Raw genomic sequence first — 224339 nt, forward strand, 5'->3', positions numbered from 1 at the left:
CAGGCCCGCGATCCAATCGCCCTCGGGCACCTCCTGCGTGGCGTAGCCCGCCTGCGCCAGCGCGCCCGATACCCGCTGCAAGCTGCGCGGCACGTTCAGGAACGAAGCGCCGAAGTTGCTGCCCCCGGGGGGGTAGTTGTAGACCATGGCCACCAGCGCACGCTGCGCCCTGGGGCGCTCTTGCAAGTTCAGCAGGCGCTGCACGCGGCCCACCACGGCCTGGGCCTGGCGCTCGATGAGCACCGTGCGCCGCCCCTGTTCCGCCGTGGCCGTGACCAGCACCGGATCGACCGCCCCCGCGCCCTCGGGCTGGGCCAGGTAGTAGGGCACATCGGACAGGGGCAGGCCCATGGGGCTTTGCGTCCAGTCGGCCTCGGTGCCGCTGCGCCAGGGCTGCGTGGCCAACAGCGGCACGCCCCAGCGGGCCAGCAGGGGCTGCATGGCCGCGGGCTGGCTGACCAGCTGGTGCAGCACCAGCGCCTGGGGGTGGGCGCTGCCGTCGGCATTTTCCAGCAACGCCTGCAGGCCTGTGGCGTCGAGCTGCTGGCCAAACACGGCATAGGCCCACAGGCCCTGGCGCGCAAACATCCGCAGCCAGGCGTCGAGCCAGGCGGTCTCGCCGTTGACGAAATGGTGGCGGTGCACCAGCACGGCCACGGCAGGCTGGCCCTGCCCCTTGGACTGGGTGGCCTGCCACACCGCCATGGCGCGCGCATCGCCGAGGATGCCGGGCGCATCGGGGTGGTACAGGCCGCGAGCGGGCCAGGGAGCGGGCTCGGGCAGCGCAGGGGGCGGCGCTCCCCGCTGCCACGCATCGGCCAGTTGCCAGGCGTGGCGCAGGTTGGCCGGGCCACCCGCCTGAAGGTAGGCCACCACGCGTTGGGCCATGCTCGGCTCAACGGGCAGCAGGCCTGAGCCCGCAGACACCCACACCACACGGGTATGGGGCGCCGCAGCCAGCAGGGGTTCCAGCACGCGCTGCAAGCGCGCCTGCACGGTGGCGTGGGGCATGTCCACCCACACCTGGTCGGCCTGGGCCAGGGCCGCGCGCCAATGCTGGCGCTGCGGGCCTTCGGGCTCGGCGGGGCCTTGCAGAGGCCATTGCAGGTGCTGCACCTGCCAGCCCAGGCGCTGGCCCTCGCTCTCGACTTGCGCGGTGCGCGCCGCTGGGGTGATGTCTGCGGTCACCCACAGCAGGCGGCCCGCCGCCTGGGCGGCACCGCTGCACACCAGCACGCACAGGGCCAAGCACCAGCGGATCAGGATCGGCATGGGCACGGCAGGCCTTTAAAGCGCGGGCGCACTGGCCGCCAGCACCGGCAGCGCCAGCCACTGCCCGGCCACGCTGTGGATGGCAATGCGCTCGTCAAACACCTGCTCCAGCGCGCGGTGCGTGGCGGCGTCCTGCGCGGCGCCGTGGTGGCGCAGGCGGCCCTGGGCCACCACAGCCACGTCGTCAGCCTGCAGCGCCATGGACAGCTCGTGCAGCACGCTGACCACGGTGCAGCCGCGCGCCACCAGGTCGCGCACCAGTTGCAGCCAGTCGGCCTGGTGCGGGGGGTCGAGGTTGGCCAGGGGTTCGTCCATCAGCAGCACCTGGGCTTGCACGGCCAGCAGGCGCGCCAGCAACACGCGCTGGCGCTCGCCGCCCGAGAGCTGGCCCAGCGGCCGCGCACGCCAGTCCCAGGCCTGGGTGCTGCGCAGGGCCTGTTCGACGGCAGCGTGGTCTGCGGCGGTGGGCGGCTGCATCCAGCCCTGGTGCGGCAGGCGGCCCAGCATGGCCACGTCGTACACGGTCAGGTCGTCGGCGGCGGCTTCGTTCTGGCCCAGCCAGGCCAGGTGCAGGGCACGCTCGCGCCGGGGCCAGGCGTGCAGGTCGCGCCCGTGCAGCAGCACCTGCCCGCTTGCCGCGGGCAACAGGCCCGCCAGCACCCGCAGCAGCGTGGACTTGCCCGCGCCATTGGGGCCGACGATGCTGGTCCAGCGCCCCGCCGCCAGCGCCAACGTGACGCCGTGCAGTATGGAGTGTTTTCCGATTCCAGCGCTTATCTGTTGGGCGCTTATAGCTATCATTTCAGTAGCAATCACAGCAACCCCCTGGTGGCTGTTCTGCGATGCATCAACCAGAGCAGATAGCCCCCGCCGAGCACGGCAGTGAGCACACCCACGGGCAGTTCCTGCGGTGCCAGCAGGCCGCGCGCCAGCAGGTCGGCGCCCGCCAGCAGCGCGCCACCCATCAGGCTGGCCAGCAGCATGAGGCGGCCATGCGTCACGTTGACGGCGGCGCGCACCAGGTGCGGCGCGGCCAGGCCGACAAAGGCAATCAGCCCGGTTTGCGCCACGGCCGTGCCCGTGGCCAGCGCCAGCACGGCCACCAGGGCGGCGCGCAGCGGCGCCAGCCGCAGGCCCAGGCTCAGCGCCGTGGACTCACCCAGCGCCAGCGCATCGAGCACGCGCGACAGGCCCCAGGCCGCCGCCAGGCAGGGCAGCCACACCGCCAGCATGAGCAGGCAGGACGTCCAGCCGACAAAACCGGTGGAGCCGAGCAGGAAGGCCTGCATGGCCTGCAGCGAGTCGGGCGACATGAGCAGGATCAGCGAAGTGCACGCCCCCAGCACCACGCCCACCACCACGCCCGCCAGCAGCAGGCGCAGCGTGTGCTGCACGCCGCGCGCCAGCGCCAGCGTGAGCAGCACCGCCAGCACCGCGCCCGCAAAGGCCGCGCCCGTGAGCCCCAGGCGCACCAGCCAATGGCTGGAATACACCGACACGGCCATGGCCGCGCTGGCCCCGCCCACCATGCCCGCGCCGCCGCCCATGAGCGCCAGCACAGTGGCCACCCCCAGCGATGCGCCCGAGGCGCTGCCCAGCAGGTAGGGGTCGGCCAGCGGGTTGCGGAACAATCCCTGCGCCACGGCGCCCGCCAGGCCCAGCAGCGCCCCGGCGGCCCAGGCCCCCAGGGTGCGCGGCAGGCGGATGTCCCAGACGATCTGCAAGGCCATGGCGCGTTCGGCGGCGTCGCCCTGCCCGCCCCACAGCAGGGGCCAAAGGTTCTCCAGCCCCGTGCTGCCCACGCCCGTGCCCAGCAGCACCAGCAGCCCGCCGAGCAGGGCCAGCAAAGCGCCCAACCCGCGCGCCCAGCCGGGGCTGTGTGCGGGGGATGCCTGCGTGCCCAAAGCCATGGTGCCGCTCACTGCGCGCCTCCGCGCGTGGGCTTGGCCGCTGCGCCGCCCGCATGGCGCTCCAGGCAGGCGGCCATGAGGCGCGCCGCCTCGGCCATGCGCGGGCCAGGGCGGATGAGCACGTCGGACTCTTCGGGCGTGAACACGCACAGGCGCTGCCCGCGCAGCGCGCGCATCTGGCCCCAGCCGGGCCGCGCGGCCAGGCCCTCGGCACTGCGCGCGCCGACCATGATGAGGTCGGGGTCAGCGCGCACCACGAATTCGGGGTTGAGCTTGGGGAAGGGCCCCAACGCATCCGGCAGGATGTTGCGCGCGCCCAGGCGCGTGAGGGTTTCGCCAATGAAGGAGCCCGGCCCGGCTCCAAACGGGCCCGGGTTGACCTCGAAATAGACGCGCGCACCACGCGCCTGCGGGCTGAGCGACTGCGCCGCCGCCTGCACGCCCGCGTCGGTGGCGCGCCAGACGCGCTGCGCATCGGGCACGCCCAGCAACTGGCCGACCTTGCCCAGCACGCGCTGCACGTCCGCGTGGGTCTTGGGCTCCAGCGCGACCGCGGGAATGCCCAGCGATTCGAGCCGCGCCGCCGCGCGCGAGGAGGTGGCCATGAGCACCACGTCGGGCCGCAGCGCGACGATGGCCTCGATGTTCGGGTCCAGCCCGCCACCTACCTGGGGGAGCTTGCGCACGCTCTCGGGCCAGTTGGTGTAGCGGTCCACACCCACCAGGCGCTGGCATTGATCCAGCGCGCACACGGTTTCGGCCAGCGAGGGCAGCAGGCTCACGATGCGTTGCGGTGTGCGCGCCAGCTGGACGGTACGGCCCCGGTCGTCGGTAAGTTGCACGCCCTGCGCGCGCGCCGTGCCCCACATCAGCAGCAGCAGCATGAGCAGCACGGCCACCACGATCACGATGCGTTTGACAGGTGTGGGATTCATACGGTCTCTTTCAGGATCAGCGGCAGCCCGGCTGCCATGAGGGTGACGCGCGCGCACACCTGCGCCACCTGCTGGTTGAGCTGGCCCAGCGCATCGACGAAGGCACGCACCTCGCGCCCCAGTGGGATGACGCCCAGGCCGATTTCGTTGCCCACCAGCACTACCGGGCCTGGAGCTTGCTCAAGCGCTATCAAAAACATAGCTGCTTGCGCTTGCCAGTTATGCGCTAGAGCCTTTTTTTGTTCAAAATCCATGGAATCCGCTCCTGAGGGCATGGTCCAGTTCGTGAGCCACAGCGTGAGGCAGTCCACCACCAGCAGGGTGTGCGCCTGGCTATGGAGGGCGATGGCGCCAGCCAGGTCGCGCGGCTCCTCCAGCGTGGCCAGGCCGGGCACGCGCTCGGCGCGGTCGCGCTGGTGGCGCGCGATGCGCGCGCGCATCTCGTCGTCCCAGGGCTCGGCGGTGGCGATGAGCAGCGCGCGGTGCTGTGGCGAGCGCGCCAGCCAGTGGCGCGCGAGCAGTTCGGCGCGGCGCGACTTGCCGCTCTTTTGCCCGCCGAGGATGAGTTCGCTGCGCGCGATGCTTTCGGTCATGCGCCCTCCCCGCCCAGCAGGTGCGCCACGGCGCGCGGGCTGGAGGCAAACCAGGCATGGAAGTAGCTGGCGTGCAGGCTGCCCACGCGGTACAGCGCCTCGCCGGCGTCCGGCGCGCTGGCCTCGCCAGGCCGGCTGCTGCGCGCGACGACCGGCGCGCTGCTGGCCAACGTGGAGTAATGGAAGGTGTGGCCGCGCAGCAGCTCACCCGCCACGGGCAACTGCTGTGGCCCCAGGCCCGCCAGACGCTTGTTCAGCGTGGCCTGGCCGGGCAGCAGGCCCAACAGCGGCTGCACCGTGCCGTCCGGCAGTTGCACCGATTCGCACAGCGCCACCATGCCGCCGCACTCGGCCCACAGGGGCAGGCCCGCGTTCAGGTGGCGCAGCAGGTCGGCGCGCAGGCCGGTGTTGGCGGCGATGCGCGCGGCGTGCAGTTCGGGGTAGCCGCCGGGCAGCCACACGGCATCGCAGGGCGGCAGCCGGTCGCCGGCCAGGGGCGAGAAGAAGCACAGGCGCGCGCCCAGTTCCTCCAGCGTCTGCAGATTGGCGGCGTAGAGGAAGCTGAAGGCCGCGTCACGCGCCACGGCCACGGTGCGGCCCGCCAGCAGCGGCGGCACGGCCTCGGTGGCCTGGGGCACAGGGAAATCCACGGCCCAGCGTTGCAGGTCGGCGGAACCCATCTGGCCCAGCGGCGTGGCGGCCAGGGCATCGGCGGCGGCGTCCAGGCGCTGCAGGGCATCACCCAACTCGTGCGCGGCGACCAGACCCAGGTGGCGCTCGGGCAGCAGCGCGGGGCCCTCGCCCAGCGTGATGCGCGCCAGCGCGCCCAGCCAGTCCTGCGGGTCGCGCAGGCCGACGCGCAGCATGTCGGCATGGCGCGCGCTGCCCACGCGGTTGGCCAGCACCCCGGCCCAGGGCAGGCCGGGCCGGTAGTCGCGCAGCCCATGGGCCAGCGCGCCGAAGGTGCCCGCCATGGCCGAGGCATCGACCACGGCCAGCACGGGCACGCCGAAGCGCTGGGCCAGGTCGGCGGCGCTCGGGTCGCCGTCGAACAGGCCCATCACGCCCTCGATGAGGAGCAGGTCGGCCTCGAGCGCGGCATCGTGCAGGCGCCGGGCGCAGTCCTGCGCGCCATTGATCCACAGGTCCAGCGAGTGCACCGGCGCGCCGCTGGCCAGTTCATGCCAGTGCGGGTCGAGAAAATCCGGCCCGCACTTGAACACGCGCACGCGCCGCCCCTGCCGCGCGTGCAGCCGCGCCAGCGCGGCCGTCACCGTGGTCTTGCCCTGGCCCGAGGCCGGGGCGGCGATCAGCAATGCGGGGCAGGATGCGTGCGTGGACATGGCGAGGCCTACTGCGGTGCCCACTTCAGGCCGACGTAGAACGTGCGGCCGGGCGTGGCGTAGGTGCGCGCCAGTTCGTAGGCCTTGTCGCCCAGGTTGTCGATGCGTGCCAGCAGCGTGTAGTCGCGCGCCAGGCGGGTGCTGGCGTAGAGGTTGACGAGCGCATAGCCACCCAGCACGTTGGTGTTGGCCGCATTGTCGAAGCGGCGGCCCGAGGCCTGCAGCTCGGCGCCCAACGTCCAACCCGCCAGTTGCGCGTCGGCGCCGAAGGTGGCGTGGCGCTTGGCGCGGCGTGCCAGTTGCTTGCCGTTGGCCAGGTCGCGCGGGTTCTGCAGGTCGATGGAGCCGTGCCATTGCACGCCCGCCCAGTGGTGCGAGGCCGCAAGCGTCAGGCCCTCGTACTGCGCGCGCGCCACATTGGCGTAGCAGCCGAAGGTGGACGCACAGGGGCCCGCGCCGCTGAACAGAATCAGGTTGCTGAGCCGGTTGCGGTACACGGTGGCCGAGAAGCTGCTGCGGCCCTGGGCGTAGCGCAAGCCCAGTTCGGCGTTGTGGCTGGTCTCGGGCCGCAGGGTGGCCACGCCGTATTCACTGAAGCGCTGGTACAGCGTGGGGGCACGGAAGGCCGTACCCACCGACGCCGTGGCGCGCCATTGCGGCGTGAGCGCGTAGCCGTAGGCCAGGCTGCCTGTGCCCTTGCCGCCGAATTCGCTGTCGTCGTCGTGCCGCACATTGATCTGCACGGTGTGGCCGCCCGCGTTGTAGCCGTAGCCCAGCGCCAGGGCGTCTTGCGAGCGGCTGCGGTTCAGCGTGGTGCTCCAGGCATCCAGTGCAGGGTTGTTCAGGTGGTCTTCGCGGCGCTCCAGCGCGGCGCTGAAGCGGTGCGCGCCCAGGCGGTAGTCGTTCTGCCACAGGTAGCCGCGCAGGTTGGTCTCGGTGCGGTAGGGCGAGGGGGTGGTTTCGTAGCGCGTGGCCGCATCGGTGACCGACACGCGGGTGCTGTAGGCCTGGGTCCACTGCGCGGCCCAGTTCAGCCCCGCCGTGCGAAGGCGGCTGTGGTTGCGGTCGTCCACCGGGCTGGCAGGCTTGTGCGTGAAACCGTCGTAGGCAGAATTCATGCGGCTAGCCAGCAGGGTGGCGTCGAGCTTGTGGCTGGCATTGACCTGGTAGCCCAGGCGAGCGTGGCCCGAGGTGCTGCGGTAGCCGTCACGGTCGGGGTTGTGCGCGCCGCTGGTCTTGGCGTCAAAGCCGTCGCTGCGCGCATGGGCCAGGCCCAGGGAATAGTCCAGCGCCTTGTCGGCACCTATGGCGCCGCTGATGCCGGCCTCCAGCTTGCGCGTGCCCTGGCTGCCCAGGCCCACGCCCACGTAGGGCGCCGCAGCGCCCTCGCCCTTGCGCGTGAAAAGCTGGATCACGCCACCGATGGCGTCCGATCCGTACACCGCCGCAGCGGGGCCGCGCAGCACTTCGATGCGCTCGATCTGCGCCAGCGGGATCTGCTCCCACTGCGCGCCGCCGGTGGACTGCGAGTCCACCCGCACTCCGTCGATATAGACAGCCGTGAAGCGTGTTTCGGCACCGCGCACGAAAAGGCTGGTGGCATTGCCCACACCGCCGTTGCGCGAGATTTCGATGCCGGGCAGGCGCGCCAGCACGTCGGCGACGCCGGTGGCGCCGCTGGCCTCGATGGTTTCGCGGTCCACGATGGACACGTCGGCCACCAGGTCGGAAAGGGGCTGTTCAGTTCGGGTGGCGGTCACCACCATGTCCTGCAGCGAAGGCATGCGTGCGTTCTGCGCCAGCAGCAGGGGCTGCATGGGCTGTTCTGCATGGGCTGCGCAGGCGGCAGCAAGGGACAGCACGGCAAAAGCGCATGGGCGCAGCGACAGAGCACGGCGCACGCAAGAAGAGGGCTTGTTCATGGAAATACAACGGAATCGGCAAGCTACCTGCGCCGGCTTCCCCGCCGGCAAATAGGCGATACGGCCGCGCAGCGCCTGGGGCGCGCACAACCACCGTGTTGGCCGGTATCCGGGCTGGCGGCACGCCCTCCAACGCCTTCCCAGGCGCTTGTTCAAGGCGCCCAGTGGCTGTGTGTTGAAGAGTGAATCGGGTGATTCGTCCGCTGACCGTTGCGGGGGCAGCGCAGGCTGGGTGCCGCCATCGCTGGCGGCTACCTCCCTGCTTCCCGTTGAACTGCGGCATGTGAACCACACCGCGAGCACCAACCCGGCGATTTTACGGCGCTTTGCCGGGCAACTGCCTACAATCCGGCGGGTATGGCCGCACCGTCCCCCCAAGACCTGATCGCCGAGCGCGTGGAACGCCTGCTGGTGCGCTACGAGCAGTTGCAGCACACCAATGCGCTGATGGCACAGCAAATTGCCACGCTCACACAAGAGCGCGACTCGCTGCGTTCGCGCCTGCAGGCCGCACGCCATCGCATTGACGTGCTCATCGAGCGCCTGCCCACCACCCCCGCTCCCGAGGACAACGCATGAAGCAGCTCGAAGTGCAAATCATGCAGCAGAGCTATCTGCTGGGCTGCCCCGAGGGCCGCGAGGCGCGCCTGCTGGACGCCGTGGAGCGCGTGGACACCGCCATGACGCGCATCCGCGATGCAGGCAAGGTGCGGGCACGCGAGCGCATCGCTGTGCTGGCGGCGCTGAACCTGGCTTTTGAGCTGGCCGACCGCGAAGCCGCCGAGCTGGCGGCTGCGGCGCACGTCCCCCCCCTGTCGGCGGCAGCCCCCATGGGCACCACCGGTACCGATGCGGCAATGCTCCCCCAGAGCACGGAGCGCCTGCAGGCGCTGGTGCAGCGCATCGACGATGTGCTGGGCAGCGACGGGCACCTGCTCTGAACACCGTCTTTGGCCGTCCCAAACGTCCTACAATGGCAGCGTCTGCAGTGCTGCCGGGTTTAATTTCCTTGAACCAATGCTCTTAGAGCCCGGGCTTGGTACATTGCCTGATGAGCGTGATCGTCTCGCGTCAGATGAACCCAACGTCAGGTTGCCCTCGCCCCCCTGAACCCCCGGTTCAGGATGACGGCCCGGTGGCATTTGCAGACACCTATTTCTGCGGCGCGCAACCCATGCGCGCCCACCCCTCTCTCCCCCCATTCCCATGGACCTGCTCTTGATCGCCGAACTGGCCCTGCTGGGCCTGGGCACAGGTTTTCTGGCCGGTCTGCTGGGCATTGGCGGTGGCATGGTGCTGGTGCCCTTTCTGACCCACATCCTGAGCAAGCAGGGCGTGGAGCCGGGCCTGGCCGTCAAGATGGCGATTGCCACCTCCATGGCCACCATCGTGTTCACCTCTCTCTCCAGCGTGCGCGCCCACCACCAACGTGGCGCCGTGCGCTGGGACCTCGTGCAGCGCCTGGCCCCCGGCATAGTGCTGGGCAGCCTGGCCGCCAGCCTGGGGGTGTTTGCCCTGCTCAAGGGCGGGTTCCTGGCGGTGTTCTTTGCCCTGTTCGTGGGCTTTTCCGCCTGGCAGATGCTGCGCAACAAAAAACCCGCCCCGTCGCGCCAGATGCCTGGCACCGCTGGCCAGCTGGCAGCGGGCGGCACCATTGGCTTCCTGTCGGGCATGGTGGGCGCAGGGGGCGGCTTCATCAGCGTGCCCTTCATGGTCTGGTGCAACGTCCCCATCCACCAGGCCGTGGCCACCAGCGCCGCGCTGGGCTTTCCGATCGCGCTGGCCAATGCGTCGGGCTATGTGCTGGGCGGCATGGGGCTGGCGGGCCTGCCCCCGGCATCGCTGGGCTATGTGTGGCTACCGGCACTGGGCGTGATTGCCGCCTGCAGCGTGCTCACCGCCCCTCTGGGCGCACGCTCCGCGCACCAGTGGCCGGTGGACCGCTTGCGGCGCGTGTTTGCCCTGTTGCTCGTGGTACTGGCCAGCTACATGCTGTGGAAAGGGCTTTCGGCCTGAGGCGGGCATACAGGCGGCTGCGTTTTGTGAATTTGCAAACGCTGGGGGCGCATTTGCAGCGCTTGGTGTGATGCCTTTTAACGAAGCGAGCGCTGCGCCTTTTGCGTGAGTTGCTGGCCGGGTCTCGCCCCGGCGGGCGACTCACTTTCTTTCGCTTCGCCAAAAGAAAGTCACCAAAGAAAGGGCGACCCTGCAGGCCGCGTCCCTCCGCTTCGCTGCGGGCAACCTGCGGTGCTCGCGGCCAGCGGGGTCTCGCTCGAACTCGCGCCTGCGGCGCTCAGACAATCGCGAGCCCTGATCCGCTGGCCGCTGCGCTCCTCGGCGCATCCTGAAGGGAGGGTGCCAGCCCAAGAGCCCCGACGCAGGTTTGCCCCGCAGCGCAGCGCAGGGGTCGCAGACTGTGGGTCGCCTTTTCTTTGGTGACTTTCTTTTGGCGAAGCAAAAGAAAGTTACTGCGCCGCCGGGCGCACATCCCGGCCAGCCGCCCTCAGCAAAGCCCCCAAAACCTACTTCCCCACCAGATCGTTGAGCTTGCCCGCCTCGAACTGCTCTTTCAGCGCGGCATCATCGGGCACGCAATCCCCTGTCTTGACGCAGTCCGACAGCTTTTCGATCGCCTGCCACAGCAGCGCAATCTGATGCTCCTGCGAAGCCGCGCTGTCGATCAGCCCGCGCATGGCCAGCGAGAGCGGATCGTCTTCTTGCGTGATGCCGTAGGCCGTGAACTGCGGCTTGGGCTTGGCGTCCTCGGTCACGTCGGCGCTGTGGCCTTCCTTGGACGGGATGATGCGCGCCGGTATGCCCACCGCCGTGGCGCCGGCAGGCACGGGCTTGATGACCACGGCATTGCTGCCTATTTTTGCCCCGTCGCCCACCTCGAAACCGCCCAGCACCTTGGCGCCTGCGCTCACCACCACATCCTTGCCCAGCGTGGGGTGGCGCTTGGTGCCCTTGTAGAGCGATGTACCGCCCAGCGTAACGCCCTGGTAAATGGTGCAGCCGTCGCCGATCTCGGCGGTCTCGCCCACCACCACGCCCATGGCATGGTCGAAGAACACGCGCTCGCCGATCTTGGCGCCCGGGTGGATTTCAATGCCGGTGAACCAGCGCGCCAGGTGCGAAATAAAGCGCCCCAGCCACTTGAGGCCATGCGTCCAGCACCAGTGCGCCGGGCGGTGCAGCCAGATGGCGTGCAGGCCGGGGTAACAGGTGATGACCTCCCAGGTGCTGCGGGCCGCGGGGTCGCGGTCGAGGATGCACTGGATGTCGGAGCGCAGACGGGCAAACATCTGTTGTCGTTATGTGTTGAGGGGCCGCACAGTCTATCGCTTTGGCTGGGCGGACTCGATCATGGCCTTGGCGACACCGCGCAGGATGTGGATTTCCTCGGCACCCAGTTGCGCGCGGTTGAAGAGCTGGTTCAGCCGGGGCATGAGCTTCTTGGGCGCCGCCGGGTCCAGAAAACCGATGGCGGTGAGCGCCTGCTCCCAGTGCGCCAGCATGCCCGCCACCTGGTCTGCATCGGCCAGCAGGCGCTCGGACGTGACCTGCTCCACGCCAAAGCCGCCCAGGGCCTGGCGCCACTCGTAGGCGATGACCTGGATGGCCGCGCCCAGGTTGAGCGAGCCGAACTGCGGGTTGGTGGGGATGGAGAGCGCCACATGGCAGCGGTACACGTCCTCGTTGGCCATGCCGAAGCGCTCGGAGCCAAACAGAAAGCCGATGCCGCTTTCGGCCGCCACCGGCTCTGGGCTTGAAGTGTTTTTGGCCCCCAGCGTACGCCCATCAAGCGCTGGCAGCTCCTTTTTCAATAGCAAATCGAAATGCTCACGCGGCGCGCGTGTGGGCGGGCCGAAGTCGCGCGGCGTCATGGCCGTGGCGCACAGGTGGCTGATGCCGTCCAGCGCCTCGTCCAGCGTCTCCACGATGCGCGCGTTGTGCAGCACGTCCAGGGCTCCGCTGGCGCGCTGAATGGTTTCCTCGCGCCGCAGCACGTTGGCCCAGCGGGGTTTGACGAGCACCAGGTCGTCAAAGCCCATGGTCTTCATGGCGCGGGCGGCAGCGCCCACGTTGCCGGCATGGCTGGTCTGGATGAGGATGAAACGGGTTTTCATGGGCGGCTTGCAGGTGCCGCTGGGCACCAAGGGGCTGGGCGGGTAAAATCAGACGCTTATTGTCGCTGCCCGCATCGCCCGGCAGCGATTTTCCCGTTCCTGGCCCCGCGCCACAGCCACAAGCGATGCTGGCGCGCAACCCCGCACAATTTATGTCGTCCAATCTGCACCCCATGCTCAACGTGGCCATCAAGGCCGCCCGCGCCGCTGGCGCCATCATCAACCGCGCGGCGCTCGACGTGGAGTCGGTGCGTATCTCGCAAAAGCAGATCAACGACTTTGTGACCGAGGTGGACCATGCGAGCGAACAGGCCATCATCGAAACCCTGCTGACCGCTTACCCCGGCCACGGCATCCTGGCCGAGGAGTCGGGCAGCCAGCATGGCGCCAAGAATTCCGACTACATCTGGATCATCGACCCGCTGGACGGCACCACCAATTTCATCCACGGCTTTCCGGTCTATTGCGTGAGCATTGCCCTGTCGTTCAAGGGCAAGATCGAGCAAGCCGTGGTGTACGACCCTTCGCGCAACGACCTGTTCACGGCCACCAAGGGTCGTGGCGCGTTCCTGAATGAGCGCCGCATCCGCGTGAGCAAGCGCACCCAGCTCAAGGAATGCCTGATCTCCACGGGCTTCCCGTTCCGCCCGGGCGACAACTTCAAGAACTACCTGGCCATGATGGGCGACGTGATGCAGCGCACCGCAGGCCTGCGCCGCCCCGGCTCGGCTGCACTGGACCTGGCCTATGTGGCAGCAGGCTACACCGACGCCTTTTTCGAGACCGGCCTGTCGAGCTGGGACGTGGCCGCTGGCTCGCTGCTGGTGACCGAGGCCGGTGGCCTGATCGGCAACTTCACGGGCGAGGCCGACTTCATGGATCAGAAGGAATGCCTGGCCGGCACGCCGCGCATCTACGGTCAGATGGTGCAGATCCTGGGCAAATACAGCAAATTTGCCAGTGCCGGCGAAAAGGCTGCGCTGCGCCAGGCCGGGATCGACGCCGACGCGCAAGACCAGGCTCAGAACCCTGCACCGGATGCAGCCCCGGCCGGCGACGCAGGCGAAGACGCGCCACTCTGACGCGAACGCAGTGCGCGCCGCCTACTGCGGCGCGGGGTCGGGGAACTTGAGCGCGATCTCGCGCAGGTCTTCGGCAATTTCGATGAAGGCATCGACCACCAGCGGATCGAACTGCGTGCCCCGCCCGCGCGTGATGGCGTCACAGGCCTGTTCGTGCGTACCCGCCAGCTTGTACACGCGGGTGCTGATGACGGCGTCGTACACATCGGCCACCGCCATGAGGCGCGCCGCCACGGGGATGGCCTCGCCCGACAACCCTGCGGGGTAGCCGGTGCCGTCCCAGTGTTCATGGTGGTGGCAGGCCATGTCCTTGGCCACATCCAGAAAACGCACCCGCATGCCCAGGCGTCGCTCGGCACTCTCGATCGCCTTGCGCCCCAGGACGGCATGCGTCTTGGCCACCTCGAACTCCTCGGCAGTCAGCCGTCCTGGCTTGAGCAGGATATGGTCGGGCACGCCCACCTTGCCGATGTCGTGCAATGGAGCGGATTTGTAGAGCAGGTCGATCATCGACACCGTGAGCACCTGCTCGAACCGGGGGTGCCTGCGCAATTGCTCGGCCAGCGCCTTCACGTACAGCTGGGTACGCCGGATGTGGTTGCCGGTCTCGGCATCGCGTGTTTCGGCCAGCGACGCCAGGGCAATGATGGTGACGTCCTGAATGGCCTGCAGCTCCAGGGTGCGCAGGGCCACCTCGCGCTCCAGGTAGTCGCTCTTGCTGCGCAGGAAGTCGGCCGTGGCCTTGAGCGCCAGGTGGGTCTGCACGCGCGCCTGCAGAATGGGCGGGCTGATGGGCTTGGTGATGTAGTCCACCGCGCCCAGCTCCAGCCCCATGCGCTCGTCCTGCACGTCGCTGCGCGCCGTCAGAAAGATCACCGGCACATCGCGCGTGAGGGCGCTGGCCTTGAGGCGGCGGCAGACCTCGTAGCCGTCCATGCCGGGCATCATGATGTCCAGCAGCACCAGGTCGGGCAAGGCCTCGGCCTGCATGGCCTTGAGGGCACGCTCGCCGCTGTTGGCCACCTTCACGCGGTAGCGCTCGCCCAACAGCTCGGCCATCATGGCCAGGTTGTCGGGCGTGTCATCCACCACCAGCACGGTGGGCATCTGGCGACCGCCGCCTTGGGCGGCACCTTCAGGAAGACTGTCTCGTTGCATCGCGACTCCCGGTGGAGCAGGCTGCACCCGGTGGGGTGGCGGCCTGCGGGAAACGCTCCAGGCACCCGGTCAGGAGGCCCAGCGCGGATTCGTAGTCAAACTGCTCGACATGCGCCTGCAGCGCGGCCATGCGCGGCCCCACCACTTCCTGCACCAAGGGTGCATGGTGCAGCAGGTGCAGCCGGGCGGCAGGGTCGTCGGCCTGCAGCAGCGCCTGCAGGGCCTGCACGGCGTGCAGGGCTTCGCCTTCGGCAGCTGGTATCACCGGTCCCCCCAAACGCGGAGGGGCGCTCGGTGCCAACGCAGGGTGCGCGGCCGCCCATTGCAGCAGATGCTGCACCAGCGGCTCCAGCACCTGGCTCAGGTTCTGCAGCAACTGCGTGGTGGGCACATCGCCTGACGGTGGACCGCGCAAGGCTTCTTCGAGCCGGGCAGCCGCATCCTGCAGCGCCGTGGCGCCAATGGTGCCCGCCAGGCCGCGCAGGGTGTGCGCCTCGCGCAGCAAAATGTCCAGGCGCGCTTCGGCCAGCGCCTGGGCCATGCGCTGGGCGCCGTCGGCATAGTGCACGGCAAAGCGCTGCAGCACTTCGGCATAGAAGGCGGGACGCCCCAGTGCGTTGCGCAGGCCTGCGCCCTGGTCCAGGCCGGGCAGCGGCGCGGGCAGCACCGTGGTGGCGCCCTGCTCTGACGGCACGGTCTGGCGGCACGCCTCTGGAGCACCACCCGCCGCCGCCACAGCGCCCTCCCCGCACCAGCGCTGCAGCACGGCCCAGAGGCGTTCGGGCACCACGGGCTTGGCCAGGTGATCGTTCATGCCCGCATCCAGGCAGCGCTGGCGGTCAGCGTCCATGGCGTTGGCCGTCATGGCGACGATGGGCAGCTGCGCCAACGCAGGCTGGGCACGCAGCTGGCGCGTGGCTTCCAGCCCGTCCAGCACGGGCATCTGCATGTCCATGAGCACCAGGTCATAGCGGTGACGACGCACCAGCGCCACGGCCTCTTCGCCGTTGCACACCAGATCGACCTGCGCCCCGGTTTCGCGCAACAGCTCCAGCGCGACCTGCTGGTTCAGTTCGTTGTCCTCGGCCACCAGCAGACGCACCCCCGCCAGCGCCGGACATTGGGCCTGCGGATCATCCCCTTGCGCCAGGGACGCGCTGCCACCGAGCTGCGGGCGACCCAGCACCTGCATGAGCGTGTCGAACATGACCGACGCGCTCACGGGCTTGATCAGCACTTCCTCAATGCCCTGGTGCTGCGCCATGCGCAGCACGTCTTCGCGGCCAAAGGCGGTGACCATCACGCGGTGCGGCAACTGTGGCAGGTTCAGCTCGCCAATGCGCCGCCCCAGCTCCAGGCCATCCATGCCGGGCATCTGCCAATCCAGCACCACCAAGTCGTAAGGTTGGCCGCGCTGCACGGCGGCGTTCAGTGCCTGCAGTGCCTGTGCCCCGCTGTGCACGGCCTCGACCGTGAAGCGCATGGAGCGCAGCATTTCAGCCAGCACCGTGGCGGCATGGGCGTTGTCGTCCACCACCAGCACGCGCAGGCCCTGCAGATCGGGGGCGGGCAGCAGCGCGCGCGCAGGCGCCCCCGGCGCAGCGGCAGCCGCACCCAGAAGGTGGAGCCCTCGCCCGGGGTGCTTTGCACACCCACCGCACCATGCATCAGCTCAGCCAGGCTCTTGCAGATGGCCAGCCCCAGGCCCGTGCCGCCGTAGCGCCGCGTGGTGGAGGCATCGGCCTGCTGGAAGCTCTGGAACAGCTTGTCCTGTTGCTGCGGGGTCAGGCCAATGCCGGTGTCGCGCACTTCCAGGCGCAGGGTCACATCGTCCCCCTGCGCCTGCTCCATGCGCACCACGATGCCGACCTCGCCGCGCTCGGTGAACTTGACGGCGTTGTTGGCGTAGTTGATGAGGATTTGCCCAATGCGCAGCGCGTCACCCACCAGGTTTTGCGGCACGTTGCTGGCCACATCGCAAATCAGCTCCAGCCCCTTGGCCGTGGCCTTGTGGCTGACCACATCGACCACGCCCGCCAGTACCTGGTCCAGCACAAAGGGGTGGGACTCGATGCGCAGCTTGCCCGCCTCGATGCGCGAGAAATCCAGGATGTCGTTGATGACCCCCATCAGGTGCTGCCCCGCCTGCTCGATCTTGGCCACATAGTCGTGCTGGCGTGGCGTGAGGCCCGACTTGAGCGCCAGGTGCGACATGCCGATGATGGCGTTCATGGGCGTGCGGATCTCGTGGCTCATGTTGGCCAGGAAATTGGACTTGAGCGTGGCGGCCTCCTCGGCCAGTTCCTTGGCGCGGCGCAGATCCTGCTCGATGCGCTGGCGGTCGCTGATGTCCACGAAGGTGCCGATCACGCCCTCCATCTCGCTGCCCGGTTCGCCAAAACGCTGCAACCAATACAGCGTGCGGTGGATCACGCCATCGGCATAAGGCAAGTCCACCTCGCGATGCACCGCCTCGGAGCCCTGGAGCGCCATTTGCACATCGTCCTGGAACAACTGGCGCTGGTCAGGCTCGATGAAGTCACGGTCCAGCACGGTCTTGCCCAGGTAGTCCTCGCGGCGAATGCCAAACGTGGCCTCGTAGGCGCGGTTGAAGCCCAGGTAGCGGCCCTGCGCATCCTTGTACACGATGGGGATGGAGATGGTGTCGATGAGCACCTGCTGGAACTGCAGTTGCGCCGCCACACGCGCCTCCAGCTGCTTGTAGGCGTCGATGTCCACGTTCACGCCCACCATGCGCTCGGCCTTGCCTTGGGCGTCGCGCAGGATGCGTGCCGAGCATTCATACCAATGCACGGTGCCATCCGCACGCACCATGCGCCAGGTGTCGCTGAACCGGGTTTCGCTGCCCTGCAGGGCGACATCCAGGCGTGCCAACGCAGCTTCACGGTCTCTGCCATCCAGCCGCTGGGCCCAGGCGGCGCGCCAGTCATCAAACACCCGCTCGCGCAGGCCCTGGTGGCCTGCCTGCTTGCTGATCCAGACACTGCGGCCTATTCGCAGGTCCGCATCGAACACACCGATCTTTCCTGCCTCCTGCGCCAACTCCAGGCGCTCGCGGGCCTCCTGCATGGCGACTTCCGCGCGGTGCACCTCGGTGACATCCTCGATGACCCACATCGCTGCCAGCGTCGCACCAGAGATCTGCACCGGACTGGCTGAAATACGCGCCTCGAACGGTGATCCATCGACCCGGCGCAGCGTCCAGTCCTCCCGCACCTGCTCCCCCGCCACCAGTCGCGGCGCCACACGCGCCGCAAAGGCCGCATGCTCCTCCAGGCTGGCAAACAGAGAACTCACACGTTCATCCTGCATTTGCTCCGCGGCGCCACCCACCAACGCGGCAAAAGCCGGGTTGAACAAGCGAATCACCCCATCGGCCGTCAGCAACACCGGCGGAGCGTTGTCGAAAATCGCCTTCTGTTGCTCCAGCAGCTCACGCATGCGCTGCTCACTGCGCTGCAGTGCCTGCTGCTCCTGCAGGCGCTCGCTCAGGTCCTGGTGCACGCCCACCATCCCGATGCGCACACCAAAACGGTCGAGCACGGGCGTCAGGGTGGCCTCTGCGTGGTACTCGGTGCCGTCCTTGCGCCGGTTGATGAAAGCCCCCTTCCACGCCCGCCCAGACACTAGGTGGCTCCACATGTCGTTGTAGGTCTCCACCTCCGTCTTGCCGCTGGACAGCAGGCCGGGTTTGGAGCCCTGCACCTCCTCCAGGCGGTAGCCGGTGATGGCCTCAAAACCGGGGTTCACCCATTCGATGAACCCCTTCGCGTCAGTCACCACCACCGCCATGGGGCTGCTCTGCAGGGCTGCGCCAAGCACCTGCAAGCGCTGCTGGCTGGCGGCCATGCGCTGGCGGTTGCGCAGCAACGCCAACACCAGCAAGCCGAGCAGCAACACCAGCAACCCCGCGGAGCCCCCCAGGAGCATCCGCTCCGACCAGGGCAGCAGGGCCGACACGTCGTCCAGCAGCACCAGCGACCAAGGGCCTGCCGGGTCGTGCCAATCAAGGCTGCGTTGCTCCAACGCGTGCGCCGCGCCATCGATCACCACCTGCGGTTGCCCCACATCGAACGGCAGCGCAGACGCCACGCCGTTATCAAACTGGCGCCCAAACTGCCTGAGCGCAGCAATCCCGTCGATGCGCTGCTGCTCCAGCGGTGGTGTCATGGCATAAAGCCATTCGCCGCGCGTGCTGGCGATCGCCACGCCCTGCGGCGACAGCAGCAGTGCGGGCATGCCGGCACGCGCAAGCATGGCATCGATGGGCGCCAGCGACAGCTTGACCATGATCACACCCAGCACCGGAGAGGGGCTGCTGGTTCCAGCGCGCAATGGTGCGGCCACATACAGCCCGCGCTCGTGGCTGAAAGCACCCACAGCCGCGTACACGTTGCTGCGCCCCGCAAGCGCCTGCTGGAAATAGGGCCGGAACCCCACGTTCTGACCGGTAGATGAGGGCCCTGCCGTGGCATGCGCAACGATGGTTCCATCGGCTGCCAACAAGTACACGCCCTGCGCGCCAAACCGGTCGCGCGCTGCACCCAGCAGCGCCAGCACGGAGGGCGCATCACGCTCCAGTTGCCCCAGTGCGGCCTGCTTGAGCAAGTGCGACGTCAGCCCCATGACCGATGCCGCACCCAGCACCTCGCTCTGGGTGGTGTGCTCGATCAGTGATTTCGCCAGACTGTCGATCACGGCGCCGCGATCTGCTTCTCGCGCGCTCAACAGGTGGCTATGACGCCACTCCACCGCCACCATGGCAGACAGCACGGACAGGGCCAAGACCACCAACACGCCCCGAACCCACAGGCCACGCGAGGGAGGTGCTTCCTGCATCAACATGGGTACGTTCTGTGCTGGGGCAGTACAAAAAAGAGCACAGCTCAGAGGCTGGTGCGCATCTGCGACTCAACCACCTCAATGGGGCCAGGCCGCCCAAACAGATACCCCTGGAACTGCTCGCAGCCATGCAGCCGCAAGAAGCCCAGCTGCCCCGCCGTCTCCACCCCTTCGGCCACCACGTCCAGGTCCAGGCTTTGCGCCAGTGCCAGGATGGTGCGCACGATGGCCGCGTCGTTGGGGTCGGTCAGTACGTCGCGCACGAAGCCCCGGTCGATCTTGACCTGGTCCAGCGGCAGGCGCTTGAGGTATCCCAGGCTGGAGTACCCGGTGCCGAAGTCGTCCAGCGCAAACCCTACGCCTTCGCGTTTGAGTTGCACCATGCGTTCGATGGTGTCTTCGATGTCGCCCAGCAGCAGGCTTTCGGTCAGTTCGAGTTTGAGGCGCCGGGGGTTGGCGCCGGTTTCGCGCAGGGTTTGCAGGACTTCGGCGGCAAAGCCGCTGTGCCGAAATTGCCGCGCGCTGACGTTGACGGCGACGCTCAGGTGGGCGGTTTCCTGTTGGCGGCTCCAGCGTACGAGTTGTTCGCACGCGGTGTGCAGGATGTGCCTGCCCAGGGGCAGGATGAGGCCGGTCTGTTCGGCCAGGGGGATGAATTCGGCGGGGTTGATGAGGCCGCGCTCGGGGTGGTTCCAGCGGGCCAGGGCTTCTGCGCCTTTGACGTGGCCTTGGTAGTCCACGACGGGTTGGTAGTGCACGTAGAGGTCGCCGCGCGAGAGGCCCTGGCGCAGGTCGGCTTCCAGGCTGGAGCGTTCGTGCAGGGCTTGCTGCATGCCGGGGTCGAAGAAGCGGTGGGTGTTGCGCCCGGCGGCTTTGGCTTCGTACATGGCCAGGTCTGCGCGTTTGAGCAGTTCGTCCACGCTTTGGCGTTCGGGGCCAAAGAGGGTCAGGCCGATGCTGGGGGTGCTGTAGTGTTGCTGGCCGGCCAGTTCGAAGGGTTGGTTCAGCGCCATGAGGAGTTTGCGCGCGACGGCTTCGGCCTGGCGGCTGGCGGCCTGGGCATCCTGGTCCAGGCCTTCGAGCAGGACGACGAATTCGTCGCCGCCAAAGCGTGCAACGGTGTCGCATTCGCGCACGCTGGCCGAGAGGCGGGTGGCGACCTGGATCAGGAGCTGGTCGCCCATGTCGTGGCCCAGGGTGTCGTTGAGGTCTTTGAAGTTGTCCAGGTCGATGAACAGCAGCGCGCCGTGCTGGCGCGTGCGCTGGCCGCTGAGCAGCAGGCGTTGCAGGCGGTCCAGCAGCAGGCGGCGGTTGGGCAGGGACGTGAGGGCGTCGTAGAACGCCAGGCGTTCGATCTCCTGGGCTGCGCGCTTGCGGTCGGTCACATCGAGCGTGTAGCCGTGCATGAGCACCGCGCCATCGGGTTCGGCCTGCAGGGCCGCGCTGGTCATGTGCCAGCGTACGCTGCCATCCGCCCCCAGCACGCGGTACTCGCAATGCCAGGGTTTGAGCGTGCGCACCGCACGGCGGATGGCCCGGCGCAGCAGGGGCAAATCCTCGGGCAGCACATTGCGCTCCAGTGTCTGGATGTCCTGGCGAACGATATGGTCGGACACCCCCATCATGCCCTCCACCGCCTCGCTCACATAGGGCAGGCTGGGCTTGCCGTCGGGCTGGATGCGACATTGGTAAATGAAGCCCGGAATGTTGTTGGCAATGCGTTGGATGAAGTCGAGCTGCTCGCGCAGCTGCTCGGCGGCGCGATGCTCCTCGGTCACGTCCTGCACCACGCCCATTTCCATGAGCACACCGTCGAAGCGCGAAGGACTGCTCACGCGCGAGCGCATCCAGCGCACCTCACCATCGGGGCGCCGCCAGCGGTATTCGAAGTCGCGCCCATCGCCGGCCTTGCTGGCCTGGATGAAGGTGTCCATGTCCTCGGGCAGGATGCCGCTGAGCGCACGCTCGGTACTGATCCACTCCTGGCGCTCGAACCCGGCGATATCGCAAAGGCCGCTGGACCACAGCAGCACGGTCTCGCCCTCATCCCAGATGCGGCGCCAATGACCGGTGCGTGCCAACCCCTCCATGGAGCTGTACACCTCGGTTTGTTCGTGCTGCTCGCGCCGCACATCCTCGAGCAGGGCGTCCGCCTGCTCCTGCCGTGCACGCAGGGTTTCCAGTTCGGTCAGGTCCTGCACGGTGACCAGAATGCTGCCAATGCCCGTGCGGTGGGCATGGATCTTCCAGGCCAGCACCAAACGGCCTTGTTCACGCAGCACATGGCGGCATTCCAGCGGATCCCCGGTGCGCACCACGGCGGCCAACTGCTCCTGCAGGTGCGTGCCCGACAGCAGCACAAACACATTGGCGGCCGAGGCCCCAGGGTTGCGCACCGAGCGCAGCCCCTCCAGGCGGCGCGCCGCAGCGTTGGCGGAGATCAGGCGCAGCTCCGAGCCATGCTGGTGGAACCCCAACAGCGCCACGGGCACAGCATCCAGCATGGACTGCAGGCTCGATTGCACCGCCAGCAGCGCGGTGTGATCGGCAACCGGAGCAAGGGACTGAAGCACGGACGGGGTAGCGGTCACGCAGTAGCCTTTGGTGGAAGAAAAACGCCCTCGGGTGCAGCGATGGGCCTAGTATGACAAAACGTAACCATCTTGCGCGAACCCTGATACATATTCGGGGAAAACCCGCATGCCTGCACCCACGGTCCCCAGTGCGACCAAAGTCGCGCCGCTACCGGGATACCACGCCATTAGAATGCAGCGCAACGGTAACCCATGCCGCCGCCAGGGGCCTTGCCCGCAGCCCGCCACCACGCCCCCGACATTCTGTCAGCGCCCATGCACCACGGCACCGATCGCAACCCACAACAGCCCTTTCTGACACCCGAGGAACGCGCCGCCATTGACCGGGGACGCTGGTTCTCGGCCCTGAGCCCTTCGCTGCGGCACGACATCTTTCGCCTGGGCACCGTCACGCGCTACGCACATGGCGACCTCATTGTGGAGCAAGGCGAACTCGCACAGCACTGGTTTGCCTGCGCCAGCGGGGCCATCCGCTTTCGGCGCACGTCCCCGGCGGGCAAGCTGGTGACCTTGGCCTACGTAGAACCCGGCATCTGGGTGGGAGAGGCCGAGGTGCTGCACAGCGGCCCCAACACCTACGACGCGCACGCCCATGGCCGCACCACCGTGCTGGGCGTGGCCGAGGCCGTGTTTCGCCAACTGCTGCACGACCACACCGAATTTGGCGAAGCCCTGCTCACGCTGCAGGCGCGGCGCATGCGCTTTCTGTACTGGATGATGGAAGACATGGCCACCCTGCCCCTGCGCGCGCGGCTGGCCAAGCATCTGCTGCACCTCATGCGTCGCTTCGGCCCGCGCCATGTGCCACCGGGCGATGAAGTCCCGCTGGGCATCGTGCTGGTGCAGGACGAGCTGGCCCAACTGCTGGGCTGCTCACGCCAGCGCGTGAATGTGGAGCTCAAATCCATGGAGCGCGAAGGCGTCATCCGCATGGCCCAGCGCGGCATCATCGTGCGCCAGCGCGAGCAACTGGAAACCATCGCCCAGCAGGAAACATGACGGACCACGCCACGCCGCCGCTGCCTGCAGGCATAGAACAGCACACCCCCATGATGCAGCAGTACCTCGCCCTCAAGGCCGGGTACCCCGACACGCTGCTGCTCTACCGCATGGGCGACTTCTATGAGCTGTTTTGGCAGGACGCCGAGAAGGCCGCGCGGCTGCTGGACATCACGCTCACGCAGCGCGGCCAGTCGGCCGGGCAACCTGTGGTGATGGCGGGCGTGCCCTTCCATGCGCTGGAAGCCTACCTCGCGCGGCTCATCAAGCTGGGCGAATCGGTGGCCATTGCCGAGCAGGTGGGCGACGTGGCCACGGCCAAGGGCCCGGTGGAGCGCAAGGTGGTGCGCGTGGTCACGCCCGGCACGCTGACCGACAGCGAGCTGCTCTCCGACAAGGCCGAGGCCCTGCTGCTGGCCGTGCACCAGGGGCCACGCGCACGCTGCGGCCTGGCCTGGCTCAGCGTGACGCAGGGGCGCGTGTTCCTGGCCGAATGCGCGCTGGACGCGCTGGGCGGCTGGCTGGCGCGCGTGGCGCCCAGCGAACTGATCTACAGCGCAGGCTGCACGCAGCGCTTTGAACAGCAATTGCAGGCGCTGCGCCAGACAGGCAGTGTCAGCTGCCCCCTGGCGCCGCGCCCCGACTGGCAGTTCGACCCACCGCTGGGCGAACGCAAGCTGCTGGAGCACCTGGGCGCCGCCACGCTGCAGGCCTGGGACGCACAAGACCTGCCCCTGGCCCATGCTGCCGCCGCCGCCCTGCTGCAATACGCCGAACACACCCAGGGCCGCCAGCTCTCGCACATCCACAGCGTGCGCGTGCAGCGCGACGATGAGCTCATAGCCCTGCCCGCCAGCACGCGCCGCAACCTTGAACTCGTCAAGACCCTGCGCGGCGAAGACAGCCCCACGCTGCTGTCGCTGCTGGACACCTGCATGACCGGCATGGGCAGCCGCCTGCTGCGCACCTGGCTGCTCGAACCCCAGCGCGACCGCCACGAGGCCCGCCAACGCCTGGCCGCCACCACCGCCCTGCGCGGCGACGCCAGTGCCACCCAGGCGCCCTGGCAGGCGCTGCGCGAACAGCTCAAGGGGGTGAGCGACGTGGAGCGCATCACCGCCCGCGTGGCCTTGCGCCAGGTGCGCCCGCGCGAACTGGTGGCGCTGTGCAGAACGCTACAAAAATCAGAGCTGCTCGCGCAGAATGGACGGGCGCCAGAGCCCTATTTGGCCCAAATTTTCAGCGCCCTGCAGCCACCCGCCGAATGCACCCAACTGCTGGCCACAAGCATTGCCGAAGAACCCGCTGCCCTGGTGCGCGACGGCGGCGTGATCGCCAGCGGGTTCGATGCGGAGCTGGACGAGCTGCGCGCCATCCAGACCCACTGCGACGCCTTCCTGCTCGACCTGGAAACGCGCGAGAAAGCGCGCACCGGCATTCCGAATTTGCGCGTGCAATTCAACAAGGTGCACGGCTTCTACATCGAGGTCACGGGCAGCCACCTCGACAAGGTGCCCGACGACTACCGCCGCCGCCAGACGCTGAAGAACGCCGAGCGCTTCATCACCCCTGAACTCAAGGCCTTCGAGGACAAAGCCCTGTCCGCGCAGGAGCGCGCGCTGCAACGCGAGAAATGGCTGTACGAACAGGTGCTGGACCAGCTCCAGCCCCATGTGCCGCAGCTCACCCGGCTGGCCCAGGCTCTGGCGACGCTGGACGTGCTGTGCTGTCTGGCCGAACGCTCACTCACTCTGGGTTGGTGCGCGCCGCAGTTCGTGAACGAGCCCTGCATCGAGATCGAAGCCGGCCGCCACCCCGTGGTGGAGGCGCGCCTGGCAGAAACGTCGAGCGGCGCCTTCATCCCCAACCACACGCGCCTGAACGCCAACACGCGCATGCAGGTCATCACCGGTCCCAACATGGGCGGCAAATCGACCTACATGCGCCAGGTGGCGCTCATCGTGCTGCTGGCCAGCATGGGCAGCCATGTGCCGGCTACGAATTGCCGCCTGGGCCCCATCGACGCCATCCACACGCGCATCGGCGCGGCGGACGACCTGGCCAACGCGCAATCCACATTTATGCTGGAGATGGTGGAGGCCGCGCAGATCCTGCACGCCGCCACGCCGCACAGCCTGGTGCTGATGGACGAGATCGGCCGGGGCACCAGCACCTTCGACGGCCTGGCCCTGGCCAGCGGTATCGCCACGCACCTGCATGACAAGACCAAGGCCTTCACGCTGTTCGCCACGCACTATTTCGAACTGACCGAGCTGCCCGCCAAGGCGCGCCACGCCGTCAACATGCACGTGAGTGCGGCCGAAAGCGGATCCGACATCGTGTTCCTGCACGAAATCCAAAGCGGCCCGGCCAGCCGCAGCTACGGCATCCAGGTGGCCAAATTGGCCGGCATGCCCGCCCCCGTGCTGCATCACGCCCGCCACACCCTGACCGCGCTGGAAGAACGCGCCGACGAAGGCGAACTACAGGTGGACCTGTTCGCCCCCCCGCCCGAACCCGAGCTGACAGCCGCCAGCCCGGTCGAAGCCGCCCTGGCAGCCATCCAACCCGACCAGCTAAGTCCGCGCGAGGCGCTGGATGCGCTGTACCAGCTCAAGGGTTTGCTGCCACGCTGACTCGTGGCGCAGCAAAGCCCGTCATGGCGCAGGGTGTATGGCGCAGCCAGGTCTGCGCCAGCGGGTGATTTGCCCACAATGGCGCATCAACGCCATCCCTTTCCCACCGCCATGGCCGATCTCAACGTCTTGGGCACTCCCCTGGTGCCCTGCTCCTACGATCCGTTGACCGGATTCTTCCGCGATGGCTGCTGCTCCACGCATGACGTGGACCACGGCAGGCACGTGGTCTGCGCCCAGATGACCCAGGCGTTCCTGGACTTCTCCCTCGCGCGTGGCAACAACCTGACGACCCCGCGCCCGGAGTACCGCTTCGCAGGCCTCAAGCCCGGCGACCGCTGGTGCCTGTGCGTGCAGCGCTGGCGCGAAGCCTTGCTGGCCCATGTCGCGCCGCCGATCTTCCTGCGCAGCACCCACCACAGCGCCTTGCAGGTGCTGGCACTGGAGGACTTGCTGGCCCACGCGCTGGACAGCGAGACCACTCCTTGACCACTGCCTTGACGCTGGATTCCTTCCCCCTCGGCTTTCGCGCCCTGGTCATCGGCGCCAGTGGCGGCATCGGCCAGGCCTTTGTGCAGGCCCTGCGCGCCCACCCCCGCTGCGCCGAGGTGGTGGGCCTGCACCGCCGATCCCAGCCGCGCCTGGACATGGACGATGAGGCCAGCATCGGCCAGGCAGCCGACGCCCTGCGTGCAGGTGGCACGTTCCACCTCATCATCCACGCGGCAGGCGTGTTGCACGGCCCCGGCTTCATGCCCGAAAAAAAGCTAGGCGACCTGAACTACGCCCAGCTCGAAGCCACCCTGCGCGCCAACACCCTGGGCCCGGCGCTGGTGCTACGCCACTTCGTGCCGCTGCTGGACCGCCAGCGCGGGGTGCTGGCGCTGCTCTCGGCCAAGGTGGGCAGTATTGGCGACAACCGCCTGGGTGGCTGGTACAGCTACCGCGCGTCCAAGGCCGCGCTCAACATGCTGGTGAAAACCGCCGCCATCGAAGTGGCCCGCAGCCACCCGCAGGCGGTGCTGATCAGCCTGCACCCCGGTACGGTGAACACCGCGCTGTCCCAGCCCTTCCGGGGCGCGCACATCGGCCGCGCGCCCCACGAGGCCGCAGCCGACATGCTGCGCGTGCTGGACCGACTCACTCCGTCCGAGTCGGGCGGCTTTTTTTCTTACACGGGGGAGCCGTTGCCCTGGTAAGGTATGGACGACATGCGCGCACCCATCTGCGGTGCTGCATCTCACCCTACTCCGGAGCCGCCATGCGCCCCATCCCCGCCACCCCCACAGACATCGGCGACGGTGAAGACCGCCTGGTCGATGTGCACAGCCCCGAGGTTCCCCCATCCATCCGCGCCGGTGTGCTGCTGTTGATGCAGCCGGGCGACCAGCTCTGGCGTTGCCCGCGCCGGTCTGCGCCGCGCGGGCTGCTGGGGGTGCTGGGCGTGGGGCCACGCGATGGGGTGATCGAGTGGTGGCTGGTGGATGCCCAGGGCGGGCTGATCGAGGCGTTCTGGGAAGAAAGTTAGAGCCTAATACGGCCTCAGAGCTTATAAATATTGCGTAAGCAGCTATCTTTTTAATAGCATTTGCGCGAGCCGAACGCGACGGGCGCTAACATGCGCTTACAAACCCGCCCCACGCCGCCGCGCGCGCGAGGATTCACGCCATGTCGCCTTTCAAGCAGTTCATTTTTGGTGCCGCCCAGTTTCAGGAGCGCGAGGAATACCTCGAATTCCAATACAAGTTCCTGATCGTGCTGATCCTGGCCGTGATCGGGGCGGTGGGTTTCTTTCTGGGGGCGCTGTTGTGGGTGGAGCAAGCGCCTTCGCCCTCGCGCTTTGTGGCGCCCTACTCGGGCACCGAGCTGGTCGATGCGGTCATGGCCATGGGCTTGCTGGCCTTCTTGTTCCATGGGTACCGGGCGCGCTCCATGTCGTTCTACCACCGGCTGCAGGAGTCCAAGGAGCGCCTGCGTGCCATGGCGTCCACCGACGTGCTGACCGGGCTGCTCAATGCCCGTGCCTAATACGAGCGCTGCGATCAGTTCTTGCTTGCCACGCGGCGCAAGCGCTCACCGTTTGCAGTGCTGTTCATCGATCTGGACCACTTCAAGGCCATCAACGACCAGCACGGCCATGCCACGGGCGATGTGGTGTTGCAGTGTGTGGGGCGCCTGATTGCACAGAGCGTGCGCCAGTCGGATCTGGCCGGGCGCATTGGGGGCGAGGAGTTTGCGGTGCTGCTGCCCGATACCGATGCCCAGGGCGCCCTGGTGCTGGCCGAGGCGCTGCGCCGCGCCATCGAGGCGGCCCAGCCCGAGGCCCAGGGGCTGCGCCTGTCCATCAGTGCCAGCATTGGCGTGGCCCTTGGGGGCATGGCCGAGCAAAGCATGCAGGACATCCAGCACCAGGCCGACCTGGCCATGTACGAGGCCAAGGCGGCCGGGCGCAACCGCGTCACCCTGTTCAAACCGCCGCAGGCCGTGCCCAACCCCCTGGCCGCAGGGTGAGCGGCCGCCCCCTGTGTTCTGCCCCAGGGGCAGCCTGCTGACGCACGCACGCGCTGCGGCACAGCACGGGGTGGGGCCGCACTACACTTGCGGGTTTTCCCTCTGCCGCTTTATTGCCATGACGTACTGCGTCGCCATCAAACTCCACGCTGGGCTGGTGTTCCTGTCCGATTCGCGCACCAATGCCGGGCTGGACCAGATCAGCTCGTTCCGCAAGATGATGGTGTACGAGAAGCCGGACGATCGCTTCATGGTGCTGCTGTCGGCGGGCAACCTGAGCATTTCGCAGTCGGTGCGCGAGATTCTGCAAACCACGCAGATCAAGGACGAGCACGACGGCGAGCCCACCACCATCTGGAACGCGCGCAGCATGTTCGACGCCGCCCGCGTCTTGGGTGCAGCGGTGCGCCATGTGCACGAGCGCGATGGCGCATCGCTCAAGCGCTCTGGGCTGGACTTCAATGTGTCGCTGATCTTTGGCGGCCAGATCCGGGGCGAGGGCATGCGTCTGTTCCAGGTGTATTCGGCGGGCAATTTCATTGAGGCCACGTCCGAGACGCCCTACTTCCAGGTCGGCGAATCCAAATACGGCAAGCCCGTGCTCGACCGCGTGATCACCCCCGACACCCCGCTGGACGAAGCCGCCAAGTGCGCGCTGGTATCCATGGACAGCACGCTCAAGTCCAACCTCTCGGTGGGCCTGCCGCTGGATCTGGTGCTGTACGAGGTGGACCGTTTCACCTCAGACAAGATCGTGTGCATCGGCACCGACAACCCCTACTTCACCATGCTGCGCGAGCGCTGGGGGGAAAAGCTGCGCCAGGTGTTCGACAGCATCGAAAGCCCCAACTGGAGCGGCGGCGCGACCGAGGTGCCGATCGTGGTGCCGCACGCGCAGTGCAAGCCGCTCAAGAAGATATCGACCCCGCAGGACAAGCTGGTCTAGAACCTCTCTCAGAATGAACCGCATCGTCTTTTCCCACGGCAACAGCTTTCCGTCGGGCACCTACAGCGTCCTGTTTGAGCACCTGCGCGCGCGCGGCTTTGAGGTAAGCGCGGTGGACCGCTTCGGCCACGACCCGCGCTTTCCCGTCACCGACAACTGGCCGCACCTGGTGGAGCAACTGGCCGAGTTTGCCGCCGAGCGGGTGCGCACATCGGGCGGCCCGGTGTACCTGGTGGGCCATTCGCTGGGCGGCATCCTCAGCGTCATGGCCGCCGCCCGCCACCCCGAGCTGGCGCGCGGCGTGCTGATGCTGGACTCCCCGCTGCTGGGCGGCTGGCGCGCCACCACCGTGGGTGCCGCCAAGCGCACGCAGGTGATCGGCGCCATCTCACCCGCCCGCGTGAGCCGCATGCGCCGCAACAGCTGGCACAGCACCGAAGAGGCCTACGAGCATTTCCGCAAGAAAAAAGCCTTTGCCCGCTGGGACCCACAGGTGCTGCGCGACTACGTGACCCATGGCCTGTACGACGAGGATGACCGCCGCGTGCTCGCCTTCGACCGCGCGGTGGAAAGCGCCATCTACAACACCATGCCACACCACCTGGGCAGCCTGCTGCGCAAGCACCCCCTGCGCTGCCCGGCCGCCTTCATCGGAGGGCGTGCCTCGGTGGAAATGCGCCAGGCCGGCATGGGCCTGACCGAGCGCGTGACCCAGGGGCGGATGATGATGCTGGACGGCACCCACCTCTTCCCCATGGAAAAGCCCCTGGTCACCGCTGCCGCCGTCGAAGCCGCGCTGCGCAACCTGGCCTCCATCACGCACGACTGAGCGTCTGTCCGCGCCCCTCGCGGTGCGCGCTGCCCCTGCGGCCTGTGCCCCAACGGCATTTGGCCTACACTTTGTCACATTCGTGTGCCCCTGCGGGGTGCACACTCCTTTCGGCCGTGCCACCCTTGCCCCCGCTGCCCCGCCCATGACACGCGCGTTTGTGCCCTGGTTCCTGACCCTTGCAGCGCAGCCCCTGCGCGGCGGGCTGTGGCGCGTGGCCGCGTTGCTGGCGCTGTGGCTGGGTTGCGCCAACGTACAGGCGCAACCCGCGCCGCTGCAATTGCAGGCCCAGCAGCCTGCCGCCGGACTGTGGCAGTCCCTGCAGATGCTGCCCGACCCCGAGCAACGCTACACCGCACAGGAGCTGCTGCAGGGTGGCCCCGCCTTTGGCCCCATGCCGCCCACCCAGGGCACGCTGGGCGTGCGCGCGGAGCCCGTCTGGCTGCGCCTGCCGCTGGAGCTGGCGACCAGTGCCCCTGGCCGCTGGGTGCTGGACATCGACTACGCGCCGCTGCAACGCATCGACCTGGTGCTGGCCAGCGGCGGCCGCATCGTGCAGCAGGCCGCGCTGGGCAGCCATGTGCCCTTTGCACAGCGCCCGCTGCCCACCCGCTCGCACGCGGTGGAGCTGGATCTGCAACCCGGCGTGGCCTACGAGCTGCTGCTGCGCGTGCAGACCCAGGGCGCCATGGTGCTGCCGCTGCGCCTGTCCCCCCCGGCCATGCACGCCGAACACGCTTTGCGCGAACAGATGCTGCAAGGCCTGCTCACAGGTCTGGCGCTGTGCCTGTGGATCTACAGCCTGGCGCAGTGGGTCAACCAGCGCGAGGTGCTGTTCCTTCAGTACACCTTGCTGATTTCGGGCAGCCTGCTGTTCTCGCTGCATTTCTTTGGCGTGGGGGCGCAGTACCTGTGGGTCGGCCTGCCCTGGTTCGAGCAGCACGCCAGCGGCATGTCGGCCCTGATGGCGACCTGCGGCTCTTTCTTGTTCATAGGCCAGGCCCTGGCGGCGGGCAACCCACGCAACCGGCTGATGCGCGCCATGCGCTGGGGCGCCGCGGGCACGGCGCTGCTGGCCCTGGCCTTTGCGCTCGACCTGTTCGACACCCGCGTGCTGGCGGCCATCGTCAGCGTGCTGGGCCTGGTGCCTGCACTCATGGGCATTCCCGGTGCCGTGGCGCGCATGCGCCAGGGCGATGCGGTGGGCGGCACGCTGCTGCTGGCCTGGCTGGTGTACTTCGTGGCCACGGCCACGGTGATTGGCGTGATCCGGGGCTGGGTGCCGGTCAACTTTTGGACGCTGCATTCCTTCCAGTTCGGCGCCACGCTGGACATGCTGCTGTTCATGCGCGTGCTGGGCCTGCGCTCCAAAGCCCTGCGCCTGGCCGCCGAAAACGCCCGCACCGAGCGCGACACCCTGCACTGGCTGGCCCACACCGACCCCCTGACCAACCTGCCCAACCGCCGCGGCATGCAGGAAGCCCTGTCCAACGCCCTGCGGCTGTGCTGCCACGAGCAGCAACTGGCCGTGTACCTGTTGGACCTGGACGGCTTCAAGCCCGTTAACGACGAGCACGGCCACGATGTGGGCGATGAACTGCTGGTTGCCGTGGCCCGCCGCCTGCAAGGCCATGTGCGCGCCACCGACCTAGTGGCACGCCTGGGGGGCGACGAATTTGTGGTAGTGGCCAGCGCATTGGAAAGCCCCGCACAGGCACACGACCTGGCGAACAAGCTGCTGGATGCATTCCATGCCCCCTTCACCCTGTCGTCCACCAAAGTGCAGGTGGGCCTGACCATTGGGTACGCACTGGCGCCGCTGGACGCCTACGACGCTGCCAGCCTGCTCAAGCTGGCCGATGCCGCCATGTACCAGGGGAAACAGAACGGCAAGTTCCGCGTGCAGCGCAGCACCGAGCAGTTGGCAATGCCCTGAGAGCCTGTCCAGGCTCTGGGAGCCTCAGCGGCAGCAGCGGTAGGCCAGGCCCAGGCTGATGCCGTAGTTGTCGGGCTTGACCGCCAGCGGGCTGCGCCGGGCGTTGCCACGCAGTTGCGAATAGCGCACGCCGCCAAACACCACCCAGCGGTCAGACACCGCGCTCTTGAACTCCAGCCCCACGTCCTGGCTGAAAAGCCCGCCCCCCGGCACATAGGCGGGCAAAGGTGTGCTCACCCCGGAGGCACTGAGCGGCACGCCCATGCGGCCTTGCATGTAGGTGCTGTCGGCCAGCGTGAAGCCCAGGGCAAAAGCGATTTCACTGTAGGGGCTGACCTGGATTTCATAGCGCGCCGTGGTCTGGAGCGTGGCCCCGCCATCGCGGCCCAGCAGGTCCTGGCTCAGGGTGGACCGCACCGAGGCATGCTTGTTGAAGTCATAGATGACGCTCAGGCGCCCGCGCAAGGTGCGCTCCACGTCGGGCAGGCCCTGGAGCATCGGCTCGTCACTGCCCTTGCGGCCGCCATCCATGCGCAGACCGGCGCTCAGGCGCAGGTTTTCCCACTGCAGGAGCTTGGCGGTCACGCCGGAGTCGCGTGCGTCCAGGTCAAAGTCCAGCAAAGAACCACCGCCGCCCGAGCTGAGGGTGAAACGCCCCACCTCCAGCCCGATGACGGGCCGGATGCCCGTGCTGCGCTCGGTGCTGCCGGGATAGCTGGCTCCGTTGCTGATCGACGCCCCCAGCGACCAGGTGTAGCCAGAGCGACTTTCCTCGGGTACGGGCATGCGCAGTTGCGCCGTCGCCAGCGCAGGCAGCGCCAGGCCCAGCGCCAAGGCCCAGGGAGCACAGGTGATAGAGCGTTGCATGGTGGAGATTATCAACCGATCCAAGGGCATCAGGCGCTCCAGGGAATCCATCCCGTCCAGGCCGTCACCAGCACCAGCAGGCCAAAGGCTATGCGGTACCAGGCAAAGGGCACAAAGCTGTGCGTGCTGATATAGCGCAGCAACCAGCGCACACACAGCCAGGCACTCACAAACGAAAAGAACAGCCCGACGGCGAACATGGGCAGGTCGGCCACCTGCAGCAGCTCACGCTCCTTGTACAGGCTGTACACCCCGGCGCCGATGAGTGTGGGAATGGCCAGAAAGAACGAATAGTCCGTGGCTGCCTTGCGCGACAGGCCCAGCAGCATGCCGCCAATGATGGTGGCACCGCTGCGGCTGGTGCCCGGCACCATCGCCAGGCACTGCACCAGGCCCACCTTGAGCGCATCGATCGGCCCCATGTCGTCCACTTCGGCAATGCGCGTGGCCGACTGCGGGCGTCGCTCGGCCCACAGGATGATGAAGCCGCCGAGGATGAAGGTGCTGGCCACCACGGTGGGCGTGAACAAATGCGCCTTGATGGCCTTGCCCAGCAGCAGCCCCAACAGCACCGCCGGGAAAAAACCAATCAGCACATTGAGCGCAAAGCGCTGCGCACTGCGCTGGCTGGGCAGTGCCACCAAGGTGGCACGAATCTTCTGCCAGTACACCAGGATGACGGCAAAGATGGCCCCGGTCTGGATGGCGATGTCAAAGACCTTGGCCTTGGCATCATCAAAACCCAGCAAGGCCCCCGCCAGGATCAGGTGGCCCGTGGAGGATATGGGAAGAAACTCGGTCAGGCCCTCGACCACACCCATGATGGCGGCCTTGACCAGCAATACGATGTCCACGCGCGTCCTTGTTCAATCAATGCGAAAGCGCGGATTATGTCCGCTGGGAGCCGCCCTGCCCCCGCCAACGATCACAGCTCGCTGACCGGGATCTGCCGGGTGGCCACGATCTTGTCGATGGTCTTGCCGTCCATGTCCACCACCTCGAAGGTCCAGCCCTCCCAGGTCACGGTGTCGGTCTCCTTGGGCAGCCGTCCCGTCAGCAGCATCAGCATGCCGCTCAGGGTGTGGTAGCGGCCGCGCTCCTCTTCCGGAACGCTGTCCAGGTTCAGGCGGTCCTTGAGTTCGGGCACCGGAATATGCCCATCGAGCAGCCAGCTTCCGTCCTCACGCTGCACGGCCCACGAGGTCTCCGGATCGCGGGGCTGGAACTCGCCGGTGATGGCTTCGATCAGGTCCTGCAGCGTGACAATGCCCTGCACTTCGCCGTACTCGTCGATGACGAAGGCCATGTGCACATCCGACAGACGAAAGTTGTCCAGCAACTCCATGCCGGTGATGGTTTCCGGAACGTACAGCGCCGCCTGCAGGGGCTGGTCCGCCAGCCCGTGCCCGTGTTCCTTGAGCCTGCGCGAGAGCCACTGCCGGGCATTGACCACGCCCAGAATATTGTCCATGCCGCCGCGCACCACCGGAAAGCGCGCGTGGTCCGATGTGTCGATGCGTTGAAGGTTCTCTTCAAACGACGCATCCATGTCCAGGCACACCACGTCGCCCCGCGGCACCATCAGGGAGCCAATCTGCCGGTCATCAAGCCGGAACACGTTCCGGACCATGGTGTGCTCGTGCGACTCGATGACACCAGCCGTCGTGCCCTCGACGAGCATGGCGTGGATCTCTTCCTCGGTCACGGGGCTGCCGCTGGTCTCCTTGACCCCCAGCAAACGCAACAACGTGCGGGTGGAGGTGGACAGCAGGATCACAAAAGGCTTGGTGGCGACCGCCAGCAGGTGGATGGGCCGTGCCACCAACCGCGCAAACAATTCGGGGTACGACTGGCCAATGCGCTTGGGCACCAGTTCGCCCACCACGATGGAAAAATAGGTGATCACCACCACCACCAGACCGGTGGCCGCATAGTCGGCATAGGGCAACGGCACCCCTGCAAGACCCAGCCATGCGGCCAGGGGGCCGGCCAAGGCAGCCTCGCCCACGATGCCGTTGAGTACGCCAATCGACGTGATGCCGATCTGGATGGTGGACAGGAAACGCGTGGGGTCTTCGCCCAGCTTCACCGCAGCGGCCGCACCGCTGTCGCCCTCATCAATCAATTTCTGCAGGCGCGCCTTGCGCGCCGTGACCAAAGCGATCTCCGACATGGCAAAGAGACCGTTGAGACAGATGAGGGCAAACAGTATTGCTATTTCCATACGACGGGCTTGTGTTTGCCCTGAGAGTCAAGAAGCAACGGATTGTACGAACTCGCCCCCCGCAAGCCTGCGTTGGCATGCCGAGATGCTCACTCGTGCCGCAGCGCGACGATGGGCTGCAGCCGCGCCGCACGCCGCGCCGGGTAATAGCCAAAAAACACGCCCACCAGACCCGCAAAGCCCACGGCCAGCAGCACGGACCAGGGCTCCATGACGGCGCTCCAGCCGGTAGCGCGCTCCACCGCCCAGGTGGCCAGCACGCCCAGCGCCACGCCGATGGCGCCTCCCACCAGGCTGAGCGTGACCGATTCGATCAGGAACTGCGCCAGGATGTCGCGCCCACGCGCGCCCACGGCCATGCGCAGGCCGATCTCGCGCGTGCGCTCGGTCACGCTCACCAGCATGATGTTCATGATGCCGATGCCGCCCACCAGCAGGCTCACGCCCGCGACAGCGGCCAGCAGCGCGGTCATCACGCGGCTCGACTCTTCCTGCGCCTGCAGCACCTCCGACAGGTTGCGGATGCTGAAGGTGTCGTCGCCACCCTCGGGCACACGCAGGCGCTGGCGCAGCAGCGTGCGCATGGACTCCTCGGCCCGCGCCATGTCGGCCCCGGCGCGCACCTTGACGTGGATGGACCAGATGCGACGTACGTTGCCGCCCGCATTCCAGATGCGGTTGCGGAAGGTGGACATGGGCACGATGACGATGTCGTCCTGGTCCTGCCCCACGGCGTTCTGCCCCTTGGCGGCCAGCACGCCCACCACGGTGAAGGGCACGCCACGCACACGCACCGTCTGGCCCAGCGGGTCGTCGTCGGCAAACAGCTCGCGCGCAGCAGTCTGGCCCAGCCAGGCGACCTTGGCCGAGCCCTGCTGCTCGGCCGCCTCGAACAGGCGGCCCGCGGCCAGCGGCCATTCGCGCGCCTCCAGGTAGTCGTTGGTGGTGCCGAAGATGGTGGTGTTCCAGTTGGCGCTTTGCGCCACCGCCTGCGCCGTGGTGCGCGACGAGGGCGCGGCCACCTGCACTTCGGGCACCTCGCGGGCCAGGGCTTCGGCATCCTCTTCGGTAAAGCGCGAGCGCGTCTGCGCCCCCAGGCGCACGCCGGCCGCGCTCAGGCTGCCGGGCACCACCAGCACGATGTTGGAGCCCAGGCCCTTGATCTGTTCCTGCACGCGCTCGGTCGCGCCCCGGCCCACGGCCAGCATGGTGATGACTGCGCCCACACCAATGATGATGCCCAGCATGGTGAGCACGCTGCGCAGCAGGTTGGCCGTGAGCGCCCGCAGGGCAGCGCGCAGCGCGGTGTGCAGGTTCATGCGCGCCCCTGCGGCAGCGCCGCGCTGGTAGCCGCCTGCTGTGCATGGCCGGGCTGGGCCTGGTCCTGCACGATGGCGCCGTCGCGCAGCACGATGCAGCGGCGCGCCCAGGCGGCCACGTCGTGCTCGTGCGTGACCAGCACCACGGTGATGCCCTGGGCGTTGAGCTGCGCCAGCAAGGCCATGGTGTCCTCGGAGGTCTGCGAATCGAGTGCGCCCGTGGGCTCGTCGGCCAGGATGAGCGCGGGCTGCGTGACCAGGGCGCGCGCAATGGCCACGCGCTGCTGCTGCCCGCCCGACAGCTCCGCGGGGGTGTGCGCCGCGCGCTCGGCCAGGCCCACGCGCGCCAGCGCCGCGCGGGCGCGGGCCTGGCGCTCGGCCGGCTTGACACCGGCATAGACCAGGGGCAGTTCCACATTCTCCAGCGCGCTGGTGCGTGCCAGCAGGTTGAACTGCTGGAACACAAAGCCAATCCGCCGGTTGCGGATGGCAGCCAACGCATCAGGCGCCAGCGCATGCACGGCCTCGCCCGCCAGGTGGTAACTGCCGCCGTCGGGCAGGTCCAGGCAACCCAGAATGTGCATGAGCGTGGACTTGCCCGAGCCCGAGGCGCCCATGATGGCGACGAACTCGCCCGCGTCGATCTGCAGCGACACGCCGCGCAGCGCGTGCACGGTCTGCCCGCCCATGGCGTAGGCCTTGGTGAGCGCCTGCGCGTCGATCAGGGGTGGAGCCATGCGCAAGCCTTGCTCAGAAAGAAAGGCGCGGCGCCCCGTTACGCGCCGGGGCACTGCTGGCCGGGCTGGCCACGCCGGTGATGACCTGGCGCCCCTCGGCCAGCAGCACCGCCTGTTCGGGCGTGGGCAGCAGCTCGGTGTGGCTGCCGTCGCTCAGGCCCAGCGCCACCTGCAACGCAAGCGGCCGGCCGTCCTCGTCCAGCACGTGGAGGCGCCCACGTGCGCCCGCAGCAGGCTTGGCAAATTTTGCATCTTTTTGGCCTGTAGCGCCCGTATTTTGTGCGCCAGTAGCTATATTTTTTGTAGCGCTCTGCACGGCTGTGGGCACGGGCTCCACGCCGGGCAGGCGCACGCGCAGCGCGGCGTTGGGCACCTTGAGCACGCTGTCGCGCTGTTCGGTCACGACGCGCACATTGGCCGTCATGCCGGGCAGCAGGCGCCCGTCGCGGTTGGCAAAGTGCACCGCCGCCACGTAGGTGACCACGTTGTTGGCCGCAATGGCCGCCTTGCGCACCTGGTCCACCTGGCCGTCAAAGGTCTCGCCGGGGAAGGCATCGACGGTAAAGCGCGCCGCCTGCCCAGGGCGGATGCGGCCCACATCGGTTTCGTCCACGCTCACTTCCACGCGCATGTCGCGCAGGTTCTGTGCAATCACAAACAGCTCGGGCGCCTGCAGGCTGGCCGCCACGGTCTGCCCACGCTCGACCGCGCGCTTGATCACGATGCCATCCACCGGCGAGGTGATGCGTGTGCGCGAAAGGTTGGTCTGCGCCTGCGCCAGTGCCGCCTCGCGCTGGCGCACGCTGGAGCGTGCCGCCTGCACCTGCGCGGCGGTGATGGCGGCCTGCGCCTGCGCCGCGCGCAAGGCCTCGGTGCTGGTGCGCACCAGGGCCTGGGCGCGCTCGGCCTCGCTCTGGGCGATAAAGCCCTGCGCCACCAGGTCGGTCTTGCGCCGCAGGTCGCGCCCGGCCTCGGCCAGATCCACCTGCGCGCGCGACACCGTGGCCTCGCTGGCCAGCACGTTGGCCTGCGCCACCAGCACCTGCGAGCGCGCGGCCTCCAGATCGGCCTGGGCCTGGCGCACCTGGAACTCGATGAGCTGCGGATCGATCTGCGCAATGATCTGGCCCGCCTTGACCTCGGAGTTGAAGTCGGCAAACAGCTCGCGGATCTGGCCCGACACCTGCGTGCCCACCGACACCTGGGTGACCGGCATGACCTGCCCCGAGGCCTGCACCGACGCCACCACCGCGCCGCGCTCGATGGCAGCGGTGCGGTACTGCGGCGCCTGGGCGGCCTGGCGGGTGTACCACCACATGGCCCCGCCCAGCGCCAGGGCCAGGGCAATGCCTGCTGCGGCATAGGTTTTGGATTGCATGGGCTGGATTCTAGAAAGCCCGCCGCCGCCGCTCACGCCGTCCAGCAAGCACTTGGCTCCCACACAAGGGCATTGCGTCGCACGGCGCTTGGCGCGACTGGGGCCTGCGGGCACAGTGGCGCCCAGGCCCCAAGGCCCCCATGTAGGAGAAACACCATGTCCCACCACCCCCTCCCCTCCGCCCAGGACGCCACCGAACGCCTGGCCCACAAGCGCGCCAAGGCCAAGCTGGGCTGGTACATCCATGCCACGGTGTACCTGCTGGTCAACCTGTTCCTGGCCTTGGTGGCTGCGCGCCACGCCCAGGGCTGGGCCGCCTTTCCGGCGCTGGGCTGGGGGCTGGGGCTGCTGATCCATGGCGCAGCCGTTTGGCTGGCGCTGCCCGGTGGCTCGCTCTACGGCCAATTGCTGGAGCGCGAGCGCACCGCGCTGCAACGCCAACAAAGCCACTGACACCCACCACGCTGGCGCACAATCGCGCCAGCCCGCCCCTTGCCCGAGATGACATCCATCGAACTCCGCCCCCTGCTGCGCCACGGCCTGCTGTCCGCGCTGTTCTGCTGCGCCATCGCGTTGGCCCTGACCCTGGCGGGCCATGGCCCGTGGGATGTGCAACTGGTGTACTCGCTGGCCATCGGGCTGGTGTCCTGGCTGGTCATCGACCTGGGCCGCATGCTGCTGACCGGGGCGGACTGCACCGGCTGGCCCCACGGCTGGCGGGGCCTGGCGTTGATTGCCGTGGGCACCCTGGCGGGCTTTGGTGTCGGCGGGCTGGTCGGCGACGCCTACAGCGGCGCGAGCCAAGCCCTGTGGCACCACCGGGCCGGGCCTGCGACCCTGGTCATCACCGTGGTCGCGGGCATCGCCATCTCGTTCTTCTTCTACAGCCGGGCCAAGGCTGAGCACCTGCAACGGCACATGGCCCAAGCCCAGCACGAGGCCACGCAAGCGCGCCTCAAGCTGCTGGAGGCGCAGCTGGAGCCGCACATGCTGTTCAACACCCTGGCCAACCTGCGCGTGCTGGTAGCCAGCGACCCCGCGCGCGCCCAGGCCATGCTGGACCACCTGATTGCCTACCTGCGCGCCACACTCAGCGCATCGCGTGCCACGCTGCACCCATTGGCCGACGAGATGGACCGCCTGCGCGACTACCTGGAGCTGATGGCCGTGCGCATGGGGCCGCGCCTGGCCTATGCACTGGAAGTGCCCGAGGCCCTGCACGCCATTCCCGTGCCCCCGCTGCTGCTGCAACCGCTGGTGGAAAACGCCATCCGCCACGGGCTGGAGCCCCAGGTGGAAGGTGGCCGCATCACCGTGCGTGCATGCACCGACGCCAACCAGCGGCTGGTACTGGAGGTGTGCGACACCGGCGCGGGCCTGGCGGCGGGCGCACCCGCCACCTCCAGTGCACCGGGCCGCAGTTTTGGCCTGGCCCAGGTGCGTGAACGCCTGAGCACCTTGTACGGGGACCAGGGAACTATTGAATTGATAGCGCAACCCGCAGGCGGGACGTGCGCCAGAGTCCAATTTCCTTACAAATCCACAAACCCATGACCGCCCCCCGCGCCCTGATTGCCGAAGACGAGCCCCTGCTCGCCGCCGCCCTGCAGCAGGCCCTGGCCCAGGCTTGGCCCGAACTGCAGGTGCAGGCCACCGTGGGCGATGGGCTGTCTGCCGTGCGCCAGGCGCTTGCGCTGCGGCCCGAGGTGCTGTTCTTCGACATCCGCATGCCTGGCCAGAGCGGGCTGGACGCCGCCGCCGAACTGGCCGACGCCTGGCCCGCCGATCAGCCTTTTCCGGCCCTGGTGTTCGTCACCGCCTACGACCAGTACGCCGTGCAGGCCTTTGAGGCCCAGGCGATGGACTACCTGCTCAAGCCCGTGCAACCCGCGCGCCTGAAAAAAACAGTGCAAAAACTGCAGCTATCGCTTACCCCACAAGCGCCAGCAGCTATCAATTTAGAAGCAACCCTGGTCCAACTGCGCAACCTGATGGCCGCGCCCGGTTTGGCCGCACCTGCACCGCCATCCGCGCCGCTCACCGTCATCCAGGCCAGCAGCGGCAACCAAATCCACCTGGTGCCCGTGGCCGAGGTGCTCTACTTCGAGGCCGCCGACAAGTACGTGCGCGTGCTCACCGCCGGGCGCGAGTACCTGATCCGCACCCCGCTGAAAGAGCTCGCCGCCCAGCTGGACGCGTCCGAGTTCTGGCAGGTGCACCGCGGCACGCTGGTGCGCGCCAGTGCCATTGCCAGCGTCACGCGCGACGAGGCCGGGCGCCTGCATCTGGCCTTGCGCCAGCGGCCCGAAACACTGGCCGTGAGCCGCCTCTACGCCCACCTGTTCAAGGCCATGTAAGGCCACGCTGAACAAAGCCCCCGCACGCACCCGCCAAACACCTGGCGGGTAAAATTCAGGCTGGGTGTACGCGCCGCAAGGGCGCGACAGGTTCATGCGCTGGTCGGGCCGCCGCGCGGCTTGCCCGCGACTGGACCCCATGGAACCCACCCCCCTGCACTGGATTGCCGCTGCCCTGTTCGGCATCGCCCTGCTCCACACCTTCTCCACCAAGCAGTTCGAGCGGCTCTCGCACCGCTTTCCGCGCCATGCGGGCCTGTTCCACCTGCTGGGCGAGGTGGAGGTGGTGTTCGGCTTCTGGGCCATGGTGCTCATCGTTGCCATGGCCCTGGTGGGCGGCGGCGCGCAGGCGCTGCAGTACGCCGAATCGCGCAACTACACCGAGCCGCTGTTCGTCTTCGTGGTGATGGTCATCGCCGCCTCGCGGCCCGTGCTGCGCACCGTGGTGGCCCTGGTGGACACCGCGGCGCGCTGGCTGCCCCTGCCCACCCCCATGGCCAACGCTTGGCTGGGGCTGGCTGCCGTGCCGCTGCTGGGCTCGCTCATCACCGAGCCCGCGGCCATGACCATCGCCGCACTCATGCTGGCGCCGCAGATCTTCCGCACCGGGGTGCCCGAGCGGCTCAAGTACCTGGCGCTGGGCGTGCTGTTCGTCAACGTGTCCATCGGCGGCACGCTCACCTCGTATGCCGCGCCGCCCGTGCTCATGGTGGCAAGCACCTGGCAGTGGGACAGCGCCTTCATGCTCGCCACCTTCGGCTGGAAGGCCGCCGTGGCCGTGCTGATCAATGCCACCGCCTGCACGTTTGTGCTGCGCAGGCACTTGCCGCACGCCAGCGCACTGGAGGCGGGCCGTCAGGCCCAGCCCCCGGTGCCCGCCGCCGTGGCGTGCGTGCACATCCTGCTGCTGGCCGGGGTGGTGCTGTTTGCGCACCATCCGGTGGTGTTCCTCGGCCTGTTTCTGATGTTTTTGGGTTTTGCCCAGGCCTACGAGCGCCACCAGAGCCCGCTGATCCTGAAGGAGGCGCTGCTCGTGGGCTTCTTCCTGGCCGGTCTGGTGGTGCTGGGCGGCATGCAGCAATGGTGGCTGCAGCCCATCGTCTCGGGCCTGGAGCCGCTGGCCCTGTTCGCGGGCGCGCTGGGCCTCACGGCCATCACCGACAACGCGGCGCTGACCTACCTGGGCTCGCTGATCGAAGGCATCTCCGACCCCGCCAAATACATGCTGGTGGCCGGGGCCGTGGCTGGCGGCGGCCTCACAGTGATTGCCAACGCACCCAACCCGGCTGGCGTGGCGCTGCTCAAGCGCGGCTTTGCAGACGAAACCATTGGCGCGGGCGGCCTGCTGCTGGGCGCGCTGGGCCCCACGGCGGTGGCGGCCACCGCCTTTCTGCTGCTCTGAAAGTGCTTGCGCTGGGCCCCAGCCTATGGCCTGTTCACACTATTTTTGCCAGTGCGAACAGGCCCTAAAGATGGAAATCGCCCGCAGCTTCCGGCTGGTACAGCACTTTTTCGATTCGGATGTGGCAGGTTCGGTTCGGAATCCGCCAGTCAAAGGCATCGCCCTCTCGGTAGCCCAGGATCGCCGTGCCGATGCCAGAGCACACCGATAGCTTTCCGGCGCGGTCGTCCGCATCCTCGGGGTACACCAGCGCGACTTCAAGCTCCTCGTCGTCCACCTGCAGCAAGGCCTTGGAGTTCATGGTGACGACGTCCTCCGCCACATTCCATGGATCGACGACGATGGCACGCTCGATCTCGTGTTCCAGCTCAAAGATGTCCGAGCCCCGTTCGAATTCGACCAGGCTTCTGAGCCTGGCCTTGTCGAACTCGGTGATGTAGATGTCAGAGGTGTGCACCGCAGGGCTTTCGCGCAGGAGCCGGAGATAGCGCTCCGAGCTCATGGCGAGCGACTTCATGGTGGGCGTTTCGCTGTCCGGCAAGAAGCCGCTGTGCAGGAAGGCCTTGAGCGACCGCGCGTTGTCCGGGTGGATTTTGGCGATCAGTCTCTCGGCCCGCATGTCGAAGAAGGCAAGCTTCATGCCTTCGCGGATGGCGCTGGCCCCGAGCTTGCGGCCCCAGTTGTCACGATTGCCGATGACCAGGACCATTTCGCAGTCCGTGCCCGCCTTGACGAGGCGCACAAAGCCGACGGGCACGTCATGCCGGTCGTAGGCCATGAAGAACCGGCCGCCCTGGTTGAACAGATGGGTCAGGATGGGCAACTGGACGCGCCCGATGACCTGCTCGATGAAGCGGGAGACATGGCGCGAGTCGCTCAGATAGCGGGTGACGTCTTCGTCCTCCAGCCAGTCCATCAGAGTCAACGCGTTTGCCCGGGAGATCTCTGGACACAGAGAAATGAAAGGCTTGTTCATCTTCACCACCTTTGGTTTCAAGAATGAAAGCCTTTCATGGCTGCGGCCATGACGGTTCTTTCGAGTGACTTTGCATTTTAAAGCCACAAGCAGGGATGGCCAAAGGGAGGCCATCAGTCCAGCTCGGGCAATTCGATCACCGCACGCCAGGGCACGCCGTCCAGCGCCTCGTAGTGCGCCACCACCAGGGCGCGGTCGGGCGCCTGCGCCGTGTCGGCCAGCGCCTGGCACAGGTAGCGTATCGAGGCGCGGTCCAGTCCGGCCACAGGTTCGTCGATGAGTGTGAGCGGCGCCCCCGAGGCCAGGGCGGCGGCCATCAGCACCTTGCGGCGGGTGCCGGTGGAGAGCATGTAAAAGCCCTTGTCCAGGTGCGGGTGCAGATCAAAGCCGTCCAGGTGCGTGGCCAGCGCCGGTGCGTTCCAGTCGGGGTACTGCGCGGGCAGGCCTTGCAGCCAGGCCCGCACGATCAATGCGTCCATGGCGGGCGAGCGCGGGTCGGCCCAGAACACCTGGCGGCGGTAGGCCTGCGGCGCATCGGCCAGGGCCACCAGCCCCAAGCGCAGGCTGCCCGCGCTGGGCGGCAGCTCTGCGGCCAGCAGGCGCAACAGCGTGGTCTTGCCACTGCTTTCGCCACCACACACCAGCGTGGCGCCCGCACCCACGCAGGCGCTCCAGTCCAAAAACACCGGCCTGCCCGGATGGCTGAAGGTCAGGCCCTGCACCTGCAGCAGGGCGCTTGCGTTGTTCATGCTCATGTTTCCTGTTCTGTGTGTGGGCCGGGCGCACAATGCCGCGCATGGCCCTGCACTACCTCGATTTTGACTACAGCGAAGACGACGATGGCAATGGCACCTGGGACGCCATGGCGTCGGTCACGCCCACCCACCTGAGCGCTCTGCTGGCCGAGGTGGCCGAGGTGCTGCGCTGGGCGCACCGCGATTTTGGCGGCAGGCCCGCGCCGCTGGACGAAGGCGGCGACTGGGACTGGGCGCTGCACAGCCTGCACGAAGAAGGCGCTGCTCCGTGCGCACTGCACTACGACGCGGCCAGCGCCAGCGTGGTGCTGACCCCCGCCAGCCCCCTGCCCGCACGGCTGACGCTGACGCTCACACTGTGCGGCACGGCAGCCTTTGGCCAGGCGCTGCGGGCGCGCTTCGCGGTCTGACGCTGTTTGCCGCGCTGTCTCGTGCGAGACAGCACACCAGAAGTTCCAACGGAAAACCCTTAGCGACAAGCCGGGAGGCCGCCGCTATAAACCATGCACCAACCGCATCACACAAGGAGACGGTAGCGTGCAGATTCTGCAGTTGATGATCAGCGGCGTGGCGCAGGGGTGCATCTATGGCCTCATCGCGCTGGGCTTTGTGCTGATCTACAAGGGCACCGAAACGGTGAGCTTTGCCCAGGGTGAATTGATGATGCTGGGCGCCTTTCTGGGCCTGGCCTGCATGACGCTGATGGGCTTTCCGTTCTGGCTGGCCGTGCCCAGTGCCATTGCGGCCATGGCCGTCGTGGGCATGGGGCTGGAGCGGGTGGTGATCCGCCCCATCCTGGGCCAACCGGCGTTCTCCATCGTGATGCTGACCATTGGCGTGGGCTACACGGCGCGCGGGCTCATCACCATGATCCCCGGCATTGGCACCGAGACCTATGTGCTGCCCGTGCCCTACAAGGACGAGATCTGGGCGGTGGGCAGCCTGGTGGTGAACGTGGAGCAGTTCGTCATCATTGCCGCCACGGCCGTGCTGTGCGTGCTGCTGTATGCGCTGTTCCGTTTCACCAAGCTGGGCATTGCGATGCAGGCCTCGTCGCAAAACCAGTTGGCGGCCTATTACATGGGCATTCCGGTGCAAAGGCTCAATGGCCTGGTGTGGGCACTGGCGGCTGCGGTCGCCGCCATCGCGGGCCTGCTGCTGGCACCCATTACCTTTGTGCACGCCAACATGGGGTTCATCGGGCTCAAGGCCTTTCCGGCCGCCGTGGTAGGGGGCTTTGGCAGCCTGCCGGGCGCCATCGTGGGCGGGCTGGTGATCGGGCTGGTGGAGTCCTTTGCGGGCTTTTACCTGCCCGACGGCATCAAGGACGTGGCCGCCTATGTGGTGGTGCTCATCATGCTGATGGTCAGGCCCAACGGGCTGTTTGGCGAGAAGCTGCGCAAGAAAGTCTGACCCCCACACACCATGCGTTTCATTTTCAAAACCGACTACCGCCAGGACATCCGCCTGGCCAAGCACCCCGGCCATGTGTTCTGGTACGGCCTGCTGTCGCTGCTGCTGCTGGCAGCGCCCTGGCTGCTGGCCGAATACTGGCTGGCACAACTGACCTTTGTGCTCATCTATGCCATCGCCGGGTTGGGGCTGATGCTGCTGGCGGGCTTTACCGGCCAGTTCTCGCTGGGCCATGCGGCCTTTCTGGGCGTGGGGGCCTACACGCAGGCCGTGCTGCTGGCGGCGGGCTGGCCGTTCTTGCTGGCGCTGGCCTGTGCAGCGGGGCTGTCTGCCGCCGTGGGCGTGGTGGTGGGTTTGCCCGCGCTACGCGTCAAGGGCATCTACCTGGGCATGGCCACGCTGGCGTTTGGTTTCATCGTCGAGGAGGTGCTGGCACGCTGGGAGTCGGTGACCGGGGGCAACGCGGGCCTGCACGTCAAGGCACCGCAGATCATGGGCTGGTCGCTCTCGGGTGGGGAGACGTTCTACTTCCTTTGCCTGTGCATCACCGTGCTGGCCACGCTGGGCCTGCTGAACCTGCTGCGTTCGCCCACGGGGCGGGCCTTTGTGGCCATCCGCGATTCAGAGATCTCGGCGCAGAGCATGGGCATCCACCTGGCGCACTACAAGACGCTGTCGTTTGCGCTGTCTGCCGCGCTGGCGGGCGTGGCGGGGGCGCTGTATGCGCACAAGCTGCAGTTCATCTCGCCCGATCAGTTCAACATCCTGCAGTCCATCGACCTGCTGCTGATGATCGTGATCGGCGGCCTGGGCTCGGTGCATGGCGTGTTCCTGGGGGCACTGTTCCTGATCTCCATGCCGCAGGCAATTGCCATGGTCAAGGACTACCTGCCTGCCGCCATCGGCCAGGCGCCGGGCCTGCAGGCGGCCGTGTACGGCCTGGTGCTGATTGCCTTTGTGCTGTTCGAGCCCATGGGCCTGTACGGCCGCTGGCTCAAGGTGCGCACCTGGTTGCAGTTGTTCCCGTTCTACCGCAAGGGCATGTTCAAGCGGCAGAAGTCTTTCCAAAAATCGGATCGCCTCAAATGACGGATGTTCTTCTCAAAGCCAACGATCTGAGCGTGCGCTTTGGCGGCGTGCTGGCCGTCAACCAGGTGAGCTTCGAGGTGCGCAAGGGCGAGGTGTTCACGCTCATCGGTCCCAATGGCGCGGGCAAGACCACGGTGTTCAACCTCATCAGCCGCATCTACCAGCCCACGACGGGCGAGATCTGGTTCGAGGACCGCAAGCTCACCGCCGAGCCTGCGCACGCGATTGCGGCTCTGGGCATTGCGCGCACCTTCCAGAACATCGAACTGTTCGAGCACGCGACTGTGCTGCACAACCTGTTGATCGGGCGCCACACGCACCGACGCACAGGCTTTGTGCACGACCTGTTCTTCACCCGCACCGCCCGCGAGGCAGAACTGCACTCGCGCCTGAAGGCCGAGGAGGTCATCGACCTGCTCAACCTGCAGCACTACCGCGACACCATGGTGGCCGGCCTGCCCTACGGCGTGCGCAAGGTGGTGGAACTGGCACGTGCGCTGTGCACTGAACCCAAGCTGCTGCTGCTGGACGAGCCGTCCAGCGGCCTGAACGTGGAGGAAACCGACGACATGGCGTTCTGGATCCAGGACATCCAGCAGGAGCTGGGCATCACGGTGCTGATGGTGGAGCACGACATGTCGCTGGTGTCCAAGGTATCGGATCGCGTTCTGGCCATGAACCAAGGCGAGGTGCTGGCCATGGGCACACCGCGCGAGGTGCAAACCAACCCCGCGGTGGTGGAGGCCTACCTGGGCACGGTGGACGATGTGTCTTCGCTGCGGAGGGCCGCATGAGCACGCTGACCGAACGCGACGACAGCGCCCAGCCCCCCATGCTGCAGCTGCTGAACGTGGAGAGCGCCTATGGCCCGATCAAGGCCATCCGTGGCGTGAGCCTGAAGGTGCGGCGCGGCGAGATTGCCACCGTGCTGGGCTCGAACGGGGCGGGCAAGACCACCATCCTCAAGACCATCTCGGGCATTCTGGACCCGCGCAAGGGCTCGGTGGAGTTCCAGGGCAAGGACATCACCGCCCTGGACCCGGCGCTCATCGTGCAGCAGGGCCTGTCGCATGTGCCCGAGGGGCGTGAGGTGTTTCCCCTGCTGTCGGTGCACGACAACCTGCTGATGGGCGCCTACACCCGCAAGGACCGGGACGGCGTGGCGCGCGACATGGAGATGGTCTATGGCTACTTCCCCATCCTGCGCGAGCGCGCGCAGCAGGACGCAGGGCTGCTGTCCGGCGGGCAGCAACAGATGCTGGCCATCAGCCGCGCGCTCATGGCCAACCCCGACCTGATCCTGCTGGACGAACCCAGCCTGGGCCTGAGTCCGAAGTTGACCAAGGAGATCTTCGAGATCGTGGTGCGCATCAACCGCGAGCGCGGCACCACCATCCTGCTGGTGGAGCAGAACGCCAACATGGCGCTCAATGCCTCGGACTACGGCTATGTGCTGGAGAACGGGCGCATCGTGATGGAAGACACCTGTGCCCGCCTGCGCGAGAAGGAGGACATCAAGGAGTTCTACCTCGGCATGAAGGAAACCGGCGTGCGCGGCGAGCGACGCTGGAAGAAGAAGAAAACCTGGCGGTAAAGCTATGAGCAATCTGTGGGACTTGAGCCAAATCCAGCCCGGCCGCGCCGACGTGGTGCCCGGTGACACCATCCCCGCCCTGTTCTGGAACGCGGTGCGCCAGCGCGGCGACCGGGTATGGCTGCGGCAAAAGGAGCTGGGCATCTGGAAGAGCTGGACCTGGATGCAAACCGCCGAGGCCGTGCGCGAGATCGCCGCCGGCCTGCAGGCCCTGGGCCTGCAGCGCGGCCAGACAGCTTCCATATTGGCCAACACAGTGGTCGAATGGGTACTGGCCGACCTGGCCGTATTGAGCTGTGGCGCGGTGTCCAACGGCATCTACCCCACCGACGCAGCCTCCCAGGTGCAGTACCTGTGCGAAGACTCGTCCACCCGCATCTTGTTTGCCGAGGACGACGAGCAGCTCGACAAGGCGCTGGAAGTGCGCGAGCAGCTCCCGCTGCTGCAAAAGATCGTGGTGTTCGACATGAAGGGGCTGCGTGATCTGGACGACCCGGACGTGATGTCGCTCGACGCCCTGCGCGCGCTCGGCAGGCAATGGCTGGCAGAGCACCCCGACTGCGTGGAGCGCAGCAGCGCCGCCTGCCAGCCCGAGGACCTGGCCATCCTGGTCTATACCTCGGGCACCACGGGCAAGCCCAAGGGCGCCATGCACAGCCACCGGGGCCTGGTCTATACGGCGCGCGGGTTCAACACGCTGGTGGCGCAGGACGAGAATGATGAGCGCATGTGCTTTCTGCCGCTGTGCCACATTGCCGAACGCATGGGGGGCGAGTACTTTGCGCTCTACACCGGCTCGCGGCTCAACTTTGTGGAGAACCCCGAGACCATTCCCGAGAACGTGCGCGAGATTGCGCCCACGGTGTTCACTGCCGTGCCGCGTGTGTGGGAAAAGTTCTATTCCGGCGTGATGATTGCGCTCAAGGAATCGAGCGCGCTGCAGCGCGCCGCCTACGCCTGGAGCATTGGCGTGGGCACCACCATTGCCGACAAGGTGCTGGCCGGTCAGCCCGTGGGCCTGGGGCTCAAGCTGCGCTTTGCGCTGGCCCGCTGGCTGGCGCTGAACAACGCGCGCAAGCTCATCGGCATCCACCGTGCGCGCTTTCTGGTAACGGGCGCAGCGCCCATCTCACCCGAGCTGATCAAGTGGTACCTGGCGCTGGGCGTGCCCATGCTGGAGGTCTGGGGCATGACCGAGACCTGCGGCGCCTCTACCGGCGTGCCTGCCACACGCATCAAGCCCGGCAGCATTGGGCCAGCGGCAGCGTTCAACGAGGTGCGGCTGGACCCGGCCACGGGTGAAATCCTGGTGCGCGGCCCCAACGTGTTCATGGGCTACCTGAACCTGCCAGAGAAGACGGCCGAAACCATCGACCAGGAGGGCTGGCTGCACACGGGCGACGTGGGTGTGGTGGACGAGGATGGGTTCTTTCGCATCACCGACCGCATGAAGGACATCATCATCACCGCCGGGGGCAAGAACATCACCCCCAGCGAGCTGGAGAACGAGCTCAAGTTCTCGCCCTACATCACCGATGCAGTGGTGATTGGCGACAAGCGCGCCTACCTCACGGTGATCATCATGATCGACCAGGAAAACGTGGAGAAGTTTGCCCAGGATGCGGACATACCCTTCAGTAATTACGCCAGTTTGACGCGCGCCCCTGAGGTGCAAGAATTGATCCAGAAAGAGATCGACCGGGTGAACCAGAAGTTTGCCCGCGTCGAGCAGATCAAGAAATTCTTCCTGCTCGACACCCAGCTCACGGCGGAGGACGAAGAACTCACCCCGACCATGAAGCTCAAACGCAAGCTGGTTGAAAAGAAATACGCGGCGCAGATCGAGGCCATGTATTGACCCTTATCCATCACAACAAAGGAGACAAGGCATGAAGTTCAAGAACACCCGGCTGCTCTCGGCGCTGGCCTGCGCCATGGCATTGGCAGCCCCCACCGCGCAAGCCCAGGAAAGCCAGGGCGTGAGCAAGACGGAAATCACCCTCGGCTCCATCCAGGACCTGTCCGGTCCTCTGGCGGGCTTTGGCAAGCAGTTGCGCAACGGCATGATGCTGCGCGTGAACGAAGTCAACGAGCAGGGCGGCGTGCATGGCCGCAAGATCAACCTGCTGGTCGAGGACTCCGGCTACGACCCCAAGAAGGCCGTGCTGGCCGCACAAAAGCTAGTCAACCAGAACAAGATTTTCATGATGGTGGGCCACCTGGGCACGGCCCAGAACCTGGCCGCCATGCCGGTGCAGTTCGAGAAGAACGTGATCAACTTCTTCCCCGTGACGGCAGCGCGAGAAATGTACGAGCCTTTCCACAAGCTCAAGTACGCCTTTGCAGCGACCTATTACGACCAGATGAAGGCCGCCGTGCCCAAGCTGGTCAAGGAAAAAGGGGCCAAGAAGGTCTGCTCCATGTACCAGGACGATGAGTTCGGCCTGGAGGTGCAGCGCGGCGCCGAAGACGGCCTCAAGGCCATTGGCGTGACCATGGTGGAGAAGACCACCTTCAAGCGTGGCGCCACCGATTTCTCGTCGCAGATGGCCAAGCTCAAGGCCGCCGAGTGCGACATGGTGGTGCTGGGCACCATCATTCGCGAAACCATCGGCGGTATTGGCACCGCACGCAAACTGGGCTACAACCCGGTGTTCCTGGGCTCCAGCGCTGCGTACACCGACCTGATCCACAAGCTGGGCGGCAAGGCCATGGACGGGCTCTACGCCACCATGACGGTGCAGAACCCCTACCTGGACGACGCATCGCAGCCCATCCGCTTCTGGGCCAACAAATACAAGACGGCCTTCAACGAAGACCCGGCAGTGTTCTCCGTCTATGGCTACCTGGCGATCGACAGCTTCATCCGCGCCGCTCAAAAGGCCGGCCCGAACCTGAGCACCGACAGCTTCATCAAGTCCATGGACACGATGGAGATTCCGCGCGACATCTTCGGCAGCTCGGTACAGAAGTTCGGCCCGCAAAAGCGCCTGGGCAGCAACCTCTCGCGCCTGTCGCAGTTGCATGACGGTCGCTGGACCATCGTGTCGAACTACATCACCGAGTAAACACTCCCAGCCGCCCTATTCCGGCGGCCTGCCCCCCCAGTAAAAACGCCCGGCATGCCGGGCGTTTTTACTGGGGAGCGGGGCTGGGGTCAGGCGTTGTGCCAGATGACCTTCTTGCCGGAGTTCTCCCAACGCTCATAGTTGGCGGCGTACACGTCCTCGATGCGGTTGCGCTTGACCTTGAAGGTCGGCGTGATGAGGTCGTTGTCCACGGTCCAGGGCGTGGTGACCACGACGATGCACTGCAACTGCTCATGGGGGTCGAGCCCCACGTTGATCTGCTTGAGGTGCTGCTGCAGCGACGCCTCCAGCTTGCTGCGGTATCCCGCATCGGCCGCCTGTGCTGCGGCTTCGGCACCCAGCATGACAATGCCCAACGGCTGCCCCAGATTGGCCCCGGTGACCACGCAGGCTTCCACGGCCTCATGCGCACCCAGCTTGTCCTCGATGGGCGCAGGCGCCACGTACTTGCCCTTGGCGGTCTTGAACAAATCCTTGACGCGGCCCGTGATGTGCAGGCAGCCTTGGGCGTCAATGCGACCCTTGTCGCCCGTCTTGAGCCACCCATCGGCAGTGAACGTGGCGCTGCTGAGTTCGGGCTCCTTGTAATAGCCCAGCATCAGGGCCGGGCTGCGCATTTGAACCTCTCCGGTCTGCGGGTCGATGCGGTGCTCCACCCCATCGTACACCGGCCCCACACTGCCCTGTTGGTTCTTGCCGGGGATGGTGAGGTGTGAGACAGCGAGGTTCTCGGTCATGCCGTAGCCCTCGTTGATGTGCAGGCCCAGGCGGCTGTACCACTGCAACAGCGCCACCGGCATGGGCGCAGCGCCACCCGCAGCAATGCGGCACTGATCCAGGCCCAGGGCCTTTTGCACCTTGCGCCGCACCAGGCCGCCAATCAGGGGGAGCGACAACAGGCGCTGGAGCTTTTGCTCGGGCATCTTGTGGTGGATGCCCTGCTGGAACTTGACCCACAGGCGCGGCACCGAGAAGAAGATCGTGGGCCGCGCACGCTGCAGGTCAGCCGCAAAGGTGTCGAGCGACTCGGCAAAGTACACGTGCATGCCGGTGCGCAGCCAGCCGTGCTCGACCAGCACCCGCTCCACCACGTGTGCCAGCGGCAGGTACGACAGCATGCGGTCTTGCTCGTTCATCGCAATGCGCTGAATGCCTGCGCCCAGCGCCCAGGCAAAGTTGCCAAAGCTGTGCATCACCCCCTTGGGCATGCCTGTGGTGCCGGAGGTGTAGATCAGGGTGGCCAGTTCGTCGGCACCGCGCGTGGGCTGCCCTTGCAGGGGTTGCGTGCCGGCACAGATGGCGTCCCAGCCCTTGTAGTTCTTGATGGCGTCGGCGGGTGAAAGCGGATAGCTGATGCAGGGCATGCCCTCGGGCACACCGGGCTTCATGCCTTCCCAGCCGTCGAGCTTGCCGATAAAGCAGGCTTTGGCCTCGCTGTGCGTGAGGATCTGGCGCACCGTATCGTGCGCCAGTGTGGGATACAGCGGAACAGACACATAGCCGGCCATCCAGATGGCCAGGTCACTCATCAACCACCAGGCACAGTTCTTGGACAGGATGGCCACGCGCGAACCAGGCTCCCAGCCCTGTGCCTGCAGATAGGCCGCCATACGGCGCACTTGTTCACCCACCTGCGCCCAGGTGAAATCCTGAACTGCGGCGCCGCCCATGGGCTGCGTCAGGGCCACGCGCGTGGGCGCCGTGGTTTCCCAGTGGTACAAGCGCTGGAGGGCCAGGGATGCGGGGGGGACATTGCTCATGGACGGCTGACTCCTATCGACATCAAAAAAAGAGGTGTCCTACAGGTGACACCTCGCTGCGGTCCAGTATAGATTTGCCGTTTTCAGATTGATGGGGCCAGCGCTCTAAAGGAACTAGCGATTTACCCTCATTGCGGCAGCAGATACTGCATGTCAACGTGGCGCTTCGGTAACCAAAAAAACCCTGGGCTCGCGACCGATACCCACTCAGTAGTTACCCTGATTGCTAGCAAATATGTAGCATCAAATCCAGGTTGAAAGAGCCTTGCAAAGCGTCACGCAACCGTCAGACTCGGTTGATGACGCTCCGTAGAATGGCGCCCGTATTCCAGAAGCGCCCCTGCGTGTTGTCGATCAGACGGGGCGCTGTGTTCTGAATGTCTAATGATGATGGGAGACTCCATGCAGGCTTTACTCAGGTTCTCAAGAGGAGTGGACTGGCTCAGCGCCCAGATCGGCAAATACGTCGTCTGGCTGATCCTCGCGTCCACGGTGATCAGCGCGCTCAACGCAGTGGTGCGCAAAGCGCTCAACACCAGTTCGAATGCATTTTTGGAGGTGCAGTGGTATCTGTTCGCGGCATCGTTCCTGATTGCCGCGGGCTACACCTTGCTCAACGGTGAACACGTGAAGATCGATGTGGTCACCAGCCGCCTGTCCAAACGCGCGCAGATCGGTATCGACATTTTTGGTTTTGTCTGCTTCCTCACGCCCATGTGCGTGGCGGTGCTGTGGTACAGCATTCCCTTCTTCCTGCGCGCCTATGCGTCGGGCGAGATGTCGAACAACGCCGGCGGCCTGATCCGCTGGCCCGTGTACCTGGTGTTGCCGCTGGGTTTTGGCTTGTTGCTGCTCCAGGGCTGGTCTGAACTCATCAAGCGCATCGCGTTCCTGCAAGGCCTGATCGAAGACCCGACCGTCAAGAAACAGGAAAAGACGGCCGAGGAAGAGCTCGCCGAGTCCATCCGCCGCCTGGCTGAAGCCGCCGGCAACAAGAACTGAGCGGGGCACACACCATGGAATTCATTGCTCACAACCTCGCCCCGATCATGTTCGCAGGGCTCATCGTCTTTCTGCTGATGGGCTTTCCCGTGGCTTTCAGCCTTGGGGCCTGCGGTCTGTTCTTCGCCTTCATCGGCATCGAGCTGAATGTGCTGCCCGAAGCATTGATGCAGGCATTGCCGTTGCGCATCTTCGGCATCATGCAGAACGACACGCTCTTGGCCATTCCGTTCTTCACGCTCATGGGACTGATCCTTGAGCGCTCGGGAATGGCCGAAGACCTGCTGGAAACCATTGGCCAGCTCTTCGGCCCCGTGCGCGGTGGTCTGGCGCTCGCCGTGATCTTTGTGGGAACGCTGCTGGCAGCCACTACCGGGGTGGTGGCCGCATCGGTCATCTCCATGGGCCTGATCTCCCTGCCCATCATGCTGCGCTACGGCTACGACCGACGCCTGGCCTCTGGCGTGATTGCGGCCTCGGGCACTCTCGCGCAGATCATTCCACCTTCCTTGGTGCTGATCATTCTGGCCGACCAGCTGGGCCGCTCGGTGGGCGACATGTACAAGGGCGCTTTTGTGCCTGGCTTGATGCTGTGCGGCTTCTATGCGCTGTATGTCATCCTGATCGCCATCTTCAAGCCCCAGTGGGCTCCTGCGCTCCCCCCCGAAGCGCGCACGCTCAAAGAAGACAACGGCGACACCGGCCTGCCTTCGCTGCTGGTGCTCACGGCACTGTGTACTGCGGCATCCGTCTATGTGGGCAAGAACATGGCCGCGCTGCACACCTGGTGGACCGGTGAAGCCGTGGAGAAGGTGGCCCTCGATGAAACCATCGTCGTTGCCATGTGCTTCGGCGTGGCCCTGGCCTTCATCGCTGCCAGCGTCAACAGGATCACCCGCATGGGCCTGCTGTCGCGCATGGCTGAGCGCGTGACCTTCGTGCTGATTCCGCCGCTGCTGCTGATCTTCCTGGTGCTGGGCACCATCTTCCTGGGTGTGGCCACCCCCACCGAAGGTGGCGCGATGGGTGCCATGGGCGCCATCATCATTGCGTTCCTGCGCCGCCGTTTGAGCTTTGACCTGCTCAAGCAGGCTGTGACCACCACCACCAAACTGTCCTGCTTTGTGGTGTTCATCCTGGTGGGTGCGACCATGTTCGGCCTCACGTTCCAGGGCGTGGATGGCCCCATCTGGGTGGAACACCTGCTGACCGGCCTGCCCGGTGGCCAACTGGGCTTCCTGATCGTGGTGAACATCATGATCTTCTTCCTGGCGTTCTTCCTGGACTTCTTTGAGCTGTCCTTCATCGTGGTGCCGCTGCTGGCACCCGTGGCACAGAAACTGGGCATCGACCTGATCTGGTTTGGCGTGCTGCTGGGTGTGAACATGCAGACCTCGTTCATGCACCCGCCCTTTGGCTTTGCGTTGTTCTATCTGCGCAGCGTGGCTCCGGCGAAGGAGTACGAGGACAGGATCACCAAGAAAATGATCCCGCCCGTCACCACCATGCAGATCTACTGGGGCGCCGTCCCATTCGTGGTGATTCAGCTCATCATGGTCAGCTTGATCATTGCCTTTCCGGGCATTGTGTCCAGCGGCCTGGACAAGCAAGAGGTGTACGACCTGGACAAGGTGCGGATGGAAATGGAAGCTGCCATGCCCGATGTGCCTGCCCCGGACTTCGTAGATCCCGCATCGGGCGCAGAAGGTGCGCCTGCAGAAGGCGAGGAAGGCGCTGCCGACGACCCGCTCAAGGCCTTGCAGGACTCGCTCGACAAGGACGGCGACAAGAAGCCCTGAGAACCGCAGTGGTCGCCGGGAAACAGCCCGGCCCACGCTGCAAACGAAAGCACGATCAAAAGCCACCCTGCGGGGTGGCTTTTCTATTGAGGCGGCAAGCCATCCAAGGCGCGTTTCGTCGTCACGCGGCCCAGACCTGAAAGACTGCCGATGCAGAACAGGGCCTTGCCACCACCGATGGCGTGAGGCAGCCTCCACCTACGGAAATGGGAGAAACAAAAAAGCCACCTGATACCGAGGCATCAGATGGCTTGTTGCCAAGGCGCCCTGCAGGGCGCCAGGGACTCAGATCAGTGGAACTGCTCTTCTTCGGTGGAGCCGGTCAGGGCCTTCACGCTGGAAGAACCGCCCTGGATCACGGTGGTCACGTCGTCGAAGTAGCCTGCGCCCACTTCTTGCTGGTGCGACACAAAGGTGTAGCCCTTCTCACGTGCTGCGAACTCGGGCTCTTGCACCATGTTGACGTAGTGCTTCATGCCTTCGCCGCGAGCATATGCGTGGGCGAACTGGAAGGTGTTGAACCAGTTGATGTGGATACCGGCCAGCGTGATGAACTGGTACTTGTAGCCCAGTGCGGACAGCTCTTCCTGGAAGGCAGCGATCTGCGAGTCGTTGAGGTTCTTCTTCCAGTTGAAGGAAGGCGAGCAGTTGTACGACAGCAGCTTGCCGGGGCAAGAAGCGTGCACGGCCTGGGCAAATTCGCGGGCGAAGCCGATGTCAGGCACGCCGGTCTCGCACCACACCAAGTCGGCGTAGGGAGCGTAGGCCACGCCACGGCTGATGGCTTGCTCCAGGCCGTTCTTCACGCGGTAGAAGCCTTCTTGCGTACGCTCGCCGGTCAGGAAGGGCTTGTCGTTGGCGTCGTAGTCGCTGGTCAGCAGGTTGGCGGCTTCAGCGTCGGTACGGGCCAGAACGATGGTGGGCACGCCCATCACGTCGGCAGCAAAACGGGCAGCGATCAGCTTTTCGATGGCTTCCTGCGTGGGCACCAGCACCTTGCCACCCATGTGGCCGCACTTCTTGACGGCTGCGAGCTGGTCTTCGAAGTGAACGCCGGCAGCACCTGCGGCGATCATGTTCTTCATCAGTTCAAAGGCGTTGAGCACGCCACCGAAACCGGCTTCTGCGTCGGCCACGATGGGCAGGAAGTAGTCCACGAAATTCTCGTCGCCGGGGTTGATGCCACGGCCCCACTGGATTTCGTCAGCGCGCTTGAACGTGTTGTTGATGCGGCGCACCATGGTGGGCACCGAGTCGTAGGCGTACAGCGACTGGTCGGGGTACATGGTTTCGGAGGTGTTGCCGTCGGCGGCGACTTGCCAGCCCGACAGGTACACGGCTTCCAGACCTGCCTTGGCCTGCTGCATGGCCTGACCCGCGGTGATGGCACCGAAAGCATTGACGTAGCCCTTCTTGGCGCCGCCGTTGACCTTGGCCCACAGCTTCTCTGCACCGTTCTTGGCCAGCGTGTACTCAGGCTGCATGCTGCCGCGCAGGCGCACCACGTCGGCGGCGCTGTAGCCACGCTTCACCAGCTTCCAACGGGGGTTTTCAGCCCAGTCTTTTTCCAGGGCGGCGATCTGCTGTTCGCGGGTCAGGGTCTTGTTTGTCATGGGGAGTCACTCCATCGGTTGATTGAAAAAGGTGGCCATCAGTGCTGGCGATCCATGGCTCTACTTTAAGTCTTCTATAAGACTTGCGCAACATCTTATGTCTTATACAAGACATATTTTTTAGTATTGCAAATCAATGACTTATCTGTGTCGTTTCTGAATATGAAAAGTTATTTCTCTTATTGAGAAAACTTCGACGCCGAGAAGTATTGAATTTTTGTATTGCAAAAACAAATATTCGCCATGTGAAAAAATGTGGCGTGGCTGAGCCGATCCACAGACATGCCTCAGGCATGATGCCCGCTGTTTGTGACCACCCCACCATGACCCGCCCCGCCACGCCCGCTCCGAGCCTGCCTGCCGCCTACGCCTGCCTGGCGCTGAGCATGTCCCTGGTCGGGAGCTATGTGGCCTTGTCCAAACCCCTGGCCGCGGTGCTTCCGGTGTTCTTGCTGGCCTGGATGCGCTTTGGCATTGGCGCAGTGGCCATACCGCACTGGCTGCGCAAACCGGCCGATGAGCCCGTCTTGTCGCAACACACGCGGGGCTTGCTGTTCCTGGAGTCTTTGCTGGGCAATTTTCTGTTCACGGTGTGCATGATCTACGGCGTAAGCCTGACCAGCGCAGTGACCGCCGGTGTGATCATGGCGGGCATTCCCGCCGCAGTGGCGCTGATGAGCTGGGCGTTTCTGCGCGAACGCATCGCACCGCGCACCTGGTTTGCCGTGGCCCTGGCGGTCGCGGGCATTGTCCTGTTTGCACTATCAAAAGATGAGCACCTTGCGTTTACTGCATCTGCCCTAGAGGCGGAAAACACTCAAAACGAGGTATGGCTAGGATACTTGCTCCTGCTGGGCGCCGTGGTCTGCGAGGCGGCGTATTCGGTGATTGGCAAGAAGCTGACCGGAACCCTGGGGCCACGCCGCATCACCTCGCTCATCAATCTGTGGGGATTTGCGCTGTCCACCCCCCTGGGGCTCTACCACGCCTTGCAGTTTGACTTTGCCGGTGTGGGGATCGGCATGTGGCTGCTTCTGCTGTTCTATGCCCTGGCCGCCTGCGTATGGACGGTGTGGCTCTGGATGACGGGACTCAAGGCGGTGCCTGCGGCACAAGGCGGGGTGTTCACGGTGTTCCTGCCGCTCAGCGCCACGCTGGTGGGTGTGGCGGTGCTGGGCGAGCACCTCAACGTCACGCAGTGGCTGGCCTTTGGCATCGCCCTGGCCAGCGTGGTGCTGGCCACCCTGCCCTCGCGCCTGGCGTGGCGCGTGGGCTCAGGCCAGTGACGCAGCGCTGATGACGATGCCGTCGGCGTCGGCATAAAGCCAATCGCCCGGCTGAACGCGAACGCCCTGGATCTGCACCACCACGTCGCGCTGGCCTTCGTTGCGCTTTTCAGTGGGCAGCGGCATGAGGCCCAGGGCGCGGATGCCCACACCGGTGGCATTGAGTTCCGCCACATCGCGCACGCATCCGTCCACCACAATGCCCGCCCAGCCGTTGCGCGCAGCGGCGGCGGCCAGGTTGCCTCCCACCAGCGCCCGGCGCAGCGAGCCGCCTCCATCAACCACCAACACGCGGCCCTGGCCGGGCGAGTCCACGGCGGCCTTGACGAGAGTGTTGTCCTCGAAACACTTGACGGTGCTCACAGGCCCAGCGAAGGCAGGCCTGGCGCCGTAGCTGGCAAACACCGGGGGCAAGACACGGAATTGGCCCGAGGTATCGGCCTTGTGCTGGTCGCAGAAATCGCAGGTGCTGAATGGTGAGTGGCTCATGTTCTAGGCGTCAATGTTCCGTGGGCAGATTCTTGTGGCAGGCATCGGGGCGCTGCGCCGTCGGCACCGGACATCGATTGAGTTCGAAAGGCGAGGCTGCCAGCAAGGTGGTCAATGCGCTGGACACCATGGTGATGATCCAGAACACAAAGAAGGCCGCAGTGTAGATGGCTTCACGCGACCATTCGACATGGGCGCCATTGAGCCACTGCAGGTCGTGTGGATCCACCATGGCAAAAACCAGCATTTCCAGAACGCCCGCCATCAGAAAGGCGGGCCAGGCAATCCACATCAGGCGTTGGCTCCACATCGGTCTTGTCTCCTTGGTTGCGCTGCCGAACAAAACACCCGCAGCGGCTAGCGAGGTTGATCCTGGGCAGGGGTGGCTGCGTGATTGCGGCCTTTGAGCGCAGGCACCAGACTCTTTTCTGACTCCTGCAGGCGCTCATTGATCTCAATGCCGCGGCGGTAGTAGTCTTCGGCGATCACCGGATCGGGCGTGCGCACCGCAAGCCACAGTGTGGTGAACCCAGCCACCACAACGATCAGCGGCCCACCCACGACCATCCACATGTAGCCGTGTTTCCACCAGGGGCCACTTTGGGGCGGTTTTTCAGTTTTTTGGGGGTCCATGCTTTTACCTTGGCAGAAATGTCACGGGAATGGCGGGCTCACTGGCGAGGAACCAGGAAGACGGATTTCTCAAGCACCTTCGCACCGGACTCCACGGCCAGGACTTCGAAGCGCACCGGGTGCGAGCCCTCGGGAAGGCTGCCATACGGAACATGCACCTGCACCACCACCCAACGTGATTGCGCAGGCTCGATCACATACTCAGGCTCTGCAACCAGTTGCGCGCCCTCCAGCCCACTGACGGAAAGACGGTAATGCTGGGAGACCTCCGTGGCGTTCATGATCTGGAGGCGGTAGATGTTCTCCAACTTGCCTCCGGCCACAATGCGCGCCAGCGCAGCGCGATCACGCACCACATCGACCTTGAAGGGCGTACGCACGGCCAGACTCAACAGCATGCCCAACGACAGTGCCACCAAGATGCCCGAATAGATCAGCACCCGTGGTCGCATCACACGCTTCAGAATCTCAACCTTGCCCCAGCCGCGCGACACGCCGTTCTGGGTGGAGAAGCGGATCAGCCCCCTCGGGTACTGCATCTTGTCCATCACCGTATTGCAGGCATCGACGCACAGGCCGCAGCCGATGCACTCATACTGCAAGCCATTGCGGATATCGATCCCCACCGGGCACACCTGGACGCACAAGGTGCAGTCGATGCAATCGCCCAGACCCTTGGCCTTGTAGTCCACGGTCTTGGTCCGAGGGCCGCGTGGCTCTCCCCGTGCTTCGTCGTAGGTGACGATCAGGGTGTCGCGGTCGAACATCGCGCTCTGGAAGCGCGCGTAGGGACACATGTACTTGCACACCTGCTCACGCAGGAAACCTGCGTTGCCGTAGGTGGCAAAACCGTAAAACAGGACCCAGAAAATCTGCCAGGTACCCTGGAGCGCCATCAGCTCGCCGCCCAGCTGGCGAATGGGCACAAAGTAGCCGACAAAGGTAAAGCCCGTCCACACCGAGACGGCAATCCACAAGAACTGCTTGACCGTCTTCTTCCAGATCTTCTCGAAGGTCCACGGGCTGCCGTCAAGTCGCAGACGGGCACTGCGATCGCCTTCGATCTTGTGCTCTATCCACATGAAGATTTCGGTGTACACCGTCTGCGGACAGGCAAACCCACACCAGAGACGCCCGGCCACCGCAGTGAACAAGAACAGCGCCAGCGCCGAGATGATGAGCAGCGTGGTCAGGTAGATGAAGTCCTGCGGATACAGAACCAGACCAAACAGATAGAACCTGCGCGCGCCCAGATCGAACAGCATGATCTGCCGCTCGCCCCACTGCAGCCAAGGCAGGCCGTAGAAAACAATCTGGGTGAATAACACCAAGATCCACCGCCAGCGCGCGAAATAGCCACTGATCGAACGCGGATAGACCTTCTTTTGCGCTTCGTACAGTGACGCGATCTCGTTCTGAGGATCTGCCGAAGCGATAGGGATGACCTTGCGGGGTTTCCCGCTGGGGGTATTCATGGTGCAGTGCTCATAGTGCAGAAATAGACGCAGTGGATTGGACTACGTCCTGATTAACCCGACGCGCACAAGGCCTGCACACTTTGCGCGCGCCGCAGACAGGCCCCGAGGGGCCTGTATTCAGCGCTTGGCTGCGGCACCGGGCTTGTTCGACAGACCCCACACGTAGGCGGTCAGCACCCCAAGCTGGGCTTCGGTCAGTTTGCCTGCCTGCGCAGGCATTTGGTTGGTTTTGCCCTGGTTGATCATGGTGGTGATCGCGGCTTCACCCCAGCCATGCAGCCAGATATCGTCGGTCAGATTGGGGGCACCCAGCGCCTGATTGCCCTTGCCGTCCGGCCCATGGCAAGCAGCGCAAGCCGCAAAATGTTCCTTGCCCAAATTGGCACGCAGCGAGTCATGCGGGCTGTTCGACAGGCTCATCACGTAATGGGCCAGGTTGCGCACATTTTCAGCAGAACCCACCGCGTCACCCATGGGAGGCATCATGCCCATGCGACCCTGGTGCAGGGTTTCACGGATCGTCTCGGGAGAGCCGCCGTACAGCCAATCACCATCAGTCAGGTTGGGGAAGCTCTTGCCACCGCGCGCGTCAGAGCCGTGGCACTGCGCACAGTTGTTCATGAACAGGCGCTCGCCAATGGCCATGGCTTGCGCGTCAGCGGCAATTTCTTCTGGCTTCATCGAAGCAAAGCGTGCATAGACAGGCTCAATCTCGGCATTGCCTTTGTCCATTTCGCGCTTGTACTCACCGACCTGGGACCAACCCAACTGTCCGGAGAACTTGCCCAGCCCGGGATACATGGCCAGGTAAAGAAAACCGAAAACGATGGTGATCACGAACAGCCACATCCACCACCGTGGCATGGGGTTGTTCATCTCGGTCAGGTCCTCGTCCCAGACGTGGCCGGTAGTGTTGTCCGCGGTAGAAGCGACTTTCTTGCGCGCCGTAATAACGAGCAGAATCAGACAGGCGATGATGCTGATGACCGTGACACCGGCCACAAACACCGACCAGAAATTACTGGTGAAATCACTCATGGTTTGTTCTCGTTCTGGTGGGTTTCATTCTTGTTGGAAAGGCAGTTGGGCTGCCTCTTCGAACCGCTCCCGGTTGCTGCGTGCATACGCCCACAGAGCGATGCCGATGAAGCAGCCAAACGACAGCAGCGTGACGATGACGCGCATGGTGGTAGTGTCCATGATGGCCCTTTCTACGCTTACTTGAGTGCGCGTCCCATGCCCTGCAGGTAGGCAATGAGGGCTTCCATCTCGGTCTTGCCCTTCACTTCATCTGCGGCAGCGGCAATCTGCTCGTCGGTGTAGGGAACACCCACGGTACGCAGCGCCTTCATGCGCGGAGCCACATCAGCCGGATTGATCTGGTTCTTCTCCAGCCAGGGGTAGCCAGGCATGTTGGACTCGGGCACCACGTTGCGTGGGTTGACCAGGTGGATGCGATGCCATTCATCGCTGTACTTGCCGCCCACACGGTGCAGGTCGGGTCCGGTACGCTTGCTACCCCATTGGAAAGGGTGGTCATACACGAACTCACCTGCCACCGAGTAGTGACCGTAACGCAGCGTCTCCGCGCGGAAGGGACGGATCATCTGCGAGTGGCAGTTGTAGCAGCCCTCGCGGATGTAGATGTCGCGCCCCATCAGCGGCAGCGCTGCGTAAGGCTCCACCCCCTTGACCGGCTCTGTGGTGGACTTCTGGAAGAACAACGGAACAATTTCAACCAGACCGCCCACGGCGATCACCAGGACGATCAGAACGATCATCAGGAAGTTGTTGGTTTCGACCTTCTCGTGGGTGAAACCGCTGGAGGATTGTTGGTTTTGAGACATGAATGTATTCCTCGCGATCTCAGGCGTGAGCAGGCTTGACGGCGGGGATGGCCACGTTGACCGAGCGCCCCGAAATGGCCGTCATCCAGACGTTCCAGGCCATGATGATCATGCCTGTGAGGTACAACACACCACCGGCGACACGGATCATGTAGAACGGATAGCTCGCCTTGACGCTCTCGACAAAGGTGTAGGTCAGCGTGCCATCGGCGTTGACAGCGCGCCACATCAGGCCTTGCATCACACCGGCAATCCACATGGCGGCGATGTAGAGCACGATGCCGATGGTGGCGAGCCAGAAGTGCAGCTCGATGGCCTTGACGGAGTGCATCTTTTCGCGGCCAAACAGACGCGGCACCAGGTAGTACAACGAACCCATGGTGATCAGACCCACCCAACCCAGCGCGCCGGAGTGGACGTGGCCCACGGTCCAGTCGGTGTAATGGCTCAGGGCATTGACCGTCTTGATGGACATCATCGGACCCTCGAACGTGGACATGCCGTAGAACGACAGCGACACGATCAGGAAACGCAGGATGGGGTCGTCACGCAGCTTGTGCCATGCGCCCGACAGCGTCATCACACCGTTGATCATGCCGCCCCAGCTCGGGGCCAACAGGATGAGCGAGAACACCATGCCCACCGATTGCGTCCAGTCAGGCAGCGCGGTGTAGTGCAGATGGTGAGGGCCAGCCCACATGTAGGTGAAAATCAGGGCCCAGAAGTGCACGATCGACAGGCGATACGAGTACACGGGACGACCGGCCTGCTTGGGGATGAAGTAATACATCATGCCCAGGAAGCCCGCCGTGAGGAAGAAGCCCACAGCGTTGTGGCCGTACCACCACTGCACCATGGCGTCCTGCACACCTGCATACGCGGAATAGCTCTTCATCAAGCTGACAGGCACCGCAGCACTGTTGACCAGGTGCAGCACTGCCACCGCCAAGATGAATGCACCGTAGAACCAGTTGGCCACATAGATGTGACGCACCTTGCGGATGCCGATGGTTCCAAAGAAGACGATGGCGTAGGCCACCCAGACCAGCGTGATCAGGATGTCGATGGGCCATTCGAGTTCAGCGTATTCCTTGGCGCTGGTGTAGCCCAGCGGCAAGGAGATGGCTGCAGCCAGAATCACCAGCTGCCAACCCCAGAAGGTGAAGCCCACCAGCGGACCGCCAAACAGTCGCACCTGGCAAGTGCGCTGAACCACGTAGTAGCTCGTACCAATGAGCGCGCTGCCGCCGAAAGCAAAAATCACCGCATTGGTGTGCAGGGGGCGCAAGCGCCCGTAGCTGAGCCAGGGGATGTTGAAATTGAGTTCTGGCCATGCCAGCTGGGCTGCAATGAACACGCCCACCAGCATGCCCACAACACCCCAAACCACGGCCATGATTGAAAACTGCCGCACAACCGTGTCGTTGTAGTGGGCAGCATCTGCTTTTGTTAGTGAATCCATCGCTTACCTCTTAGAGTTCTCGGAAATAATAACCTCGTTAACGGTAGTGCTATTGATGCTAGTCAACCGTCGCGAAGAATGCGTTCTCCCTCCTGCTCCACATTCTCGAACTGTCCCCTGTGCACGGCCCACCAAAGGCCAAGCAGGATCAGCAGCACCAAGACCACCGACAGCGGAATCAAGAGATACAGGATGTCCATCAGACCAATTCCAATTGCAGCGGGCACTCAGGCAGAAGCCGCCTGGCCCCTGGGGGCAGAGACGTGATCCGAGGCCTGGGGCAGGGGCGCTGAAGGGATCACTGACAAGCGCGCTGCATTCAGGATCACCAGAAGCGAACTCAGCGCCATACCCAGCCCCGCCAACCATGCCGGCATGTAGCCAGCGATTGCCAAGGGCACGGAAGCCGCGTTGTACGCAGCAGCCCACCATAAATTTTGTCGCACAACCTTTACTGCTTGCTGGGCTAGGGCTATTGTCCGGACCACCTGCCCGAGATCATCCCCAGGCACCACAAAATCCGCCCGTGCCTGTGCCAACGGCACTGCCCGACCAAAGGCGAAAGAGGCGTGCGCCGCCGCCAGCACCGGCCCATCGTTGAGCCCGTCTCCCACCATGGCCACGCGGCGACCCTGGGCCTGCAATGCGCGCATTGCAGCAAGCTTGTCGGCTGGTGCGCACTCTGCACGCCAATCGGTAATGCCCACACTGGCGGCCAACCGGGCGACGGCATCGGCGCGGTCGCCCGAAAGCAAATACACGCCCATTCCTGCTTGGCGCAGCCCGGCCACGGCTGCGCTGCTGTGCGCCCGCAGATCCTCAGCCAACACGAACCGCGCCCATTTATGGGATTGCCCGGCATCATCGATGAGCGCCAGCCAGACACTGCCCGAACCATCCAGCAGCCCCCCGCCTTCCGGCGACGTCAAGCCCGCGTGGCGTGCCGACCCCAGTCGCAGCAGCCACGCCGGGCCCGTGCCATCGGCTTGCTGCACCAGCGCCTGCAGCCCCAGGCCGGGCAGCTCCTGCAGATCCCGAACCGCCCATTGGCCCGCCACACCACGCTGCTGCGCGGCCTGCACGAGCGCGCGCGACACCGGATGCAGGGACTGCGCCGCCATGGCTGCCGCCATTGCCAGCACCTGCATTTCCTGTCCCACCTGGGTTGGCTCTATGGCCTGCACCGTCATGCTGTCGCGCGTGAGGGTGCCGGTCTTGTCGAACACCACCGTATCCACCTGCGAGAGCGATTCAAGGGCCTGCAGGTTGCGCACCAGCACCCCGCTACGCGCCAACGCTCCAGCCGCAGACAACATGGCCACCGGCGTAGCCAGCGACAAAGCGCAAGGACAGGTCACAATGAGTACGGCCACCGCCACCATGAGCGCGCGCGCCGGATCGGTGGGCCACCACCAGGCCGCCGCCAACGCCGCTGCGAGCAGCACCAGCACCAGAAAGGGCCGCGCAATGCGATCGGCCAACTGTGCCAACCGGGGCTTTTGCGTGGCGGCGCTTTCCATCAAGGCGACGATCTGGGCAAACCGGGTGTCTTCTCCCAAGCCCTCCACCTGCACCAGAACTGGCGATTGCAGGTTGAAGCTGCCCGCCACCACCTTGCTGCCCGGGCCACGCTGCACGGGTGTGGATTCACCAGTCAACAGTGCCTCGTCGGCCAATGTGCGGCCTTCGATCACCTGCCCGTCGGCTGCAAAGGCCTCACCCGGCAGTACGCGTACCACGTCACCCACTTGCAGACGACGCACGGCCACGCGTTCGAAATTGCCTCCATCGGTACGGCGCAACACGCTGGGAGGCAAGCGATTGAGCACCGCCTCCAGTGCGCCCGCGGTGCGGTCGCGCAGACGCGTCTCCAACCAGCGGCCGGTGAGCAGAAAGAAGACAAACATGGTCAGCGAATCAAAATAGACCTCGTGACCAAACACCCCTTCCGGATCGAACGTGCCGATCGAGCTCACGACAAAGGTGATGAGCATCCCCAGTGCCACCGGAAGATCCATGCTGATGCGCCTCAGCCGGATATCGCGCAGGGCGCTTGAAAAGAACGGGCCGCAGGCAAACAGGACCACCGGCAGACTGATGACCCAGGAGGCCCAGCGCAGCAAGCGCTCCATCTCCATGGACAGATCGCCCGGTGCTGCCACGTAGGCAGGCCACGCATACATCATGACCTGCATCATGCAAAAACCCGCCACCAGCCAGCGCCACAAGGCCTGGCGGTGCTCGCGCTGGCGCTGGTCGCGCGCCTGCGCGTCCAGCGCAGGCAAGGCACGGTACCCTGCCTGGCGCAGCGCCTGCATCCATACCGACGGACGTGTGTGGTCCGGCTGCCAGACCACGCGGGCGCGCTGGGTGGCCGCACTGACATCGGCGCGCTGGACCCCGGGCACGCGGCACAGCGCCTCTTCAATGGTCAGGGCACATGCAGCGCAGTGCATGCCTTCAATGACCACATTCGACTCCCAGGCGCCGGGATACCGATCCCGCCCCTCCTGCACCGAACATTCCCGACCAAACGACGGCCACTCCTGCGGATCGTCCAGCAAGACCTCATCGGCCGAGCCATCCGGCGCATCTGCGCCCTTTGCCGGGTATGGGTCGCCAGGACGCATATCCGGTGCCGGGGCAAGAATCTTTGACATGGGGCAAGCTTACAGTTACTTAGCCTCCAGATATTTGACCACGGTCAATTTAAAACACGTGTTTTTTACTCTAATCAAGGTTTTCAGCACAGAGGATTCACCATGTACCAACGCATTCTGATTGCCACAGACGGCTCCAAGCTCTCGGACAAGGCGGTTCAGGACGGGCTGACGCTGGCGGCACAATGCGGCGCAAGCGCTGTGGCACTCAAGGTGGTGCCGCGTTACCCACGCAGCTACTTCGAAGGCGGCATGCCCGTGGATCCCAGCGATGTGCGCCAGATCGAAAAACAGTGGGCCGACGCGGCCCAGGCCGAAGTCGATGGCGTCAAGACCCGGGGGCAGGCCCTGGGCGTCAACGTGAAGGCCGTGGTCGCCAAGTCCGACCTGGTGGCCGAGGCCGTGATCGCCGCCGCCAAGAAGCACAAATGCGACCTGATCGTCATGGCCTCGCACGGCCGCAAGGGCATCAAGCGCCTGCTGCTGGGCAGCGAAACCCAGCATGTGCTGACGCATTCGCACATTCCAGTGCTGGTTTTGCGATAAAAAACGGCACCAGCGCCCGTCTACAAAGCGCTAATAGCTATTAGTTGAATAGCAAAACGGGCCTCCAAGGCCCGTTTTTTCTGGTGAGATGGAGGAAGTTCAGGCGAACAGGCCCTTGTACTGCTCGCGCAGCAGGTTCTTCTGCACCTTGCCCATGGTGTTGCGCGGCAGCTCCGGCACCACGTAGCACTGCTTGGGAATTTTGAAGTTGGCCAGCCGCGCTTTCAGAGCTGCCACGATGGCCTCGGGCTGCAGCACGGCGCCCGGCTTGGCAATGACCACCGCCACGCCCACCTCGCCAAAATCGGGGTGCGGCACACCCACCAGCGCGCTCTCGGCGACACCGGGCAGTTCGTTGATATAGCCTTCCACCTCGGCCGGGTAGACGTTATAGCCGCCGCTGATGATCAGGTCCTTGCTGCGGCCGACGATGCGCACGTAGCCGCGCTCGTCCACCACGCCCACATCGCCGGTCTTGAACCAGCCATCGGGGGTGAACTCCTCGGCCGTCTTCTCGGGCATGCGCCAGTAGCCCTTGAACACGTTGGCGCCGCGCACCTGGATATTGCCGGTCTCGCCCACGGCCAATGCCTGGCCGTCGTCCCCCACCACGCGCAGGCCCACGCCGGGCAGCGGGAAGCCCACGGTGCCGCCACGGCGCTCGTCCTGGCCGCCATGGCGCGCATCCGCCGCATAGGGGTTGGAGGTGAGCATGATGGTCTCGCTCATGCCGTAGCGCTCCAGAATGGTGTGGCCCGTGCGCTCCTGCCAGTCGCGGAAGGTTTCGATGAGCAGCGGCGCCGAGCCCGAGATGAACAGGCGCATGTGGCTGGCCGCTTCGCGCGTGAGCGCGCCCTCGCCCAGCATGCGCACGTACAACGTGGGCACGCCCATGAACACGGTGGCACGCGGCAGCGCGGCGATCACGGCCCTGGGGTCGAACTTCGCCAGCCAGAGCATCTTGCTGCCGCCCAGCAGCGCCGCGTGGATGGCCACGAACAGCCCGTGCACATGGAAGATGGGCAGCGCGTGGATCAGCACATCATCACGGCGCCAGCCCCAGTATTCATTCAGCATCACCGCGTTGGACAGCAGGTTGCCGTGCGTCAGCATGGCCCCCTTGCTGCGGCCCGTGGTGCCGCTGGTGTAGAGGATGGCGGCCAGGTCGTCCGCGCCCTTGCGCGCCGCCTCGTGCGTGTCGGCATGGTGCGCCGCGCGCTCCAGCAGGCTGCCGTTGCGATTCTCGCCCAGCGTGAACACATGGCGCGTGCCGGCCGTGAAGGCGATCTTCGACACCCAGCCAAAGTTGCCCGGTGTGCACACCACCACGGCGGGCTCGGCGTTGCCGATGAAGTATTCGATCTCGGCGCTTTGGTAGGCCGTGTTGAGCGGCAAGAAGACATAGCCCGCGCGCAGCGTGGCCAGGTACAGCAGCAGGGCCTCGACCGACTTCTCCACCTGCACCGCCACGCGACTACCGCCCGGCAGACCCAGCGAGGCCAACAGGTTGGCGATGCGGCTGCTGGCGCGGTCGATGTCTCGCCAGGTGTAGTACAGCGGCGTGCCATCGGGCGCCGTGGTCTCGATGGCAGTGGCGTCCAGGTCGGCGGGAAAGGCCGCGCGCAGGGCGGCGAACAGGCTGTCGTTGCGGGGTGCGTTCATGGCGATGTCAGAAGGCGGGTGGGCGTTTGGCAAGAAAGGCGTTGATGCCCTCGCGGTGCTCGGCGCTGTCGGCGTAGGCGTAGGGGTCCGATGCACCGTTCACTATGTTTTCAATAGCTGCTTGCGCTTTTCCATCAAGGGCTAGAGGCACTTTTAATGCTCGAAGCATCTGTTTGTTCAGGCGCGCCGCCTGCGGTGCCAGGCCCGCCACGCGCTGGGCCGTGCCCAGGGCCTCGGCATCCAGGCGCTCGTCGGGCACCACGCGGCTGAGGAAGCCGCGCGCCAGCATGTCGGGCGCGGCGAAGGTGGCGGCTTCGAGCAGCATCTGGCGCGCCGTCAACTCGCCCACGGCGCCCGCCACCAGCTGCGCCTCGCGCGGCGCCATGGGGAAGCCCAGGCGCGCGATGGGCGCGCCGAAGCGCGCGCCCGCGGCGGCGATGCGGATGTCGCAGCAACTGGCGATCTCCACGCCCGCGCCCATGCAGGCGCCGTCGATGCGCGCCACGATGGGCACATCGCAGGCCAGCATGGCCGAAAGGCCGCCCCAGACATCGTTCTCATGGAAATCGCGCAACTGCGCCGGGTCGAAGCGGAAAGCCGGGTACTCGGAGATGTCACCGCCCGCGCAGAATGCGCCGCCTTCGCCTTCGATCAGCACGCAGCGCGCTTCTGTATTGCGCTGGATGCTCTCGAACACAGAGCGCAACTGGCGCCACATGGCGCGCGACATGGCATTGAGCCGCCCGGTGTGGCGCAAGGTCACCACCACCACACCGGCGGCGCCGGCTTCTCCGGCGGCCGGGGCCGCCACCACTTCTGCTGTCATGTATCTGGATTCCTTCTGAACCGGTCCTGTCGCGCTTTTAGCGGAAGGCACACAGGCCTTCGATCTCGCGCGACGCCGCCACCTGGCCTTCGGCCAGCTGGGCGCGGTGTTTGTCGATGCGCTTGAGATCGTACAAGTAGTTCACCATCAGCCCGTAGGACTGCTTGAGCCCCTTGGGCGACGGGTCGCCCGCCCAGTTGAGCCGCTCCACGCGCGCCCCATTGCCCAGGTGGAAGCGTGCCACCGGGTCCACGGGCTTGCCGTCCTGCAGTTCGCGCGCCAGGTAGTGCGCGGCGCACTGCAGCAGCATCTGGCGCACGGGCGAGTGCTCGTCCAGCGCCTGTGCCTTGTCGAACGCCGCGAGCAGGTGCGAGGCCTGCGGCGGCTCGAAGCCCACGGCCCGTCCCAGTTCCGCACGGCGGCGTTCGTCCAGCCGCTCGATCATGGCGCCCGCATGCTTGCCCAGCCAGGCACGCAGGCCCGGGATGGGCGAGAGCGTGGCGAAGGTGCGCAGGCGCGGAAACTCCTGTTTGAGCGTCTCCACCACATGCTTGATGAGCGAGTCGCCAAAGCTCACGCCGCGCAGGCCCGTCTGCGTGTTGCTGATGGAATAGAAGATGGCCGTGGTGGCTTTGCTGATATCGCACGGCGCGGCCGCCTCGTCGAGCAGCGGCGTGATGCTGTCGGAGATGCGATCCACCAGCGCCACCTCGACGAAGATCAGCGGCTCATTGGGCAGGCGCGGATGGAAGAAGCCGTAACAGCGGCGGTCGCTGTCGAGGCGGTTCTTCAGGTCGGCCCAGCTGCGGATGTCGTGCACGGCCTCGTACTGGATGAGCTTTTCCAGCAGCGAGGCGGGCGAATCCCAGGACAGGCGGCGCAGCTCCAGAAAGGCCACATCGAACCAGGTGGAGAACAGCTGCTCCAGCTCGGCATCCAGTGCCAGCAGGCGCTTGTCTTGCTTCAGGGCCGGCAGCAGCTCGGCGCGCAAATCCACCAGGAAGCGCATACCCTGCGGAAACACCGCGAAGCGCTGCAGCAGCCGCGTGCGCGGCGACACCAGCGCACGGCGCAGATGGATCTCGGCCTGGCCCTCTTCTTCCGTGCCCGCCGCCGCCTCGTAGCGCAGGCGCGCCGACTTGAAGCGCGTGGCGTCGGGCGCGAACTGCTCGCTCATGAGCAGCCACATGTCGCGCCGCTCCTCGGGCTCGGCCTGCGCATACCACTGCGCCACGGCGTGGGCCCGAGCACCGCCCTCGACCTCGCTTACGCGCGGCGCCACCACTTCCTGCAGGTCGGCCAGCAGGCGGCGAAGGGCGCGCGGCGACAGCGCCTCGTTGCCGCGCCTGAGTGTGGCCTGCAGGCGCTCGTGGGTGCTGCGCTCCACCTCCACCTTGGCGGCCTGTGCAGCCGTCGGGGCGCCTTCAGCGGCACGGGAGCCGCGCAGGCGCGAAACGCTGCGGGCGATCCATTCGGGAGCGGTGGTCATGGGCTTGATCGAGAAGACGTTGAGAGGCCGGTCACGGCAGAAATTATTGGCCATTGTGCGCGAGCACAGGCCACCAGAACAAAATAGACATACTGTCTAGACGAACTGTTTTTGTTTCGGTACAGTCGCCCAGCAACGCTCCAACCCGGGGCAGCCCCGAAAGGAAAATCATGTCCCTACACGGCAAGACCCTGTTCATCAGCGGCGGCTCGCGCGGCATCGGCCTCGCGATCGCGCTGCGCGCCGCGCGCGACGGCGCCAACGTGGCCATTGCGGCCAAGACCACCGAGCCGCACCCCACGCTGCCGGGCACCATCCACACCGCAGCGCGCGAGATCGAGGCCGCGGGCGGCCAGGCCTTGCCGCTGCTGTGCGACATCCGCGACGCGGACCAGATCGACGCCGCCGTGGCCCGCACCGTGGAGCGCTTTGGCGGCATCGACATCTGCATCAACAACGCCTCGGCCATCCACCTCACGGGCACGCTGCAGACCGAGCCCAAACGGCTGGACCTGATGCAGAACATCAACGCCCGGGGCACCTTCCTGGTCAGCCGCGCCTGCATCCCGCACCTGATGAAGGCGGCCAACCCGCATGTGCTCAACCTGGCGCCACCGCTCGAATTCAAACCCGAATGGTTCGCTCCCTACCCGGCCTACGCGCTGGCCAAGTATTCGATGAGCCTCTATGCCATGGCCATGGCAGAGGAGTTCCGGCACGAGCGCATCGCCTTCAACACGCTCTGGCCCAAGACCTACATCGACACCGCCGCCGTGCGCCACATCGCAGGCACCCAGGCCCGGGCCGTGAGCCGCACGCCCGAGATCATGGCCGACGCCGCCTGGCACATCCTCACCCAGCCGAGCACCGCTTTCACGGGCCGGCACTGCGTGGACGAGGACGTGCTGGTGGAGGCCGGGGTACGCGACCTGCGGCCCTACCGCTGCGAGCCCGGCAGCACGCCGCTGGCGTTCGACCTGTTCGTGCAGCCGGGGCACCATCCGCAGGCCGTCGTGTAATTACGCGGCTTCCCATGGCCTCCATCACCCGGCGCAACCGCGCCACCACCGACACCTCTCTGCCCGCCGCCATGGACCGGTTGGTCGAGGCTTTCGAGCGCCTGCTCGCGCGCGGCGAGAGCTTCACGACCATCAGCGTGGAAGAGCTGGCGCGGGAAGCGGGCATGGCGCGCGCCACCTTCTACCTGCACTGTCGCAACAAGGGGCAGCTCGTCAGCCACGCCATGCAGGCGGTGCAACTGCAGCTCAAGACCGCCGCCCGGGCTCGGCTGAAGAAGTCCGGCAGCTACGGGCGCGCCGAGTTCCAGGCCTTCATGCGCGAGGTGGTGGAGATCCTGTTCCGGCACCGCCACGCCATCTGGGCCATGAACGAGGTGTCCGCCTACGATCCGCAGGTGCAGGCGGTGTTCGCCGAGTTCATGGACCACCGCACCCGCGAGATCCAGCGCACGCTCGACCAGCTCGCAAAGGAAGGCGCAGCCCACCCGGCCGCGCACGCTGGTCTCGCGCGCATGCTGGCTTGGACCATCGAGCGCAGCTTCTGCAAGATGCTGAACGAACAGAGCACGCCCAAGGAGCGCGAGGCGCTGGCGGACATGCTTACGCACACGATCTGGAGTGCGCTCGCGTCGGTCGGCGGCTGATGCCGTGAAAAGAAAAAAGCGCCGAGGCCCAAAAGCCAACGACGCCACAACAGAACGAGTCCAGAGACATCAGTCCAGCGGAGGCAGCCCCAGGTTCTGGCGCACATTGCTGTTGATGATGCGCAGCTCGGCCAGGCTGCTCTCGATGTGTGCGCGCTTTTGCTCCAGCTCGGCAATGACCTTGTCGGTGCGCTGTAGCACATAGCGCAGCTGCTGCTCGCGGCCCTCGCCGGCCTGGCCGTACATGTCGAGGTACTGCTTGATCTCGGCCAGCGAGGAGCCGATGGCCTTGGCACGCAGGATCAGCGCCAGCCGCGCACGGTCGCGGCGGCTGTACACGCGGGTGCCATTGATGCGGCGCGGGCTCAGCAGACCTTTGTCTTCGTAGAAGCGCAGGGTCCGCGGCGTCACGTCAAAGGCGTTGCACAGCTCTGTGACCCCGAACAGCTCCGAATGCTTGTCGTCGCTGTTGTGGTCATCCAGCAGCTGGCGCGCGGCCGCCGCCGTGGCTGCAGCCTGCGCGTCGCCCTGCGCGGAAGTGCGGCCTGCAGCCATGTTCAGACCACCCGTTGCAGCTTCATGGCGACGCTCATGTCGCCGCTGACCTTGAACTTGCCGCTCATGAAGCCGGTGACGGGGTTCAGCTGGCCGGTGAGCAGTGCGTTCAGGTTCTCCAGCGAGATGGCCACAGTGCAGTCGGTTTCGCGGTCGTTGTTGTCCACGGTGTTGGGGGTGGATGCGCCATCGATGACGATCTTGCCATCGTCGCCGCAATCGAACTTGAGCACGGCGTTCAGGCCGCTGTTGTCGCCCACTTTGGCGCGGATGGCTTCGGTGCATTCCTGGATGTTCATGGTGTTCCTTGCAGGTGTTGAGAAATCAGGGTGTGCATCATAAAGCCATTTCATCACGCATAGACAAGGGAAAATACCTATAAGACATATGGTTGACGTTAACGTCATGTTGACATCTAATTCGTCACCCAAGCAGTTTCAACCCTCCATGAACCAGCCCACTCCTCCACTTCAGAACACAGCCTCCCCGGCCGCGCGCTATGACAGCGTCTTCCGTCCAGGCCTGTTTGCCGGCCGCACCCTCTGGGTCACCGGCGGCGGCAGCGGCATCGGCCGCTGCGTGGCCCACGAACTGGCGTCGCTGGGCGCGCGCGTCGTCATCAGCGGCCGCACCCAGGAGAAGCTCGACCGCGTGGCGCAGGAAATCCGCGACGACGGCGGCCTGTGCGAGACCATCGCCTTCGACATCCGCGACGAGGAAGCCGTCAAGGCCGCCGTGGCCACCATGGTGGGCAAGGTGGGCCCCATTGCCGGCCTGGTCAACAACGCGGGCGGGCAGTTTCCCGCGCCGCTGCAGGCCATCAGCAAGCGCGGCTTCGAGGCCGTGGTGAGCAACAACCTCACGGGCGGCTTTCTGATGATGCGCGAGGTGTTCCTGCAAAGCATGCAGGAGCACGGCGGCGCGATCGTCAACATGACGGCGGACTTCCGCAACGGCATGCCCGGCATGGGCCACTCGGGCGCGGCGCGCGCGGGCATGAGCAACCTGACCATGAGCGCCGCCTTCGAATGGGCCAGCAGCGGCGTGCGCGTGAACGCCGTGGCGCCGGGCTGGGTGGCCTCCTCGGGCATGGACAGCTATGGCGGCGCCGTCAAGGCCCTGATCCCGCAACTGCGCCAGCATGTGCCGCTGCGCCGCCTGGCGACCGAGGCCGAGATCAGCGCGGCCATCGTCTTCCTGCTCAGCCCCGGCGCGGCCTTCATCACCGGCATCACGGTGCAGATCGATGGCGCGGCCTCGCTGGGCAGCGCCGTGTTCCCCAGCCTGGACCATCAACGCTCCCAACCTTTCGAGGGCTTCCACCGCGCCCAGCCGCCCGAGGTGCTCAAACCATGACGCAGATCCGTTCCCAGATCGACCCGCGCACCGACGCCTTCCGCCGCAACCACGAGCGCATGGCCGAACGGCTGGCGCAGGTGCAGGCCCTGCAGGGCCAGGTGGTGGCGGAATCCGCCTCCAAGCAGGACAAGTTCGAGAAGAAGGGCCAGTTGCTGCCGCGCGAGCGCGTGGCGCGCCTGCTCGACCGGGGCAGCAGCTTCCTGGAACTCAGCGCCCTGGCGGGCCTGGGGATGCACGATGACGACGGCAAGAAGTCCGTGCTCGGCGGCGGCTCCATCGTGGGCATCGGCCAGGTGGCGGGCAAGCGCGTGCTGATTTCGGCCAGCGACAGCGCCGTCAAGGGCGGCACCGTGGCGCCCATGGGCCTGAAAAAAGGCCTGCGCGCCCAGGCGATTGCGCTGCAGAACAAGCTGCCGCTGGTGTCGCTGGTCGAATCGGGCGGCGCCAACCTGATGTACCAGGCCGACATTTTTGTGGACGGCGGACGCAGCTTCGCCAACCAGGCGCGCCTGTCGGCCGCGGGCATTCCGCAGATCGCCGTGGTGCACGGTTCGTCCACGGCCGGTGGCGCCTACCTGCCCGGCCTGTCGGACTACGTGGTGTTGGTCAAGGACCGCTCCAGCATCTACCTGGCCGGCCCGCCCCTGGTGAAGGCCGCCATTGGCGAGGACACCACCGACGACGAACTGGGCGGCAGCGAGCTGCACGCCCGCGTGACCGGCCTGGGCGAGTACCTGGCCGAGAACGACGCGCACGCCATCGCCATCGCCCGCGACCTGCTGGACCACCTGCCCTGGGACGAGGCTGCGGGCCAGGACGCCAGCGTGCGCGCGCCGCTGTACGACGCCGAGGAGCTGCTGGGCATCGTCCCGGCCGACGAGCGCGAGCCCTACGACGCGCGCGAGATCATCGCGCGCGTGGTCGATGGCTCGCACTTCCTCGAATTCAAGGCGGCCTTCGACGGCGACACGGTGTGCGGCCATGCGCGCATCGATGGCCACCGGGTCGGCCTCATCGCCAACAACGGCCCCATCCAGCCCACGGGCTCGGTCAAGGCGGCGCAGTTCATCCAGCTGTGCGACCAGAGCGGCACGCCGCTGGTCTTTCTGCAGAACACCACGGGCTACATGGTGGGCACGGCGGCCGAGCGCGCCGGCGCCATCAAGCACGGCAGCAAGATGATCCAGGCCGTGGCCAATGCGCGCGTGCCCAAGTTCACCATCGTGGTGGGTGGCTCGTTCGGCGCGGGCAACTACGGCATGTGCGGTCGCGGCTTCGACCCGGACTTCATCTTCAGCTGGCCCAGCGCACGCACCGCCGTCATGGGCGGCGCCCAGGCCGCCATGGTCATGGAGATGATCAGCCGCGGCAAGCTGGAGCGCGCCGGCGTGCCCCTGGGCGAGCAGGCCGAGGCCGGCATCAAGGCCATGAGCGAGCAGCTCAAGCGCCGCCTGGACCTTGAATCCGACGTGCTGTTCGGCACCGCGCGCCTGTGGGACGACGGAATCATCGACCCACGCGAAACCCGCAACGTGCTCGCCCAATGCCTGGCCATGGCCCGCGACGCCAGATCGCGCGTGCTGCACCCCAACACCTTCGGCATCGCCCGCATGTAACCCCTTTCTTGAATCCGGAGCCCACACCATGCAATTCACCCCCGAGCACGAGCAGATCCGCGACACGGTGCGCAAATTCGTCGCCAACGAGATCAACCCCCACACCCGCGAATGGGAGAAGGCCGGCATCTTCCCCGCGCACCAGCTCTTCAAGAAAATGGGCGACCTGGGCCTGCTGGGCATCAAGTACCCCACCGAGTTTGGCGGCATGGGGCTGGACTTCAGCTACTCCATGGTCATGGCCGAGGCGCTGGGCGACTGCAACGTGGGTGGCGTGCCCATGGCCATCGGCGTGCAGACCGACATGTGCACCCCGGCGCTGGCGCGCTTTGGCAGTGACGAGCTGCGCCGTGAATTCCTCGCACCCTCCATCGCGGGCGACCTGGTGGGCTGCATCGGCGTGAGCGAGGTCACCGGTGGCTCGGACGTGGCCGCACTCAAGACCACGGCCAAGAAGGATGGCGGCGACTACGTCATCAACGGCTCCAAGATGTGGATCACCAACGGTATGCAGGCCGACTGGTGCTGCCTGCTGGCCAACACCAGCGAGGGGCCGGTGCACTCGAACAAGTCGCTCATCATGGTGCCGCTCGATGCCCCAGGCGTGACGCGCCAGAAGATCGAGAAGATCGGCATGCATTCGAGCGACACGGCGCAGCTCTTCTTCGACAACGTGCGCGTGCCACAGCGCAACCTCATCGGCCAGGAGGGCGCGGGCTTCATGTTCCAGATGCTGCAGTTCCAGGAAGAGCGCCTGTACGGCGCTGCCAGCAGCCTCCAGTCGCTGGACAACCTGATCGACCAGACCATCGAATACACGCGCCAGCGCCACACCTTCGGCCAGCCCCTCCTGAACAACCAGGTGGTGCACTTCCGCCTGGCGGAGCTGCGCACCGAAGTCGAAGCCCTGCGCGCCCTCACCTACCGCGCCGTGGAGTCGTATGTTGCGGGCAAGGACGTGACCAAGCTCGCCTCCATGGCCAAGCTCAAGGCGGGGCGCCTGTCCCGCGAGGTGGCCGACTCCTGCCTGCAGTACTGGGGTGGCATGGGCTTCACGGCGGACAACCCCATCAGCCAGGCCTACCGCGACAGCCGCCTGATCTCCATCGGCGGTGGGGCGGACGAAATCATGCTGGGCATCATCTGCAAGTTGGAAGGCACCTTGCCGGGCAAGAAGCGCTGAAGCGGATTGATGCTATGAGTTTTATAGCTATTAGCGCCGTGAATACGGGCCCCGTGCTCGAAATCACCTTGAACCGCCCCGACGTGCGCAACGCCATGTCGCTGGCCATGGTAGAGGAGCTGCGCCAGGCCCTTGCGCAGGCCGAGGCCAGCGTGGGCAGCGCCCACCCCACCCGCGTGGTGGTGCTGCGCGGCGCAGGCGGGCATTTTTGCGCCGGGGGCGACCTCAAGGACATGGCCATGGCCCGCATGCGCGCCATGGAGGCCCCGGCAGGCACCGACCCCATTGCCGAAGTCAACGCCGCCTTCGGCCGCATGTGTGCCGCCTTTGCCGACACGCCACTGGCCGTGGTGGCGGTGCTGGAGGGCACGGTGATGGGCGGCGGCTTGGGCCTGGCCTGCGTGGCCGACGTGGCCATCGCCACCGAGACGGCGAGCTTCCGCCTGCCCGAGACCTCGCTGGGCGTGGTGCCCGCGCAGATCGCACCCTTTCTGGTCGAGCGCCTGGGCTACTCACAGGCCAAGCGCCTGGCGGTGACCGGCGGCAAGCTGGATGCGGCGCAGGCGCTGCGCATCGGCCTGGTGCACCAGCAAGTGGCCACCGCCGACGTGGACGCCGCGCTGCAAGCCGTGCTGGCCGACATCCTGGCCTGCGCCCCTGGTGCGCTGGCCGCCACCAAGGCGCTGATGGCCAAGGCGCGCTGGAACGCCCCTGCCGCGCTGGTCGATGAGGCCGCCGCCCTCTTCTCCCGCGCCGCCCAGGGCCCCGAGGGGCAAGAAGGCACCGGCGCATTCCTGCAGAAACGCAAACCACACTGGGTTCCGGCATGAGTTTTTCAAAGATCCTGATCGCCAATCGCGGTGACCAGCCGCGCAGCGGCGCAGCGGCGAAGCCACATCGCGTGGTGCGCGCAGCGCACGCAGGCGGTTTCTCCGCGAAAGGGGCACCACATGTTTAACAAGATACTGATCGCCAATCGCAGAGACCAGCCGCGCAGCGGCGCAGCGGCGAAGCCACATCGCGTGGTGCGCGCAGCGCACGCAGGCGATTTCTCCGCGAAAGGGGCACAGCATGTTTAACAAGATACTGATCGCCAATCGCGGAGAAATAGCCTGCCGGGTCATCCGCACCGCCCGCGCGCTGGGCTACCGCACGGTGGCCGTGTACAGCGACGCCGACCGCGATGCCCCCCATGTGGCGCTGGCCGACGAAGCCGTGCACATCGGCCCCGCACCAGCGGCCGAGTCCTACCTGCAGTTCGACGCCATCCTGGGCGCCTGCAAGGCGACGGGTGCCGATGCGCTGCACCCCGGCTACGGCTTCCTCAGCGAGAACGCCGCCTTTGCCCAGGCCTGCGAGGACGCGGGCGTGGTCTTCATCGGCCCGCCGCCCAGCGCCATCGAGGCCATGGGCGACAAGGCCCTGGCCAAGCAGCGCATGATCGCCGCCGGCGTGCCCTGCGCGCCCGGTTACCTGGGCGCAGACCAGGCCGACGCCACGCTGGTGGCCGAGGCGAAGAAGCTCGGCTACCCGCTGCTGGTCAAGGCCGTGGCGGGCGGCGGCGGGCGCGGCATGCGCCTGGTGCGGCACGACAGCGAGTTGCAAGCCGCCATCGAGGGCGCGCGGCGCGAGGCCACCAGTGCCTTTGGCGACGGCACGCTGATGCTGGAGCGCCTGATCGACAACGGCCGCCACATCGAGATCCAGGTCTTCGCCGACGCGCATGGCAACGCCGTGCACCTGGGCGAACGCGACTGCACGGCGCAGCGCCGCCGCCAGAAGGTGATCGAGGAGGCGCCCTCCCCCGTGGTCTCGCCGCAAATGCGCGCGCAGATGGGGGCCGACGCCGTGGCCGCCGCGCTGGCCGTGGGCTACCGGGGCGCGGGCACGGTCGAGTTCATCGTCGATGCGCAGAACCACCACTACTTCCTGGAGATGAACACGCGCCTGCAGGTCGAGCACCCGGTGACCGAGTGCATCACCGGCCAGGACCTGGTGGAGTGGCAGTTGCGCGTGGCCGCGGGCGAGCCGCTGCCGCTGGCGCAGGAGGACATCATGCTGTCCGGCCATGCCATCGAGGTGCGCCTGTACGCCGAAGACCCCTACGACGGCTTCGCGCCGCAAACCGGCGCCGTGCGCTACTGGCGCCCCGAGCAGGCGCTGGCGGGCCGCGCCCGGGGCCAGGCTGCGTTTGGCGAGGTGCGCATCGACGCCGGCATCCGCGAGGGCGGCGAAGTCACCCCCTACTACGACCCCATGGTGGCCAAGCTCATCGCCCATGGCCGCGATCGGAACGACGCCATCCGCCGCCTGATGGCGGCGCTGGACGACGCGCCGCTGCTGGGCCTGCGCCACAACGCGCGCTTTCTGCGCGACCTGCTGGACCACCCGGCCTTCCGCGAGGCGCGCATGCACACCACGCTGATCGACCAGTGGCAGCAGGCAGGCGAACCCCTGCTGCAGCGCCCCCAGCCCGATGCGCTGGCCTGGGCCCTGGCGGCCGCCGCGCTGGCGGCTGGCGAAGGCGGTGCCCGCCGCCCCGACAGCGTGGCCACCTGGGGCACCACGCTGGTGCTCGCGGGCGGCAGCGAACAGCGCGCCGTGCGCGTGCGTCCCCACGGGGCGCAGGTGCAGGTGCAACTGGCGGGCGCAGACAGCTTCACGTTCGACGCCGTGCGCTGGCAGGACGAACGCCTGACCTGGCGCCAGGGCGGCGTGCAGCGCAGCGCCGTGTGCCAGATGCAGGGTGGCCAGGTCACGCTAGCACTGGGCGCCACGGTGCACCAGTTTGCTGAGCTGTCGCCCTTCCCGCAGAGCGACCCGGCCCTGGACCCGCGCAAGCTGCGCTCCCCGGTGGCGGGCACGGTGTGCGCCGTGGCCGTGGCCGTGGGCGAGCAAGTCAGCGCCGGGCAGCCCTTGCTGTGCGTGGAGGCCATGAAGATGGAAATGTGGCTGCACGCCCGCGCCAGCGGCACCGTGTCGGCCCTGCACGCCCAGATCAAAGACAGCGTTGCCGCCGGCAGCGTGCTCGCAGAAATCGACATCACCGAAGAGGTCCCCGCATGACGCAAGAAAAAGCCATCCTCACCTGCGCCCTCACCGGCGTGCTGACCAACCCCCAGCAGCACCCGGTGCCCGTCACCCCCGCGCAGATGGCCGCGCAGGCGCGCGACGCCTACAACGCGGGCGCGAGCATCATGCATGTGCACATCCGCGCGCAGGAGCCCGGCATGGGCCACATGCCCAGCTGGGACCCGGACGTGGCCCAGGAGGTGGTGGACGCCATCCGGGCGGCCTGCCCGGGCGTCATCATCAACCTGACGACCGGCGTGATCGGCAAGGACATCAGCGGGCCGCTGGACTGCATCCGCCGCGTCAAACCCGAAATCGCCGCCTGCAATGCGGGCAGCCTGAACTACCTCAAGCTCAAGGAAGACGGCACCTGGGCCTGGCCGCCCATGGTGTTCGACAACCCGGTGGCCAAGGTGCAGCAGCTTCTCGACGTGATGGAGGAATGCGGCACACACCCCGAGTTCGAGTGCTTCGACGTGGGCATCGTGCGCTCGGTCACCATGTACATCCGGAACGGCATGCTCAAGCCCGCAATGGGCCGCCCCGAATACAACCTGGTGATGGGCGTGGCCTCGGGCATGCCCTGCGACGCGCGGCTGCTGGAACTGCTGCCGCAGTGGATGGCCCCCGGCGCCGTGTGGCAGGCCACGCTGATCGGCCGCCAGGAGATCTGGCCCGTGCACCAGAAGACCGCCGACCTCGGCGGCATGCTGCGCACCGGCCTGGAAGACACCTTCTATCTGCCGGACGGCAGCCGCGCCAGCGGCAACGGTGTGCTGATCGAGGCGCTGGCCCAATGCGCGCGCAATGCGGGCCGCGCGATCGCTTCCACCGCCGAGGCCCGCCAGATGCTGGGCTTGGCCTGAGCATCACCCGGCCTGTGCGCGACAGGCCCCCGCCAGAGGGGCCGGCGCGCCGCCTGCACTCCACGTGCAGGCCATCCCCCAAAAAAATGGAGACAAGAGCATGCCAACCTCCCTAGCGCAGAGCGGGCCGCTGGCCGCGAGCGACCAGCGCTTCCAGAGCATTCCGGCCCGCTTCATGGCCACCAGCCAGCGCCAGCCGCAGGCGCCCGCCTATTTCGTGCGCGACGCGCAGGGCTGGCAGCCCACCACCTGGCAGGAATACGCCCAGCAGGTGCGCCAGGCCGCGCGCGCGCTGGTGGCGCTGGGCGTGCAACCCGGCGACGCGGTATGCATCCTGGGCTTCAACCGCCCCGAGTGGACCACCATGGACCTGGCCGCCATGATGGTGGGCGCCATGGCGGCCGGCATCTACTGGAGCAGCGCGGCCAACGAGATTGCCTACATCGTCGAGCACAGCGGCTGCGCCGTGCTGCTGGTGGAAAACGAGACGCAATGGGCCAAGGCAGCGGCAGAGCCCCAGGCGCTGGCCCGCCTGCGCGCCACCGTGCTCATGCGCCAGGCGCCGGGCGATGCCCAGCCGCAGGTGCCCGAGGGCGTGGCCGCGCCCATGGCCTGGGAGCGGTTCCTGGCGCTGGGCGGCATGGAGCACGATGCCGAGGTGCAGCGCCGTATGGACGCCATCCGCGAGGAGGACATCGGCACGCTGATCTACACCTCGGGCACCACAGGCCACCCCAAGGCCGTGGAGCTGACGCACGCCAACCTGAGCTGGACCTCGGCGGCGCTGTCGGCCGCTTTCCAGGTGGGCCCGCAGGACCGGCTGATCTCCTACCTGCCGCTGGCGCACATCGCCGAGCAGCATGGATCCATCTGCAACCATGCGCTGGCGGGCTACCAGCTCTACTTCGCGCGCTCGCTGGAAAGCCTGGGCGAGCACCTGCAGGAGGTGCACCCCACAGTGTTCTTCGGCGTGCCGCGCGTGTGGGAGAAGATGCAGGCCGCCATCGCCACCAAGCTGGCGGGCGCCACAGGCGTCAAGGCGCGGCTGGCGCGCTGGGCGCTGCGCACCGGGCGAGCCTGGCACGCCGAAGCCCTGCAGGGACGCGAGCCCGGCACGCTGCTGAACTTGAAAAACACCATCGCCCACCGGCTGGTGCACAGCAAAGTGCAGGCGGCGCTGGGCTTTGACCAGGCGCGCATCCTCATCTCTGGCGCGGCGCCTATTGCCGTGGAAAACCTGGAGTTCTTCACCGGCCTGGGCCTGCTGATCGGCGAGGTGTACGGCCAGTCCGAGGACTGCGGCCCCACCGCCATCAGCCTGCCCGGCTTCATCCGCCTGGGCGCGGCGGGCAAGACCCTGCCCGGCATGCAGGTGCGCATTGCCGACGACGGCGAGATTCTCGTCAAGGGCCCGAACGTGTTCCGGGGCTATCGCGGCCGCCCCGAGGCAACCGCCGAGACCTTGCAGGACGGCTGGCTGCACAGCGGCGACCTGGGCCGCATTGACGAGGACGGCTTCATCTACGTGACCGGCCGCAAGAAGGACCTGCTCATCACCTCGGGCGGCAAGAACATCTCGCCCGGCAACATCGAGGCCGACCTGATGAACCTGCCGCTGGTGGAACACGCTGTGGTCATCGGCGACTCGCGCCACTACCTCAGCGTGCTGCTCACGCTCAAGCCCGATGTGCTGCAGGCGTTTGCCCGGCAACTCCAGCTACCCGGCGGCCCCGCCGACTGGACCCGCAGTGCGGCCGTGCACGAAGAGTTGCAGCGCGGCATTGACGCCATCAACGCCCGCCAGGCGCGTGTGGCGCATGTGCGCAAGTTCTCGGTGCTGGAGAGCGCCTTCACCATCGACAACGGCTGCCTCACGCCCACACAGAAAATCCGGCGCAACGTGGTGCAGCGCCAGTACGCCGAAGAAATCGAAGCCCTGTACCGCGAAGACACCAGGGCCTCGTGAATCAGGCCCGGCGTGCGCTCCAGAGCCAGAGCCCCACACCCCCAACGATCATGGGCAGACACAGCCATTGCCCCATGCTCATGCCCAGCGACAGCAGACCCAGGTAGCTGTCGGGCTCGCGGAAGTACTCGGCGATGAAACGGAAGATGCCGTAGCCGAACAGGAAGGCCGCCGCCACCTGTCCCTGGCGCCGCTCCTTGCGCGCGTACAGCCACAGCAGCACGAACAGCAACAACCCTTCGAGCAGGAACTGGTACACCTGCGAGGGGTGGCGTGGCTGCATCGAGCCGCTGTGCGCAAACACCATGCCCCAGGGCAGGTCGGGGCTGGCAAAGCGCCCCCACAACTCGCCGTTGATGAAATTGCCCACGCGCCCGGCTGCCAGCCCCGTAGGCACGCAGGGCGCCACGAAATCGGCCACCTGCAGCCACGGCCGCTGGCGCGTGCGCGCGAACCAGAAGAAGGAGCCAATCACGCCCAGCAGCCCCCCATGGAAGCTCATGCCGCCCTGCCACACGGCGAAGATCTCCAGCGGGTGCGCGGCGTAGTAGCCCGGCTTGTAGAACAGGCAGTAGCCCAGACGCCCGCCCACAATCACACCCACCACACCCAGAAAAAGGATGTCCTCCACGTCCTTGCGCGTCCAGGCCGCAGGGCCAGTGAGCGACGCAAACGGCTCATGCCGCAGGCGCCGCAGGCCCAGGAGCATGAACAGACCAAACGCAGCCAGGTAGGTCAGCCCGTACCAGTGGATGGCCACCGGGCCAAGTTGCAGCGCGACGGGGTCGATATGGGGGTAGGTCAGCATGGTGGTCGGTATTGTGCCCGGCATGGAGCGCTGGGTTGCCGCCCACGGCAGCTATCCCGCATTTTTTGAATCAAATTGGCCTCCAGCGCTTATCCAGCAAGCGCGAGCAGCTATGGTTTTTGTACTGCTTTTCGGACCGCTTGGCTTGACCACCACCAACGCCATATACATCCAGAAAGGATTGTCATGGCCATCAGCTCCGTCTTTATCAACAACCGCACGCAAGCCGTGCGCTTACCCGTCGAGTTGCGCCTGCCGGAGGGCGTGCGCAAGGTGGAAGTGCGTGCCAGGGGGAATGAACGCATCATCTCGCCCGTGGGCCAGACGTGGGACAGCTTTTTTCTGGGTGGCCCAGCGGTCAGTGAAGATTTTTTGCCAGAGCGCACCCCGCAGCCCCTCGGTGAGCGGGAGCCTCTCTGATGCTGCGCTACCTGCTCGATACGAACATCGTCATCTACGTGTTGAAGCGGCGCCCCATCGAGGTACTCTCGCTCTTCAACGAAAACGCCAGCCGCATGGCGATTTCGGCAATCACGCTGTCGGAACTGTTCCACGGTGCGGAAAAAAGCACACGGGTGAGCGACAACCTGGTCGCCATTGAAGACTTTTGCAGCCGTCTGGAGGTTCTGCCGTATGGCGCCAAGGCTGCGCAGCACTATGGCGCCATTCGTGCGGGCCTGGAGAAGACCGGGCAGCCGATTGGCGTCAACAATCTGCACATCGCCGCCCATGCGCGCAGCGAGGGGCTCATTGTGGTGACCAACAACGTCGGCGAGTTTGCCCGCGTCCCTGCCCTGCAGGTGGAAAACTGGGTTCAGTCACGCAACTGAATCGCACAGTGGTACAGCACGCAGCCTCCTGAATGCGGATGCGGTCGCCGTTGCGCATGAGGCCTATGGCGCCTTCCGCAGCAGCCTCGGGCGCGCAGTGGCCGATCGACAGGCAGAACGTGCCGCCCGAGAAGCGCCCGTCGATCAGCAGCGCGCACCAGACGATCCAGTTCGGCAATAAGGGCGTCGAAACCAATGTTGTCGTCCATGGTGACTGAGGAGTAAGTGGCCATGGTTCAAGTAAAAGAAGGGGAATGCTTGAGTTGGCTAACTGCGCGCCAACACCGCCAGCTCCTGGTGCAGCAGCAGTTCCACCTCGGCTGGCTCGAACTGGTCTTGCAGCAGCGGGATGGCAAAGCGGTATTCGGCGTCCTGCTTGCGCAGCACATAGGCCAGTTGCAGACGCGCCAGCGATTGGCGCAGGGCCTGGGGATCACCCGCAATGCCGTGGCTCTGCAGCAGTTGGGCCAGGGCCACCAGGCTCACACCGCCCGCCTGCGCAGTCTGATAGACCACGATGCGATCGAGGCGGCAGGCCGCTTCGTCGTGGCTCAGGCGCCCCCAGCCAGCCAGGGCGTCCTGCACGGCCTGCGAGGCCAGGGCCTGGTCCAGATGGCGCTTTTCGATCACGCGCTCCGCAGGCGCCAAGGCCTCCAGACATTCCTGGCACAGGATGGCAACCAGATTCGCTCGCTGGCCGCTGGCTTCCACCAGCCGATCCACCAGGCGCTCATTGTCAAAGCCCAGGCGGAGTTTGCGCAGCGGCTCGGTGGCCAGTTCGCGGCAGGCGGCGTGCTCCAGGCCCCCAATGGCCAGCACCTCGCCAAAGTTGCGCAGCGGGCTTTGGTAGTCGAGCACAGCCGTGGCATACAAATCCCAGAAGCCTGCCAGCATGAACCAGCAGCGCCCCTCTTCGCTGAGTGCGCGAAGGGCCGAAAGCTGCGGGTAGCCATGGCTCGACTCGTCGCGAAAGAACAGATCGGCCTCGTCGATCAGCAATACCAAGCGCTTGCCCTGGTACTGCGCCTGCAGGTGGTCCACGATGGCCTCCAGCGGCGTATCGGCCGCCAGGCCAAACTGCAGCGCCATGCGCGGCGCCAGGCGGTGGTCGCGCAGCGAGACGTAGTGGCACACGGTGTGCGGGTGGCCCTGCATGCGGCGTTGCACTGCCTTGAGCAGACTGCTCTTGCCCAGTTGGCGCCCACCCACAACCAGGTAATTGGTGGGCTCACGGTTGATGACGCGGGCCAGCAACTGCGCGCGGCCAAAAAAGGCGCCTTCGCGCGTCACACCGCCACGCGTCTGGTACGGCGAGATGCGGGTGATGCGCAGCTGCGCGGCCAGCAGGCGCAGCAGCACCTGCAGGGCTTCGCCGCCGACCAACCACTCGGTCTGACTGGCACTGTCCACCATCACGTGCAGATTGGCACGGTCCTCGGCGTGGGCCTGCAACAGGGGCTGGGGAGCGTCCACGCTGTGCTCACTCAGGATCAGCAGCACGTCGCTGCCGGTCTGCGCGGCGCGCAACTGGCGCAGCACGGTAGCCTCGTCCATGTCCGGCGCGGGCACGAAGACCAGGCAGCGGTCCAGCGACACGGGCAGGTCGGGCCGGAACTGCCACTCGAACACCTGGCCGGGCAGCGCCCAGTCGGTGCTGGGCTGGCAGCGGGCCGAAACACGCTCGGCCATCGCTCGGGCCAGAGCCTGGGCGCGCTCTTCACCTGTGGCCTGCGCGCACAGCACGGCACGGCGCCAGTCCACCATGCGGATGTCGGCAGCCAACAAGGTGGCCTCCAGGCGCCGCAGCCAGCGCAGCAGCCGATCCATCTGCGGTAGGCGTGCCAAAGGCGTGCGGCGCAGCCGTGCGGGGCGCAGCTGGCCCGCGCCGATCAACGGGTGGCGCAGCACCCACACCACGGCGCCCACAGCGAAGATCAACGCGCACCACACGATGAGCGAACGCAACCAGCCAAACGGGTCGGCATCGGTGTGGGTGACTGGCGTCGCACCGAGTGAAAAATCGTCGCTACTGCCCTCTAGGCAGTTGATGGGCAGATAGCCTGACGGGATGGGCGGTTTGCCAGGGCGGCAGCTCCAGGTGTGGGTGCCGGGTTTGAGCTCCACCAGCACCTGTGTGCCAGCCAGCTTGCCCAGCTCCGGGTTGTCGGCAATGTCTGCCTGCAAGACATGGGGGCGCGGAGAGGTGACACGCAGTTGCGGGTTTGCAATGGGGGGCGCGTAGGCCTGAATGTCCCTTGGCCAATGCCCCAGCTCGTTGCTTGCCTCGATCATTGCCATGCGCCACTGCACCAGCTCCCCCCACACGGGGCCCACATTGACGGCGGCAAGAAACCTGCCGCGCGTGGCCGGGTTGAACTGGGGGGTGAACATCGCGCTGGCTATAAACAGGGCTACCGCCGCGATGACCACCGCGCGCACCACCGGCCTGGTCAGAAGGGGACTCAGTCGCTCGAACATGATTCCAGCACCATCAAACCAGCTTCACGCACCGTGTTGCAGCGCCAATGCAGCCGCGCCGACTCACCCGTGCCACGCACATGGATCAGGTTGCCCCAAAACAGGCGGCGCAGCTCGTCATCCTGCAGGTAGGGCCGCGCGCGGCCCAGGTCATCGGCCTGCAGCAGTTGTCGCAGCCGCGCACGGGTGGCCGGGACCTGTGCCAGCGGCAACAAGGTCTGCCACAGGCGCGGGCTGCTGGCCAGGTGGGTGCGCAGCGCGCTGGACGATGCATGCGCCTCATTCCCAGCGCCATCCAGGCCCTGGCTGTCCACCAGCCACTGAAGCCCTTCCTCGAACAATGCCGGGTGCCCCCCGCTGAGCGTCTGCAGCGCAGTCACCACCGGCACGGCCCAGCGGTGCTCCGGCCAGCGCTGGCGGGCCAGCTGCATCAGATCATCCAGAGACGGATCGGGCCAATGGTTGACCTGAGCGATGTTGAGCAGCGAGAGGTCACCGCCGCGGTATTTGAGGTCGGCCAATGCCTCGCCGCCACACAACAGCAGGTGCAGGCGGCCGCTGTGCATCTCGCTCAGGCTGCGCAGGATGCCTGCCAGGGTCTCACGCAGCGCGGGTGTGCCCTGCTCGAAGCGGCTGACCAGGCAGAAGATGCGATCTCCCTGCAGCAAGCGACGCTCCAGCGCCGATTCAAACTCATAGTCCGAAGCCACCTCACCCAATCCACACTGGCGCCCGATGGCGGCAAAGTACTCTGCCTGCGCAGTGCTCACGCTGAAGGGCGGCTGGATGTGCAGCACCGCACCCTCGCCGTACTGCACCCGTGCGCGCTGCAGCAGTTCTTGCCGAAAGGGTGGCTGCCCCCAGTGGGCCGGCGACAGCAGCAGCGAGATCGGGTACGGCACGGCCTGCGCCAACTGGGCAAACAGGCGATCCAGGAAGGCTGCAAAGGGTTGCGCCACACCACCAGCCTCGGCCTGCAGCGGAAACTCAGGCGCAAACCCTGCGGCACTGAGCAGCCGATTGGCCTCGCTTTCAGTCAGTCGCAGGTAGCGGGTGCAGGCCACCAACTTGTCGCGCGAGCGGGGGTTGGGCGCCGAGATGCCGTTGCGCCAGTTGTTCACCGCTTCACGGCTCAGGCCGATCTCGGTGGCTACGCCCGAGGCACTGGCTCGGATACGCCGCATGTAAAGCGCCAGCAGATCGGGAAAAGAGTCTGTAACCATGTATGAGAAACAAGGGGAAAGCAGCGCAGTTACAACAAGCCCTGCACCATGGGCCACGCCTTGGTGCAGCCCAGGCCACAGGCCGTGAGCACAGGACTGTAGAGCACCACAACCCCCAGCAGCGTCATCAACCAGCCTGGTGAGGGCTCGTCCGCCTGGGCGGTGCTCGGTTCGCCAGTTCCAGCCCCTGCCTCCAGCCCGTCCTCACCGTCCTCACCGTCCTCGCCCGTCACCTCTTGCACCAGCATCACTGCCACCAGCATCAGCGAGATGCCCAATGCCCCCAGGTATGCGTACTGCAGCCCAGTACCCTCCAGGGAATAGAAGTACCCGGCCAGCACCAGGGCAGGCAGCACGAAGAAGCTCCGCATCTGCCACCGGTACCAGTCGATCCCCTCTTCCTTCTTGTCAAGAGCCCCCATCACCAGTCGGTAGGTGATGGCACCCAACACAAAGATCACCCCACCCCACCATTCGATCGCTGTCAGCATCGTTCAATCCCCCTCATTGTTGTTTGCCGGTGTTGTCGTTTGTCCGTCTCGCCCACCATGGGTCGACATCAACCCGTCGCAGCTTGGGCGGCAGCGTCACCGTCCTCTGCGTCACCCTGCAGATCCTTGTGTTCGCGCTGCATATAGAACAGCGGCAGCGTGATGGCCAGCACCAGGCCCAACCCCAGCCACAGCCAGAGGCCCTTGAAAAGCAGCACGGTGATCACCGTGAACACCACGGCATGCAGCAGTCCTTTGAGGCCCGCACGCAGCAACAGCACGGCCATCAGGCCTTGCACCGGCGACTGGCCGCTTTTTCCCATGGTGCGGGCCAAGTCGATAAAGGCCTGCGCGGCCTCCTCGCCCTGCTTTCTGCGGTCAGCCTCATCCCTGCGCAGCTTGGCCACGGACACGGGTTTGGCAGGGTCACGAGAGCAGCCATGGGGTGCTGACTGTTCATCCGCCTCAGCGCCCCCATCGCTATGAGGGCCCATCGGCTCCACCACAGTGAGCCACTGGGAGTGGGCTTCGAGAAAGGCCTTGCGCGCCACCCATCGCCCCTGGTCAAAGTGCATCCGCTCGGTTTCACCAACCTGGTCGTAAAACACCTCCAGCACCGCCGCACGTAGGCCGTGGGAAAACAGAGATTCCAGGGCGCGCAGGGGCAAGCCGGCACTGGTGCCGGTATCGAAACACAGCAGCAAATGGGTAGGTTTGGCCACCAACTGCGGGTTGAACCACTCCTCGTCCCACAGGTCGTCCAGGCTGGCCACCCCCAGTTCCTGGGCCCACCGCTGGGCTTGTCCAGTATTTCCAGCGGCGATGTACTGGTACACCAACTGTGCCTTTTTTTGCTGGATGGGATTGTCGAAAAAGAGCTGTAGCGTGTGGGCGTTTTGAGACATGGTGCTTGGAATCAGGGGCCATTCGAAGAAGAGTGTTCGGATTGTGGTCCGGCACCTGCAAATCGCAGCTCACCATGTTGTCCACCGCTCGTATCCTGCGCACCTGACAGGATGTCCACCCATGGCGTATCTCTTGGAGCGCACGCCGCAGCCATGCACACTCCCGCCAACTTTCAAGCAAAAAATAAAACAGGCGCTTACGAATAAAGCGCCAGCAGCTATCAAAAAAATAGCAAGATCACCCTGTCCGCGGCGGGCGGATTCTTGGATGCACGGCGCCTGAGCGCCGTGCATCCATCAATCCAGCAAAGACAGATCGCGCACCGCGCCCTTGTCGGCCGACATCACCAGCTTGGCATAGGCCTTGAGGGCGGCCGAGACCTTGCGCTTGCGGGGCTGCGCGGGCTTCCAGCCCTTGGCATCCTGCTCGGCGCGGCGGCGGGCCAGTTCCTCATCGCTGACGAGCACGTCGATACGACGGTTGGGAATGTCGATGCGGATACGGTCGCCGTTCTGTACCAGGCCGATGGCGCCGCCTGCAGCGGCTTCGGGCGAGCAGTGGCCGATGGACAGGCCCGAGGTACCGCCCGAGAAGCGGCCATCGGTCAGCAGCGCGCACACCTTGCCCAGGCCTTTGGACTTGATGTACGAGGTGGGATAGAGCATTTCCTGCATGCCGGGGCCACCCTTGGGGCCTTCGTAGCGCACGATCACCACATCGCCCGCCTTCACCTGGTCGGCCAGGATATGCTCCACCGCATCGTCCTGCGACTCAACCACGTGGGCTGGGCCTTCGAACACGAGAATGGATTCGTCCACGCCTGCCGTCTTGACCACGCAGCCATCGCGCGCGATGTTGCCAGTCAGCACGGCGAGGCCGCCTTCCTTGCTGAAGGCGTGCTCGTAGGAGCGGATGCAACCGTGGGCACGGTCCAGGTCCAGGCTGGGCCAGCGGCTGTTCTGGCTGAAGGCCACCTGGGTGGGAATGCCCCCAGGCCCGGCGCGGTAGAACAGGTGCACGGCCTCGTCCTGCGTGCGAATAATGTCCCACTGGGCCAGGGCATCGCCCAGCGTGGGCGCGTGCACAGTGGGCACATCGGTGTGCAGCTTGCCCGCACGCTCCAGTTCGCCCAGGATGGCCATGATGCCGCCCGCGCGGTGCACATCTTCAATGTGGTACTTGTCGGTGTTGGGTGCCACCTTGCACAGTTGCGGCACGGTGCGCGACAGGCGGTCGATATCGGCCATGCCGAAGGGAATTTCAGCCTCTTGCGCAATGGCCAGCAGGTGCAGGATGGTGTTCGTGGAACCGCCCATGGCGATGTCCAGCGTGATGGCGTTTTCAAACGCCTTGAACCCCACCGAGCGCGGCAGGATGCGCTCGTCCCCCTGCTCGTAGTACTGGCGTGCCAACTCCACGATGCGCCGACCCGCGCGCTGGAAGAGCTGCTCGCGGTCCGCATGGGTGGCCAAGGTGGTGCCGTTGCCTGGCAGGGACAGGCCCAGCGCCTCGGTCAGACAGTTCATGGAGTTGGCAGTGAACATGCCGGAGCACGAGCCGCAGGTCGGGCAGGCGCTGCGCTCCACCTCGGCCACGTCGGCATCGCTGGCCTTGTCGTCGGCGGCCATCACCATGGCGTCGATCAGGTCCAGCTTCTTGAACTGCAGCGTGGCCTCACCGGGCACCGCCAGCTTGGCCTTGCCGGCTTCCATGGGGCCACCCGAGACAAAGATGACCGGAATGTTCAGTCGCATCGCCGCCATCAGCATGCCGGGGGTGATCTTGTCGCAGTTGGAGATGCACACCATGGCGTCTGCACAGTGGGCGTTGACCATGTACTCGACCGAGTCGGCAATGATCTCGCGGCTGGGCAGCGAATACAGCATGCCGTCGTGGCCCATGGCGATGCCGTCGTCCACGGCGATGGTGTTGAACTCCTTGGCCACGCCACCGGCCGCCTCGATCTCGCGCGCCACGAGCTGCCCCAGGTCCTTGAGGTGCACATGCCCAGGCACAAACTGCGTGAAAGAGTTGACCACCGCAATGATGGGCTTCTGGAAGTCTGCATCCTTCATGCCGGTGGCACGCCACAGCGCGCGGGCGCCCGCCATGTTGCGACCGGCGGTGGAAGTTTTGGAACGGTATTCGGGCATAGGTCTTCAGTCGTGGGGGAGATACAAAACGAAAACGCGGCAATGCGCCGCGCCATTATCGGTGTCTGCAATAACACCTAGGCAACAGGGGCCAGCAGGCTCGTAGTGCTGCCAGACCCCGGCCAACAAGACCAGTGACACTTCAACGTGGCTTGCGCGGGCGCATGCCCATGGCTTCCTTCTGCTTGTTCACGCGGTCCTGTTTGCGTTTTTCTACCTTCTCCATGGCCTTGCGCTTGGTGTAGCCGGTGGAGTCGGCCCAGCCCCACCACAGCAGGGTCAAACCAAAAGGAACCAGTACCACCCACCAAGACCACTGGGCAACAGGGCCGATTTCGAGGTACTTCAGAAGCGCCAGAAGAATGCCTATGCCGAGCAGGTACATGATTTGCCTCAAATGTCGTCAGTATGGTTTTGTGGTTGTCAACCGTCTTCACTACAATCCCATTATCAGCAATGTAACCCAACCAGAGGAACCCCCATGATGAAGCGTACCCTGATCGCCCTTGCCATGACCCTGTCCGTCGCTGCTCCAGCAATGGCCGACGAAGCGCTGGCCAAGTCCAAGAACTGCATGTCCTGCCACGCTGTCGACAAGAAGCTGGTGGGTCCTTCCTACAAGGACGTGGCCAAGAAGTACGCCGGCGACAAGGCCGCTGCGGATGCTTTGGCTACCAAGGTCATGAAGGGCACCAAGGGTGCTTGGGGTCCCGTGCCCATGCCCGCCAACCCCCAGGTCAACGAAGCCGAAGCCAAGAAGCTGGTGGCTTGGGTTCTGTCGCTGAAGTAATACTGCTTCACTCCAGCGCCCTCCGCTGCGGCGGAAGGCGCTTGGAAAAACCGCCGCAGCCTCTCCGGGCACGGCGGTTTTTCTTTGGACGGTCTCTGCAAAAACACAAAGGGTGCCATGGGCACCCTTTGTGTTTTTACGCGCAGGCGCCTCATGGCGCCCTTCTGGATCAGTTGGTCTGGGCCAACTGATCCAGAATTGCGGGATTCTCCAACGTGCTGGTGTCCTGGGTGATGGCTTCACCCTTGGCGATCGAGCGCAACAGGCGGCGCATGATCTTGCCGCTGCGCGTCTTGGGCAGGTTGTCGCCGAAGCGGATGTCCTTGGGCTTGGCAATGGGGCCGATTTCCTTGGCCACCCAGTTGCGCAGCTCAGCGGCGATCTCCTTGGCTTCGTCGCCCGTGGGACGTGGGCGCTTGAGCACCACAAAGGCGCAGATGGCCTCACCGGTCACGTCGTCGGGGCGGCCCACCACGGCAGCTTCGGCCACCAGGTCGGTCTTGGCCACCAGGGCCGACTCGATCTCCATGGTGCCCATGCGGTGGCCCGAGACGTTGAGCACGTCGTCGATACGGCCGGTGATGCGGAAGTAGCCGCGGTCGGCACTGCGCACGGCGCCGTCACCAGCCAGGTAATAGCCCTTGAGTTCTTCCGGGAAGTAGCTCTTCTTGAAGCGCTCGGGGTCGTTCCAGATGGTGCGGATCATGCTGGGCCAGGGGCGCTTGATGACCAGGATGCCACCCGAACCATTGGGCATGTCCTGTCCCGCCTCATCAACAATGGCGGTCGTGATGCCCGGCAGCGGCAGCGTGCACGAGCCCGGCACCAACGGCGTTGCGCCCGGCAGTGGGGTGATGACGTGTCCGCCGGTTTCGGTCTGCCAGAAGGTGTCCACGATCGGGCAGCGTTCGCCGCCCACGTTTTTGTAGTACCACATCCAGGCTTCGGGATTGATGGGCTCCCCCACGCTGCCCAGGATACGCAGGCTGGAAAGATTGGAGCGCGCGGGGTGTACCGCCGCATCGCTGTCGGCTGCCTTGATGAGCGAACGGATCGCCGTGGGCGCGGTGTAGAAGATGGAGCACTGGTGGCGCTCGATCATCTGCCAGAAGCGGCCGGCGTTCGGGTACGTGGGAATGCCTTCGAAGATGATCTGCGTGGCACCGGCCGCCAGCGGGCCGTAGGCCACATAGGTGTGGCCGGTGATCCAGCCGATGTCGGCAGTGCACCAGAACACGTCGTCGGGGCGCAGATCGAAGGTCCAGTCCATGGTCATCTTGGCCCACAGCAGGTAGCCGCCCGTGCTGTGCTGCACGCCCTTGGGCTTGCCCGTGGAGCCCGAGGTGTAAAGGATGAACAGCGGGTGTTCGGCCTCCACGGCCACGGCGGGGCACTCGGTGCTCTGACCTGCCAGCACCTCAGTAAAGGTCTTATCGCGGCCAGCGACCATGTTGCAGGGCGTCTTGGTGCGCTCGTACACCAGCACGTTGCGGATGCTCTCGCACCCGCCCATGGCCAGGGCCTCGTCGATGATGCCCTTGAGCGGCAGCTCCTTGCCACCGCGCAACTGGTAGTTGGCGGTCACCACGGCCACGGCACCGGCGTCGATGATGCGCTCCTGCACCGCCTTGGCCGAGAAGCCGCCGAACACCACGCTGTGCGTGGCGCCGATGCGCGCGCAGGCCTGCATGGCCACCACGCCTTCGATGGTCATGGGCATGTAGATGAGCACGCGATCGCCCTTGCCCACACCACAGGACTGCAGCGCGTTGGCGAACTGGCTCACGCGGGCCAGCAGCTCCTTGTAGGTGACACGGGTGACGGCGCCATCGTCGGCTTCAAAAATGATGGCGGTCTTGTTCTCTACCGGCGTGCCAATGTGCCTGTCCAGGCAGTTGGCGCTGGCGTTGAGTTCGCCGTCGGCAAACCAACGGAAGAAGGGGGCATTGGACTCGTCCAGCGTCTGCGTGAACGGCTTGGTCCACTGCAGGTTTTCGCGGGCACGGCGGGCCCAGAAGCCCTCGAAGTCGGTGTTGGCCTCGTTGCACAAGGCATCGTAGGCGGCCATGCCGGAAATCCGGGCCGCCTTGACCACGGCATCGGAAGGCGGAAACACCCGGTTTTCCACCAGGTTGGATTCAATGGCATTCGTGGGCGCGCTCATGGGTTGTCTCCTGAAGGTCGGTAAAAGCCCCGACACTGTCTGCGCCCGCACTTACATGCCACTGACTGAATGAAACAACACCCTCCTGAGGCGCTTCGCACCTTCCCCCCGCTCTGGCATCGCTGCGCGCTGCGGGCAGGGGGACGCTCCCAGCGCCCACACCTGGGAATGCTGGCGGCCCTTGCGCGGGAGCCCTGGCCTGGGGCGCGCCAGTTTCATGCGTCGTGTGCGCCGCCGTCCGCGGTTTGCATCACTGTCCCAGCAGCCGCGCACGCGCAGCTTCGTATTCGCGGCGCAGCCGCGCCACCAGGTCGGCCGCGCTGGTGACCTCGTGGATCGCGCCAATCCCCTGGCCGCAGCCCCAGATGTCCTTCCAGGCCTTGGCGGCCGCGCCCCCACCAAAGTTCATCTTGCTTGGGTCGGATTCGGGCAGGTGCTCGGGATCCAGCCCGGCGGCGCGGATGGACGGCGCCAGGTAGTTGCCGTGCACGCCGGTGAACAGGTTGCTGTAGATGATGTCGTCCGAAGTGCACTCGACAATGGCCTGTTTGTAGGCGTCGGCAGCGCGGGCTTCGTGCGTGGCAATGAAGGCCGAGCCGATGTAGGCGAAATCGGCTCCCATGGCCTGCGCCGCCAGGATGGCACCGCCCGAGGCGATGGAGCCCGACAGCGCCAGCGGGCCGTCGAACCAGTCGCGGATTTCCTGCACCAGCGCGAACGGGCTCTTGGTGCCCGCATGGCCACCGGCACCCGCAGCCACGGCAATCAGGCCGTCAGCGCCCTTTTCCACCGCCTTGCGAGCGAACTTGTTGTTGATGACATCGTGCAGCACGATGCCACCCCAGGCGTGCACCGCCTGGTTCACGTCCTCGCGCGCCCCCAGGCTGGTGATGACGATAGGCACCTTGTACTTGGCGCAGACCTGCATGTCGTGCTCCAGCCGGTCGTTGCTCTTGTGCACGATCTGGTTGATCGCGAAGGGCGCCGAAGGCCGGTCAGGGTTTGCCTTGTCCCAGGCGGCCAGGGTCTCGGTGATCTCGGCCAGCCATTCATCCAGCAGTTCGGCCGGGCGCGCATTGAGCGCGGGCATGGAGCCCACGATGCCTGCCTTGCACTGCTCGATCACCAGCTTGGGGTTGCTGATGATGAACAGGGGTGAGCCGATGACGGGAAGCGTGGGCTTCTGCAATACCGGGGGCAAGGTGGACATGGCGGTCTCCATTGATTGGCAAATAGGCCCCCAGCGCTCTATTTATAAGCGCTGAACGCTATTATTTTTATAGCATCCTCGGTACTCTGGCGCCGAGGATGCTCGATCAGAACAGGTCCAGTGGCAGCGCAGTCACGCTGTCTGCGCCTTCCACGATCCCGTCGCGCAGGCCTTGCGCACGCACCAGGATGTGCTCGGCATAGAACTGTGCCGTGGCGATCTTGGCACGCATGAAGGCTTCGTCCTGTCCCTTTTGCAACAGCTCCTGCGCCACCAGCAGCGCGCGGCCCATCTGCCAGCCCGCCACCAAGTTGCCTGCCAGCATGAGATAGGGCACGCTGCCTGCGTACACGGCGTTGGGCGATGCCTTGGCGCTGCTGCAGACAAAGTCCACCACGTCCAGGTAGGCCTTGCGTGCGGCCGCCAGGCGGCGTGCCACGGCCTGGGCCGCGGGCGTGCCGCTGGCAGTCAGCTCCGCTTCGGTCTTTTCGATCTGCGCGGCAATGGCTCGGGCCGTCTGACCGCCGTCGCGCGTGGTCTTGCGGCCCACCAGGTCGTTGGCCTGGATGGCCGTGGTGCCTTCGTAAATGGTCAGGATCTTGGCGTCGCGGTAGTACTGGGCGGCGCCCGTTTCCTCAATGAAGCCCATGCCGCCATGCACCTGCACGCCCAGGCTCGCGACTTCCAGGCTCATTTCGGTGCTGTAGCCCTTGACCAGCGGCACCATGAATTCGTAGAAAGTGGCGTTGTCCTTGCGCACCTGCGCATCAGGGTGGTGGTGCGCAGCGTCGTAGGCCGCTGCGGCCGTGCTGGCCATGGCGCGGCAGGCCTCGGTGGTGGCGCGCATGGTCATGAGCATGCGGCGCACGTCCGGGTGGTGGATGATGGCGGCGCTGGCAGCCACGCTGCCGTCCACGGGGCGGCTCTGCACGCGGTCGCGGGCGTACTGCACGGCCTTCTGGTAGGCGCGCTCGGCAATGGCGATGCCCTGGATGCCCACGCCGTAGCGCGCAGCATTCATCATGATGAACATGTACTCGAGGCCACGGTTTTCCTGGCCCACCAGGTAGCCCACGGCGCCGCCATGGTCGCCAAACTGCAGCACGGCCGTGGGGCTGGCCTTGATGCCCATCTTGTGCTCGATGCTGACGCAGTGCACGTCGTTGCGCGCGCCCAGGCTGCCGTCCTGGTTCACCATGAATTTGGGCACCACGAACAGACTGATGCCCTTGACGCCCTCGGGCGCACCCGCCACACGGGCCAGCACCAGATGGACGATGTTCTCGGCCATGTCGTGCTCACCCCAGGTGATGAAAATCTTGGTGCCGAAAATCTTGTAGGTGCCGTCAGGCTGCGGATCGGCCTTGGTACGCACCAGTGCCAGATCAGAGCCCGCCTGGGGCTCGGTCAGGTTCATGGTGCCAGTCCATTGGCCGGAGATGAGTTTCTCCAGGTAAATGGCCTTGAGTTCGTCGCTGCCCGCCGTCAGCAGCGCCTCGATGGCGCCATCGGTCAGCAGCGGGCACAGGGCAAAGCTCATGTTGGAGCTGTTGAGCATCTCCATGCAGGCCGCGCCGATGGTTTTGGGCAGGCCCTGGCCACCGAAGTCCTGCGGGTGCTGCAGGCCCTGCCAGCCGCCTTCGGTGAGCTGGTGAAAGGCGTCCTTGAAGCCTGGCGTCGCCGTGACCACGCCGTCCTTCCAGGACGAGGGGTTCTTGTCTCCCTCGAAGTTCAGCGGAGCCAGCACGCCCTCGGTGAACTTGGCGCACTCTTCGAGCACCGCGGCGGCGGTGTCCAGGCCAGCATCCTCAAAGCCTGGGATTTGTGCGACCTGTTCGATGTGGGCCAGATGCTGCATGTTGAACAGCATATCCTTGATGGGGGCATGATAAGACATAGTTCTCGCGCGCAAAAACGCGCCTAGTGAAGCGATTGGTAGAGAGGATAGAGTTCTGCCTCTTCGCGACGGATACGGTCGCCAAGAAGCTTTCCGATGTCGTCCAGTGCAGCACGCACCCCGACAAAATCGATGTCTGCGTCGGCCGTCGCAGTGTAGGTTTCCACAAAACGCACAGCAGCATCCCCGATGCCGCCCATCTCGGCCTTGTAGCCGTTGACCATCTGATACGCCTGCTGGTTGCCTTGCGCCTTCAGCTCCTGCCTCAGGAAGGTGTACAGCTTGATGGCTTCCTGCAGCAGGTGTGGTACCAGCAATGCCTTGAAATCGACCAAGGCATGCTTGAACGCACCAGGGTCTTCAGCCTCAGCACAATGCTTGAGCCGCCCGAAAGCTTGCAGTAGTTGCCGGTGATCGTTCACCAGCCCTTGCACCAAAGCAGAATGGTGCGGGACGCCTGTCACCATGTGATCTCCTTGAGCGAAGAAGCCACCGTGCCGCGTTCGTCGCCCTTTGGGCCCCGAGAGGAGCCCAAGGGGGCGACGCAGGACTTACAAGGCCTTGACCAGTTCCGGCACGGCCGCGAACAGGTCGGCTTCCAGGCCGTAGTCGGCCACGCTGAAGATCGGCGCTTCGGGGTCCTTGTTGATCGCAACGATCACCTTGGAGTCCTTCATGCCAGCCAAGTGCTGGATAGCGCCCGAGATGCCTGCAGCGATGTAAAGCTGCGGCGCCACGATCTTGCCGGTCTGGCCGACCTGCAGATCGTTGGGTGCGTAGCCAGCGTCCACCGCTGCGCGCGATGCGCCGATGGCCGCGCCCAGTTTGTCAGCCAGGGGGGTCATCACTTCGTTGAACTTCTCGGCGCTGCCCAGGGCACGGCCACCGGAGACGATGATCTTGGCGGCGGTCAGCTCGGGGCGGTCGCTCTTGGTCACTTCGCGGCCGGCAAAGCTGCTCTTGCCCGAATCGGCCACAGCGGCCACCGATTCCACGGCGGCGCTGCCACCCGTGGCGGCTGCGGCATCGAAGCCCGTGGTGCGCACGGTGATGACCTTGACGGCGTCAGCGCTTTGCACGGTGGCGATGGCGTTGCCGGCGTAGATGGGGCGCTCGAAGGTGTCGGCGCTGCCCACCTTGGTGATCTCGCTGATCTGGGCCACGTCGAGCTTGGCGGCCACGCGCGGCGCCACGTTCTTGCCGCCTGCGGTGGCGGGGAACAGGATGTGGCTGTAGTTGCCAGCGATGGCAAGCACCTGGGCGGCGACGTTCTCGGCCAGGCCGTCCTTGAGGCTGGCGCCGTCGGCGTGGATCACCTTGGACACACCGGCGATCTGGGCTGCGGCCTGGGCGGCGGCTGCGGCGCCCTCACCGGCGACCAGCACATGCACGTCGCCGCCGCAGGCCTTGGCTGCGGTGACGGTGTTGAGCGTGGCGCCCTTGAGGCTGGCGTTGTCGTGTTCTGCAATGACGAGTGCGGTCATGGGTATTACTCCTTCGGGCCTCAGATGACTTTGGCTTCGTTCTTGAGCTTGTCCACCAGCGTGGCGACGTCGGGCACCTTGATGCCGGCGCTGCGCTTGGGCGGCTCAGCCACTTTCAGGGTCTTGATGCGCGGGGCCACATCCACGCCCAGGTCGGCCGGCTTGACGGTGTCGAGCGGCTTCTTCTTGGCCTTCATGATGTTGGGCAGGGTGACGTAGCGCGGCTCGTTCAGGCGCAGGTCGGTGGTGACCACGGCGGGCAGGCTCAGTTGCACGGTCTCCAGGCCGCCATCGACTTCGCGCGTCACGCTGGCCTTGCCGTCCGCCACTTCGACCTTGGAGGCGAAGGTGGCCTGGGGCAGGTCGCACAGTGCGGCGAGCATCTGGCCGGTCTGGTTGGAATCGTCATCGATGGCTTGTTTGCCCAGGATGATCAGGCCGGGCTGCTCTTTATCGACCAGGGCCTTGAGCAGCTTGGCCACGGCCAGGGGCTGCAGCTCGGCATCGGTCTCGACCAGGATGCCGCGATCGGCTCCGATGGCCATGGCAGTGCGCAGGGTTTCCTGGCACTTGTCCACACCACAGGAGACGGCGATGACCTCGGTCACCACGCCTTTTTCCTTCAGGCGCACGGCCTCTTCGACGGCGATTTCGTCAAAGGGGTTCATGCTCATCTTGACGTTGGCGATGTCCACGCCCGTGCCGTCCGAATTCACACGGACCTTCACGTTGTAGTCCACCACGCGCTTGACAGGGACCAAAACCTTCATTGCTGCGGCTCCTAGGGTTGATTAATTGACGTTACGTAAACCCAGACATTCTATGCCGCAGTGCAACGAAATGGCGGCGAACAGTGTCAGGTTGTAGATTTATAAAAACGAACGATCGTGCTTTTTCGAGATTATAGGACAGCCACGCCCCTTGTCCAGCGATTTTTGTCACCCGCCGGACGCCCCCGGCTGGCACCACTCAGTGGGGGGCAGCGAGGGGCTGCGTGACGTGCACCACACGCTGCGGATACGGGATATCAATGTGATGCGCGCGCAAAGTCTGCAAGATGGCGACGTTGATCTGCGAGCGCAGCCCCAATTGGCCGTTCTGTGGATCGGCAATCCAGTAGCCCACGGTGAATTCCAGTCCATCGGCGCCGAAATTCGAGAGCGCCACACTGGGACCCGGCTCGCGCAACACACGCTCGCAACGCAGCGTCGCCTCCAGCAGCAAACGCATGACCTGATCCACGTCGCTGTCGTAAGCGACACTGACCACCGTGGAGGCCCAGACACGCGGGTCTGCCAGCGAGAGGTTTTCCACCCTGCTGGTGATGATCATCTCGTTGGGCACAATGGACTCGCGGCCCGCCAGCGAGCGAATCACGGTGTAGCGTGTCTTGATGTCGGTGACGATGCCCTCGAAGTTGTCCACGCGCACGTTGTCGCCAATGCGCAAGCTGCGCTCCGCGAGGATGACGAAGCCGCTCACATAGTTGGCCGCCAGCTTCTGCAGGCCAAAGCCGATGCCCACACCGATGGCCCCGCCCAGCACGGAGAGGGCCGTCAGATCGATGCCCACCGCCGAAAGCCCGACGATCAAGCCCACAAACATCAGCAATGCGCGCGTTGCGTTGCTGACGGCCTTGCGCAAGGACAGATCCCCGCCAACCGCCGAGCGCAACAACCGGGACTCTATGGCGGCAGAGATCCAGAGTGACAACAGCAGCACCACGCCCGCAGTGAGCGCCCCTTCGATCAACGTGCGCAGCGAGAGCGTGGAGCCGCCCACCTTCCAGGTGATCTGCTCCAGTTCCTGCAACACCAGCGGCAGCAAGCCGGTCACCCACAGCACCATGGCCAGCCAGACCAGCCAAGAAATGCTGCGCTCCACGGGTCTGACCCAAGTTGCCTGCGGAAAGGCCACCTGCAGCACCTTGACCCCCACACGTATGACCGCCAACGCCACCAGCACCGGAATGACGACCACCCATACGGCAGATGGCACCCATTGTTGCAGCAGGGTCTTGGCCAGGTAGCCAAAGGCCAGCAGCAGCAAGGGAAACAGCGCGCCGTCCACAACGCTGCGACCGAAAAGAATGGAGTTGGATGTCTTGAGCCCACGCCTGAGCAAGGCGACCAGCGCCCACGCCAGCCCCAGACAAACCAGCAAGGCGCCCAACTCAATGAGCACCGTGGGCTTCGTGAATGCGGCAAACCAAGCGTCAAACCCGTCCACCACGGGCGAATGCACCTTCCCCGCCATCAGCACTTCCAATCGGGCTTGCGCTTCTCGGCAAAAGCGCGTGCGCCCTCTTGGGCGGCGGCATCCATCATGTTGACGGCCATGGTCTGGCCCGCGAGCTGGTAGGCAGCCTCCAGACCCAGCTCGCGCTGGCGATACACCAGGGCCTTGCCCATGGCGACGGCAACGCGCGGCTTCTCCAGGATGGACTGCACGAGCTGCTCCACCTCCGCATCGAGCGCCTGGAGGGACACCACCCGGTTGACCAAGCCCTCCTGCTTTGCGGTGGCGGCATCGATGAAGTCGCCTGTGAGCAGCATTTCCATGGCGCGCTTGGCAGGCACGTTGCGCACCAGCGGCACGCTGGGCGTGGAACAGAACAGGCCATAGTGGATGCCACTGGTGGCAAAGCTGGCGCAGTCTGCCGCCACGGCCAGATCGCACTGCGCCACCAACTGGCATCCTGCCGCCGTGGCCATGCCGTGCACACGCGCAATCACCGGCACGGGCAGCTTGTGCAGCGAAAGCATGACGCGCGAGCACTGCGCAAAAAGCTGCTGGTACCAGTCCAGCTCGGGGTACTGGGCCATGTCCTTGAGGTTGTGGCCTGCGCAGAAGGCTTTGCCCGCTGCCGCGAGCACCACCACGCGCAGCGACTCGTCCTGCGCCAGTGCATCGATCGCCTCCTGCAAGGCAGCGAGCATTTCCCCGCCCAATGCATTGAAGCGGGCGGGATCATTGAGCGTGATCGTGGCCACGCCACGCGCATCACGCGCGACCTGCACCAGGTCGGAAGAAGCTGTGTTGCGGCTTGCAGTCATGGGAGAAGTCGTCAAATGTCGGCCAGAACACGCACATGGGCTTCCACACTGCGTGCCAACGGGCCCATGACGTACCCGCCCTCCAGGCACGAGACGATGCGCCCCTGACAGTGCTTGCGCGCCACGTCCTTGATGCGCTGGGTGATCCAGGTGTAGTCCTGCTCGGTCAGACCCAACTGGCCCATGTCGTCTTCGCGATGGGCATCAAAACCCGCGCTGATGAAGATGAGCTCGGGCTTGAACGCCTCCAGCCGGGGGATCCACATCATCTCGACAATGTCGCGGATATCCATGCCGCGCGTGTAAGCAGCCACCGGCACGTTGACCATGTTGGCGGCCGGCGCCTGGTCTCCGCTGTAGGGATAGAACGGGTGCTGGAAGAAACTCACCATCAGCGCACGCTCGTCACCCGCCAGGATGTCCTCGGTACCGTTGCCATGGTGCACGTCAAAGTCCACCACCGCCACACGGTTGAGGTTGTGGCGCTGCAACGCGTATTTGGCGGCCACGGCCACGTTGTTGAAGAAGCAGAAACCCATGGCCTTGTCGCGCGTGGCATGGTGGCCAGGCGGGCGCACCGCGCAAAAGGCATTTTCCAGTTCCCCCGCCAGCACGGCATCCGTGGCCGCCATGGCAGCGCCTGCAGCACGCAGCGCGGCGTTCCAGGTGTGCAGGTTCATGGAGGTGTCCGGATCCACCTGCGTGTAGGGCGGGCCACCGGCCTCCACCTCCTCGCGCAGCCAATCCGTGAGGCCGCGCATGGCGGCAATGTGCAACCGGTTGTGTGCCAGTTCAATGTCGGCCAAAGAGGCCTGGGGCGCCTCGCAGCGCTCCAGCGCATCGGCAACACCGGTGACAAGCAACCGGTCTTCGATGGCATCCAACCTTCCAGGACACTCTGGATGGCCGGGCCCCATTTCGTGCAACCAACAGTCTTGGTGAGAAAAATAACCCGTCTTGCCCATCGCCTTGCCTCTCCGCCGGAAAATCTGAGGTAACTTCACGCCATGCAAGCGCATATCAAAATCCAATCGATACTGGATCAGCTTAACACGGTGATCGTAGGCAAAACTGACAGCGTACGGGACTGTGTGGCCTGTCTGCTGGCGGGCGGTCATCTGCTGATCGAGGACGTGCCCGGCGTGGGCAAGACCACGCTGGCCCATGCCCTGGCCCACACCTTCGGCCTGCGGTTTTCCCGCGTGCAGTTCACCGCCGACCTGATGCCCAGTGACCTGGTGGGCGTGTCAGTGTACGAGCGCGGCAAGGAGTCCTTCGTCTTCCACCCCGGCCCGGTGTTCGCGCAGGTGCTGCTGGCCGACGAAATCAACCGTGCCAGCCCCAAGACGCAAAGCGCCCTGCTCGAAGCCATGGAGGAAAAGCAGGTGTCGGTGGAAGGCGAAACGCGTGCCCTGCCCGAGCCCTTCTTCGTCATCGCCACACAAAACCCGCACGACCAGTTGGGCACCTATGCCCTGCCCGAGTCGCAGCTCGACCGCTTCCTGATGCGTATCTCGCTGGGCTACCCCGACCGCGCCGCAGAACGCCAGCTGCTCGCTGGCGAAGACCGGCGCGAAATGGCCCTCACCCTGCAGCCCTTGCTGACTGCTGCCGAGCTGGCGGCGCTGCAACGCAGCGTGACCGAAGTGCACGCCAGCGCCGCATTGCTGGACTATGTGCAGGATCTGATCACCGCCACCCGCTCGGGGCGCTGGTTCCTGCAGGGGCTGTCGCCACGCGCCGGCATTGCGCTGGTGCGTGCGGCCAAGGCGCAAGCCTTGATCAGCGGGCGCGACTATGTGGCGCCCGACGACGTGCAGGCCATCATCGCGCAGACCGTGGCCCACCGCCTGGTGCCCGTGGGCGACGCCGGGCGCGGTGCCGTGGAGCAGGTGCGCGCCATGGTGGCGTCCATCCAGTTGACCTGAATGCGCCAGTTCCTGCGCGCGCTCAACCCCCTGGCAGCGCTGCGGCGGCAGGTGTCGCGCTGGATGCAGGCACGCCTGCCCCTGAGCGACACCCTGCTGCTGACGCAGCGCAATGTGTACATCCTGCCCACGGGCGCGGGCTGGATGCTGGCGCTCACGCTGCTGGTGCTGCTGCTCGCGTCCATCAACTTCCAGCTCAACCTGGGCTACCTGCTCACCTTCTTGCTGGCCGGCAGCGCCGTGGCGGGCATGCACATTTGCCACGGCACACTGCGCGGTCTGACCCTGCACCTGCAGCCGCCCGAGCCGCAGTTCCTGGGCCAGGGTGCGGCACTCACCGTGCAACTGGCCAACGAGCGCCGCAGCCCGCGCCGTGCCGTCGCCCTGGCCGTGCACGGCAGTGGGCACTGGGCCTGGACCGACGTGCCCGCGCAGGGCAACGCCCAGGTGCAGATCGCCTTCTCCCCCTCGCAGCGCGGCCTGCACCCCGTACCCCTGCTGACAGCCGAAACACGCTACCCGCTGGGCACCTTCCGGGTCTGGGCGCTGTGGCGCCCGGCAGCGCAGGTGCTGGTGTACCCCGCGCCCGAGCCCGGCGCCCCACCCCTGCCGCCGGGGGAGCCCCGCAGCGGCGGCACCGGCAGTGCGCCCAGCCATGGCCGCACCGAATTTGACGGCGTGCGCGCCTACCGCCGCGGCGACCCCATGAAGCTCGTGGTCTGGAAGAAAGCCGCCCAGGCCTTTGCCAGCGGCAACGGCACGCTGATTGCACGCGATGCCCAGCAGCCGCACCGGCACGAACTGTGGCTGGACCATGCCCACACGGGCCTGGGCGACTTGGAGACGCGCCTCTCGCGCCTGACCGCCTGGGTGCTGCAGGCCGACCGCCTGGGCCTGGACTACGGCCTGCGCCTGCCGAGCAAGGAGATTGCCATGGGCAACGGCGCAGCCCAGCGCCGCCGCTGCCTGGAGGCACTGGCCTTATGCTGAAATTCAAAGCAAAAACAACCTCCAGCGCAATACCATCAAGCGCAAGCAGCTATTATTTTTATAGCATCAAGGGCAGTGCATGAACCTGCGCCAAACCCTGGCCGCCCTGCCGCGCGACGCCCGAGACACCTTGTTCATGCTGTGCGTGATCGCCTGGGTGATTGCGCCGCTGGTGCGCGAGCTGCCGGTCTGGACCTCGGTGGCGGTGGCCCTGTTGCTGCTGCTGCGCGGCACGCTGGCCTGGCGCGCCAAGCCCCTGCCAGGGCGCTGGACCATGCACCTGCTGATGCTGTGCGCCGTGGCAGGCACGCTGCTGACGCACCGCACCATCGTCGGGCGTGATCCGGGGCTCACCCTCGTCATCCTGCTGTTGGCACTCAAGACATTGGAGGCACGCGCCCAGCGCGACGCGATGGTGATCTTCTTTCTCGCGTTCTTCTCCATGCTCAGCAACTTCTTCTATTCGCAGTCGCTCGCCACGGCTGCAGCCATGCTGCTGGGCCTGCTGGGCCTGCTGACGGCGCTGGTCAACGCGCACCAGCCCGTGGGGCGCCCGCCCCTGGTGCAGTCGCTGCGCACCGCATCCACCATGGCGCTGCTGGGCACGCCGGTCATGGTGGCGTTGTTCATGTTCTTCCCGCGCATGGCACCGCTGTGGGGCGTGCCCAACGACACCATGGCAGGCCGCTCGGGCCTGTCGGGCCAGATGAAGGTGGGCAACATCGCCGAACTGGCGCTGGACGACCGCATCGCCTTTCGTCTGCGCTTTGACGACGCCGGCTACCGCCCGCCGCAATCGGTGCTCTATTTCCGTGGCCCGGTGCTCACCAGCTTCGACGGCCGGGAATGGCTGGCCGACCCGGTGCGTGAGGACGAGGACGAAGCCCGCAGGCGCTTCACCCTGCCCGCGCAACTGCAGGTGCGCGGCCCTGCGCTGCGCTACGAGATCACCCTGGAGCCCAGCTTTCGCCCCTGGCTGATGGTGCTGGAGGCCACGGCCGAGCCCCCTGCCCTGGGCACGCGCCGCCCCTACATGATGCAGGACCTGCAGTGGATGGTGCGCCAGCCCATCAACGAGCTGCAGCGCTACCGCGCCGTGAGCCACCCGGACTTCACCCACGGCCCCCTGGAGGCCGTGCCCGCGCTGCGCACCTTCACCACCCTGCCCCAGGGCATGAACCCTCGCACCCTGGCCCTGGCCGCACAGTGGCGTGCCGATCCGCAACTGGCCCAGGGCGGCACCATGGCCCTCGTCAACGCCGCACTGCAGCGACTGCGCACCGGCGGCTACACCTACACGCTGGAGCCGGGGCTGTACGGCGAGCACACGGCCGACGAATTCTGGTTCGACCGCAAGCAGGGCTTTTGTGAGCACATTGCCTCGGCCTTCGTCGTGCTGATGCGTGCCGCAGGCGTGCCCGCGCGCATCGTCACCGGCTACCAGGGCGGCGAGCTCAACCCGGTCGATGGCTACTGGACCGTGCGCCAGAGCGACGCACACGCCTGGGCCGAGGTCTGGGTGCAAGGCCAGGGCTGGGTGCGTGTCGATCCCACGGGAGCCGTATCGCCGGGGCGCGTGGGCCAGTTCCAGCGCCTGCAGGCACCGCAGGGCGTGCTGGGCAACGCCATGGGCACCGTCCTCAGCCCCAATGCAGCGCAGCGCCTGCGCGCCGTGTGGGAAGCGGCCAACAACCGCTGGAACCAGTGGGTGCTCAACTACACCCAGGAACGCCAGTACGACCTGTTGCGCCAACTGGGTTTTGACAGCCCCGACTGGCAGGATCTGGCCGCCGTGATCGCCGGGCTGATCGTCGCCAGTGCCCTGGGCGGTGCCGCCTGGACGCTGTGGGAACGCCTGCAGCACGACCCCTGGCTGCGCCTGCTGGCCCTGGCCCGCGCCCGCCTGGCCCGCGCCGGACTCGACCTGCCCGAGCACACGCCGCCACGCACCCTGGCGGCACAGGCCTTGGCACATTTCGGCCCCCAGGCACAGGCCGTGGCCGACTGGTTGCTGCGCCTGGAACACCTGCGCTACGCCCCCTCCCCCACCGACCCGCGCGCCACCCTGCGCCAGCTGCGGCGCGACATGCGCCAGATCCGCTGGCCGGTGCGCCAAAGCCCCACACCATGATCCGCAGCCTTGTCATTGCTACTATTTTTATAGCTACTTGCGCTTTATCTACGGGCGCCGAAGCCAAAAAACACCCAAAAACCGCAACCCATGCGGCCTACGCCAACCGTGCCGACGCCATGGAGTTTGCCAACGACCTGGCCGCGCGCCGCGACCTGGACCCGGCCTGGGTGCGCCAGAGCATCGGCCAGGCGCGCCTGCTGCCCGCAGTGCAACGCCTGGTGCTGCCGCCGGCCAAGGGCACGGCCAAGAACTGGCAGGCCTACCGCGCCCGCTTCATCGAGCCGGTGCGCGTGCGCGCCGGGCTGCGCTTCTGGCAGGAACATGCCCGCACGCTGGAGCGTGCCGAGCAGGAATTCGGCGTGCCGCAGGAAATCATCGTCGGCATCCTGGGGGTCGAGACCATCTACGGCCAACACATGGGCAACTTCCGCGTGATCGACGCGCTGGCCACCCTGGCCTTTGACTTCCCCGATGCGCACCCACGTGCGGCCGAACGCCAGGCCTTCTTCCAGCGCGAGCTGGAGCAGTTCCTCAGCCTGATGCAGCGCATCGGCCAGGACCCCACCGCGCCGCGCGGCAGCTTTGCCGGCGCCATGGGCCTGCCGCAGTTCATGCCATCGAGCTGGGTGCGCTACGCCATCGACTTTGATGGCGACGGCCACGTGAGCCTGCATGCCAGCGCCGCAGACGCCATCGGCTCCGTGGCCAGCTACTTCATTGCCCACGGCTGGCAACCGGGCATGCCCACGCATTTTGGCGTGCGGCTGGAGGGCACACCCACGCAGCAGGACGAACTGCTGGCCCCCGACATCCTGCCCACCTTCAGCGCCGCCAGCATGCAGGCGCGGGGCGCCCTGCTCGACGAGGCCGGCGCCAACCACACCGGCCCCCTGGCCCTGGTGGAACTGCAGAACGGCACCAACCCGCCCAGCTACGTGGCAGGCACAGAGAACTTCTATGCCATCACGCGCTACAACTGGTCCAGCTACTACGCCATGGCCGTGATCGAACTGGGCCAGGCCGTGAAAGCCGCGCGCGAGGCAGCGCGGTAGTCAATCCAACACCCATACCGCCTGCACAAACGCCTGGCGCTGCACTGGCAGTTGCCGCACCACGGCGGTGCCCGGCCCCGCGCTGACGCGCAGGCCGCCTTCCAGGCGCAGGCGGTCGCCCTTCCAGGCCAGGCTGGCGGTGAGCAGGCGGCCGCCGTCTGCGGGGTGGTAGAGCATGTCGAGCGTGCTTTCCCAGGGGCCTGTGGTCCAGGCCAGGCGGGCGAACAGGTTCTGGCGGTGCAGGGAAGGGCTGGCGCTGAAAGCCTGGGTTTGCCAGGCCAGGTTGGCCGCCACCGCAAGGGCGGGCGCACCCACAGCGCCCAGGTGCTGCAAAGCGGCGTTGCGATTCGCCCAACGCTTCCATTGCCCGCGCGACGGCGCCATGCCGTCGTGCCACGCCTCCAGCAGCACACTGACCTGCCGCTCGCTGGTCCAGGTGCCGCCCAACAGCAACTGCTGCGCGGCACCCGCGGTCAGCGCACGCCACGGGCTGGCGCTCGCCAGCGCACCGGCCGAGGCCGACGCATCCTGCCAGGTGTCATGGCGCGCCAAGTGGCGCAGCGATGCGTGCAGCTCCAGCGCATCGCTGGCCACCCAGGACCAGGCCGCACCCACGCTGCCTTGGGTGCGGCGGCCCCAGCGGGCAAAGGCGTAGGCGTCGGCGCTGCCCAGGCGCTGGTACCAGCGGGCGGCCAGGGCGCTTTCGCCGGCGCCAGTGGCATCACGCCCGGTGGTGGGGTTCACGGCCACCAGGCTCCAGGCCGATTCGGCGCCGAACTGTTCGGCCATCAGCACCGGGCGGCCTTGCAGGGGTTGGCTCACCAGCGTGCGGCGCTGCTCCTGCTGCACCAGGTCGTTGGGGCGAAAGCCGTAGCCCACGTCCCAGCCGACCACCTTGCGGCCCGCCGTCCACTCCCAGGCGCCTGCCCGCCCTGCGGCATAGGCCTCCAGCACGGACACCTGCGTGCTGCCAGGGCCACCCGCAGGCCACCGGGCCTGGGCCAGCACATCGCCGTGCCACTGCAGGCCCGCCCACTGCGTGCGGCCCTGCAATTGCAACTGGGCCGCGCCCTCGCTGGGTTGATCGGCGGCAATGCCGTCGTACCGCGCATGGGCCTGGGCCAGCGGCCCCGTGCTCGCCGTCTGGCGCGCCAATCCATGGCTACGCAGGCTGGCGCTGAATTCACCAGCGATTGCCGGGCGCAGCGTGGTGACTTCCAGCACGGCCGCCAGTGCAAGCGCTGGGATGCAAAGCATGCGTGCCATGGGTGTCACTCCAACACCGGCGAGCGTGCGAGGAACATGGGGTTGAGCCACTCCACCGGCACCGTGCGTTCCTTGCGCGCCAGGTAGCGGATGCGTGTCTGCTTCTGCTTGCCCAGTTGGTCGATCAGCACCATGGCGCTGACACCGGACAGTGCCTTGTCCACCTCGAACAGCGCTTGCTTGGCCAGCTTGTCGGACTGCACGTAGAGCTGGGCACGCACGGGCTCGTGGCGCTGCTGGCCCAGCCACAGCTCAATGCGCTGGTAGGTCACGCCCTTGCGCGTGGCCTGCAACTGCAGGTGATAGCAGCTTGCGGGCGGGGAGGCCTGGGTGCTTGGGGCAGCGGCCGTGGACGCCGTGCTATCCACGCAAGGCTCCACACCGACCAGGGTGGCGCTGTAATCGCCGCTCCAGCGCATGGTGGCGATGTCGCCGGTGGAGGCATCCCCCAGCAACTTCTGCATGGGGGTGATACGCAGGGGCCGCTGGCTGCTGGGCATGAGCAGCCAGAAGTCATCACCCAGCATCAGCACCTTCTGGCCCTGTTCAGCGGTGCTTTGCATCAGCACCAGCGTGCGCCGGTCAGACTGGGCAAACACGGTGTAGCGGCGCTCCTTGTCCAGCGTGCCGTCGCTCGCATAGGCCTGCACCAGGGTGTCCACCTGCAGGTTGTCGGCCCCGGTGCGGTAACGGTCGGCATTGCGCAGCAGGGCATCGGCGTCCTGCGCCAGCGCAGGCCCGGCCAGTGCCGCCACCACAAGGCCCAGCAGGTACGCCGGGATTCTTGTCAAAGCGTGAGACATAAGAGATTCCTTTCATTGATCCATTGCGCTGCGCACCACCCGCGCCGCATGAAACGGGCGCGCCCCAGGCCAGTGGCCACCGTGCAAGGGCCGCCCCGCCGCACCGGTGGCGTCCCCCTGCCCGCAGCGCGCAGCGCTGCGAGAGCGGGGGGAAGGCGCCGAAGGCGACTCAGGGGGGTGCTTCACTTCATGTATGCGCCAAGGCATCCACCACCGGCATGTGCACGGTCTTGCGTGCCACCCACAGCGAAGCCAGCAGGGTCAGCACCACCATGGCACCCATGGTCAGCAGGTACAGCGTGGGGTGGATGCTGATGTTCAGCGGGTAGCCCACGCTGCGCCCCGGCGGCGGCGGCATGTCCACCGGAAACACATACAGCAGCACCGACACCGCCAGCGCCAGCAACGCACCGGCCAGCGCGCCCGCACCGCCCAGCAGCATGCCCTCCAGCCCCAGGCTGCGCAGCAGTTGTGCGGGCAGCGTGCCCAGGGCACGCAGGGTGCCGATCTCGCGGGTGCGCTCGATCACGGCCATGGCCATGGCGTTGGTGACGACAAAGACCACGATCACCACAATGACCACCCCCAGCGCCCCGAAGATGCGGTTGTACAGATCGCGCACCGAGCGGTAGAAAAACGCCTGCTGCTCCCAGGTCTGCACCTGCAAGGGTGCAAACTGCTGCGCCAGGCGCTCGCGGGCGGCGGCGATGGATTCCATGCGGTCCAGAAACACGCCCAGGCTGGACACCCGCTGCGTGGCCAGCAGTTGCTGCGCCACCGGCACGCTGGTGTACACGGCGCGTTTGTCCACATCAGGCACGCCGGTGCTGAAGGTGCCTGCCACCACCACGTCCATGGCGTTCATGGCGCCCTCGGTGGTGCTGGCCAGCAGCGTGAGGCTGCTGCCCGGCGTGGCCTTGAGGCTGCGCGCCAGGTCTGCGCCCAGCAGCACCTGCGGCTGCGCAGCATCGCCTGCCAGCAAGGTGCCGCTTTGCACGGTGAGGAACGGCCCCTTCACGGCGAATTCGGCGTCGGGCTCCACGCCCTGGGCCATCATCACGGCGGTCTTGTCGCCGTTGCTGATCAGGCCGCTGAACACCACGCGCGGCAGCACGGCCCGCACGGCCGGGTCGGCCAGCAACGCGCTGCGCAGCGCGGCCACATCGTCCAGGCCGTGCTGCAGGGGCATGTCTTCATCGGCGCTGAAGTGCGCTGGCGTGCCCAGCACCAGGTGGCCCGTATCGCGCGCCGCGGCCTGGGCCAGGCTCTCGTAGGTGAACAGCGCAAAGCCACCCGCCAGCAGGATGGCCTCCGTACCCAGCATGGCGATGGATGCCGTCACCAGCGAGCGGCGCCGGTTGCGCAGGCAGTTGTGCCAGGCAAATTTCAGCCACATCCACAAGCCGTTCATTGGATCCTCCCGTCCAGCAAGGCCACCACCCGGTCGCAGCGGCGCGTCAGGCGCTCGTCATGCGTGGCAATCACAAAGGCAGCGCCCTCGGCCTGGCCGCGCTCGCGCATCAGGTCCAGCACCTGGTCGGCGGTGTGCGAATCAAGGCTGGCGGTGGGCTCGTCGGCAATCACCAGGCGCGGCCGCTTGATGAGCGCACGCGCAATCGCCACACGCTGGCGCTGCCCGCCGCTGAGGGCATCGGGCCGGTGCCGGGCGTGGTCTTGCAGGCCCACGGCGGCCAGTTGGCGGGCCACGCGCTCGCGCCGCTCGGGCAAGGGAACGCCCGCCAGGAACAGCGGGTAGTCCACGTTCTCGGCCACGGTCATCACCGGCACGAGGTTGAAGCTCTGGAACACAAAGCCCAGCGCATCGCGTCGCAACAGGGTGCGCGCCACCTCGTCCAGGCCCTGCACGGGCGTGCCCGAGAGCGCGATGTCGCCCTCGTCTGGCGTGTCGATCAGGCCGCAGAGATTGAGGATGGTGCTCTTGCCGCTGCCCGAAGGCCCGGTCAGCGCGAGCAGTTCGCCGCGCCGCACCTCCAGATCCACGCCCTGCAGCGCCGGGATCACATGCGCGCCCAGGCGGTAGGTCTTGCGCACGCCGCGCAGGCGCACCACCGGCGCTGTGGCATCTGCCGGGGCGTGCGTCATTTGGCGCCCTCCAGCCCGGCCTTGCGCACGGCCTTGTCCACTGCCTCGCGGAACGGCGCCGGGGCCGACGCCAGCAAGGGGCTGCGGCGCACCTCGGTCAGCAGCTTGAGGCCTCGGTCATGCCGGTTCATCATGCGCGGCAGGGCCAAGAAGGTGTTGGCCGCCACCAGCTTCACATCCAGCACGGCAGGCACCTGGTTCTGGCCCACGGCCTCGTGCGCCGGGGCCAACAGGGCCAGGGCCTTGTCCAGTTGCGCCAAGCCGTCTTCGGCATAGGCCATCTTGCGCCAGGGCAGCATGGTGGTTCGCGCCCGCATGGCCATGGCAGCGCCGCTGTAGGCCTGCAGCACAGGGTTGGCGGGCTCGGCCTTGAGCAAGGCAGCAAAGGCGTCCGCAGCCTGCGCAATCGCCGCCTCCTCGCCCTGCGAAGCGCGCATGAATACCTGGAACGCAGGTTCGAACTGGGCATCGGGCACCGCCTGGGCGGGCAGCGGCGCGGCAACGATCAGGGCCGCACAGGTCACGGACATCAGCAAGGGGTAAGGCATGTCGCCATCTCCTGGGCAGGGTTGAACATGCCGGCAGTGTCTAGACGGCGATCACCTTGCGCAGCAGGGATGCGACGAAACACCGACCCAAGGGAGCCAAACGTTGGATAGGCCGTGCCAACGCCAGCGCACTCCGGCATTGGGATGGCCGCAGCCTGGCTTGGCGTATCCTGAGCTGCGGTGCCACCAGCACACCAAGCGATGCGCTCGCCCACATGCCATGGGCGCCCAGCAGTCCACCCAAGATTCCACGCCGCCCCACAGGAGACCCTGCATGCCACTGAAGCAGCTTTCAGGACTGGACGCCAGCTTTCTCTACCTGGAGACCCCCGAAATGCCCATGCACGTGGGCGCGATGTACCTGCTGGAACTGCCCTCTGGCTACCGTGGCCGGTATGTGAACGATCTGCGGCGCCACTACGCAGCGCGCATGCCCGCGACACCGGCACTGCGCAGGCGTTTGTGGTGGATGCCGCTGAACCTGGCCAATCCGGCATGGGTCGATGCCGAGCCCGATCTGGCCTACCACGTGGTGGAGCACAAGCTGCCCCGCCGCACGCGCAAGGAGGGCGCTGCGCCCAACGCACGCTCGCTGCTGGAGGACATGATTTCCACCCTGCATCCGCAGCTGCTGGACCGCAGCAGACCTTTGTGGCGCATCCATGTCATCGACGGTCTGCCACGCAGCGCGAGCGGCCACAAGCAGGTGGGCGTGTACTCGCAAGTGCACCATGCCGCCGTGGACGGCCAGGCCGCCGTGGCGCTGGCCAACGTGCTGTTCGACCTGGGCCCCGAGCCGCGCGAGATCGCGCTGCGCCCCTCCACGCGCCGCAAGACCTTTCAGATCGGCATGGTGGAGATGCTGCGCGGCGCCCTGAGCAACGAGGCCGGCCAGGTGGTGCGCATGGCACGCGAGCTGCCTGCCACGCTGGGCACGGTGGCCCGCACGGCCAGGGGCTCATTCAGCCTGAAGACCTTGCTCGGCAAAGGCACCGGCAATGTGACGCTCGCGCCTGCCACCCCCATGAACGTGACGATCGGCAGCACCCGGGCCTTTGCGTCGGCCAGCGTGCCGCTACAGGAGCTCAAGGCGCTGGCCAAGGCCCATGCGGCCACGCTCAACGACATGGTGCTGATGCTGTGTGCCGGCGCACTGCGCAGCTATCTGCAGCAACGCACGCAGCTGCCACGCAAGAGCCTGGTGGCGGCGGTGCCGATCTCATTGCGCCAGACCGGAGATGTCCGGTCGGACAACCAGGCCTCCATGAGCCTGATCAGCCTGGGCACCCACCTGGCCGACCCGGCCAAGCGCCTGGCCCATATCCTCGCCGCCAGCAGCGCCATGAAAACGACCATGGGGCCAATGAAAAGCATTCCGCCCACCGACTTCCCATCCATCGGCATCCCCTGGCTGATGGAAGCCGCCGCCTCGCTCTACGGCAAGGCACGGATGGCCGAACGCTTGCCGCAGGTCGCCAATGTGGTGATCTCCAACGTGCCCGGTCCGCAGGTGCCGATCTACCTGGCCGGTGCCCGCGTACGTGCCAACTGCCCTACCAGCATCGTGGTGCACGGCCTGGCACTGAACATCACGGTGCAGAGCTTCGATGCCCACATGGACTTCGGTTTGATGGCCGACGCCGCCGCCCTGCCCGATGTCAGAGCGCTGGCAGCGGCACTGGACGGGGCCTGGGATGAACTCCGGGCGCTCCCCGTGCCCGCCACGCTCCCCAAGGTGTCGCGCACGCGACTGCCCTCTAGGGTTAGCGCGCCCGCCCCACGCCAGCGCGCTCGCTAGCATGGGCACATGGCTCTCACCCTTTGCGCACGCACCATGCCCCGCCCCTCCCGCAAAACCAAGCCCACGCCAGAGCCCACCGGCGGCGATGACACCGGCCTGCACCTGACACCGCCCGGACTGGGCCTGGTCTTGCTGGAGGCCCGTGCGCCCTGGGAGGCCATGGCGATGGCAGCCGTCTTCCCCTGGCTCTCGCGCATGCCTTCGGGCGATGGCCATGCGGTGCTGGTCTTTCCTGGCCTGGGCGCATCGGACATCAGCACGCTGGCGTTGCGCCGCTTTCTGAAGCAGCATGGCTACCAGGCCCATGGCTGGAAGCAGGGCCTGAACCTGGGCCCCCGCGACGGTGTGCTCGACACCTGCCGCGAACGGGTGCACCAGTTGCACCAGCAACACGGCGGAAAGATCAGCCTGATCGGATGGAGCCTGGGCGGCGTCTATGCGCGCGAAATGGCCAAGGAAATGCCCGACCTGGTGCGCTGCGTCATCACCCTGGGCACACCGTTCACGGGTCACCCCAAGGCCACCAATGCCTGGCGCTTCTACAACCTGGTCAGCGGCCAGCAAAGCCATGACGAAGACCTGCTGGCAGAGGTGCGCAAGCCGCCTCCGGTGCCCACCACATCCATCTACAGCAAGACCGACGGCATCGTCGCCTGGCAGTGCAGCATCAACCCCACCAGGCATGCGCACACCGAGAACATCGAGGTACACGCCAGCCACATCGGCATGGGCATGAACCCGCTGGCCATGTACGCCATTGCCGACCGGCTGCGCCAGGACCCGGCGCACTGGAAGCGCTTTGACGTGCAGGGCGCGCGCCGCTGGTTCTTCAAGGTGGCGCACCAGCCCGAGATGGTCACGCAGTGGTATTGACCTCTGCGCGGATGTCGGCGCACTCCAGGATCAATACCGCTGCATCTGGCAACTGTGCGGCTGCTGTGCCTTGTCGGCCGGTAGATCGCGCACCACGCGGAAGCCGTAGCCCGAGCCCTCCACGTCGAACCTGACGCCGGGCGCGCCCTGCTTGTCCATCACACCCACCACCAGCGGCTGCTGGAACTGGTGGTCGGCCGCGCGCATGCTGCCGCTGCGGCCGGCCAGTTGCACGCGCGCCTTTTCCATCTGGCGCGCCACGGCGGTGGCTTCCACACTGCCCGCACCTTCGATGGACTGGGCCAGCGTCTCCACCATGAGCTGCATGCGCATGTGCACATAGTCGTCCTGCGGCTTGGGGAAGCGCTCGCGGAAGGCCTGGTAGAAGGCCTCGCTCTGCGCGCCCGGCACGTTGGGCAGCCAGTCGGCCACGGCCACCACCTTGCCGATCCCAGCGTCACCAATGGCAGCGGGGGCCCCGAGGGCGTTGCCGTAGAAGGTGTAGAAGCTGCCGGTGTAGCCCACCTCGCGCGCCGCCTTGACCAACAGCGTCAGGTCATTGCCCCAGTTGCCGGTGATGACCGCCTGCGCACCGCTGGCCTTGATCTTGACAGCGTAGGGCGCAAAGTCCTTCACACGGCCCACGGGGTGCAGTTCGTCACCCACGATGGCCACGTCGGGCCGCTGCACGGCGAGCTGTTTTTTCGCCTCGCGCAACACGGCCTGGCCAAAGCTGTAGTCCTGGCCGATGAGGTACACGCTCTTGACCGCTCCATCGGACTTGAGCACGTCCATGAGCGCTGCCATGCGCATGTCGGCATGGGCATCGAAGCGGAAGTGCCAGAAGCTGCATTTCTCGTTGGTGAGGATGGGGTCCACCGCCGAGTAGTTGAGGAACAGCACGCGCTTGTCGGGCTCGCGCTCGTTGTGCTTGTTGATGGCGTCGATCAGCACCGCCGCCGTGGCCGAGGAATTGCCCTGCATGACGATGCGGGCGCCCTGGTCAATGGCCGATCGCAGCGCAGAGAGCGCCTCCTCGTTCTGGCCCTTGCTGTCAAAGCGCTGTACCTGCAAGGGGCGCATGCCGCCCTGGGCTGCGGGCAGCAGCACGCCACCGCGTGCATTCACGCGTTCCACCGCCCAAAAGATGTTGCGAAACACGGCCTCGCCGGTGTTGGCAAACGGCCCCGAAAGGCTTTCGATCAGCGCCAGCTTGACCGGCACTGCCGCGGCCGCAGCAGGCGCAGGAGCCGCCGTTTGCGCATGGCTGACCGGCAAGGCCAGCACCGCCAGAGCGATGGCCGCACAGGCTGCGCGCCCTGGGGTGAGAAGCGCCGATTTCAACCCGGCAAAGCTCAAAGTATTCATGCTTGGTCTTTCTTGAAATCCACAGGCAGATGCCTATCTGCAGGGGCATGCGGTTCACCCCTGGCCGCGCAGTGTATAGGAGTTACCCTGATGTTCTTCACCCCCGTCACCCGCCGCGCCGCTTGTGCGCCCCACCGCTCTGACGCCGCATGGCAGCACCTGGTGCGCAGCAGCCTGCAGGCCGCTGCAGCTCCTGCACCGGGCGTGAAAATCACCCAGGACGACAAGGCCACCACCCTGCAGATCGATGTGCCAGGCCTGGCGCGCGAGCAGTTGCAGATCAGCATCGAGGGCACACGCGTGCAGGTGCGCAGCAGCGAAGGCGCACCGCGCCAGGTACACCGCACCTGGGAACTCAGCCAGCCCATCCATACTGCCGCCAGCACTGCCAAGCTGGAGCACGGCGTACTCACACTGACGCTGGCCCACGCACAACCGCAAGCCGTGGAACTGACGGTGCATTGACCGCACCAGTAAAGCTATTATTTTTATAGCTACTAACGCCCGCAGATAAAGCGCTGCGGGCATTTTTTATGGTTAATCACTCGTGCCGCAAGGCTTCGATCGGGTCCATGCGCGCGGCGCGCCGCGCCGGAAAGTAGCCGAACAGCACCCCGATGCCTGCCGAGAACAGAAACGACAGCAGGTTCACCCCTGGGCTGAAGACATACGGCACCTGCATGGCCTGTGCCAGCACCAACGAGGCACCGGTGGCCAGCACGATGCCGATGAGGCCGCCGAGTGCCGCCAGCACCACGGCCTCGATCAGGAACTGGAGCAACACCTCGCGCTCCAGCGCACCAATGGCCAGGCGCAGACCGATTTCACGGGTGCGCTCGGTCACGCTCACCAGCATGATGTTCATGATGCCGATGCCGCCCACCAGCAGGCTCACGGCGGCCACCGCGCCCAGCAGCGTGGTCATCACCTTGGTCGTGCCCGAGAGCGTGTCGGCCAGTTGCTTGGTGTCAAGGATGTTGAAGTTGTCCTCGTCGGCTTCGGCCAGCTTGCGCCGTTCGCGCAACAACTGGCGCAGGCTTGCCTTCACGCGCTCGGGGTCACTGCCTTCCTGCATGGACACCAGCAGCGTCTGCACCCGGGTGCTGCCCGTCACACGGCGCTGCAGCGTGGCCAGGGGCAGCAGCACCACATCGTCCTGGTCGTTGCCGAAGGCGCCCTGCCCTTTGGAGCCCAGCACGCCAACAATTTCGCATGAAAACGCCTTGACGCGCAGTTGCTGACCCACCGGGTCCTGGCCGCCAAACAGCTCGCGCTGCAGCGTGGAACCCACCAGGCACACGGCGGAGCCTGCACGCACTTCCTCGGGGCTGAAGGCCCGGCCCGAGCGCACCTGCCAGTTGCCGGTCTCCAGCCAGGCGTTGGTGCTGCCGATGATGCTGGTCGTCCAGTTGCGCCCGCCCGCCACGACCGTGCTGCCGGTGCGGCCCTCGGGCGCCACGGCCTGGATGCCGCCGATCTGCTGCGCGATCGCATCAGCGTCCACGTCCTTGAAGGCCGGAGCACCGCCGCTGCCTGGCCCCATGCGTTGCCCGGGGCGCACCTGCAGCAGGTTGGTGCCCAGGCTGGATATCTGGTTCTGCACCGCCAGGGTGGCCCCATTGCCCAGGGTGACCATGGTGATGACGGCACTGACCCCGATCACGATGCCCAGGATGGTGAGGAACGAGCGCAGCAGGTTGCGCCGGATCGAGCGCAGCGACAACCACAGGGTGTTGAGCCACATCAGGCAGACTCCTGCGCGGTCAGGCCCTCGGGGGCGCCCGCGCGTTCGGGGTTCAGGCGGTCGCTTTCGACCACGCCATCGACAAAGCGCACCACGCGCCGCGCATAGGCGGCCATGTCGGGCTCGTGCGTCACCATGATGACGGTGATGCCACGCTCCCGGTTCAGGCGCGCAATCAGCTCCATGATCTCCACGCTGCGCTGGGTGTCCAGGTTGCCCGTGGGCTCGTCGGCCAGCAGCACGGCGGGGTTGGTGACGATGGCGCGCGCAATGGCCACGCGCTGCTGCTGCCCGCCCGAGAGTTCGGCTGGGGTGTGGTGTTCCCAGCCTTTGAGGCCCACCGCGTCCAGCGCCTGCGCTGCCGCCTGGCGCCGCACAGCGGCGCTTTCGCCCCGGTACAGCAGGGGCAGTTCCACGTTCTCTTGCGCCGTGGTGCGCGCCAGCAGATTGAAACCCTGGAACACAAAGCCAAAGAAGCGCCGCCGCAGCCGCGCGCGCTCATCGCGCGTCAGCGACTCCACATGCACGCCCTGGAACAGGTAGTCGCCCGTGGTCGGACGGTCCAGGCAACCCAGCGTGTTCATGGCCGTGGACTTGCCCGAGCCGCTGGGCCCCATGATGGCCACGAAGTCGCCGCGTGCAATGTCCAGGTCCACCCCCTTGAGCGCCGCAAACGCCAGTGCGCCTTCGCCATAGACCTTGGTCACGCCGCGCAGCCGGATCAGCGGCATGCCGTCATCGGCAAGGTTCCGTGTGCTGGGGGCGGCTGCGCTCATGGACGCGCCCCGCTGCTGCGCTGGTCGGTAATGACGGCCATGCCCGGCTGGAGCTGCTCGCTGCTGACCTCGGTCATGCGGCCATCGCTGATGCCCACCTGCACCGCCATGGCCTGGGGCTTGCCGTCCTGCAGCACCCACACCTGCCTGCGCGCCCCCTGGCCCGGCCCCTTGCCGTTGACCGAGCCACCGCGCGAAAACGACCTGGGCGCGCGCGGCATGATCTGCGCCACGATGCCCCCACCGCCCTGGGCGGAGGCCCCGGCTTCGGGCGCCGCAGCCGCGCTGACCGGCGTGAACCGCAGGGCCGTGTTGGGCACCAGCAGCACGTCGGTACGTTCGGTGGCGGTGATGGTGGCGGCCGCTGTCATGCCGGGTCGCAGGCTCAGGTCGGCGTTGTCCACCTGCATCCAGGTGGTGTAGGTCACCACGTTGTCGGTCTTGGTGGAGCCGAAGGCCACGCGGGTGATGCGCGCCGGGTAGCGGCGTGATGGGTAGGCGCTCACGGTGAAGCTGGCCTTCTGGCCCACACGCACGGCGCCCACGTCGGCTTCGTCCACATTCACCTGCAACTGCAACTGGCCCAGGTCTTCGGCCACGGTGAACAGCGTGACCGCCTGCAGCGACGCCGCCACGGCATTGCCCGGCTCCACGCTGCGCGTGAGCACCACGCCGTCAATGGGTGAACGGATAGAGGCCTTGGAGAGGTTGGTTTCATCGTTGGCGAGCGCTGCGCGGGCGTCTTCCACACTGGCACGGGCGCTGGCCTCATCGGCCTGGGCACGCTCGAGCGCGGCGCGGCCCGCATCCAGCTCGGCCGCCGAAGGCACCTTGCCACCCGACAGGCGGGCCACTTCCTCCAGCCGCCCCAGGCTGGCCCGTGCCTCGCGCTGCGTGGCCTGGGCCTGCGCCAGCCGCGCCTGCGCCGATGCCAGCGATGCCCGCGAACGCAGCACCTGCGCCGAGAGCTTGGCGGTGTCCAGCTCCACCAGCACCTGGCCCTTCTTGATGCGGTCGTTCACATCCACCAGCACCTGGCGCACGGTACCCGACAGCTCGCTGCCAATAGTGACCGAGCGCGTGGGCTGCAGCGTCCCCGTGGCCGAGACGGTGAGCGTGATGGCCCCGCGCCGCGCCTCCTCGGTCACGTACTGCGGCGCCTGGGTGTCGCGCCGTTGCTGCATCCAGGCCCACCCCGCAGCACCCATGGCGAGCAAGACCAGCAGCCCCACCCACACGGCAGGTCGGCGCCACCAGCGGCGCGGGTGCTCGGCACCCAGCAGGGATTGCACATCGCGCACGGCAGCCGGGCTGGCAGCGGTGGCGGAATCGGACGAAGAAGTGGTCATGGGTACAGCAATGGATCGTCAAAAGGGCAGGCATGGCACGGCGTCATTGCCAGCCACCCCCCAGGGCCTTGAAAAGCCGCACATGGTTGGAGCCCAGATTGGCCTGGGACGTGGCCAGGGCATCCTGCGTGGCCAATTGGGTGCGCTGGGTTTCCAGCACCGAGGCAAAGTCGATCAGTCCGCTCGCGTAGCGCTGCTGGGCCAGCAAGGCCGCGTTGCCCGCAGCCTGCGCGGCCTGCTGGAGGTGGGCCAGGCGCGCGGCCTCGCCCTGGAGTGCCACCAGGGCGTCTTCCACTTCTTTCAGGGCCGTGAGCACCGCCAGCTGATAGGCCTGGCGCGCCTGCTCCAGTGCCGCCTGCTGCACCTGCACCTGGGCCTGGGTGGCGCCGCCGTCGAACAGTGGCACGGCCACGCTGCCCAGCAGCGAGTGCACCAGCGAAGCACTGTCGCCCAGTGCACCGAGCGTGAGCGCGCGCAGGCCCAGGCTGCCCGACAGACGCAGGCTGGGGTAGCGCGCCGCATCGGCCTGCGATACGCGCGCCAGCGCAGCCTGCACGCGCTCCTGGGCTACCCGCACGTCCGGGCGCTGGCGCAGGGTGTCGGCGGGGATGTCCAGCGCCAGGGCCTGCGACGGCTGCGGCACCGCCTGCGGTGCTGCCAGTGCGGCATCGAGCGCTGCAGGCGCCTGACCGGTGAGTACCGCCAGCGCGTGGCGCGCCTGCGCCAGGCTGGCCTGCAACTGCGGCACCTGCGCCGCCGTCTGCTCGGCCGCCGCGCGGGCCTGCTCAGCCACCAACGAGGTGGCCAGCCCGGCCTGCACGCGCCAGTCGGTGATCTGCAAGGTCTGCTGCTGGGTTTCCAAATTGCGCTGGGCGATCGCCAGGCGTTGCTGCAGGCTGCGCAGGGAGATGTATTGCAGGGCGACCTCGGCCGACAACGACACGTGCACCTGCTCCAGGCTCGCCTGGGCGGCGCGGGCATCGGCCTCGCTGGCCTGCACGCCAGCGTCCAGGCGTCCGAACAGGTCGGGCTCCCAGCCCGCATCCAGCCCCACCTGGAAGCTGTTGCCCGTCTGCCCCCCCGATCGGCTGCGCTGGGCCGAGCCCGACAGCGTGACATCGGGCAGCATCCCCGCTGCCTGCACGCTTGCCTGGGCCCGCGCCTGGCGCAAGGCCGCCTGGGCAGAAAGGGCACTGGGGTGTGCCTGCAAGGCCTGCGCCACCAGGGCGCTGAGTTGCGGATCGCCAAAGCGCTCCCACCAACGCGCCAAATCGTCGGCCTGAGGCAATACGGCTACGCCCGCAGGCAAGGGCGCATTCCATGCCACCGGCAGTGCAGCCCCTGGAGCCTCGGACGTCACGGGGGCCCGATGGGCACACCCTTGCAACAGCAGCGCCAAGCCCAGAGTCCCTGCCACGGGGCGCCAATCCAACCAACGCAAACCGATAGTCATGCCCCGATTGTGCCCAGCAGCACAGACAGCCCCGCAAACCCCAGGTGAAGTTCCGGTAAAGAGCCATGCAAGCCGATAGCTCGCACGTCTTCCACGGTACAGAAAATCAGTGCTGCTGTCGTGCCAAGGCGCGCATGGCCTGCTGCGCGGGACGGTCCAGGCAGCGCGCCAACCAGGCGTGGGTGGCGGGGTGGGCCTCCAACAAGGCGCGTGCGGGCTTGACCCAGCCCATCACGCTGGCCACGCACAGGTCGGCCACGGTAAAGCGCTCTGCGGCCAGATGGCCCTGGCCGCGCTCCGCCTGGCGCTGCAGGTGCTGCTCCAGCACGCGCAGCGGCACCTTCAGGCGCTTTTCGGCAGCGTCGGCCAGATCGGGCTTGCGTTGCTCGGGCGGCATGGCCAGCCGGTGCATGAGCACGGTGAGCGCATCGGCCTCCAGCTCGTTCACGGTCCAGAAGCTCCAACGCAGGGCCTCGGCATCCTCGTGCGGATCGGCCGGGGCCAGGTCGCTGCCATCCCCCTTGCCATGGTGGCGCGCCAGGTACAGCGTGCAGGCCATGCTTTCCCACAGCACGACCTCGCCCTCAGGGCGACGATCCACGAGCACCGGGATGTGGCCATTGGGGTTGAGCGCCAGAAACTCGGGCGTGCGCGTGCCACCTTTCTGGTACGGGGTGGGCACATGCTCGAACGCCAACCCCAGTTCGGTGGCCGCCCACAGCGGTCGCACCGCGCGCGATGCCGCAATGCCGTAAATGGTGAGACCCATGTTGTCTTGCCTCCAAAAGCAGCAGCGGACGCGGTCAGCGCTCCAGCCACCACTGAATGATGAACTTTGCCAAAAAGCCCAGGAAGCCCACGCCCAGGCCCAAAAAGATCACAAAGGTACCGAACTTTCCGGCCTTGGATTCCCAGGCGAGCTGTCCGATGATGAACACCATGAAGAGGATGAACGCACCCACGCCCCAGGTGAGGAAAAACGCCGAAATCTCGGCCTCGGTATATCCAAAAATCACGATCCGATCGCCTTGTCTTGTTCATGCCCCATGCCAGGCTCTTCCGAGCGGGGCTGTCGCTCGGGCAAACCGCTGGAGTCCACCAGGTCGCGATAGGCATGCCAGCTGGCATGGCCCAGCCAGGGCATGACCAGCGCCAGGCCCAGCATGAAGGTGGCCATGCCCACCAGCACCAGGGCCAGAATCAAAAAGGACCACAGCGCCATGGTCACAGGGTTGGCCAACACGGCCTGCCAACTGGTGAGCACGGCACGCCACAGGCCAATGCGCCGGTCCAGCAGCAGCGCAATGGACACCACGCTGGACGCAAAGATCGGTGCGGCCAACACGCTCCCCAACACCAACCACAGCTCGAACAAGTTGTTGTCCTTGGCAAGTACCACCAGCAGCAAAAAGTCGTAGGGAGTGCGCACCGGCGCTGGCGCCAGCAAGGTGATCATGGCCGCAGACGTCAACACCCAGCCCGTGCCAGCCAGCGCCAACAAAAGGCCCAGGCGCACCAGGCACCAATAGTCGTGGTCCCAGCGACTGCGGTAGTGGCTCTGCCAGAACAACCAGGTCCGCAAGACCTCCGCCATGCGGGCGGGCTCCCCCCGTTCGAGGGACCGGCTGAGCACATAGAACCCCGTCGCCAGCACGGGTGCCATGACCAGAAAGCCCGACAGCGCGCCCACCAGCAAGCCAAACTTGTCGCGCCCCAGCACCCACAGCAAGAGGCTGAATACCGCCACGGCGGCGCCCTGCAGCAAGCTGGCGCCCCCGGCCTTCCATAAATCACGCCATCCCCGTGCCAACCAGGACAAGGGGCTCGTGAAGGGGACGGAGCGCACCGGGGGCAGGGTTGCGGAGTCTGGGCTCATAGGGTGTTCCGGGTGAAATGGAAATCAAGGTGTCAACAACTCGGGCAAGGCGTGCAGGCTTGCCACGGTCGCATGTGGCTGCGCAGAACCAAGGGGCCAATCGCTTCCCGCCCGGTTGAGCCACACCGCCTGCAGGCCTGCCTGCATGGCCCCCTGGGTATCGAGATGCGCGTCGTCACCGATGTGCAGCACCTGGTCCGGGCCCACGCCTGCGGCCATCGCGGCCTGGTGAAAGATGCGCGCATCCGGCTTGGGCACACCCGCCTCGCGCGCGCTGACGGTGGCATGAAAGTAGTGCCCCAGACCCATCTGGTGCACATCGGCATTGCCGTTGGACAGGGCCACCACGGGCCAGCGGCGACTCAGGTACTGCAAGGCTGGCAGTGCGTCATCGAACAGATCCACGCGCTGGCGTTCGGCCAAAAAGACCTCGAAGGCAGGCTCGGCCAGTTGGGGCGGGTCGCCCGCCTGCTGCAGCGCCATGCGGATGGACTCGCGGCGCAAGGCGCCCAGGTCGCAGTTCAGTTCGGGCCGCAGTTGCTGCACCCGGTCGCGCAGCGCCCTCAGCGCTGCGGTCGATGCGTGCAGGGCGCGGGTCGCAGGCGCATGCTCCGCAAGCCAGTCCAGCAGCACGGCCTCGGCACGCGCAATGGTGGGCCAGATCGGCCACAGCGTGTCGTCCAGGTCGAGTGTGATGGCTCGGATGCGGGAAATATCAAGGGCAGATGCGGTCACTGCAGCTTCGAGGCGCCATGGCCCCAGATCAAGTGGAGCCAGAGAATACCGCAGCACGCAAGCCCTTGTGGTGCGTGTGACCTCGCGTCCACTTGACGCACGACAAGGCGCACCGCGCCGGGCTGCTTCACAATTTGCAACGTGGCTTCCCGTTCCGCACTTCCTACGCACCGCATCCGTCTGGGCTTGGCCCTGGCGGTATTGGCGTTGTGGGCACAGTTCTGGATGGGACAGATCAGCACCACCCACCTGGGGCAGATGCTGACCCAGACCGTGGTCAGCGCTGACATTTGCCAGGCGCAGGGCAACCCCACTGAGGAACCCGGCGCAGCCAGCGACCACAGCGCGGTCGATGCAGCAATGAACTGCCCCGTCTGCACACTCGCAGCGACCAGCACGCTTGCACACACCGGCAACACTCACAGCTCCACGCAGGCCCTCCCACCTGCCACGCTTTTCAGTTACCTGCCCGCGCCCGTGTTGGCGCTGCGGCACGCGAGCCTCTACCCACCAGCCCAGGCACCACCACAGGCCTGACGGGTATTTTTCTCTCTTGGTACTGGCCCGCAGCTTCTCCGGCTGCGGGTCGCCACAACGTTTGCCGGGCCTTGCGTCCGTCGGCAAACACGCTATTCCACACCTCCACGCACCATGAAACCTGTTCTTCGTACAGGCGCTGGCGAACGCCATCGCTTTGCCCTGTTGCCGCTGTGCGCCCTGCTCGCCAGCCTGCCGTTTGCCACCCTGGCCCAAGAGGCCGCCCTGCAACCCGTCACTGTCAAGGCATCCAAGGCGGCGGTACAGCCCGCTGCCGTCAGCGAAGTGCCTGCCGACCAGATCGAAGCCAACCGCACCCGCACCAGCGACACTGCCCATCTACTCAGCGGCCTGCCCGGCGTGAGCCTGTACGGAGCAGGCGGCGTTTCCAGCCTGCCCAGCGTGCATGGCCTGGCCGATGACCGGCTGCGCATCCAGGTTGATGGCATGGACCTGATTTCTGCCTGCGGCAACCACATGAACCCGCCGCTGTCCTATATCGACCCCTCGCGCGTCGGCAAGGTGCGCCTGTTTGCGGGCGTCACCCCCGTGAGCGTGGGCGGCGACAGCATTGGCGCCACCATCCAGGTGGAATCGGCGCCCCCCGAATTTGCCGCCGCTGGCCAGGGCAAGCTGCTCAAGGGCCAGGCGGGCACCCACTACCGCAGCAACGGCGACGGCGTGGGTCTGAACCTGTCTGCCACCTACGCCACTGAACAGATGAGCCTGCGTTACGACGGCTCCACCGCCAAGGCAGACGACTACAAGGCCGGCGACGTCTTCAAGCCCGCGGGCGCTGCAGCCACCGACAAGCCCACCCGCTGGCTGCCGGGCGACGTGGTGGGCTCTTCGAGCTACAAGACCACCAACCACGCCCTCGCCTACGCGCTGCGCAACGAAAACCACCTGGTCGAAATGCGCCTGGGCCTGCAGGACATCCCGTACCAGAACTACCCCAACCAGCGCATGGACATGACGGGCAACGACAGCCACCAGTTCAACCTGCGCTACCAGGGCAACTACGCCTGGGGCCAGTTGCAGGCCCGCGCGTACCACGAGAAGACCCGCCACAGCATGAACTACGGCGAGGACAAGCAATACTGGTACGGCCCCGCAGGCAACGTGCCCGGCATGCCCATGGACACCGAGGGCAAGACCACCGGCCTGCGCGTTCAGGCCGAGCTGCCCCTGTCGGCACGCGACACGCTGCGCGTGGGCAGCGAGCTGCAGAACTACCGCCTGGACGACTGGTGGCTGCCCTCGGGCGGCGGCATGGCACCCAACACCTTCTGGAACATCCGCGACGGCCAGCGCGACCGCTTTGACGTGTATGGCGAATGGGAAGCCCGCTGGAACCCGCAATGGCTCTCGCAGATCGGCCTGCGCAGCAGCCATGTGCGCACCAACAGCGGCGCCGTGCAGGGCTACAACAACAGCTACGACATGGACGCCAACGCCTTCAACGCCAAGGACCGCAAGCGCAGCGACAGCAACATCGACCTGACCGCGCTGGCACGCTACACGCCCAATGCCAACGCCAGCTACGAGTTCGGCTTTGCGCACAAGACGCGCTCGCCCAACCTGTACGAGCGTTACACCTGGGCCACCGGCGGCATGGCCATGCGCATGATCAACCTGGTGGGCGACGGCAACGGCTACGTGGGCAACCCGGACCTCAAGCCCGAGACCGCCAACACCCTGAGCGCCACGGCCGACTGGCACGACGCCACGGGCGAGCGCTGGGGTGTCAAGTTCACGCCCTACCTCACCTACGTGAACAACTACATCGACGCCAAGCGCTGCGGCGGCGGTGGCGGCATGTCGGCTTGCACCAACGCCAACCTCACGGCCAGCAACGCCTTTGTCTATCTGCGCTACCTGAACCAGGACGCACGCCTGCATGGCTTTGACCTGTCGGGCTTTACCGACCTGGGCAAGCACGGCCAGTGGGGCCAGTTCACGCTGAGCGGCGTGCTGAGCTATGTGAACGGCAAGAACCGCACCACGGGCGACCACCTCTACAACATCATGCCGCTGAACGCGCGCGTGGCCCTGACCCAGCGCCTGGGCGCCTGGACGACCAGCGCCGAGCTGCAGGTGGTGGACGGCAAGACCCGCGTGAACGCCGAGCGCAACGAGCTGACCACCGCTGGCTACGGCCTGGTGAACCTGCGCGCCAGCTACGAATGGAAGCAAGTGCGCCTGGACTTCGGCATCGACAACCTGTTCGACCGCTTCTACAACCACCCCCAAGGCGGCGCCTATGTGGGCCAGGGTCGCACCATGGCCGGCACCGCCGTGCCCTGGGGCGTGCGCATACCGGGCATGGGCCGTTCGTTCAACGTGGGGGTGACCGTCAAGTTCTGACGCTCCCCAGGGCCAAGGCGGCGGGGCCCCATGCAACCGCCGCCAAGTTACTCCATATTTGATAGCACCTCGCGCTTTATCCATAAGCGCCAGGTGCTTTTTTAATATGCAAAATCTGGCCTCAGGCGCATCGCGGCACAATGCACACCAACACCTTCACCCTTGCCACCCATGCAGTCCCACGAAGCCCCTCCCTTCCAGATGTACATGTGCGCCGTCTGCGGCTGGGTCTATGACGAAGCGCAGGGCCGCCCGCAGGACGGATTGGCACCCGGCACCCGCTGGGCCGACGTGCCCGAGGACTGGTGCTGCCCGGAGTGCGGCGTGAAGAAGGCCGACTTCGACCTGGTGGCTTTCTGAGAACGTGTTCTGAAGGAACCCACGCCATGGAATTCCGCCTGATCTACGAAGGCCCCTTGCACGGCCAGGGCGCCAAGTCTGGCCACAAATGGGAAATCCGCCGCGCCCTGCACCCGCAGCTGCAGCGCCTGTGGCGCGAGCGCCCGCTCAAGGACGCCGCGTCCAGCCTGCTGGCCCACCCGGCGCTGCCAGACAAGCCCTCGGTCATCGTCGAAAAGGGCGGCCTGCTGTTCGCGCCGCTGGTCACGCAGCGGCTGGACTTGTACGCCGAGCTGTCGGTGCTGCTGTTCCGCCAGCAGCCACGCGGCACCTTGATCACCGACGGCGGCGACATCGACAACCGGCTCAAGACCCTGCTCGACGGTCTGCGCGTGCCCCACGGCTCCATGGAGGGCCGCACCGAACTGCCGCCCCAGCCCGACCCCACACCTTTTTTCTGCCTGCTGGAAGACGATTCGCTGGTCACCAAGGTGGCGGTGGAGTCCGAACAACTGCTGCGCCCCGCCAAACCCGACGAGGTGGTGGCCATCATCAGCGTGCACGTCAAAAAGACCGTGCTTTCGCACCACAACATGACGCTTTGACGGACATCAAGACCGCCGCCTCTCTTCTGTCGCGCAGTGCCTACAGTCGGTGGCACGGGAGCGCAATCTGGGCAGAGCGCCACACCATGCGGCAACATCTGGCTACACAATGGAGACGCCCTGCCCCCGCTGTGTCCCATGACCGCCCTATTTGCCTGGAACGACGCGTTCGTCACCCACCTGCCCTCGGTGGACGAACAGCATCGCAAGCTCGTCGATCTGATCAACGGGCTCAGCGAACTGTGCATGTCCGCCGAGGACATCCATCCCAGGGACTTTGAAGCTGCGCGCGATGCCCTCGCACGCTACGCCCAGGAGCATTTCAGCGACGAAGAATGGCACATGCAGCGCAGCGGCGTGGACCCCAGGCACCAGGAACAGCACTGCGCGGCACACCGCGGCTTCCTCAGGGAAGTGCAGATGCTGGGCAACGTCAACCACGGCATCAGCACCGAGCGCACACGCAATCTGCTGGACTACCTGGTGCACTGGCTGACCTACCACATCCTGGGCATAGACCAAAGCATGGCCCGGCAGGCCCTGGCCATCCGGGCGGGCAAAACACCCGCACAGGCCTACGAAGACGACACCCGCGAATCGCTGGCCGACCAGGAGCCGCTGATCCATGCACTGCGCGGGCTGCTGCAAATGCTATCGCTGAGCAACGCCGAGCTGCGCAAGTTCAACCACGATCTGGAGCAGCGCGTGGCCCAGCGCACGGCCGACCTTGAATACGCCAACCGGCAGTTGCAAATGCTCTCCAGCCAGGACGACCTCACCGGCCTGCCCAACCGCCGCTTTGCCGTGGCCGCGCTCAACGAGCTGTGGGCCGAGGCGCGGCGCGACGGCACGCCGATGTCCGTGCTGTTGCTGGACGCCGACCACTTCAAGCCCGTGAACGACCAGTTCGGCCACGCCGTGGGCGACGAACTGCTGCGCCACCTGGCCCAGCGACTGCGCAATGCCGTGCGCAGCAGCGACATCGTCTGCCGCATCGGTGGCGATGAGTTCCTCGTCATCTGCCCGCGCAGCAACCTGCAAGGCGCAGTGCGGGCCGCGCAAAAAATCCTGGACAGCCAGGAGCCCTTTCTGACCGCCCAGGCCCAGCCCTGCTGGGACGGCTCCCTGAGCATCGGCATTGCCGAGGTGGACGCCGCCATGCTGCACACCGAAGACCTGCTCAAACGCGCCGACCGCGCACTCTACGAGGCCAAGCAAAAAGGCGGCTCTCGCGCAATGACAAGCTGAGGCCGTGCCGCCAGGGCCACCGCCCTTGGGCGAGAATGCGGCATGCCTTTCCAGACCGAACCCGCCTACACCCACGGCCAGGCCCAACGCACCGCCGTGCTGCTGTGCAACCTGGGCACGCCCGACGCCCCCACCCCCAGCGCACTGCGCCGCTACCTGGGCCAGTTCCTGGCCGACCCGCGCGTGGTCGAAATTCCGCGCCTGCTGTGGCTGCCCATCCTGCACGGCATCATCCTGCGCACCCGGCCCGCCAAATCCGCCGCCAAGTACGCCAGCATCTGGCGCCCCGAAGGCTCACCCCTGGCCTACTGGACGCAGCAGCAGGCCACGCTGCTGCGCGGCTGGCTCGGCGAGGCGGGCTGCAACGTGCTGGTGCGCCCGGCCATGCGCTACGGCAACCCGTCCATTGCCAGCCAGCTCGACGCGCTCAAGGCCGAGGGCGCCACGCGCATCCTCATCCTGCCGCTGTACCCGCAGTACTCGGGCACCACCACGGCCAGCGTGTTCGATGCGGTGTACGCCTGGGCGGGCCGTCAGCGCCATGTGCCCGAGCTGCGCTTCGTCAACCGCTACCACGACGACCCACTCTACATCGAGGCCCTGGCCCGCCGCATCGAAGCGCACTGGAAGGAGCACGGCCAGCCCGACCGACTGGTGATGAGCTTTCATGGCGTGCCCGAACGCACCCTGCACCTGGGCGACCCCTACCACTGCGAAAGCCACAAGACCGCCCGCCTGCTGGCCGAGCGCCTGGGTCTGCGCAAGGACCGCTGGCAGCTCACCTTCCAGTCGCGCTTTGGCAAGGCCAAGTGGCTGGAGCCCGCCACCGAGCCCACCCTGGTGGCGCTGGCCCAGAGCGGCACGCGCCGTGTGGACGTGGTGTGCCCCGGCTTCACCAGCGACTGCCTGGAAACACTGGAAGAAATCGCCCAGGAAGCGCGCGAGGCCTTTGTGCACGCGGGGGGCAAGGAGTTCCACTACATCCCCTGCCTGAACGACAGCCCTGCCTGGATCGGTGCCCTGAGCCAGATCGCGCAGCAGCACTTGGCAGGCTGGCCGGTGCAGCCCCCGGACCAGGCCACGCTGGAGCGCGCGCGCGACATCGCCCTGGCCAGTGGCGCACCGCGCTGACGCAGCGCCCCCTGCACGCCCGTGCCTAGATTGGCGCGGTTTGCACCGTGTTCGCACTGGTAAAAATAGTGTGAACAGGCCCTAGCGTTTTTTGGGTTTGCGTACCGCCTTTTTCTTGGGGCCGCTGTTCTTGCTGGTCGCTGCCGCCGTCGGCTTCTGCAGGCGGTAGAACACCTGGCCCTGCAGGCTGCGCGCCACAGGCTCCGCCTGCGCCATCCAATCCCGCATGTAGCCGGGCTCGCACAGGCCCTGGGGCGTGTGGTCGTGCAGGCTGCGCAGCACCTGCACCCCCTGGGCCGTGCGCTGGTAGCTCCCGCGGTAGTCCAGCGTGGCATGGCGCGAGTCGAACGCCTCGGGCAGGCGCGTGAACTGCACGCCGGGCGCCAGGGTGATGTCGTAGCGCTCCTCGCTGTGGTAGCCGTAGCAGCGCACGCGGCGCTGGGGCGCGGTGAAGTCGCCCACCGCCAGGCGCACCACCGACAGGGGCAAATCCACCACCGGCGCCAGCACAAAGGCCCCTTGCGTGCCCGACTGCAGGAAGTTGTCGATGTCAAAGCGCAGCTCCACGGCGTAGCGGTCGGACAGCAGCAACGCGTCCGACAGGTCGCCCCGGTCCAGCTCCCCCTTGCCTTTGTAGCCCGAGCGCGCCAGCAGCCTGCGCACAAAGTCGCGCTGTGCGTCGGCCTGCAGCTCGCGCATGTAGGCACGCATGCGCGCCGCCTGGGTGCCCTCGAACTCCACGCGCAGGTGCCCGCTGGCGCTGCCATCGGCGGCCACCCGCATCGTGGTGTGCACGCGCTGCACCGCCTGTGCGGCGGGGCCTGCGGGAATGCGGCGCAACGGGTCTTGCGAGCCCACGTGCACCACCGGCTTGGCATAGGCATTGGCAGGCAGGTGGCCGAACGGAATCTGCTTGGCCGTCGCATCCACATACATCTGCCAGTCGGGCAGGTAGTTGATCACATGGTTGGCGCTGGCCACCACCGGCAGGCCCGGCAGGTCGTAGGTGTCGCCTGCGTTGACGAGCACCTGCTCACTGCGGATGCCCGCCGCCCCCAGCAGCGCCTGCAGCAAGGTGGCGTGGTCCTTGCAGTCGCCCATGCGGTTCTCGAGCACGGTGTCGGTGTCGCGCGGCACCACGGCCCCTACGCCAATGCAGTTGCCACCGTAGGTGATGTGGGTGGACACCCATTCGTACAACAGGCGGGCGCGTTCGCGCGGCTCCTGCACGGTGCCCACGATGCTTTGCGCCAGCGTGCGCACGCGTTCGGTGGGTTCGGCCTTGGGCAGCGCACGCTCGCCGTAGGCGCGGGCGATGGCGGCGTAGTCGGCAAAGGTGCTGGCCAACAGCACCGGGGTTTCTTCCAGGCGCCAGACGCCTTCATCGGCTTCGTTCCAGGTGCGTGGCTGGAGGTTGCGGTAGCGCCACTCGCGCACGCTGAGCTCGCCCTCCGCTGCGCTGGGCTGTTCGTCCAGACCATGGGCCTCAAAGCGCAAGGGCAGCCCCTTGGGCGCACGCACCGTGATGCGGCTGTCGGCGTGCACCACGAACGGAGAGAAGCTGTGCGCCACCGAGAACGCGCCGGGGAAGATGGCCTCCTTGTCCTCGATGCGGTACTTGACGGCCACCGTGTCGCCCACGGCCAGGTCCGGAAACACCACCGTGATGCGCGTGCGGTCCGAGAAAAACGGCTTGCCGCCCTGGTGGCCATCGCTGGTCTGGGTCTGGAAGTTGTTGGCAGGCACATCGATGCGCCGCCCGTCCTGCTTGAGGGTGTAGGCCTCGAGCACCTGGCCTTGCTGGATACCGTTGCTGAACCCGATGCTGTAGGTCTTGAGGTCTTCCAGCGCCCCCGCCTGCAGCACCTGGTTGTGCAGTTCCTGCGTCATGGTGGCGCGCCCGTCCGGCCCCAGGTCGTAGCGCACATGCCAGCGTTGCAGCGCCGAAGGTGCCTGGGCACCGGCAGCCGGTGCGGCCGCCGGCGTCTGCGCCCCTGCGGGCAGCGTCACGGCAAGCGCCAGCCCCCAGGCCCATGCTGCGCGCGAAAAGGCCGGGGTGAAACCAAACATACCAAGCATCCGGGAGTCTCCGTTTCTATTGCAGCGCCAGCGCCGACGCGTGGCCGCCGATGGTAGTGGAGCTGCGGCACAATCCACGCGGCGCTGCAAACCGTTACACCTGGCTCACCGGCGCCTTTCCGTCCACCACACCATGAACCACAGCATCTCTTCCCTGAGCCTGGAACCCCTGGACACACCAGAGACGCCCCAGCAACGTGGCTGCCCGCGCTGCCAGTACGTGCGCCAGGCCAGCGACACGGCCCCCGAATGGCAATGCCCACGCTGTGGCGTGGCCTATGACAAGGTGCAGCCAGGCGCCACTGCACCCCCGCCCTCCACGAGCAAAGCTTCGGCCGGCAAGGCGGCACAGCGCAGCGCCCAGGCACAGTCGCCGCAGCCGCCTGGCCGGGCATCGGTCTCCAGCACACCCGAGCGACCCTGGGCGCTGATTGTTTTCACCGTGGGCATGGTGCTGCTGCTGGGCCTGGTGGGCTGGAAATGGCAGGCCCGCCATTACCAAGCCGCCGAGCGCGCCGCCCGTGCCGCCGCCGATGCACAGGCCCAGACCGTGGCCCAGGAAAAGGCGCGCCAGGACGAAGAAGCCCAGCTCAAGGCAGCAGAGGGCCTCTGGCGCAGCCACAAGAGCGAACAGGCACTGCCCACCGTCGAGGCCATGGCCCAGCAGGGCCACCCCAGGGCCATGGTGCTGCTGGGGCTGATGCACTGGGAAGGGCGTGGCGGCATGCCCAAGAACCCCACCCTGGCCCTGCAATGGCTGCAAAAGGCAGCACAGCAGGGTTCGGCCCTGGCCGCTGTGTGGCTGGGCTACATCCATGAGAAAGGCCCGCAGGACATGCGCCAGCCCAGCCTGGCCGAAAACTGGTACCGCAAGGCCGCCAGGGCGGGCGACTCCACCGGCCTGTACAGCCTGGGCAAGCTCTACGCGCAGGACCTGCCCGGCGTGGGCTACCGCCCGGTGCAAGCGCTGATGCTGCTGGAGCTGGCCATGCGCGACTTCAACGCCAACCCGACGCAGGAATCAATGACTCCGAACAACCAGAGCGCCTTCTGGGCGCAGGGCGCCATGCGGTCGCTGGAGCCGCGCATGTCCATCACGGATGCGGCCCAGGCACGCCGCCTGGCCGACGCCTGGAAGCCAGGGATGCCGCTGGAATAGCGGCCCCTGCGGGTGCTGCGCCTATTGACGCCGCGCCCACCAGACAAAGCCCAGAAACACCACGCCCAGCACCAGCGGCACCCAGGACATGAACAGCTCCAGCGGTGAGGAGGTGCGGATGCCCGACCACACCTCGATGCGCACGCTGTCCATGCGCAGGTTGCGCATGCCCGAGAACTCGACCGCCGGGGCGATCTTGCGGTCTTCCTTCAGCGTCACCGGCAGCGCGGCACCCACCAATTCCAGCACCTGGCCCGCCCTGGCCTTGGAATGCGCCAGCTCGGGCATCAGGCCCGTGCGCGTGGCGCCGTCGAGCACCCAGCCACCCACCAGGCGTGCCCCCACATCGCCGTCGGCCAGCGCCACGCCCTGAACCTTGATGACCAGGGTGTACGGGCTTTGCTTGGTGGTGAAGTCCAGCTCCTTGCCCGTCCAGGCCACCGTGTCGGCCAGCACCGGCGGGACCTTGCGCGCACTTTCTGCGGGTGTCTGCACATTCTTTTCATGAAAGCGCACAAAGCGCGCGACCGCCTCGGCGGGCAGTTCCTCGCTGTGCACCATGCGCTGGCCCCACAGGCCCGTCTCGTCCTTGGCCTGCGCCGGCAGCGCCGTCCACACCATCGCGGCCATCGCCAGGGCCGCCCCCAGCCAGCGTGCGGCACGGCCCACCCCCTGCGCTCGGGTCATTGTTGTCTGCATGTTCTTGCGTCCCTTTCGATATGCGTTGACCGCGCAGTGTACCCAAGGCAAGCACTCATTTTTTGATAGCTGCTTGCGCTTATCCATCAAGCGCCAGAGGCATATTCTTCCCAAAATTGCCACAGAAGCGGGCAACGCTGGATCGGGTCACAGGCGACAACCCGGCACAATGCCGCGATGTTTTATGCCATCCCCCTGGACAGTCGGCCCACTTGGCGCAATCCGCCCTGGATGACGGTGCTGCTGATCCTCATCAACATGGCCGTGTTCTGGGGCCCGCAGCGAACCGAGGAGGCCGCACAGGAACGTGCCGCCGCCTACTACCTGCAAAGCCCGCTGCCCGCGCTGGAGATTCCCCCGTTCATTGCCTGGCTCGACGACACAGGGCACAAGGACGCCGCCAAGGCCCACAAGCTGCAAAAGGCAGGCGCCAGGCAGTATTTGCTGCGCTGGATGGAGTCCGAAACCGTGTTCCAGAAGCGCCTGCACGCCGGGCTGGTGGTGCCGCAAAGCGCGCCCCAGCATGCCCAGTGGCAGGAGGCCCGCGCGCACTACGAAGCGCTGCAACCCCCTCCCTTCACCGAGCGCTGGGCGCAAGACTACAACGCGGACGCACCCTGGCGCCCCATCACCTGGCTGACGGCCACCTTCCTGCATGGCAGCACCGGGCACCTGCTGGGCAACATGGTGTTTCTGTTCCTCTTTGGGTTTTCGGTGGAGCTGGCGCTGGGCCGAAGGCTGTACCTGGCGTACTACCTGCTGGGAGGTATCGGCGCGTCCCTGCTGGCGGGCTGGGCCTACGCGGGCATGGGCGGCTATGGACTGGGCGCTTCGGGCGCGGTATCGGCGCTGATGGGCATGTACGCCGTGCTCTACCGGCTGCGGCGGGTGCGCTTCTTCTACCAGTTGTTCTTCTACTTCAACTATGTGACGGCCCCCGCCCTGCTGCTGCTGCCTGCCTGGATGCTCAACGAATTGCTGCAGCACTGGCTGGGTGGGCGCGGTGTGGCCTACATGGCCCACCTGGGCGGACTGATCGCCGGCGCGGGCCTGATGGCGCTGACCATGGCCGTGCGGCGCAAGCCGCTGGAGGTGCCCATCACCCCCGTCCGTACCGACCACCAGGAAGACCTGGACTTCCAGGCCCATGTGGCGCGGGCACGCCAATTGGCCCAGGGGCTGAAGTTCGAGCAGGCACTGGCCCAGTGGCGCGCCGCCGCCCAACTGCGCCCGCAGGACCGTCCCACGCTGGAAGCCTGGTTCAGCACCGCGCAGCTCTGGCCAGAGGGCGAGGACTTTCACCGTGCGGCGCGCCGCATCTTCCAGTTGCAGGCCCACGATGCCGACACCCTGGCCTTCCAGCACACGGCCTTCCGCACCTACCTGGACAAGGCCCGGCCCGGCGCCCGCCTGCAACCCGACGTGATGGCCCATCTGGCCCGCCGCTTTGCGCGCGCCCAGCAATGGGGCGACGCCGAGCGCCTGTTCAAGGCCCTGCACCAAACCGCACCCACCCACCCGCTGCTGGGCGAAACGCTGGGGCTGCTGGTGGCCGCGCAGTGGCATGCCGGCCAGCATGAACGCGCCGCCGCGTGGCTGCCGCAACTGCGCACGCTGGCGCCGGACAGCCCGGTGCTGCGCACCCCTGGCCTGGCGCGCTAGGCGGTGCTGGGCGCAGGCGGCAGGTGCTGGCGCAGCAGCCAGCGCGCCTCTTGCGTGGCGGCGTCGTTGGGGTGGCGCGCTTCCAGCGTGGCCAGCACCTTGAGGGCCATGTCGGCCCGGCCCATGCCCTGCAGCAGCGCCCGCGCCGCCAGCTCGTAGGCCTTGGGCACGCTGGCGTGGCCCTTGAAGCGGCGGTCGAACCCGCCCAGCAAGGCCAGCGTCAACGCTGCGTCACCCACGCCCCAGGCCGTGCGGGCCAGGGCCAGGGTGTGGTCAGCCTGGGCCAGCACAAACTTTGCGTCCTGTGCGCGGCAGGTCTGGCAAACGCGCAGTGCCTCGGCGTTTTGCCCCAGGCGCAGCAGCAGTGGGATAAAGCGCTGCGCATGGTCCAGCAGGCTGGGCGTCTTGTTCGCCAACGCCAGAATGCGGTGGTAGCGCCGCTGGGCGGGCAGCTCGTCATGGCGGGTGCGCTGGTGTTCGTAGGCAATGCCCAGGGCGCCTTCCAGGTCGCCTTCGGTCACCTTCTGCGCCACCAGGGCGTCGGTGGCGTCGTGTTCAATCTGCTGCGGCGTGCGCCGGTCTGGCGGTTGTGTGTCGATACCAGCCCCTGGCAGCAGGTCAATGCCAAAGGCCTCATGGTTCTGGTACATCACGTAGCCCAGCAGGCTGCACATCACCCAGCTGAAATAAATGAGCACCCAGTTGATCAACGGCAGCAGCAGCCACTCGGGAAAAATCGGCGCCAGCAACGCCATGGCCAGGACCGAGCCCTCGCTGAGCAGGAACAGGAAAAAGCACAGCAGCACATAGGGCCAGCCGACCACCTGCACCGCAGCCCAGGCGTTGGCCGGGTTCAGCGTGGCGCGCAGGCTGCCCGTTTGCACCAGCACCATGAGGCTGGCTGGCAGCAAGAAACTGATGGCCAGCAGCGCCAGTTGCCCTAGCACGGGCTTCACACTGCCCAGCCAGCCAGCGGCCATGGATTGCAGCACCAACAGGGCGAACAGCTTCCAGGGCAGGTTCTTCCAGTCTTCGTCGTAGTGGCTGGTGAAGTCTTCCGCACGGTAAATGCCGCGCGAACCCAGCGCGGTGACCTTGAAGCCATAGCGCGATGCCGCCAGCAAGATGCCCAGCTCCGTGACGATCGCCACCAGGGGGGATGGCAACAGATAGATCAACAGACTGCACAGGGCCAGCAGCCATCCATACGTCAGAGGCTGGGACTGGAGCGGGAACAGGAAAAAGGTGTTGAGCCGGTGCCAGAAACGGGGCGGCTGCTGTGCGGGCTCTGCAGTCCCTGGGGTGCGCTGGTTCATGGTGGGGCCCGCCTCCCTCTGCGGGCCGAGGGCATTATAGGAACCGGGCTGCACAGAATTGCCGCCCTGGTGCCCTCACCACACCAGGCCCCGCTTCCAGTGCGTTGAATGCTATAATTTTTATAGCTATTTGCGCTTATCCATCAAGCGCTGGAGGCCAATTTTTTTAAAAGTCTGCGACGCTGCTGCGCGCCATCCCACACCATCACGAGCGGCAGAAAGAACCCAGCGACACGGGCCATGCCCGTCCGTGCAGCGGCGCCCCAAGAGCAGCCACCACCACACGCCCAGCAAGGTGCCGCTCACACCCAGGGGCTTGTACCCAGTCTCTGTGGGCCACCCTGTGGATAAGCCCCGGCACAAGCCGCCAAAACCGCGCCTGCATTGGCTTGCAACGCACTGCCCACCAATTGGGCAGCCTTGGCCAGCATGCGTTTGCCTCTATAGTGGCGGGCCTTTCTGCCCTACAGCGTCCCCCTCCATGCCTGCTGCCGCCCTGTTCTGCCTGGTTGTCGCCATCAGCGACGGCGATTCTTTGACCGCGCGCTGCGGTCACCCAGGCGCCTACGAGACGGTGCGCGTGCGCGTGGCGGCCATCGATGCGCCTGAGCACAGCCAGCCCTACGGTCAGCGTGCGCGCCAGCAACTGGCCCGCCTGTGCTGGCGCCAGCAGGCGCGCATTGAACCCGTGGACCGCGACCACTACGGCCGCACCGTGGCCCGGGTGCAATGCCAGGGGAAGGACGCCGCCAGCGCCCAGGTGCGCGCGGGCATGGCCTGGGTCTATGCGCCGCGTGCGCTGGCCTCCCCGCACCTGGCCCGCCTGCAGCGCCAGGCCCGCGCAGAGCGCTCAGGCTTGTGGGCCGATGCGCAGCCGGTGCCGCCCTGGAAATACCGCCATCGGCAACAGTAAGTGCAAGCAGGCCTATGCCTCGAACCGCCCGCTCAGCAGTTCCGGCAAACGGCTGACCGGCATGCGAAACCCGCAGGCCTGCGCATGCCCGCCGCCACCCATGCTGTGCGCCAGCGGGATGCAGTCGTAGCCACGCTGCGAGCGCAGACCCACCTTGACCACGCCGCCCTGCCCGGCCGACCACAGCAGGGCAAAGCTGCCGCACTGCTTTGAGAGCAGTTCGCCCAGCAGGCTGTGGAAGGCGCTGGGCGCGTTGAGCATGAGCCCCTCCTGGCCGTTGAAGCGAAGGGGCTGGGCGCCCTCGGCCATGTCGCTGGCGAGCTTGCGGAACTTCTCGTCCATGGCCTCGCCGCGCGCCATGAAGCTAGCGTTTTGCGCCGCATCGAAAGTGGCCAGCTCCTGCCAGCGCGCAAAGTCCTGGGGCTCCATGTCCAACGCGGCCAGGTAGGCCGCGCTCTCGGGGAACTGCCAGTTCCACAGGTCGCGGTCCTCCACGTAGCGCACCAGGTCCGGCAGTGGCGCCTGCGGGTGGAAGAACTCCCACGCCAGCCGTGCTCCGGATTTGTGCATGTCGAAGAACACCACGCCACAGCGGCAGGTGAAGCCGTCCAACTGGTCGGCCGCGCTCTTGTGGTGGTCCAACAGCACGAGCTTGGCGGCCTGCGCCTCGATGGCGCGCAGCAGTTCGGGCGCAAACGCAAAGTCCAGCACATAGACCGTGCGGCCTTGCAGGGGCGGCAGGTCGGCCACGGTCTGCACCTGGCCATGGTCCAGGCCCAGGCACTGCACACGGCCTTCATAAAACGTCCAGGCCGCCAGGGCGGCCGCAAAGCCATCGGGACAGCCCTTGCCGTGGTACAGCACCAGGGGATCGGGATCGTTGCGGTCTGGGGCGACCAGCAGTTGCAATGGAAGAAGGGTTCTCATGCCCGAATTGTCGCTTGCCATCGCCGACCCAACGGCCCTGCGGCGGCGCTGATTGCGTGTCGCCCTATATCCCCAGCCAACGCCGCCACAGCGAGGGGGCAGCGTCCTGCGCGCCCAATTGCTGGAGTTTTTGCACCAGCATGTCCCGCCCATGCTTGCGCGCCGCCTCCAAAGGGGTCAGCCCATCAAAATCCGAGCGCAGGTGTGGGCTGGCGCCATGCTCCAGCAAAAAGTCGGCCACGGCATCGTGGCCCTGCACCAGGCTCGCGACCAGGGGCGTGCACATCACTTCCGGGTGCTGGTAGTTCGGATCGACGCCCGAGGCAATGTGGTGCCGCACCCGCGCCAGATCGCCCGCCACGGCGGCCGCATACATGTCCTTCCAGTCCCCTGCCGACATCGGATACCTCCTCAGGATTGCGCTGGGGAGGCATCCTAGCAGCGCGGCCCCCAGTCTGCATGGAGCACAATGCGCGCCTCTCCTCCCACTCCCCATGACTGCTCTGCACCTCCTCTGGCACGACGCGCACCTGGTCGCGGTGTACAAACCGCCGGGCTGGCTGGTGCACCGCACAGGGCTGGACGCAGGGGAAACCCGTTTCGTGGTGCAGACGCTGCGCGACCAGTTGGGCCAGCATGTCTATCCGGTGCACCGGCTGGACAAGGGCACCTGTGGCGTGCTGGTGATGGCGTTGCACCCCCAGGCAGCGCACGCACTGGCACAGGCTTTCGAGCACCACAAGGTGCGCAAGCGCTACCTGGCCCTGGTGCGCGGCTGGGCACCCGCGCTGGCCGAGGTGGACCACGCCCTGCGCCCGGACGATGCGCCCCCGGATACCGCTGCGCAGCCTGCCCACACCCGCCTGCAGCGGCTGACGCGCCTGGAATTGCCGATGGCCAGCGATGCGCGCTTTGCCAGTACCCGCGCCAGCCTGGTACTGGCCGAGCCCACCACCGGCCGCAGGCACCAGATCCGGCGCCACCTCAAGCACCTTGCGCACCCCATCCTGGGCGATGCCACGCACGGCAAGGGGCCGCTGAACCGCTGGTGGGCGGCACACCTGGGCCGCCAGCGGCTGTGGCTGCACGCCTGGAGCCTGGAGCTGCCCCACCCGGTGAGTGGTGAGCCCCTGCAGTTGCACAGCGGGCTGGATCTTGGCGCCGCTGCCCCGGCGATGCCCGAACCCGAAGGGCTGGACGACTGGCACATGCTGCTGGGCAGCCAGCCATGGATGCCTACGTGAGGCGCTGCAACCAGTCTTCCTGGGGCTGCGGACGGCAGTACAGGAAGCCCTGGCAGATGATGGCGGACGAGCGCTCCCTCAGGTAGCTGGCCTGTTCCTCGGTTTCCACCCCTTCGGCCACCACGCGCAGGCCGAAATGGCGTGCGACAGACAAAATGGCCTCCACCAGGGCGCCATCGTCGGCGTTGGTGCAGGCATCGCGCACAAAGCTGCGGTCGATCTTGATTTCCTGGATCGGCAGGCGCTTGAGGTAGGCCAGCGACGAGTACCCGGTACCAAAGTCGTCGAGCGAGAACTCCACCCCCAAGGAAGCAAGCTCGCGCATCTTGGCGACCACATCGTCAAAGTCCTCGATCACCAGGCCCTCGGTCACCTCCAGCGTCAGCAAGGCCGGATCGGCGCCCGTGCGCTCCAGCAGGGCCCGCAACTCCTGCACAAAGCCCGGCTGGCGAAACTGGCGCGCACTCAGGTTGACCGACAGGCGCACCCGCTGCTGCGCCAACGCAGGGTTGGCCAGCAATGCGCAGGCCTGCTCCAGCACCCAGCGCCCCAACAGGACGATGAGATCGGACGACTCCGCCACCGCAATGAACACGCCCGGCATCACCAGGCCGTCGCGCGGGTGCTGCCAGCGCACCAGCACCTCGGCCCCGGTGGTGCGCCCCTGCATGTCCACCTGGGACTGCAGGAACAGACGCAGTTCCCCGGCACCGATGGCCTGGCGCAATTCCCGCTCCAACTGGAAGCGCTGCTCTGCGGCTTGCCCCATCTCCTGTTCGAAAAAGGCCAGTTGCCCACCACCCACGGCTTTGGCCCGGTGCAATGCCATGCTCGCGCGGCGCAGTGCATCGTGCGCCTGGTCCTCAGGCCCCTGGGGGTAGAGCGTGATACCCACACTGGCCGTCCATTGGATGGGGCCGGCGTCGCCCTGCAAGCGCAGGGGCTGGCCCAGCGCCGCCTGCACCTGGTCCGCAAAGGCCAGCGCCCGGCGGCCCGCCAGAGGTGCATCGTCCCCGAGACCATGCAGCACCAGGGCGAATTCATCCCCCGCCACGCGCACAAGCATGCCCTCCGCAGGGAGCTGGTGCGACAGGCGCAGCGCCATGGCGCACAGCAGGCGGTCGCCCATCTCGCTGCCGCGCGCGTCGTTGAACACGGTGAATCGGTCCAGGTCCAGCAGCAACAAGGCGTGCAAGGTCGCCGGGGACCCATCGGCGCGCTCCTGCAGCCCGTGGAGGTGCTCCACCAGCATGGCGCGGTTGGGCAGGCCGGTCAGCGCGTCATGGCGGGCCAGGCGGTGGATTTCCTGCGCGGCACGCTTGCGCTCGGTGATGTCCTGCCGGTACTCCACATAGTGGCTGATGCTGCCGTCGGTCTGGCGTATGGGCGCCACCACCACGGACTCGGCCAAGGGCGCCCCATCCTTGCGCTGGTTGGTCTGCTCCCCCGCCCAGACCTTGCCGCTGGCCAGTGTCTCGCGCAGCCCCTGGCGTTGGGCCGCCTCCATACCCTTGCTGGAAAACAGGGCCGCCGCATGGCCCAACACCTCTTGACGCGCATAGCCGGTGCGCTGCACAAAGGCCTCGTTCACATACTCGATGCGCTCTTGCAGGTCGGTAATGACAATGCTCTCGGGGCTTTGCTCCACGGCACGCAGCAGCTTGCGCAACTGCGATTCGCTGGCGGCCAGCTCGTGGGCCGTACGCTGCGCCTCCTGCACCCGTTGCATGTAGTTGCGCCGCGACAGCAAGGTGGCTGCCGCCGTGAGCACCAGAATGCCCGCCAGGTACACCCCATGGGCCCATCGACTGCCCCGAGGCACCTGGGGCATCCAGCCCTGGGCTTCCGCCCAGAAAAAAAGGCCGAACAGCATGCCGGTGATCGCCACCAGCACCACGGTAGCCCGCCCACCCAGCATCCAGCCCGAAAGCACGATGAGCACGGGGTAATTGAGCAGGTTGGGCCCGTGCAGCCCGCCATTGCGCACGGTCACCAGCGTCACAAAGCACCATACGCCCCAGACCAGCAAGTGCGCCGCCAGCCGCCAATGCCGCAAGCGCGCCAGCACCAGGGCCAGACCACCCACCAGGCCCGCACCCAGGTTGAAAAGAATCCGGCTGGTCGATTGACCGACAGGGTCCAATGCCAGCAAGAGGGCGATGGCACCACCAATCGCCAGCACGGCCCAGCCCGCCACCCGCACGAGAAGCCGGGTAGTGACATCGGGCACATCAAGGTCGGGGGCGGGGGCGTACGGCTGCATACCGGTATCTACCCGAGTGGGATGGAGACAACGCATCCTAGCGGTTTCCCCCCTGCGGCACCACGCGCCGCACGGTCGGAGTGTGCTTATTGCAACACCAGCTCAACGCGTCGGTTCTTGGCACGCCCTTCTTCGCTGGCGTTGCTGGCCACGGGGGCCAGAGAAGCCACGCCATTGCCCACCAGGCGCCCGGCCGCCACACCATAGTCCTTGACCAAAGCAGCCGCCACGGCCTCGGCGCGGCGACGTGACAGAGCGAGGTTGCTGTCGAACCCGCCCACGCTGTCGGTGTGCCCCACCACGTGCAGCTTGACACCAGGCTCGGCTTTCAGGAAGGCGGCAATCTGGTCGAGCGAAGGCTTGGAATCGGGCTTGATATCGGCCTTGCCGGTGTCGAAGTAGATGCCGTAGATGGCTACCTTGCCTTGTGTGGTCAGCGACTTGCCGATTTCCGAGGCGCTCACGACCACCATGTTCTGCTGCATGGCCTTGGTTTCGAGCACGTCCACGGCAATGTAGGCGCCTTGCCGGGCCTTGTAGGTGCGGTCTTCCTTGGGCCAGTCGATAGCGACCAGGCGCACGGTGACGTTGTCCTTCTGGAACGTGCCGGTACGGATGGTGTTGGCCTCGGCCGCGTACATGACGTACTCGGAGCGCGCGTTCTTGACGAAGTCCTTCTTGCTGCTGCTGAAGCTGGCGAGGAAGTTGGTCCACTTGCCTGCGGCAGGGTCTTTGGTGGAGTCGTACAACGCCTGAAAGCCCCCGGCCGTCAGCTCATTGACGTAATTGCGGTACAGCTCCAGCGCGCGCGTGTCGCCAGGCGCTTCGTACCAAAAGCGGGTCAGCTTGCCTTCGAGCTGCAGCGGCGGCTGCACGTAGCGCCGCACCCCGGCGCCCAGGTCGAACTCCTTGAAGGTGGAGGTCTGGAACTCCACGGCGTCGAAGTTGCGCACCTCGTAGCCCACGATACTGCTGCCGCCAAAGCGCTTGACGGCCGGGTGGTCCTTGGCGCCTGCCATGTCCTGCGCCTGGGCTGCGCCCCACAACCCCGCACAACCCACCAGCACCAGCGCCATGCGGCGCGCCCATTGCATGAATGCCATTGCCATTCCTCCAGTGACGAGCTGGAGCGCATGATAGGCGGCCCTGGCACCCCATGCGCATCTGGCGCGCAGCGAACCTGTGCAATGCTGCACGGGATGCCGGGACAAGAAGCTCAATCGTCCTTGTTGCGACGCTTACGGCGGCGCTCTTGTTCTTCCTTGCGCGCCTTGCGCTCGGCCTCCTGTGCCTGGCCCACGGCGAGCCATGCGTCAAACTCCTGCGGGGTCTCCAGCGTGATGCGCCCCAGCACCGCACTGCGAAAGTCGGTCAGCACCAGCTCGGCCGCCTTCTGCAGATTCACCCGCCCACCGCTCATCACTGCGCCGCGCTTGCGGCCAATGGCTTCGAGCAGTTCGTGGTCAGGCAGCGCCGCAATGGCCTGCGCACTCAGGCCCAGACGGTAGCGCGCTTCCAGCAGGTCCGCATAGGCCCCTTGCAGACGGCGCAACAGTTCCAGCGCCACCAGTTCCTCGTCATAGGCGTTGCGGCCCACCGCGCCGCTGGCGGCCAGGTGATAGCCGCTTTCAGCCACGATGATCTTGGGCCAGAGCATGCCGGGCGTGTCCCACAAATAGAAATCATCGGCCAGGACGATGCGCTGCTCCAGCTTGGTGATACCTGCCTCGTCGCCGGTCTTGGCCTGGCGCTTGTTGGACAGCGTGTTGATGAGCGTGGACTTGCCCACATTGGGCACGCCGCAGATCAGCACGCGCATGGGCTTGGCCATGCCGCCCCGGTTCGGCGCGAGCTGATGGCAGCCGTCGATGAGCTTGCGCGCGGGCGCGGCGTCCTGCGCGTCGAGCGCCACGGCACGCGTGTCCGGCCGCGCGTTGTACCAAGCCAGCCACAGGGCTGTGCGCTCAGGATCGGCAATGTCCTGCTTGTTGAGCACCTTGAGCGTGGGCTTGTGGCCCGTGAGCTCGGACAGCAACGGATTGGCGCTGGAGCCGGGCAGGCGCGCGTCGAGCACCTCGATCACGACATCGATGCTCTTGACGCGCTCGGCAATGGCCTGGCGTGTCAGGTGCATATGCCCTGGGAACCACTGAATGGACATGGATTTTTTCTGGAAAAAAATGGCGCCTATTGTGTCGCACACAAACCCGCCGCCAGCGCAAGCCCGTGCACGGACGCCGCCGCAATGCCCAGCACCAACGCAAGCCGCAACCATTGTGGCTGGGCATGGTGGCGCCAAAGCAAGGCCACCGCGACCAGGGACAGCGGCAAAGACGCCAGGCCCCACAGCGCCGTGGGCGCCAGCACATGCAGCGCCACCCATGCTGCGAGCGCGCCGTGGGCCCACAGCGCCAGGCCCAGGTACACCATGGCGGCGCGCTGCGTTCCGAGCCGCACCACCATGGTCCGCTTCCCGACCGCCGCGTCCGACGGCGCATCCGGAAAGCCATTGCCAATCAGGATATTGGCCACCAGGGCCGCGAATCCAGCGGCCACTGCGGCCGCCTGCCACGAGAATTGCCCGCGCTGCACATAGTCGGCTCCCACGACCACCAGCCCCCAGGCCAGGCCCACCGCCACTTCACCCAGGCCGCGCGCCATCAACGCCAGCGGCGGCATGGAATAGACCCACCCCAGCGCCATGCCAGCCAGCCCCAGCCCCAGCAAGGCCCAGCCGGTGCGTGCGGCCAGCCAGACACCCGCCACGGCCACCAGGGTCAACAGGACCCATGCCACACGGTGCATGTCCTGCGCATCCACCTGCCCCGTTTGGACCATGCGCGAGCCGCCAGTGAAGGGATACAGGCCCTGGGTATTGGCGGCGTCGGCACCGTTGATGGCGTCGGCGTGGTCATTCAACATGTTGGCCGCGGCATGCAGCATGAGCGCCAGCACCACAGTCACACACGCCAGCGCCGCCGAAGTGAATGCTCCAGCAGCCTGGGCCGACGCCATCCCCAGAACGCACCCGATGGCGGTGACCACCAGAAAACCCGGCCGCGCCATGCGCACCCACAAAGTCCAGTGCGGTAGTGCAGGCCTCTTGCCCGCTGTCTGCCAACCCATCAGAGCCCAGATCCTCAAACCAGCAAGCCTTCTGGCGACAGGTAGCGCTGGCGCCATTCCTCAAAAGGCAGGCTGTCCGCCGCTTCGATGGCCTGCTGGTCGCTCAGCGACTGCTGGGCCATGGCCTCGAACTGCGCCTGCTGGTCGTCCTGCCAGGGCCGCTCCATCAATGCATCACGCGCCGCCAGCGACTGCGACAGGCTGAACGCCGAGAAACTGTGCCCGTGCGCGGTCTCGATGCGGTCCAGCACGCGGGCCGACGGCGTGTCTGCAGGGCGCCCCAGCAGCGCCTGCGCGTCGCGCAGCGCGGCGCTGTAGTCGCCGCACTGGTGCGTGGCGTCCAGGGCTGCGGCCAGGGGTTCGCATTCGGCCAGGATCTGGCCGCCCCACTCCGCCAGCGGCACCTCGCGCCCCTGGCGCTGCAGGCGCAGGCCGCTTTCACGCCCACGCTCTGCGGCCAGAAGCTGGTTGGCGCGCAGTTCGGCAATCTCGGCCGGGGTGTCGGGCGGGCTGTCCGACAGCAGGCAGTGCAGCAGGAAGACATCGAGCAGGCGCATGGTGGATGCCGTGATGCCCACGGGCACGAAGGGGTCCAGATCCATGAGCCGCACCTCCACGTATTCCACTCCGCGCTCGCGCAGCGCATGCAGGGGCCGCTCGCCCGTGTGCACGGTGCGTTTGGGTCGGATGGTGCCGTAGAACTCGTTTTCGATCTGCAGCAGGCTGGTGGCCAGCTGGTTGTAGTCGCCGCCGGGATTGCGGATGCCCACGGCTTCGTAGGCTGGATAGGGGCGGGTCAGCGCCTCGTGCAGCGAATCGGCGTAGCCCTGCAGGCCGTTGTAGCTGACGGCCAGCGAGGCCTGCGCATCGCTCTGGTAGCCCAGGCGCCCCATGCGCAGCGAGGTGGCGTGCGGCAGGTACATGGACTGCCCCGCAGCACCCAGCGGCTGCAGGCGGTGCGTGCGCCCTTCCACAAAACAGGGGCACAGCGCAGGCGATGCACCAAACAGGTACAGCAGCACGAAAGCATGGCGCCGGAAGTTGCGGATGAGCCCGAAGTAGTCTTCGTTCGTCACCCCCGGCAAGGACCAGTTGTAGTGGATGCCCGAAATGGTCTGCATGCGCCGCCCGTAGCGGTGGCCCAGGCCCATGCGGTACACGCTCTTGGCACGGCCCACATTGGAGTTGCCGTAGCGCGCCAGCGGAATGGTCTCGTCCGTGGGCAGGTTGCAGGGCATGCTGGCCACCCACAGCATCTCGCCGCCCTGGGGCTGCAGCACGCGGTACACGTACTGGTGGATGGCGGTGAGCTCGTCCAGGCAGTCCTGCACCCCCAGGTGCGCGCCGGTGATGAGCTCAATCTGCGACTCGCTGTAGTCGGTGGTGATGTGCGGGTGCGTGAGGGCCGAGCCCAGCGCCACAGGGTGCGGCGTGAGGGCCAGCCCCCCGGTGGGCAGCACGCGCAGGCCTTCTTTCTCGATCCCCCGGCGGATGCCAGCCAGGCGGTCGGAAGAAAGCTGCTGGATGCGTTCCTGCAAGGTGTTCATGGTGCTCAGTTGTGTAGGGTTTCGCTCTGATTGGTGCTTTCAGGGCGAAACACCACACCAGTTCAGGGGCGAGAACTTAGCATGCCACGAGCAGACCTGCGCTGCGACAGGTCATGGCCACCTGCTCAGCCCCTCGCGGCCATCGCCTTTTGCACTTCCAGCGTACCTTGGGCCGCCCCGCTGGCGGGCACTTGCTCGTCGGCACGCTCGGTCACCTGCGCCAGGCGCTGCGCCAGTTGTTCCGGCACCGTATCACCCAGGCCCAGGTGAATGCCCTGGGTCAGCGTGATGTGGGCTGCCTCGAACGAACCACCGCCCGCACACAGGATGGTGCGCGTGGGCGCGCTCTCGTGCACCAGCACCAGCATGGCGGGCACCACGGCCTCGGGCTGCAGCGCGTCCAGGATCTGGGGCGGGAACAGCGATTCGGTCATACGCGTGGCCGCCGTGGGCGCCAGGGCGTTGACGTGGATGTGGTACTTGGCCCCTTCGATGGCCAGCGTCTGCATCAGGCCCACCTGGGCCAGCTTGGCAGCGCCATAGTTGGCCTGGCCGAAGTTGCCATACAGCCCGGTGGACGAAGTGGTCATCAGAATGCGTCCGTACTGCTGCGCCACCATGTGCGGCCACACGGCCTTGCAGCAGTTGGCCGCGCCCATGAGGTGCACATCCACCACCAGGCGGAAATCCGCCATGTCCATCTTGGAGAACGACTTGTCGCGCAGGATGCCGGCGTTGTTCACCAGAATGTCCACGCGGCCCCAGGCGTCGATGGCCTGCTGCACCATGGCCTCGACCGCAGCAAAATCCGTCACCGACGCGCCGTTGGCCAGCGCCTCGCCCCCTGCGGCGCGGATTTCGTCCACCACCGCCTGCGCCGCCGACACCGAGCCGCCGCTACCATCCACCGCGCCACCCAGGTCGTTGACCAGCACCTTGGCGCCGCGCTTGGCCAACGCCAGCGCATGCTGGCGGCCCAGGCCGCCGCCGGCGCCCGTCACGATGGCCACGCGGCCCTTGAAATCCAGATCCATGCTGCTTTCACTCCTGTGTCTTGAACGAAGATCGAAGTCGCACAAGCGACTTCGGCGCAGCACTTTACGCTACAAAGCGATACAAGCCTGTACAGTGGGTGACCCTGCAGCGCGCGCTTTGCCTTGCCCATGACCACCACACCCGTCCCTGAAACACCCCGCGACGCAGCCACCGTGGTGCTCCTGCGCGACGCCCCCGGCGGCCTGGAAGTGCTGCTGCAGCGCCGCCATGCCCAAATGACCGACATGGGCGGGCTGTACGTCTTCCCCGGCGGCAAACTCGATCCGCAAGACTCGGACGCACAGAGCTTGGCCGCGCTCGACCAAGCCCCCCAAGCGCTGCACGCACACCTGGGCGAACCCGATCTGACTGCGCCCCTGGCGGCGGGCCTGCACGTGGCCGCGCTGCGCGAGGCACTGGAGGAATGCGGTCTGCTGCTGGCCGAGCCCCTGCAGGCGGGCGTTCCATTGGACGCCCCGCGCGCCAGGGCCATGCTGCGCGAGGGGCAGCCCCTGGCGCAGGTGCTGTCCCAGCTGGGCCTGCGCCTGGCCACGCAGCGGCTCGCCGCCTGGTCGCGCTGGATCACACCGCTGTCCCCCGCCATGGGCACCCGGCGCTTTGACACGCGCTTTTTCGTGGCCCCGGCGCCGCTGGACCAGACCGCTGCGCACGACAACGAGGAAGCCACCGAGAGCGTGTGGCTGGCGCCGCGCGCCGCACTGGAGCAGTACCGCGACGGCCAGATCGAACTGGCGCCACCGCAGATCATGAGCCTGGCGCACCTGGCCAGGTACGCCCGCATGCAGGACGTGGTGGTCGCCGCAAGAAGCCAGCGCCCGCCCACCATCCTGCCGCTGGCGCACCTGGACGCTGGCCTGCGCACCATCGCCTACCCTGGCGATCCGCTGCATGCCGAGCGCAAACGCGCCCTGCCCGGCCCCACCAGGCTGCGCCAGCAGGGACGGCAGTTCCTGCCCGAGGGCGGTTTCGAAGCCCTTTTCTTGTAATGGGAGACACCCGATGAAAGCCATCTGGAACGGCGTGGTCGTCGCTGAGAGCGACGACACCGTGCTCGTGGAAGGCAACCACTACTTCCCCGAGAGCGCACTCAAGCGCGAGTTCTTCACCTTCAGCAACCACAAGAGCATGTGTCCCTGGAAAGGCCAGGCCACCTACTTCTCGCTGCTGGTGGACGGCGAGCTCAACCCCGAGGCCGCCTGGACCTACGCCGACCCCAAGCCCGAGGCCGAAGCCATCCGCGGCCGCGTGGCGTTCTGGAAGGGTGTCACCGTCGCCTGACACCCCCTCGGGTTATCCCGCCCCGCACGGGACAATCGTGTGGACAACTCTGGACAAGCCTTGTATAGGGCACGCAAGTGCTTGATTCGTAAGGACCCACAGCAGATTGCCCGATTTTTATGCAGGCCATTGCGCCGTGCGCACCACTTATCCCGGCTGCCGCTGGACAATCCTGTGGATAAATCTGAACAAGCGCTGTATGACGGCGCTAAGTCATTGATTTTCAATGCACTTCCCTGCATTGCCTGTTTTTGCAGCACCCACGGCATTGTTTCTGCCGCCCCGGCAGCAAGGTCGATTTGGCGCTTTTTACTACTGAATTGATAGCTGTCAGCGCTTACACCACAAGCGCTAGAGCCCATTTTTATGCAGAATGCGTCGTACAGCCCTGCCGCCGAGCGCAACCGCCAGCCCATCCTGCAGGTGCTGAGCGCCCTGCTGCCGCCCACCGGCCGGGCGCTGGAGGTGGCCAGCGGCACCGGGCAACACGTAGCCTGGTTCGCCGCCGCCCTGCCCGGCTGGACCTGGCAACCCAGTGACGCTCAAGACGCGCAGTTCGAAGCGATCGCTGCCTGGTGCACCGAGGCCGGGGTGCGCAACGTGCTCCCACCGGTGCTGCTGGACGTGCTGGAACCCCGCTGGCCACACCAGGGGCCCGCGTTCGACACGCCGTTTGACCTGATCTACTGCGCCAACATGCTGCACATCTCGCCCTGGGCCTGCTGCGCCGGGCTGATGCAGGGTGCGGCGCGCCATTTGGCCGCGAACGGACGGCTCGTCACCTACGGCCCCTATCTGGAAAACGGCGTGCCCACCGCGCCCAGCAACCGGGACTTTGACGCCAGCTTGCGCGAGCGCCACCCGGCCTGGGGCATCCGCCGACTGGAAGACGTGGCCCAGGTAGCCGCAGCGGCCGGCCTGCACCTCGCAGCACGCCACGCCCTGCCCGCCAACAACCTGCTGCTGGTCTGGAACCGCCAGCCCTCCTCCCCCTGATACGACCCCATGAACACACCCACCGTGCCCTTTTTCACCGCCGTGGTCGAGCCCGACGGCCTGCAATGCGACGCCTGGCCCGAGCAGCCCCTGTTGCTCTCCATGGAACAAGGGGGCATCCATTGGCCCAGTTCCTGCCGCAACGGCACCTGCCGCACCTGCATCGGCCATCTGGCCCAAGGACAGGTGCGCTACACCATGGACTGGCCGGGCCTCACCCCCGAGGAGCGTGCCAGCGGCTGCGTGCTGCCCTGCGTGGCCTACCCCGAATCCGACGTGGTGCTCGAGGCCCCGGCCATCTGACCCCGCCACCGCGCCGGGTTTGCGTGGCACGCTGCGGCCCGCACTGGACTAAAATGCCATCCTTTGGCCCGCGTGCGCACAGCACCGCGGCCCACCGTGCGGCAGCGCCGCATCGCATGTTCTTTGGGACGCTCTCGGAGCCCGCCTCCGCACCGCGCCAGCACCGGGGAACCTGCGCTGCGGCCTGTCCCCCTGCGGCCCACCGACGAAAGCCCTCCCCGCATGACGCCCCCCCTCCCCCCCGCCCCCATTTCCCCGGTACATGACATCGTGGCCGAGATGCGCGCCGGGCGCATGGTCATCCTCGTGGACGAGGAAGACCGCGAAAACGAAGGTGACCTCGTTCTGGCCGCCGACCATGTCACGCCCGAGGCCATCAACTTCATGGCCCGCTTCGGCCGCGGCCTGATCTGCCTCACGCTCACGCGCGAGCGCTGCGAGTTTCTCAAGCTGCCCCCCATGGCCGCGCGCAACGGCACCGTGTACAGCACCGCCTTCACCGTCTCGATCGAGGCGGCCGAGGGCGTGACCACCGGCATCTCGGCCGCCGACCGCGCGCGGACCGTGCAAGTGGCCGTGGCCAAGGACAGCCAGCCCAGTGACCTGGTGCAGCCCGGCCACATCTTCCCGCTGCAGGCGGTGGACGGAGGCGTGCTCATGCGCGCAGGCCACACCGAGGCCGGCTGCGACCTCGCCGCCCTGGCCGGCTGCAGCCCCTCCGCCGTGATCTGTGAGATCATGAAGGACGACGGCACCATGGCGCGCCTGCCTGACCTGCAGGTGTTCGCGGCCGAACACGGCATCAAGATCGGCACCATCGCCGACCTGATCGAGTACCGCAGCCGCACCGAATCGCTGGTGGAAAAAGTGGGCCAACGCACACTGCACACCAGCTACGGCGAGTTCACCGCCCACGCCTTCCGCGACCAGCCCAGCGGCGCCGTGCACCTGGCCCTGGTCAAGGGCCAGTGGAGCAAGGACGATGTGGTGCCCGTGCGCGTGCACGAGCCGCTGTCGGTGCTCGATGCGCTGGAACTCAACCGCTCCATGCACTCCTGGGGGCTGGACACCAGCCTGCACTACATCGCCAACCAGGGCCGTGGCGTGGCCGTGCTGCTCAACTGTGGCGAAAGCGCCGCGCAGCTGCTGGCCCAGTTTGAAGGCACGGCCCGTGCGGCCCAGGCGCCCGAGCGCGGCCGCATGGACCTGCGCACCTACGGCGTGGGCGCGCAGATCCTGCGCGAATGCGGCGTGCACAAGATGCAGCTCATGGGCCAGCCCCGCCGCATGCCCAGCATGGCGGGCTACGGGCTCGAAATCACCGGCTACATCCCGAAGGAATAACTATGTTTGGCGCAGAAAAAGGAACGGGCGACAAGCTCGACGGCAAGAAGCTGCACATCGGCATCGTGCAGGCCCGCTTCAACGAAAGCATCACCAACGCCCTGGCGGCGGCCTGCCGTGCCGCGCTGCTGGACCTGGGCGTGCAGGAAAAGCATATCACCCACGTGCTGGTGCCCGGCGCGCTGGAAGTGCCCGTGGCGCTGCAGGCCCTGGCCGAGCGCGACGAGTTCGATGCCCTGATCGCCCTGGGCTGCATCATCCGTGGCGAAACCTACCACTTCGAGCTGGTGGCCAACGAGTCGGGCGCGGCTGTCTCGCGCATCGCGCTGGACTACCACCTGCCCGTGGCCAACGCCATCCTGACCACCGAGAACCTCGACCAGGCCGTCGCACGCCAGACCGAGAAAGGCCGCGATGCCGCCTACGTGGCCGTGGAAATGGCCAACCTGCTGGACGAGCTGTCATGAGCGAGCACAACGCCACCCCCGACACTCCGGCCCCCAAGCAAAAGCGCACCGGCCTGACCAGCACCGGCGCGCGCAAGGCCGCCGCCAAGTCCAACCGCACCCGTGCGCGTGAGTTTGCCCTGCAGGCGCTCTACCAGCACCTGGTGGGTCGCAACGAGGCCACGGCCATCGACCTGTTCACGCGCGACCTGGCGGGCTTTCACAAGGCCGATGCGGCGCACTACGACGCGCTGCTGCACGGTTGCATTGAAGGCGCGACGGGCCTGGATGCCCTGATCACCCCGGTGCTGGATCGCACGCTGGCGGAAGTCTCGCCCATCGAACATGCGGTGATGTGGATCGGCGTGTACGAACTGCAGCACTGCCTGGACGTGCCCTGGCGCGTGGTGCTCAACGAGTGCATCGAACTGGCCAAGGAGTTTGGCGGCACCGACGGACACAAGTACGTCAACGGCGTGCTCGGCAGCCTGGCGCCCAAGCTGCGGCCCGACGAGGTGCAGGCCGATTCCGCCAACCGCAAGTAACGCCCCCACGCCTGACTGAAGCGCCATCTCGCCCCCGGCGCCCTGGTCGTCACCCCAGACTCCGCCGCCGCTGGCGCGGCCCCTGCCATGAAGACATCCACCCGCGCTGCGCGCATCGAACCGTTTTATGTGATGGAGATCGCCAAGGCCGCCCAGGCCCTGGCGGCCGAAGTGGCGGGCAGCAGTTCGCCCATGATCTTCCTGAACATTGGCGAACCCGACTTCACCGCCCCACCCCTGGTGCAGGAGGCCGCAGCCAAGGCCGTGCGCGATGGCGCCACACAGTACACCCAGGCGCTGGGCATTGCGCCGCTGCGCGAGCGCATCAGCGACTGGTACGCGCAGCGCTTTGGCGTGCAGGTGCCGGCGCGGCGCATCGCCATTACGGCGGGCGCCTCGGCCGCGTTGCAGCTGGCCTGCCTGGCCTTGATCGACGCGGGCGACGAGGTCTTGATGCCCGACCCCAGCTACCCCTGCAACCGGCATTTCGTGAGCGCCGCCGAGGGCACGGCGGTGCTGATCCCCACCACCGCGCAGGAGCGTTTTCAGCTCAGCGCAGACAAGGTGCGCGCCGCCTGGACAGAACGCACCCGCGGCGTGCTGCTGGCCTCCCCCTCCAACCCCACGGGCACCTCGATCGCGCCCGAGGAACTGCGCCGCATCCACGGCGTGGTGCAAGAGCATGGCGGCATCACGCTGATCGATGAAATCTACCTCGGCCTGTCCTACGAAGAACAGTTCGGCCATACGGCGCTGGCCATCGATGACGACATCATCAGCATCAATAGCTTCAGCAAGTACTTCAACATGACCGGCTGGCGCCTGGGCTGGATGGTGGTGCCCGAAGCACTGGTGCCCGTGGTCGAGCGCCTGGCGCAAAACCTGTTCATCTGCCCCAGCACCATCGCGCAGCACGCAGCGCTGGCCTGCTTCGAGGCCGAGAGCTTGGCCGAATACGAACGCCGCCGCGCCGAATTCAAGGCCCGGCGCGATTACTTCATCCCCGCGCTGCAAAGCCTGGGCCTGCAGGTGCCGGTGATGCCCGATGGCGCCTTCTACGCCTGGGCCGATTGCAGCGCCGCCTGCGAGCGCCTCGGCGTGAACGGAAGCTGGGACCTGGCCTATGCCCTCATGCGCCAGGCCCACCTGGCCGTGACCCCTGGGCGTGACTTTGGCACGCACGACCCGCAGCGCTATGTGCGTTTTTCCACCGCCAACTCCATGGCCCAGTTGCAGGAAGCCGTGGCACGCCTCCAACCCCTGTTGGCGTAAGGTGGCCATGGCATTCCAGCTCCCCATCCGCATCTACTGGGAGGACACCGATGCCGGTGGCATCGTGTTCTACGCCAACTACCTCCGGTTCTTCGAGCGCGCGCGCACCGAATGGCTGCGCTCCTTCGGGCTGTCGCAGCAGGTTCTGCGGGAACAAACGGGCGGCATGTTTGTCGTAACCGACGTGCGCTTGCGCTACCTGCAGCCCGCCCGTCTGGACGATCAACTTTTGGTCACAGCAAATTTGCAGGAAAAAGGCCGCGCCTCCTTGACAATCGGGCAGCAGGCGCTATTAAATCGAGAGCATATGAACCCCAGCGAACCGGTCTTGCTGAACGAAGCGACGGTACGCATCGGCTGGGTGGATGCGGCCACCATGCGCCCGTCCCGCATCCCCGCCACCATCCTGGAACGAATTGCATGAATGCCCAAGACATGTCCATCCTGAACCTGGTGCTGCACGCCAGCTGGGTGGTTCAACTCGTGATGCTGCTGTTGCTGTGCGTATCGGTCGCCAGCTGGGCGGCCATTTTCCGCAAGCTGTTTGGCCTCAAGCGCGTGCGCTCGCTGAACGACGAGTTCGAGCGCGAGTTCTGGTCCGGCACCAGCCTCAACGACCTGTACGCCAGCGCCGTGCAAAACGCCAAGAACGCCGGCCCCATGGAGCGCATCTTCGCCAGCGGCATGCGCGAATACCAAAAGCTGCGCGAGCGCCGCATCAGCGACCCCGGCACCCTGCTCGACGGCGCACGCCGCGCCATGCGCGCCAGCTTCCAGCGCGAGATGGATGTCGTGGAGTCGAACCTGTCCTTCCTGGGCTCGGTCGCATCGGTCAGCCCCTACGTGGGCCTGTTCGGCACGGTGTGGGGCATCATGCATGCCTTCACCGGCTTTGCCGGCATGGAGCAGGTCACCTTGGCCAACGTGGCCCCCGGTATTGCCGAGGCGCTGGTGGCCACCGCCATCGGCCTGTTTGCCGCCATACCGGCCGTGGTGGCGTACAACCGCTTTGCGCGCGACATCGACCGCGTGGCCATCCACCAGGAGACCTTCATCGAGGAGTTCTCCAACATCCTGCAGCGCAACCTGGGCGCGCACCCGGCCCACAGCCCCTCGGGCCACTGAACCGCGCAAGGAGCCCTACATGCCCACCATGGCCTCCCGCAGTGGCAGTCGCCGCCGTTCGATGAACGAGATCAACATGGTGCCCTTCATCGACGTGATGCTGGTGCTGCTCATCATCTTCATGGTGACCGCGCCCATGCTCACGCCGGGTGTGGTCGATGTGCCCAAGGTGGGCAAGGGTGCCAAGCCGCCCAAGGAGTTTGGCCAGGTGGTGGTGCTCAAGGACGGCAGTGTCCGGCTCAAGACGGGCGGCAGCGAGCGTGCCGTGACCACCCAGGAGCTGGGCAGCCTGGCCGCCCAATGGCAAAAGGGCCAGGCCGAGACACCGCCGGTCATCATCAGTGCCGACAAGGGCGTGTCCTACGAAACCGTCATGAAGGCCATGGACGCACTGCAAAAGGCCGGTGTCCAGCGCGTCGGCCTGTCCGTCAAGCAAGGCGGCTGACCCGGTATGCACGCCCACGACGACCGCGACGAGCTGGCCCCGCCCACACCCCCTGCGCGCCTGCGTGCCATTGCGCTGGCCGTGCTGGCGCATGTGCTGCTCATCGTGGCCCTGACCTGGGGCGTGCACTGGAAGACCAGCACCGACCAACCTGCCGTGCAGGCCGAACTGTGGGCCGCCGTGCCCCAGCAGGCAGCGCCCCGCGCCGACCCGCCACCCGAACCCACCCCTCCCCCGCCCCCGGTCGTCGCCCCGCCGCCCCCTCCGCCACCACCCCCTGTGCGGCAGGCCGAGCCCGACACGCGCGAGGCCGATCTGGCCATCGAGCGGGAAAAGAAGCGCCTGGAGAAAGAGCGCAAGGAACGCGAGCAACTGCAGGAGCGCCAACGCCTGGAGAAAGAGCGCAAAGAGCAGGAGCGCAAGGCGCAGGAACTGAAAGACAAGGACAAGCAGCGCGAGAAGGAGCACCTGGAGAAAGAGCGCCAAGAAAAAGACAAGCGCCTGGCCGAAGAAAAGAAACAAAAGGAAGCCGAAGCCAAGCGCAAGCAGGAGGCCATCGAAAAGGCCAATGCCCAGGCCGCCGAGGCCCGGCGCCAGGAAAACCTGCGCCGCATGCAAGGACTGGCGGGCGCCACGGGCGCAGAGAACGCCACCGGCACCGCCCTGCGCGACGCAGGCCCCTCGGGCAGCTACGGCGGCAAGGTGGCCGCCAAGGTCAAGCCGCACATCGTCTATCCCGACGCCGTGGCGGGCAACCCGCGCGCCGAGGTAGAGGTACGCGCCGCGCCCGACGGCACCATCACCAGCACCCGGCTGGTTCAGTCCAGCGGCAACAAGGCCTGGGACGACGCCGTGCTGCGCGCCCTGCAGAAGACCGAAACCCTGCCGCGCGACGTGGATGGCCGCGTGCCCTCGGTGCTGGTCATCGGCTTCCGGCCCAAGGACTGACCGACCGATCCAGCGACCCTTTCGCCGCTGGGTGCTCCCACGCGGCCGTGCACACGGCCCGGAGCACCTGACAGACAATCACGCACCATGACCCTGAAAAGCCCCGAACTGCTGCTGCCCGCCGGCTCGCTCGAAAAAATGCGCGCCGCCTACGACTTCGGCGCCGACGCCGTGTATGCCGGCCAGCCGCGCTACAGCCTGCGCGCGCGCAACAACGAGTTCCGCCTGGAGCAGATCGCACAGGGCATCCAAGAGGCCCACGCGCGCGGCAAGAAGTTCTTCGTCACCAGCAACCTGATTGCGCACAACGACAAGGTGCGCACCTACCTGCGCGACATCGAACCCGTCATCGCCTGCAAGCCCGACGCCTTCATCATGGCCGACCCCGGCCTCATCATGATGGTCAAGGAAAAATGGCCCGAGACCGAAATCCACCTCTCCGTGCAGGCCAACACCACCAACTACGCCACGGTCAAGTTCTGGCAAAAGGCGGGGGTCTCGCGCATCATCCTCTCGCGTGAACTGAGCCTGGACGAGATCGAGAAAATCCGCCAGGAATGCCCGGACATGGAGCTGGAGGTGTTCGTGCACGGCGCGCTGTGCATCGCCTACTCGGGCCGCTGCCTGCTCTCGGGCTACTTCAACCGGCGCGACCCCAACCAGGGCACCTGCACCAACGCCTGCCGCTGGAACTACGCCACGCAAGAAGCCGCCGTGGACCCGAACACCGGCGAGGCCATGGCCGCGCGCATGGAGGGCGACTTCAACTTCAACCAGGCGCAGGAGGAAGGCAACACCGCCTTCGCCTCGTGCGGCGGTGGCGAGCGCCACCCGCTGGCCGACAAGGTCTATCTGCTGGAAGAAAAGGAACGACCGGGCCAGCTCATGCCCATCATGGAAGACGAGCACGGCACCTACATCATGAACAGCAAGGACCTGCGCGCCGTGGAGCATGTGCAGCGCCTGGTGCAGATCGGCGTCGATTCGCTCAAGATCGAGGGCCGCACCAAGAGCCAGTACTACGTCTCGCGCACCGCGCAGATCTACCGCCGCGCCATCGACGACGCCGTGGCCGGCCGCCCGTTCAACCCCGAGCTCATCACCGAGCTCGAAGGCCTGTCCAACCGCGGCTACACCGCCGGTTTTCTGGAACGCCGCCCCGCCAACGACTACCAGAACTACGAAACCGGCAGCTCCGAGTCCCGGCGCAGCCAGTTCGTCGGCGAGGTCAAGGCCGTGCAGGACGGCTGGGCCGAGGTGGAAACGAAAAACCGCTTCAATGTGGGCGACACGCTGGAAATCATCCACCCCCAGGGCAACCGCCTGGTGCAGCTCACGCAGATGCGCGGCCTGGAGGGCGAGGAACTGCAATTCGCCTCGGGCAGCCCGCTGCGCGTGCGCATTCCGCTGGAAGGGCCTGCCGAAGGGGCGTTGATAGCACGTTTGCTATGATTTTTATAGCTACTAGCGCTTATTTTACGGGCGCTATAGGCCAATTTGATTCATAGGCCACGGAATACGCGGCATCCTGAGCCCATCAACCGCCGCGCACCCCCAGCACCAGGGTCGCCATCAAGGCCGCCCACAGCAGCCAGCCCCAGCGCGGACGGGAGTGTCCGGACTGAAGGCTGCGGCCTTGCCCCGGCGTGAAGCGACCGGCACGGTCGTGCCAGGCGCCTTGCAACCATTGGGCCACGGCTTGCGCCCCCTCCTCGCCCGCCACGCCGGGCGTGATGCGCCGGGCCTTGGCGCTGTCGGCTTCGCGCGCGATCACGGCGTGGTATTCCTGCATGTCGCCGCCCCTGGTGCTGGCCGAGTAGTTGAGCTGGGTGCTCAGGTGGTCCAGCGCATTGGGTGGCAAGCTGAACTGGAGCGACCACAGCCAGGACACCCGCTGAACCGCCAGCCCCTGGTCGTGCACCAGCACACGCCAGCGCCGGGTGGCGCGGTGCAGGATCAGGGCCAACACAATGCCCAGCCCCCACAGGGGCCATGCAGTCCAGCGCTGGTGCAAGGACAGCCGGGGCGCCCATTCCTGCGCCCACAGCAGCAGCAACACGGCAAACGGCAGCAGCAGCACGGCAGCCACCCAGCGCGAGCCCGTCTGGGAAAACTCCAGCCCCTGGTAGTCGGCGGTCTCCACCGTCCCGGCCTGGGCGGGCCAGTCTGACAGCCCCGCACTGCGGCCCGTCTGGCCGACGGGCCGCTCCTGGTTCCAATCGCTGCGCAGCGCAAAGCGGTCTTGTGCAGCAGGCGTGCTGCTGCCTTGTACCGCAATGTCGTGCGACAGTTCCACCCCGCCAGCGGCCTGCATCAGCTCCAGCCGCCAATCCACGCGCTCGCCCGAACGGCGCGCGCCATGGGCTGGCGCATCGTCGGGCAGGGTAAAGCGTGCCACCAGGCGCGCACTGCCATCGGGCAAGGGCAGAGGCTGTGCCTGCTGCTCCAGGTGTTCGACCAGCCGCCGGGTTTCGCCCGAACCCGAGTCGTCCACCCGGTACTGCGCCAACCGCAGCACCAGGGGCTCCGGGGCCCTGCCGCGCAGGGCACGCTCTGGCAGGTTCAGCGTGACCTCCAGCGGCTCGCCCGCACGCGGCGTGGCGGGGCGCAAGGCAAGGGCCGTGTGCGCATGGCGCCAGGCCAGGCGTGTCTGCTGGCCGGCCCAGGCGATGAGCCCGAGCCCGACCAGCACAAACAGCAACAGGAAGATCTTGACGAACCAGGGCCCCTCTTGCATCCAGAACAAGGCTGCAATGGGAAACGACAGCCCGCACCAGAACAGCGCAAAGAACCAGAGCATGCCTGCGGATTGGCGCACCGACCGCCCCATGCGCTGAAGCCCCGCAGCGGCATCCGCCGCTGGGGTGGCCTGCCCTGACGGACCGCGCAAGGCCTTGAAGAAGAACCATGCAGCCGCCAACCCGACTGCGGTGAAGACCAGCGCAAAGGGCAGCCGGAACAACAGCATGGGCCAGCGGATGTGCGGGTCGAGCAGCGCCTGGGCCGGCTCACTGGGGTTGACCCAGGCCGTGAGCGCCTGCCCGCTGGACTGCGCTGCCTGCAAACGGCGGTGCCACTGGGCGTGCCAGTCGCCCACGTTGTCGCTATGGCCCTGGGCATCGAGCCCCACGCGCTGCGACTCGTAGGTCTGGGCCCCCACCTGGTAGCGGTAGCGCACGCGCACCGCGTAGGTTTCGGAGCCTTCGCTGTCCCGGCGGCGGTCCAGCTGCGCTTCCAGCACCTGTGCGGGCACGCTCTGCCAGGAACGCACTTCCCAGGCCGCGCTGAAGGTCTGGTACAGCGGCAGCAGGCCCACAAAAAAGCCGCCAGCGCCAAACCCTGCGGCAAACACCGCGCTGAAAAGCAGGGTCCCGATACGGACAGGCCAGGACATGGGGGCAGATGTGGACATGCGCCCAGCTTAGCAAGCCCGTGTGTGCGCAGCATCCGCCGACCGATAAAAAAAGCGGCCCCGAAGGGCCGCTGCAGTGGTGGCTGGGCAGAGCCTCAGGCCGTCACGTTCTTGGCGACTTCCGCGTACTCTTCGATCTGGTCGAAGTTCATGTACTTGTACACGCTGGCGGCATCCTTGTTGATGATGCCCATGGCTTCCTGGTATTCGGCCACGGTGGGAATGCGACCCAGCTTCGAGCACACCGCCGTCAGCTCGGCCGAGCCCAGGAACACGTTGGTGTTCTTGCCCAGACGGTTGGGGAAGTTGCGGGTGGAGGTGGACATGACGGTGGCACCCTCACGCACCTGGGCCTGGTTGCCCATGCACAGCGAGCAGCCGGGCATTTCGGTACGGGCACCGGCAGCGCCGAAGTTGGCGTAGTGGCCTTCCTTCATCAGCTCGGACGCATCCATCTTGGTGGGAGGTGCCACCCACATCTTGACCGGAATGTCGCGTGCACCGCCGAGCAGCTTGGCTGCAGCACGGAAGTGGCCGATGTTGGTCATGCACGAACCGATGAAGGTCTCGTCGATCTTGGTGCCCGACACTTCGGACATGAACTTGGCGTCGTCCGGATCGTTGGGGCAGCAGACGATGGGTTCCTTGATGTCGGCCAGGTCGATCTCGATCACGGCCGCGTATTCGGCGTCCTTGTCGGCTTCGAGCAGGTCGGGCTTGGCCAGCCAGGCTTCGACCTTCTCGATGCGGCGTGCCAGGGTCTTGGCGTCGGCATAACCGTCGGCGATCATGTTCTTCATCAGCACGATGTTGGAACGCAGGTACTCCTTGACCGGCTCGGGGTTGAGCTTGATCGTGCAACCGGCGGCGGAGCGCTCGGCCGAAGCGTCGGACAGCTCGAACGCCTGCTCCACCTTCAGGTCGGGCAGACCTTCGATTTCCAGCACGCGGCCCGAGAAGATGTTCTTCTTGCCGGCCTTGGCCACGGTCAGCAGGCCTTGCTTGATGGCGTACAGGGGGATGGCATGCACCAGGTCACGCAGCGTGACGCCGGGTTGCATCTGGCCCTTGAAGCGCACCAGCACCGATTCGGGCATGTCCAGGGGCATCACGCCGGTGGCGGCGCCGAAGGCCACCAGACCGGAGCCTGCAGGGAAGGAAATACCGATCGGGAAACGGGTGTGCGAGTCGCCGCCGGTGCCCACGGTGTCGGGCAACAGCAGGCGGTTCAGCCAGGAGTGGATCACGCCGTCACCGGGGCGCAGGGCGACGCCGCCACGGTTGGAGATGAAGGCGGGCAGCTCGCGGTGCATCTTGGCATCCACGGGCTTGGGGTAGGCGGCCGTGTGGCAGAAGGACTGCATCACCAGGTCGGCGCTGAAGCCCAGGCAGGCCAGGTCCTTCAGTTCGTCACGGGTCATGGGGCCGGTGGTGTCCTGGCTGCCCACGGTGGTCATCTTCGGTTCGCAGTAGGTACCGGGGCGAATGCCCTGGCCTTCAGGCAGGCCGCAGGCACGGCCAACCATCTTCTGCGCCAGCGTGAAGCCCTTGCCGGTGTCCTTGGGGGCCACGGGCAGGCGGAACACGGTGCTCGCGGGCAAGCCCAGGAACTCACGGGCCTTGGCGGTGAGCGAGCGGCCGATGATCAGGTTGATACGGCCGCCGGCGCGCACTTCGTCCAGCAGCACCTGGCTCTTGAGCGCAAACTCGGCCACGGTTTCGCCGTTCTTGACGATCTTGCCGTCGTAGGGCAGCACGTCGATCACGTCGCCCATTTCCAGCTTGGTCACGTCCACTTCGATGGGCAGGGAGCCGGAGTCTTCCTGCGTGTTGAAGAAGATGGGAGCGATCTTGCCGCCCAGGGTCACGCCACCGAAGCGCTTGTTCGGAACAAACGGGATGTCCTGGCCGGTGGCCCAGATCACGGAGTTGGTGGCGGACTTGCGCGAAGAGCCGGTGCCGACCACGTCACCCACGTAGGCGACGAGGTTGCCCTTCTTCTTCAAGTCTTCGATGAACTGCATGGGGCCGCGCTTGCCGTCTTCCTCGGGCTTGAAGGCCGCATCGGGGCGCGTGTTCTTCAGCATGGCCAGGTAGTGCAGCGGAATGTCCGGGCGGCTCCAGGCATCGGGCGCGGGCGAGAGGTCGTCGGTGTTGGTCTCGCCCGGCACCTTGAACACGGTGACGGTGATCTTCTTCTCGACTTCGGGGCGGCTGGTGAACCACTCGGCGTCGGCCCACGACTTCATCACTTCCTGGGCCTTGGCGTTGCCCGCCTTGGCCTTGGCGGCGACGTCGTTGAAGAAGTCGAACATCAGCAGCGTCTTCTTCAGCGCATCCGCAGCCACACCGGCCACTTCGGTGTCGTCGAGCAACTCGATCAGGGGGTGCACGTTGTAACCACCCACCATGGTGCCCAGCAGCTCGGTGGCCTTGGCCTTGGAGATCAAACCAACTTTGATGTCACCGTGGGCCACGGCGGCCAGGAAGCTGGCTTTGACCTTGGCGGCATCGTCCACGCCCGGGGGCACGCGGTGGGTCAGCAAGTCCATCAGGAACGCTTCTTCGCCTGCGGGCGGGTTCTTGATCAGCTCGATCAGTGCGGATACCTGCTTGGCATCCAGGGGCAGTGGCGGAATGCCAAGGGCAGCGCGCTCTGCGGCGTGTTCACGGTAGGCTTGCAACATGGTGGTTTCTCCGGTTGGGTCTTTGTGGTATCGGGGGCGTTGGGGTGCGGACCAGTAGGAAAGGCTTACTTGGTCGGTGACGGTTCAAGCAGGTTCGGGGCGGGCGCCTTCTTCAGCGTCTCGGCCACCGCCACCTGTTCGGGGCTCATGCAGTCATCGGCCAGTCTCTGTCCGCGTTTCTGATCCATGAGCATGGATTTGTTGGCAATCTGGAGCCAGACGGCACCAGCCTTGGGGTCTTCCAGGCGCACGGCGCCGGTGCTGGTGAGCACGGGGGCCATATGGAAGCGAAAGCCCTTGCCTTCCAGGTGGAAGTGTCCTGGGGCCTGGGGATCGCTGGTGACATTCACCGATGCACCCAGCTCGCACGCCATCTGGCCCACATACACGCGCTTCGCCATGGCCAACTCGTCCGGGGAGAGTGCTTCTCGTGCAGCAATCAGACCCGTGGCCACCTGAACGGCCGCCGTGTGCAGTTGCTGGCGGCTGCTGGTGGGCTTGGCCTTGGCCACCACTTCCTTTTTGGCCGTCGGCTTCGCGGCGGTCTTGGTGGGGCTTGCCTTGGCGGCGGTGTTTGTCTTGGCGGTGGTCTTGGCCTGGCTGGCCTGCGCCAGGGTCAGGCCGGGCATCAGCGCCAGCAGCGCCGCAGCAAGAAGGGTTTTGGTCATTGCGGTCTCCATGTTGCAAGGTTTCAGCAGCGCGATGATACAAACCAGGTCTGCACCTCGGGCGGCAAAGTCCTTCCCGTGGCGTGGGCCCGCTCCAGGAACTGCCAGTAGTAGCGGTAGCTTGCGCGGTCGTGCAGCACGCCCTCGATGCTGATGGGCGCCCAGTGGGCACGGGCGGCAGCGGCAACAATGTGCGCCGCCTTGTCCACGGACATCTGCGATGGCGAAAGGGCTTCGAGGATAGGCCGAATCTGCGCCGGGTGGATGCTCCACATGCGTGTGTAGCCCAGTTCGAGTGCCACGCGCTGTGCTGCGGCCTGCAGAGCAGCAGCGTCACTGAATTCGGTGACCACGCAGTGCGAGGGCACCTTGCCATGCGCATGGCAGGCAGCAGCGATTTCCAGCTTGGCGCGCACCACCAGGGGATGGGTGAACTGGCCCTGCACGCCCATCGCGGAGTCAGGAATGGCGCCACCGTGGGCGGACACAAAATCCATGAGCCCGAAGCTCAGGCTTTGCACACGCGGATGTGCTGCAATGTCAAAGGCCCGGTGCACGGCCGCAGGCGATTCGATCAATGCGTGCAGCGCCAGATGCGGCGCACCCGCCTGGTCCAGCAGTTGTGCGGCGCGGTCGATGTCCTCCACGGACTCTACCTTGGGCAGCATGAGGTGGCACAGGCGGTGGCCTGCCCGGCCCACAATGGTGTCCACATCCTGGGCAAAGGCCGGGTGGTCCACGGCGTGGACCCTGGCCGCCACGCGGGTGCCGGGTGCAGCCTCGTGCAGCGCCAGTTCGGCCACCAGCACCGCATGCTCGACCTCGGCACCTACAGGGGCGCCGTCTTCACAGTCCAGCGTCACGTCGAAGACGCAAGCGCCGAACTCCTGCATCATTTCTGCCTGCAACTGCAGGCTCTTGCGCATCCGCGCGGGCGCACCGCTGTAGTGGTCACAGACCGGCAGCAGGCCCGCCGCCGCCTGGGCACCCAGCAGGATGTCGCGCGGATGGGTCATGGAAGACGCGGCTTACAGCAGGTGCTTGACGCCGTCCTTCTCGCCCTCGAGCTCGGCCAGGGTCTTGTTGATGCACTCTTGGCTGAATGCGTCGATCGGCAGACCTTCGACGATCTTGTACTCGCCGCCTTCGCAGGTGACGGGGTAGCCAAACATCGTTTCAGCGGGGATGCCGTATTCGCCCTTGGACGGAATGCCCATGGTGACCCACTTGCCGTTGGTGCCCAGGGCCCAGTCGCGCATGTGGTCGATGGCGGCGTTGGCGGCCGAAGCGGCCGACGACAGACCACGGGCGGCGATGATGGCGGCACCACGCTTGCCCACGGTGGGCAGGAACACATTGGCGTTCCACTCGTGGTCGTTGATGGTGTCCTTGACGGACTTGCCGTTCACGGTGGCGAAGCGGTAGTCGGCGTACATGGTGGGCGAGTGGTTGCCCCACACGGCCAGCTTCTCGATGTCGCCCACGGCAACGCCCATCTTGGCGGCGATCTGCGAGGCGGCACGGTTGTGGTCCAGGCGCAGCATGGCGGTGAAGTTCTTGGCCGGCAGATCGGGGGCCGACTTCATGGCGATGTAAGCGTTGGTGTTGGCGGGGTTGCCGACCACCAGCACGCGCACGTTACGCGAAGCCACGGCGTTCAGGGCCTTGCCCTGGGCAGTGAAGATCTGAGCATTGGCGGCCAGCAGGTCGGCACGCTCCATGCCGGGGCCGCGGGGGCGGGCACCGACCAGCAGGGCGTAGTCGGTGTCCTTGAAGGCGGTCATGGGGTCGCTGTGGGCTTCGATGCCAGCCAGCAGAGGGAAGGCGCAGTCTTCGAGTTCCATGATCACGCCCTTGAGCGCGTTCTGGGCCTTTTCATCCGGGATTTCGAGCAATTGCAGGATGACGGGCTGGTCCTTGCCCAGCATTTCGCCCGAGGCGATGCGGAACAGAAGGGCGTAGCCAATTTGGCCAGCAGCACCGGTGACGGCCACGCGGACGGGCTTTTTGCTCATGGTAGGAACTCCAGGAAGTGAAGGGAACAGGTGAATGTGCAGCGGTTGCCACCTGCGCCTGTTACCAGCAACACGTGCGCGCCGCAAACAGGTATGGATTCTAGCTTTGAATACTGCACTGCGTCAATTTGTCTTATGTCTTATATAAGATATGATCAAGGCCCGAACGACGCAGAGCCATGTCCTCCCTGCCCCCCGCCTCCACCGAAACCGCCGACGCCCCGCAGTTACCCCAGGCAGGCCTGCCCGCACCCGCGTTCAGCCCCTTGTACCAACAGATCAAGGGACTGATCCTGCAAAGCCTGCAGGCGGGCGAATGGAAACCCGGAGAAGCCATTCCCAGCGAAATGGAATTGGCCGCCCGCTTTCGGGTGAGCCAGGGCACGGTGCGCAAAGCCATCGACGAACTGGCGTCAGAGAACCTGGTAACGCGCCGCCAGGGCAAGGGCACCTTTGTGGCCACCCACGCCGAGCGCCATGTGCAGTACCGCTTTCTGAAGCTCATGCCTGACAGCGGGGATGCCAGTGTCGAGGGCCCTGCACAGCGCCATATTGTTGAATGCAAGCGCGTGCGCTCCAGCGCAGACGTGGCCCGAACCCTTGGACTGCGCACCGGCGACGCGGTCATGCAGGCCCGGCGTGTCCTGTCCTTCAGCGGCGTGCCGACGATTCTCGAAGACATCTGGCTGCCGGGACAAGCCTTCAAAGGACTCTCGGCCAACCAGCTTGCCGCCTATCCCGGCCCCACCTATGCCATGTTCGAACTCGACTTCGGTGTTCGCATGGTCCGGGCCGAGGAAAAAATCCGGGCCGTGCTCCCCACCGCAGAGCAGGCGCAGGCGCTGCAGGTGGCACCTGATACCCCTTTGCTGAGCGTGGAGCGCATCGCCTTCACTTACAACGATGTTCCCATGGAGTTACGGCGCGGCCTCTACCGCACGGACACGCACCATTACCACAACGAACTCAACTGACAACGACCTTGCATTCAGATTGGATGTTGAAAAAAACACAAAATCCCATCTGCATCAAACCCTGGTTGCTGCGTTGCAATAGAATTTTGTGTCCTTGCGTGCACAGAATTACAAAGCAGTTACATCCACGAAAGCCCTTGCCATGACCGATCTAGCCAAAAAAAGGCCTGAATTCCGCAACATCAACGCCTTCAAGGATCTCACCACCTACCGCATGACGGTGGGTGCGTGGGTTTCGATCCTTCACCGGGGCAGCGGAGCCATCCTCTTCCTGCTGCTGCCGCTGCTGGTCTGGATGTTCGATACCTCCCTGTCGTCCGAGTATTCCTTTGCCCGCTTCAAGGCGGCCTTTGAAAGCGGCCTGGGGTTTGTGCCCGGCTGGATGTTCAAACTCGTCACGCTGGGCATCATCTGGGCCTACCTGCACCATGTCTGCGCAGGCATCCGCCATCTGTGGATGGATGTGGACCACGGCAGCATCAGCAAGTCCTTCGCCAAGTCTTCCGCCATCGCAGCCCTGGTGGTGAGCCTGGGCCTGACAGCGGTCCTGGGCGCCAAGCTGTTTGGCCTTTACTGATCCACCCCCATTCGAAGGAAATCCCATGACCACCTACGGTTACAAGCGCACCGTCGTCGGTGCCCACTATGGCTGGCGCGACTGGCTGGTTCAGCGCATCACCGCCCTCATCATGATCCTGTTCACCCTGACCGTGATCGCGCAGCTTGTGTTCAGCAAGGGCAACATCGGTTACGCACTCTGGGCAGGTATTTTTGCCGCCCAATGGATGAAGTTTCTGGCCTTCTCCGTGATCGTTGCGTTGGCCTGGCATGCCTGGGTCGGCATGTGCAGCATCTGGATGGACTACGTCAAGCCGGCCGGAATCCGGTTGGCGCTGCAGGTTTTCACGATTGTCTGGCTCGTCGGCTGCGCAGGCTGGGGCTTCCAGGTTCTGTGGCGTCTTTGAGCGTCGCCCACACACTGAAAAACAAGGCTAAGCCATGAGTTACACCCAAGCCAACATCTCCAAACGCAAGTTCGACGTCGTCATCGTCGGGGCCGGCGGCTCCGGCATGCGCGCTGCGCTCGAACTGTCTCGCGCAGGCCTGAACGTGGCCTCGCTGTCCAAGGTTTTCCCCACCCGCTCGCACACCGTGGCCGCCCAGGGCGGCGTGAGCGCCTCGCTGGGCAACATGTCCGAGGACAACTGGCACTACCACTTCTACGACACCATCAAGGGCTCCGACTGGCTGGGCGACCAGGACGCCATCGAGTTCATGTGCCGCGAGGCCCCCAATGTGGTGTACGAGCTGGAACACTTCGGCATGCCGTTCGACCGCAACCCCGACGGCACGATTTACCAGCGCCCCTTCGGCGGCCACACCGCCAACTATGGTGAAAAACCCGTCCAGCGCGCCTGCGCCGCAGCCGACCGCACGGGCCACGCCATGCTGCACACGCTGTACCAGCAGAACGTCAAGGCCCGCACCAACTTCTTCGTCGAATGGATGGCGCTGGATCTGATCCGCGACGCCGATGGCGACGTGGTCGGTGTCACCGCCCTGGAGATGGAAACCGGCGACCTGTACATCCTGGAAGCCAAAACCGTGCTGTTCGCCACGGGCGGCGCAGGCCGCATCTTCGCTGCCTCGACCAATGCCTTCATCAACACCGGCGACGGCCTGGGCATGGCCGCACGCGCTGGCATCCCGCTGCAGGACATGGAATTCTGGCAATTCCACCCCACCGGCGTGGCCGGCGCGGGCGTGCTGCTGACCGAAGGCTGCCGTGGCGAAGGCGCCATCCTGCTCAACAGCAATGGCGAACGCTTCATGGAGCGCTACGCCCCGACGTTGAAGGACCTGGCTCCGCGCGACTTCGTGTCCCGCTCCATGGACCAGGAAATCAAGGAAGGCCGTGGCTGCGGTCCCAACAAGGACTACGTGCTGCTCAAGCTCGACCACCTGGGTGCAGAGACCATCCACAAGCGCCTGCCCTCGGTGTACGAAATTGGCGTCAACTTTGCCAACGTGGACATCACCAAGGAGCCGATCCCCGTGGTGCCTACCATCCACTACCAGATGGGCGGCATCCCGACCAACGTGAATGGCCAGGTCGTCACGCACGACGGCACGGCCAACCGCATCGTCAACGGGCTCTATGCCGTGGGCGAATGCGCCTGCGTGAGCGTGCACGGCGCCAACCGCCTGGGCACCAACTCGCTGCTGGACCTGCTGGTGTTCGGCAAGGCCGCTGGCCGCCACATCGTGGAGTTCAACAACAAGCAGAAGACCCACAAGCCACTGCCCAAGGACGCTGCGGACCGGACGCTGGAACGCCTCAACCAGCTCGAAAAATCCACCAGCGGCATCTATGCCCAGACCCTGGCTGGTGATATCCGCGCCTCCATGCAGCAGCACGCTGGCGTGTTCCGCACCCAGGCCAGCATGGATGAAGGCGTGAAGAAGATCGCCGCCCTGCGTGAGCGCGTGGCAGAAATCACGCTGCAGGACAAGTCCAAGGTGTTCAACACCGCGCGCATCGAGGCGCTGGAAGTGGACAACCTGATCGAAGCTGCCCAGGCCACCATGGTGTCGGCGGCCGCCCGCAAGGAATGCCGCGGTGCCCACACCGTGTACGACTACGAGAAGCCCGCCGACGATGCCGATGCGCCGCTGGGCCGCAACGACAAGGAATGGCTCAAGCACACCCTGTGGCACAAGGAAAGCAACAGCCTGACCTACAAGCCCGTCAACCTCAAGCCCCTGACGGTGGACAGCGTCCCCCCGAAGGTTCGGACGTTCTGATCAGGTCTTGCCCCACGAGAGAATCGCCATGCAAAAACGCACATTCCAAATCTACCGCTACGACCCGGACAAGGACGCCAAGCCCTACATGCAGACCGTCGAGATCGAACTCGACGGCCACGAGCGCATGTTGCTGGACGCACTGCTCAAGCTGAAGGAGAAGGATCCCACGCTGTCGTTCCGCCGCTCCTGCCGCGAAGGCGTCTGCGGCTCCGACGCGATGAACATCAACGGCAAGAACGGTCTGGCCTGCCTGACCAACATGAACACCTTGCCGGGCACCATCGTGCTCAAGCCGCTGCCGGGCCTGCCCGTGATCCGCGACCTGATCGTGGACATGACGCTGTTCTTCAAGCAGTACCACTCGATCAAGCCCTACCTGATCAACGACAGCATCCCGCCCGAGCGCGAGCGCCTGCAGTCGCCCGAAGAGCGTGAAGAGCTCGACGGTCTGTACGAGTGCATTCTGTGCGCGAGCTGCTCCACGAGCTGCCCCAGCTTCTGGTGGAACCCCGACAAGTTCGTCGGCCCCGCCGGCCTGCTGCAGGCCTACCGTTTCATTGCCGACAGCCGCGATGCAGCCACCGCCGAGCGCCTGGACAACCTGGAAGACCCGTACCGTCTGTTCCGCTGCCACACCATCATGAACTGCGTGGACGTGTGCCCCAAGGGCCTCAAGCCTGCGCTGGCCATTGGCAAGATCAAGGAATTGATGGTGCGCCGCGCCATCTGAAGCAAGACACGACCACACCATGGGTGAAGCAACCACCATGTCCGCGGGAGAAGCGTGCGATGCACTGCTGGATACCCGCGCATTGAGCAAGCTGCACTGGCGCTGCCGACGCGGCTTGCTGGAAAACGACCTGTTCATCGAGCGGTTCTTCTCCCGGTATGAGTCCACCCTGACGCAACGCCATGCCGAAGGCCTGGCCGCGCTGATGGACCTCTCGGACAACGACCTTCTGGACCTGCTGCTGCGGCGGCGCGAACCGGAAGGCGCTCTCGACACCCCTGTGGTACGCGATGTGCTGGGCATGCTCAGGCATAGCGACCCGCCGCTGGCACCGGCCTGAAACCATCCACGCCTCTCTCTCTTCGGTCATCTCAACAAGGACGCAACAATGAAGCTCGCTGACAACAAAGCCACCCTGTCGTTCAGTAACGGCAGCCCCAGCGTGGAACTGCCGGTGTACCAGGGCAGCATCGGCCCGGATGTGATCGACATCCGCAAGCTGTATGCCCAAACCGGCATGTTCACCTACGACCCTGGCTTCCTGTCCACGGCATCGTGCCAGTCCGCCATCACCTACATCGATGGCGACAAGGGTGAGCTGCTGTACCGCGGTTATCCCATCGAGCAACTGGCCACCAAGTGCGATTACCTGGACACCTGCTACCTGCTGCTCAAGGGTGAGTTGCCCGACGAAGGACAGCGCACCGACTTCCACAAGCGTGTGATCAATCACACCATGGTCAACGAGCAGATGCAGTTCTTCCTGCGTGGCTTCCGTCGCGATGCCCACCCCATGGCCGTGCTGACCGGTCTGGTGGGCGCTCTGTCGGCCTTCTACCACGACAGCACCGACATCAACAACCCGCAGCACCGCGACATCGCCGCAATCCGCCTGATCGCCAAGATGCCCACGCTGGTGGCCATGGCGTACAAGTACGGCAAGGGCGAGCCCTACATGTACCCCCGCAACGACCTGTCCTACGCAGGCAACTTCCTGCGCATGATGTTCGGCACGCCTTGCGAGGACTACAAGGTGAATCCGGTCATCGAAAAGGCCATGGACCGCATCTTCATCCTGCACGCAGACCACGAGCAGAACGCCTCCACCTCTACCGTGCGCCTGTGCGGCTCGTCCGGCACCAACCCGTTTGCGGCCATCGCCGCCGGCGTGGCCTGCCTGTGGGGCCCTGCCCACGGGGGAGCCAACGAAGCCTGCCTGAACATGCTGGAAGAAATCCAGGCCATGGGCGGCGTGGCCAAGGTCGGCGAATTCATGGAGAAGGTCAAGGACAAGAACTCCGGCGTCAAGCTGATGGGCTTCGGTCACCGCGTGTACAAGAACTACGACCCGCGCGCCAAGCTCATGCAGGAAACCTGCAATGAAGTGCTGGCCGAACTGGGCCTGGAAAAGGACCCCCTGTTCGCCCTGGCCAAGCAGCTCGAAAAGATTGCCCTGGAAGACGACTACTTCGTGCAGCGCAAGCTCTACCCGAACGTGGACTTCTACTCCGGCATCGTGCAGCGCGCCATCGGCATCCCTGTGAACCTGTTCACCGGCATCTTCGCCCTGGCCCGTACCGTGGGCTGGATCGCACAGCTCAACGAAATGATCAGCGACCCCGAGTACAAGATCGGCCGTCCGCGCCAGCTGTTCACCGGCTCGCCCCGCCGCGACATCTGATCGCACTCCAGGTCTGCAGCGCGGCGCGCCGCAGACCTGTCCGCAACCCGTCTACCCGGCGGGTTTTTTCTTTTTCAAGCCACCCAACGCCGCATACCCATGAGCGGCAGTGCGGGATTCCCCATGCACTACAGTGGCGCCCTTTGAACCTTCGGAGCTGGCCATGGCATCCAAGAAACCCCAGATCATTCTTTCTTCGCTCGACCTGGATCGCATCGAGGCCCTGCTGGCGGCCATTCCAGCCAGCGTTTTCCCCGGCAAGGCAGACCTGCAGTCCGAACTGGACCGCGCCGACGTCGTGGCACCCGAGGAAATCCCGCCGAACGTGGTGACGATGAATTCCACCGTCCAGTTCACCATCGCGGAGACGGGCAAGGATTTCTGCCTGACCCTGGTGTACCCACGTGACATGGATGGCAGTGCCGACCGTGTGTCGATCTTCGCCCCTGTGGGCAGCGCGTTGCTGGGCCTGTCGGTGGGGGATGAACTGGCCTGGCCTGGCCCGGGTGGCAAGAGCATGACCGTCAAGGTCAAGTCCATCATCTACCAGCCAGAGAGCGCTGGCGAGTTGCACCGCTGATTGAAGCCTGCGCAGGCGCTGGGGCCGCTGCGCACCGGGCCACTGTGTGACATTGTTCCTGTGCAAAAGTCTCCGCTTGGAGCGACAATCGCGCCCATGCACCTCCCTTGCCCGCCCGAGCCAATGCAAGACCCAAGCTTCGACCCCAACTCCACCAGCGCATTTCAGCGCCGCATGGAACGGGCGCCGGAGTGGTTTTGCTCGTTTCTGGCAGGCAACCACCGTGAGAAGAACCGTCTGCGCGGTGAAATGGCCGTCATGCGCGGCTCTGTGGTGTGGCTGGTGCGCCAACGTCGGCTGGGCCGCTGGAGCCCCGAAGACCGCGCTCACCTGCGCCAGGTGATGCGCTCTGCATCGTCTGTCAGCCCCTACCTGATCATCTGGGTGGTGCCGGGTTCCATGCTGCTGCTGCCGTTCATGGCCTGGTTCATCGACATGCGGCGCAAGGGTCGGCAAACACCGGGTTTTGCCGACCACGACCACCCCTGACTCACCACAGCGCCTCGACCTGCAGCACCAGCAGCCCAAGGCCCAGCATGCCGGCCTGCCAGCGCAATGCCTGCATCCAGGTCGGTGCAGGCTGCTCCACCCAGCGGAACATCAGGCGCCCGGCCACCAGCGACAGTACGAACGCCAGCCCCATGCCCAAGGCATTGGGCACGGGCTGGGTGGGCCAGGCCTGCGCAAACGCGGCGTTGACCAGCAGGCAGACCGGAAAGTGGACCAGAAAGACCGAGTAGGACATCCGGCCCACACGCTGCAAGCCCCTGGCCCATGCCCCCGCAGGCCACTGCGGCACCTGGCGCAGCAACACCGCCAAGGTCAAAGCGGTGACGGCAGCCAGCGCAATCCGGCTGCGATAGTCCCATGCCAGGGCCGCCACTGCCAGAGCAGCCATGAGCCCCCACCACCACGCCGGACGCGGTGAACGCACGGCCCAGCACGCCAGCATGCCCAGGCCATAGGCGCCAAAGAAATACAGTCCCCACACATCCAGCTCAGGCTGGAGGTTGGCCCAGAACAGCGACGCGGCCACGCCCACCAGCACCACCGCCTGTACGGCCCGTGCCTGCGCCACCGGGGGCATCTGGGACAGCGCCGTGCGCACGCCCGCCAGCACGAGCACGGTACCCGCAAACAGTTGGAAATCGATGGCCACGTACCACACCCCGGCCGAGAGCGCCTCCTCTCCCACCAGGTCCTGCAGCAACAGCACATGCGCCAGCAATTGCGGCCACCGGGGAGCATCGGGGACACTGGGATGCTCCAGCCACGGCCGCACCAGCGCCGCCGCCGCCATGGCCACCGCCAGCGCCGCTGCCAGCGGAATCATCAAGCGCACGAAGCGCTTGCCGATCTGCGCGGCCGCGCTGTCAAACCGCACCCAACCCTGCGGCGCCAGGCTGCTGGCGGCCAGATAGCCCCCTAGCACCAGAAACACCTGCACCGCCAGGCGCGCATGGTCATAGAGCCAGGCGATCAGATTCGGCGCCAGCGGCAAAGCCACATCGGACATGGGACCGTAAAACGCCAGGTGGTGCCAGACGATGGCGATGCAGGCCGCGCCCTTGAGGGTGTCAATCCAAGGGGCGCGCGAAACCGGTGTTTGCATACAGACAGCACAAGGCCGCAGCAGCCATCAGACCCTGCGGCATCAACATATTTATGTAAAAACGCATTCTAACGCTTGTCTGCATTGCGTAAGCAGCTATTGTTTTGATAGCAACCTGGGACAGCACCAAGCCAGTGCTGTTGTCCACAGTTCATTCCCAAGCGTGGCGCATATTTTGCTTTATCCCGGTGCATTCAGGCTGCGGGCACCGCCCGCGCACCACAACGGATCAATTTCGACCCCACTGACCACCATGGATTCACTCAAACAGGGCACGGACACCCTCTTCATCCTCCTGGGCGCCATCATGGTGCTTGCCATGCACGCTGGCTTTGCCTTTTTGGAACTGGGCACGGTGCGCAAAAAGAACCAGGTCAACGCACTCGTCAAGATCCTGGTGGACTTCTCCGTTTCCACCGTGGCCTACTTTGCCCTGGGCTACAGCGTGGCCTACGGCAGCCACTTCTTTGTGGGCGCCGAAAGCCTGGCACAGCTCAATGGCTACGCGCTGGTCAAATTCTTCTTCCTGCTGACCTTTGCTGCGGCCATTCCCGCCATCATCTCCGGCGGCATCGCCGAAAGGGCCAAGTTCTGGCCGCAACTGATGGCAACGGCCGTCATCGTGGGCCTGGTGTACCCCTTCTTCGAGGGCATTGCCTGGAACCAACATTTCGGTGTGCAGGCCTGGATCAAGGCGTTGACGGGCGAGGAGTTCCACGACTTTGCCGGTTCCGTGGTGGTGCATGCGGTGGGTGGCTGGATCGCGCTGCCCGCTGTGCTGCTGCTGGGCTCGCGCTCCAACCGCTACCGCAAGGACGGCGCGATCTCGGCCCACCCGCCCTCCAGCATCCCGTTCCTGGCGCTGGGCGCCTGGGTGCTGGTGGTGGGCTGGTTTGGCTTCAACGTGATGAGCGCGCAGACGCTGGACAAGGTCTCGGGCCTGGTGGCCGTGAACTCCCTCATGGCCATGGTGGGCGGGACGCTGACCGCCCTGTTGCTGGGCAGGAACGACCCCGGCTTCGTCCACAACGGGCCCTTGGCGGGCCTGGTGGCCGTGTGCGCAGGCTCCGACCTGATGCACCCGCTGGGCGCCCTGGTCGTGGGTGCCGGGGCCGGAGCCATCTTCGTGGTCATGTTCACCCTCACGCAAAACCGCTGGAAGATCGACGACGTGCTGGGCGTCTGGCCGCTGCACGGGCTGTGCGGCACCTGGGGCGGCCTGGCGGCTGGCATTTTCGGCAGCAAGGCGCTGGGCGGCCTGGGCGGCGTGACCTTCACCGGGCAGCTCATCGGCACGCTGATGGGCGTGTCCTGGGCCCTGCTGGGCGGAGCGCTGGTGTACGGTGCACTCAAGGCCACCGTAGGCCTGCGCCTGTCGCAGGAAGAGGAATACGACGGCGCCGACCTGTCCATCCACAAGATCAGCGCCACGCCCGAGCGCGAGGTGCGCTGGTAAGCCCCGCTGCTACGCGCTGCCCTGCCCTGGCAGCGCATCCAGCCACAGGCTGATGGCGTGCTGGTCGGTCAGCGTGCGCACCTGCTGGTAGGCCTGCTCGGCCTCAGGATAGCGGCGGCGCAGCAGGTTGAGCCACTGCTTGAGGCGACCCGCGCGCTGGTTGGGCTCCAGGCGTTCGCAGACCTGGCGCCAGAAGTCCTGCAGGTGCGGCACCAGCATGGGCCAGTCCACCACATCCTGGCCCGGCAGGCCTGCATCCTGGGCGCGCAGGGCCCGCGCCAGCCCCGGATCGGCCACGATGCCGCGGCCCAGCATCAGCGCCGTACAGCCAGACACGGCACGGCAGCGCAGGGCGTCTTCCACGGTCCAGATCTCGCCATTGGCCACCACGGGCACGGCCACCGCTTCGCGGATGGCGGGGATGTGCTCCCAGTAGGCCGGGGGCCGGTAGCCATCAAGCTTGGTGCGCGCGTGCACCACGATCTCACAGGCCCCGCTGTCGGCCATGGCCTGGGCACAGGCCACAGCCAGGCGGGCATCGTGGTAGCCCAGGCGCATCTTGGCCGACACGGGCAGGTGCGCAGGCACGGCCCGGCGCACCGCAGTCACCACGGCGGCAATGCGCTCGGGTTCCTGCAGCAGTGCAGCGCCACCCCCGTGGCGGTTGACCGTCTTGGCCGGGCAACCGAAATTCAGGTCGATGCCCTCGGGGCCCAACGAGGCCAGGTGGGCTGCGTTGTCGGCCATGCAGGCGGGGTCGGAGCCCAGCAACTGCGCCCGCACGGGCACGCCGCTAAGGGTACGGCCGCCGGTCTGCAGTTCAGGCACATGGCGCAGAAACACCCGGTCGGGCAGCAGCGTGCCGGTTACGCGGATGAACTCAGACACGCAACGATCCACCCCACCAATGCGGGTGAGCACGTCGCGCAGCACAAAGTCGAGCAGGCCCTCCATGGGCGCCAGCAGCAGGCTCATGGCTGTACGCGCACGGCTGCGCGGGGTGCAGGCGGCAAGAACATCAAAGCCAAATACGCCTTCAGGGCAATGAATACAAGCATCATAAGCTATACATTTTATAGCAATCACAAAACCCGCCGTAGCGAGCACGGGTGTTCATCAAGGCGTCACGCGCCGCGGTTCCAATGCGGGCTTGACCTCCAGACGCTCTGCCCCATGTTGCTGCTCAAGACCGACAAAGCCCGCCAGGAACTCATGCCCGGTGTTCGCACCCTGAGCCTGCGCGAGCGCTCGCTGCTCCTGCTGGCCGATGCCAAGCCCATGCAGGAGCTGCAGGCCATGTACCACGGTGAGGGAAGCCGGATTGTGGACGAACTGATGCGCGCGGGCTATCTGCGCCACCCCAGCCCCACTGCGTCCACCAACGACGAACCGCCCGCAAGCCAGGCGCTGCCCCTGCCCCGCTCGCGTGTGCCGCTGCGTTCACTGGCGGGCACCCGCATGTACCTGTTCGACATCTGCGAGCGCATGTTCGCTCGCCGCAACCCCGACCTGGCCCAACAGTTCCACACGGCCCTGCGCGACGCCAAGGACCGCTGGAGCATGCTGGATGTGGGCGAGGCCATGCTCGAAGAAGTGGGCTACCTGGCCGGCACTGAACGCGCTGCCGCTATCCGCGAGCACATGAATCAGTTGCTGCCCCAGGCGCACGAAGAGGCGCTGGCGGCCTGAGCGCCAACACTAGGCTGCGGCCAGGCGCCACAGCGATGTGACCTCGGCTGCGCGTGCCGCGTGCAGCGGGTCACTGGCATCCTGGGCCTTGCCGTGGCGCGGGCGCACGTCTTCACGGCCCAGCACGCGCAGGCCCGCCGCAGCGATCCAATCGAGCAACTGGGCGCGGGTGCGCAGGCCCAGGTGTTCGGCCAGGTCGGACAGGATGAGCCAGCCCTCGCCGCCCTCTTCCAGGTGCTGCGCCAGCCCGGCCAGAAAGCCGCGCAACATGCGGCTGTCTTCGTCGTACACGGCCTGTTCGATGGCGGACACAGGCCGCGCGGGCAGCCAGGGCGGGTTGCACACCACCAGGGGGGCGCGGCCGGGCGGAAACAGGTCTGCCTGCAACAACTCCACCCGCTCTTGCAGACCCAGGCACTGCAGGTTGTCCTGCGCACAGGCCAGCGCACGGGGCGCCAGTTCGGTGGCCACCACGCGGCGCACGCCTCGGCGTGCCAACACGGCCGCCAGCACGCCGGTGCCGGTACCGATGTCAAACGCCAGTGCCTGGCTGGGCAGGGGCTGGCGCGCCACCAGGTCCAGGTACTCCCCACGCACGGGCGAGAACACCCCGTAGTGCGGATGGATACGGTTGTGCGGCGCGGCGCCCAGCGCGGCAATCTCCACGCCCTTCTTGCGCCATTCATGCGCGCCCACGATGCCCAGCAGCTCACGCAGCGACACCACGCTGGGCGTGCCATCGGCCGGGCCCCAGGCTTCGGCACAGGCCACGCGCCAATCGGGCGCACGGCGCAGGGCGATGCTGTAGTCCCCCTCCAGCGCAATGAGCAGCGCGCCCAGCGTGCGTGCGCGCTGCGCCTGCGCCTGGCGGTGCAGGTGAAAGCGCGTGGCGGCATCGGCCTGCGCTGTCTTGGCGGCGGCGCGGGCTGCGGACGATGCTGGCTTGCGTTCGATGCGGCGCTGCAGAGCCTGCAAGAGCTGGCGCGCGTTCTGGAAATCACCCCGCCACAGCAGTGCCGTGCCCTCGCAGGCCAGGCGGTAGGCCTGGTCAGCGCTCAGGCGGTCGTCGGCGACCTGCACGCGGCGCGGCGCAGCTGCGCCCTGGGCCGAACGCCAGTGCAGCGTGTGCGTCTGGCCCTGCTCGGCCCATGCGATGGTCACTTCAACTCAGCGGGCGCTGCAAGCGCACTTCTTCGAGCTTGGCACCACCGATGACGGCGGTCTTGGCCGTGGACATTTCGCGTTTGAAGCCGGCCATCTCGTGGAAGCGCAGCGCGCGCTCGTTGCGCAGCGGCACCCAGGCGGTGACGGTGGTGCAGCCTTCTTCCTGCAGGCCTTCGCGTGCGGCATCCCACAGCGCCAGGCCCACGCCCTTGCTCCAGTGGGTGGGGGCGCAGTAGATGGCCCAGATCTCACCGGTGGTGGGGCGGGTCTTTTCGTCGCGGGAGCGGTCGAAACCGACAAAGCCCACGATCTTGTCACCATCCACGGCCACCTGGACCTGGGGCTCGGAATATTCAATGGCTTCGCGCCAGTAGGCCTGGCGCTTTTCGACGGAGAAGGACTTCAGCTGCTCGTCGGGCACCAGTCCTTTGAGGGCGGCCTGTGCGGCTACGGTGTGGATCTGGGCGATGGCTTTGGCATCGCGGAGTGTGGCGGGACGAACCTGGATACTGGACATGAAAAACCGACCGGAAACAAACTGTCAAAAAACGAAACGGAGCGGCATTGTCGCCGCAAATGAAAAACGCCCCTCCACGGGGCGGGAAAACGGGGCTGCGCTCCGGCGCTTTCCAGTGCTCAGAAAAGGCGGCGCAGCAGGCCCATGACCTGGTCGAAACGCGGCCCGTATGGTGGGTAGAACAAGTGGCCCATGGCCCAGCGCGACTGCACCAGCACCGACTTCTGGTGGCAAAAACGCAGGAAGCCCTGCTCGCCATGGTAGGCGCCCCAGCCGCTGTCGCCCACACCGCCAAAAGGCAGGCCGTCGTGGGCAATGTGCATGAGCGTGTCGTTCACGGTGACCCCGCCGCTGACGGTGCGGCGCAGCACGTCGTCACGCACGGCGGTGTCGTTGCCGAACCAGTACAGCGCCAGCGGGCGCGGGCCGCTGTTGATGTGGGTGATGGCGTCGTCGAGGCGCTCGTAGGAGATCACGGGCAGGACGGGGCCGAAGATTTCTTCCTGCATGAGCTGCATGCCCGAGGTGGCACCGAACACCAGCACCGGCGCCATCTGGCGGCTGGTGCCGCCATCTTGCACCGCCGCCTGCGGCGTGGGCGATTCGCCAGGGGCCGGGTCCATGTTCTGCACGTCGGCCCCTTGGGTCTGCGCCTGCTGCACCATGGTGCGCAGGCGGGCCAGGTGGCGCGGGCTGATGATGGAAGCGTAGTCGGGGTTGCCCGCGATGCGCGGGAACAGCTGGGCCACGGCCGTGCGGAATGCTTCGGCAAACGCCGCCTCCTGGCCGCGCGGCAGCAGCACGTAGTCGGGGGCGATGCAGGTCTGCCCGGCATTGAGCAGCTTGCCGTGCGCGATCTTGAGGGCAGCGTCCTTCAGGTCGCAACTGGCGTCGATGATGCAGGGCGACTTGCCGCCCAGCTCCAGCGTGGTGGGCGTCAGGTTGGCGGCGGCGGCCTGCGCCACCTTGCGCCCCACGGCCGTGGAGCCAGTGAACACCAGGTGGTCGAAGGGCAGCGCACTGAAGGCGCTGGCCACGGTCGCATCGCCCTGCACCACGCAGACCTCTTCGGGGGTGAAGAACTGGGCCAGCAACTGCGCCAGCTGGGCCGAAGTGTGGGGCGTGAGTTCGCTGGGCTTGATCATCACGCGGTTGCCTGCGGCCAACGCGGTGATCGCCGGTGCCAGCGCGAGCTGCACCGGGTAGTTCCAGGGCGCGACCACGCCCACCACGCCCAGCGGCTGGCGCAGGATCATGGCGCTGGCGGGCTGCAGGTACAGCGGCGTGCCAACGCGCTGCGGCTTCATCCAGCGCGCCAGGTGGCGCAGGGTGTGGCCGATGAGCGAGCGCAGCACGAACATGTCGGCAATCTCGGTCAGGCGCTGCGAACGCACGCCGAAGTCGGCCTGCACGGCAGCGGCCAGCGTGGGGCCGTGCTCGTCCAGGAGCTTGCGCATGCGCAGCAGGCGCTCGCGGCGCACCAGCAGGGGCACATCCACCTGGGCGCGGCTGGCCTGGTACTGTGCGTCAAACAGGGCTTGAAGGTCGGCGTGGGTCATGCGCGCATCATACGGGCGGCAGGCATCCCGCATGTGTAGGGAGTTGCGTCTATCGCGGCGCGCCCGGCTCGCGCGGCTGCACGTCGGTGATGTCCTCGGCGCCAGGCAGAGGGCGCAGGTGCGCAGGGGTGTCTGTACCCGGCGCAGCGCTGCGGCCAGAGCCCATCCAGTGCTCGCTTCGGCGCACCACGGTCGTCCAGCCGGTGCGCGGGTCGATGGGCATGGCCCAGGGAGTGACCGAGCGGCCCGTGACGCGCGCCCACAGGGCACGCAGCCCCCAGAGCAAGGCCAGCACCAGGGCTGCGGCCAGCAGGCTCACAAAGAACACCACGCCCATGGCCAGCAGCAACAGGCGCAGCATCCAGCGGGCCAGGCCCGCAAGCAGATCGTTCAAGCAACCTCCAGGTGTTTGAGTGAAATCGGCATCCAGCGCCCGTATTTCAGGCGCAAGATGCTATCTATTTTATAGCAAATCAAGCCACAGGGGCGGCGCTGAAGCGGAACACCCCTGGCTCCAGCACCGGATCGACGCCGACCGCAATCGCGCTCTTGGGCGGGAAGCGCCCTTCGAGCAGCAGCTTGGACAGCGGGTTCTCGATGCGCTGCTGGATGGCGCGCTTGAGCGGACGTGCGCCAAACACCGGATCGAAGCCCACCTTGGCCAGCTCGGCCAGTGCGGCGGGCGAGACGTCCAGCGACAGCTCCATGCGCGCCAGACGGCCTTGCAACAGGCGCAACTGGATGCGTGCGATGGACTCGATGTGCTGCGCGTCCAGCCCATGGAACACCACCGTCTCGTCGATGCGGTTGAGGAACTCGGGCCGGAAGTGGTTCTTCAGCTCACCCCACACGGCGTCCTTCACCTCATCGTAGTCCTGGCCCACCATGGCCTGGATCAGGTGCGAGCCGATGTTGCTCGTCATCACAATCACGGTGTTCTTGAAGTCCACCGTGCGGCCCTGGCCGTCGGTCAGGCGGCCATCGTCCAGCACCTGCAAGAGCACGTTGAACACGTCGGGGTGGGCCTTTTCCACCTCGTCGAGCAGCAGCACGCTGTAGGGCTTGCGGCGCACGGCTTCGGTCAGGTAGCCGCCCTCCTCGTAGCCCACGTAGCCGGGCGGCGCGCCGATGAGGCGGGCCACGGAATGCTTCTCCATGAACTCGCTCATGTCGATGCGCACCAGGTGCTCTTCGCTGTCGAACAGGAAGCCCGCCAGTGCCTTGCAGAGCTCGGTCTTGCCCACGCCCGTGGGGCCGAGGAACAGGAACGAGCCCGTGGGGCGGTTCGGGTCCGACAGGCCCGAGCGCGAGCGCCGGATCGCGTTGGCCACAGCGGCAATGGCCTCGTCCTGGCCCACCACGCGCTCGTGCAGCTTGGTTTCCATCTGCAGCAGCTTGTCCTTTTCGCCCTGCATCATCTTGGCCACGGGGATGCCCGTGGCGCGGCTCACAACCTCGGCGATTTCTTCGGCGCCCACCTGGGTACGCACCAGCTTGTTGCCGCTGGCGCCCTCGCCCGCAGCCTCCTGGGCCTGGGCTTCCTTGAGGCGCTTGTCCAGCTCGGGCAGCTTGCCGTATTGCAGCTCGGCGACCTTGTTGAAGTCGCCCTTGCGCTTGAGCTCTTCGATCTGCAGCTTGATGCGCTCGATGTCCTCACGCACCTGGGCGCTGCCCTGGGCCTGGGCTTTTTCGGCCTTCCACAGCTCTTCCAGGTCGGCGGATTCCTTTTCCAGCTTGGCGATTTCTTCCTCGATGAGCTGCAGGCGTTTTTGCGAGGCCTCGTCGGTCTCTTTTTTCATCGCCTCGCGCTCGATCTTGAGTTGGATCAGCCGGCGGTCCAGCTTGTCCATGACCTCGGGCTTGGAGTCGATCTCGATCTTGATCTTGGCCGCGGCCTCGTCGATCAGGTCGATGGCCTTGTCGGGCAGGAAGCGGTCGGTGATGTAGCGGTGGCTCAGCTCGGCCGCGGCCACGATGGCCGGGTCGGTGATGTCCACGCCGTGGTGCACTTCGTACTTCTCCTGCAGGCCACGCAGGATGGCAATGGTCTGCTCCACCGTGGGCTCATCGACCAGCACTTTCTGAAAGCGCCGCTCCAGCGCCGCATCCTTCTCGATGTACTTGCGGTATTCGTCCAGCGTGGTTGCGCCGATGCAGTGCAGTTCGCCGCGCGCCAGGGCGGGCTTGAGCATGTTGCCGGCGTCGATGGCGCCTTCGGCCTTGCCCGCACCGACCATGGTGTGGATTTCGTCGATGAACAGAATGATGCGGCCTTCGTCCTGCGCCACCTCCTTGAGCACGGCCTTGAGGCGCTCTTCAAATTCGCCCCGGAACTTGGCACCGGCCAGCAGGCCTGCCATGTCCAGCACCAGCACCTTCTTGTCGCGCAGGGTCTCGGGCACTTCGCCGTTGACGATGCGCTGCGCCAGGCCTTCCACAATGGCCGTCTTGCCTACGCCGGGTTCGCCGATCAGCACGGGGTTGTTCTTGCTGCGGCGCTGCAGCACCTGGATGGCGCGGCGGATCTCGTCGTCGCGGCCGATCACCGGGTCGAGCTTGCCCTGGCGTGCGCGCTCGGTCAGGTCCAGCGTGTATTTCTTGAGCGCCTCGCGCTGGCCCTCGGCCTCGGGGTTGTCCACCTTCTGGCCGCCGCGCACGGCTTCGATGGCCGCCTCCAGGCTCTTGCGCGTCAGGCCGGCGGAGCGCACGGCGTTGGCAAAGTCGGTCTTGGCGTCGCACAGCGCCAGCAGCAGCAACTCGCTGGCCACAAACTGGTCGCCACGCTTGATGGCCTCTTTCTCGGCACCTTGCAGCAAGCCCACCAGGTCGCGCCCGACGGTGACCTGCTCCTGGCCCTGCACCTGCGGCAGCTTCTTCATGCCGGCCTCGGCAGCAGCGAGCAGGCCGCCGGTGTTGGCACCGGCACGCTCGAGCAGCGCGCGCGGACCGTCCTGCTGGCGCAGCATGGCGGCCAGCAGGTGCGGAGGCTCGATGTAAGCATGGTCCTGCCCCAGCGCGAGCGACTGGGCGTCGGCCAGAGCTTCCTGGAACTTGGTGGTGAATTTGTCGATACGCATGGCGAATGTTTCTCCTATTGCATCCCAACTAAGGCCCGCTTTCAGTTTTTCAACGGCGCACCGCCACAACATCCGCGCCGCGCCCCTTGACTTTGAAGTTTCTCGAAGGTTTGCAATGGAGCCTATTTCATCAGGAGAACCCATGTCCCCCACCGAGCACCGTGCCCTGCTGCGCCCCACAGCCATTCTGGACTACACCCATCCCCGGATCGAGGCCCTGATCCAGTCACGCGGCTGGCGGCGCCTGCCAACGCGCGAGCGCATCGCCGCCATCTATGACTTTGTACGCAACGACATCGCCTTTGGCTACAACCTGGCCGACGACCTGCCCGCCTCGCGCGTGCTGGACGATGGGCTGGGCCAGTGCAATACCAAGGGCAGCCTGCTGATGGCCTTGCTGCGGGCCTGTGACATCCCCTGCCGCCTGCACGGCTTCACCATCGACAAGGCACTGCAGAAAGGCGCCATCACCGGCCTGGCCTACGCCCTGGCGCCACGCAACATCGTACACAGCTGGGTCGAGGTGGAACTGGACGGCCAGTGGCTGGAACTGGAAGGTTTCATCCTGGATGCCGACTACCTGCGCGCCCTGCAACAACGCTTTGCCAAGCACCAGGGGCCTTTTTGCGGCTATGGAGTTGCCACGCCCGACCTGCACGCCCCTCCCGTCGAATGGAATGGCGGCAACACCTACATCCAGAAAGACGGCATCAACCAGGACCTGGGGGTGTTCGACGACCCGGACCGCTTTTACGCGCGCCATGGCGCGAACCTGGACGGCCTCAAGCGCTGGCTGTTCCAGACCGTGGTACGCCGCTGGATGAACCGGAACGTGGCGCGCATCCGCAGTGCCCAGTCCAGCCACCCACCGCAGGCAGGCAGCCAGCCAGCAACGCCTCAAGGGCGCCAGTAGGCATAGCCCCAGGCCAGCGCCAGCCCCGCGCGCCGGTACAACGCCAGTGCGGGGGCGTTGTGCTGGTCCACCTGCAGGAACACGCGCTCGATGCCGCGCTGGCGCGCCTCTTGCGCCATGGCGCGCAGCACACATGCCGCCAGGCCCTGGCCGCGCTGCGCCGCCGCCGTGCGCATGCCGTGCACGCCCAGCCAGCCCTGGCTGTAGCTCGCAGCACCGCAGGCCACGGTCTCGCCCGCCCTTTGCACGCTGGCGTAGCGCAGCCCCTGGGCACGGGCCAGCGCGCGGGCACGGCTGGCACCATCCACCGGGTCCAGGCCTGCGCCCAGGTACATGGCCATCCAGGCGGCGTTGGGCTGGACTTCCAGTCGCACTTCGGCGCCGTTGCCGGGCAGGTCCAGCAAGGCCTGCACCGTGCCCACCTGGGTCCAGGTGGGCTGCCTGCGCTGCCAGCCCTGGGCCTGCAAGGCCTGGTGCCAAGGCGCATACGCAGGCGCCTCAGGCAAGCGCAGGGTGGGCGGGTATCCGGCAGCCCGGTAGGCCTGCACGATGGCGTCCAGGAGTTCGAGCGGCTGCGCCGCATGGTGCAGAGGCACGGCGCTGCGCGCGCGGCCCACGGTGCCGCTGTCCATGGGCAGCAGCCAGCCGGGGCACTCGTCCAGGCGCTCGGGCGCCACTGCGGCCACGGTGGCGCGCTCTATCGATTCAATGTCGGAAGGAAGGACGGTATGCATGTCAGTGGAAGATCATGCACGAGCGGTCAATCCATTGGCACGGCCACCGGCTCCATGTGCAGCAGGGTGCCCGCAAACCCGTTGCGCGCAATGTCGGCACACAGGCCGTCCCAGGGGCAGCCTGCACACGCGCGATGGAACTGTCCCTGGGCAAAGGCTGCGCGCAGTTGCGCCAGGCGCTGCGCGCTGAGCGTCAGACGCGCGCCCGGCACCAGCGGCCTTTCAAACCAGGGGGCCAGCGCATCGGCCGCCAGTTGATCGCGCTGCGTGACGCTCTGGTTGTGGCAGTGCGCGCAGGGGTCACCGCTCAGGGGAGCGCAGATGGCGTCCGGGCCGATGACCAATTCAATGGGCTCTGCGGCCGCCAGCCGTTGCACGATGCCATTGAACCCGTGGACGAAGGCCGGGCTGTAGCCTTCGCCCGAATAGCTCAGCATGCACAGCAGGTGGTGTGCACGCAATGGCACGGCCATCAGCGCTTCCAGTGGCTGCGTGCGCTGTGCCACAGGGCCAGCGACGCCGCCCCCAGGGCCGACTTGACCACATCACCGACCAGAAAGGGCTGCACGCCCAACTGCCACCCCTTGGCTGCACCCACCATGGCCCCCAGCCACAGCCCGCCCAGCGCCAGGATGAGCGTGGTGCACAGAAACATGGCCCCAAAGGCACGCAGCGGGCGGGCGCCATCCCAGCCGCGAGCGGCCAGCCAGCCCATCAGCACCGCACCGACCGGGAAGGCAAACAGGTACCCGCCCGTGGGCCCGAAGAAGGGTGCGAGGCCGCCCTTGCCGCCAGCCAGCACCGGCATGCCCAGCGCCGCTTCGAGCAGCCAGGCCAGCACGGTCAACCCACCCAGGCGCCAGCCGTAGAGCGCGCCCACCATGAGCACGGCAAAGGTCTGCATGGACACCGGCACGGGCGACAGCGGAATGCTCACGTACGACGACAGGGTGAGCACCACCGTGCCCGCCAACACCAAGCCCGCCTGGCGCAACCACCGCGCCGGGCCTTGCACACCGACGACCGGGGAAACAGAAACATCTTGAGTCATGAACCAATCCTGTTGAAAAAACAATGACGAAGGCTCGCTCCCCCGCCGAAAAACGCACGCAAGTATCTGCACCGAAGCGCCAATTGTCAACCAAAATTTATAATTACGTTTACACAAATCAGGCTCAGGGCATCAAGTCTGGTCACGACAAACTGCGGCACACTCCCCGGCATGAAAGCCACATTGGATCCCCGCGAAGTGCTGCAGCAACTGGCCCATGGCGGGCCGGTGTCGGGTGCGGAGCTGGCTGCGCAACTGGGTGTCACACGCGCCGCCGTCTGGAAGCAGATCGAGGCGCTGCGCGCCGCAGGGCTGCCCATCGAGGCACGCACCAAGGTGGGCTACTGTCTGCCCTGGCCCATGGAGCTGCTGGACGCCGAGCGCATCCAGCAGGCCCTGCCCAACCCAGCCACCCCCGTGCAAGTGCATTGGGCGCTCGATTCCACGCAGGATGCGCTGGCGCGCCTGCCGGGCGACGCCCCTGATCTGTCCGTGGTGCTGGCCGAAACACAGACGCAAGGGCGTGGTCGGCGTGGGCATGGGTGGGCGTCCCCCCCTTGCCTGGGGCTGTACCTGTCGTGTCTGAAGCACTTCGCGGGCGGGCCCGCCAGCCTGGCGGGCCTGTCCATTGCCGCCGGGGTGTGCGTGGCCCAGGCCCTGACCGAAGCCGGTGTGCCGGACCTGCAACTCAAATGGCCCAATGACGTGCTGGCGCACGGCGCCAAGCTGGCTGGCGTTCTGATCGAGGTGCAGGGCGAATACGACGGCCCCTGCACCGCGCGCGTGGGTGTGGGCGTGAACCTGCGGCTGCCACCGGAATGGCATGCCAGGCTGGGTCAGCCCGTCACGGACCTGGCCACGCTATGCGGCGGTAGGCCGCCGGAGCGCAATGCGCTGGCGGCGCGGCTGATCGACCATCTGCGCACGGGTTTGATCACATTCGAGGAAAAAGGCCTGGTGCCCTTCGTGCCGGACTTTGCCCGGCGGGACGCACTGGCGGGCCAGGCCCTGACCCTCACCGGTGCGGGGGATCTGCACCAGGGCGTGGGCCGGGGGATCGATGCCCGTGGCGCGCTGCGCGTGGAACACGCGGGCCAGGTACACACCATCCAGAGCAGCCATGTGTCGGTGCGCCTGCAGCCCTCCTCGGGCGGCGGCTGACCCCCTCGGCGCCCTCAGGCGTTTTGCGCCACGATGCCCCAGCGCGCCAGCGCCGCATCGTCGCTCACGCGGGCATCGACCCAGCGCGCACCTTGCGGGGTTTGTTCCTTCTTCCAGAACGGCGCCTGGGTCTTGAGGTAGTCCATCAGGAACTCGCAGGCCTCAAAACTCGCGCCCCGATGCGCCGAGGTCACGGCCACGAGCACGATCTGGTCGAGCGGCGCGAGCAGGCCCACGCGGTGGATGACGCGCGCGCCAAAGATGTCGAAGCGCGCCATGGCGGCGTCGATCATGGCCTCGATGGATTTTTCGGTCATGCCAGGGTAGTGCTCCAGTTCCATGGAGGCCACGGCGTCGCCCTCGGCCCCATTGCGGTCGCGCACCGTGCCCACAAAGCAGCACACAGCGCCCACGCGCTTGTCCTGCGCACGCAGGGCGGCCAGTTCGGCAGAGACATCAAAATCATGGGTCTGGATCGAGACACGCGGTGGGTTCATGGCCAGGACAGTACGGGAAAATTATGGAGAGCGGTGCAGGCGCGGCGCGGCCAGCAGGGCGCGCTCTTCCTCGACGAACGCGGCCAGCAGCCGCAGCGCAGGGGTGGGCGAAAGTTCAGCCAGCAGCGCCTGCAGCCGAACGATGTCGGCAACGGTGGGCGCTACCTTGATCTGCGCCCTGGCCATCTCCAGGTTGCCTGCGCGGATCAGCGCAAAGACCTTGGCAGCCCATTCATTTTTCGCTCGCGCCATGGCGCCCTTTCCGGTGTCTTCAGGTTCGGCGATCGATTCTCGATACGATGTACCCGCACTGTAACGCCCATTGGAGCCTGTTTGCCGCCCACCGCCTTGCCGACCGAAAAATGGGCCAGCTTGTCACCTTTGAACTGGAGCAGGACATTGCGCGCTTCCAGCAGCAGTTCACACCCGACTGAACACATGCACGACGACAACCAGATTCTCATCCCCGACTCCTTCGTGGCCTTGTGCACCGATGCACGGGGCCGTCTGCGCACCCCGGTGCAGCAGCTGCGCGAACGCTACGAGCTGTGCGAAGACCTGGCCTGCCATCTGGTGGAGCAGGCGCAAACGCTGTACCACGTGCAAGCCCCCTCCGAAGCCGAAATCCTGCTGCGCATCCACGCCGGGCTCAGCAGCCCCGGCGCGGGCACCAGCCCGGCAGAGGCCAGCTGGGTGGTGCAGCGCCTGGCCGAGCTGCTGCAGTGGCGCTGTCCGGAGTTGCCCCCTCTTCCCCCAAACGAGGCATAGGCATAGCATGGGCTCTTCCCACACATGGAGGGCCCTACCATGCTGCGCTTGCTCACCTTGTCCACGGCGCTGTGCGCCTGTCTTGCGGCGCAGGCCGCGTCCTCCAGCTTCCACAGCACCACGGGGGAAATCCACATCACCGAGATCGGCATCACGGGCGACCCCACCCGCTACCGTGACGTGGTGCTGCGCCTCACCGGCCCGTCTCCGGTGTCGCTGAACGACCCGCGCGCCACCACCTTCAGCTACGACGGCGCCAGCGGCGCCCTGCATCTGCCGACCCTGGTGTTCGAGGGACGGGCCTTTCAGGGGGTGCGCGTGGAGCGTGCGCAACTGGAAGTGGTGCGGGTAGGCGCTGTGGCGGCAGGCACGGCACAGGCCTTTCCGGGCGCGGCCGGCTTTGGCGCCCAGGCCACGGGAGGGCGTGGGGGACGGGTCATCACCGTCACCAACCTCAACGCCAACGGCCCCGGCTCGTTGCAGGCTGCCCTGAACGAAACCGGCCCCCGCACCATCGTTTTTGCCGTGAGCGGCCTGATCGACGCCCCTGTGCACCTGACGCGTGGCGACGTGACCATTGCCGGGCACACCTCGCCCGGTGGCATCACCATACGCCAGCTTCACACCACCGAAGAACCCTACTGCGACCAGGACGCCGCCTGCCCCGCAGGCAGCCGCAAGGCCGACAACTGGATCCTGCGCCATATGCGCATCCGGCCCGACGGGCAGCATGACGACGGCCTGCGCCTGCGCTACACGCGCCGCGCCATCGTGGACCATGTCTCCATCGGCGGCGCTACCGACGAGGCGGTGGAAATTTCCTACGCGCAGGACATCACCGTGCAGAACACGCTGATTGCCGAAACCGTGGGTGACCATGCCGACCGCGGAGGGGTGCTGGTCAACTACAGCAACCCGGCGCAGGGCTACGAGCTCACACGGCTGGCGCTGCACCACAACGTGTTCAACCGCATCCTCGGCCGCTACCCCGAGCTCTCGCGCGAGAGCGCAGCGGCCGCAGGATCGGTGATGGACATCGAGCTGTCCAACAACCTGTACTGGGACATGGGCTACTTCATCGATGTGAACAACACCACGGTGTCGGCGTCCGATGCCGGCTCGCCCATTTACTACCGCATGAACCTGGCCGGCAACCAGGCGGTGGCACGCAGCGCTGGCCAGCCCGAGCCTTTCCGCTTCGGCATGGTGCACGTGGCCACCCCCCTGGGCGCCGCACCGCTGACCCGCACCTGGCTGTCTGGCAACAGGCTCAACCTCTACCCGGACCGCAGCGACTACGCGCTGATGTACTGCTGCAACGACTACCCGGAGCACGCCGCCAACCCGGCCATGCCCTTCTTCGGCACACCGGAGCGCCACGACTTTCCCTTCATCGGCTACGACCAGGCCGGTGACCTGGCACCGCGTGCCATGCTGCGGGCAGGCGCCTTCCCGCGCGACCCCATGGACCGGCGCCTGATGGATGCCGTGGAGCGTGGCCAGATCGCCCTGCAGCCACGCCACATCAACCCGGCGGGCGACGGCAGCGCACTGCCCTTCAGCACCGCCCCCTTGCCCCCGCAGGACAGCGATGGCGACGGCATGCCCGATGCCTGGGAACAGGCCCATGGGCTCAACCCTGGCGCGCAGGACCACAACGGGCAGGAGCTGTCCATGCCGCTGATCGGCGTGCCCGGCTACACCAACCTGGAGGTGTACCTGCACCAGCTATCGGAGCAGCGCATTCGGGAGGGGCGCTGAGGAACGCCTTGCTGGCCGTGGCGACCACCCACCAGCAAGGAGCCGCTTCACTTCCGTGGCAAAAAGAGCGTGAACAGGCCCTACCCGCCCGTGACGGGTGGGAAAAACGCCACCTCGGCCCCGTCGCGCAGCGCAGCAGCCTCGTCGCTGAGCACCTGGTCCAGCGCCATGCGCACGGCCCTGCCACGGGCCAGGGCGCTGGCGTAGGCGCCGCCGCGGGCCAGGAGCTCATCGCGCAGCGCGCCCAGGGTCGTGGCGTTGGTGTCCAGCACCTCGCTGCCCTGCCCCACCGCCTCGCGGATGGAAGCGAAATAACGCACGGTGATCTTCATGCGGCCAGCTCCGAGAATGGCAGATAGCGCACCGTGTCACCGGGCGCGATGGCCTGGCCTGGGGGGTTGTCCACCACCCCATCACCCCAGACGGTGGAAGTGAGCACGCCCGAGCCCTGGTGCGGGTACAGGTCCAGCCCACCTGCGGCATTGCGGCGCACGCGCAGGAATTCGCGGCGCTTGTCGGCCTTGGGCCAGGCGAAATCGGCACGGGCCGCGATGGACGGCATCGTCACGTCGCGCACCCCCTGCAGGCGCAGCAGAAAGGGGCGCACCAGCACGGCAAAGGTGACGAAACTGGCCACCGGGTTGCCGGGCAGCCCCAGAAAATGCGCCTGCCCCACGCGGCCGCAAGCAAACGGCTTGCCGGGCTTGATGGCGATTTGCCACAGGTCCAGGCTGCCCAGCGCCTGCACGGCGGGCTTGATGTGGTCTTCCTCACCCACCGACACGCCGCCGCTGGTGAGCACCACGTCGTGCCCGGCAGCGGCTTCGCGCAGCGCGGCCAGGGTGGCTTCGCGCTGGTCGGGCACCTTGCCCAGGTCGGTCAACTCGCAGCCCAGGCGCTGCACCAGTGCGCGCAGAAAGAAGCGGTTGCTGTTGAAGATGGCGCCCGGCGGCAATTGCTCCGGCGGTACCTGGCCCGGCATGACGAGCTCGTCGCCCGTGGACAGCAGCGCCACGCGCGGCCTGCGCGCCACGGGCAAGTGCTCCAGCCCGATGCTGGCCGCCAGGCCCAGGGCCGCAGGCGCCAGGCGTGTGCCCGCGTGCAACACGGTGCTGCCCAGGGCGATGTCTTCGCCCGCGCGGCGGATGTTCTGGCCGCTGTGCGGCTGGGTTTGCACGCGCACCGTGCCGTCGTCCTGCGCCACGCAGTCCTCCTGCATGACCACGGCGTCGGCGCCGGGCGGCACGGGCGCGCCAGTGAAGATACGCGCAGCGGTGCCGCCCTGCAACGGAGCGCCGACACTGCCCGCCGCAATGCGCTGCGACACGGGCAACGCGATGCCAGGGGCAGCCACATCGGCACAGCGCAGTGCGTAGCCGTCCATGGCACTGTTGTCGAAGGCAGGCACCTGCAGGGCCGAGACCAAGTCCTGCGCCAACACGCGGCCATCGGCCTGCAGCGTGGGCACGGATTCGGTGCCAGCCAGCGGCAGGGCACGCGCCAGGAGCGCGGCCAGGGCTTCATCCAACGGCATGAGGGGCGCGCGCGGGCTCACAGCAGGCCTCCGTGCCGGTCCCAGTGGTATTCAAAGCGCTCGCCCTGCGCCAGCAGCCACAGCGCCACTTGCGCGGGCTGGTTCAGGTCGAGCACGGGCAGTTGGGTGGGCTGGGGCAGGCGCTGGGGGTCGTCGGTGGCAATGGCGACGATGAAATCGTCCTCGGGGTAGCGCACGGGGCGCGCGCTGTGCGCGTCGGCGGATTCGCGCCAGACCTCGATCTTGAGGATGTCACTTTCCTTGAAGCCTTCGACCAGCACCCAGTCCACGCCCTCGTACAGCTCGGCCAGCATCTGGTGCACCGTGAGTTGCGAGGGCTGCTCGAACTCACGCACCAGCGCCAGGCGCCGATCGGAGGCAATCACCACCTCGAAGGCCCCGGCCTGCCGGTGGCGCCACGAGTCCTTACCAGGGTGGTCGATGTCGAAGCGGTGGTGGGCGTGCTTGACCACCGACACCCGCAGGCCCTGTTGGCGCAACAGGGGAATGATTTGCTCCACCAGCGTCGTCTTGCCGCTGCCAGAGTACCCAGCAAAGCCTGCCACTTTCATGCGCACACCCTCTGAATGCTATTTATTTTATAGCTTGCAGCGCATGATAGACGGGCGCTGCAGCCCATTTTTACTTGCAGTTTTGCGCAATGTAGGCCTTGACCTGCTGCACGTCGGCAGGCATGACCTGCACGCGCTTGGGCAGGTCTTCAATGCCGTCGAACTTGGCCGGGCGCTCGGGCGCATGGCCCAGGGCCTCCTGGATCGTCTCGGCGAACTTGATGGGCAGGGCCGTCTCCAGCACGATCATGGGCACGCTGGCGTCGCCCCGGTGCTCGCGCGCCACCTTCACGCCATCGGCGGTGTGGGTGTCGATGGTGACGCCATGGCGCTCGTAGGTGGCGCGGATGGTGGCCAGGCGGTCGGCGTGCGTGCTCTTGCCGCTGGCGAAGCCGTACCTGGCGGCCGCGTCGGCAAAGCGCGGGTCCTGGCTCAGGTCGAACTGGCCTTGCGTGGAGAGCGCATCGCCGAACAGCGCCTTGGTCTTGGCCGCATCGCGGCCCAGCAGATCAAACACGAAGCGCTCGAAGTTGCTGGCCTTGCTGATGTCCATGGACGGGCTGGAGGTTTCGTGCGTGTCGGCGCTGCCGCGCACGCGGTACACGCCGGTGCGGAAGAACTCGTCGAGCACATCGTTCTCGTTGGTGGCCACCACCAGCTTGGCGATGGGCAGGCCCATCATGCGCGCCACATGGCCCGCGCAGATGTTGCCGAAGTTGCCGCTGGGCACGGTGAAGCTGACCTTCTGGTCGTTCGTTTCCGTGGCCTGCACGTAGCCGGCAAAGTAGTACACCACCTGCGCCAGCAGGCGCGCCCAGTTGATGGAGTTGACGGTGCCAATCTTGTACTTGCGCTTGAACTCGAGGTCGTTGCTGACGGCCTTGACGATGTCCTGGCAGTCGTCGAACACGCCCTCGATGGCAATGTTGTGGATGTTGGCGTCCTGCAGGCTGAACATTTGCGCCTGCTGGAACGGGCTCATGCGGCCGTGCGGGCTGGTCATGAAGACGCGCACGCCCTTTTTGCCCTTCATGGCGTATTCGGCTGCGCTGCCGGTGTCGCCGGACGTGGCGCCCAGGATGTTGAGCTGCTCGCCCCGGCGCCCCAGTTCGTACTCGAACAGGTTGCCCAGCAACTGCATGGCCATGTCCTTGAAGGCCAGCGTGGGGCCGTTGGACAGGGCTTCGAGCCACAGGCCGTCTTCCAGGTGGCGCAGCGGCACGATCTCGCCGGTGCCGAACACCTCGGCCGTGTACGTCTTCTCGCACAGGCGTTTCAGGTCGGCGGCCGGGATGTCGTCGATGTAGAGCGAGAGGATCTTGAACGCCAGCTCGGCGTAGCCCTGCTCGTGGTAGGCCTTGCGCAACTGGGTCAGCTGGGCGTCGTCGATCAGCGGGTAGTGCTCGGGCAGGTACAGCCCGCCGTCGGGCGCCAGGCCTTCGAGCAGGATGTCACAGAAATGCTTGCGGTCCGGGTGGCCGCGGGTGGAGAGGTACAGCATGGCGTTCGTCCTGCTCGGGCGTTTAGTTCAGCTCTTCCTTGCGGATGCGCGTGATGGGGGCCAGCACCGTGGGCAGTGCCTGCATCTGAGCGATGGCGTCGTTCATGGTGCCTTCACGCGTGTCGTGCGTGAGGATGATGAGGTCGGTCTGGGTGGAGCCCTCGCCGCCCACCTCGTCGGCCTCGCGCTGCAGCACTGCGTCGATGCTGATGCCGGCGCCGGCCAGGATGCCGGTGACCTTGGCCAGCACGCCAGCCTGGTCGGCCACACGCAGGCGCAGGTAGTAGCTGGTGACCACTTCGCTCATGGGCAACACGGGCAGCGCATCCATGGCGTCGGTCAGCGTGTGCGGCTGGAAGGCCAGGTGCGGCACGCGGTGCTCGGGGTCGGCCGTGTGCAGGCGGGCGATGTCCACCAGGTCGGCAATCACGGCGCTGGCCGTGGGCTCGGAGCCCGCCCCCTTGCCGTAGTACAGCGTGGTGCCCACGGCATCACCCTGCACCACCACGGCGTTCATGGCGCCTTCGACGTTGGCGATCAGGCGCTTGGCGGGCACCAGGCTCGGGTGCACGCGCAACTCCACGCCCTTGTCGGCGCGCTTGGTGATGCCCAGCAGCTTGATGCGATAGCCCAACTGCTCGGCGTACTTGATGTCGGCCGCGCCCAGCTTGGTAATGCCTTCCACATAGGCCTTGTCGAACTGCACCGGGATGCCGAAGGCGATGGCCGACATGATGGTGGCCTTGTGCGCGGCGTCCACGCCCTCGATGTCGAAGGTGGGGTCGGCCTCGGCATAGCCCAGGCGCTGCGCTTCCTTGAGCACCACGTCGAAGTCCAGCCCCTTGTCGCGCATTTCGGACAGGATGAAGTTGGTGGTGCCGTTGATGATGCCGGCGATCCACTGGATGCGGTTGGCCGTGAGGCCCTCGCGCAGCGCCTTGATGATGGGGATGCCACCGGCCACGGCGGCTTCAAACGCCACCATGACGCCCTTGGCGGACGCAGCCGAGAAAATCTCGGTGCCATGCACGGCCAGCAGCGCCTTGTTGGCAGTGACCACATGCTTGCCCGCCGCAATGGCTTCGAGCACCAGGGCCTTGGCGATGCCGTAGCCGCCGATCAGCTCGATCACGATGTCGATGTCCGGGTTGGCGATGACGGCACGGGCGTCGTTGACGACCTGCACGCCCTCGCCCACCACCGAACGGGCGCGCTCCACGTCCAGGTCGGCCACCATGGCAATCTCGATGCCACGGCCCGCGCGGCGGCGGATTTCTTCCTGGTTGCGGCGCAGCACGTTGAACACGCCGCTGCCCACGGTGCCGATGCCCAGAAGGCCTACTTGGATGGGTTTCATCAGAGAACTCTCAGTAAAAAATGCTTCCAGCGTCCGTCCATCAAGCGCGAGATGCTATAAAAACAATAGCTTCAAGCCTTTGCGTGGCGTTGCCGGTACTGGGCCAGGAAGGCCGCCAGTCGCCCAATGGCCTCGCGCAAGTCGTCCTCGTGCGGCAGAAAGACGATGCGGAAATGCTGGTTGTCGGGGTAGTTGAAGCCCGAGCCCTGCACCAGCATCACGCGCGTGGCGCGCAGCACCTCCATGAAGAACTGGCGGTCGTCCTCGATGGGGTACATCTCGGGATCCAGGCGCGGGAACATGTACAGCGCGGCCTGGGGCTTGACGCAGGTGACGCCGGGGATGGCCGTGATGAGTTCATAGGCCAGATCGCGCTGGCGGCGCAGGCGGCCGCCTTCCTTGATGAGGTCGTTGATGCTCTGGTAGCCGCCCAGCGCCGTCTGGATGGCCCACTGGCCCGGCACGTTGGAGCCGAGCTTGAGGTTGGCCAGCATGTTCAGCCCCTCGATGTAGTCACGCGCGGCCCGCTTGTCGCCCGAGACCACCATCCAGCCCGCGCGGAAGCCGCATGAACGGTAGGCTTTAGAAAGCGAGTTGAAGGTCAGCGTGAGCACATCGGTGGACAGGCTGGCCATGGCCGTGTGCTTTACGCCCTCGTACAGCACCTTGTCGTACACCTCGTCCACCAGCAGCACCAGGTCGTGCTCGCGCGCCAACTGCACGATGCCGCGCAAGAGCGCGTCGGAATATAGTGCGCCCGTGGGGTTGTTGGGGTTGATGACGACGATGCCGCGCGTGCGCGGCGTGATCTTGGAACGCATGTCCTCCAGGCTGGGCATCCAGCCGTTGGACTCGTCGCACACATAGTGCACCGGCACGCCGCCCGCCAGGCTGGTGGCCGCCGTCCACAGCGGATAGTCGGGCGCGGGCAGCAGCAGCTCGTCGCCGTCGTTGAGCAGCGCCTGGGTTGCCATAACGATGAGTTCGCTCGCACCGTTGCCCAGGTAGATGTCGTCCAGCGTCACGCCCGCGATGCCTTGCTGCTGGGTGTAGTGCATGACGGCCTTGCGCGCCGCGAAGATACCCTTGCTGTCGGAGTAGCCTGCCGAGTCGGGCAGGTTGCGCGCCATGTCCTGCACCACCTCTTCGGGCGGATCGAAGCCGAACGGCGCCATGTTGCCGATGTTCAGCTTGATGATCTTCTGCCCCTCGTCCTCCATCTGCCGGGCCGCGTCCACGATGGGGCCGCGCACATCGTAGAGAACGTTGTTGAGTTTGGTGGACTTGAGTACGGTTTTCATGCGCTTGAGCTCAGGTGGCATAGGCCCGCCACGGGCCAGGGGCATGTGGCGAAACCTATAATTTGACCACAGTTCCCACCGCCCCACGCACCCGCTCCGTTGCAGGTGCTGCCCGCACCGCCCCATGAAATTCCAGCCCGATCGTTTCGACGCCCACAGCATCACCGGATATGGCCCGGGATGGATCAGCGTGGGCGCCGAAAAGGTGCATTCCAGCCTGGTGATCGGATCGCGCGGGCTGCGCCAGGCCTGGGACTGCACGCGGTTCGAGGACCTGAGCGCCGATCACTTCGCCCAACTGGCCCTGCTCGACGCCGAAGTGCTGCTGCTGGGCAGTGGCGACCGCCTGCGTTTTGTGCCCCCCGCTTGGCTCGCGCCGCTGATGCAGCGCCATATCGGTGTGGAGACCATGGACACGGCCGCCGCCTGCCGCACCTACAACATCCTGGCTGGCGAAGGGCGCCATGTGGTGGCCGCCTTGCTCGTACAAACCCCAGGCAACTGAAGCCAAGCCTGCGATTCAGGGTAAAATAGCGGGTTGCTGCCGGTGGCGACCCACAAGAAGAACCAGCCTCACACCCACCGGTGATTCAACGACCTCATCCAGAGAGAACGAAGACATATGGCGATCGTTGTCAACAAACCCCTCCCTGAATTTGAAGCCAATGCGACCAGCGGGGTCAAGGTTTCCAATACGTCCCACAACGGCCAGATTCTCGTCCTCTACTTTTACCCCAAGGACAACACCCCCGGCTGCACCACCGAGGCGATGCAGTTCCGCGACAAGTACAAGGACTTCGTCAAGGCGGGTGCTGCCGTGTTCGGCGTATCGCGCGACAACATGAAGTCGCACGACGAGTTCAAGGAAAAGCTTGAGCTGCCCTTCGACCTGATCGCCGACACGGAAGAGAAGATGTGCCACATGTTCGGCGTGGTCAAGAACAAGATCATGTACGGCAAGAAGGTCAAGGGCATCGAGCGCAGCACCTTCCTCATCGGCCCCGACGGCGTGCTGCTGCAGGAGTGGCGCGGACTGAAAGTACCGGGCCATGTGGAAGAAGTGCTCAAGGCCGTCAAGGCGCTCAAGACCCTCAAGAAAGCCGCCTGAGGCGCGCCTGCAACGCCCGGATGGCCCTGTCATCCAGGGCGTGCATAATGGGCCGATGCCGCTGTACTGCGCAACGCCTCTCCTATACCGACAAGCCGCCTGGGCCTCCCGGCGGCTTTTTGCTTTCTGAACCCCTCCGACCGCTTTTTCCGCACCATGCCCCTGCCTCCCGCACCGACCCGGCGTGCCGCCCGACTCGACCCCGAAGCCTTCATGGCCCCGCCCGAAGGGGCCACGCCCACCACCAAACGCCAGCGCAGCACCCGTGGTGAAGCCCACCCCGTGGCAGTCCCGGCTGCGGCCACTGCGGACACCCCCGTGGTGGCGCCTGCGCCCACTGCCCCCATAGCTCCCGCGTCCCGCAGCACCAAGATGCCCGCCAAGGCAGCCTTGCTGTCCTCCGCCCCGGCCCCAGAAGTGGCACCCAGCCCAGAGACTGCTCCCGCTGTGAGCGCCGAACCCTCCAAGCGCGCTCGCAAGGTGCGCAGCACCGGGCCCACCAAGCTGTTCGTGCTGGACACCAACGTGCTGCTGCACGACCCCAGCAGCCTGTTCCGATTCGAAGAGCACGACATCTACCTGCCCATGATCGTGCTGGAGGAACTGGACGCCCACAAGAAGGGCATGACCGAGGTAGCCCGCAACGGCCGCCAGGTCAGCCGCGCGCTGGACGCCCTGGCCGCCGCCCAGGGTGCCGACATGGGCAAGGGCCTCAAGCTCGACTCCACAGGCCAGCGCGGTGCGGGAGGAAGCCTGTTCTTCCAGACTTCGACCCTGGATTTCCAGCTCCCCACCAGCCTGCCCCAGGGCAAGGCCGACAACCAGATCCTGGGCGTAGTGGAAGCCCTGCGACGCCAGCATGCGCCGCGTGAAGTGGTGCTGGTGTCCAAGGACATCAACATGCGCGTCAAGGCGCGTGCCCTGGGCCTTCCTGCCGAGGACTACCAGAACGACAAGGCACTGGAGGACGGCGACCTGCTCTACTCCGGCGCCATGCAACTGCCCCAGGACTTCTGGAGCCGCAACGGCAAGTCCGTGGAGAGCTGGCAAAGCGGCGCGCACACGTTCTACCGTATCAGTGGGCCTATCGTGCCGCAGTTGCTGATCAACCAGTTTGTGTACTTCGAGGCGCCGGGCGAACCGAGTTTGTACGCGCGCGTGAGCGAAATCCGCGACAAGACCGCCGTGCTCAAGACCCTCAAGGACTACGGCCACGCCAAAAACGCGGTGTGGGGCGTGACCACGCGCAACCGCGAGCAGAATTTCGCCGTCAACCTACTGATGGACCCCGACGTGGACTTCGTCACCCTGGCGGGCACCGCGGGCACCGGCAAGACACTGATGGCCCTGGCCGCAGGCCTGACACAGGTGTTGGACGACCGCCGCTACACCGAGATCATCATGACCCGCGCCACCGTCAGCGTGGGCGAGGACATCGGCTTCCTGCCCGGCACGGAGGAAGAAAAAATGGGCCCCTGGATGGGCGCACTCGACGACAACCTCGAATTCCTGGCCAAGGGCGATGGTGGCAACGCCGGTGAATGGGGCCGCGCGGCCACCAACGAATTGATCCGCAGCCGCATCAAGATCAAGAGCATGAACTTCATGCGCGGGCGCACGTTCATGAACAAATACGTCATCATCGACGAAGCGCAGAACCTCACACCCAAGCAGATGAAGACCTTGGTCACGCGCGCCGGCCCCGGCACCAAGATCATCTGCATGGGCAACCTGGCGCAGATCGACACCCCCTACCTCACCGAAGGGTCGTCGGGCCTGACCTTTGCCGTGGACCGCTTCAAGGGCTGGCCGCACAGCGGCCACATCACCCTGGCGCGCGGCGAGCGCTCACGCCTGGCGGACTTTGCCAGCGAAGTGCTCTGAACCGCAGCGTCAATGCAAAAGGGCTGCCAGCGAAATGCGCTGGCAGCCCTTTTTTTTGGCACCGTATGCGTTGCCACACAAAAAATGCTACGTTAATGATAGCTAATAACGCTTATTCAATAAGCGTCAAAGCCAATTTTTACTAAAAATCGTCGCCCGACCCCAGCGCCAGGCTTTCGAAGCGCGTCTGGTTTTTCTGGAAGAACAGCTTGACGGTGCCGGTAGGACCGTTACGTTGCTTGCCGATGATGACCTCGGCCACGTTCGGCTCCTTGGAGTCCTTGTTGTAGTAATCGTCGCGGTAGATGAACATGATGATGTCCGCATCCTGCTCGATGGCGCCGGATTCGCGCAGGTCGGACATCATGGGGCGCTTGTCGGTGCGCTGCTCCACCGAGCGGTTGAGCTGCGAGAGCGCAATCACCGGGCACTGCAGCTCCTTGGCCAGCATCTTGAGGCCGCGCGAGATTTCGCCCAGCTCGGTCGCCCGGTTCTCGCCCTGCGAGCCGCTGGAGCCGCTCATGAGCTGCAGGTAATCCACCACGATCAGGCCCAGCTTGCCGCAGCTGCGCGCCAGGCGGCGTGCGTTGGCGCGCAGTTCGCTGGGTGTGAGGCCCGGCGTTTCGTCGATGTGCAGCGACACGTTGCGCAGGCGCTCGATGGCTTCAGTCAGGCGCGGCCATTCGTCGTCGGTGAGCTTGCCGGTGCGCAGGTTGCCCTGGTTGATGCGGCCGATGGAGCCCACGATACGCACCGCCAGTTGCGCCGCGCCCATTTCCATCGAGAAAATGGCCACGGGCAGGCCTTCGTTGAGCGCCACATGCTCGGCGATATTGACCGCAAACGCGGTCTTGCCCATGGAGGGGCGTGCTGCCAACACCACCATGTCGCCGGCCTGCAGACCCGAAGTCATGCGATCCAGGTCGATAAACCCCGTTGGCACGCCAGTGATGTCGTTCGGGTTGTCGGCCATTTCCTGCACACGGTCGAGCAGGTCCACCACCAGGGTGTCCATGGCCTGGAAGCCCTGCTTCATGCGCGAGCCTTCTTCGCCGATATTGAAGATTTTTTGCTCGGCCTCATCCAGGATGCGATCGACCGGCTTGCCCTGGGGGTTAAAGGCGTTGGTGGCGATCTCGTCGCTGGCCGTGACCAGCTTGCGCAGGATGGCGCGCTCGCGCACGATCTCGGCGTAGCGGCGGATGTTGCTGGCGCTGGGTACGTACTGCGCCAGCGCGTTGAGGTACACCAGTCCGCCGATCTCCTCGGATTTACCCAGGCTCTGGAGCCGCTCATAGACCGTGATCACATCGGCAGGCTTGCTCGCATTGACCAGGGCTGCGATGGCGGTATAGATCAACTGGTGCTCGTGGCGATAGAAGTCGCTTTCCACCAGCAGGTCACCCACGCGGTCCCAGGCATGGTTATCCAGCAGCAGACCACCCAGCACGCTGGATTCAGCCTCAATGGAGTGCGGCGGCACTCGCAATTGCGCGATCTGGCGGTCGACGGGGGCATACCCATCGTCCACGACTATCGGTTCATCAAACATGGGATTCCTCGGGACACAATCCGTTGATCGTAGCGCCGCCACGCAGTACCGTCACCGCACAACCCTGTGCGCAGGCTGTGGACAAAGCGTGGATGGCCAGTGCAGAAACAGGGCGTCGGAAAAGCAAAAACCGCCCGAAGGCGGCTTTTGCGGTGCTGGTCTGGTGCAGCAGCGATCAGGCGGTTTCGCCGTAGACCGATACATTCACTTCCACCACCACATCGGTGTGCAGGGCCACGCTGACCGCCGTTTCGCTGACGGTCTTGATGGGGCCGTTGGGCAGACGGATCTGCGACTTGACGACCTTGTAGCCCAGCTTGTTCAGCTCTTCAGCAATGTCGTGGTTGGTCACGGAACCAAACAGGCGACCGTCCACACCGGACTTTTGCGTCAGCTTGACGGTGCTGCCGGCGAGCTTCTCGCCTTCGGCTTGGGCTGCAGCCAGCTTGGCGGCGGCGGCCTTTTCCAGTTCGGCGCGCTTGGCTTCGAACTCGGCCTTGGCAGCCGCCGTGGCGCGGCGTGCGCGGCCAGACGGGATCAGGAAGTTGCGGGCATAGCCGTCCTTGACCTTGACGATTTCGCCCAGGTTGCCGAGGTTCACTACCTTATCGAGCAGGATGATTTGCATGGGTTGTGCTCCTCTTAGATCTTGTGCTGGTCGCTGTAGGGCACCAGAGCCAGGAAGCGAGCGCGCTTGATGGCGGTGTTCAGCTGGCGCTGGTAGATGGCGCGCGTGCCGGTCAGGCGAGCGGGAATGATCTTGCCGTTTTCGGCAATGAAATCACGCAGCGTATCGACATCCTTGTAGTCGATTTCTTCGACACCGGCGACCGTGAAGCGGCAGAAACGCTTGCGCTTGAACAGCAGCGACTGGGTGTTGCGCTTGGGGCGCTTGTCTTTGTTGAACTTCTTGAATGCGGCCATTTCGGACCTCTCGAAAATTAATCTTGTTGAATATCCTGGATATGGAGTACCGGGTGCTTCCCGTTGCGCGGCGTGGCCAGAAAGCCACTGAAGCGCCACTGGCTTCCTATGGGCTGGCGTGCCAGCCTTTCAGCCATGGGGCCAAAGGCTTGTGCCTTGACCAGTGCCTTCACATCGCGCAATTGACCGGCTTCGACCTGCTGGGAACTGTGCTCCAGGCGCAGTTCGATGGCAGGGATGCCAGCTGGCGTGAACCGCAAGGCCGCAGCCTCTGCAATGCTCGCCGTCAGCAGTACGTGGTTCTCCACTCCCCTGGGTTGGCGAGGCTCAGCGCTCGGCGCCTGCAGCAAACTCGGCCTGGTTGGCCTTGCGGGCTTCTTCGCGCTCGACGGTCTTCATCATCGAGGAAGGGCCGGTCTCGGCCTTCTTCTTTTGCACGGTGAGGTGACGCAGCACGGCATCGTTGAACTTGAAGGCATGCTCCAGTTCGGCCATCACAGCCTGGTCGGCCTCGATGTTGATGCACAGGTAGTGGGCTTTGGCCAGCTTGTTGATGAGGTAGGCCAGTTGGCGGCGACCCCAGTCTTCCACGCGGTGCACCTGACCACCACCAGCGGTGATCATGCCCTTGTAGCGCTCGAGCATGGCGGGGACCTGCTCGCTCTGATCCGGGTGGATCAACAAAACGATTTCGTAATGACGCATGCAAACTCCTTTTGGGTTCGGATAAAGCCACCTGCTGCGTCTATCAAGCAGTGTGGCAAGGCAAAGCCGAGCATTATAGCCTTGCGTACGGGTTCTGTACACTCCTGGCTTTTCGCATGCGCGTGGGTCGCTCCCACACAAAATCTGTACCCCTAGGCGCTTGAAAGCCTTGGCAATGCCCCCACTTGGTGCTGGCATTTGTTTACCTACTTCGTCGCAAGACCTTCCAAATGTCCGAGAACACTACCTCCGCACCCGACACCGGCACCCTCGCCCCCGAAGAAATTGAAGCCGCCATGGCCGCCAACGCCTCCGACGAAATGGAGCGCCTGCAGCGGGAATTGAGCGAACTCAAGGCCAAGAGCGCCGACCTGGCCGACCAGTTCCTGCGCGCCAAGGCAGAGGCAGAAAACGCACGCCGCCGCGCCGAGGACGAAGTGGCCAAGGCGCGCAAGTTCGGCATCGAGGGTTTCGCCGAGAGCCTGCTGCCGGTGTGTGACAGCCTGGAAGCGGCACTGGCCCTGCCCCAGGCGACCGCCGCGCAACTGCGCGAAGGCTCCGATGCCACGCTGCGCCAATTGCTGGCAGCACTGGAACGCAACAAGGTCCTGCCCATCCACCCGGCCGCTGGCGACAAGTTCGACCCCAATATGCACCAGGCCATCAGCATGGTGCCCTCGGCACAGGAGCCCAACACCGTGGTCACGGTGCTGCAAAAGGGCTACCTGATCTCCGAGCGTGTGCTGCGCCCAGCACTGGTTACCGTGAGCGCGCCCCAATAAATCAGGAACGGCAGGGCTTGAAGCCGGCCAACTTATCCACAACTTACCACCATCAGAATCCACCAATCTCACGGAGAAGAACATGGGAAAAATCATCGGCATCGACTTGGGCACGACCAACAGCTGCGTCTCCATCATGGAGGGCAACACGACCCGCGTGATCGAAAACAGCGAGGGCGCGCGCACCACGCCGTCCATCGTGGCCTACCAGGAAGACGGCGAGATCCTCGTTGGCGCCTCGGCCAAGCGCCAGGCCGTGACCAACCCCAAGAACACGCTGTTCGCCATCAAGCGCCTGATCGGCCGCAAGTTCACCGAAAAGGAAGTGCAAAAGGACATCGACCTGATGCCCTACTCCATCGTGGCCGCCGAAAACGGTGACGCCTGGGTGGAAGTGCGCGGCAAGAAGCTGTCGGCCCAGCAAGTGTCTGCTGACATTCTGCGCAAGATGAAGAAAACCGCCGAGGACTACCTGGGCGAGCCCGTGACCGAGGCCGTGATCACCGTGCCGGCGTACTTCAACGACGCACAGCGCCAGGCCACCAAGGATGCTGGCCGCATTGCGGGCCTGGATGTCAAGCGCATCATCAACGAACCCACGGCTGCAGCCCTGGCCTTTGGCCTGGACAAGCAGGAAAAGGGCGACCGCAAGATCGCCGTGTATGACCTGGGCGGCGGCACATTTGACGTGTCCATCATCGAAATCGCCGATGTGGATGGCGAAAAGCAGTTCGAAGTGCTGTCGACCAACGGCGACACCTTCCTGGGCGGCGAAGACTTCGACCAGCGCATCATCGACTACATCATTGGCGAGTTCAAGAAAGAACAAGGCGTTGACCTGTCCAAGGACGTCCTGGCCCTGCAACGCCTGAAGGAGGCCGCTGAAAAGGCCAAGATCGAGCTGTCGAACTCCGCATCGACCGACATCAACCTGCCTTACATCACCGCTGACGCCTCGGGCCCCAAGCACCTGAACGTGAAGCTGACCCGCGCCAAGCTGGAAGCCTTGGTGGAAGAGCTGATCGAGCGCACCATTGCGCCTTGCCGCATGGCCATCAAGGACGCTGGCGTGTCCGTGTCCGACATCCATGACGTGATCCTGGTGGGCGGCATGACCCGCATGCCCAAAGTGCAAGAAAAGGTCAAGGAATTCTTCGGCAAGGACCCCCGCAAGGACGTGAACCCTGACGAAGCCGTGGCCGTAGGCGCCGCCATTCAGGGCCAGGTGCTCTCGGGCGACCGCAAGGACGTGCTGCTGCTGGACGTGACGCCGCTCTCCCTGGGCATCGAAACCCTGGGCGGCGTGATGACCAAGATGATCACCAAGAACACGACCATCCCGACGAAGTTCGCACAGACCTTCTCGACGGCCGACGACAACCAGCCCGCCGTGACCATCAAGGTGTATCAGGGCGAGCGCGAGATGGCCTCGGGCAACAAGCTGCTGGGCGAGTTCAACCTGGAGGGCATTCCACCCGCAGCCCGTGGTGTTCCACAGATCGAAGTGTCCTTCGACATCGACGCCAACGGCATCCTGCACGTGGGCGCCAAGGACAAGGGCACCGGCAAGGAAAACAAGATCACCATCAAGGCCAACTCGGGTCTGTCCGAGGAGGAGATCCAGAAGATGGTCAAGGACGCCGAGCTGAACGCCGCCGACGACAAGAAGAAGCTCGAACTGGTGCAGGCCAAGAACCAGGGCGAAGCCGCTGTCCACAGCGTGAACAAGAGCCTGGCCGAGCACGGCGACAAGCTCGAGTCCGCAGAAAAGGACGCCATCACTGCGGCGGTCAAGGCACTGGAAGAAGCTCTGAAGGGCGAAGACAAGGCCGCGATTGACGAAAAGACCACGGCGCTGATGACGGCCAGCCAGAAGCTGGGCGAAAAGATGTACGCCGAATCACAGGCAGCTCAAGCCGCCCAGGCCGCCGGTGGTGCAGAGGCCGCAGGCGCGTCGGCTGGTGGAGCATCCAGCAAGCCCGCAGACGATGACAACGTCGTCGATGCCGAGGTGAAGGAAGTCAAGAAGGGCTGAGCGAGCTCCGTTGACCTGAGCCGCCGCGCAACGCTCGTCACGGGCTGCGCGGCGTTCCTGTTCCAACCGGGTTCCGAATCACTATGTCCAAAAGAGACTTTTACGAAATTCTGGGCGTCCCGAAAAACGCCTCGGACGAAGAAATCAAGAAGGCCTATCGCAAGCTGGCGATGAAGCACCACCCTGACCGCAACCAGGGGGATGCCGCCAAGCCTGCCGAAGAGAAGTTCAAGGAGGCCAAAGAGGCCTACGAGATGCTCTCGGACCCGCAAAAGCGCGCTGCATACGACCAGTACGGCCATGCAGGCGTGGACCCGAACATGCGCGGCCCTGGCGGGCCGGGTGCGGAAGGGTTCGGCGGCTTCGCCGAGGCCTTTGGCGACATTTTTGGCGACATGTTCGGCCAAGGACGTGGTGGCCGGGGTGGCAGCCGGGTGTACCGGGGCAGTGACCTGTCCTATGCCATGGAAATCACCCTGGAAGAAGCAGCCAAGGGCAAGGATGCGCAAATCCGCATTCCCTCATGGGACAGCTGCGACACCTGCCATGGCAGCGGCGCCAAGCCCGGCACCAGCGCCAAGACCTGCGGCACCTGCCAAGGTTCGGGCACGGTGCAGATGCGCCAGGGCTTCTTCAGCGTGCAACAAACCTGCCCGCACTGTCGCGGTACCGGCAAGATCATCCCCGAGCCCTGCACGACCTGCCACGGCCAGGGCAAGCTCAAGCGCCAGAAGACGCTGGAAGTGAAAATCCCCGCCGGCATCGACGACGGCATGCGCATCCGCTCCACGGGCAACGGCGAACCTGGTACCAACGGGGGGCCTCCGGGCGACCTGTACATCGAGATCCGCATCAAGAAGCACGACATCTTCGAGCGCGATGGCGACGACCTGCACTGCCAGGTGCCGGTGAGCTTCATCACCGCTGCGCTGGGCGGTGAGATCGACGTCCCCACGCTCGCGGGCAAGGCCGCCATCGACATTCCCGAAGGCACGCAGGCGGGCAAGCAGTTCCGTCTGCGCGGCAAGGGCATCAAGGGCGTGCGCTCCAGCTACCCTGGCGACCTGTACTGTCACATCGTGGTCGAGACGCCCGTCAAGCTCACCGAGCACCAGCGCAAGCTGCTGCGCGAGCTGGAGGAATCGTTCAAGAAGGGTGGCGCGCGCCACTCCCCCAGCGCCGAGAGCTGGACGGACAGGCTGAAAAACCTGTTCACCTGAGGTCTCGCGCCGCCCCGCGCGGCGTAACATGGAGGCATCCCTTGCCACAGGAATGCCTCCATGTCCGTCAGCATCACCTTTCTGGGCGGGGCCGGCACCGTTACCGGCTCCAAGTACCTCGTCCGCCACAACAACCACAGCCTGCTGCTCGACTGCGGGTTGTTCCAGGGCTACAAGCTGCTGCGCCTGCGCAACTGGCAGCCGCTGCCCGTCACGCCGCACCAGATCGACTCCGTGGTGCTCACCCATGCCCACCTGGACCACAGCGGCTACCTGCCGCTGCTGGCGCGCGACGGCTACACCAAGGACGTGCACTGCACCCCAGGCACGCGCGACCTGTGCGCCATCCTGCTGCCCGACAGCGGCCACCTGCAGGAAGAGGATGCCGCCTACCTCAACCGCCACGCCCTGTCCAAGCACCAGCCCGCGCTGCCGCTGTACACGCGGCTTGACGCGCTGCACAGCCTCAAGCAGTTGCGCCCACACCCTTTTGGCAAGGCTTTCGAGCCCATCCCCGGCTGGCGCGCGCAGTTCAGCCATGCAGGACACATCCTGGGCGCCGCCAGCGTTCTGCTGGAGGTGGGCGGGCGGCGCATCCTGTTCTCGGGCGACTTGGGGCGCAGCGACGATCTGCTGATGCGCCCCCCAGACGCTCCGCCTGCGGCCGATACCGTCCTGATCGAATCCACCTACGGCGACCGCGAGCACCCGGACACCGACATCCTGCAAGACCTGGCGCCTGCCCTGCAACGCCTGGCCCAGCGCGGCGGCGTGGCCGTGGTGCCGGTCTTTGCCGTGGGCCGCGCCCAGTCGGTGTTGCACGCCATCGCAGAGCTCAAGCAACAGGGGGAACTGCCCAGATCGCTGCCCGTGTTCCTGGACAGCCCCATGGCCGTCAACACCACCGGCCTGTTCCAGCATTACCCCGGCGAACACCGGCTGGACGCCAAGCAGGTACACGCCCTGTCGCACGGCGCCACCATGGTGCAGACCACCGAGGAGTCCAAGGCCCTGGCCCGGCGCCACGGCCCCATGGTCATCCTCTCGGCCAGTGGCATGGCCACGGGCGGGCGGGTATTGCACCACCTGGCGCTGCATGCGGGCAACCACCGCAACATGGTCATCCTCACAGGCCACCAGGCCCCCGGCACACGCGGCGCACGCATCGCCGCTGGCGAGAAGAGCATCCGCATCCACGGCCAGGAAGTGCAGATCCGCGCCGAGGTGGTGCAGTTGCAGTCGGCCTCGGCCCACGCCGATGCCACCCAGACACTGGACTGGCTGCGCCGCATGGAACACGCCCCCGAACAGGTGTACGTCGTGCACGGTGAGCTGGAGGCTGCCGACATGCTGCGCCAGCGCATCGAACACGAGTTGCGCTGGAGTGCATCGGTACCCGACCACGGCAACACCTACACGCTGTAGTGTTTGCGTGATTCGCCAGGTCAGTCATCGCCTTTAGAGATGGCATAAGGTGTTTCAAGGGTGGAAAATACGGCTTTGCTCGTCAAACGTGACGCCTGAAAACCATCCGCCATGCCATCCAACGAGCGCAACTTTGCGCGCCGCATCGACCTGACCTCGCTGCAACTGTTTGTGGCGGTGTGCGAGTTGGGCAGCATCGCGCGGGCGGCGCAGCGCGAGTTCATCGCCGCATCGGCCGTGAGCAAACGGCTTTCCGAACTGGAGGCTGCGGTGGAAACCCCGCTGCTGCAGCGCCACAGCCGTGGCGTGCGCCTGACGCCTGCGGGCGAAAGCCTGTTGCACCACGCGCGCACGGTGCTGTTCGGCCTGGAGCGCATGCAGGGCGAGCTGGCCGAATACACCGAGGGCGTGCGCGGCCATGTGCGCGTGCACGCCAACATCTCGGCCATCGTGCAATTCCTGCCGGAAGACCTGGGCGCCTTTGCGCGGCAGCACAGCCAGATCAAGATCGACCTGCAGGAACACCTCTCGCCCGATGTGCTGCAGGCCGTGCAGGAAGGCACCACTGACCTGGGTATCTGCAACCTGGGCCCGCAGGGCAGCGGCAGCTTGCAAAGCCGCCCCTACCGCAGTGACCGTTTGGTGCTGGTAATGCCCGCAGGCCACGCCCTGTCTGCGCGAGATGCTATCAATTTTGAAGAAGCGCTGGACTGGGACATTGTCGGCCTGCACGCGGGCAGCAGCATCAGCCTGGCCATGCGCGTGGCCGCAGCCCAGGCCGGGCGCACACTGCGCCAGCGCATCCAGGTCACGGGCCTGGATGCCATGTGCCGCATGATCGACAACGGCCTGGGCGTGGGCCTGCTGCCCGACCGCGCCTTTGCGCTGATGCGCGGCGTGGGGCACCTGGCCGCCGTGCCCCTGCGCGACGCCTGGGCGCAGCGCGAGCTGCGCCTGGTGGCGCGCGACTTTGCCGCCCTGCCCCCCACCGCCCGTTTGCTGGCCGAACACCTTGCAACCCCCGCGCCCACGCGCACTGCCTAAAATCCCATCCACCCCACCTGAAAGCGAACAACTCCCATGGGACGCACCCTGTACGACAAGATCTGGGACGAGCATGTCGTCCACACCGAAGAGGACGGCACCGCCGTGCTCTACATCGACCGCCACCTGGTGCACGAGGTCACCAGCCCGCAGGCCTTTGAAGGGCTGCGCGAGACAGGCCGCAAGGTCTGGCGCGTGAGCTCCATCGTGGCCACGGCCGACCACAACACGCCCACCACGGGCTGGGAGCGCGGCTACGACGGCATCACCGACCCCATCAGCAAAGAGCAGATCACCACGCTGGACAAGAACATTGCTTCCGTGGGCGCGGCCGCGTTCTTCCCCTTCATGCACAAGCGCCAGGGCATCGTGCACGTGATCGGCCCGGAAAACGGCGCTACCCTGCCGGGCATGACCGTGGTCTGCGGCGACTCGCACACCTCCACGCACGGCGCCTTTGGCGCGCTGGCGCACGGCATCGGCACCAGCGAGGTCGAGCATGTGATGGCCACGCAGACCCTGCTGGCCAAGAAGGCCAAGAACATGCTCATCAAGGTCGAAGGCAGCCTGGCACCCGGCATCACGGCCAAGGACGTGGTGCTGGCCATCATCGGCAAGATCGGCACCGCGGGCGGCACAGGCTACACCATTGAGTTTGCGGGCTCGGCCATTCGCCAGCTCTCCATGGAAGGCCGCATGACGGTGTGCAACATGGCCATCGAGGGCGGTGCCCGCGCCGGCCTGGTGGCGGTGGACGACAAGACCATCGACTACGTCAAGGGCCGCCCCCTGTCGCCCACCGGCGTGGAATGGGACCAGGCCGTGGCCTACTGGAAGACGCTGCATTCCGACGCCGATGCGCAATGGGATGCCGTGGTGGAGCTGTCGGCCCAGGACATCGTGCCGCAGGTCACCTGGGGCACCTCGCCCGAAATGGTGGTGGGCGTGGACGCCCGCGTGCCCGACCCCGACAAGGAAAAAGACGCCAACAAGCGCAGCGCCATGGAGCGCGCCTTGACCTACATGGCGCTCACGCCGGGCAAGCCGATCAACGACATCACCATCGACAAGGTGTTCATCGGCTCGTGCACCAACAGCCGCATCGAGGACATGCGTGAGGCCGCCGCCGTGGTCAAGAAGCTGGGCCGCAAAGTGGCTGCCAACGTCAAGCAGGCGCTGGTGGTGCCTGGATCGGGCCTCGTCAAGGAACAGGCCGAGCGCGAAGGCCTGCACGAGATCTTCAAGGCCGCAGGCTTTGAGTGGCGCGAGCCCGGCTGCTCCATGTGCCTGGCCATGAATGCCGACCGTCTGGAGCCCGGTGAGCGCTGCGCCTCCACCAGCAACCGCAACTTCGAAGGTCGCCAGGGTGCTGGCGGCCGCACCCACCTCGTGAGCCCCGCCATGGCCGCCGCTGCGGCCGTGCACGGGCACTTTGTGGACATCCGCACATTCGCCTGACCGTTTTCCCACCCACCACCGAAGGAGCAAGACCATGAAAAAGACCGCTACCCTCATCGCACTGTCGCTGGCCTTTGTGCTGGCAGGCTGCAACACCGTCAAGGGCGTGGGGCAGGACATCGAACGCGCGGGCAGCGCCATCGAGCGCGCCGCCAACAAATAAGCACCCCATGCAGAAATTCACCGTACACCAGGGCCTTGTGGCCCCCATGGATCGCGAGAACGTCGATACCGACGCCATCATTCCCAAGCAGTTCCTCAAGTCGATCAAGCGCACGGGCTTTGGTCCCAACCTGTTCGACGAATGGCGCTACCTGGACCAGCCCGGCGAGCCCGGCGTGCCCGAGTGGGCGCGCAAGCCCAATCCGGACTTCGTGCTCAACCAGCCGCGCTACGCGGGCGCCAGCATCCTGCTGGCCCGGCGCAACTTTGGCTGCGGCTCCAGCCGCGAGCACGCGCCCTGGGCGCTGGAGCAATACGGCTTTCGCGCGATCATCGCGCCCAGCTTTGCCGACATCTTCTTCAGCAACTGCTTCAAGAACGGCGTGCTGCCCATCGTGCTGCCCGAATCCACCGTGTCCCAGTTGTTCGACGAGGTGCACGCCTTCCCCGGCTACCAGCTCACCATCGACCTGGAGCGCCAGGTCATCGTGCGGCCGCAGGGTGAAGAGATCGCGTTCGACGTGCTGCCATTCCGTCGCTACTGCCTGCTCAATGGCTTTGACGACATCGGCCTGACGCTGCGCCACAAGGACAAGATCGCCGCCTTCGAGGCCCACCGCCTGGCTACCAAGCCCTGGCTGAGCCACACCATGCAGGGCTAATTCAGGGCAAAAATCCATTGCAATGCCCTAAAACAGGGCGTTAGCAGCTATCAAAACAAGAGCAAACAAACATGAAAATCGCCATTCTGCCGGGTGACGGCATCGGCACCGAAATCGTGGCCGAAGCGGTCAAGGTGCTCCACGCGCTGGACCTGACATTCGAGATGGAAACCGCCCTGGTCGGCGGCGCCGCCTACGAGGCGCACGGCCACCCGCTTCCCGAATCCACGCTCCAGCTCGCCAAGGCGGCGGACGCCGTGCTGTTCGGCGCCGTGGGCGACTGGAAGTACGACAAGCTCGACCGCCCGCTGCGCCCCGAGCAGGCCATCCTGGGCCTGCGCAAGAACCTGGGCCTGTTCGCCAACTTCCGCCCGGCCATCTGCTACGAGCAGCTCGTGGGCGCGTCCAGCCTCAAGCCCGAACTGATCGCCGGGCTGGACATCCTCATCATCCGCGAGCTGACGGGAGACATCTACTTCGGCCAGCCGCGCGGCCGCCGCGTGGCCACCGATGGCCACTTCCCCGGCGCCGAGGAAGCGTATGACACCATGCGCTACAGCAAGCCCGAGATCGAGCGCATCGCCCATGTCGCCTTCCAGGCCGCGCGCAAGCGCAACAAGAAGGTCACCAGCGTGGACAAGGCCAACGTGCTGGAGACCTTCCAGTTCTGGAAGGACGTGGTCACCGAGGTGCACCAGCAGTACCCCGACGTGGAGCTGGAGCACATGTACGTTGACAACGCCGCCATGCAGCTCGTCAAGCGCCCCAAGGCCTTCGACGTGATCGTGACCGGCAACATGTTTGGCGACATCCTGAGCGATGAAGCCTCCATGCTCACCGGCTCGATCGGCATGCTGCCCAGCGCCAGCCTCAACAGCCAGAACCAGGGCCTGTACGAGCCCAGCCATGGCAGCGCCCCGGACATCGCGGGCAAGGGCGTGGCCAACCCGCTGGCCACCATCCTGTCGGCCGCCATGATGCTGCGCTTCAGCCTGAACCAGGAAACCGCCGCCGCCCGCATCGAAGCCGCCGTGCAAAAGGTGCTGGCCCAGGGCCTGCGCACGCCCGACATCTACAGCGAAGGCACCACCAAGGTGGGCACGCGCGAGATGGGGGACGCGGTGGTCAAGGCTTTGGGCTGACGCCCCATACCCACCCCTGCACAGGGCGGCGCAAGCCGCCCTTTTTTCTTACTTCTGGACCCGTGGCGGGTCCGGCAGCAGACAAGCCTCGACCAGTTGCAGGTCGTTGTCGCGCGCGAAGTTCATCACGAAGTCCCAGGCCATGGGCTCGTGGTCGCGCAGGTCGCGGTGCACCACCACGCATTTGACGCCGCCCATGGTGGTGGGAATGCACCAGGGCGAGTAGCTCAGGTGGCTGCCAGGCCGGGCGCCACCGGGGCGGAAACTGCTCATCACCCCTGCCAGGCGCTCGGCCCAGTCGCTTGGACGGAAAGTTTTTCCGCTGCTGGTGACGCCTTGGATGAAGACTTCTTTGCTGGAAGGGGTAACCATCGGATCGTGGTGTAGTTAGGGCGGACGGTGCAGGATCGCTGCGCAAATTGCCGCAACCGGGCATTTTAACTCTTATATAAGAGTTTGCCGACGCCCTGCTTACAGACCCACCCGCTGCATGCATTGCAGTGATGCGCAATCGTCATGCATCGGCGCGGCGGCACGCCCTAGAATCGGTGCTCCTTTTCCTTGCAGCCACCGATGGCTGCGCTGTACGCCCCGTCTGGAGAATCCTGCATGACCGCTTCCATCCCGGCTACCTCGCCCCACGTGATGAACACCTATGGCCGCGTGCCCATCGCACTGCAGCGCGGCCAGGGCTGCCGCGTGTGGGACGTGAACGGCAAGGAGTACCTCGACGCGCTGGGCGGCATCGCCGTCAACACCCTGGGCCACAACCACGCCAAGCTGGTGCCCGCGCTGCAGCACCAGCTCACGCAGCTCATCCACACCTCCAACTACTACCACGTGCCCTTGCAGGAGCAGCTGGCCCAGTTGCTGGTCGAGCGCTCGGGCATGAGCAACGTGTTCTTCTGCAACTCGGGCCTGGAGGCCAACGAGGCCGCGCTCAAGATCGCACGCAAGTTCGGCCACGACCAGGGCATCGAGAAGCCCGAAGTGGTGGTCTATGAGAAGGCCTTCCACGGCCGCTCCATCGCCACGCTGTCGGCCACGGGCAACCCCAAGGTGCAGGCTGGCTTCGGCCCGCTGGTGGAAGGCTTCATCCGCGTACCTCAGAACGACATCGAGGCCCTGCGCCGTGCCACCGAACGCAACCCCAACGTGGTGGCCGTGTTCTTCGAGACCATCCAGGGCGAAGGCGGCGTGAACCCCATGCGCATCGAATACCTGCAGCAACTGCGCAAGCTCTGCGACGAGCGCGGCTGGCTGATGATGATCGACGAAGTGCAGTGCGGCATGGGCCGCACCGGCAAGTGGTTTGCGCACCAGTGGGCCGGCATCGTGCCCGACGTGATGCCCCTGGCCAAGGGCCTGGGCTCGGGCGTGCCCGTGGGCGCTGTGGTGGCCGGCCCCAAGGCCGCCAACGTGCTGCAACCGGGCAACCACGGCACCACCTTCGGCGGCAACCCGCTGGCCATGCGCGCGGGGGTGGAAACCATCCGCATCATGGAAGAAGACGGCCTGCTGCAGAACGCCGCCACCGTGGGCGCACACCTGCAGGCCGCGCTGCGCGCCGCACTGGGCAGTTTGAGCGGCGTGAAGGAAGTGCGCGGCCAGGGCCTGATGATCGGTGTGGAGCTGGACAAGCCCTGCGGCGCCCTGGTGGGCCGTGCGGCCGAGGCCGGCCTGCTCATCAGCGTGACAGCCGAGAGCGTGATCCGCATCGTGCCGCCGCTGATCCTCACCACGGCCGAGGCCGACGAAATCGTCGCCCGGCTCACCCCCCTGGTCCAGGCCTTGCTGGCCGAATGAGCCCCTGCGAGACAGCCATGAAACACTACCTGCAGTTCAACGACTTCAGCGCCGACGAATACGCCTACCTGCTCGAACGCGCCGCGTTCATCAAGAAGAAGTTCAAGGCCTACGAAAAGTACCAGCCCCTGGCCGACCGCACGCTGGCCATGATCTTCGAGAAGGCCAGCACGCGCACGCGCGTGAGCTTCGAGGCCGGCATGTACCAGATGGGCGGCAGCGTGGTGCACCTGACCACGGGCGACAGCCAGCTCGGCCGCGCCGAACCCATCGAGGACAGCGCGCGCGTCATCAGCCGCATGACCGACCTGGTGATGATCCGCACCTTCGAGCAGGCCAAGATCGAGCGCTTTGCGCAGTACTCGCGCGTGCCCGTCATCAACGGCCTGACCAACGAGTTCCACCCCTGCCAGATCCTGGCCGACATCTTCACCTACATCGAACACCGCGGCTCCATCGCTGGCAAGACCGTGGCCTGGGTGGGCGACGGCAACAACATGGCCAACACCTGGCTGCAGGCCGCGCAACTGCTGGGCTTCAAGGTGCACGTGAGCACGCCGCGCGGCTACGAAGTTGATGAGAAATTGGCCGTTGGCGCAGGTGGAATCAGCGCAGACAGCTATCAATTTTTCAGCAACCCGCTCGAAGCCTGCCAGGGCGCAGACCTGGTCACCACCGACGTGTGGACCAGCATGGGCTATGAGGCCGAGAACGAAGCGCGCAAGAAGGCCTTCGCCGACTGGTGCGTGGACGCCGAGATGATGGCCGCCGCCAAGCCCGATGCCCTGTTCATGCACTGCCTGCCCGCGCATCGCGGCGAAGAGGTCGAGGCCGACGTGATCGACGGCCCCCAATCCGTGGTGTGGGATGAGGCAGAAAACAGGATGCACGTGCAAAAGGCACTCATGGAGTACCTTTTGCTCGGCCGCGTGGCATGAAATGCAACGCGGTGGCGCGCCAGCGCCAGCAGACTGTTTCGGCGCAGGCTCATGTCCGCCACGCGGACGTGAAGCAGCCGCAGGCTGCGGGCCGAAGCCAAAGCGCCACGCACGTGCAAAAGGCACTCATGGAGTACCTTCTGCTCGGCCGCGTGGCCTGATTTTTGACTCCATGCCCTGGCGCCGCCAGCCCGCCCACAGCGCCGAACTGCTGGCGCAGTGGCAGTCCCTGGGCCAGACGCTGGGCCGGGACACCCCTGCGTGGAACGCAGAAGGACGGCGCCTGTTGCGCAGCTGGGCCCGCTGGCCGCGTGCCTACCACGACACCACGCACCTGGGGGCCTGCCTGGGGCACCTGCGCACGCTGCGCACCGCCCAGCCCGGCGCACTGCAAGACCCGGTGGCCGTGGAACTGGCGCTGTGGTACCACGACGCCATCTACTGGCCCTGGAGCACGCACAACGAGGAGCACAGCGCCGACTGGGCCGTGCGCTTTCTGCGCGGCCAGTCCTTGCCCGAAACCCTGGTGGCGCAGGTGCACCAGCACATCCTGGACACACGCCACCAGCCCGGTCCGCTGACGGGCGATGCGCAGTGGGTGGTGGACATCGACCTGGCCATCCTGGGCCAGAACCCGGCGGTGTACGACCGCTTCGAGCGCAACGTGCGCCGCGAATACTTCTTCGTGCGCTGGCCGCGCTACGTCGCGGGCCGCAGCGCGGTGCTGCGCGGCTTCCTCGACCGACCGCGCATCTATGGCACCGATGCGTTCCATGGGCGCTTCGAGGCCACCGCCCGCCAGAACCTTGAACGCGCCCTGGCCGCGCTGCACACACCGCCCCGCCCATGACCCACCCCTGCCTCACCTGCGGCGCCTGCTGCGCGAGCTTTCGCGTGGACTTCTCGGTGTACGAAACCCAGGAGCTGGGTGGTGACGTACCCGACGGCCTGGCCGTGGACGTGACCGACACCCTGCGCCGCATGCGCGGCACCGACCACAGCCCACCGCGCTGCGCTGCCCTCACCGGCAAGGTGGGCACCCAGGCCGCCTGCGGCATCTACGAATGGCGCCCCTCGCCCTGCCGCGAGTTCGCACCCGGCAGTCCGGCCTGTGAGCGCGCGCGGCAGCGCCACGGGCTGGGGGCCTACCCTGATAATTGAATGGAAAATTGGCCTCTAACGCTTACCAGACAAGCGCAGGCAGCTATATTTTTAATAGCATTCTTGGCGCAAGAGCTACGGCTGTGAGTGCATCCACAGCGTCTTGCCGGTAGCGGCCTGCCGCGCGGCCGGGTCTGCCGGGGTGGCGCAACCGCCGCAGTCGCTGCACGATCCGCACGACGGCGCCTTGCCCAGCGCAGGGCGCACGCGGCCCAGGCGTTTGCGCAGGGCGGCGGGCATCCAGTACCACAGCGCGTAGAGCGCGGCCAACAGCACGATGGCGCCCACTGCCAGGTTTTGCCACAGTGCACCGTGCATGGTTCAGCCTCCCAGGGCCACCGTGAGGTGGTAGGTGGCGGCACTGGCGGCATAGGCCAGCGCAAACATGTAGCTGGCCATGAGCAAGGCCATGCGCCAGGAGTTGGTCTCGCGCCGCACCGTGGCCAGGGTGGCAATGCACTGCGGCGCAAAGACAAACCACACCAGCAGCGACAGCGCCGTGGCCAGCGACCACTGCTGCGCGATCAGCGTACCCAGTTGCGCCGCAGCTTCGTCGCCCGTGGCTGACAGCGCATACACCGTGCCCAGCGCACTGACCACCACTTCGCGCGCCGCCATGGCGGGCACCAGCGCAATGGCAATTTGCCAGTTGAAACCCAGCGGCGCGAACAGCGGCTCCAGCGCACGGCCCAACTGGCCCGCCAGGCTGTAGTAGATGGCTGATTCAGTGGCGCCCTCGGGCGGCGCCGGAAAGGTGGACAGCACCCACAGCAGCACCGACAGCGCCAGGATGATGCCGCCCACCCGCTTGATGAAGATGCTGGCGCGCTCGTACAGACCCTGGGCCAGGCTGCGCAGCGCGGGCAACCGGTACGGGGGCAGCTCCATGATGAGCGGCGTGGGCCGCACCGTGCCGCGCCAGAGCTTGAGCACGGCCGCCACGGCCATGGCGCTGAAGATGCCGCCCACGTAGAGCGCGAACATCACCAGGCCCTGCAGATTGAACAGTCCCGCCACCGTGCGCTCAGGAATGAAGGCGGCAATCAAGAGCGCATACACCGGCAGGCGTGCCGAACAGGTCATGAGCGGCGCAATGAAGATGGTGACCAGCCGCTCGCGCCAGTGCGTGATGGTGCGCGTGGCCATGATGCCCGGAATGGCGCAGGCAAAGCTCGACAGCAGCGGAATGAACGAACGCCCCGACAGCCCCACGCTGCCCATCACGCGGTCCAACAGAAAGGCCGCGCGCGGCAGGTAGCCCGAATCCTCCAGCGTGAGGATGAAGAAGAACAGGATGACGATCTGCGGCAGGAACACCAGCACGCCCCCCGCCCCGGCCACAATGCCCTCGACCAGCAGGCTGCGCAACAGGCCCTCGGGCAATTGCGACTGCAACCACCCGCCCACCGCCCCCACGCCGGACTCGATGGCGTCCATGGGCACAGCGGCCCAGCTGAACACCGCCTGGAACATCAGGAACATGGTGGCCGCCAGCACCAGCATGCCCCACAGCGGATGCAGCACCACGCGGTCGATGGCATCGTCGCGCCGCATCAGGCCTTCAGGCTCGCGCACCGCCAGGCGCAGGATGCGGCGCACCTCTTGCTGCGTTTGCAGCACCTGCGCCGGGCCTTGCGGTTGCCAGGCAGACGCCTGGGCACCACCGGCAGGCTGCCAGCCGTCCAGCCACTGCACCAGCGCACTCGCACCATCCTTGCGGATGCCCACGGTCTCCACCACGGGCATGCCCAGTTCGCGCTCCAGCAACGCGCGGTCGATGGCGATGCCCTGGCGGCGCGCGGCATCGCTCATGTTCATCGCCACCACCATGGGCAGGCCCATGGCGCGCGCCTCCAGCACCATGCGCAGGCCCAGTTGCAGCTTGGTGGCATCGACCACGCAGACCAGCAGGTCGGGCGCGGCCTCACCCGCGCGCTGGCCGGTGACCACGTCGCGCGTCACGGCCTCATCGGCACTCAGGGCGTTGAGGCTGTAGGCACCCGGCAGGTCCAGCACGCGCACGGCCTTGCCCGCGGGCGTGGTGAGCACGCCCTCCTTGCGCTCGACCGTGACCCCGGCGTAATTGGCCACCTTCTGGCGGCTGCCGGTCAGCAGGTTGAACAGGGCGGTCTTGCCGCAGTTGGGATGGCCCAGCAGGGCCAGGCGCATGGCAGCGGCGCTCACTGGCTGGCCTCCGTGCTTTGCATGACGGTGCGAGCCCGCTGGGGAACAGCCCGGTACGCGCTCATGCCGCAGCGCCCTGCACCGGTGGCGTGGTGCTGATGCGCACCAGCGCCGCCTCGCGCTTGCGCAGCGCAAAGGTGGTGCGCCCCACACGCACGGCCATGGGCTCGCCCGCCGGAAAGGCCCGCGCCACCACATGCACGCGCTCGCCCGGCAGGAAACCGATCTCCAGCAGGCGCAGCAACAGATCGCCGTCTTCGGCCGCCGCCTCCATGTGCAGGCCCTGCACCCAGGCATTGGTGCGCAGGGGCAGGTCGGCAAGACCGGCCTCACCTGTCACCACGGGGGCCGGAGCGGCCAGGGGAATCACTGCGTCCATAATATTCTAAATAACAACCATTATTATTTGCGAATTGTAGGCGGACGCCTCTTTCCAGGCAAGACGTACCGCCGCCCCATCCCGTGCAGTCTTGCGCTGGATCAAGCCACCGGGGCGCGCGGGATAATGCCCCATGCCTCGCCTTTGGGACATCTCCCCCGCCCTGCACCCCGGCACGCCGGTGTACCCCGGCGACACGCCCCTGCGCCTGCACTGGACCAGCACCCTGGGCCCAGGGTGCGCCGTCAACGTGGGCGCGATCACCCTCAGCACCCACCTGGGAGCCCATGCCGACGCGCCGCTGCACTACGACCCCCAGGGCGCCGCCGTGGGCGCCTTGGCGCTGGAGCCCTTTCTGGGCCCCTGCCGCGTGGTGCACGCCCGCGGCAACGCCGCGCTGGTGCAGGTGGCCGACCTGGCCCATGCCCTGAGCGACCCGCTGCCCCCGCGCCTGCTGGTGCGCACGCGAGTGCACCCTGCACCCGCGCACTGGGATGCCGACTTCCGTGCCCTGGCCCCGGCCCTGCTGCAGCACCTGGCCGACCGCGGCCTGCTGCTGGTGGGCCTGGACACGCCCAGCGTGGACCCCGCCGACAGCACCGACCTGCCCAGCCACCAGGTGCTGCGTCAACGCGATCTGCGCGTGCTGGAAAACCTGGTGCTCGACGAGGTGCCCGAGGGCGACTACGAACTCATCGCCCTGCCGCTCAAGCTGAGCACCGCCGACGCCTCGCCCGTGCGCGCCGTGCTGCGCGCCCTGTGACCCCCTGCCCCACCGCCATGCAAGCCCTGCTCGACGCCATTGCCGCCGCTCCTTTGCCCACCGAGGCCTGCCGCATCTTCCACGGCCGGGGCGGCCTGAACCCCGGCTGCGAAGGCTGGACGCTGGACGCCTACCCGCCCGTGTGGGTGTTCACCAGCTTTGAACCCGCCGACGACGCCCTGCTGGCCGCCGTGCACCAAGCCCTGCAAGCGCGCTGGGCCACACTGGCACCCGGCGCCGCACTGCACTGGGTGTACCAGTGCCGCCACCCGCAGCAGCGCGAAACCCGCACCATGGCAGGCCAGGTGCCCGAGCCGCATGTGGTGCAGGAAGACGGCGCGCGCTACCTGGTGCATGTGCTGCGCGGGCAGAACCACGGCCTGTTCCTGGACATGGCCGAAGGCCGCCGCTGGGTGCAGCGCCACGCCGCGCAGCACCCCGGCCTGCGCGTGCTCAACCTGTTTGCCTACACCTGCGCGTTTTCGGTGGCAGCGCTGCGCGCAGGCGCGGCCCAGGTGGTCAACGTGGACATGGCCGGGGGCGCACTGGCCACGGGGCGGCAGAACCACCGGCTCAATGGGCTGGAGGCCGGCGCCCTGTTCTGGGACCACGACATCTTCAGCTCCTGGGGCAAGATCACGCGCCACGGCCCCTACGGCCTGGTCATCATCGACCCGCCCAGCTACCAGAAAGGCAGCTTCGTCGCCACCAAGGACTACGCGCGCCTGCTGCGCCGCCTGCCCGACCTGCTGGCCCCCGGCGGCCACGCCCTGCTGTGCCTGAACGCCCCCGAACTGGACAGCGCCTTCCTGCACCAGCAGGTGCAGGAGCAGGCACCCACACTGCAATTCGTCGAGCGCCTGGCCAACCCCGCCACCTTTGCCGACGCCCAGCCCGAGCGGGCGCTGAAGGTGCTGGTGTACCGGGAGGCGGGGTGAGCGTCCTCGGGGACGCTGATCGACTCAGTGGCGCCACATACTGAATAGGGACTGATCCATGCAATACCCAGCGGTACTGAACCCAGCCGAAGTCGGCAACTACCCCGCAAGCTGTTTTTCCGGCGGCGGGTTGGTCTGGGATGCCGTGCTGGAATACCGTGTGTGGTGCCACCCGGAACGCGGCGCGCCCGATGAAGCCGACGGCAACGACTACTTCTACGGGTTCGAAACCTTTGAAGAAGCCGACGCCTTTGCCCGCGCCACCATGGGCGCCGAGGAGCCCTTGGCCCTGGTGCTGCAGCGTGAATACATCGACGAGGACGAGCCGGGATGCTATGTGCATATCCGGGAGCCCAGAATCACCGAATGGCCGGTGGAATTTTTGTCAAGGCCCCAGCGGGACGATTTCACCATTCCCGATTTTTTGGCACCAGACGCTCCCCCCAACCGGCTGGAGGTGCTGCGTGGCCTGGCGCCCAGAGCACGCAGAACCAGCCCCCCTTGAGAGAACAAGGCGTTCGCAATGAGCGCGGAGAAAAGTGCCTTTATCGCTTATGAATAAAGCGCCAATAGCTATAGTTTTAATAGCAAATCACATCAACCCTGCATCCATCCCGTCGCCCCGGTAAAGCCAAGGCACATCCAGCAAGCGCTCGCCCAGCACGCGCAGCCCCAGATCACGCCCCCAGCGCACCAGCCCGGTGGCATGAAAGATGCGCCCGTTGCGCTGCGAGCGCGCCTGTACGCGTGCAGCGCGCTGCCAGCGGTTGAGCGCGTAGCGGCGCAGACGCAGGGGCACCTCCACATCGTGCAGGGCCAGGGCGGCCTGCAGTTGCGTGGCGTCTTCCAGGGCCATGCCTGCGCCCTGGGCCAGGTAGGGCGGCATGGGGTGGGCGGCGTCGCCCAGCAGGGCCACCAGGCCGCGGGCCATGGCGTCGGCGCTTTGCATGGGGGCGCGGTCACACAGTGGCCACAGGCGCCAGCCCAAGCCCGCAGCGGCCACGCTGTGCACCACCTCCTGCAAGGCGGGGTGGGTGCCTTCCAGGGCATGGGCCAGGTCGGCGGCGTTGGCGGCGTGGTCCCAGTGCTCCAGGTCCTGTGGTGGGCTGCCATGGATGATGACCACCAGGTTCATCCACTCGCCCCGGCGCACGGGGTAGTGCACGGCATGCAGGCGCGGCCCGAGCCAGGCGGTGATCTGAGCACGCCACGCGGCGGGCAGCGCCTGCGCAGGCACCAGGGCGCGGTAGGCCAGATGCCCGGTGGCGCGGGGGGTGCCGTCCTGCCAGGCCTGGGTGCGGGTGCGGCTCCACAGGCCGTCGGCGCCAATCAACGCGTCGCCCTCCACCGGCTTGGCCTGGCCCTGACCATGCTCGACATGCACCAGC

218 protein-coding genes, 2 pseudogenes and 1 riboswitch (2 of these 221 running past the window's edge) are annotated in these 224339 nt (G+C 66.2%); of the genes and pseudogenes, 107 read left to right on the top strand and 113 right to left on the bottom strand.

Features of this window, described 5'->3' with window-relative positions; genetic code table 11:
- The 7 genes in view from cobN to GWK50_RS11500 are tightly spaced (at most 15 nt apart) and all read right to left on the bottom strand, a layout consistent with a single transcriptional unit that may run on beyond the window.
- Nucleotides 1–1272, bottom strand: the 5' end (the start) of a protein-coding gene (gene cobN, locus GWK50_RS11470; RefSeq protein WP_162016632.1) for a cobaltochelatase subunit CobN. The gene continues 2871 nt to the left of window position 1, outside the view; the window shows 1272 of its 4143 coding nt (coding positions 1–1272); it begins with the start codon at nt 1270–1272; the stop codon falls past the left edge of the window.
- A gap of 15 nt (nt 1273–1287) precedes the next feature.
- Nucleotides 1288–2073, bottom strand: coding sequence for an ABC transporter ATP-binding protein (locus tag GWK50_RS11475; protein WP_162018092.1), 786 nt, complete (start codon nt 2071–2073; stop codon nt 1288–1290).
- 11 nt (nt 2074–2084) lie between these two features.
- Nucleotides 2085–3182: an iron ABC transporter permease gene (locus GWK50_RS11480; protein ID WP_162018093.1), complete on the bottom strand. Its 1098-nt coding sequence runs from the start codon at nt 3180–3182 to the stop codon at nt 2085–2087.
- A gap of 8 nt (nt 3183–3190) precedes the next feature.
- Nucleotides 3191–4117: a helical backbone metal receptor gene (locus GWK50_RS11485; protein WP_162016633.1), complete on the bottom strand. Its 927-nt coding sequence runs from the start codon at nt 4115–4117 to the stop codon at nt 3191–3193.
- The gene (locus tag GWK50_RS11490; RefSeq protein ID WP_162016634.1) at nt 4114–4710 is read right to left on the bottom strand and encodes a bifunctional adenosylcobinamide kinase/adenosylcobinamide-phosphate guanylyltransferase; all 597 of its coding nucleotides are present in this window, start codon (nt 4708–4710) and stop codon (nt 4114–4116) included. Before GWK50_RS11490 ends, GWK50_RS11485 begins: the two co-directional genes overlap by 4 nt.
- Entirely contained in the window at nt 4707–6053 is a 1347-nt protein-coding gene (locus tag GWK50_RS11495; RefSeq protein WP_162016635.1) for a cobyrinate a,c-diamide synthase, read from the bottom strand. The genes GWK50_RS11490 and GWK50_RS11495 overlap by 4 nt, the downstream gene beginning before the upstream one ends.
- 8 nt (nt 6054–6061) lie before the next feature.
- A complete protein-coding gene (locus tag GWK50_RS11500) occupies nt 6062–7975 on the bottom strand; it encodes a TonB-dependent receptor (protein WP_162016636.1) in 1914 nt (637 codons plus the stop codon).
- Between the two features lie 82 nt (nt 7976–8057).
- Nucleotides 8058–8297, bottom strand: a riboswitch (cobalamin riboswitch).
- Nucleotides 8298–8332: 35 nt separating this feature from the next.
- Here GWK50_RS11500 and GWK50_RS11505 point away from each other — a divergent pair.
- From GWK50_RS11505 to GWK50_RS11515, 3 genes are all read left to right on the top strand, one after another.
- Nucleotides 8333–8554 carry a DUF904 domain-containing protein gene (locus GWK50_RS11505; RefSeq protein WP_162016637.1) on the top strand — a complete coding sequence of 74 codons (222 nt, stop codon included), beginning with the start codon at nt 8333–8335 and terminating at the stop codon, nt 8552–8554.
- Nucleotides 8551–8916, top strand: a complete 366-nt coding sequence (locus tag GWK50_RS11510; protein ID WP_162016638.1) for a cell division protein ZapA — start codon at nt 8551–8553, stop codon at nt 8914–8916. The genes GWK50_RS11505 and GWK50_RS11510 overlap by 4 nt, the downstream gene beginning before the upstream one ends.
- Before the next feature lie 265 nt (nt 8917–9181).
- Complete coding sequence (locus tag GWK50_RS11515; protein WP_162016639.1) at nt 9182–9991, top strand: sulfite exporter TauE/SafE family protein; 810 nt, start codon at nt 9182–9184, stop codon at nt 9989–9991.
- A 506-nt stretch (nt 9992–10497) separates the two neighbouring features.
- Here GWK50_RS11515 and cysE read toward each other — a convergent pair.
- Nucleotides 10498–11280 (bottom strand): serine O-acetyltransferase, encoded by a 783-nt coding sequence (gene cysE / locus GWK50_RS11520; protein ID WP_162016640.1) that lies wholly within the window; start codon nt 11278–11280, stop codon nt 10498–10500.
- Nucleotides 11281–11313: 33 nt separating this feature from the next.
- The gene (locus GWK50_RS11525; protein WP_162016641.1) at nt 11314–12105 is read right to left on the bottom strand and encodes an RNA methyltransferase; all 792 of its coding nucleotides are present in this window, start codon (nt 12103–12105) and stop codon (nt 11314–11316) included.
- Between the two features lie 152 nt (nt 12106–12257).
- Between GWK50_RS11525 and GWK50_RS11530 the strand changes: the two genes are divergently transcribed.
- Nucleotides 12258–13187 (top strand): inositol monophosphatase family protein, encoded by a 930-nt coding sequence (locus tag GWK50_RS11530; RefSeq protein ID WP_162016642.1) that lies wholly within the window; start codon nt 12258–12260, stop codon nt 13185–13187.
- Nucleotides 13188–13208: 21 nt separating this feature from the next.
- Here the strand turns inward: GWK50_RS11530 and GWK50_RS11535 are convergent, their stop codons facing one another.
- The 4 genes from GWK50_RS11535 to GWK50_RS11545 are packed head-to-tail and all read right to left on the bottom strand — an operon-like array spanning nt 13209 to nt 21712.
- A complete protein-coding gene (locus tag GWK50_RS11535; protein WP_162016643.1) occupies nt 13209–14345 on the bottom strand; it encodes a two-component system response regulator in 1137 nt (378 codons plus the stop codon).
- On the bottom strand, nt 14323–15888 hold the full coding sequence (locus GWK50_RS19890; RefSeq protein WP_242455359.1) for a response regulator: 1566 nt from the start codon (nt 15886–15888) through the stop codon (nt 14323–14325). Before GWK50_RS19890 ends, GWK50_RS11535 begins: the two co-directional genes overlap by 23 nt.
- Nucleotides 15774–19211 carry a PAS domain S-box protein gene (locus GWK50_RS11540; protein ID WP_242455360.1) on the bottom strand — a complete coding sequence of 1146 codons (3438 nt, stop codon included), beginning with the start codon at nt 19209–19211 and terminating at the stop codon, nt 15774–15776. The genes GWK50_RS19890 and GWK50_RS11540 overlap by 115 nt, the downstream gene beginning before the upstream one ends.
- Before the next feature lie 41 nt (nt 19212–19252).
- Nucleotides 19253–21712, bottom strand: coding sequence for a bifunctional diguanylate cyclase/phosphodiesterase (locus tag GWK50_RS11545; protein WP_162018094.1), 2460 nt, complete (start codon nt 21710–21712; stop codon nt 19253–19255).
- Between the two features lie 345 nt (nt 21713–22057).
- Between GWK50_RS11545 and GWK50_RS11550 the strand changes: the two genes are divergently transcribed.
- The 10 genes from GWK50_RS11550 (at nt 22058) to GWK50_RS11595 (ending at nt 31659) form a co-directional block, all read left to right on the top strand.
- Nucleotides 22058–22801, top strand: a complete 744-nt coding sequence (locus GWK50_RS11550; RefSeq protein WP_162018095.1) for a Crp/Fnr family transcriptional regulator — start codon at nt 22058–22060, stop codon at nt 22799–22801.
- Nucleotides 22798–25437: a DNA mismatch repair protein MutS gene (gene mutS / locus GWK50_RS11555; protein ID WP_162016644.1), complete on the top strand. Its 2640-nt coding sequence runs from the start codon at nt 22798–22800 to the stop codon at nt 25435–25437. The genes GWK50_RS11550 and mutS overlap by 4 nt, the downstream gene beginning before the upstream one ends.
- A 111-nt stretch (nt 25438–25548) precedes the next feature.
- Nucleotides 25549–25926, top strand: coding sequence for a DUF2237 domain-containing protein (locus GWK50_RS11560; RefSeq protein ID WP_162016645.1), 378 nt, complete (start codon nt 25549–25551; stop codon nt 25924–25926).
- Nucleotides 25923–26636, top strand: coding sequence for an SDR family NAD(P)-dependent oxidoreductase (locus tag GWK50_RS11565; RefSeq protein WP_242455361.1), 714 nt, complete (start codon nt 25923–25925; stop codon nt 26634–26636). The genes GWK50_RS11560 and GWK50_RS11565 overlap by 4 nt, the downstream gene beginning before the upstream one ends.
- A 62-nt stretch (nt 26637–26698) precedes the next feature.
- The gene (locus GWK50_RS11570; RefSeq protein WP_162016646.1) at nt 26699–26965 is read left to right on the top strand and encodes a hypothetical protein; all 267 of its coding nucleotides are present in this window, start codon (nt 26699–26701) and stop codon (nt 26963–26965) included.
- A 140-nt stretch (nt 26966–27105) separates the two neighbouring features.
- The gene (locus GWK50_RS11575) at nt 27106–27465 is read left to right on the top strand and encodes a hypothetical protein (RefSeq protein WP_162016647.1); all 360 of its coding nucleotides are present in this window, start codon (nt 27106–27108) and stop codon (nt 27463–27465) included.
- Between the two features lie 21 nt (nt 27466–27486).
- A complete protein-coding gene (locus GWK50_RS11580) occupies nt 27487–27948 on the top strand; it encodes a GGDEF domain-containing protein (RefSeq protein WP_162016648.1) in 462 nt (153 codons plus the stop codon).
- 118 nt (nt 27949–28066) lie between these two features.
- Entirely contained in the window at nt 28067–28894 is an 828-nt protein-coding gene (locus GWK50_RS11585) for a proteasome-type protease (RefSeq protein ID WP_162016649.1), read from the top strand.
- Between the two features lie 13 nt (nt 28895–28907).
- Nucleotides 28908–29723: an alpha/beta hydrolase gene (locus tag GWK50_RS11590; protein WP_162016650.1), complete on the top strand. Its 816-nt coding sequence runs from the start codon at nt 28908–28910 to the stop codon at nt 29721–29723.
- Between the two features lie 145 nt (nt 29724–29868).
- Complete coding sequence (locus tag GWK50_RS11595) at nt 29869–31659, top strand: diguanylate cyclase (RefSeq protein ID WP_162016651.1); 1791 nt, start codon at nt 29869–29871, stop codon at nt 31657–31659.
- Nucleotides 31660–31683: 24 nt separating this feature from the next.
- On the opposite strand, the gene GWK50_RS11600 is transcribed toward GWK50_RS11595, so the two are convergent.
- From GWK50_RS11600 to GWK50_RS11625, 6 genes are all read right to left on the bottom strand, one after another.
- Nucleotides 31684–32526 carry a MipA/OmpV family protein gene (locus tag GWK50_RS11600; protein ID WP_162016652.1) on the bottom strand — a complete coding sequence of 281 codons (843 nt, stop codon included), beginning with the start codon at nt 32524–32526 and terminating at the stop codon, nt 31684–31686.
- A gap of 29 nt (nt 32527–32555) precedes the next feature.
- Nucleotides 32556–33380 carry an undecaprenyl-diphosphate phosphatase gene (locus tag GWK50_RS11605; RefSeq protein ID WP_162016653.1) on the bottom strand — a complete coding sequence of 275 codons (825 nt, stop codon included), beginning with the start codon at nt 33378–33380 and terminating at the stop codon, nt 32556–32558.
- 71 nt (nt 33381–33451) lie between these two features.
- A complete protein-coding gene (locus GWK50_RS11610; RefSeq protein ID WP_162016654.1) occupies nt 33452–34750 on the bottom strand; it encodes a hemolysin family protein in 1299 nt (432 codons plus the stop codon).
- A gap of 89 nt (nt 34751–34839) precedes the next feature.
- On the bottom strand, nt 34840–36069 hold the full coding sequence (locus tag GWK50_RS11615; RefSeq protein ID WP_162016655.1) for an ABC transporter permease: 1230 nt from the start codon (nt 36067–36069) through the stop codon (nt 34840–34842).
- Nucleotides 36066–36758, bottom strand: a complete 693-nt coding sequence (locus tag GWK50_RS11620) for an ABC transporter ATP-binding protein (protein ID WP_347339554.1) — start codon at nt 36756–36758, stop codon at nt 36066–36068. The genes GWK50_RS11615 and GWK50_RS11620 overlap by 4 nt, the downstream gene beginning before the upstream one ends.
- A gap of 61 nt (nt 36759–36819) precedes the next feature.
- Nucleotides 36820–38184: an efflux RND transporter periplasmic adaptor subunit gene (locus GWK50_RS11625; RefSeq protein ID WP_162016657.1), complete on the bottom strand. Its 1365-nt coding sequence runs from the start codon at nt 38182–38184 to the stop codon at nt 36820–36822.
- A gap of 156 nt (nt 38185–38340) precedes the next feature.
- Here GWK50_RS11625 and GWK50_RS11630 point away from each other — a divergent pair, with 156 nt between their 5' ends.
- From GWK50_RS11630 to GWK50_RS11645, 4 genes are all read left to right on the top strand, one after another.
- Nucleotides 38341–38637 (top strand): 2TM domain-containing protein, encoded by a 297-nt coding sequence (locus tag GWK50_RS11630; protein ID WP_162016658.1) that lies wholly within the window; start codon nt 38341–38343, stop codon nt 38635–38637.
- Between the two features lie 48 nt (nt 38638–38685).
- Nucleotides 38686–39738 carry a histidine kinase gene (locus tag GWK50_RS11635; RefSeq protein ID WP_162016659.1) on the top strand — a complete coding sequence of 351 codons (1053 nt, stop codon included), beginning with the start codon at nt 38686–38688 and terminating at the stop codon, nt 39736–39738.
- Nucleotides 39735–40541, top strand: a complete 807-nt coding sequence (locus GWK50_RS11640) for a LytTR family DNA-binding domain-containing protein (protein WP_162016660.1) — start codon at nt 39735–39737, stop codon at nt 40539–40541. Before GWK50_RS11635 ends, GWK50_RS11640 begins: the two co-directional genes overlap by 4 nt.
- A gap of 139 nt (nt 40542–40680) precedes the next feature.
- Nucleotides 40681–41943 carry a putative Na+/H+ antiporter gene (locus GWK50_RS11645; protein ID WP_162016661.1) on the top strand — a complete coding sequence of 421 codons (1263 nt, stop codon included), beginning with the start codon at nt 40681–40683 and terminating at the stop codon, nt 41941–41943.
- Between the two features lie 64 nt (nt 41944–42007).
- On the opposite strand, the gene GWK50_RS11650 is transcribed toward GWK50_RS11645, so the two are convergent.
- Both GWK50_RS11650 and GWK50_RS11655 read right to left on the bottom strand, forming a co-directional pair.
- The gene (locus GWK50_RS11650) at nt 42008–42919 is read right to left on the bottom strand and encodes a GNAT family N-acetyltransferase (protein WP_162016662.1); all 912 of its coding nucleotides are present in this window, start codon (nt 42917–42919) and stop codon (nt 42008–42010) included.
- A gap of 113 nt (nt 42920–43032) precedes the next feature.
- Nucleotides 43033–43668, bottom strand: coding sequence for an ATP-binding cassette domain-containing protein (locus GWK50_RS11655; RefSeq protein WP_242455362.1), 636 nt, complete (start codon nt 43666–43668; stop codon nt 43033–43035).
- Nucleotides 43669–43715: 47 nt separating this feature from the next.
- On the opposite strand from GWK50_RS11655, the gene GWK50_RS11660 reads away from it, so the two are divergent.
- The 7 genes from GWK50_RS11660 to GWK50_RS11690 all read left to right on the top strand — a co-directional run bounded on the left by GWK50_RS11660 (nt 43716) and on the right by GWK50_RS11690 (nt 50838).
- The gene (locus GWK50_RS11660) at nt 43716–44084 is read left to right on the top strand and encodes a hypothetical protein (protein ID WP_162016664.1); all 369 of its coding nucleotides are present in this window, start codon (nt 43716–43718) and stop codon (nt 44082–44084) included.
- Nucleotides 44085–44211: 127 nt separating this feature from the next.
- The gene (locus GWK50_RS11665) at nt 44212–45087 is read left to right on the top strand and encodes a branched-chain amino acid ABC transporter permease (RefSeq protein WP_162016665.1); all 876 of its coding nucleotides are present in this window, start codon (nt 44212–44214) and stop codon (nt 45085–45087) included.
- Nucleotides 45088–45099: 12 nt separating this feature from the next.
- Nucleotides 45100–46176: a branched-chain amino acid ABC transporter permease gene (locus tag GWK50_RS11670; RefSeq protein WP_162016666.1), complete on the top strand. Its 1077-nt coding sequence runs from the start codon at nt 45100–45102 to the stop codon at nt 46174–46176.
- Nucleotides 46173–46970 (top strand): ABC transporter ATP-binding protein, encoded by a 798-nt coding sequence (locus tag GWK50_RS11675; protein WP_162016667.1) that lies wholly within the window; start codon nt 46173–46175, stop codon nt 46968–46970. The genes GWK50_RS11670 and GWK50_RS11675 overlap by 4 nt, the downstream gene beginning before the upstream one ends.
- Nucleotides 46967–47770: an ABC transporter ATP-binding protein gene (locus GWK50_RS11680; RefSeq protein ID WP_162016668.1), complete on the top strand. Its 804-nt coding sequence runs from the start codon at nt 46967–46969 to the stop codon at nt 47768–47770. Before GWK50_RS11675 ends, GWK50_RS11680 begins: the two co-directional genes overlap by 4 nt.
- 4 nt (nt 47771–47774) lie before the next feature.
- Complete coding sequence (locus tag GWK50_RS11685; RefSeq protein WP_162016669.1) at nt 47775–49628, top strand: long-chain fatty acid--CoA ligase; 1854 nt, start codon at nt 47775–47777, stop codon at nt 49626–49628.
- A gap of 31 nt (nt 49629–49659) precedes the next feature.
- Complete coding sequence (locus tag GWK50_RS11690) at nt 49660–50838, top strand: ABC transporter substrate-binding protein (protein ID WP_162016670.1); 1179 nt, start codon at nt 49660–49662, stop codon at nt 50836–50838.
- Between the two features lie 89 nt (nt 50839–50927).
- Here GWK50_RS11690 and GWK50_RS11695 read toward each other — a convergent pair whose 3' ends face one another.
- On the bottom strand, nt 50928–52619 hold the full coding sequence (locus GWK50_RS11695) for an AMP-binding protein (protein WP_162016671.1): 1692 nt from the start codon (nt 52617–52619) through the stop codon (nt 50928–50930).
- A 402-nt stretch (nt 52620–53021) separates the two neighbouring features.
- Between GWK50_RS11695 and GWK50_RS11700 the strand changes: the two genes are divergently transcribed.
- A complete protein-coding gene (locus tag GWK50_RS11700) occupies nt 53022–53621 on the top strand; it encodes a TRAP transporter small permease subunit (protein WP_162016672.1) in 600 nt (199 codons plus the stop codon).
- Nucleotides 53622–53635: 14 nt separating this feature from the next.
- Nucleotides 53636–55420, top strand: a complete 1785-nt coding sequence (locus tag GWK50_RS11705) for a TRAP transporter large permease subunit (RefSeq protein WP_162016673.1) — start codon at nt 53636–53638, stop codon at nt 55418–55420.
- A gap of 290 nt (nt 55421–55710) precedes the next feature.
- On the opposite strand, the gene aceA is transcribed toward GWK50_RS11705, so the two are convergent.
- Nucleotides 55711–57033: an isocitrate lyase gene (gene aceA, locus GWK50_RS11710; RefSeq protein WP_162016674.1), complete on the bottom strand. Its 1323-nt coding sequence runs from the start codon at nt 57031–57033 to the stop codon at nt 55711–55713.
- A 323-nt stretch (nt 57034–57356) separates the two neighbouring features.
- On the opposite strand from aceA, the gene GWK50_RS11715 reads away from it, so the two are divergent.
- Entirely contained in the window at nt 57357–58319 is a 963-nt protein-coding gene (locus tag GWK50_RS11715; RefSeq protein ID WP_277950297.1) for a DMT family transporter, read from the top strand.
- Here the strand turns inward: GWK50_RS11715 and rraA are convergent.
- From rraA to GWK50_RS11765, 10 genes are all read right to left on the bottom strand, one after another.
- Nucleotides 58308–58808 (bottom strand): ribonuclease E activity regulator RraA, encoded by a 501-nt coding sequence (gene rraA / locus GWK50_RS11720; protein WP_162016675.1) that lies wholly within the window; start codon nt 58806–58808, stop codon nt 58308–58310. The two genes, GWK50_RS11715 and rraA, sit on opposite strands and share 12 nt — an antisense overlap.
- Nucleotides 58809–58818: 10 nt before the next feature.
- Entirely contained in the window at nt 58819–59118 is a 300-nt protein-coding gene (locus GWK50_RS11725; protein ID WP_162016676.1) for a hypothetical protein, read from the bottom strand.
- Nucleotides 59119–59165: 47 nt separating this feature from the next.
- Nucleotides 59166–59441 (bottom strand): FixH family protein, encoded by a 276-nt coding sequence (locus GWK50_RS11730; RefSeq protein ID WP_162016677.1) that lies wholly within the window; start codon nt 59439–59441, stop codon nt 59166–59168.
- Between the two features lie 38 nt (nt 59442–59479).
- Nucleotides 59480–60916: a cytochrome c oxidase accessory protein CcoG gene (ccoG, locus tag GWK50_RS11735; RefSeq protein ID WP_162016678.1), complete on the bottom strand. Its 1437-nt coding sequence runs from the start codon at nt 60914–60916 to the stop codon at nt 59480–59482.
- A gap of 120 nt (nt 60917–61036) precedes the next feature.
- Nucleotides 61037–61957 (bottom strand): cytochrome-c oxidase, cbb3-type subunit III, encoded by a 921-nt coding sequence (gene ccoP, locus GWK50_RS11740; RefSeq protein ID WP_162016679.1) that lies wholly within the window; start codon nt 61955–61957, stop codon nt 61037–61039.
- 24 nt (nt 61958–61981) lie between these two features.
- Nucleotides 61982–62119 carry a cbb3-type cytochrome c oxidase subunit 3 gene (locus GWK50_RS11745; protein ID WP_162016680.1) on the bottom strand — a complete coding sequence of 46 codons (138 nt, stop codon included), beginning with the start codon at nt 62117–62119 and terminating at the stop codon, nt 61982–61984.
- Nucleotides 62120–62136: 17 nt separating this feature from the next.
- Nucleotides 62137–62766, bottom strand: coding sequence for a cytochrome-c oxidase, cbb3-type subunit II (gene ccoO, locus GWK50_RS11750; protein ID WP_162016681.1), 630 nt, complete (start codon nt 62764–62766; stop codon nt 62137–62139).
- Nucleotides 62767–62785: 19 nt separating this feature from the next.
- Entirely contained in the window at nt 62786–64228 is a 1443-nt protein-coding gene (gene ccoN / locus GWK50_RS11755) for a cytochrome-c oxidase, cbb3-type subunit I (protein ID WP_162016682.1), read from the bottom strand.
- 62 nt (nt 64229–64290) lie between these two features.
- Complete coding sequence (gene ccoS / locus GWK50_RS11760) at nt 64291–64428, bottom strand: cbb3-type cytochrome oxidase assembly protein CcoS (RefSeq protein WP_162016683.1); 138 nt, start codon at nt 64426–64428, stop codon at nt 64291–64293.
- Nucleotides 64429–64455: 27 nt separating this feature from the next.
- The gene (locus GWK50_RS11765) at nt 64456–66888 is read right to left on the bottom strand and encodes a cation-translocating P-type ATPase (RefSeq protein ID WP_242455363.1); all 2433 of its coding nucleotides are present in this window, start codon (nt 66886–66888) and stop codon (nt 64456–64458) included.
- Between the two features lie 102 nt (nt 66889–66990).
- Between GWK50_RS11765 and GWK50_RS11770 the strand changes: the two genes are divergently transcribed.
- Nucleotides 66991–67434, top strand: a complete 444-nt coding sequence (locus GWK50_RS11770) for a universal stress protein (protein WP_162016684.1) — start codon at nt 66991–66993, stop codon at nt 67432–67434.
- Between the two features lie 99 nt (nt 67435–67533).
- On the opposite strand, the gene GWK50_RS11775 is transcribed toward GWK50_RS11770, so the two are convergent.
- The 3 genes from GWK50_RS11775 to GWK50_RS11785 are packed head-to-tail and all read right to left on the bottom strand — an operon-like array spanning nt 67534 to nt 71411.
- Entirely contained in the window at nt 67534–69096 is a 1563-nt protein-coding gene (locus tag GWK50_RS11775) for a malonyl-CoA synthase (protein WP_162016685.1), read from the bottom strand.
- Nucleotides 69097–69103: 7 nt separating this feature from the next.
- Entirely contained in the window at nt 69104–69922 is an 819-nt protein-coding gene (locus GWK50_RS11780; protein WP_162016686.1) for an enoyl-CoA hydratase/isomerase family protein, read from the bottom strand.
- 37 nt (nt 69923–69959) lie between these two features.
- Complete coding sequence (locus GWK50_RS11785) at nt 69960–71411, bottom strand: malonyl-CoA decarboxylase (RefSeq protein WP_162016687.1); 1452 nt, start codon at nt 71409–71411, stop codon at nt 69960–69962.
- A gap of 170 nt (nt 71412–71581) precedes the next feature.
- On the opposite strand from GWK50_RS11785, the gene GWK50_RS11790 reads away from it, so the two are divergent.
- Both GWK50_RS11790 and GWK50_RS11795 read left to right on the top strand, forming a co-directional pair.
- Nucleotides 71582–72430: an NAD(P)-dependent oxidoreductase gene (locus GWK50_RS11790; RefSeq protein ID WP_162016688.1), complete on the top strand. Its 849-nt coding sequence runs from the start codon at nt 71582–71584 to the stop codon at nt 72428–72430.
- A 14-nt stretch (nt 72431–72444) separates the two neighbouring features.
- The gene (locus tag GWK50_RS11795; RefSeq protein WP_162016689.1) at nt 72445–73074 is read left to right on the top strand and encodes a TetR/AcrR family transcriptional regulator; all 630 of its coding nucleotides are present in this window, start codon (nt 72445–72447) and stop codon (nt 73072–73074) included.
- Between the two features lie 69 nt (nt 73075–73143).
- Here the strand turns inward: GWK50_RS11795 and GWK50_RS11800 are convergent, their stop codons facing one another.
- Both GWK50_RS11800 and GWK50_RS11805 read right to left on the bottom strand, forming a co-directional pair.
- Entirely contained in the window at nt 73144–73629 is a 486-nt protein-coding gene (locus GWK50_RS11800; RefSeq protein ID WP_162016690.1) for a MerR family DNA-binding transcriptional regulator, read from the bottom strand.
- Nucleotides 73630–73631: 2 nt separating this feature from the next.
- On the bottom strand, nt 73632–73928 hold the full coding sequence (locus GWK50_RS11805) for an SCP2 sterol-binding domain-containing protein (RefSeq protein ID WP_162016691.1): 297 nt from the start codon (nt 73926–73928) through the stop codon (nt 73632–73634).
- A 148-nt stretch (nt 73929–74076) separates the two neighbouring features.
- On the opposite strand from GWK50_RS11805, the gene GWK50_RS11810 reads away from it, so the two are divergent.
- The 7 genes from GWK50_RS11810 (at nt 74077) to GWK50_RS11840 (ending at nt 83691) form a co-directional block, all read left to right on the top strand.
- Nucleotides 74077–74985 carry an SDR family oxidoreductase gene (locus GWK50_RS11810; protein ID WP_162016692.1) on the top strand — a complete coding sequence of 303 codons (909 nt, stop codon included), beginning with the start codon at nt 74077–74079 and terminating at the stop codon, nt 74983–74985.
- Nucleotides 74982–76604 (top strand): carboxyl transferase domain-containing protein, encoded by a 1623-nt coding sequence (locus GWK50_RS11815; protein WP_162016693.1) that lies wholly within the window; start codon nt 74982–74984, stop codon nt 76602–76604. Before GWK50_RS11810 ends, GWK50_RS11815 begins: the two co-directional genes overlap by 4 nt.
- Before the next feature lie 28 nt (nt 76605–76632).
- Nucleotides 76633–77787 carry an acyl-CoA dehydrogenase family protein gene (locus tag GWK50_RS11820; RefSeq protein ID WP_162016694.1) on the top strand — a complete coding sequence of 385 codons (1155 nt, stop codon included), beginning with the start codon at nt 76633–76635 and terminating at the stop codon, nt 77785–77787.
- Nucleotides 77788–77825: 38 nt separating this feature from the next.
- Nucleotides 77826–78617, top strand: coding sequence for an enoyl-CoA hydratase-related protein (locus GWK50_RS11825; RefSeq protein ID WP_242455364.1), 792 nt, complete (start codon nt 77826–77828; stop codon nt 78615–78617).
- Between the two features lie 241 nt (nt 78618–78858).
- Nucleotides 78859–80853, top strand: a complete 1995-nt coding sequence (locus GWK50_RS11830; RefSeq protein ID WP_162016696.1) for an acetyl/propionyl/methylcrotonyl-CoA carboxylase subunit alpha — start codon at nt 78859–78861, stop codon at nt 80851–80853.
- The gene (locus GWK50_RS11835; protein ID WP_162016697.1) at nt 80850–81725 is read left to right on the top strand and encodes a 3-keto-5-aminohexanoate cleavage protein; all 876 of its coding nucleotides are present in this window, start codon (nt 80850–80852) and stop codon (nt 81723–81725) included. The genes GWK50_RS11830 and GWK50_RS11835 overlap by 4 nt, the downstream gene beginning before the upstream one ends.
- Nucleotides 81726–81825: 100 nt before the next feature.
- Nucleotides 81826–83691, top strand: coding sequence for a long-chain fatty acid--CoA ligase (locus GWK50_RS11840; protein WP_162016698.1), 1866 nt, complete (start codon nt 81826–81828; stop codon nt 83689–83691).
- 1 nt (nt 83692) lies between these two features.
- Here GWK50_RS11840 and lgt read toward each other — a convergent pair whose 3' ends face one another.
- On the bottom strand, nt 83693–84499 hold the full coding sequence (gene lgt / locus GWK50_RS11845; protein ID WP_162016699.1) for a prolipoprotein diacylglyceryl transferase: 807 nt from the start codon (nt 84497–84499) through the stop codon (nt 83693–83695).
- Between the two features lie 186 nt (nt 84500–84685).
- Here lgt and vapB point away from each other — a divergent pair, with 186 nt between their 5' ends.
- Nucleotides 84686–84919, top strand: a complete 234-nt coding sequence (vapB, locus tag GWK50_RS11850) for a type II toxin-antitoxin system VapB family antitoxin (protein WP_162016700.1) — start codon at nt 84686–84688, stop codon at nt 84917–84919.
- Nucleotides 84919–85329 carry a tRNA(fMet)-specific endonuclease VapC gene (gene vapC, locus GWK50_RS11855; protein ID WP_162016701.1) on the top strand — a complete coding sequence of 137 codons (411 nt, stop codon included), beginning with the start codon at nt 84919–84921 and terminating at the stop codon, nt 85327–85329. The genes vapB and vapC overlap by 1 nt, the downstream gene beginning before the upstream one ends.
- A 31-nt stretch (nt 85330–85360) precedes the next feature.
- Here vapC and GWK50_RS19895 read toward each other — a convergent pair.
- The 7 genes and pseudogenes from GWK50_RS19895 to GWK50_RS11890 form a co-directional block, all read right to left on the bottom strand.
- Nucleotides 85361–85486 (bottom strand): annotated as a pseudogene (locus tag GWK50_RS19895) (dihydroxy-acid dehydratase); the annotation flags it as partial.
- A gap of 110 nt (nt 85487–85596) precedes the next feature.
- Entirely contained in the window at nt 85597–87807 is a 2211-nt protein-coding gene (locus GWK50_RS11865; protein ID WP_162016702.1) for an ATP-binding protein, read from the bottom strand.
- Nucleotides 87792–89030: a hypothetical protein gene (locus GWK50_RS11870; protein ID WP_162016703.1), complete on the bottom strand. Its 1239-nt coding sequence runs from the start codon at nt 89028–89030 to the stop codon at nt 87792–87794. The genes GWK50_RS11865 and GWK50_RS11870 overlap by 16 nt, the downstream gene beginning before the upstream one ends.
- A gap of 29 nt (nt 89031–89059) precedes the next feature.
- Nucleotides 89060–89521 (bottom strand): hypothetical protein, encoded by a 462-nt coding sequence (locus GWK50_RS11875; RefSeq protein WP_162016704.1) that lies wholly within the window; start codon nt 89519–89521, stop codon nt 89060–89062.
- 68 nt (nt 89522–89589) lie between these two features.
- Entirely contained in the window at nt 89590–90426 is an 837-nt protein-coding gene (locus GWK50_RS11880) for a hypothetical protein (protein ID WP_162016705.1), read from the bottom strand.
- Nucleotides 90427–90723: 297 nt separating this feature from the next.
- Nucleotides 90724–92580 (bottom strand): dihydroxy-acid dehydratase, encoded by a 1857-nt coding sequence (gene ilvD / locus GWK50_RS11885; protein WP_162016706.1) that lies wholly within the window; start codon nt 92578–92580, stop codon nt 90724–90726.
- Between the two features lie 142 nt (nt 92581–92722).
- Nucleotides 92723–92965: a TIGR04438 family Trp-rich protein gene (locus tag GWK50_RS11890; RefSeq protein ID WP_162016707.1), complete on the bottom strand. Its 243-nt coding sequence runs from the start codon at nt 92963–92965 to the stop codon at nt 92723–92725.
- A gap of 99 nt (nt 92966–93064) precedes the next feature.
- Here GWK50_RS11890 and GWK50_RS11895 point away from each other — a divergent pair, with 99 nt between their 5' ends.
- A complete protein-coding gene (locus GWK50_RS11895; protein WP_162018099.1) occupies nt 93065–93370 on the top strand; it encodes a c-type cytochrome in 306 nt (101 codons plus the stop codon).
- Between the two features lie 169 nt (nt 93371–93539).
- On the opposite strand, the gene acs is transcribed toward GWK50_RS11895, so the two are convergent.
- The 9 genes from acs to GWK50_RS11940 all read right to left on the bottom strand — a co-directional run bounded on the left by acs (nt 93540) and on the right by GWK50_RS11940 (nt 104146).
- Nucleotides 93540–95534 (bottom strand): acetate--CoA ligase, encoded by a 1995-nt coding sequence (gene acs / locus GWK50_RS11900; RefSeq protein WP_162016708.1) that lies wholly within the window; start codon nt 95532–95534, stop codon nt 93540–93542.
- A gap of 250 nt (nt 95535–95784) precedes the next feature.
- Complete coding sequence (locus GWK50_RS11905) at nt 95785–96744, bottom strand: nitronate monooxygenase family protein (protein ID WP_162016709.1); 960 nt, start codon at nt 96742–96744, stop codon at nt 95785–95787.
- Between the two features lie 106 nt (nt 96745–96850).
- Nucleotides 96851–98641, bottom strand: a complete 1791-nt coding sequence (locus GWK50_RS11910) for an acyl-CoA dehydrogenase (RefSeq protein ID WP_162016710.1) — start codon at nt 98639–98641, stop codon at nt 96851–96853.
- Nucleotides 98642–98664: 23 nt separating this feature from the next.
- Entirely contained in the window at nt 98665–99108 is a 444-nt protein-coding gene (locus tag GWK50_RS11915; protein WP_162016711.1) for a hemerythrin domain-containing protein, read from the bottom strand.
- An 84-nt stretch (nt 99109–99192) separates the two neighbouring features.
- A complete protein-coding gene (locus GWK50_RS11920) occupies nt 99193–100125 on the bottom strand; it encodes an FAD-binding protein (protein ID WP_162016712.1) in 933 nt (310 codons plus the stop codon).
- Nucleotides 100126–100145: 20 nt separating this feature from the next.
- Nucleotides 100146–100895 carry an electron transfer flavoprotein subunit beta/FixA family protein gene (locus GWK50_RS11925; RefSeq protein WP_162016713.1) on the bottom strand — a complete coding sequence of 250 codons (750 nt, stop codon included), beginning with the start codon at nt 100893–100895 and terminating at the stop codon, nt 100146–100148.
- A 199-nt stretch (nt 100896–101094) separates the two neighbouring features.
- Entirely contained in the window at nt 101095–102381 is a 1287-nt protein-coding gene (locus tag GWK50_RS11930; protein WP_162016714.1) for a mechanosensitive ion channel domain-containing protein, read from the bottom strand.
- Nucleotides 102381–103181, bottom strand: coding sequence for an enoyl-CoA hydratase (locus GWK50_RS11935; RefSeq protein ID WP_162016715.1), 801 nt, complete (start codon nt 103179–103181; stop codon nt 102381–102383). The genes GWK50_RS11930 and GWK50_RS11935 overlap by 1 nt, the downstream gene beginning before the upstream one ends.
- 11 nt (nt 103182–103192) lie before the next feature.
- Entirely contained in the window at nt 103193–104146 is a 954-nt protein-coding gene (locus GWK50_RS11940; RefSeq protein ID WP_162016716.1) for a histone deacetylase family protein, read from the bottom strand.
- A gap of 42 nt (nt 104147–104188) precedes the next feature.
- Between GWK50_RS11940 and GWK50_RS11945 the strand changes: the two genes are divergently transcribed.
- From GWK50_RS11945 to mltB, 4 genes and pseudogenes are all read left to right on the top strand, one after another.
- A complete protein-coding gene (locus GWK50_RS11945; RefSeq protein ID WP_162016717.1) occupies nt 104189–105109 on the top strand; it encodes an AAA family ATPase in 921 nt (306 codons plus the stop codon).
- Nucleotides 105110–106099: a DUF58 domain-containing protein gene (locus GWK50_RS11950; RefSeq protein WP_162016718.1), complete on the top strand. Its 990-nt coding sequence runs from the start codon at nt 105110–105112 to the stop codon at nt 106097–106099.
- Nucleotides 106093–108230 (top strand): annotated as a pseudogene (locus GWK50_RS11955) (DUF3488 and transglutaminase-like domain-containing protein). The gene GWK50_RS11950 and the pseudogene GWK50_RS11955 overlap by 7 nt, the downstream one beginning before the upstream one ends.
- Nucleotides 108227–109285, top strand: coding sequence for a lytic murein transglycosylase B (mltB, locus tag GWK50_RS11960; RefSeq protein WP_162016720.1), 1059 nt, complete (start codon nt 108227–108229; stop codon nt 109283–109285). Before GWK50_RS11955 ends, mltB begins: the two are co-directional and overlap by 4 nt.
- Here mltB and GWK50_RS11965 read toward each other — a convergent pair whose 3' ends face one another.
- The 5 genes from GWK50_RS11965 to GWK50_RS11985 all read right to left on the bottom strand — a co-directional run bounded on the left by GWK50_RS11965 (nt 109286) and on the right by GWK50_RS11985 (nt 114005).
- On the bottom strand, nt 109286–110551 hold the full coding sequence (locus GWK50_RS11965; protein WP_162016721.1) for a hypothetical protein: 1266 nt from the start codon (nt 110549–110551) through the stop codon (nt 109286–109288).
- Between the two features lie 5 nt (nt 110552–110556).
- Nucleotides 110557–111354, bottom strand: coding sequence for an outer membrane lipoprotein-sorting protein (locus GWK50_RS11970; protein WP_162016722.1), 798 nt, complete (start codon nt 111352–111354; stop codon nt 110557–110559).
- A gap of 187 nt (nt 111355–111541) precedes the next feature.
- Nucleotides 111542–112765, bottom strand: coding sequence for an FtsX-like permease family protein (locus GWK50_RS11975; RefSeq protein WP_197905005.1), 1224 nt, complete (start codon nt 112763–112765; stop codon nt 111542–111544).
- Nucleotides 112762–113457: an ABC transporter ATP-binding protein gene (locus tag GWK50_RS11980; protein WP_162016723.1), complete on the bottom strand. Its 696-nt coding sequence runs from the start codon at nt 113455–113457 to the stop codon at nt 112762–112764. The genes GWK50_RS11975 and GWK50_RS11980 overlap by 4 nt, the downstream gene beginning before the upstream one ends.
- Entirely contained in the window at nt 113454–114005 is a 552-nt protein-coding gene (locus GWK50_RS11985; RefSeq protein ID WP_162016724.1) for a hypothetical protein, read from the bottom strand. The genes GWK50_RS11980 and GWK50_RS11985 overlap by 4 nt, the downstream gene beginning before the upstream one ends.
- Before the next feature lie 274 nt (nt 114006–114279).
- Here GWK50_RS11985 and GWK50_RS11990 point away from each other — a divergent pair, with 274 nt between their 5' ends.
- Nucleotides 114280–115803, top strand: coding sequence for a wax ester/triacylglycerol synthase family O-acyltransferase (locus GWK50_RS11990; protein ID WP_162016725.1), 1524 nt, complete (start codon nt 114280–114282; stop codon nt 115801–115803).
- Between the two features lie 36 nt (nt 115804–115839).
- Nucleotides 115840–116679: an alpha/beta fold hydrolase gene (locus GWK50_RS11995; protein WP_162016726.1), complete on the top strand. Its 840-nt coding sequence runs from the start codon at nt 115840–115842 to the stop codon at nt 116677–116679.
- 30 nt (nt 116680–116709) lie between these two features.
- Here GWK50_RS11995 and GWK50_RS12000 read toward each other — a convergent pair whose 3' ends face one another.
- Entirely contained in the window at nt 116710–118047 is a 1338-nt protein-coding gene (locus GWK50_RS12000) for a branched-chain amino acid ABC transporter substrate-binding protein (RefSeq protein ID WP_162016727.1), read from the bottom strand.
- Nucleotides 118048–118137: 90 nt separating this feature from the next.
- Here GWK50_RS12000 and GWK50_RS12005 point away from each other — a divergent pair, with 90 nt between their 5' ends.
- A complete protein-coding gene (locus tag GWK50_RS12005) occupies nt 118138–118512 on the top strand; it encodes an Hsp20/alpha crystallin family protein (RefSeq protein WP_162016728.1) in 375 nt (124 codons plus the stop codon).
- 76 nt (nt 118513–118588) lie between these two features.
- Here the strand turns inward: GWK50_RS12005 and GWK50_RS12010 are convergent, their stop codons facing one another.
- From GWK50_RS12010 to GWK50_RS12045, 8 genes are all read right to left on the bottom strand, one after another.
- Nucleotides 118589–119791, bottom strand: a complete 1203-nt coding sequence (locus tag GWK50_RS12010; RefSeq protein WP_162016729.1) for an ABC transporter permease — start codon at nt 119789–119791, stop codon at nt 118589–118591.
- Nucleotides 119791–120567 carry an ABC transporter ATP-binding protein gene (locus tag GWK50_RS12015; RefSeq protein WP_242455365.1) on the bottom strand — a complete coding sequence of 259 codons (777 nt, stop codon included), beginning with the start codon at nt 120565–120567 and terminating at the stop codon, nt 119791–119793. Before GWK50_RS12015 ends, GWK50_RS12010 begins: the two co-directional genes overlap by 1 nt.
- Complete coding sequence (locus tag GWK50_RS12020) at nt 120564–121916, bottom strand: efflux RND transporter periplasmic adaptor subunit (protein WP_162016730.1); 1353 nt, start codon at nt 121914–121916, stop codon at nt 120564–120566. Before GWK50_RS12020 ends, GWK50_RS12015 begins: the two co-directional genes overlap by 4 nt.
- A 43-nt stretch (nt 121917–121959) precedes the next feature.
- Nucleotides 121960–123369, bottom strand: coding sequence for an efflux transporter outer membrane subunit (locus GWK50_RS12025; RefSeq protein WP_162016731.1), 1410 nt, complete (start codon nt 123367–123369; stop codon nt 121960–121962).
- Between the two features lie 106 nt (nt 123370–123475).
- Nucleotides 123476–124138 carry a glutathione S-transferase family protein gene (locus GWK50_RS12030; protein ID WP_162016732.1) on the bottom strand — a complete coding sequence of 221 codons (663 nt, stop codon included), beginning with the start codon at nt 124136–124138 and terminating at the stop codon, nt 123476–123478.
- 34 nt (nt 124139–124172) lie between these two features.
- Nucleotides 124173–124385 (bottom strand): DUF2788 domain-containing protein, encoded by a 213-nt coding sequence (locus GWK50_RS12035; protein WP_162016733.1) that lies wholly within the window; start codon nt 124383–124385, stop codon nt 124173–124175.
- Complete coding sequence (locus tag GWK50_RS12040; protein WP_162016734.1) at nt 124382–125245, bottom strand: DUF2189 domain-containing protein; 864 nt, start codon at nt 125243–125245, stop codon at nt 124382–124384. The genes GWK50_RS12035 and GWK50_RS12040 overlap by 4 nt, the downstream gene beginning before the upstream one ends.
- Nucleotides 125246–125269: 24 nt before the next feature.
- Nucleotides 125270–125980 carry an HAD family hydrolase gene (locus GWK50_RS12045; RefSeq protein ID WP_162016735.1) on the bottom strand — a complete coding sequence of 237 codons (711 nt, stop codon included), beginning with the start codon at nt 125978–125980 and terminating at the stop codon, nt 125270–125272.
- Nucleotides 125981–126121: 141 nt separating this feature from the next.
- Here GWK50_RS12045 and GWK50_RS12050 point away from each other — a divergent pair, with 141 nt between their 5' ends.
- From GWK50_RS12050 to hemH, 6 genes are all read left to right on the top strand, one after another.
- Nucleotides 126122–126517: a DUF2946 family protein gene (locus GWK50_RS12050; RefSeq protein WP_162016736.1), complete on the top strand. Its 396-nt coding sequence runs from the start codon at nt 126122–126124 to the stop codon at nt 126515–126517.
- A 114-nt stretch (nt 126518–126631) separates the two neighbouring features.
- Nucleotides 126632–128884, top strand: coding sequence for a TonB-dependent receptor (locus tag GWK50_RS12055; protein ID WP_162016737.1), 2253 nt, complete (start codon nt 126632–126634; stop codon nt 128882–128884).
- Between the two features lie 171 nt (nt 128885–129055).
- On the top strand, nt 129056–129244 hold the full coding sequence (locus tag GWK50_RS12060) for a rubredoxin (RefSeq protein ID WP_197905006.1): 189 nt from the start codon (nt 129056–129058) through the stop codon (nt 129242–129244).
- Between the two features lie 26 nt (nt 129245–129270).
- Nucleotides 129271–129828, top strand: a complete 558-nt coding sequence (locus GWK50_RS12065) for a hypothetical protein (protein WP_162016738.1) — start codon at nt 129271–129273, stop codon at nt 129826–129828.
- Between the two features lie 138 nt (nt 129829–129966).
- Complete coding sequence (locus GWK50_RS12070; RefSeq protein WP_162016739.1) at nt 129967–131076, top strand: GGDEF domain-containing protein; 1110 nt, start codon at nt 129967–129969, stop codon at nt 131074–131076.
- Nucleotides 131077–131118: 42 nt separating this feature from the next.
- Nucleotides 131119–132207, top strand: a complete 1089-nt coding sequence (gene hemH / locus GWK50_RS12075) for a ferrochelatase (RefSeq protein ID WP_162016740.1) — start codon at nt 131119–131121, stop codon at nt 132205–132207.
- Nucleotides 132208–132288: 81 nt separating this feature from the next.
- Here hemH and GWK50_RS12080 read toward each other — a convergent pair whose 3' ends face one another.
- Nucleotides 132289–134277 carry a DUF3857 and transglutaminase domain-containing protein gene (locus tag GWK50_RS12080; protein ID WP_162016741.1) on the bottom strand — a complete coding sequence of 663 codons (1989 nt, stop codon included), beginning with the start codon at nt 134275–134277 and terminating at the stop codon, nt 132289–132291.
- 142 nt (nt 134278–134419) lie between these two features.
- On the opposite strand from GWK50_RS12080, the gene GWK50_RS12085 reads away from it, so the two are divergent.
- Nucleotides 134420–135445: a tetratricopeptide repeat protein gene (locus tag GWK50_RS12085; RefSeq protein ID WP_162016742.1), complete on the top strand. Its 1026-nt coding sequence runs from the start codon at nt 134420–134422 to the stop codon at nt 135443–135445.
- 21 nt (nt 135446–135466) lie between these two features.
- On the opposite strand, the gene GWK50_RS12090 is transcribed toward GWK50_RS12085, so the two are convergent.
- A complete protein-coding gene (locus GWK50_RS12090; protein ID WP_162016743.1) occupies nt 135467–136132 on the bottom strand; it encodes a hypothetical protein in 666 nt (221 codons plus the stop codon).
- Between the two features lie 189 nt (nt 136133–136321).
- Between GWK50_RS12090 and GWK50_RS12095 the strand changes: the two genes are divergently transcribed.
- A complete protein-coding gene (locus GWK50_RS12095) occupies nt 136322–137806 on the top strand; it encodes a rhomboid family intramembrane serine protease (protein WP_162016744.1) in 1485 nt (494 codons plus the stop codon).
- Here GWK50_RS12095 and GWK50_RS12100 read toward each other — a convergent pair.
- Nucleotides 137803–139122: a hypothetical protein gene (locus GWK50_RS12100; RefSeq protein ID WP_162016745.1), complete on the bottom strand. Its 1320-nt coding sequence runs from the start codon at nt 139120–139122 to the stop codon at nt 137803–137805. The genes GWK50_RS12095 and GWK50_RS12100 overlap by 4 nt on opposite strands.
- 481 nt (nt 139123–139603) lie before the next feature.
- Here GWK50_RS12100 and GWK50_RS12105 point away from each other — a divergent pair, with 481 nt between their 5' ends.
- Nucleotides 139604–140035, top strand: a complete 432-nt coding sequence (locus GWK50_RS12105) for a thermonuclease family protein (RefSeq protein ID WP_162016746.1) — start codon at nt 139604–139606, stop codon at nt 140033–140035.
- Between the two features lie 12 nt (nt 140036–140047).
- On the opposite strand, the gene GWK50_RS12110 is transcribed toward GWK50_RS12105, so the two are convergent.
- The gene (locus GWK50_RS12110; RefSeq protein ID WP_162016747.1) at nt 140048–140962 is read right to left on the bottom strand and encodes a DHHA1 domain-containing protein; all 915 of its coding nucleotides are present in this window, start codon (nt 140960–140962) and stop codon (nt 140048–140050) included.
- A 64-nt stretch (nt 140963–141026) separates the two neighbouring features.
- On the bottom strand, nt 141027–141362 hold the full coding sequence (locus GWK50_RS12115; protein ID WP_162016748.1) for an ankyrin repeat domain-containing protein: 336 nt from the start codon (nt 141360–141362) through the stop codon (nt 141027–141029).
- A gap of 94 nt (nt 141363–141456) precedes the next feature.
- Here GWK50_RS12115 and GWK50_RS12120 point away from each other — a divergent pair, with 94 nt between their 5' ends.
- Nucleotides 141457–142206 (top strand): pseudouridine synthase, encoded by a 750-nt coding sequence (locus GWK50_RS12120; protein WP_162016749.1) that lies wholly within the window; start codon nt 141457–141459, stop codon nt 142204–142206.
- Here the strand turns inward: GWK50_RS12120 and GWK50_RS12125 are convergent.
- From GWK50_RS12125 to GWK50_RS12150, 6 genes are all read right to left on the bottom strand, one after another.
- Nucleotides 142199–144469, bottom strand: coding sequence for an EAL domain-containing protein (locus tag GWK50_RS12125; RefSeq protein WP_162016750.1), 2271 nt, complete (start codon nt 144467–144469; stop codon nt 142199–142201). The two genes, GWK50_RS12120 and GWK50_RS12125, sit on opposite strands and share 8 nt — an antisense overlap.
- A gap of 86 nt (nt 144470–144555) precedes the next feature.
- Nucleotides 144556–145572 carry an OmpA family protein gene (locus tag GWK50_RS12130; protein WP_197905007.1) on the bottom strand — a complete coding sequence of 339 codons (1017 nt, stop codon included), beginning with the start codon at nt 145570–145572 and terminating at the stop codon, nt 144556–144558.
- Nucleotides 145573–145685: 113 nt separating this feature from the next.
- Nucleotides 145686–146630, bottom strand: a complete 945-nt coding sequence (gene ylqF, locus GWK50_RS12135) for a ribosome biogenesis GTPase YlqF (RefSeq protein WP_162016751.1) — start codon at nt 146628–146630, stop codon at nt 145686–145688.
- A 26-nt stretch (nt 146631–146656) separates the two neighbouring features.
- Nucleotides 146657–147595 carry a prenyltransferase gene (locus tag GWK50_RS12140; RefSeq protein ID WP_197905008.1) on the bottom strand — a complete coding sequence of 313 codons (939 nt, stop codon included), beginning with the start codon at nt 147593–147595 and terminating at the stop codon, nt 146657–146659.
- Between the two features lie 14 nt (nt 147596–147609).
- The gene (gene gshA / locus GWK50_RS12145) at nt 147610–149142 is read right to left on the bottom strand and encodes a glutamate--cysteine ligase (protein WP_162016752.1); all 1533 of its coding nucleotides are present in this window, start codon (nt 149140–149142) and stop codon (nt 147610–147612) included.
- 125 nt (nt 149143–149267) lie between these two features.
- Entirely contained in the window at nt 149268–150176 is a 909-nt protein-coding gene (locus GWK50_RS12150; protein WP_162016753.1) for an SDR family oxidoreductase, read from the bottom strand.
- Between the two features lie 129 nt (nt 150177–150305).
- Between GWK50_RS12150 and GWK50_RS12155 the strand changes: the two genes are divergently transcribed.
- The 14 genes from GWK50_RS12155 to yegQ all read left to right on the top strand — a co-directional run bounded on the left by GWK50_RS12155 (nt 150306) and on the right by yegQ (nt 160352).
- Complete coding sequence (locus GWK50_RS12155) at nt 150306–151184, top strand: NUDIX hydrolase (protein WP_162016754.1); 879 nt, start codon at nt 150306–150308, stop codon at nt 151182–151184.
- A gap of 13 nt (nt 151185–151197) precedes the next feature.
- Nucleotides 151198–151476, top strand: coding sequence for a DUF427 domain-containing protein (locus GWK50_RS12160; protein WP_162016755.1), 279 nt, complete (start codon nt 151198–151200; stop codon nt 151474–151476).
- A gap of 174 nt (nt 151477–151650) precedes the next feature.
- Nucleotides 151651–151800 (top strand): hypothetical protein, encoded by a 150-nt coding sequence (locus GWK50_RS12165; RefSeq protein WP_162016756.1) that lies wholly within the window; start codon nt 151651–151653, stop codon nt 151798–151800.
- 42 nt (nt 151801–151842) lie between these two features.
- Complete coding sequence (locus GWK50_RS12170) at nt 151843–152472, top strand: DUF938 domain-containing protein (RefSeq protein WP_162016757.1); 630 nt, start codon at nt 151843–151845, stop codon at nt 152470–152472.
- 9 nt (nt 152473–152481) lie between these two features.
- Entirely contained in the window at nt 152482–152775 is a 294-nt protein-coding gene (locus GWK50_RS12175; protein WP_162016758.1) for a 2Fe-2S iron-sulfur cluster-binding protein, read from the top strand.
- A 222-nt stretch (nt 152776–152997) separates the two neighbouring features.
- Nucleotides 152998–154119, top strand: coding sequence for a bifunctional 3,4-dihydroxy-2-butanone-4-phosphate synthase/GTP cyclohydrolase II (ribBA, locus tag GWK50_RS12180; RefSeq protein ID WP_162016759.1), 1122 nt, complete (start codon nt 152998–153000; stop codon nt 154117–154119).
- 2 nt (nt 154120–154121) lie between these two features.
- Nucleotides 154122–154586: a 6,7-dimethyl-8-ribityllumazine synthase gene (gene ribH, locus GWK50_RS12185; RefSeq protein WP_162016760.1), complete on the top strand. Its 465-nt coding sequence runs from the start codon at nt 154122–154124 to the stop codon at nt 154584–154586.
- Nucleotides 154583–155110, top strand: a complete 528-nt coding sequence (gene nusB, locus GWK50_RS12190; protein ID WP_162016761.1) for a transcription antitermination factor NusB — start codon at nt 154583–154585, stop codon at nt 155108–155110. The genes ribH and nusB overlap by 4 nt, the downstream gene beginning before the upstream one ends.
- Before the next feature lie 87 nt (nt 155111–155197).
- Nucleotides 155198–156382: a pyridoxal phosphate-dependent aminotransferase gene (locus tag GWK50_RS12195; RefSeq protein ID WP_162016762.1), complete on the top strand. Its 1185-nt coding sequence runs from the start codon at nt 155198–155200 to the stop codon at nt 156380–156382.
- A gap of 7 nt (nt 156383–156389) precedes the next feature.
- A complete protein-coding gene (gene ybgC / locus GWK50_RS12200; protein ID WP_162016763.1) occupies nt 156390–156806 on the top strand; it encodes a tol-pal system-associated acyl-CoA thioesterase in 417 nt (138 codons plus the stop codon).
- Complete coding sequence (tolQ, locus tag GWK50_RS12205; RefSeq protein ID WP_162016764.1) at nt 156803–157507, top strand: protein TolQ; 705 nt, start codon at nt 156803–156805, stop codon at nt 157505–157507. The genes ybgC and tolQ overlap by 4 nt, the downstream gene beginning before the upstream one ends.
- A 19-nt stretch (nt 157508–157526) precedes the next feature.
- On the top strand, nt 157527–157952 hold the full coding sequence (locus GWK50_RS12210; RefSeq protein ID WP_162016765.1) for an ExbD/TolR family protein: 426 nt from the start codon (nt 157527–157529) through the stop codon (nt 157950–157952).
- 6 nt (nt 157953–157958) lie between these two features.
- Nucleotides 157959–158900: a cell envelope integrity protein TolA gene (gene tolA, locus GWK50_RS12215; protein WP_162016766.1), complete on the top strand. Its 942-nt coding sequence runs from the start codon at nt 157959–157961 to the stop codon at nt 158898–158900.
- Nucleotides 158901–158987: 87 nt separating this feature from the next.
- Nucleotides 158988–160352: a tRNA 5-hydroxyuridine modification protein YegQ gene (yegQ, locus tag GWK50_RS12220; RefSeq protein WP_162016767.1), complete on the top strand. Its 1365-nt coding sequence runs from the start codon at nt 158988–158990 to the stop codon at nt 160350–160352.
- 85 nt (nt 160353–160437) lie between these two features.
- Here the strand turns inward: yegQ and GWK50_RS12225 are convergent, their stop codons facing one another.
- The 5 genes from GWK50_RS12225 to GWK50_RS12245 all read right to left on the bottom strand — a co-directional run bounded on the left by GWK50_RS12225 (nt 160438) and on the right by GWK50_RS12245 (nt 167682).
- Entirely contained in the window at nt 160438–162312 is a 1875-nt protein-coding gene (locus tag GWK50_RS12225; RefSeq protein WP_162016768.1) for a DUF3592 domain-containing protein, read from the bottom strand.
- 95 nt (nt 162313–162407) lie between these two features.
- Complete coding sequence (gene acnB / locus GWK50_RS12230) at nt 162408–164999, bottom strand: bifunctional aconitate hydratase 2/2-methylisocitrate dehydratase (protein ID WP_162016769.1); 2592 nt, start codon at nt 164997–164999, stop codon at nt 162408–162410.
- A gap of 65 nt (nt 165000–165064) precedes the next feature.
- Entirely contained in the window at nt 165065–165667 is a 603-nt protein-coding gene (locus GWK50_RS12235) for a hypothetical protein (protein ID WP_162016770.1), read from the bottom strand.
- Between the two features lie 23 nt (nt 165668–165690).
- Nucleotides 165691–166683: an aldolase/citrate lyase family protein gene (locus GWK50_RS12240; RefSeq protein WP_162016771.1), complete on the bottom strand. Its 993-nt coding sequence runs from the start codon at nt 166681–166683 to the stop codon at nt 165691–165693.
- Between the two features lie 12 nt (nt 166684–166695).
- Nucleotides 166696–167682, bottom strand: a complete 987-nt coding sequence (locus tag GWK50_RS12245) for a malate dehydrogenase (RefSeq protein ID WP_162016772.1) — start codon at nt 167680–167682, stop codon at nt 166696–166698.
- A gap of 179 nt (nt 167683–167861) precedes the next feature.
- Between GWK50_RS12245 and GWK50_RS12250 the strand changes: the two genes are divergently transcribed.
- The 9 genes from GWK50_RS12250 (at nt 167862) to GWK50_RS12290 (ending at nt 174944) form a co-directional block, all read left to right on the top strand.
- On the top strand, nt 167862–168656 hold the full coding sequence (locus GWK50_RS12250; RefSeq protein WP_162016773.1) for a GntR family transcriptional regulator: 795 nt from the start codon (nt 167862–167864) through the stop codon (nt 168654–168656).
- Between the two features lie 142 nt (nt 168657–168798).
- The gene (sdhC, locus tag GWK50_RS12255) at nt 168799–169233 is read left to right on the top strand and encodes a succinate dehydrogenase, cytochrome b556 subunit (RefSeq protein ID WP_162016774.1); all 435 of its coding nucleotides are present in this window, start codon (nt 168799–168801) and stop codon (nt 169231–169233) included.
- Nucleotides 169234–169258: 25 nt separating this feature from the next.
- Nucleotides 169259–169621, top strand: coding sequence for a succinate dehydrogenase, hydrophobic membrane anchor protein (gene sdhD / locus GWK50_RS12260; protein ID WP_162016775.1), 363 nt, complete (start codon nt 169259–169261; stop codon nt 169619–169621).
- Between the two features lie 34 nt (nt 169622–169655).
- A complete protein-coding gene (sdhA, locus tag GWK50_RS12265; protein WP_162016776.1) occupies nt 169656–171461 on the top strand; it encodes a succinate dehydrogenase flavoprotein subunit in 1806 nt (601 codons plus the stop codon).
- A 28-nt stretch (nt 171462–171489) separates the two neighbouring features.
- Entirely contained in the window at nt 171490–172194 is a 705-nt protein-coding gene (locus tag GWK50_RS12270) for a succinate dehydrogenase iron-sulfur subunit (protein ID WP_162016777.1), read from the top strand.
- Between the two features lie 37 nt (nt 172195–172231).
- Nucleotides 172232–172534, top strand: coding sequence for a succinate dehydrogenase assembly factor 2 (locus tag GWK50_RS12275; RefSeq protein WP_162018105.1), 303 nt, complete (start codon nt 172232–172234; stop codon nt 172532–172534).
- A gap of 48 nt (nt 172535–172582) precedes the next feature.
- Nucleotides 172583–173875 carry a citrate synthase gene (locus tag GWK50_RS12280; protein ID WP_162016778.1) on the top strand — a complete coding sequence of 431 codons (1293 nt, stop codon included), beginning with the start codon at nt 172583–172585 and terminating at the stop codon, nt 173873–173875.
- A gap of 163 nt (nt 173876–174038) precedes the next feature.
- Nucleotides 174039–174455, top strand: coding sequence for a nucleoside diphosphate kinase regulator (gene rnk / locus GWK50_RS12285; RefSeq protein ID WP_162016779.1), 417 nt, complete (start codon nt 174039–174041; stop codon nt 174453–174455).
- Nucleotides 174456–174578: 123 nt separating this feature from the next.
- Nucleotides 174579–174944, top strand: a complete 366-nt coding sequence (locus GWK50_RS12290) for a hypothetical protein (protein ID WP_242455366.1) — start codon at nt 174579–174581, stop codon at nt 174942–174944.
- Nucleotide 174945: 1 nt separating this feature from the next.
- On the opposite strand, the gene GWK50_RS12295 is transcribed toward GWK50_RS12290, so the two are convergent.
- Nucleotides 174946–176067, bottom strand: coding sequence for an acyltransferase family protein (locus GWK50_RS12295; RefSeq protein ID WP_162016781.1), 1122 nt, complete (start codon nt 176065–176067; stop codon nt 174946–174948).
- A 253-nt stretch (nt 176068–176320) separates the two neighbouring features.
- Here GWK50_RS12295 and GWK50_RS12300 point away from each other — a divergent pair, with 253 nt between their 5' ends.
- Entirely contained in the window at nt 176321–177523 is a 1203-nt protein-coding gene (locus tag GWK50_RS12300) for an ammonium transporter (protein ID WP_162016782.1), read from the top strand.
- 9 nt (nt 177524–177532) lie between these two features.
- Here GWK50_RS12300 and GWK50_RS12305 read toward each other — a convergent pair whose 3' ends face one another.
- Nucleotides 177533–178498, bottom strand: coding sequence for a tRNA-dihydrouridine synthase (locus GWK50_RS12305; RefSeq protein ID WP_162016783.1), 966 nt, complete (start codon nt 178496–178498; stop codon nt 177533–177535).
- A 198-nt stretch (nt 178499–178696) separates the two neighbouring features.
- Here GWK50_RS12305 and GWK50_RS12310 point away from each other — a divergent pair, with 198 nt between their 5' ends.
- Nucleotides 178697–179212 (top strand): hypothetical protein, encoded by a 516-nt coding sequence (locus tag GWK50_RS12310; RefSeq protein WP_162016784.1) that lies wholly within the window; start codon nt 178697–178699, stop codon nt 179210–179212.
- A gap of 9 nt (nt 179213–179221) precedes the next feature.
- Here GWK50_RS12310 and GWK50_RS12315 read toward each other — a convergent pair whose 3' ends face one another.
- The 5 genes from GWK50_RS12315 to clpB form a co-directional block, all read right to left on the bottom strand.
- A complete protein-coding gene (locus tag GWK50_RS12315; protein ID WP_162018106.1) occupies nt 179222–180367 on the bottom strand; it encodes a class I SAM-dependent methyltransferase in 1146 nt (381 codons plus the stop codon).
- Nucleotides 180368–180374: 7 nt separating this feature from the next.
- Nucleotides 180375–180893 (bottom strand): GNAT family N-acetyltransferase, encoded by a 519-nt coding sequence (locus GWK50_RS12320; RefSeq protein ID WP_162016785.1) that lies wholly within the window; start codon nt 180891–180893, stop codon nt 180375–180377.
- A 119-nt stretch (nt 180894–181012) separates the two neighbouring features.
- On the bottom strand, nt 181013–182452 hold the full coding sequence (locus GWK50_RS12325) for a coniferyl aldehyde dehydrogenase (protein WP_162016786.1): 1440 nt from the start codon (nt 182450–182452) through the stop codon (nt 181013–181015).
- Between the two features lie 49 nt (nt 182453–182501).
- Nucleotides 182502–182846 carry a hypothetical protein gene (locus tag GWK50_RS12330; RefSeq protein WP_162016787.1) on the bottom strand — a complete coding sequence of 115 codons (345 nt, stop codon included), beginning with the start codon at nt 182844–182846 and terminating at the stop codon, nt 182502–182504.
- A 79-nt stretch (nt 182847–182925) separates the two neighbouring features.
- Nucleotides 182926–185529 (bottom strand): ATP-dependent chaperone ClpB, encoded by a 2604-nt coding sequence (clpB, locus tag GWK50_RS12335; RefSeq protein ID WP_162016788.1) that lies wholly within the window; start codon nt 185527–185529, stop codon nt 182926–182928.
- 142 nt (nt 185530–185671) lie between these two features.
- Here clpB and GWK50_RS12340 point away from each other — a divergent pair, with 142 nt between their 5' ends.
- A complete protein-coding gene (locus GWK50_RS12340) occupies nt 185672–186442 on the top strand; it encodes a transglutaminase family protein (RefSeq protein ID WP_162016789.1) in 771 nt (256 codons plus the stop codon).
- Here the strand turns inward: GWK50_RS12340 and GWK50_RS12345 are convergent.
- The 3 genes from GWK50_RS12345 to GWK50_RS12355 are packed head-to-tail and all read right to left on the bottom strand — an operon-like array spanning nt 186427 to nt 188227.
- Nucleotides 186427–187176, bottom strand: a complete 750-nt coding sequence (locus tag GWK50_RS12345) for a GNAT family N-acetyltransferase (RefSeq protein ID WP_162016790.1) — start codon at nt 187174–187176, stop codon at nt 186427–186429. The genes GWK50_RS12340 and GWK50_RS12345 overlap by 16 nt on opposite strands.
- Before the next feature lie 26 nt (nt 187177–187202).
- Nucleotides 187203–187649 carry a DUF1284 domain-containing protein gene (locus GWK50_RS12350; protein ID WP_162016791.1) on the bottom strand — a complete coding sequence of 149 codons (447 nt, stop codon included), beginning with the start codon at nt 187647–187649 and terminating at the stop codon, nt 187203–187205.
- On the bottom strand, nt 187649–188227 hold the full coding sequence (locus tag GWK50_RS12355; RefSeq protein WP_162016792.1) for a biotin transporter BioY: 579 nt from the start codon (nt 188225–188227) through the stop codon (nt 187649–187651). The genes GWK50_RS12350 and GWK50_RS12355 overlap by 1 nt, the downstream gene beginning before the upstream one ends.
- 171 nt (nt 188228–188398) lie before the next feature.
- On the opposite strand from GWK50_RS12355, the gene GWK50_RS12360 reads away from it, so the two are divergent.
- A complete protein-coding gene (locus tag GWK50_RS12360) occupies nt 188399–189388 on the top strand; it encodes a biotin--[acetyl-CoA-carboxylase] ligase (RefSeq protein WP_197905009.1) in 990 nt (329 codons plus the stop codon).
- Nucleotides 189389–189402: 14 nt separating this feature from the next.
- Here the strand turns inward: GWK50_RS12360 and GWK50_RS12365 are convergent, their stop codons facing one another.
- Nucleotides 189403–189885, bottom strand: a complete 483-nt coding sequence (locus GWK50_RS12365; RefSeq protein WP_162016793.1) for a molybdenum cofactor biosynthesis protein MoaE — start codon at nt 189883–189885, stop codon at nt 189403–189405.
- A gap of 21 nt (nt 189886–189906) precedes the next feature.
- Nucleotides 189907–190137, bottom strand: a complete 231-nt coding sequence (locus GWK50_RS12370; RefSeq protein ID WP_162016794.1) for a hypothetical protein — start codon at nt 190135–190137, stop codon at nt 189907–189909.
- Nucleotides 190138–190184: 47 nt separating this feature from the next.
- On the opposite strand from GWK50_RS12370, the gene GWK50_RS20040 reads away from it, so the two are divergent.
- Genes GWK50_RS20040 through GWK50_RS12380 form a run of 3 tightly spaced genes read left to right on the top strand, consistent with a single transcriptional unit; the run spans nt 190185 to nt 192414 of the window.
- Nucleotides 190185–190319, top strand: a complete 135-nt coding sequence (locus GWK50_RS20040) for a hypothetical protein (RefSeq protein ID WP_277950308.1) — start codon at nt 190185–190187, stop codon at nt 190317–190319.
- Nucleotides 190320–190323: 4 nt separating this feature from the next.
- Nucleotides 190324–190653 carry a hypothetical protein gene (locus GWK50_RS12375; RefSeq protein ID WP_162016795.1) on the top strand — a complete coding sequence of 110 codons (330 nt, stop codon included), beginning with the start codon at nt 190324–190326 and terminating at the stop codon, nt 190651–190653.
- A 39-nt stretch (nt 190654–190692) separates the two neighbouring features.
- Complete coding sequence (locus GWK50_RS12380) at nt 190693–192414, top strand: hypothetical protein (RefSeq protein ID WP_162016796.1); 1722 nt, start codon at nt 190693–190695, stop codon at nt 192412–192414.
- Nucleotides 192415–192494: 80 nt separating this feature from the next.
- Here GWK50_RS12380 and moaD read toward each other — a convergent pair whose 3' ends face one another.
- The 6 genes from moaD to GWK50_RS12410 all read right to left on the bottom strand — a co-directional run bounded on the left by moaD (nt 192495) and on the right by GWK50_RS12410 (nt 198679).
- Nucleotides 192495–192746, bottom strand: coding sequence for a molybdopterin converting factor subunit 1 (moaD, locus tag GWK50_RS12385; RefSeq protein ID WP_162016797.1), 252 nt, complete (start codon nt 192744–192746; stop codon nt 192495–192497).
- Nucleotides 192743–193948, bottom strand: a complete 1206-nt coding sequence (glp, locus tag GWK50_RS12390) for a gephyrin-like molybdotransferase Glp (protein WP_162018108.1) — start codon at nt 193946–193948, stop codon at nt 192743–192745. The genes moaD and glp overlap by 4 nt, the downstream gene beginning before the upstream one ends.
- 17 nt (nt 193949–193965) lie before the next feature.
- Nucleotides 193966–194520, bottom strand: a complete 555-nt coding sequence (gene mobB, locus GWK50_RS12395; RefSeq protein WP_162016798.1) for a molybdopterin-guanine dinucleotide biosynthesis protein B — start codon at nt 194518–194520, stop codon at nt 193966–193968.
- A gap of 70 nt (nt 194521–194590) precedes the next feature.
- Nucleotides 194591–196021 (bottom strand): threonine synthase, encoded by a 1431-nt coding sequence (thrC, locus tag GWK50_RS12400; protein ID WP_162016799.1) that lies wholly within the window; start codon nt 196019–196021, stop codon nt 194591–194593.
- Between the two features lie 22 nt (nt 196022–196043).
- On the bottom strand, nt 196044–197378 hold the full coding sequence (locus GWK50_RS12405) for a homoserine dehydrogenase (protein ID WP_162016800.1): 1335 nt from the start codon (nt 197376–197378) through the stop codon (nt 196044–196046).
- A 71-nt stretch (nt 197379–197449) separates the two neighbouring features.
- Nucleotides 197450–198679: a pyridoxal phosphate-dependent aminotransferase gene (locus tag GWK50_RS12410; protein ID WP_162016801.1), complete on the bottom strand. Its 1230-nt coding sequence runs from the start codon at nt 198677–198679 to the stop codon at nt 197450–197452.
- A 124-nt stretch (nt 198680–198803) separates the two neighbouring features.
- On the opposite strand from GWK50_RS12410, the gene GWK50_RS12415 reads away from it, so the two are divergent.
- The 3 genes from GWK50_RS12415 to GWK50_RS12425 all read left to right on the top strand — a co-directional run bounded on the left by GWK50_RS12415 (nt 198804) and on the right by GWK50_RS12425 (nt 201671).
- Nucleotides 198804–199184, top strand: coding sequence for an Mth938-like domain-containing protein (locus GWK50_RS12415; protein WP_162016802.1), 381 nt, complete (start codon nt 198804–198806; stop codon nt 199182–199184).
- 117 nt (nt 199185–199301) lie between these two features.
- A complete protein-coding gene (locus GWK50_RS12420) occupies nt 199302–199787 on the top strand; it encodes a peroxiredoxin (protein WP_162016803.1) in 486 nt (161 codons plus the stop codon).
- 156 nt (nt 199788–199943) lie between these two features.
- Nucleotides 199944–201671, top strand: a complete 1728-nt coding sequence (locus GWK50_RS12425) for a PhoH family protein (protein ID WP_162016804.1) — start codon at nt 199944–199946, stop codon at nt 201669–201671.
- 142 nt (nt 201672–201813) lie between these two features.
- Here the strand turns inward: GWK50_RS12425 and dnaB are convergent, their stop codons facing one another.
- From dnaB to rpsF, 5 genes are all read right to left on the bottom strand, one after another.
- Nucleotides 201814–203223, bottom strand: a complete 1410-nt coding sequence (gene dnaB, locus GWK50_RS12430) for a replicative DNA helicase (RefSeq protein WP_162016805.1) — start codon at nt 203221–203223, stop codon at nt 201814–201816.
- A gap of 175 nt (nt 203224–203398) precedes the next feature.
- Complete coding sequence (gene rplI, locus GWK50_RS12435; protein WP_162016806.1) at nt 203399–203851, bottom strand: 50S ribosomal protein L9; 453 nt, start codon at nt 203849–203851, stop codon at nt 203399–203401.
- A 14-nt stretch (nt 203852–203865) separates the two neighbouring features.
- Nucleotides 203866–204147 carry a 30S ribosomal protein S18 gene (gene rpsR, locus GWK50_RS12440; RefSeq protein WP_162016807.1) on the bottom strand — a complete coding sequence of 94 codons (282 nt, stop codon included), beginning with the start codon at nt 204145–204147 and terminating at the stop codon, nt 203866–203868.
- A 17-nt stretch (nt 204148–204164) separates the two neighbouring features.
- On the bottom strand, nt 204165–204455 hold the full coding sequence (gene priB, locus GWK50_RS12445) for a primosomal replication protein N (RefSeq protein ID WP_162016808.1): 291 nt from the start codon (nt 204453–204455) through the stop codon (nt 204165–204167).
- Between the two features lie 19 nt (nt 204456–204474).
- The gene (rpsF, locus tag GWK50_RS12450) at nt 204475–204852 is read right to left on the bottom strand and encodes a 30S ribosomal protein S6 (RefSeq protein ID WP_162016809.1); all 378 of its coding nucleotides are present in this window, start codon (nt 204850–204852) and stop codon (nt 204475–204477) included.
- Nucleotides 204853–205082: 230 nt separating this feature from the next.
- Here rpsF and grpE point away from each other — a divergent pair, with 230 nt between their 5' ends.
- The 9 genes from grpE to leuB all read left to right on the top strand — a co-directional run bounded on the left by grpE (nt 205083) and on the right by leuB (nt 214782).
- On the top strand, nt 205083–205634 hold the full coding sequence (gene grpE, locus GWK50_RS12455) for a nucleotide exchange factor GrpE (protein WP_162016810.1): 552 nt from the start codon (nt 205083–205085) through the stop codon (nt 205632–205634).
- Between the two features lie 82 nt (nt 205635–205716).
- Nucleotides 205717–207669: a molecular chaperone DnaK gene (dnaK, locus tag GWK50_RS12460; RefSeq protein WP_162016811.1), complete on the top strand. Its 1953-nt coding sequence runs from the start codon at nt 205717–205719 to the stop codon at nt 207667–207669.
- Nucleotides 207670–207752: 83 nt separating this feature from the next.
- Nucleotides 207753–208889, top strand: coding sequence for a molecular chaperone DnaJ (gene dnaJ, locus GWK50_RS12465; RefSeq protein WP_162016812.1), 1137 nt, complete (start codon nt 207753–207755; stop codon nt 208887–208889).
- A gap of 60 nt (nt 208890–208949) precedes the next feature.
- Entirely contained in the window at nt 208950–210314 is a 1365-nt protein-coding gene (locus GWK50_RS12470; RefSeq protein ID WP_162016813.1) for an MBL fold metallo-hydrolase, read from the top strand.
- Between the two features lie 111 nt (nt 210315–210425).
- Nucleotides 210426–211358: a LysR family transcriptional regulator gene (locus GWK50_RS12475; RefSeq protein WP_162016814.1), complete on the top strand. Its 933-nt coding sequence runs from the start codon at nt 210426–210428 to the stop codon at nt 211356–211358.
- 36 nt (nt 211359–211394) lie between these two features.
- On the top strand, nt 211395–212816 hold the full coding sequence (gene leuC, locus GWK50_RS12480; protein WP_162016815.1) for a 3-isopropylmalate dehydratase large subunit: 1422 nt from the start codon (nt 211395–211397) through the stop codon (nt 212814–212816).
- Nucleotides 212817–212850: 34 nt separating this feature from the next.
- Nucleotides 212851–212979, top strand: coding sequence for an entericidin A/B family lipoprotein (locus GWK50_RS12485; protein ID WP_162016816.1), 129 nt, complete (start codon nt 212851–212853; stop codon nt 212977–212979).
- 7 nt (nt 212980–212986) lie between these two features.
- A complete protein-coding gene (gene leuD / locus GWK50_RS12490) occupies nt 212987–213640 on the top strand; it encodes a 3-isopropylmalate dehydratase small subunit (RefSeq protein ID WP_162016817.1) in 654 nt (217 codons plus the stop codon).
- A 71-nt stretch (nt 213641–213711) separates the two neighbouring features.
- Nucleotides 213712–214782, top strand: coding sequence for a 3-isopropylmalate dehydrogenase (gene leuB / locus GWK50_RS12495; protein ID WP_162016818.1), 1071 nt, complete (start codon nt 213712–213714; stop codon nt 214780–214782).
- A 48-nt stretch (nt 214783–214830) separates the two neighbouring features.
- On the opposite strand, the gene GWK50_RS12500 is transcribed toward leuB, so the two are convergent.
- Nucleotides 214831–215154, bottom strand: coding sequence for a DUF3579 domain-containing protein (locus tag GWK50_RS12500; RefSeq protein ID WP_162016819.1), 324 nt, complete (start codon nt 215152–215154; stop codon nt 214831–214833).
- A 237-nt stretch (nt 215155–215391) separates the two neighbouring features.
- Between GWK50_RS12500 and GWK50_RS12505 the strand changes: the two genes are divergently transcribed.
- The 4 genes from GWK50_RS12505 (at nt 215392) to GWK50_RS12520 (ending at nt 218687) form a co-directional block, all read left to right on the top strand.
- Complete coding sequence (locus tag GWK50_RS12505) at nt 215392–216588, top strand: aspartate aminotransferase family protein (RefSeq protein WP_162016820.1); 1197 nt, start codon at nt 215392–215394, stop codon at nt 216586–216588.
- Nucleotides 216589–216605: 17 nt separating this feature from the next.
- Nucleotides 216606–217526, top strand: coding sequence for an ornithine carbamoyltransferase (gene argF, locus GWK50_RS12510; RefSeq protein WP_162016821.1), 921 nt, complete (start codon nt 216606–216608; stop codon nt 217524–217526).
- Between the two features lie 172 nt (nt 217527–217698).
- A complete protein-coding gene (locus tag GWK50_RS12515; RefSeq protein ID WP_162016822.1) occupies nt 217699–218376 on the top strand; it encodes a hypothetical protein in 678 nt (225 codons plus the stop codon).
- The gene (locus tag GWK50_RS12520; RefSeq protein WP_162016823.1) at nt 218373–218687 is read left to right on the top strand and encodes a YkgJ family cysteine cluster protein; all 315 of its coding nucleotides are present in this window, start codon (nt 218373–218375) and stop codon (nt 218685–218687) included. The genes GWK50_RS12515 and GWK50_RS12520 overlap by 4 nt, the downstream gene beginning before the upstream one ends.
- Nucleotides 218688–218762: 75 nt before the next feature.
- On the opposite strand, the gene GWK50_RS12525 is transcribed toward GWK50_RS12520, so the two are convergent.
- The 3 genes from GWK50_RS12525 to GWK50_RS12535 form a co-directional block, all read right to left on the bottom strand.
- Nucleotides 218763–219005, bottom strand: coding sequence for a hypothetical protein (locus tag GWK50_RS12525; protein ID WP_242455367.1), 243 nt, complete (start codon nt 219003–219005; stop codon nt 218763–218765).
- A 3-nt stretch (nt 219006–219008) separates the two neighbouring features.
- Nucleotides 219009–220856, bottom strand: coding sequence for a ferrous iron transporter B (locus GWK50_RS12530; protein WP_162018110.1), 1848 nt, complete (start codon nt 220854–220856; stop codon nt 219009–219011).
- Between the two features lie 76 nt (nt 220857–220932).
- The gene (locus tag GWK50_RS12535; RefSeq protein WP_162016824.1) at nt 220933–221250 is read right to left on the bottom strand and encodes a FeoA family protein; all 318 of its coding nucleotides are present in this window, start codon (nt 221248–221250) and stop codon (nt 220933–220935) included.
- A 133-nt stretch (nt 221251–221383) separates the two neighbouring features.
- On the opposite strand from GWK50_RS12535, the gene kynB reads away from it, so the two are divergent.
- The 3 genes from kynB to GWK50_RS12550 are packed head-to-tail and all read left to right on the top strand — an operon-like array spanning nt 221384 to nt 223456.
- Nucleotides 221384–222013, top strand: coding sequence for an arylformamidase (gene kynB / locus GWK50_RS12540; RefSeq protein WP_162016825.1), 630 nt, complete (start codon nt 221384–221386; stop codon nt 222011–222013).
- 17 nt (nt 222014–222030) lie between these two features.
- A complete protein-coding gene (locus GWK50_RS12545) occupies nt 222031–222951 on the top strand; it encodes a class I SAM-dependent methyltransferase (protein WP_162016826.1) in 921 nt (306 codons plus the stop codon).
- 58 nt (nt 222952–223009) lie between these two features.
- The gene (locus GWK50_RS12550) at nt 223010–223456 is read left to right on the top strand and encodes a GCN5 family acetyltransferase (RefSeq protein WP_162016827.1); all 447 of its coding nucleotides are present in this window, start codon (nt 223010–223012) and stop codon (nt 223454–223456) included.
- Between the two features lie 87 nt (nt 223457–223543).
- Here the strand turns inward: GWK50_RS12550 and GWK50_RS12555 are convergent, their stop codons facing one another.
- Nucleotides 223544–224339: the 3' portion of an FAD-dependent monooxygenase gene (locus GWK50_RS12555; RefSeq protein ID WP_162016828.1), read on the bottom strand. The gene runs 422 nt beyond the window's last position; only the last 796 of its 1218 coding nucleotides appear in the window; its start codon lies off the right edge, out of view — the gene reads right to left on this strand; it ends in the stop codon at nt 223544–223546.

The sequence above is a fragment of the Acidovorax sp. 210-6 genome (genome assembly GCF_010020825.1).
Lineage (GTDB): Bacteria > Pseudomonadota > Gammaproteobacteria > Burkholderiales > Burkholderiaceae_C > Simplicispira > Simplicispira sedimenti.

Bases quoted from the DNA above. Each gene is read 5' to 3' on its own strand.
- GWK50_RS11645 (WP_162016661.1), top strand. From the start codon at position 40,681: ATGGAACCCACCCCCCTGCACTGGATTGCCGCTGCCCTGTTCGGCATC.
- GWK50_RS12410 (WP_162016801.1), bottom strand. From the start codon at position 198,679: ATGAAAACCGTACTCAAGTCCACCAAACTCAACAACGTTCTCTACGAT.
- GWK50_RS12515 (WP_162016822.1), top strand. From the start codon at position 217,699: ATGCCCTGGCGCCGCCAGCCCGCCCACAGCGCCGAACTGCTGGCGCAG.
- GWK50_RS11745 (WP_162016680.1), bottom strand. From the start codon at position 62,119: ATGGACACTACCACCATGCGCGTCATCGTCACGCTGCTGTCGTTTGGC.
- GWK50_RS11935 (WP_162016715.1), bottom strand. From the start codon at position 103,181: ATGACTGCAAGCCGCAACACAGCTTCTTCCGACCTGGTGCAGGTCGCG.
- GWK50_RS12060 (WP_197905006.1), top strand. From the start codon at position 129,056: ATGCAGTCCCACGAAGCCCCTCCCTTCCAGATGTACATGTGCGCCGTC.
- lgt (WP_162016699.1), bottom strand. From the start codon at position 84,499: ATGCTGACCTACCCCCATATCGACCCCGTCGCGCTGCAACTTGGCCCG.
- GWK50_RS12420 (WP_162016803.1), top strand. From the start codon at position 199,302: ATGGCGATCGTTGTCAACAAACCCCTCCCTGAATTTGAAGCCAATGCG.
- GWK50_RS12500 (WP_162016819.1), bottom strand. From the start codon at position 215,154: ATGGTTACCCCTTCCAGCAAAGAAGTCTTCATCCAAGGCGTCACCAGC.
- rplI (WP_162016806.1), bottom strand. From the start codon at position 203,851: ATGCAAATCATCCTGCTCGATAAGGTAGTGAACCTCGGCAACCTGGGC.
- GWK50_RS12550 (WP_162016827.1), top strand. From the start codon at position 223,010: ATGCAATACCCAGCGGTACTGAACCCAGCCGAAGTCGGCAACTACCCC.
- GWK50_RS11475 (WP_162018092.1), bottom strand. From the start codon at position 2,073: ATGATAGCTATAAGCGCCCAACAGATAAGCGCTGGAATCGGAAAACAC.
- GWK50_RS12250 (WP_162016773.1), top strand. From the start codon at position 167,862: ATGTCCTCCCTGCCCCCCGCCTCCACCGAAACCGCCGACGCCCCGCAG.
- GWK50_RS12525 (WP_242455367.1), bottom strand. From the start codon at position 219,005: ATGCACGGTGCACTGTGGCAAAACCTGGCAGTGGGCGCCATCGTGCTG.
- GWK50_RS11830 (WP_162016696.1), top strand. From the start codon at position 78,859: ATGTTTAACAAGATACTGATCGCCAATCGCGGAGAAATAGCCTGCCGG.
- mutS (WP_162016644.1), top strand. From the start codon at position 22,798: ATGACGGACCACGCCACGCCGCCGCTGCCTGCAGGCATAGAACAGCAC.
- dnaB (WP_162016805.1), bottom strand. From the start codon at position 203,223: ATGTTTGATGAACCGATAGTCGTGGACGATGGGTATGCCCCCGTCGAC.
- GWK50_RS11930 (WP_162016714.1), bottom strand. From the start codon at position 102,381: ATGGCGGGGAAGGTGCATTCGCCCGTGGTGGACGGGTTTGACGCTTGG.
- leuD (WP_162016817.1), top strand. From the start codon at position 212,987: ATGCAGAAATTCACCGTACACCAGGGCCTTGTGGCCCCCATGGATCGC.
- GWK50_RS11550 (WP_162018095.1), top strand. From the start codon at position 22,058: ATGCACCACGGCACCGATCGCAACCCACAACAGCCCTTTCTGACACCC.
- GWK50_RS11965 (WP_162016721.1), bottom strand. From the start codon at position 110,551: ATGGCACGCATGCTTTGCATCCCAGCGCTTGCACTGGCGGCCGTGCTG.
- GWK50_RS11995 (WP_162016726.1), top strand. From the start codon at position 115,840: ATGCCCCGCCCCTCCCGCAAAACCAAGCCCACGCCAGAGCCCACCGGC.
- sdhC (WP_162016774.1), top strand. From the start codon at position 168,799: ATGACCGATCTAGCCAAAAAAAGGCCTGAATTCCGCAACATCAACGCC.
- GWK50_RS11815 (WP_162016693.1), top strand. From the start codon at position 74,982: ATGACGCAGATCCGTTCCCAGATCGACCCGCGCACCGACGCCTTCCGC.
- yegQ (WP_162016767.1), top strand. From the start codon at position 158,988: ATGACCCTGAAAAGCCCCGAACTGCTGCTGCCCGCCGGCTCGCTCGAA.
- GWK50_RS12015 (WP_242455365.1), bottom strand. From the start codon at position 120,567: ATGAGCGCAGCCGCCCCCAGCACACGGAACCTTGCCGATGACGGCATG.
- GWK50_RS11670 (WP_162016666.1), top strand. From the start codon at position 45,100: ATGCGTTTCATTTTCAAAACCGACTACCGCCAGGACATCCGCCTGGCC.
- GWK50_RS12115 (WP_162016748.1), bottom strand. From the start codon at position 141,362: ATGTCGGCAGGGGACTGGAAGGACATGTATGCGGCCGCCGTGGCGGGC.
- GWK50_RS11535 (WP_162016643.1), bottom strand. From the start codon at position 14,345: ATGCAACGAGACAGTCTTCCTGAAGGTGCCGCCCAAGGCGGCGGTCGC.
- GWK50_RS11795 (WP_162016689.1), top strand. From the start codon at position 72,445: ATGGCCTCCATCACCCGGCGCAACCGCGCCACCACCGACACCTCTCTG.
- GWK50_RS12245 (WP_162016772.1), bottom strand. From the start codon at position 167,682: ATGAGCAAAAAGCCCGTCCGCGTGGCCGTCACCGGTGCTGCTGGCCAA.
- GWK50_RS11925 (WP_162016713.1), bottom strand. From the start codon at position 100,895: ATGAAGGTTTTGGTCCCTGTCAAGCGCGTGGTGGACTACAACGTGAAG.
- GWK50_RS11730 (WP_162016677.1), bottom strand. From the start codon at position 59,441: ATGGACCCCCAAAAAACTGAAAAACCGCCCCAAAGTGGCCCCTGGTGG.
- GWK50_RS11880 (WP_162016705.1), bottom strand. From the start codon at position 90,426: ATGTCTCAAAACGCCCACACGCTACAGCTCTTTTTCGACAATCCCATC.
- GWK50_RS11600 (WP_162016652.1), bottom strand. From the start codon at position 32,526: ATGCAACGCTCTATCACCTGTGCTCCCTGGGCCTTGGCGCTGGGCCTG.
- GWK50_RS11805 (WP_162016691.1), bottom strand. From the start codon at position 73,928: ATGAACATCCAGGAATGCACCGAAGCCATCCGCGCCAAAGTGGGCGAC.
- GWK50_RS12290 (WP_242455366.1), top strand. From the start codon at position 174,579: ATGCAAGACCCAAGCTTCGACCCCAACTCCACCAGCGCATTTCAGCGC.
- GWK50_RS11540 (WP_242455360.1), bottom strand. From the start codon at position 19,211: ATGTTGATGCAGGAAGCACCTCCCTCGCGTGGCCTGTGGGTTCGGGGC.
- argF (WP_162016821.1), top strand. From the start codon at position 216,606: ATGAAACACTACCTGCAGTTCAACGACTTCAGCGCCGACGAATACGCC.
- GWK50_RS11675 (WP_162016667.1), top strand. From the start codon at position 46,173: ATGACGGATGTTCTTCTCAAAGCCAACGATCTGAGCGTGCGCTTTGGC.
- GWK50_RS11570 (WP_162016646.1), top strand. From the start codon at position 26,699: ATGCGCCCCATCCCCGCCACCCCCACAGACATCGGCGACGGTGAAGAC.
- GWK50_RS11920 (WP_162016712.1), bottom strand. From the start codon at position 100,125: ATGACCGCACTCGTCATTGCAGAACACGACAACGCCAGCCTCAAGGGC.
- GWK50_RS11560 (WP_162016645.1), top strand. From the start codon at position 25,549: ATGGCCGATCTCAACGTCTTGGGCACTCCCCTGGTGCCCTGCTCCTAC.
- GWK50_RS11660 (WP_162016664.1), top strand. From the start codon at position 43,716: ATGGCCCTGCACTACCTCGATTTTGACTACAGCGAAGACGACGATGGC.
- rpsR (WP_162016807.1), bottom strand. From the start codon at position 204,147: ATGGCCGCATTCAAGAAGTTCAACAAAGACAAGCGCCCCAAGCGCAAC.
- GWK50_RS12280 (WP_162016778.1), top strand. From the start codon at position 172,583: ATGAAGCTCGCTGACAACAAAGCCACCCTGTCGTTCAGTAACGGCAGC.
- GWK50_RS11530 (WP_162016642.1), top strand. From the start codon at position 12,258: ATGTCGTCCAATCTGCACCCCATGCTCAACGTGGCCATCAAGGCCGCC.
- GWK50_RS11585 (WP_162016649.1), top strand. From the start codon at position 28,067: ATGACGTACTGCGTCGCCATCAAACTCCACGCTGGGCTGGTGTTCCTG.
- GWK50_RS12415 (WP_162016802.1), top strand. From the start codon at position 198,804: ATGAAATTCCAGCCCGATCGTTTCGACGCCCACAGCATCACCGGATAT.
- leuB (WP_162016818.1), top strand. From the start codon at position 213,712: ATGAAAATCGCCATTCTGCCGGGTGACGGCATCGGCACCGAAATCGTG.
- GWK50_RS11865 (WP_162016702.1), bottom strand. From the start codon at position 87,807: ATGTTCGAGCGACTGAGTCCCCTTCTGACCAGGCCGGTGGTGCGCGCG.
- GWK50_RS11870 (WP_162016703.1), bottom strand. From the start codon at position 89,030: ATGGTTACAGACTCTTTTCCCGATCTGCTGGCGCTTTACATGCGGCGT.
- GWK50_RS12320 (WP_162016785.1), bottom strand. From the start codon at position 180,893: ATGTCCAGTATCCAGGTTCGTCCCGCCACACTCCGCGATGCCAAAGCC.
- sdhD (WP_162016775.1), top strand. From the start codon at position 169,259: ATGACCACCTACGGTTACAAGCGCACCGTCGTCGGTGCCCACTATGGC.
- GWK50_RS20040 (WP_277950308.1), top strand. From the start codon at position 190,185: ATGTACCCGCACTGTAACGCCCATTGGAGCCTGTTTGCCGCCCACCGC.
- GWK50_RS11595 (WP_162016651.1), top strand. From the start codon at position 29,869: ATGACACGCGCGTTTGTGCCCTGGTTCCTGACCCTTGCAGCGCAGCCC.
- GWK50_RS11785 (WP_162016687.1), bottom strand. From the start codon at position 71,411: ATGACCACCGCTCCCGAATGGATCGCCCGCAGCGTTTCGCGCCTGCGC.
- gshA (WP_162016752.1), bottom strand. From the start codon at position 149,142: ATGAACACCTTGCAGGAACGCATCCAGCAGCTTTCTTCCGACCGCCTG.
- GWK50_RS11940 (WP_162016716.1), bottom strand. From the start codon at position 104,146: ATGGGCAAGACGGGTTATTTTTCTCACCAAGACTGTTGGTTGCACGAA.
- GWK50_RS12240 (WP_162016771.1), bottom strand. From the start codon at position 166,683: ATGACCCATCCGCGCGACATCCTGCTGGGTGCCCAGGCGGCGGCGGGC.
- GWK50_RS11975 (WP_197905005.1), bottom strand. From the start codon at position 112,765: ATGAACGGCTTGTGGATGTGGCTGAAATTTGCCTGGCACAACTGCCTG.
- dnaJ (WP_162016812.1), top strand. From the start codon at position 207,753: ATGTCCAAAAGAGACTTTTACGAAATTCTGGGCGTCCCGAAAAACGCC.
- GWK50_RS11635 (WP_162016659.1), top strand. From the start codon at position 38,686: ATGACATCCATCGAACTCCGCCCCCTGCTGCGCCACGGCCTGCTGTCC.
- GWK50_RS12370 (WP_162016794.1), bottom strand. From the start codon at position 190,137: ATGGCGCGAGCGAAAAATGAATGGGCTGCCAAGGTCTTTGCGCTGATC.
- GWK50_RS12275 (WP_162018105.1), top strand. From the start codon at position 172,232: ATGTCCGCGGGAGAAGCGTGCGATGCACTGCTGGATACCCGCGCATTG.
- GWK50_RS11485 (WP_162016633.1), bottom strand. From the start codon at position 4,117: ATGAATCCCACACCTGTCAAACGCATCGTGATCGTGGTGGCCGTGCTG.
- mltB (WP_162016720.1), top strand. From the start codon at position 108,227: ATGATCCGCAGCCTTGTCATTGCTACTATTTTTATAGCTACTTGCGCT.
- GWK50_RS11640 (WP_162016660.1), top strand. From the start codon at position 39,735: ATGACCGCCCCCCGCGCCCTGATTGCCGAAGACGAGCCCCTGCTCGCC.
- GWK50_RS12310 (WP_162016784.1), top strand. From the start codon at position 178,697: ATGTTGCTGCTCAAGACCGACAAAGCCCGCCAGGAACTCATGCCCGGT.
- GWK50_RS12040 (WP_162016734.1), bottom strand. From the start codon at position 125,245: ATGAGCCCAGACTCCGCAACCCTGCCCCCGGTGCGCTCCGTCCCCTTC.
- GWK50_RS11890 (WP_162016707.1), bottom strand. From the start codon at position 92,965: ATGTACCTGCTCGGCATAGGCATTCTTCTGGCGCTTCTGAAGTACCTC.
- acs (WP_162016708.1), bottom strand. From the start codon at position 95,534: ATGAGCGCGCCCACGAATGCCATTGAATCCAACCTGGTGGAAAACCGG.
- GWK50_RS12095 (WP_162016744.1), top strand. From the start codon at position 136,322: ATGTTTTATGCCATCCCCCTGGACAGTCGGCCCACTTGGCGCAATCCG.
- GWK50_RS12425 (WP_162016804.1), top strand. From the start codon at position 199,944: ATGCCCCTGCCTCCCGCACCGACCCGGCGTGCCGCCCGACTCGACCCC.
- GWK50_RS12325 (WP_162016786.1), bottom strand. From the start codon at position 182,452: ATGACCCACGCCGACCTTCAAGCCCTGTTTGACGCACAGTACCAGGCC.
- GWK50_RS12090 (WP_162016743.1), bottom strand. From the start codon at position 136,132: ATGACCCGAGCGCAGGGGGTGGGCCGTGCCGCACGCTGGCTGGGGGCG.
- GWK50_RS12065 (WP_162016738.1), top strand. From the start codon at position 129,271: ATGGAATTCCGCCTGATCTACGAAGGCCCCTTGCACGGCCAGGGCGCC.
- GWK50_RS11700 (WP_162016672.1), top strand. From the start codon at position 53,022: ATGCAGGCTTTACTCAGGTTCTCAAGAGGAGTGGACTGGCTCAGCGCC.
- GWK50_RS11840 (WP_162016698.1), top strand. From the start codon at position 81,826: ATGCCAACCTCCCTAGCGCAGAGCGGGCCGCTGGCCGCGAGCGACCAG.
- grpE (WP_162016810.1), top strand. From the start codon at position 205,083: ATGTCCGAGAACACTACCTCCGCACCCGACACCGGCACCCTCGCCCCC.
- GWK50_RS12195 (WP_162016762.1), top strand. From the start codon at position 155,198: ATGAAGACATCCACCCGCGCTGCGCGCATCGAACCGTTTTATGTGATG.
- ribBA (WP_162016759.1), top strand. From the start codon at position 152,998: ATGACGCCCCCCCTCCCCCCCGCCCCCATTTCCCCGGTACATGACATC.
- GWK50_RS12100 (WP_162016745.1), bottom strand. From the start codon at position 139,122: ATGAACCAGCGCACCCCAGGGACTGCAGAGCCCGCACAGCAGCCGCCC.
- GWK50_RS11970 (WP_162016722.1), bottom strand. From the start codon at position 111,354: ATGTCTCACGCTTTGACAAGAATCCCGGCGTACCTGCTGGGCCTTGTG.
- GWK50_RS11820 (WP_162016694.1), top strand. From the start codon at position 76,633: ATGCAATTCACCCCCGAGCACGAGCAGATCCGCGACACGGTGCGCAAA.
- GWK50_RS11630 (WP_162016658.1), top strand. From the start codon at position 38,341: ATGTCCCACCACCCCCTCCCCTCCGCCCAGGACGCCACCGAACGCCTG.
- GWK50_RS12355 (WP_162016792.1), bottom strand. From the start codon at position 188,227: ATGACTCAAGATGTTTCTGTTTCCCCGGTCGTCGGTGTGCAAGGCCCG.
- rpsF (WP_162016809.1), bottom strand. From the start codon at position 204,852: ATGCGTCATTACGAAATCGTTTTGTTGATCCACCCGGATCAGAGCGAG.
- GWK50_RS11875 (WP_162016704.1), bottom strand. From the start codon at position 89,521: ATGCTGACAGCGATCGAATGGTGGGGTGGGGTGATCTTTGTGTTGGGT.
- tolA (WP_162016766.1), top strand. From the start codon at position 157,959: ATGCACGCCCACGACGACCGCGACGAGCTGGCCCCGCCCACACCCCCT.
- GWK50_RS11790 (WP_162016688.1), top strand. From the start codon at position 71,582: ATGTCCCTACACGGCAAGACCCTGTTCATCAGCGGCGGCTCGCGCGGC.
- GWK50_RS11835 (WP_162016697.1), top strand. From the start codon at position 80,850: ATGACGCAAGAAAAAGCCATCCTCACCTGCGCCCTCACCGGCGTGCTG.
- GWK50_RS11895 (WP_162018099.1), top strand. From the start codon at position 93,065: ATGAAGCGTACCCTGATCGCCCTTGCCATGACCCTGTCCGTCGCTGCT.
- GWK50_RS11690 (WP_162016670.1), top strand. From the start codon at position 49,660: ATGAAGTTCAAGAACACCCGGCTGCTCTCGGCGCTGGCCTGCGCCATG.
- GWK50_RS12475 (WP_162016814.1), top strand. From the start codon at position 210,426: ATGCCATCCAACGAGCGCAACTTTGCGCGCCGCATCGACCTGACCTCG.
- tolQ (WP_162016764.1), top strand. From the start codon at position 156,803: ATGAATGCCCAAGACATGTCCATCCTGAACCTGGTGCTGCACGCCAGC.
- GWK50_RS12295 (WP_162016781.1), bottom strand. From the start codon at position 176,067: ATGCAAACACCGGTTTCGCGCGCCCCTTGGATTGACACCCTCAAGGGC.
- ccoN (WP_162016682.1), bottom strand. From the start codon at position 64,228: ATGGATTCACTAACAAAAGCAGATGCTGCCCACTACAACGACACGGTT.
- GWK50_RS12340 (WP_162016789.1), top strand. From the start codon at position 185,672: ATGTCCCCCACCGAGCACCGTGCCCTGCTGCGCCCCACAGCCATTCTG.
- GWK50_RS12150 (WP_162016753.1), bottom strand. From the start codon at position 150,176: ATGGATCTGGATTTCAAGGGCCGCGTGGCCATCGTGACGGGCGCCGGC.
- GWK50_RS11770 (WP_162016684.1), top strand. From the start codon at position 66,991: ATGTACCAACGCATTCTGATTGCCACAGACGGCTCCAAGCTCTCGGAC.
- hemH (WP_162016740.1), top strand. From the start codon at position 131,119: ATGCCTTTCCAGACCGAACCCGCCTACACCCACGGCCAGGCCCAACGC.
- glp (WP_162018108.1), bottom strand. From the start codon at position 193,948: ATGCCGTTGGATGAAGCCCTGGCCGCGCTCCTGGCGCGTGCCCTGCCG.
- GWK50_RS11650 (WP_162016662.1), bottom strand. From the start codon at position 42,919: ATGAACAAGCCTTTCATTTCTCTGTGTCCAGAGATCTCCCGGGCAAAC.
- GWK50_RS11525 (WP_162016641.1), bottom strand. From the start codon at position 12,105: ATGAAAACCCGTTTCATCCTCATCCAGACCAGCCATGCCGGCAACGTG.
- GWK50_RS12130 (WP_197905007.1), bottom strand. From the start codon at position 145,572: ATGGCATTCATGCAATGGGCGCGCCGCATGGCGCTGGTGCTGGTGGGT.
- GWK50_RS12545 (WP_162016826.1), top strand. From the start codon at position 222,031: ATGCAAGCCCTGCTCGACGCCATTGCCGCCGCTCCTTTGCCCACCGAG.
- GWK50_RS12155 (WP_162016754.1), top strand. From the start codon at position 150,306: ATGACCACCACACCCGTCCCTGAAACACCCCGCGACGCAGCCACCGTG.
- GWK50_RS11590 (WP_162016650.1), top strand. From the start codon at position 28,908: ATGAACCGCATCGTCTTTTCCCACGGCAACAGCTTTCCGTCGGGCACC.
- GWK50_RS12170 (WP_162016757.1), top strand. From the start codon at position 151,843: ATGCAGAATGCGTCGTACAGCCCTGCCGCCGAGCGCAACCGCCAGCCC.
- GWK50_RS12080 (WP_162016741.1), bottom strand. From the start codon at position 134,277: ATGTTTGGTTTCACCCCGGCCTTTTCGCGCGCAGCATGGGCCTGGGGG.
- GWK50_RS11515 (WP_162016639.1), top strand. From the start codon at position 9,182: ATGGACCTGCTCTTGATCGCCGAACTGGCCCTGCTGGGCCTGGGCACA.
- GWK50_RS12305 (WP_162016783.1), bottom strand. From the start codon at position 178,498: ATGAGCCTGCTGCTGGCGCCCATGGAGGGCCTGCTCGACTTTGTGCTG.
- cysE (WP_162016640.1), bottom strand. From the start codon at position 11,280: ATGTTTGCCCGTCTGCGCTCCGACATCCAGTGCATCCTCGACCGCGAC.
- GWK50_RS12375 (WP_162016795.1), top strand. From the start codon at position 190,324: ATGCACGACGACAACCAGATTCTCATCCCCGACTCCTTCGTGGCCTTG.
- GWK50_RS12485 (WP_162016816.1), top strand. From the start codon at position 212,851: ATGAAAAAGACCGCTACCCTCATCGCACTGTCGCTGGCCTTTGTGCTG.
- GWK50_RS11695 (WP_162016671.1), bottom strand. From the start codon at position 52,619: ATGAGCAATGTCCCCCCCGCATCCCTGGCCCTCCAGCGCTTGTACCAC.
- GWK50_RS11945 (WP_162016717.1), top strand. From the start codon at position 104,189: ATGCAAGCGCATATCAAAATCCAATCGATACTGGATCAGCTTAACACG.
- GWK50_RS12000 (WP_162016727.1), bottom strand. From the start codon at position 118,047: ATGAATACTTTGAGCTTTGCCGGGTTGAAATCGGCGCTTCTCACCCCA.
- GWK50_RS12175 (WP_162016758.1), top strand. From the start codon at position 152,482: ATGAACACACCCACCGTGCCCTTTTTCACCGCCGTGGTCGAGCCCGAC.
- GWK50_RS12235 (WP_162016770.1), bottom strand. From the start codon at position 165,667: ATGACCAAAACCCTTCTTGCTGCGGCGCTGCTGGCGCTGATGCCCGGC.
- thrC (WP_162016799.1), bottom strand. From the start codon at position 196,021: ATGCTGTACCTCTCCACCCGCGGCCACCCGGACCGCAAGCATTTCTGT.
- GWK50_RS11915 (WP_162016711.1), bottom strand. From the start codon at position 99,108: ATGGTGACAGGCGTCCCGCACCATTCTGCTTTGGTGCAAGGGCTGGTG.
- GWK50_RS12520 (WP_162016823.1), top strand. From the start codon at position 218,373: ATGACCCACCCCTGCCTCACCTGCGGCGCCTGCTGCGCGAGCTTTCGC.
- kynB (WP_162016825.1), top strand. From the start codon at position 221,384: ATGCCTCGCCTTTGGGACATCTCCCCCGCCCTGCACCCCGGCACGCCG.
- GWK50_RS12345 (WP_162016790.1), bottom strand. From the start codon at position 187,176: ATGCATACCGTCCTTCCTTCCGACATTGAATCGATAGAGCGCGCCACC.
- GWK50_RS12085 (WP_162016742.1), top strand. From the start codon at position 134,420: ATGAACCACAGCATCTCTTCCCTGAGCCTGGAACCCCTGGACACACCA.
- GWK50_RS11495 (WP_162016635.1), bottom strand. From the start codon at position 6,053: ATGTCCACGCACGCATCCTGCCCCGCATTGCTGATCGCCGCCCCGGCC.
- GWK50_RS11725 (WP_162016676.1), bottom strand. From the start codon at position 59,118: ATGTGGAGCCAACGCCTGATGTGGATTGCCTGGCCCGCCTTTCTGATG.
- GWK50_RS12360 (WP_197905009.1), top strand. From the start codon at position 188,399: ATGAAAGCCACATTGGATCCCCGCGAAGTGCTGCAGCAACTGGCCCAT.
- GWK50_RS12350 (WP_162016791.1), bottom strand. From the start codon at position 187,649: ATGGCCGTGCCATTGCGTGCACACCACCTGCTGTGCATGCTGAGCTAT.
- mobB (WP_162016798.1), bottom strand. From the start codon at position 194,520: ATGAAAGTGGCAGGCTTTGCTGGGTACTCTGGCAGCGGCAAGACGACG.
- GWK50_RS11575 (WP_162016647.1), top strand. From the start codon at position 27,106: ATGTCGCCTTTCAAGCAGTTCATTTTTGGTGCCGCCCAGTTTCAGGAG.
- GWK50_RS12225 (WP_162016768.1), bottom strand. From the start codon at position 162,312: ATGTCCACATCTGCCCCCATGTCCTGGCCTGTCCGTATCGGGACCCTG.
- GWK50_RS12110 (WP_162016747.1), bottom strand. From the start codon at position 140,962: ATGAGAACCCTTCTTCCATTGCAACTGCTGGTCGCCCCAGACCGCAAC.
- GWK50_RS11480 (WP_162018093.1), bottom strand. From the start codon at position 3,182: ATGGCTTTGGGCACGCAGGCATCCCCCGCACACAGCCCCGGCTGGGCG.
- sdhA (WP_162016776.1), top strand. From the start codon at position 169,656: ATGAGTTACACCCAAGCCAACATCTCCAAACGCAAGTTCGACGTCGTC.
- GWK50_RS12025 (WP_162016731.1), bottom strand. From the start codon at position 123,369: ATGACTATCGGTTTGCGTTGGTTGGATTGGCGCCCCGTGGCAGGGACT.
- GWK50_RS12210 (WP_162016765.1), top strand. From the start codon at position 157,527: ATGCCCACCATGGCCTCCCGCAGTGGCAGTCGCCGCCGTTCGATGAAC.
- GWK50_RS12470 (WP_162016813.1), top strand. From the start codon at position 208,950: ATGTCCGTCAGCATCACCTTTCTGGGCGGGGCCGGCACCGTTACCGGC.
- GWK50_RS11705 (WP_162016673.1), top strand. From the start codon at position 53,636: ATGGAATTCATTGCTCACAACCTCGCCCCGATCATGTTCGCAGGGCTC.
- ccoG (WP_162016678.1), bottom strand. From the start codon at position 60,916: ATGAATACCCCCAGCGGGAAACCCCGCAAGGTCATCCCTATCGCTTCG.
- GWK50_RS12270 (WP_162016777.1), top strand. From the start codon at position 171,490: ATGCAAAAACGCACATTCCAAATCTACCGCTACGACCCGGACAAGGAC.
- GWK50_RS11905 (WP_162016709.1), bottom strand. From the start codon at position 96,744: ATGTCCACCTTGCCCCCGGTATTGCAGAAGCCCACGCTTCCCGTCATC.
- ylqF (WP_162016751.1), bottom strand. From the start codon at position 146,630: ATGTCCATTCAGTGGTTCCCAGGGCATATGCACCTGACACGCCAGGCC.
- moaD (WP_162016797.1), bottom strand. From the start codon at position 192,746: ATGAAGATCACCGTGCGTTATTTCGCTTCCATCCGCGAGGCGGTGGGG.
- GWK50_RS11655 (WP_242455362.1), bottom strand. From the start codon at position 43,668: ATGAACAACGCAAGCGCCCTGCTGCAGGTGCAGGGCCTGACCTTCAGC.
- GWK50_RS11490 (WP_162016634.1), bottom strand. From the start codon at position 4,710: ATGACCGAAAGCATCGCGCGCAGCGAACTCATCCTCGGCGGGCAAAAG.
- GWK50_RS12020 (WP_162016730.1), bottom strand. From the start codon at position 121,916: ATGACCACTTCTTCGTCCGATTCCGCCACCGCTGCCAGCCCGGCTGCC.
- GWK50_RS12535 (WP_162016824.1), bottom strand. From the start codon at position 221,250: ATGGACGCAGTGATTCCCCTGGCCGCTCCGGCCCCCGTGGTGACAGGT.
- dnaK (WP_162016811.1), top strand. From the start codon at position 205,717: ATGGGAAAAATCATCGGCATCGACTTGGGCACGACCAACAGCTGCGTC.
- GWK50_RS12140 (WP_197905008.1), bottom strand. From the start codon at position 147,595: ATGGGTTGGCAGACAGCGGGCAAGAGGCCTGCACTACCGCACTGGACT.
- ribH (WP_162016760.1), top strand. From the start codon at position 154,122: ATGTTTGGCGCAGAAAAAGGAACGGGCGACAAGCTCGACGGCAAGAAG.
- GWK50_RS12120 (WP_162016749.1), top strand. From the start codon at position 141,457: ATGACTGCTCTGCACCTCCTCTGGCACGACGCGCACCTGGTCGCGGTG.
- ccoO (WP_162016681.1), bottom strand. From the start codon at position 62,766: ATGTCTCAAAACCAACAATCCTCCAGCGGTTTCACCCACGAGAAGGTC.
- clpB (WP_162016788.1), bottom strand. From the start codon at position 185,529: ATGCGTATCGACAAATTCACCACCAAGTTCCAGGAAGCTCTGGCCGAC.
- GWK50_RS11510 (WP_162016638.1), top strand. From the start codon at position 8,551: ATGAAGCAGCTCGAAGTGCAAATCATGCAGCAGAGCTATCTGCTGGGC.
- acnB (WP_162016769.1), bottom strand. From the start codon at position 164,999: ATGTTGCAAGCCTACCGTGAACACGCCGCAGAGCGCGCTGCCCTTGGC.
- GWK50_RS11810 (WP_162016692.1), top strand. From the start codon at position 74,077: ATGAACCAGCCCACTCCTCCACTTCAGAACACAGCCTCCCCGGCCGCG.
- vapC (WP_162016701.1), top strand. From the start codon at position 84,919: ATGCTGCGCTACCTGCTCGATACGAACATCGTCATCTACGTGTTGAAG.
- GWK50_RS12005 (WP_162016728.1), top strand. From the start codon at position 118,138: ATGTTCTTCACCCCCGTCACCCGCCGCGCCGCTTGTGCGCCCCACCGC.
- GWK50_RS11685 (WP_162016669.1), top strand. From the start codon at position 47,775: ATGAGCAATCTGTGGGACTTGAGCCAAATCCAGCCCGGCCGCGCCGAC.
- GWK50_RS12070 (WP_162016739.1), top strand. From the start codon at position 129,967: ATGACCGCCCTATTTGCCTGGAACGACGCGTTCGTCACCCACCTGCCC.
- GWK50_RS12405 (WP_162016800.1), bottom strand. From the start codon at position 197,378: ATGAAACCCATCCAAGTAGGCCTTCTGGGCATCGGCACCGTGGGCAGC.
- GWK50_RS11615 (WP_162016655.1), bottom strand. From the start codon at position 36,069: ATGAACCTGCACACCGCGCTGCGCGCTGCCCTGCGGGCGCTCACGGCC.
- GWK50_RS12105 (WP_162016746.1), top strand. From the start codon at position 139,604: ATGCCTGCTGCCGCCCTGTTCTGCCTGGTTGTCGCCATCAGCGACGGC.
- GWK50_RS12505 (WP_162016820.1), top strand. From the start codon at position 215,392: ATGACCGCTTCCATCCCGGCTACCTCGCCCCACGTGATGAACACCTAT.
- nusB (WP_162016761.1), top strand. From the start codon at position 154,583: ATGAGCGAGCACAACGCCACCCCCGACACTCCGGCCCCCAAGCAAAAG.
- GWK50_RS12055 (WP_162016737.1), top strand. From the start codon at position 126,632: ATGAAACCTGTTCTTCGTACAGGCGCTGGCGAACGCCATCGCTTTGCC.
- GWK50_RS11765 (WP_242455363.1), bottom strand. From the start codon at position 66,888: ATGTCAAAGATTCTTGCCCCGGCACCGGATATGCGTCCTGGCGACCCA.
- GWK50_RS12125 (WP_162016750.1), bottom strand. From the start codon at position 144,469: ATGCAGCCGTACGCCCCCGCCCCCGACCTTGATGTGCCCGATGTCACT.
- GWK50_RS11780 (WP_162016686.1), bottom strand. From the start codon at position 69,922: ATGACAGCAGAAGTGGTGGCGGCCCCGGCCGCCGGAGAAGCCGGCGCC.
- ccoP (WP_162016679.1), bottom strand. From the start codon at position 61,957: ATGAGTGATTTCACCAGTAATTTCTGGTCGGTGTTTGTGGCCGGTGTC.
- GWK50_RS11800 (WP_162016690.1), bottom strand. From the start codon at position 73,629: ATGGCTGCAGGCCGCACTTCCGCGCAGGGCGACGCGCAGGCTGCAGCC.
- leuC (WP_162016815.1), top strand. From the start codon at position 211,395: ATGGGACGCACCCTGTACGACAAGATCTGGGACGAGCATGTCGTCCAC.
- aceA (WP_162016674.1), bottom strand. From the start codon at position 57,033: ATGACAAACAAGACCCTGACCCGCGAACAGCAGATCGCCGCCCTGGAA.
- ybgC (WP_162016763.1), top strand. From the start codon at position 156,390: ATGGCATTCCAGCTCCCCATCCGCATCTACTGGGAGGACACCGATGCC.
- GWK50_RS11775 (WP_162016685.1), bottom strand. From the start codon at position 69,096: ATGAACGCACCCCGCAACGACAGCCTGTTCGCCGCCCTGCGCGCGGCC.
- GWK50_RS11680 (WP_162016668.1), top strand. From the start codon at position 46,967: ATGAGCACGCTGACCGAACGCGACGACAGCGCCCAGCCCCCCATGCTG.
- ccoS (WP_162016683.1), bottom strand. From the start codon at position 64,428: ATGGACATCCTGTATCTCTTGATTCCGCTGTCGGTGGTCTTGGTGCTG.
- rnk (WP_162016779.1), top strand. From the start codon at position 174,039: ATGGCATCCAAGAAACCCCAGATCATTCTTTCTTCGCTCGACCTGGAT.
- GWK50_RS12160 (WP_162016755.1), top strand. From the start codon at position 151,198: ATGAAAGCCATCTGGAACGGCGTGGTCGTCGCTGAGAGCGACGACACC.
- GWK50_RS12300 (WP_162016782.1), top strand. From the start codon at position 176,321: ATGGATTCACTCAAACAGGGCACGGACACCCTCTTCATCCTCCTGGGC.
- GWK50_RS11715 (WP_277950297.1), top strand. From the start codon at position 57,357: ATGACCCGCCCCGCCACGCCCGCTCCGAGCCTGCCTGCCGCCTACGCC.
- GWK50_RS12380 (WP_162016796.1), top strand. From the start codon at position 190,693: ATGCTGCGCTTGCTCACCTTGTCCACGGCGCTGTGCGCCTGTCTTGCG.
- GWK50_RS11950 (WP_162016718.1), top strand. From the start codon at position 105,110: ATGCGCCAGTTCCTGCGCGCGCTCAACCCCCTGGCAGCGCTGCGGCGG.
- GWK50_RS12010 (WP_162016729.1), bottom strand. From the start codon at position 119,791: ATGTGGCTCAACACCCTGTGGTTGTCGCTGCGCTCGATCCGGCGCAAC.
- GWK50_RS11980 (WP_162016723.1), bottom strand. From the start codon at position 113,457: ATGACGCACGCCCCGGCAGATGCCACAGCGCCGGTGGTGCGCCTGCGC.
- GWK50_RS11990 (WP_162016725.1), top strand. From the start codon at position 114,280: ATGCCACTGAAGCAGCTTTCAGGACTGGACGCCAGCTTTCTCTACCTG.
- GWK50_RS12030 (WP_162016732.1), bottom strand. From the start codon at position 124,138: ATGGGTCTCACCATTTACGGCATTGCGGCATCGCGCGCGGTGCGACCG.
- GWK50_RS11985 (WP_162016724.1), bottom strand. From the start codon at position 114,005: ATGCCTTACCCCTTGCTGATGTCCGTGACCTGTGCGGCCCTGATCGTT.
- GWK50_RS11625 (WP_162016657.1), bottom strand. From the start codon at position 38,184: ATGCAATCCAAAACCTATGCCGCAGCAGGCATTGCCCTGGCCCTGGCG.
- GWK50_RS11910 (WP_162016710.1), bottom strand. From the start codon at position 98,641: ATGTCTTATCATGCCCCCATCAAGGATATGCTGTTCAACATGCAGCAT.
- ilvD (WP_162016706.1), bottom strand. From the start codon at position 92,580: ATGCCCGAATACCGTTCCAAAACTTCCACCGCCGGTCGCAACATGGCG.
- GWK50_RS12530 (WP_162018110.1), bottom strand. From the start codon at position 220,856: ATGCGCCTGGCCCTGCTGGGCCATCCCAACTGCGGCAAGACCGCCCTG.
- GWK50_RS12365 (WP_162016793.1), bottom strand. From the start codon at position 189,885: ATGAACCCACCGCGTGTCTCGATCCAGACCCATGATTTTGATGTCTCT.
- GWK50_RS11505 (WP_162016637.1), top strand. From the start codon at position 8,333: ATGGCCGCACCGTCCCCCCAAGACCTGATCGCCGAGCGCGTGGAACGC.
- GWK50_RS11620 (WP_347339554.1), bottom strand. From the start codon at position 36,758: ATGGGCGGGCAGACCGTGCACGCGCTGCGCGGCGTGTCGCTGCAGATC.
- rraA (WP_162016675.1), bottom strand. From the start codon at position 58,808: ATGAGCCACTCACCATTCAGCACCTGCGATTTCTGCGACCAGCACAAG.
- vapB (WP_162016700.1), top strand. From the start codon at position 84,686: ATGGCCATCAGCTCCGTCTTTATCAACAACCGCACGCAAGCCGTGCGC.
- GWK50_RS11500 (WP_162016636.1), bottom strand. From the start codon at position 7,975: ATGAACAAGCCCTCTTCTTGCGTGCGCCGTGCTCTGTCGCTGCGCCCA.
- GWK50_RS11545 (WP_162018094.1), bottom strand. From the start codon at position 21,712: ATGCTGGATGCTGTGCCCGTGGCGCTGTTGGGGTTCCACCAGCATGGC.
- GWK50_RS11610 (WP_162016654.1), bottom strand. From the start codon at position 34,750: ATGGAAATAGCAATACTGTTTGCCCTCATCTGTCTCAACGGTCTCTTT.